Here is a 224336-nt window from a genome sequence, read left to right on the forward strand (position 1 = left end):
GACCAGACCAAGAAGATGTCGTCGTCGTTCCTCTACAACGGCACCCGCCGCCTCTACGAACGTCTCGGCTTCACCTACGTGCGCCCCAAGGGCGTGAAGAACTGCGTGATGACGACGACCGTCGCCGCCCGTTGACGTCGATACCCCCCAGGGGTATCTTCGAGGCATGGACCACGGCACGCTCCCCGGAGCCGGGCACGGCTCCCACCACGACATGGGCAGCAGCAACGCGATGGCGGTCTCCGCCACCCTCCACTGCCTGACCGGCTGCGCCATCGGCGAGATCCTCGGCCTGATGATCGGCACCGCCCTCGGGTTGGGCAACCTCAGCACGATCGCCGTCGCGATCGGTCTGGCGTTCGTCTTCGGCTACTCCCTGTCGACCCTGCCGCTGCTGCGGGCGGGGCTCGGGGTCGGGGCCGCCCTGACCGTCGTCCTCGCGGCCGACACGCTGTCGATCGCGACGATGGAGGTCGTCGACAACCTGGTCGTGGCCGTCATCCCGGGCGCCATGGAGGCGGGGCTCGTGAACCCGGTGTTCTGGCTCTCGATGATGCTCGCGCTGACAGTGGCGTTCTTCGCGGCCTGGCCGGTCAACCGCCACCTACTCGCGCGCGGCAAGGGCCACGCCCTGACCCACCACTTCCACGGCGCCGAGCCGGAGGGCGCGCGGCGCTTCATCCCGGACCTCGCGACCTCGACGCTCGTCGCTGCCATCGTCGCCTTCATGCTCGGCGGTCTGGTCGTCTCCGTCGCCGACGAGCTCGAGGCACCGTCCGACACCGCGCACGCCGTCCCCCGTGATGGATCGGGGACTCGTGCCTCCATCGCCCCGATGCGATAGCGGCGCAACTTCCGGCGCCGGTGGCGCGTCCCCCTTCTGCTGCGTCTCTCGCAGGTCCCCTGTTCCGCTCACCTTCCTGGAGTTGTCGTCGTGGCCCCTGCGTCTCCCCTGTCCGCGTGGATCGTGCTGGTGGCCACGTCCGCCGTGATGGCCGTGCCGGGTGCGGCGGCGGCCGACGTCCCGACGTGCCAGGGAAGACCGGCCACGCTCGTGGGACCGACGGCGGGGAACAGCACCGCCGGAACGCCGGGTGACGACGTCATCGTCACGACAGCGGAGGGCGCGTCCGGTCGGGGCACCATCGACGCAGGCGACGGCAACGACCTCCTCTGCATCGTCCCGGGCGCCGGCACCATCCCGCACCCGAACATCGACTCGACGTTCGACGTCCTGATGGGCGCAGGCAACGACACGGTCGTCGTGGAGGAGACCCGCAACACCAGCTACCTGCGCGTCACCCTCGGCGACGGCGACGACACGTTCCTCGGCTCGAGCCGACCGGAGACCGTCGTCGCCGGGAACGCCCAGCCGGAGTACCCGAACCTGGGCGGAGACTCCGGCCGCGACCACATCGACGCCGGCCTCGGCTCGGACACCATCTACAGCGGCTCGCCGTCCCCGGACATCCCGAACGACGACACCGTGATCTCCGGCGCCGGCGGTGACTCGCTCTACATCGGCGGAAAGGGCGCGGTGCTCGACAACGGCGGCACCGCCGGGGACGGGGCGGGCGACAATCTCGCCATCTTCCACAAGGGCTGGCTGCAGCGACGTGTCACGGTCGACAACGCATCCCGCACGGCCACGTCGGACGCGGGCGAGCTCATGCGGTGGAGCAACGTGCAGTTCTTCCACGTGTACGTCGACTCGCCGCTCACGTTCACGGGGTCGGATGCTGCTGAGGTCCTGACGGTGTCGACGAGCCTGGCGCCGGAGCACCGGTATGACACGACCGTCGATGCCGCCATGGGTGCCGGTGACGACGGGGTCCGGTACGCCACCGGCCCGATGAGCGGAACGCTCGACGGGGGCGAGGGCGACGACTCGATCGAGATGCCTCACTGCTCGACGATCGAGTACCGGCTCGGGCGGCGGTTCAGGTGCGGCGACACGACCGCGGACGGGGGGCGCTTCTCGTTCCTGACCGAGGTCGGTCGGTTCGAGGGCAGGGCGCTGGTGACTGCCGGCCGCCGGGCCGACATCGTCGGCACGCAGGGCAGGGACGTGATCGTGGTCCGCGCCCCTCGCATCCTCGTGAACGGTCGCGGCGGGGACGACCGCGTGACGGTCGCTGCGTACGCGAAGACGAAGATCTCGACCCTGCTCGGCGGGAACGGCGACGACATCCTGGTCGGCGGGAAGCGCGCCGATCGGCTCTCCGGTGGTGCGGGACGCGACCTCCTGGTCGGTCGCGCCGAGGACGACGTCCTCATCGGCAGCAGGGGGCGCGACACGGCCCGCGGCGGGTCCGGGAACGACCACTGCTCCGCGGAGGTCGCGCGGCGGTGCGAGGTCCCGCGGACCTGACCCGACGGATCGCGACGGGGCTCAGTACCAGCCGTTGCCCTGCTTGAAGCTCCACGCGCTGCAGGGGGTGCCGTAGGTGTCCTGGATGTACTCCAGGCCCCACCGGATCTGCGACTCGGCGGAGGTCATGTAGTCCGCCGGCAGCTCGTGGAGCTCGGTGAGGGCCTGCGGGATGCCGTACGCCGACGAGGTCGGGTTGTCGGCGTCGATGCGCCAGTCCGACTCGCTGACGTAGAGCGAGTCGAGGCACGAGAACTGGTCGGAGGAGAAGCCGTACGCCGGCAGCAGCGCGCGGGCGATGTCGCGCGGGTCGCCCTCGGACAGCTTCTCCGAGCGCGTCACGGCCGAGCCGCCGGACATCGCGAGCGTCGTGGCCTTCGCCTTGTCGGTCCGACGTGCCGAGCGCGAAACGACCTGTCGCGACGAACGCTCGAGCGTGGTCGCGTCCGCGGTCGAGCCGGCGGCCCCGGTCGTGGCCTCGGCGGACGGGCTCGGGGTGGTGGTCGCCACGTCCGCGGCGGCGGGGGTCAGCACGTCGGGGTCGCTCGCGGCGAGGCCGCCGGTGACGCTCACGCCGGTCACGGCGGCTGCCAGTCCGGTCAGGACGACGCCGGTGCGCAGGGCTCGACGGGGCGCGCGGCCGGCCTTGTGCTTGCCGGGGACGCGGTGCTTCGGGACGTACTTGTCTGACTTGGGCACAGGGGCTCACGGGGGGTTGACGACAGGGGGTGTCACGCCGGGTCGTGCACAGAGGCGCGGGGGCGACCACGAAGACCTGGTCCGGCGGGACGGGGCGGTGGTGCGGGGGATCCCGGCGCCCTGCCGACGACCGAGGTCACGGAACGGTCACGAGCCACCATGCATGAGGGTTCAACCACGTGCAAACCGAACGGCACAATTGGGGCTGTCCCTTGCGTCACAACAGTGTCGTTGCGTCTCGTCAGTCCCACCGGCCACGCATGGTGACGACCGCCACCGCCTCCCGCGCCCGATCGCCGCTGCAACGCCGGGTTGGTAGCTGTACCCACCAGGATCTGTCATGGGGGGCACAAGCAACAACCCGGCGTTGCAGCGCACCAGGGCGGCCCGAGGCGTCGGTCAGAGGGTGACGTCCTCCAGCATCTCGGTCACGAGGGCGGCGATGGGCGAGCGCTCGGAGCGGGTCAGGGTGACGTGGGCGAAGAGGGGGTGGCCCTTGAGCTTCTCCACCACGGCGACGATGCCGTCGTGGCGACCCACGCGGAGGTTGTCGCGCTGGGCCACGTCGTGGGTGAGCACGACCTTGGAGTTGGCGCCGATGCGGGACAGGACCGTCAGGAGCACGTTGCGCTCGAGCGACTGTGCCTCGTCGACGATCACGAAGGCGTCGTGGAGCGACCGACCGCGGATGTGGGTCAGCGGCAGCACCTCGAGCATGCCGCGGTCCATCACCTCGTCGATGACGTCCTTGCCGGTCAGCGCACCGAGGGTGTCGAAGACGGCCTGCGCCCACGGCGACATCTTCTCGTTCTCCGAGCCGGGGAGGTAGCCGAGCTCCTGCCCGCCGACGGCGAAGAGCGGGCGGAAGACCACGACCTTCTTGTGGTGGCGGCGCTCCATCACCGCCTCCAGGCCCGCGCACAGCGCCATCGCCGACTTGCCGGTGCCGGCGCGACCGCCGAGGGAGACGATCCCGACCTCGGGGTCGAGCAGCATCTCGAGCGCGATCCGCTGCTCGGCGGAGCGGCCGTGGATGCCGAAGGCGTCGCGGTCGCCGCGGACGAGGTGCACGCGCTTGTCCGCCCCCACGCGGCCCAGCGCCGTACCCCTGTCGGACAGCAGCACCAGGCCGTTGTGGCACGGCAGGTCGCGGGCCTCGGCGAGGTCGACGACCCCGTCCTCGTAGAGCTCGTCGAGGTCGGTGGCCGGGACCTCGAGCTCGGTCATGCCGGTGTAGCCGGAGTCGCTGATCGCCTCGGCGCGGTATTCCTGGGCGTCGAGGCCGACGGCGGACGCCTTGATCCGCAGCGGCAGGTCCTTGGAGACGAGCGTGACCACGTGGCCCTCGTCGGCGAGGTTGCGCGCGACGGCCAGGATCCGGGTGTCGTTGTCCCCCAGCCGGAAGCCGGACGGCAACGAGGCCGCGTCGGTGTGGTTGAGCTCCACCCGGAGCGTGCCGCCCTCCGTGCCGATGCCGACGGGCTCGTCGAGCCGGCCGTGGACGACGCGCAGGTCGTCGAGCGCGCGCAGCGCCGCACGGGCGAAGTAGCCGAGCTCGGGGTGGTGCCGCTTGCCCTCCAGCTCGGTGATCACCACCACGGGGAGCACGACCTCGTGCTCGGCGAAGCGGGTGAGCGCGCCGGGATCGGCGAGCAGCACGCTGGTGTCCAGGACGTAGGTCCTGCGGTCAGAGCTGACGGAGCTGGGTGAGGTGTTGCTGGCCACGACTAACCCCTTGCTGCGGGTCGGCGCGCGCACTCCTCGCCCGGCCCGATGTCATTCAACGGACCGGAGAGCTCCCATCTGAGTGCCCAAGGTGTGCCTCCCGGTTCAGCCGGCTTCCCCACCTGCTGATGTCGCGAAAGTACGCCCGTGGATCACCCGATCCGGGGCGACACGCCCGAACGCGAGGTGACGGTCGGGTGACGTCTGCGAGCCGTTGCTCAGCCGCCGAAGCGGCGCTCGCGCTCGGCGTACGCGCGGATGGCGCGCAGGAAGTCGACGCGCCGGAAGTCGGGCCACAGGGCCTCGCAGAAGTAGAACTCCGAGTTGGCCGACTGCCACAGCAGGAAGCCGCCGAGGCGCTGCTCGCCCGACGTGCGGATCACGAGGTCGGGGTCGGGCTGGCCCTTGGTGTAGAGGTGCTCGGCGATGTGCTCGACGTCGATGATGTCGGCGAGCTCCTCCAGGGAGGTGCCCTTGGAGGCGTGGTCGGCGAGCAGGGCGCGTACGGCGTCGGCGATCTCGCGGCGGCCGCCGTAGCCGACCGCGACGTTGACGAGCACGCCGTCGATGTCGCGGGTGCTCTCCTCGGCGGCCTTGAGCCGCTCGGCGGTCTCGGTCGGCAGCAGGTCGAGCGCTCCCACGGGGTGGATCCGCCAGCGTCCCGCCTCGGCGAGCGACTCGACGGCGCCCTCGATGATCTTCAGCAGCCCGGTGAGCTGCTCGGGCGGGCGGTTGGTCAGGTTGTCGCTGGAGAGCAGCCACAGCGTGACCACCTCGACGCCGACCTCCTCGCACCAGCCCAGCAGCGGACGGATGTTGTCGGCGCCGGCCTGGTAGCCCTCCGCGGTGTTGAGCCCGACCGCCTTGGCCCACCGGCGGTTGCCGTCGAGCATCACGCCCACGTGCTTCGGGATCTGGTCGTGGGGAAGGAACTTCACCACCCGGGACTCGTAGGCCGGGTAGAGCACCCGTCGCACGGCGTCCTTCACGTTGACCACCAGCCGATGGTAACGCCGTCGCGCCGTGTGACCGGGCACTCGGTGCACTCGGCTGCGCACTTCACGCCCGTCCGGGTAACTTCTTTCCATGGAGACCCCCGGCCAGACCCCGCGCGACCGCGTCGAGCACGCCGTCGAGCGTGCCGGCGAAGTGATGGCCGACAAGATGGCCGAGATCAAGCCGCACCTGCGCGGCTGGCTGCACGCCGCCACCGCGCCGATCGCGCTCGCCGCCGGCATCGTGCTCGTCGCACTCTCCCCCACGGCCTCCACCCGCGTCGGGTCGGCGGCGTTCGCGTTCTCCGCGCTCCTCGTCTTCACGGTGTCGGCGATCTACCACCGCGGCACCTGGTCCCCGCGCACGTGGGCGTTCCTGCGCCGCTTCGACCACGCCAACATCTTCGTGCTGATCGCCGGCACCTACACGCCCTACGCCCTGCTCTTCCTCGAGGGCAGCGCGCGTACGACGCTGCTGCTCGTCGTCTGGATCGCGGCGATCGCGGGTGTGTTCTTCCGCGTGTTCTGGACCGACGCGCCGCGCTGGCTCTACACGCCGATGTACATCGCCCTCGGCTGGGCGGCGGTGTTCTTCATCCCCCAGTTCATGGAGGGCGCCAACCGCTTCAGCAGCGGCGTCGCGGTCGCCACGCTGGTGCTCGTGGCGGTCGGAGGCGTGCTCTACACGCTCGGTGGCGTGGTCTACGGCCTCAAGCGCCCCAACCCCTCGCCCCGCTGGTTCGGCTTCCACGAGGTGTTCCACTCGTTCACCATCCTGGCCTTCGCAGCCCACTACGTCGGCGTCTCGCTCGCGACGTACTCCCTGCGCTGACTGGGCACTTCGTGCCCGTCCTGCGGGTCTGACCGGGCACTTCGTGCCCGTCGTCGAGCACCAAGTGCCCGCTCGGCGGGTTCGACGGGGCACGAAGTGCCCGCTCGGCGGGGTGAGGGTGCTCACGTCGGGCAACGATCGGCCGCGCCCGGTCGTCGTACAGGGGAAGCCCTGTCCCCCACCCCCCTTCGTGAGATGCCTGACTCCCCCATCGACACGCCCGAGCGGACCGGCCGGACCGGCCGAACCGACCGCCAGCCCTTCCTCGACCTGAGCCTCCCGCAGCTCGTCGCCGGCGCCACTGCCGCCGCGACGTCGGCGATCCTCATCAGCCACCTGAACCTCCTCGGCACGGTGCTCGGGGCCGCCTTCGCCAGCATCGTCTCCGCGGTCGTCACCGCCGGTCTCGTCGGCGGCTGGCACCGCGTGCGCACGGTGCCGAGCCGCTTCCCACGCAACGTCCACGGCATGGTGGTGACCGCCGTGGCGCTCGGCCTGGTCGTCCTGGCGGCGCGCGAGGGTCTGACCCTCGTCACGCAGGACCTGCCGCGCGGCACCTTCGCCGCGCGCTGGCTCGCCGAGGTCGGCCTCAGCCGAGGCTGAGCACCGCGAAGACGACCAGGGAGGCGGCGACGACGACGCCCGCCAGCACCCAGGCCGCGACGGGGGAGCGTCGGGCCAGCCGCTCGAGGGCGAGGTAGCTCGCGCCGATGACGGCGAGGCCGACGGTGACGTGGAGCAGCACAGCGAGCATCACCCCGGCGATCGCACCCGCCATCCGCAGCCGGCCCCAGAGCAGGCTCAGCGCCAGCGGCAGCACGATCGCCCCCGCGAACCCGCCCGCCAGCTCCGCCCACCACGGCCGGTCGCCCATCCAGGGCACGTCGACGGCACCCACCCACGAGACGTCGAACAGGTCGCCGGTGGCGCTGTAGCCGAGGTAGACGATCGCGGCGATCGTGACGCCGGCCGCCACCCGGTAGGACCAGTGCTTGAGCGGCGACCACGGCACGGCCCGGCCGACGAAGATCGTCGCCACGGTGACGGCCGACCAGACGATCCAGCGACGGATCACTCCCGTGCCGGTGTCGGCCATCGCGTCGCGGAAGACCCGGTCGGCCTCGACCCGGTCGACCCCGTGCCCCTCGGTGGAGACGTAGGACGCGGGGTCGTCGCGACCGGCCACGAGGGCGTCGTGCAGCAGCGCAGCGGGCAGGTGGGCCCCGGTCTTGGGCACCAGCCAGGTGAACAGGGCGGGCACCGAGGTCAGGTCGGTGCGGAAGTCGGCGTCCGCCGGGACCAGCAGCTCGCCGAGGTGGCGGTCGCGGTAGGCAAGCCGACGCTCCAGGGCGAACGTCTCGACGCCCTCCTCGGAGTGCCGCTCGAGCACGATGCGCGGATCGGACCGTGGGTCGGGCGGCGCGCCCGGACCTGCTGCGGTCGGCAGCGTGCCGCCGTCGTAGAACCGGCGCGGCTCCACCGCCACCTGTCTCCCGATCGATCCGACGCGCTCCCGAGCCTGCATGCCTCCAGTCTGGACCTGCGGACCGACAGCCTCCACCCGCCAGACCGGCCCGACCTCCCGGGCACGGCACCCGGAGGTGCTGGCGTCAGGCGGGCATCTGGTCGAGCGCGGAGCGGATCGCCTTGAGCGCGTCGTTGGACGAGCTCACCCGCCAGTCGCGCTCCTTGTTGCCCTGGAACCAGCACACGGCCCGGACCCGCGGGAAGGTGGTCGCGGCGAACATGTCGGTGATCCAGCGTCCCTTCGAGGCGGACTTGATGCGGGGTGCCCCGTCGTCGTACGACGGCTCCTTGCAGCCGACCTCGCAGATCCACACCGGAGCGGTGGGGTGCAGGGCGACGAGCCGGTCGTACTGCTCGCGGTAGATGTCCTCGAAGGTGCGCCACGGCCCCCAGCTGAGGCCGGTGTTGCCCCAGTTGTAGCCGTCGAGGCCGAGGACGTCGACGTAGTCGTCACCGGGGTAGATGGTGCGGATGTCCGTCGTGCCCTCGTAGGTGTCGGTCGTCGGGTTGAACACCCAGCGCAGGTTGGTGACGCCCCGGTCGCGGAGGTAGGTCACCAGGTAGCGCCAGGCCGCGACGAACTCCTCCGGCGTGCCGCCGTGCTCCTTCTCGCCGGCGGGGGTCGGCTGGAACGAGGTCCAGTCGCCGTTCATCTCCGGCCAGGGGCGCACGTACATGACGTACGGGAAGGCGCGCGCCGCCGCGGCGATCTGGTCGAGGTAGGCGTCGTGCAGGCCGGCCGGCCACTCGCTGTAGCGGAACTTCCCGATCTCCCAAGCGACCAGCAGGTCGCGCGCGCCACCCCGAGCGGTGTCGAGGTCCTGCTGGGCGGGGAAGACGACGTCGGGTCCGTAGAAGTAGGACGCGATCGAGACCGGCGCCTGGACGGTCCGCTGGAGGTCGTCGAGGACACCGGGGGTCCACGGCACGTCCCACGCGTAGGCGCCGAACCGGACCTGCCGCCCCAGCGGGGTGCCTGAGGCGGCGTGCGCCCTGCCGGGCGCGACGGACAGTGCCGCGGCGGCGGGGCCGAGGAGGGAGGCGACCACGAGGGCGCGACGAGACAGGGTGGAACCGAGGAACGACACGGAGACTCCGAGAGGTCGAGAACGTCTGCCAGCGGCCGCGACGACCGGTGGGACTTCCAGAGTAGAGGCGGGCGGAGCACCCGTCCGGCGAATCCGGGCGCTCCTCCGCCGTGGCCGCCGCCTAGGGTGCGCCCATGACCACCGCGCGGACCGTTCCCGTCACCACCGAGATGGACGGTGACGAGCTGGACGCGCTCGACGCCTGGCACCTCGCACGCCACCACGGGCTGGGGAAGATCGCGGTCGAGTCCTTCGTGCGCTTCCGCTACGGCGACGGGTTCACCAACTCGCGCGCGCTCGCCCTGCAGGCCTGCCTCGCCGTCGTCCCCTTCCTCCTCGCCCTGACCGGCCTCGCCTCCGACATCGACCACGAGCGGCCCGCCGCGGTCGTGGCACACGTCGTCGACTCGCTCTCCCCCGGCTCGGGCGAGGGTGACGCGCTCGCCTCGGCGGTCGACGGGTCGGACGCGTCCGAGCGTGCCGGTGAGATCGCCCTGGTGCTCGGCCTCGGCTTCGCGCTCCTGTCGATGACCACGGCGATGGCGCAGGTCGAGCGCGGCGCCAACCGCATCTACGGCATCCGGCGCGACCGCAAGGCGCTTCACAAGTACGGCCGGGCGGCGGTGCTGACCGCCGTGCTCGCCGCGCCGGTCGGCGTGGGGTTCGTGATGATCGTCGGCGGCGGCGCGCTCGGCGAGGCGATGGTGGAGAGCTACGACTGGTCCGACTCGGCCGTCGACTGGTGGAACGGACTGCGGTGGCCGGTCGGCATCGCGCTGCTGGTGTTCGCGATCGCCGTGCTGCTCGACCACGCGCCGCGCCGCCGGCAGCCCGCCCTGTCCTGGCTCGCGCTCGGGTCGGGGATCGCGGTGGTGCTCAGTGCCGTCGCCACCGCCGGGCTCGCGGCGTACGTCTCGCTCAGCGGGTCGTTCGGCAGCGTCTACGGCCCCCTCGCCGGCGTGTTCGCCCTGCTGCTGTGGGCGCTGCTGTCGTCCGTGGCGTTCTTCTACGGCACGGCCGTGTGCGCCCAGCTCGAGGCGCTCCGGGCAGGCGAGGTCGAGCCGGCGCTCGACGACCCGGGCCGCCCGCACGCCACGACCGTCGGGGACCAGGTCGCCGGCTGACCACCAGGCCCCGAGGCCGGGTCACGCCCTCAGGAGCGCGAGCAGCGGCCGGAGGTCGCCGTGGACCTCGACCGCGCCGGCGTCGAGGAGCACCTCGCGCGGGTGGGACGTGCCGATGCCGTGCACCTGGCGTACGCCGGCACCGAGCGCCGCGCGGACACCGGCCGGTGAGTCCTCCGCCGCCAGCGCGGCCGCGGGGTCGGCGTCGAGCCTCCGGCAGGCGAGCGCGAAGCCGGCCGGGTGCGGCTTGCCGTCCTCGACGTCGCGGGCGGTGACGACGAGGTCGACGCTGTCGAGCTCGAGGGTCAGCGACTCGACCAGCGACCTGTGCACCCAGTCCGGTCCCGCCGAGGTGACGATCGCGACCGGGGTGCCGCCGGCGCGGGCCGCCTCGATCAGCTCCCGGGCGCCCGGCACGGCGCGCGCCGCCTCGTCCGGCACGTGCTCGAGCACCTCGGCGAGCACGGCCTCCGGGTCGAGCCCGTCCCAGGGGCCGTTCTCGGTCGCGAAGACGTCGACCGCCCGGCGGCCGGTGAAGACGGAGAGGTCGGGGAGCTCCCAGCCCTTGTGGGCGAAGAACGACTCGTAGCCGCGCCGGTGCAGCGGCTCGGAGTCGACCAGCGTCCCGTCGAGGTCGAGCAGGAGTGCGGAGACCCCCGTCGTCGCCGCCGTCATGCGGTCGCGAAGAGCACGTCGCCGGCAGCCACGGACCCGCCGATGGCGTCGCTCGTGACCGACCCCTTCGGTGCGTCCATCAGCACGACCGGGACGATCGGCGAGACGTCCTGGCCGCTGGCCGTGGGCGGCAGCGAGGACGGGTCCCACGTGATCATCGGGTCGCCCGCGGCGACCTCGCTCCCCTGGGTGGCGAGGACCTCGAAGCCCTCCCCCTCCAGGCGGACGGTGTTGATGCCGAGGTGCACGAGGACGCCGACGCCGTCGCCGAGGACGACGAAGGCGTGGGGCAGGACCTTGACGACCTTGCCGGCGATCGGCGACACCACGGTGGCGCGGCCGGGCTCGGGCTCGATGGCCACGCCGGGGCCGACCATCTCCTCGGCGAAGACGGGGTCGGGCACGTCCGACATCGCGACGACCCGTCCCGGGCAGGGGGCGAGGACCTGGACGGCACCGCTCACATCAGGTCCTCGATGTCGTCGGCGAGGTTGTCCGCCTCGGGCCCGACGACGACCTGGACGACGGTGCCGCTCGCCATCACGCCGTGGGCTCCGGCGGCCTTGAGGGCCGCCTGGTCCACGATCGAGCCGTCCTTCACCTCGGTGCGGAGGCGGGTGATGCACGCCTCGATCTCGACGATGTTGTCGGCGCCACCGAGGCCGGCCAGGATCTGCTCTGCCTTGCTGCTCATCTCAGGTTCCTTTCGTGGGTGGATCCACTGTCGCGTACGCCGACGGGTGCGGCGCAACGGTCGTAGGGGTCAGCGGTCGGTCTGGGTGACCTTCTTGAGGCCGCGCGGGTTGTCGGGGTCGAGGCCCAGCCGACGGGCCATCTGCTCGATCATCAGCTGCGCGGGCACGATCGACGCGATGGGCTCCACCGTCTCGGGCAGGTCCGGACCCGCCAGGTGGAGGTCGCACTCGGCCGCGAAGTCGGGCGTGCCCCCGAGCCCGAGGACGCGCGCCCCGCGCTCGTGGAGGTCGCGGACCAGGTCGACCATCGGCTCGGCGAGCGGGCCCTCGCCCGCGCCGACCAGCACGGCCAACAGCCCTTCGCTCACCACCGAGATCGGGCCGTGGCGCAGGTCGGCGTAGGAGTACCCGCGCACCGGGCGCAGGCACGTCTCCTCCATCTTCAGCGCCGTCTCCAGCGCGGTGCCGAGGAGCAGCCCTCGCCCCGACACGACCACCCGGTCGGTGGTGGCCAGCGCCTCGGCAGCCGCGTCGACGTCGGTGCGCAGGAGCTGCTCGACGGCGCCGGGCACGCGGTCGAGCGCGTCACCCAGCGGCGCCTCCCCCAGCGCGTCGGCGAGGACGGCGAGGGCCACGAGCTGGGTGAGGTAGGACTTGGTCGCCGGCACCGCGAGCTCGGGACCGGCCCGGGTCACGAGCGCGACGTCGGCGGCGTCGGCGAGCGGCGACCCCTCGACGTTGGTCACGCCCACGGTCGCGGCCCCGCAGGCTCGCGCCCACTCCTGGGTCTCGACGATCTCGGCGGTCGCACCGGACTGGGACACCGAGACCACGACCGTGTCCGAGAGGTCGAGGCGCGCGCCGTAGTGGGTGGCGACGCTGGGCGCGGCCAGCCCGGCGGGGACGCCGGCGGCCACCTCGAGCAGGTAGCGGCCGTAGATCGCGGCGTTGTCGCTCGACCCGCGCGCGACGAGCAGCACGCGGCGGCGCCCTGCGGCGAGCTCGCGCAGTCGCGGCTGCTCGGGCAGGAGCGCGTCGAGGGTGCGGCGGGCGGCCGCGGGCTGCTCGGCGATCTCGGACGCCATCTGCGTCGCGGGTGTAGCCGGGAGTGAGGTGTCCATCGTGGTCCTTGACAACGTCGACGTGTCGGAGCCATGCTCTCCAACTGGTACGTACCAGACCGTACCAATGGATCCATCAGACGTCGAGAGGACGACATGTCCCCCAGGATCGAGGACGGCCCGCGGCCCAAGCACGTGCAGCTGAGCGACGTGCTGGCCGAGCTGGCGACCCGCGACCTTGGGCCCGGAGCCTCGATCCCCTCGGAGCGCGAGCTCATGACGACGTACGACGTCTCCCGCGCCACGGTGCGCAAGGCCATCGACAGCCTGGTGGTCGGCGGGCTGCTGGAGAAGATCCACGGCAAGGGCACCTTCGTCGCGCGACCCCGCGTGCAGACCAGCCTGCACCTCGCGTCGTTCTCCGACGACATGCGCCGCCGCGGCCTGGTCCCCGCGACCCGCCTCATGCGCGTCGACGAGGAGCGGCCGCCGGCGGAGGTCGTCAAGGCGCTGCGGCTGGGCGCACGCGGCACTGCGTGGCGGATCGACCGTGTGCGGCTCGCCGACGGCCAGCCGATGGCGATCGAGCAGGGGTGGTACCCGTGCTCCGTGCTCCCCGGCCTCGACACCGCGGACCTCACCGGCTCGCTCTACACGCTCTTCGCGAGCAGCTACGACCTCGTCATCGACGGTGCCGAGCAGACCCTGTGGGGCGAGGCGGCGGAGGGTGCGACCGCGCGCCGCCTCGAGGCACCCGTGCACACACCGCTCCTGGTCTTCCGCCGCGTCTCGACCGCGGCGGGCCGACCGGTCGAGTACGTCGTCTCCCGCTACCGGGGCGACCGCTACCAGGTCCACATGAGCCTCGGCGCCACCCCCGACGCCGTCGGAAGAAGCAGCACCAACAGCACCACCAGAAGGGAACGATCCTGATGACCACCCAGGACGCCGCCTCGGGCGGCACCACGACCCGGCGCAAGCTCAACCTCGCGCCGGTCCAGAAGTTCGGGCGCAGCCTGATGCTCCCCATCGCCGCGCTGCCCGTCGCGGCGCTGCTGCTGCGGCTCGGCCAGCCCGACCTGCTGGGCGCCGACGGGCTGGGCTGGGACAGCGTCGCAGCCGTCATCGGCGCAGCGGGCAACGCCCTCTTCGCCAACCTGCCCCTGCTGTTCGCCGTCGGCATCGCGATCGGCATGGCGCGCAAGTCGGACGGCTCCACGGCCCTGGCGGCCGTCGTCGGCTACCTCGTCTTCCAGGGGGTCGGCGAGGCGATGTCGCCCGAGATCCTCGAGGGTGACGAGCTGATCAACTACGGCGTGCTCGGCGGCATCGTCATGGGCCTCGTGAGCGCCTGGCTCTGGCAGCGCTACCACCGGATCTCGCTCCCGCCCTACCTCGCCTTCTTCGGTGGACGTCGCTTCGTCCCGATCATCACCGCCTTCGCGGCCGTGGTGATCTCGGTCGCGATGAGCTTCGTCTACCCGGCCTTCGACTGGGCGATCACCGGCCTCGGCGAGTGGGTGACCGACAACGCCGTGCTCGGCGGCTTCGTCTACGGCACGCTGAACCGGCTGCTGATCCCGCTCGGCCTGCACCACATCCTCAACAACCCGCCGTGGTTCATCTTCGGCGAGTACTCCTCCGGCGGCGAGACCTACAACGGCGACATCGCCCGCTTCCTGGCCGGCGACCCGACCGCGGGTGCCTTCATGACCGGCTTCTTCCCGATCATGATGTTCGCCCTCCCGGCCGCCGCCCTGGCGATCTGGCACGAGGCCAAGCCGCACAACAAGAAGCTCGTCGGCGGCATCATGCTCTCGGCCGCGCTGACCGCGTTCCTCACCGGCGTCACCGAGCCGCTGGAGTTCGCGTTCATGTTCGTCGCGTTCCCGCTCTACGTCATCCACGCCCTCCTCACGGGCTCCTCGATGGCGCTGATGAACTGGATCGGGGTCAAGGACGGGTTCGGCTTCTCGGCGGGACTGTTCGACTACGTCCTCAACTTCAACATCGCCACCAAGCCGCTGCTGATCATCCCGATCGGCCTGGCCTACGCCGCCGTCTACTACTTCCTGTTCCGGTTCGTGATCCGCAAGTGGAACCTGCGCACGCCCGGGCGCGAGGACGACGACGACGTCTCCGGCGGCTCGATGCTCGAGCAGGACAACAAGGCCTGACGTGATCCTTGCTGCACGACAGGTGGTCACCCCGGCGCGGGTCCTCGCGCCGGGGTGGCTCCTCCTGGACGGCGACCGCGTCGTCGAGGTCGGAGAGGGGGCGCCTCCGCGCGAGCCCGACGTCGACCTCGGTGGGGCGACCGTCGTCCCGGGGTTCGTCGACCTCCACGTGCACGGCGGCGGGGGCGCGTCGTTCGACCTCGGTACGGCGGACGCGGCGGCGGTCGTCGCCGACACCCACCTCGCCCACGGGACGACGTCGATGGCGGCCAGCCTGGTCACCGACACCCCGCAGCGGATGGCCGACGCCGTCCGCGAGCTCGCCCTGCTGGTGCAGGACGGTCGGCTCGCCGGCATCCACCTCGAGGGCCCCTGGCTGAGCCCGCAGCGCTCCGGCGCCCACCAGCCGGGCTCGCTCACCCACCCGGACCCGGCCGCGGTCCAGGCCCTCCTCGCCGCGGGGGACGGCGCCGTACGCATGGTCACCCTCGCACCCGAGCTGCCCGGCGGGATCGAGGCCGTACGGCAGCTCGCCGCCGCCGGCGTCGTCGCCGCGATCGGCCACACCGACGCGACGTACGACGAGGCGCGAGCCGCCCTCGACGCCGGCGCCCGCCTCGGCACGCACCTCTTCAACGCGATGCGCCCGCTCCACCACCGCGACCCCGGCCCCGTCGGCGCCCTGCTCGACTCCCCCGTCGAGGTCGAGCTGATCGCCGACGGCGTGCACCTGCACCCGGCCGTGCTCCGCATGGTGTTCGCTGCCGCGCCCGGCCGTGCCGTCCTCGTCACCGACGCGATGGCCGCCGCAGGCGCTCCGGACGGCGACTACCGGCTGGGCCCGATGGCGATCGAGGTGCGCGACGGCGTGGCACGTCTCGCCGACGGGAACGGCACCGGCGCGATCGCCGGCTCCACGCTCACCATGGACGCAGCGGTCCGCTTCGCCGTGCGCACCGCAGGCCTGCCCCTCCTCGACGTGGTCCACGCCGCCAGCACCGCGCCGGCCCGGGTGTGGGGCCTGGACGACGTCGGCGCGCTCGAGGCAGGTCGCCGGGCCGACCTCGTCGCGCTGGACGAGGACCTGCAGGTGGCCCGGACGATGCGCGCCGGCGCCTGGGTCAGCCCTTCGTCGATCCGAGCGTGAGCCCGGAGACGAACTGCTTCTGCAGCAGGAAGAACACGACGAGCACCGGCAGCGCGACGATGATCGAGCCGGCCGCGACCAGGTTGGTGTCGGTGAAGAACTGCCCGCGCAGGTTGTTGAGCGCCGACGTCACGGGAAGCTTGTCGCCCTGCTGGATGAGCACGGTCGCCCAGAAGAACTCGTTGTAGACCCAGGTGAACTGCAGGGTCGCGAGGGCTGCCAGCGCGGGCCGCACCAGCGGCATGGTCAGCTGCCAGTACTGGCGCCACACGCTGGCCCCGTCGAGCTCGGCGGACTCGTAGATCTCATGAGGCAGCGTCTTCATGTAGTTGCTCAGAACGAACGTGCAGAAGCCCATCTGGAAGGCCGTGTTGACCAGGATGAGCGCCCAGAAGCTGTTGAGCAGGGAGCCCGAGTCGCTCATGAACAACGGAAGCGGGACCTCCCGGAACATCCGGAAGACGGGGATCAGCAGCGCCTGCGGCGGCAGCAGGTTGGCGGCGAGGAAGACTCCCAGCATCAGCAGGTTGAAGCGGTAGCTGAACCGCGCCAGCACGAACGCCACCATCGACGAGAGCCACAGCGTCAGCAGCACGGCCGGGATGGTGACCAGCAACGAGTTCTTCAGGTGGAGCCCGAAGTTGCCACGCGTCCAGGCCTCCTCGTAGTTGGAGGTGGTCCACCCGCCGAGGGAGAGGTAGCCGTTGGCCTGCGTGTAGTCGTACTCGCGGAACGAGTTGATCAGCGCCCACAGCAGCGGGAAGAGCCACACCAGCGCCAGCAGCGCGACGATGACCGTCACCACCACTCCGCGCGGCCTGCTCATGACCCCGCCCTCGACACGCTTGGGAGGGGTGCCGGTCCCGCTCGCGCCGGAGGGCGTGGGACCCGTGTCCGCGGGCAGGGTCTGGGTGCTCATCCTCGGCGCTCCTCACGGAAGACGTTGCGCAGGTAGACGGTGATGAAGATCGACGAGATCAGCATCATGATCACCGCCAGGGCGGAGCCGAAGCCGTACCTCGTCGCCTCGCCGATGACGTTCTGGGCGACGAGCGCGCCGATGACCTCGAGGCCGTTGCGGCCCTTGTTGATGATCCAGACGAGGTCGAAGGCACGCAGCGACTCGATCACCACGATGACGATGACGATCATGTTGATCGGACGCATCACCGGGAAGATCACGTGGAAGTAGGTCTTCACCTCGCTGGCCCCGTCGATGGCGGCGGCCTCGCGGAGGCTGGCGTCGACACCCTTCAGGCCGGCCAGGTAGATGAGCATGATGTAGCCGGTGTGGCGCCAGGATGTTGCGACGAGGACAGCCCACAGGTTGACGTCCGGGTCGCCGTACCAGTCCACCTGGGTGCCGAAGACATCGTTGATGAGGCCCTGGTCGCGGGAGTAGAAGAGCTGCCAGATGAAGCCGATGAGCGCCAGGGACAGCACGACAGGCATGTAGAAGGCGGTCTGGTAGAAGCGGCTGCCCCTCATCTCCCGGTCGAGCAGCACCGCGAGCAGCATGCCGAACACGGTGGGGATGAAGAACAGGAAGCCCAACCAGATCAGGTTGTGCTGGATGGCCGGCCAGAAGGCCGGGTAGATCGTCGCGATGTCCCGGTAGTTCTGGAAACCGACCCACTCGATGGTGTCGAGGTCACCGAAGCCGTTCCACTTGCCGAACGACAGCGCGACCGACCCGAGTGCCGGCACCCAGACCAGGCCCAGCACCAGCACCAGCGGGACCGTGACCATCGCGATGACGGTGATCCGGTCGCGGGTGCCCAGCTTCTTCTCCCGGCCCTGGCGTGGCGCCGAAGCCCGCTCGGTGGTCCCTTCGGGCTGCGGCGCCTCATCGATGTGTGCCATGGCGTCAGCTGAAGATGGAGTTGGCCTGCTCCTGGATGCTGGCCGTGACCCCGTCGATGTCGTCGGGGTTCTTCAGGAAGTCCTGGATCGACGGGATCATCACCGTGTTGGCGAAGTCGGCGTTGGTGTCGCGGTCCATGAACTGGGCGATGTTCGCGGCCGCACTGACGACCTCGACCGACTTCTTCTGCAGGTCGCTGTAGGTGGAGGTGCTGGAGCCGGAGTTGGCCGCGATGAACGGCGCGTCGGCGCCGTTGTTGCCCACATCGGCGGCCGCGGCACTGCCCAGCCACTTGGCCATCGCCTTGCCGCCCTCCTGGTTCTTGCCGGCCGCGGCGACGCAGAAGCCGTCGATAGGCGCGTCGAGCGCGTCGGCGCCGATGCTGGCGTCGAGCTCGGGGAAGGTGAAGAAGTCCAGGTCGTCCACGTCGCTGATCGCGTCCACGACGAAGGTGCCGAGGAGGTACATGCCGCACTCGCCCTTGCCCATCGAGGTGGCGGCCTCCTGCCACGTCCGTCCGAGCGGGTCGGCCTGGTTGTACGGCAGGAGCGTGCGCCACTTCTCGAACACGGCCTTGACCTGGTCGCCGTCCCAGGCCTCGTCCCCGGCCATCAGGCTCATGTGGAAGTCGAAGCCGTTGAGCCGCATGTTGAGGATGTCGAACGTGCCCATCGCGGGCCACCCGTCCTTGTCGCCGAAGGCGAACGGCGTGATGCCCTTGCCCTGCATGTCGTCCATCAGCGCCATGAAGTCGTCGTCGTTGGTCGGCGGCTGCCACCCGTTCTTGTCGAAGACGGACTTGCGGTAGAAGACCGCCCACGGGTAGTAGCTCACCGGCACGAAATACTGCTTGCCGTCCGGCGCGGTCGCGGCCTCCTTGAAGGAGTCGTCGAGGCCGTCGATGGGCCACTCGTCACTGAGGTCGGTGATCAGGCCGTTCTCGGCGAACTGGGCCATCCGGTAGCCGGCGAACCAGGTGAAGACATCGTCGGGCGTGCCCTGGAGGTAGGTGTTGATGCTCTCCTGGAACGTGTTGTGGTCGACGGCGTTGACCGAGACCTCGGTGTCGGCCTCCTTGCCGTACGCGTCGGCCATGGCCTTGAGCCGGTCGTAGGCGGGACCGGAGCCCTCCGCCTCGTTGATGCCGAAGCTCACGCCGCCGCCGGACGAGCCGCCCGAGTCGTCGCCGCCGCACGCGGCGAGGAGGTTGGCGCTGCCGACGGCGAGGCCGCTCAGGGCGAGGCCGCGCAGCACGGAACGCCGCGAGGCGGCCATGGTGGTGAGCGCCGAGCGGGGGATGGCGCTGGGACGGGAGAGTGACACGACGGCCTCCTGGGAGCGACTGACAGCCAAGGACAAAATCAAACAGGGATGCACAGCATGTGACGGCCGCCACAGGGTCGTCAACCCTTTCAGGCGGTCATTCGGTACCAGATCAAACATTTCCAAACCCAAATCCTCGTCAAAGCGTTGACTTTCGCCTGTGAGGGCGGACACAGTTGCGCATGCCGACTTCCCTGCCCGCACTCGCCTTCGGCGGCGACTACAACCCCGAGCAGTGGCCCGCCGAGGCCCATGTCGAGGACCGTCGCCTGATGCGTGAGGCCGGCGTCGACCTGGTCACGCTCGCGGTGTTCTCGTGGGCCTGGCTGCAGCCGCGAGCCGGAGCGTGGGAGTTCGGCTGGCTCGACGAGCAGATGGACGACCTGCACGCGGCGGGGATCAAGGTCGACCTCGCCACCGCCACCGCGTCTCCGCCGCCGTGGCTGACGCACCGCCACCCCGAGATGCTGCCGGTGACCCAGGACGGGCGCACGCTGTGGCCCGGCGGGCGCCAGTCCTTCTGCCCCAGCTCACCGGTCTACCGCGAGCACGCCCTGGAGCTGTGCGCCCGGATGGCCGAGCGCTACCGCGACCACCCGGCGCTCGTCCTGTGGCACGTGTCCAACGAGCTCGGCTGCCACAACGCCCGCTGCTACTGCGACACCAGCGCGACGGCGTTCCGCACGTGGCTGCGCCGCCGGTACGACGACGACGTCGCGCGGCTCAACGACGCGTGGGGCACGGCGTTCTGGTCCCAGCGCTACGACGACTTCGAGCAGGTGCTGCCGCCACGCGTGGCGCCCACCCACGCCAACCCCACCCAGCAGCTCGACTTCGCGCGCTTCTCCTCCGACCAGCTGCTCGACAACTTCGTCGTCGAGCGCGACGTGCTGCACCGGCTCTCCCCCGGGGTGCCGGTGACGACCAACTTCATGGTCATGCGGCAGACACCCGCCATGGACTACCTGCGCTGGGGGCGCGAGCTCGACGTCGTGTCCAACGACCACTACCTCATCGGCGCGGAGGACGGCGGCCACCGCGAGCTGGCGTTCAGCGCCGACCTCACCCGCGGTACGGCCGAGGGTCGTCCGTGGCTGCTGATGGAGCACTCCACGAGCGCGGTCAACTGGCAGCCCCGCAACCGGGCCAAGGTGCCCGGTGAGATGATCCGCAACAGCCTGTCGCACGTCGCGCACGGCGCCGACGCCGTGCTGTTCTTCCAGTGGCGCGCCTCGCGGGCCGGGGCGGAGAAGTTCCACTCGGGGCTCCTCCCCCACGCCGGCACCGACACCCGGCAGTGGCGCGAAGTCGTCGAGCTGTCCCGGGTGCTCGATGCGGCCGAGGAGGCAGCCGGCAGCACCGCTCGCAACGACGCCGCCATCCTGTTCGACTACGAGGCGTGGTGGGGCTGCGAGCTCGACTCCCACCCGAGCATCGACGTGCGCTACCGCGACCGGGCCGAGGACCTCCACCGGGCCCTGTCGGCCCAGGGCGTGGGGGTCGACGTGGTCCATCCGTCCACCGACCTGTCGTCCTACCGGCTCGTCGTGGTGCCCACGCTCTACCTCGTCGACGACGCCACCGTCGCTGCCCTCACCGCGGCAGCCGAGGCCGGTGCCACCGTCGTGATCACCTACTTCAGCGGCATCGTCGACGAGCACGACCACATCCGTCTCGGCGGCTACCCAGGGGCGTTCCGCGAGCTGCTGGGCGTCCGCACCACCGAGTTCCTCCCGCTGCTGACCGGCCAGTCGGTACAGGTGGAAGGGCTTGGCGCCGACGCCGTCACCGCAGACACCTGGTCCGAGGACCTGGAGCTGGCCGGCGCGGAGGCGGTCGCGACGCACGTCGACGGCCCCGCCGCCGGACTCCCCGCGGTCACCCGCAGGACGGTCGGCGAGGGCACCGCGTGGTACGTCGCCACGCGCCTCGACCCCGGCGGCACCGACCGGCTGGTGGAGCGGCTGGTCGCCGAGACCGGCATCGAGGCGCTGCCCGGCGCCACCGACCTGGTCGAGGTCACCCGCCGGGTCGGCGACGACTCGAGGTGGCTCTTCGTCATCAACCACGGCGACGCACCCGCCCCGGTCGACGTGCACGGGGTGGAGCTGGTCACCGGCCGCGACGTCGCCGGTGACCTGCAGGTGCCCGCGGGCGGCGTGGCCGTCGTGCGGGAGTCCTGATGCTCGCCGCCCAGCGCCGGGGCCGGATCCTCGCCGAGCTCAGCCGGGACGGGACGGTGCGCGTCACCGACCTCGTCGAGCTGCTCGGCGTCTCCGACATGACGGTGCGGCGCGACCTCGTCGCCCTGCACCGCGACGGCCTGCTCGAGAAGGTCCACGGCGGGGCCCTCGCGGTGGCCGAGCCGTCCTCTTCCGAGCCCGGGTTCGCCGCGAAGTCGGTGCAGCACCGGCGGGAGAAGGAGGCGATCGCGGCAGCCGCCGCCGAGCTGGTGCACACCGGCATGGCGATCGCGGTCTCGGCAGGCACCACCACCCACGCCCTCACCGAGCACATCGCCCGGATCCCCAACCTCACCGTCGTCACCAACTCGGTGTGGGTCGCCGACGTGCTGCACCGCACGGGTGACGCCACCACCTCGGTCCTCCTGACCGGCGGCCTCCGCACTCCGTCCGACGCCCTGGTGGGCCCGGTCGCCGTGTCGTCGCTGCGCAGCCTGCACGTCGACGCGTTCTTCATGGGCGTGCACGGCATGGACGTCCGAGCCGGCTTCAGCACGCCCAACCTGCTCGAGTCGGAGACCAACCGCGCGATGATCGAGCGCTCGCGGCGCCTGATCGTGTGCGCCGACTCCAGCAAGTGGGGCGTCGTGGGCCTGAGCAGCATGGCCTCGCTGTCGGAGGCAGCCGTGCTGGTGACCGACTCCGGACTGTCGGCCCACGCCAGCGGCGCGCTCGCCGACCACGTCGGCGAGCTCGTCGTCGTCGACCCGGTCGACGACGACGATGACGACCTCGTGGCGGCGGTCGACTCGTGAGCACCGCGCCCGTCCACCTCGCGCGCGGCGGGGTCAGCCTCGTGCTGGCCGACGACGACCACGGCATCCCCCGCATCGTGCACTGGGGCGCCGCGCTCGGCGACCTCGACCACGCGGCCCTGACCGACCTGGCGGCAGCCCGGCGACCCGGCGCCTCGCGGTCGTCGTACGACGGCAGGCGCACGACGGGCCTCGTGCCCGACGGCACGCGCGGCTACTCCGGCACCCCTGCCCTGTCCGGCCTCCGCGTCGGCGGCACCACCCGGGCGGTGACGCCGAGCCTGGTCGCGTGGGACGTCCGCACGGACGGCGGGGCGAGCGTCACCTGCACGTCGACCGACGACGAGGCGGGCTGGTCCGTGCGGGTCGCGCTGTCGCTCGACGCTGCGGGTCTCCTGCACGCGCGGACGTCGGTGACCAACACCGCCGACGGCGACCTCCACCTCGCCTCGGTCCTGACCGCGCTGCCCGTCGGCGCCCATGCCACCGAGCTGCTCGACCTGACCGGACGCTGGTGCAAGGAGCGTGCGCCGCAGCGCCACCCGTGGGTGCAGGGCACGCACCGGCGCGACGCCCGCCACGGCCGCACCGGCCACGACGCCACCCTCGTCATGGTGGCCGGGACACCCGGGTTCACCTTCGGATCCGGCGAGGTGTGGGCCGTGCACACCGCGTGGAGCGGCAACCACACCCACTACGCCGAGCGCACGCCCGAGGGTGAGTGCCTGGTCGGCGGGGGTGAGCTGCTCGACCCGGGCGAGGTGGTCCTCGCCCCCGGCGAGACCTATGACGCCCCGCACGTGCTCGGCTCGTGGTCGCGATCGGGGCTCGACGCGATGAGCCACCGCTTCCACGCCCACCTGCGCGCCGTCACACCGCGGTCCCGGACCGAGCGCCCCGTCATCGCCAACTCGTGGGAGGCGGTCTACTTCGACCACTCCCTCGACCGGATCGCCGAGCTCGCCGACGCCGCCGCGTCCGTCGGGGTCGAGCGCTTCGTCCTCGACGACGGCTGGTTCCTGGGCCGCCGCGACGACACCTCCGGGCTCGGCGACTGGACCGTCGACCCCGCCGTCTGGCCGCAGGGGCTAGGCCCGCTGGTCGAGCACGTGACCGGCCGCGGCATGGAGTTCGGCCTGTGGGTCGAGCCGGAGATGGTCAGCCTCGACTCCGAGACCGCCCGCCGCCACCCCGAGCGGGTGCTGCGCGGGCGCTCCGCCGTGCCGCCGGAGTGGCGCCAGCAACAGGTCCTCGACCTGCAGGACCAGGGCGCATACGACGACCTGCGCGACGCGCTCCTCGCGCTGCTCGACGAGCTGGACATCGCCTACCTCAAGTGGGACCACAACCGGGACATCACCGACGCCGTCCACGACGGTCGTCCCGCCGTGCACGGCCAGACGCTGGCCTTCTACCGCCTGCTCGACGACCTGCGGTCCGTCCACCCGGCCCTCGAGGTCGAGTCGTGCTCCTCGGGCGGCGCCCGCGTCGACGCCGAGGTGCTGTCCCGCACCGACCGGATCTGGCCCAGCGACACCATCGACGCGCTCGAGCGGCAGCACCTGCAGCGCTGGACCTCGCTCCTCGTGCCGCCGGAGCTGATGGGCTCCCACGTCGGAGGGCCGACGGCGCACACCACCGGGCGGACGCACTCCCTGCGCTACCGGGCCGCGACCGCGCTGCTGCACTGGTTCGGCATCGAGTGGGACATGTCGCGCCTCGACGAGGCCACCCTCGCCGAGCTGCGCACGTGGATCGAGCTCCACAAGCGCGTGCGACCCCTCATCGGCACCGGCACGCTCGTCCACCCCGACCACCCGGACCCCGCCGTCGCGGTGACGGGCATCGTGGCCGAGGACCGCTCCGAGGCGTGGTACGTCGTCGCGACCGTGGCGGCGACGGCGACCCAGCACCCCGCCCCGCTCCTGCTCACGGGCCTCGACCCCGACCGGCGCTACCGCCTCACCGAGGAGATGCCCCTCGGTCCGGTCGGCGCCGACCTGACCGGCACCTGGTCCGCGGACGGTGCCGAGCTCGGCGGCCGGGTGCTGGCGACGTCGGGCATCGCGCTCCCGGTCCTGGACCCGGAGGAGGCCCGGGTGCTGCGACTCGTGGCCGTGGGCTGAGCCCGGCGCCACGTCCCGAGCGGGGCCTACCCTGCTGGACATGGACGCACACGCCTGGGACGAGAGGTACGCCGCCACCGACCTGGTCTGGTCGCGGGAGCCCAACCAGTTCGTGGCCGCCGAGCTCGCCGACCTGCCTCCGGGCACTGCGGTGGACCTCGCGGCCGGCGAGGGACGCAACGCCATCTGGCTCGCCTCGCGCGGGTGGTCGGCGGTCGCCGTCGACTTCTCGCAGGTCGCCCTGGACAAGGGCGCCCGCCTGGCTGCCGACGACCCTCGAGGGCTCGACGTGACGTGGGTCCGCGCCGATGCCACCGCCTGGGAGCCGGCGGAGCCGGTCGACCTCGTCGTGGTGGCCTACCTGCAGGTACCCGCGGGCGACCGGCGGCGTGCCGTGCGCAACGCAGTCGGGATGCTGCGTCCCGGCGGGACGTTCCTGCTGGTCGCCCACGACTCGAGCAACCTCACCGACGGGACCGGCGGGCCGCAGGACCCGGCGGTGCTGATGACCGCCCAGGACGTCGTCGGCGACCTGACGAGCACGGCCGACCTCGACGTCGAGGTGCTGCACGCCGAGCGTGTCGCCCGCGAGGTCACCGCGGCCGACGGCCACGGCGGCGAGGAGCGTCGTACGGCGTGGGACTGCCTGGTCCGGGTGGTCAGGCGCTGACCCGGCTTCGGGAACCGGGGCTGCGTCATACCGATCCGCACCGATAGGTGCCGGTCCGTATGACGCWGCGGCCGGCGATCTGTCGGACAGGGCGTACGACGACGGCCCGCCCCCCGGTGTGGGAGGACGGGCCGTCGGGGGGTGTCCGGGGGTCAGACGTTGTTGCGCGCCTGACCACCCGGGAACGGGTCAGCGCTTGAGGCGGACCTTCACGCGCTGCGTGGTGCCGTCCTCGTGGCGGACGACCAGCACCACCTTGAGCGACGCCTTCTTGCCGAGGAGGGCGCGCGCCAACTTGTTGAGCTTGAGCACCACAATGCCCTTGTCCCGCGCGTCCATGTCGAACGCGCCGGCGCCGAGCCGCTTGCCCTTCGCGCCGCGGGTCCGCAGCACGACCTTGCCCTCACAGGCGACCGAGCCGCAGCTCAGCACCAGCTTGGCCTTGCGCCGGTTCTTCGTCGCGTCGACCTTCCCGCCCTTGACGACCGTCACCGCGGGCGCCGACGGGGTCGTCGGCGGCGTGGTGGGCGGCGTGGTGGGAGGGGTCGTCGGCGGCGTCGTGGGCGGCGTCGTCGGCGGGGTCGTCGACGGCTCCACCACCTTCAGCTGCGCACTGCCCTGGCCCGGGTCGGTCGCCACGTCGCCGGCGTACTCGGCCACCAGCTCCACGGTCCCCGCCTCGGCGAACGGGCCGACCTCGAAGGTCGCCTTGCCGTCCTCGAGCTCCACCGCCGGCAGGTCGGTGCCGTCCACGGACAGCACCACCTCACCCGTCGGTGCCGCTTCGGCGGCCGAACCGACCTCGACGACGACCTCACCCTTGGCACCCGTCTCGAGCTCCTCCGGCGCGGTGACCGTCACGTCGGACGCGACGTTCTCCGGGTCGGCGAGGTCCATGACCTGCACGTCGCGGTAGAAGACGTTCTCGCCGCCGCCGTGGTTCTGCAGCCCGATGTGGCTGGGCCACGTGAGGCGCCTGGTCTCGGACTCCGGGCTGGTGAAGTCGTTGACGAGCACGTCGTTGAGGTAGACGCGGATGCGCTTGCCCTCGACCCGGATCTCGTAGTGGTTCCACTCGTTGAGCCCGTTGAGCGCCGCGTCGCGGGCCGCCTTGTCGGCACCCTTGAACGTGTAGATGGCACCCGTCGTGCGGTCGTCGGCGTCGCTGGCGTCGATCTGGATCTCGTAGCCACGGTCGACCGCGACCCAGGGGTCACCCGCCGGGTTGGGGGCGTCGCCGTCGTAGCGGGGGGTCGTCTCCGGGTTCGGGAACCCGACGAAGACGCCACCGTTGTCGTCCTTGGTGAGCTTCCAGTCCAGCTGCAGCGAGTAGTCGCCCGCGAGCGGCTCCGAGTGCCACAGCAGGCCGAGGCCACCGTTGGTCTTCAGCGTGCAGTCGGCCTCACGGGTGAACAGGCCGGGTCCGGCCATGTTCCAGTCGTCCATGCTCGCCGCGGTGCCGTCGAACAGGCTGCGGTAGCCCGGGTCTGCAGGCGTGGCCTCACAGGTGTCGGGCTCGACGACCGGCTCGACCATCTTGAACCAGTCGAACGCGCCGACCTGGCTGCCGGTGCCGTTGTAGGCGGCGACGCCGACCTTCGGTGCCACCAGCCCGGTGCTCGGGTAGCCCGAGCCCATCGACGTCCACGTGGCACCCTGGTCGACCGACCAGCGGCCCTGGATCGAGGTGCCGGTCGAGACCATCTGCAGCTGCAGGTCGTCGGGAGCGGCGCCCTCGGGCAGGTCGGCGTTGGTGTAGACCATGTCGCCGTTGATGCGGCGGCCCAGCTCGAGCACCCAGTCGCCGTCCGGCTTCTCCATCGCCACGAACTTGGCGTAGTTGGTGGCGCTGGTCCAGGCCACGAGACCACCCTGGAGGTAGTCGTCGGCACCGGTCATCGAGAACTGGGTCGCAGCGGCCCAGGGACCCTCGGCCGGAGCCGGCTGCAGCACCATGTTCTTGGCGTCGACCGCCCCTCCGGAGAGGTCACCGGACTGCGCGTTGATGCGCAGCTGGCCGTCGGCCACGGCGACACCGGTCGCGGTCTTGTTGAGGATCGTGCTCCAGCGGCACGTGTCCAGCTTCGTGCCGTCGAACTCGTCGTCGGCACCGGGCGTCTGGCCCGGCGCGCACGCCTCACGGGAACCGAGGTCGAGGTAGTCGATGTTGACGTTGCCGTTGTCGCCGGCGTCGCGCTGGATCTTGATGACGTTGGTGCCGGCCTGCAGCTCGAGCTGGTCGGTGACCGAGCCCCACTCCTTCCAGGTGGCGAACGGCGGCAGCGACAGCTTCTTGGCGAAGACGCCGTTGACGTAGACCGACATCACCTTGGTCTGGCCGGCCTGGGGGTTCGGGCCGTTGGCGTAGCCGAGCTTCACGTTGTGGAACCCGGCCGCCGTCGCGGTCACGTCGAAGGTCACGGACGCGCCGTCGACCTCGAAGCCACCGACGTAACCGGCGCCGCTGAAGCCGGCGTGCTCGGTCTGCACGCGGTTGCGGTCACCGGTGATGGTGCCGACCTCGGCCTCGACACGACCACCGGTCGGGTCGACGACCTTGAGGTGGTCGAGGTTGACGTTGCCGTCGTCACCGGTCTCGTAGGCGATCTCCACGGTGGTGACGCCGGCCGGCAGGTTGACGCGGACGGTGTGCGTGCCCCACGTCTTCCAGTCGCCGAGCGGCGGCAGGACGATCGTCTGGAKCACCCCGCCGACGTACAGGCTCATCTTCTTCGCCTGGTTGGGCTGCGGGTTGGGACCGTTGGCGTAGCGCAGCACCAGGTCGTAGGCGCCGGCCCTGGGGGCGACGACGTCGACGGTGACACCCGAGCCGATGGTCTGGATGCCGTCGACGAAGCCCGACCCGGTGAAGCCGGCGTGCTCGGTGTCGATCCCGGCGGTGCCGGTGAGGATGCCGTCCTCGAGCTCATAGATGCCGTCGGCCGGGGCCTCGGGCTCGGGCTCGACGTAGCCGGGGTAGCTGTTGAGGGTGTACCAGGCTTCGGTGCTCCACAGCGTGTCACCAGACGTCGAGGCGAACGGCCGCGGCGAGCGGAGGTGGACGACGCGGTCGGGCTTCAGGCCGTCGACCTCGAGCGTGACGGTCTTCCCGTCCTCGCTGGCGGTCGCGCTGGTGACGGAGAGGCTCTCCTGGTCGAGCTTGGGACCGCCGTACTGTGCCGTCGCGCGGTAGCGCCACTGCTGGACCTGGTACTTGCTCGCCAGGTCGGCGAGCGTGTCAGCGGACAGGGGCTTGGTGTACTCGATCTCGAAGCCACCCTCGACGACGTCCATCGACAGCATGTCGAAGGGCACGTTCTGGGTGAGGTCGAGCTTCTGCAGGCCGTAGCGCAGCTTGCCGTTCTGGCCCCAGTTGCCGCCGGCGCCGAGGCCACCGATGATCAGCTGGCCGTTGTCGCCCTTGAGCACCCGGCTGACACCGGCCTCGAGGCCCTGCGTCATCCGGAACAGCGCGCCCTGCTTGGCGCCGTCGACGACCTCGAGGTCGGCGCGCTGGAGGCCGCCGTAGGTGACGTCGCCGATGAACATCTGGCCGGCGTACGGGCCGCCGTCGACGACGACGGGCGTGCTCGGGGAGTTGGCGATCTCGTTCTGCGGCATCCACAGCACCGGCTTGGTGACCGGCTGGTCGTCGAAGCGACCGGGCGTGCCGTCCTTCTCGGTGGTGAAGTGGTTGTAGAACTCGCCCGGCTTGATCTCGATCAGCTTGGAGGCCGGGAGCCAGCCGCCCTGGTTGTCGGTCACGAAGATCTCGCCGTTCGCGCCCCAACCCATGCCGTGCGGCGTGCGGAGGCCGCCGGCGACGTGCTCGATCTCGCCGGTCTCCTTGTCGATGGTGATGTGGTTGCCGCGGTCCTGCGAGCCCTGCGGCACGGTGGTGGCACCACCGAGGTTGATGGAGACCGACAGGTTCACGTGGAACTTGCCGTCCTTGTAGAGCATGCCGAAGCCGAACTCGTGGAAGTTCCCGTCGAACGGGTAGGTCGCGATCTGGTCCTGCGACTGGAAGACGCCCTGGGCGTCCTCGTCGGTCAGCTTGATCAGGCCGGTCTTCTCGGAGATGTAGATCTCGCCGTCGACGACCTTGATGCCCTGCGGCTCCTTGAGGCCGCCCGCGATCTTGGTGCGCGTCACGTCCGCGGTCGAGTCGGCGCCCTTGACGCCCTCGAGCCGGTAGAGCTCACCGAGCTCCACGTTGCCCTGGTCGTTGCCGTTGCCGCCCCAGGTGAGGACGAGCAGGTCGTCGCCCATCCACTCGAGGCCGGTGACCTGCGGCTCGAAGCCGCTGGGCCGGAGGTCGGTGACCTTGTAGGCGGGGTTCACCCCGTCGAGCTGGAGACCGTCGCCGGCCGAGTCGTTCTGGCCCTCGCAGTACTTGAACCCGGGAGCCGTGACGCGCGTGACGCCGGCCTCGGTGCTGAGGACGGAGGTGGGCACGACGGTGAACGCAGCGTCACCGGGCTTCTTCCACTGCAGCGTGAGCTGCTCGCCGCCACCGGCCTCGAAGAAGTTGATCCGCAGCTTCTTGATGCCCGGCGAGAGCTCCGCCGAGCCGTCCTTCGGCGTGTTGCCGTGGAGGCCGTCGTTGTCGATGACCTTCGTGTCGTCGATGAACAGCTCGGAGCCGTCGTCGCTCAGCAGCCGGAACGTGTAGGAGCCGGCGGTGGGGATGTCGAGGTTGGCGAGCGCCTCCACGACGAAGTTCTCGGACAGGCCGCCGAAGTCCTCCGGGGCGTCCCAGTCGATCGTCGGCTTGAGCAGGTCGACGTTGGGGGTCTGCGCGGCCTTCAGGGTGCAGAGCTCGGAGATGCCCTGGCCGAGCTGGTAACCGCGCATGGTGACGCCGGGCTCGTCGCCGGACGGGATGGCCGACGCGGCGCTCGGCACCGTGGCGGCAAGGCTTGCCGCAACGGCAGCGGCAAGGGTCGCGGCGGCCCAGCGGCGCGCGCGGGGGGGTGGAGCGGTGGAGGAATTCTTCGACACCGGGGGATTACCTCTCGGGAGCCCGGGCGCGAGGCACGCCGGGACGATTGTGACGACGCTCACCCTAGGACCGATCCGACAGTTTGTGAACAACTTTTGACTGGTGATCGTCATAAGGGGCGGTCCCCGTTACAGTCACGCTCGTGCTGGAGGACCTCGGACGGCTGCTGCACCGCTGGCGACGCCCGGTCCTCGCGACCTGGGCGGTGGTCGTCGTGCTCGGCGCCGTCCTGGGGGGCTCGGTCTTCGACCTGGCCGAGGCTCCCGACCCCCTGCGGGACGACAGCGAGTCGGCCCAGGTGAAGGATCGGCTCGAGGCCGCCGACCCCGAGGGCGAGCTGGTGGTCGCCGTCCTGTCCGGTGCGGACATCTACGGCGTCGACCTGATCGACCAGGCCACGCGCACCCTCCACGCCGTACGAGACCTGCCGGACGTCGTCGAGGTGCGCGACCCCTGGACCACCGGCGCGCAGGACCTCGTCCGGCCCGACCGGTTCGGCACGGTCGTCACCGTCGAGATCGACCACACCGTCGACCGCGACCGTGCCCTCGCTGCCGCCGCCGAGGTCGAGAAGACCCTGCAGCAGGTCGGCATGCCCGAGGTGCTGGTCGGCGGCCCGCTGCTGGCCGAGGAGGCCTTCGGCGAGCAGGCCGTGCAGGACGCCGCGCGGGGCGAGGGCGTCGCGATCCTCGTGCTCGTCGTCGTCCTCGCGCTCGCCCTGGGCGGGCTCGTCGTCGGCCTGCTGCCCGTGGCGACCGCGCTCGGCTCGGTCTGCGTGGCCCTGCTGGCGCTGGCGGGCCTGGCGCGGCTGACGCCGGTGAGCGACTACGCCGTCAACGTCGTCACGCTGCTCGGCCTCGGCCTGGCGGTGGACTACGCGCTGCTGGTCCTCGGCCGCTTCCGGGAGGAGCGAGCAGCCGCGCCGGGCACCGACGTCGCAGCAGCGCTCGGGCGCACCCTGGCCACCTCCGGGCGCACGGTCCTCGTCTCGGGCCTCACCGTCGCGACGGCGCTGGCCGGCCTGCTCGTGCTGCGTGACCCGGTGCTCTCCCCGATGGCGATCGGAGGCCTCGTCGCGGTCGCCGGCGCCACGCTGACCGGACTGACCCTCGCCCCCGCGCTGGTCGCCGTGTCACACGGGCGGATCCCCGCACCCGCGGCGGGTCGTTTCCTGGGCGGCACCCCCAGCGCCCATGCGCTGCTGCCACGCCTGGCGAGGTTCGCGCAGCGCCGGCCGTGGCCGGTGCTGCTCGGGTGCACCGCCCTGCTGCTCCTGCTCAGCACGCCCCTGCTGTCCCTCGACCTCCGCAACTCCGACACCCGCTCGCTCCCCCGCGACAGCGCGCCGCGGCTGACGCAGGCCGCGATCGAGGACCGCTACCCCGACCAGGTGGCCACCCCGATCACCGTGCTGGTCGAGGCGGAGTTCTCCTCCCAGGAGACCGCGGACGCCATGGCGGGGCTGGCCGGCATCCCCGGCGTCGTCGACGTGCTGCTGTTCGACCCCGTGCCCGGCGACCTCAGCCAGCTCCTCGTCGAGCCTGAGCCGGACGCTGCCGGCGACTACGACGGCCCGAAGGTGCAGGACCTCGTACGACGGCTGCGGGCCGCCGACCTCGGGGCCGACGTCCTCGTCGGCGGGCCCACGGCCGAGCTGGTCGACACCCGCGACGCCCTCGCCGACCGGGCGCCCATCGCGGTGCTGGTCGTCGCGCTGCTCACCGCCCTGCTGCTGGGACGGCTGACGCGCTCCGTTGTCGTACCCATCAAGGCGGTGGCGCTCAACCTGCTCTCCCTCGGCGCGACGCTCGGCGTGGTGGTGGCCATCTTCCAGCGCGGCTGGGGGTCGTCCCTGCTCGGCTTCGACTCGTGGGGCGCCCTCGACGTCACCACTCCCCTGCTGCTGTTCATGTTCGCGTTCGGGTTGTCGATGGACTACCACGTCTTCCTGGTCGCCCGGATCCGCGAGGCGTGGGACGAGGCCCTGGCCCGCCCGACGCGCAAGCGGGATCGCGGCAAGGACCTCCGGGCGCTCAACGACGAGGCCGTCCTCACCGGCATCACCGCCTCGGGACCGGTGGTGACGCTCGCCGCGGTCGCGATCGGGATCGTGTTCCTCGGCTTCGCGCTCGGCGAGCTGATCGCGGTCAAGGAGATCGGCGTCGGGATGACCGTGGCCGTGCTGCTCGACGTGACGATCGTGCGCGGCCTGCTGCTGCCGGCGTCGATGACGCTGCTGGGCCGGTGGAACTGGTGGCTGCCCGGGCAGGGGCAGCAGGGCTGAGGAGCCTCAGCGCTCGTCGGTGGTGGCGGAGGTGCCCGTCGTGGCCGAGCCACCCGGGGTGCCCGGTGCGTCCGGTGCGTCCGTCGCGTCCGTCTCCTCGGAGCGCTGAACCGGCTCGTCGCCGTAGACGCCGGCGTCCTTGGCCGCCTGCGCCTTGCGCAGCTGCTTGACCAGGCTGAACGCGATGATGACGACCGCGATGATCATGAAGATCCACACGGCGAAGCCCAGCGGACCCGCCTTCACCTCGGTGTCCTCCGGCGTGGGGTCGTTCACGAGCGCGATGATCAGCAGGTGGAGCATGCCCCTAGTGTCCCACTTCCTGCTCAGGGAGCGGGGGTCGGGATCCCCGCGAAGAGATCGTCCTCGGGCAGCGTGCTCTCGACCGTCGACTCGACCAGCTCGTAGTCCTCGGTGGGCCAGGTCTTCTGCTGGATCTCACGCGGGATCGCGAACCACATGCCGTCGGGGTCGATCTGCGTGGCGTGGGCGAGCAGCGCCTGGTCGCGGACCCCGAAGTAGTCGCCGCACGGCACCCGCGTGGTGATCCGGTCGTCCCACTCCGGCTCGCGCTCCCACTTCTCGAGGCGCTCGGCGTAGGGCGACTCGAGGTCGTGGGCGAGCATCGCCTCGTGGAGGGCGTTGGTCTTCGCCCAGCTCCAGCCGTGGTGGTAGTAGAGCTTCATCGGCTGCCACGGCTCACCCGCGTCGGGGAAGCGCTCCGGGTCGCCGGCCGCGTGGTAGGCGGCGACGGAGATCTCGTGGCAGCGGATGTGGTCGGGGTGCGGGTAGCCGCCGCGCTCGTCGTACGTCGTCAGGACGTGGGGACGGAACCCGCGGATCAGCCGTACGAGGCGCTCGGTGGCCTCCTCGAGCGGCACGAGCGCGAAGCAGCCCTCCGGGAGCGGCGGAAGCGGGTCGCCCTCGGGCCAGCCGGAGTCGACGAAACCGAGCCAGTCCTGACGGATGCCGAGGATGTCGCGGGCGCGGTGCATCTCCTCGCGGCGGATCTCGGTGATGTTCTCCCAGACCTCGGGGCGGTCCATCTTGGCGTTGAGCACCGAGCCGCGCTCGCCGCCGGTGCAGGTGGCGACGTGGACGTCGACCCCCTCGGCGACGTACTTCGCCGTGGACGCGGCCCCCTTGCTCGACTCGTCGTCGGGGTGGGCGTGGACGTGCATGAGGCGGAGGCCGGCGCGGGGTCGGTCTGCGGGGGGCTGGGCCATGGTCTGGAGTCTAGGAGCAGGGACTTACGCTTCTGTGCGTGACCACCGACCTCGCCGACCGCTACGGCGCCCCCGCCCGGTGGCGGCGCCCCGCAGCCGTGGGCCTCGCGGTCGTCCTCGCCGTCGTCGGACTGACGTGGCTCGGCTGGACGGCGTGGTTCCACGGCAGCCCCGACGTCCGCTCCGAGGTCGTCACCTTCGACGTCACGAGCGACCACCAGGTCGAGGCCCGCGTCGACGTACAGCTGGCGGACGGCGTGGAGGCCAGCTGCCGCGTGCGCGCGCTGGCCGAGGACAAGACGGCGGTCGGCGAGCTCGCCTTCACCCCGGTCGACGGCCCCAACGAGGTCGTCATCCGCACCGAGCGCCGCGCCACCTCCGTGGAGAAGCTCGGGTGCACCTCGCCCGACCAGCCGCGACCGCGCTGAGCCGTCGGCCTGCACTTTTGCCTCAGTCTTGCTAACCTGATCGTTCTGCCCGTCCGGGTGCGCTGGCCGACGTCTGTCGCCGCGCCGACACCGATCGGACGGAAGATCCCACTGACCCGATGCGGGCGCGCTGAGGCACACCCGCATCCAGTACCACGTGAGCAGGAGCACCGACATGACCGACCAGGGCACCGTCTGGCTGACCCAGGAGGCCTACGACAAGCTGCAGGCCGAGCTCGAGGACCTCAAGGGCCCCAAGCGCCAGGACATCATCGAGAAGATCGCCGCAGCACGTGACGAGGGCGACCTCAAGGAGAACAGCGGCTACCACGCTGCCAAGGACGACCAGGGCAAGCAGGAGGCCCGCATCCGTCAGCTCGAGGACATGCTCCGCAAGGCCGAGGTCGGCGAGACGCCTCCCAACGACGGCGTCGTCGAGCCCGGGATGGTCGTGACCGCCCGCATCGACGGCGGCGACGAGGAGAAGTTCCTCCTCGGCGCCCGCGAGAACCTCTCCGAGGGCGACACCCTCGACGTCTACTCGCCGCAGACCGCCCTGGGATCCGCGATCAACGGCAAGAGCAAGGGCGACACGGTCACCTACACCGCGCCCACCGGCAAGGAGTTCTCCGTCGAGATCGTGGACGCGGAGCCCTACAAGGCCTGAGCACCACCTGATCACCGCCGGAGCGGTGAGTGAGACAGCTTTTCTGCGTGCAGAACCTGTCTCACTCACCGCTCCGCGGCATTTGAGGGCGTACGACGCTCAGTTGTCGACGCGGTAGCCGCGCTCGCGCAGCCGGGCCATCAGGTGCTCGGCGTGCGTCTCGCCGCGGGTCTCGAGCTGGATGCGCACCTCGACCTCGTTGAGGGTCAGCGACGGCGAGATCCGCTCGTGGGCGACCTCGAGCACGTTGGCGCCCTCCGCACCGACCTCGGCGAGCAGGGAGGCCAGGCCGCCGGGCAGGTCGGGGATGCACACGCGGAGGTAGAGGTAGCGACCGGCCGCGGCGAGGCCGTGGCGGATGACCTTGCTGAGCAGGAGCGGGTCGATGTTGCCACCGGACAGCACCGCGACGGCCGGGGTCTGGAAGCCGGTCGGGTTGTCGAGCAGCGCCGCGACGGCGGCCGCGCCGGCGGGCTCGACGACCTGCTTGGCCCGCTCGATCAGGGCGAGCAGCGCACGGGACAGCGACTCCTCCGAGACGGTCACGATCTCGTCGACGTGGTCGCGCACCGCCGCGAAGGTGATGTCACCGGGCCGGCCGACCGCGATGCCGTCGGCCATCGTGCTCATCGACTCGAGCGGCACGGGCTCGCCGGCTGCGAGCGAGCCCGGGTAGGCCGCGGCGCCCTCCGCCTGCACCCCCACCACGCGTACGTCGGGGCGCAGCGCCTTGACCGCGATCGCCACCCCGGCGAGCAACCCGCCACCACCGGTGGGCACCAGCACGGTGCGTACGTCCGGCGCCTGCTCGAGGACCTCGAGCCCGAGCGTGCCCTGCCCCGCGACGATGTCGACGTGGTCGAAGGGGTGGATCAGCACCGCGCCGGTCTCGTCCGCGAACTCCCGGGCGCGCGCGAGCGAGTCCTCGAGGTAGCGGCCGTGGAAGACGACGTCGGCACCGTAGCCGCGGGTCGCCTTCTCCTTGGGGATCGGCGCCCCCTCGGGCATGAAGACGGTGGAGCTGATGCCGAGCGTCGAGGCGGCGAGCGCGACACCCTGGGCGTGGTTGCCCGCGGACGCCGCGACGACGCCCTTGGCCCGCTCCTCGGCGGACAGGCGCGAGATGCGGACGAAGGCGCCCCGCGACTTGAACGAGCCGGTGCGCTGGAGGTTCTCGCACTTCAGCGACACCCGTCCCCCGACGAGCGCCGACAGCCAGCGCGACTCCTCCATCGGCGTGGTCACCGTCAGGCCCTCGAGCATCTCGCGCGCGGCGATGATGTCGGCCAGGGAGCACTGCTCAGTCATGCCCGGTCCTCGTGCTTGTCGTCGTGCTTGTCGCCGTGCTTGTCGTCGGCATCGTCGGGGGCGTCCGGACCCGCGAGGGGGCCGTCATCGTGGACCTGGTCGCCCTCGTTGGGAGGTGGCCCGATGTCGTCCTCGAGCGCGTCGTCGGGATCGTGCTCACCGACGTCGGTGTAGGAGGAGAGGTGCTGTGCGACGGCGTTGCCGGCCGCGGCGAGGGGTACGGCGACCAGCGCGCCCGCGATGCCGGCCACGAGCACCCCGCAGCCGATCGCCACGATCACGCCGAGCGGGTGCAGCGAGACGAAGCGACCCATGAGGAACGGTTGCAGCACGTGGCCCTCGATCTGCTGGACCAGGATCACGCCACCCAGCATCAGCAGCGCCGTCCACGGACCCTGGTCGACCAGCGCGACGAGGATCGCGACCAGTCCGGCCACGGTGGCACCGATCATCGGGACGAACGCGCCGAGGAAGACCAGCACGCCGATGGCCACGACGAACGGCACGCCGAGGAACACGGCGACGAGCATGATCCCGATCGCGTCGACCAAGGCCACCAGGACCGTCGCCCGCACGAACTGGGTCAGCGACACCCACGCGACGCGGCCCGAGGCGTCGACGCGCTCGCGCGCGGCGCGGGGGGCGATCCGCACCAGCCACGACCAGATGCGCTCGCCGTCGGCGAGGAAGAAGTAGGTGGAGAACAGCACGATGAAGAAGCCCGCGACCACGTGGCCGAGGGCCGTGCCGACCTCGGTGGCCCGGGTGACCATGCCGTCGGTGCCGGTGCTGCCGGACACGGCGGCCTGCATCTGCTTGATGTAGCCGTCGAGCTGGGAGTCCGAGACGTGGAACGGCCCGGTGCGCAGCCACTCCCTGACCTGACCGAGCCCGGTGACCACCGAGTCGGACAGATCGCTCGCGCCCTGGGCGACCTGCTGGCCGACGAAGGTCAGCAGCAGCCCGACCGTCCCGAGGCCGATGAGCATCACGACGCCGGTCGCGAGGCCGCGCGGCACCCCGACGCGGCGCAACCAGATGACGACGGGTGAGGCCAGCGCGGCGATCAGGAGCGAGATGGCGAGCGGCAGGGTGATGACGGCGAAGAAGCGCAGGGTCCACAGCAGGCCGAGCATCGCGATCGCGATGGCGATGAGCCGCCAGGACCAGGCGGCGGCGAGGTCGAGGCCCCACGGCACCTGGGCGCGGCTGAAGTTGGAAGGTCCGGTGGTGAACGCCGGCTCGGTCCGGCGCTCGGCACGAGACTGCGCCCACTGGGCGACGATGCGCTCGGTGAGCCCGTCCTCCTCGCGGGCGAGAGCGGCGAACAGCCGCCGCCGTCCCGACTCCACCTCGGGGTCGCCCGGGGTGTCTGCCGAGGGCCTGCTCTGCTCGCTCACGTCGTCACGCTACCTATCCCCTGCGGCCCTGAGACCACCCAGCAGTCGGTGCGCCGCCACGGGGTGCTCCTCGGCCAGCAGCCCCGCGGCGGCGAGCACGTAGTCGTGGTCGACGACCACGCGCGGGTCGCGCGGCAGCTGCCAACCCCCCTCGAAGGCGTCGCCCGTGGCCGGCGCCAGCACCCGGCGGACGGCGTCGGGGCCGCCGTGGCGCAGCACGCCGCCCGAACCGACGAGGAGGTCGACCTCGCGAAGGTCCTTGCCGCTGCGCTCGACCACGCGTCCCTCGGGGCTCACCACCACCTTGCTGCGGCCGGCGTGGCGCTCGAGGGCGATCCGGACGGCGGCCGCGGCGATGTCGAGGTCGGCGTCCTGCTCGGCAGCCGGGTCGGGGCAACCGTCGGGGAGGAGGTCGGGCTGCTCGCGGCGGCGTACGGCGGCGGCGTGGAGGTCGTCGCGACCGGCGGCCTCGACCGTCGAGACGGCCGACCAGCGCATGCCGAGGTCGCCCTCGACCRTGCGGGTGACCGGCGTGGTGGCGACGACCTCGCGGGCCAGGCCGCTGTCCTCGGGGTCGAGCTCGACGACGCTGTGCACATCGGTGGTCGCACCACCGACGTCGACGACCGCGACGTCACCGGCACCGCGGTGCTGGTCGTCGAGGCCGCGGGCGAGCAGCTCCACGCCGGTGAGCACGACGTCGGGCGTCGCGCCGCGCACCATCGAGGTGAAGGTGCGGCCTCGGGCGTCGGTGCGGCTGCTGAGGTGCTTGCCGCCGATGACGTGGCTCAGGAAGATCTCGCGGATCGCCCGGCGCGCGCTGTCCGGGGCGAGCACGCCGATGCGCGGCACCACGTTGTCGGCGAGCACGTGCGGCGTCCCCGCGCCGCTCAGCAGCTCCGCGACCAGGGGCTGTGACTCGACGTTGCCGGCCACCACGACGGGCCCCGGCCACGGCTGCCCGGCCAGGAAGCGGGCGTCGCCCTCGAGCACCTCGGCGTTGCCGCCGTCGGTGCCGCCGACGAGCAGCACCACGTCGGGCTCGGCCGCCCGGAGCGCGGCCAGCTTGGTGTCGTCGAGCCCGCCGTGCAGCACCAGCACGACCTTGCCGCCGCTGGAGAGCGCGACCCGGCGGCCGGCCTCGGCGGTGACCAGCTCCTCGTTGCCGACGACCGCGATGCGCAGCCCGCCGCCGGCGCTGGAGCAGGCGAGCACGTCGGCGTCGACTGCGTGGGGGTCCTGCTCGGCGAGCGCGGCCACGCAGGCGTCGTACCCGTCGAGGACGTCACCGGCGCCGGTCGCGTCCGGCAGCGTGGTCGGGTGGCTCGCGGTGGCGAGGAGCTCACCCGTCGCGCGGTCCACGAGCACGGCCTTGGTGAACGTCGAGCCGAAGTCGACGCAGACGACCGCGCTCACACCAGCACCGTCAACGCGACCACCACGATGATCGCGATCACGGCGAGGACGACGACCTGCGCGCCGAGTCCTGGCGGGAGGTCGGTGCCCGTCCGGATCGCCCGCTCGGCCTGGCGGTAGCGGTACCAGCCGACGCCGGCGGTCAGCGCCGACGCGACCAGGAAGGCGATCCCCAGGGCGACGTTGGGCCAGGCATCGTCCAGCAGGTTGAGGGCACCGACGGCCGCCACCATGAGACCGATCGCGGTGCGCTCGTAGGCAAGGAGGGTCCGCTCGTTGGCCAGGAGGTAGCGGGGGTCGGGTGCCTCGTCCACGACTCAGGCCAGGGAGCGGTCGAGGTCGGCGACGAGGTCGTCGACGGTCTCGATGCCGACGCTGAGCCGGATGAGGTCGTCCGGCACCTCGAGGTCGGTGCCCGCGACGCTGGCGTGGGTCATCTTCCCGGGGTGCTCGATGAGCGACTCGACGCCGCCGAGCGACTCCCCGAGGGTGAACACCTCGGCGCGCTCGCAGACGGCGAGGGCCTGCTCGAGCCCGCCGGCGACGCGGAACGAGATCATCCCGCCGAAGCGCTTCATCTGACGGGCCGCGACCTCGTGACCCGGATGGGCCGCGAGGCCGGGGTAGATCACCTCGGTGACCCGCGGGTCACCGTCGAGGAACTCGACGATCCGCTCCGCGTTGTCGCAGTGGCGGTCCATCCGTACGCCGAGCGTCTTGAGGCCGCGGTGCGTCAGGAAGGCGTCGAACGGTCCGGCCACCGCGCCCATGGCGTTCTGGTGGTAGCCGACCTTCTCGGCGAGCTCGAGGTCGCGCACGACGACCGCTCCCCCGACGACGTCGCTGTGCCCGCCGACGTACTTGGTCGTCGAGTGCACCACCACGTCGGCGCCGAGCGTGAGCGGCTGCTGGAGGTAGGGCGAGGCGAAGGTGTTGTCGACGACGAGCAGGGCACCCGCGTCGTGCGCGACGGTGGCCAGCGCCTCGATGTCGCCGATGGTGAGCATCGGGTTGGTGGGCGTCTCGACCCACACCAGCTTGGTGCGGCCGGGCTCGATGGCCGCGGCGACGGCGTCCGTGTCGGCCACCGACGCCGAGCTGTGGTCGGTGCCCCAGACCTTGGCGACCTTGTCGAAGAGGCGGTGCGTGCCGCCGTAGGCGTCGTCGGGGATCACGACGTGGTCGCCGGGTCGCGTCAGCGCCCGGATGATGGTGTCCTCGGCGGCGAGGCCGGAGGCGAAGGCGAACCCCTTCTCGCCGTCCTCGACCGCCGCGAGCGCGCCCTCCAGCGCCGTACGCGTCGGGTTCGCGGAGCGGCTGTACTCGTAACCGCCGCGCAGGCCGCCGACGCCGTCCTGCTTGTAGGTGCTGCTGGCGTAGATGGGCGGGTTGACCGCCCCGGTCATCGCGTCGGGCTCGTAGCCGGCGTGGATCGCACGCGTGTCGAAACCGGACTTGTTGCGGTGCTCCTGGGTCACATGGCGAGGGTAGACCCCGCGGCTCTCGGCCCGGACAGCGGAACGGCCGCCGCATCCCCTGATGCGGCGGCAGTCCCTGCCTCGTGACAGCTGGTTCCTACTCGGTGCTGGCGGGCGACCCCTTCCCCGGCGTGGTGAGCGAGTCGCCTCCCGACCGGGTGGTCGAGACGCCGGCAGAGCCACCGGGGTTGAGAGCCCAGCTGCCGTAGGCCTGGGTGCGGCCGGCTGCAGCCGCGACGGCGTACATCGTCAGGCCCCACGGGTCGGCCGAGCCCACGGCACCGAGGGCACAGTTCGTGCCCGCGCCCTTGCAGGTGTAGAAGGCGTTCGCGTTCACGTTGGTCTTGCCCGAGACGAAGATGCACAGGTTGCCCGGAGACGCCCCCGGCGCACCTGCGGTGCCCGAGCAGCCGGGAGGCAGCGCCGCGCCGGTGTCGATCACATGGACGAGCGGCGCAACCTTCAGCTGGACCGGGAAGACGATGTCGGTCGTTGCGTACTCGGCCGCAGCGGGAACGTAGCTGTGGGCGAGGAAGGAGCCGCGGTAGGTGATCGGGACGGGAACGTACTTCCCGTCGCTCTCGGCCTTGGTGTACGCCGAGCCTGCGCCGGCGTACTTCGAGTCGGACTCGGCCTTGGTGTACGACGAGCCGGTGAGCGCGTAGTTGCCCTTGGGCTGGTACTTCGCGTCGGAGTCCGACTTGGTGTAGTACCTCTTGTCGCTCTTCTTCTTGGTGTAGTACCGCTGGTCGGCCTGCGGCTTGAGCTCCTTGTTCCAGATCTTCTTCCAGTTGGTGGCCACGGCGTTGCTGACCTCGGCGCCTGCCGGCGTGACGGCCATCAGGCCGCCCCCGACCAGGACCCCCACGAGAATGGCAACGAGGGGCCGTCGAACTGCTCGACGTGAAGACATCACAATTCCTTTCAACGGATGCTGCGGATCTCTTCACCGTCCTCCCGGCACCGCGCTGGCGCATCCGTGACAACGCGACGTCTAGACCGCGTAGTTCCACCTATGCCGCCGCCCGGCGAGACGCGGTCGCGGCCCTTGCGCGCCGCGCGACAATGGAGGCATGTTCGGAATCGGCAAGCCCACCGCCCTGCCCACCCCCGACCAGGCGCTCCCGGGGCGCGAGCAGCAGATGTGGACCCTGGGCGAGCACCTGGTCCTGCACACCCCCGTCGTCAGCGACGACGTGGCCGACGGCCTCGAGGTCGCCGTCCTCGGCCTCGGCTGCTTCTGGGGGGCCGAGGAGATCTACTGGCAGGTCCCCGGCGTCTGGTCGACGTCGGTCGGCTACGCCGGCGGCAGCACCCCCAACCCGACGTACGACGAGGTGTGCAGCGGGCACACCGGCCACACCGAGGCCGTCCGCGTCGTCTTCGACCCCGCGAAGGTGTCGTACGCCGACCTGGTGAAGAAGTTCTTCGAGATCCACGACCCGACCCAGGGCATGCGCCAGGGCAACGACGTCGGCACCCAGTACCGCTCGGCGATCTACTGGACGACTCCGGAGCAGGAGCAGACCGCCCGCGAGCTGACCAAGGCCTACGGCGAGGAGCTCGCGCGCCGCGGGCTCGGCGAGATCACCACCGAGATCCGCCCGGCCAACGAGACGCCGTACTTCTACGCCGAGGACGCGCACCAGCAGTACCTCGCGAAGAACCCCTTCGGCTACCGGTGCCACGCCAACACCGGCGTGAAGTTCCCGGCCTGACCTCCATGTCCGACACGGTCCACGTCACGGCCAACGCCGAGAAGAACCGCTACGAGGCTCACCTCGACGGGGAGCTCGCCGGCTTCGCCGAGTACCAGCTCACCGACGAGCTGATCGTCTTCACCCACACCGAGGTCCACCGGGTCCACGAGGGCAAGGGCGTCGGCTCGGCGCTGGCCAGGTTTGCCCTGGACGACGTACGAGACCACGGCGGACGCCGGGTGCTCGCGATCTGCCCGTTCATCAAGGCCTGGATGCTCCGCCACCCCGACTACGCCGATCTCCTCTACGACCGGACGTCCTCGGTCGTCCACGACTGAGCGGCCACCTCCCCGGCACGTTCGCACTCACTGCCGCGGGGGTGTCGATCTGGACCCTGCTCGTCCGTCAGAGTGGTGACGGGCCGCACGGGGCGGCCGCACAGGAGGAGTGTCATGACGAAGTACGCCATCTACTTCAACCAGCAGTGGGTGGGCGACCACCCCGCCGAGTGGTACCAGAGCCGCGTGGAGCCGAGCAGCGCGGTGGTGCGGGAGATCGAGGCCGCCGGCGCCCTCGTGTTCGCCGGCGGGCTCGTGGAGGACCGTTCCGAGGCCTTCAGCGCCGACGCCACGAGCGGCACGATCACGATCACCGACGGTCCCTACGCCGAGACCGCGGAGTACCTCGGCGGGATCACGATCGTCGAGGTCCCCGACCTCGAGACGGCGAAGATGTGGGCGGGCAAGATCGCCGAGGGGTGCGGATGGCCGCAGGAGGTCCGCGAGATCAAGTAGGAACGAGCCTCGGGGGTCCTACTGCGCGACCCAGTCGGTGAAGCTGCGCGGCTTGCCGAGCCAGTCCGTGGCAGTGGTGCTGCCGTCCGGGCGCGTTCCTGCGACGCGGACGGCGACCCGCACCTCCTCCGGTGACCCGAGCGCCTCGCGGGAGATCCGGAGACGGACCTGGTCGGTGTCGTAGTCGACCCGCATCCGGTAGGAGCCCTCGACGGGCTCGGGCGAGGAGTCCGAGAAGCCGTCGACCTCGAGCAGGTTGTAGCCGGTGCCGCGGAAGAAGCCGCCGGCGAAGAGGTACTCCGGGCCGCGGTCGTCGGGGTCGGTGTCGAGGAACACGGAGCCCGACGAGCCCGTCGTGTACGACGGCCGCAGGTCGGTGTGGGTCGTGGTGACGACGACGTTGGCGGCCTTGTGCTCGACCTCCACCGACCGGAGGTCGACCCCGTGGCCGAGGTCCTTCGGGTCGGAGACTCCGATGCCGTCGGCGTTGGCCGGGAGGGCCTGGGTCAGGGCGAGTGCGGCGACCGCCAGGGTCGCGGCGCTCAGGAAGGTCCTACGCATGGTGCTGGTCCGTTCTCTCGTCGGGCCCCGGGACGGGGACGTACATGGAGACGCCGCAACGCGCGCCGAGGTTGCCTGTGTTCACACCTGCGACTGGCATGATCCGCTTCTCATGCACGATCCGACCGATCCGAGGAGTCGCGTGGCCGCCCTCTCGCAGCGTCGACACACCGTCGCCGCCTGGCTGGTGCACGCCTACACGGCCTCCGGTGTCGTCCTGGCGTTCCTGATGTTCATCGCCGTCATGGAGGGCGACACCGTCCGGGCGCTGTGGCTCTTCCTCATCGCCATGGTCGTCGACGGCACCGACGGGATGCTCGCGCGCTACGTCCAGGTGAAACGTCACGCCCCGTCGTTCGACGGCGCGCTCCTGGACAACATCGTCGACTACATCACCTACGCCTTCATGCCGATGCTGCTGCTCTGGAGCGCCGGCTACCTGGGCGAGGGCAACTCGGCGACGGTCCTCGCGGTCATCCCGCTGCTCGCCTCGGCCTACCAGTTCTGCCGCGTCGACGCCAAGACCGACGACCACCTGTTCCTCGGCTTCCCGAGCTACTGGAACATCGCCGCGTTCTACGTCGTGGTCCTCGACCTGCAGCCCACGGCGGTCGCCGTCGTGCTGCTGGTGTGCGCGGTCCTCGTGTTCGTCCCGATCGGCTACGTCTACCCGTCGCGCACGACCACGCTGAAGTGGACGACGCTCGCCCTCACGTGCGTCTGGCTGGTCGGGTACGCCGTTCTGGTCGCCCAGCTCCCCGACCCCAACCCGGTGTGGCTGGCGATCTCGGTGGCCTACGTCGCCTACTACGTGGCGCTCAGCCTGCACCTGACGGCCCGGCGCGGTCGCCTCGTGCCGGCCGTCGGGTGAGCTACCGACCCACCTGGATCCGTACGTCGACGACCTGGCCGAGGTCGACGTCCTCGGCACGGCGCACGGCGACCTTCAGCGGCAGGAACCACGTGTCCTCGCGGGGGAACATCGCGGTGGTGAACTCCGTGTCGCCGATCCACGCCCGGACCGGCACCACGCCCCAGTAGACGACGTCGGCCTTCACCTCGTCGACGAGGTCGGCCGCGTCCGGCGGGAGGGCGACGAAGAAGAACGGCGCCGGCCCGCGCCACTCGACCACCTCGCCGGCGAACTCGATCTCCATGCCCTCACCTTCCCAGCAAACCGACCCGCGGGTGGGCAGACACCGAGGCGGGCGGAAGACCCCACGGCCTCCGCCCGCCTCGCACCGCCGCACCCCTGTCGCACGGCGGCCCTCCCTGGAGGGTCTGGTTCAGCCCTGGGCTGAGCCAGTGCTCACCCCAGGGCCGCGACTGCCGCCACGACGTCGACGAGGCCGTGGCCCTTGTCGTACGACGTGGTGCCGACCGGACCGGGCTGGTAGGCCGCTCCGTCGGTGAACTTGTGCGCCGAGACCTTCAGCGCCTGCTCGATCTCGGCGGGCGTCGCCGTCGGGTCGGCCTGGAACAGCTGGGCGACGATCCCGGCGATGTGCGGCGCCGCCATCGACGTACCGCTGATGGTGTTGAACGTGCCGACGTCGAGGGCGCCGGGTCCGTTGCGGAAGTCCAGGCCCGTCGAGCAGACCGCCAGGTAGAGGCGGCACGACGAGGTGATGTTCTCGCCGGGCGCCGAGATGTCGGGCCAGGTCGAGGCGTCGGTGGCGAGGCCGCGCGAGCTGAACTCGGACACGACGCCGTCGCGGGTTCCGGTGTCCTGGTCGTAGTAGGACGCCACCGAGAGGATGCCGCCGGTGGGGTCCTGGCCGGGCGGGTTGGTCAGGCTCGTCGCGCCGTCGCCGCCGTCGTTGCCCGCAGCCCAGACCGTGACGACGCCGTCGGCCGCGAGCGCGCGCTGGAGCTTGACCGTGGCCGACTCGGGGTCGAACTCACCACCGCCGGTCGGGCCGTACGAGTTGTTGGTGACCTTGATCGGGGGGCAGGTCGACGCGGGTACGCCGGCGCCGCACGGCGCCTCGTGGTTCTCGAGCACCCAGTTGAGCGCGGAGTCGGCGCCGAGGATCACGATGCCCGCGCCGGTCGAGATCGACACCAGCTTGGCGCCGGGAGCAGCGCCCTGCAGGTTGCCGCCGTCGGTCAGCGTGGTCGGGCGGCCGGCGACGATGCCACTGACGTGGGTGCCGTGGCCGCCGACGGAGAGGGTGTCGGTGTCGACGAAGGCGGGCACGCGCTGTACCGAGCAGGTCTCGGTCAGCGGCTCGCACAGTGCCTTGAGGTTGGCGACGACCGCGCTCGAGCCGTCGGCCTCCTTGAAGTAGGGGTGGGTCGGGTCCACGCCGGAGTCGATGACCGCGACGCTCACGCCCTTGCCGGTCAGCGGCGTGCCGTCGGCGCCGGTGAGGGTGGCGGCCGCCTCCGCCCCGCGGGTCGCGGTGTTGGACGTCTCGGCCAGGTCCTGGCTGAAGAAGTCGATCGGCTGTGCCCCGCCCTCGACGTACGTCACTCCGCCCTGGCTGCGGACCGCGTCGACCTGGCTGCGGGTGGCGTCGGCGATGACGACGCCGATCCGGGTGAACTCGCCGTTCTTCCGCATCCCGGTGGCCGCGACGGCCTGGCGGGCGGCGGCGATCGAGGTGCCGTGCACCATCACCGTCGTCCTGCCGGTCAGCCCGCTCAGCTGTCCGGCGAGGAAGTCGGAGACGTTGGCCCGGCCCGCGGCCGGGGCGGTGGCCTGTCCGGCGGCCGGCGCGGTCGCGCCGACGCCGAAGGTGGCGCTGGCGGCGAGCACGCTCGCTGCGCAGGCGAGAAGGGTCTTGGGTCGCACGTTGTCCTCCCGAGGGGTCGAGGTCATCCAGTCCCTCAACGAGCGGACCGGCCCCGGGTCACGCCCTCCCTCCCGCGGATTCACCGGCGGGTGGCGCGCCGCGTCGGAACGGGTGTGGCAACCCGATTGCGTCGACCGGGACAATGGAGGTATGACCGAGCTCCCCCGCAAGGCCGCCGCGCGCACGGCCCGACTCGCTGCGCTCCCGCTCGGCTATGCCGGCCGGCAGGCGATGGGGCTCGGCAAGCGGCTCGGCGGCAAGCCCGCCGACGCGGTGCTCTCCGAGGTGCAGCAGCGCACCGCCGAGCAGCTCTTCCGCACCCTGGGCGAGCTCAAGGGCGGTGCGATGAAGTTCGGCCAGGCCCTCAGCGTGCTGGAGTCCGCCCTGCCCGAGGAGGTCAGCGCGCCCTACCGCGAGCACCTCACCGCGCTGCAGGACTCCGCTCCCCCGATGCCGACGGCGACCGTGCGCGAACAGCTGGCCGCGCACCTCGGCGACGACTGGTCCGCACGGCTCGTGTGGCTCGACGGTGCCCCGACGGCGGCCGCCTCGATCGGACAGGTCCACCGGGGCCGCTGGCGCGACCTCGCGGGTGGGCCGGAGGCGGCGGAGGACCGTGAGGTCGCCGTGAAGGTGCAGTACCCCGGTGCCGGCGAGGCGCTGATGTCCGACCTCCGCCAGATCTCCCGCGTCGCGCGCGGGTTCGCGCCGGTCTTCCCCGGCATCGACCTCAAGCCGCTCGTCGCGGAGCTGCAGGACCGCGCTGCCGACGAGCTCGACTACCACCTCGAGGCGGAGGCGCAGGCGGCGTACGCCGAGGCCTTCGCCGACCACCCCGACATCGTCGTGCCCGCGGTCGTCACCGTCGGCACCGAGGTGCTCGTGACCGAGTGGCTCGACTCCGCCTACTCCCTCGCGCAGGTCATCCGTGACGGCACCCAGGAGGAGCGGGACCACTACGGCGAGCTGTTCGTCCGGTTCCTCTTCGAGGGTCCGCGGCGCACCGGCATGCTCCACGCCGACCCGCACCCGGGCAACTACCGCGTCATCCCGGGGCCCGACGGGGGCCTCGGCCGCCTCGGCGTCCTGGACTTCGGTGCCGTCGCCCGGCTGCCGCAGGGGCAGCTCCCGGAGGCGATGGGCCGGCTGATCCGCATCGCACTGGAGTCCGACGAGGAGTCGCTGGTCGCCGGGCTCCGCGAGGAGGGTTTCATCAAGGACCGCATCGAGGTCGACCCCGCGATGCTGCTCGACTACCTCGCGCCGTTCGTGGAACCGGCCGACCAGGAACGCTTCACCTTCACCCGCGAGTGGATGCGCACGCAGTTCGAGCGGATCAACGACCCCCGCGCCGAGACGTTCACCCTCGCCACCAAGCTCAACCTGCCGACCTCCTACCTCCTCATCCACCGCACCTGGCTCGGCGCCCTCGGCCTGCTCAGCCAGCTGGGCGCAGCCGTGCCGTTCCGCGAGATCCTCGAGGAGTCGCTCCCGGGCTTCGCCGACTGACGACGAGATCGTTGAAGGTACGAGTCACCTGGTGGCTCGGATCTTCCACGTTGTCGACGCGCCGGGACCGGCCCCAGTGGCACGATGACGCGCATGTCCGCACCCACCGAGGCCACCCCCACGTCCGAGGCCGCGCTCGCGCGCTGGCACGCCGTCGTCGAGAGCCGCGACCCCGCCGGCCTGCGCGACCTCGTCGCCGAGGATGCCGTCTTCCGCAGCCCGGCCGTGCACACGCCCCAGGAGGGTCGCGAGACCGTCGTCGGCTACCTCACCGCCGCCTTCACCGTGCTGGGGCCCGGCCTGGCGTACGAGCGGGAGTGGCTCGGCGCGGACTCGGCCGTGCTGCAGTTCCGCACCGAGGTCGGCGGGCTGCAGGTGTCGGGCATCGACATGATCACCTGGGACGCCGAGGGCCGGATCGTCGACTTCACCGTGATGGTGCGTCCCGCCAAGGCGCTCCAGGCGGTCATCGAGCACATGGGCGCCGAGCTGCTCCGGATGCTCGAGGCGTCCGACCCCCGCTGACCCGCACCAGGCCTAGACCCAGAACCCCCGGCCGCCGCCGTAGAAGTCGCCGAAGTGCTCGCGGTACGACGACGCCGGACCGCGCGAGCCGAGATAGGACCCGACGACCGCGGCACCGAGGTCGTCGAGCTCGGGACTCACCATGCGCCCGTCGACCCGGCGCGCCATCGAGTCGATGAAGCGCGCCAGACCGGGGTCCTCGCCGAGCCGGAAGAACGTCGTCTGCGCGCCCAGCCGCGCGGCGGCGTCGAGCTCGCGCACCGAGTGGGCGATCGTCAGGGGGTGCGGCGGGTAGGAGAACCACACCTCGCCGTCGGGCTCGAGGTGCGCCGTCGGCTCGCCGTCCGTGACCACCAGCAGCACGGGCTGGGCGTTGGGGTGCTTGCGGAAGAACCGGTTGGCGAGCAGCAGGCCGTGGTGGAGGTTGGTCCCCTTGTCCCACCGCGCGTCGAGGGCGGTCAGCTCCTCGATCTCCATCACCTGCGCGTGACGGCCGAAGGCGATCAGCTGGATGTCGTCGCCGCGGAAGCGGGAGCGCACCAGCTGGTGCAGCGCGAGCGCCGTGCGCTTCATCGGCACCCACCGGCCGTCCATCGCCATCGAGAAGGACGTGTCGACCAGCAGTGCGACCGCGGCCTGCGTGCGGGCCTCGGTCTCGACCACCTCGATGTCGTCGACCTGGATGCGCACCGGTGAGGCTCCGCCGTCCCGGAGCACGGCGTTGGTGATCGTGCGCGGCACGTCCCACGGCTCGGTGGAGCCGAACTCCCACCGCCGGGTCGCGCCCGACGGCTCGCCCGCGAGCCCTGTCGTACGCGTCTCCCGCGCGCCCGACCGGCCGCTCATCCGCTCCGCGACGTCGCGCAGGAGCGCCTTGCCGAGCTGGCGCATCGCCTTGGGCGAGAGCCGCAGCTCGCCGTCGGAGCCGCGCTTGAGGTAGCCGCTGTCGCGCAGCGCCCGCTCGAGCTCCTGCAGGGTCTTGGCAGCCACGGCAGCGTCCGGGCCGAGCTGCCCGGCGAGCGCGTCGAGGTCGACGTCGTCCATCCGCGCGCCGTGGTGCGACTGCGCGAGCTGGTCGGCGAGCGCGTCGAGCTGGGCGAGGTCCTGCAACGCGCCGGTGCCGTCGCCGAGACCCATCCCCTGGTCGCCCTCGAATCCCTCCGAGCCCGACCAGTCCTCACCGGGGCGCAGGGCCTGGAGGTTGGCGTCCATCCGCGAGAGCTGCTCCATCAGCTGCGGCGACCCGAAGGCCTGCTGCGAGAGCTCCATCAGCTCCTGGCGCTGCTCGGGCGTCATCGAGTTGAGCATCCGCTGGGCGGCGGCCGCACGCTGGGCGAGCGAGTCGAGCAGCTCGTCCATGTCCTGCGGGTCGTCGGGGAAGTAGTCGCCGTGCTTGTCCATGAAGTCACGGAACTCCTCGTCCGTGACGCCGCCGGCGGCGTGCTTCTCCAGCAGGTCGTTGAGGTCGGAGAGCATCTCCTGGACGGCCTGGCGGTCCTCCTCGGTGGCGCCCTCGAGCGCCTCCTTCATGCCGGCGAAGCGCTGGTCGAGGAGCTCGCGGCCGAGCAGGTCCTTGATCTCCTCGTAGGCCTCGCGCGCCTCCGAGGACTTCCAGTCGTACGACGACAGCTCGCCGACCGCGGCCGGGGTGGAGGACGGCAGGTTGTCGAGCATGAGCTCGCGGAACGCGCGGTCGCCGTCGTCCAGCGTGATGTCGCGGGCCAGCTGCCCGCGCTCGGCGAGGACGGCCTTGTCGAGCAGCTCCTTGACCTCGCGCATCGTGCCGTCGAGGTCGTTGCGCTCCAGGATCTCGCGCCGGCGCTCGGCGACGCGGCGGGCGAGCTCGTCGAGGCCGGCCTGGTCGGTGCCCCCGCGCCGCAGGAACTCGCGCATCGCGCGCTCCGGCGAGTAGCCCGCCATGACGTCCTGCCCGATGGCGTCGAGCGCCTCGCCGAGGTCGACGGGCGGCGCGAGCGGGTCGCCGCCGTCGTACTTGCGGAACCGGCTCATCGCGCGCTCGTCCCCGGCTGCTCGTCCAGCCGTTTGCGGAGCCAGACGTCGTCGGGCCACTCGCCGTCGGAGACCCGCTCGACCTCCTCGAAGCCGCGGGCGCGGTAGAAGTCGAAGGCCTGGTCGTTGCCGTCGACGACCTCCAGCCAGAGCTCGTCGCCCTCGACCATCGCCTCGACGTCGGCGAGCAGCCGGCTGCCGATACCGCGGCCGTGGTGGTCGGGGTGGACGTAGAGCTTCCACATCACCTCGCGGTCACCGGTGACGTGCGGGAAGTCGCGATAGGACTGCGAGAGGCGTCCGAGGTTGGCCAGCGCGACGACCTCGCCGTCGACCTCCGCGACGAGGTGGGGGTTGCGCGCCAGCGACGTCTCGAAGACCTCGGGGACCCACCACTCGTCGAGCATCCGCTGGGCGTACGCCGCGTCGATGGGGCCATAGGTGGGTGGCACGACGGCCTCGCCGAGCGCGCGGAAGGCCGGGACGTCGGCGAGCGTGCCGGGCCGGACCGTGACGACCGGGTCAGCCATAGACGGTCTCCCCTGCGTCGGTGTCCTTGCCGATGCGGCGGGCGAGGTAGAGCCCCTCCAGGGCCAGCTCGATCGCGGCCGCCCGCTCGCCGTCGTTGGTGGCACCGAGCCGGTCGCACACCGCGTCGTAGAGGTCGGACTCCCCCAGCACCGGCAGCCCGGCGAGGAAGTCGCGGGCGCCGACGCGGGCGCCGGTGCTGACCATGGCGCCCTCCTCGATGGCCTCGACCAGCAGGCGCAGGTCGATGCCGGCCAGGTGCGCGCGCACGGTCTCGGCGACCGCGGTGCGGAGGAGGTGGGTGAGGATCTCGGTCTCGCGACCCTCCTCGCCGGTCTCGAACTCGATCTTGCCGCCGAGGACGTCGACGGCGGTCTCCAGGTCGACGACGCGCGCCACCGGCTCGTCCTCGCCCTGGGTGGTGGCGCGGTGCAGCGCGGCCGCGGCGATGGTCTCGGCGCCGGCGATCGCGAAGCGGGCGCTGACGCCCGAGCGCTGGTCGACCGACTGGGAGTCGCGCAGGTGGCGGGTGAACCGTGCCAGCACCTCCACCAGGTAGTCGGGTACCTCGGCCACGAGGTCGGCCTCCTGCACGATGACGGCGATCTCCTGCTCGACCTCGCGCGGGTAGTGGGTGCGGATCTCGGCGCCGAAGCGGTCCTTGAGCGGGGTGATGATGCGCCCGCGGTTGGTGTAGTCCTCGGGGTTGGCGCTCGCCACGACGAGGACGTCGAGCGGGAGCCGCAGCACGTAGCCGCGGATCTGGATGTCGCGCTCCTCCATCACGTTGAGCATCGCGACCTGGATGCGCTCGGCGAGGTCGGGCAGCTCGTTGATCGCGACGATCCCGCGGTGGCTGCGCGGGATCAGGCCGAAGTGGATGGTCTCCGGGTCACCGAGGTGACGCCCCTCGGCCACCTTCATCGGGTCGACGTCGCCGATCAGGTCGGCGACCGACGTGTCCGGGGTCGCGAGCTTCTCGGCGTAGCGCTCGTCGCGGTGCCGCCACGAGATGCGCAGGTCGTCGCCGTAGGTCGCCACTGCCTGCTGGGAGGTGACGGTGACGGGCTCGTAGGGGTGTTCACCGAGCTCGGAGCCGGAGATGACCGGGGTCCACTCGTCGAGCAGCGCGACCAGCGAGCGCAGGAGCCGGGTCTTGCCCTGGCCGCGCTCGCCGAGCAGCACGATGTCGTGGCCCGCGATCAGCGCCCGCTCGACCTGCGGGATCACGGTGTCGGCGAACCCGTGGAGGCCCGGCCACGGGTCGATCCCCTCGCGCAGCCGCGCGAGCAGGTTGTCGCGCAGCTCCTGGCGCAGGGGCTTGAGCTGGTGGCCGCTCTCGCGGAGCTGGCCGAGGGTGCTGGGTGCGGGGTGCCCGTCCTGCTGGATCGCTTCAGTCACGTCCTCCACGCTAGACCCGTCCGACAACGTCGAGTGCGCTCGAAGTCCGCTCCGATCACCAACTCCCGACCCGGACGGCGCGGGACCTTCGGCCCTGCTGACGACGGCGCCCTCGGGTGAGGCTGGGAGTCCACCTGAAGGAGGCTCCCATGCACACCACCCACGACCTCTCCCGGGAGGACTCCGCGCGCCTGCTCAAGGCCGGCGTGGCGGGCCGGGTCGCGGTCGGCACCCCGACCGGCCCCCACATCGTGCCGGTGAACTATGCCGTGGACGGGGAGTCGATCCTCATCCGCACCACCGCCTACAGCCTGCTCGGAACCTACGGCCGCGGCGCGCAGCTGTGCTTCGAGGTCGACCAGTTCGACTACGAGCTCAAGCGCGGCTGGAGCGTCGTGGTGCGCGGCCGCGGGACCTTCGTCGACGACCAGGACGAGCTCGCGGAGATCGCCCGGTCCTGGGAACCGCACCCCTGGGCGACCGGGCAGCGCAACCTCGTCGTCCGCATCCCGTGGACCGAGGTGACCGGCCGCCAGCTCGGCGGCGGCTGGGACCCGTGGCAGCACCTCCCTGTGCGCCGGCTCGCCTAGCGGCACACTGGTGCGGGTGACGCACACTCCCTCGCCCGACCTCGGCGCCGACGCCCGCCTGCTGCTCGAGGCCGTGACCGCGATCTCCAGCGACCTCGACCTGGCCAGCGTGCTGACGCGGATCGTCGAGGCCGCGACAGCGTTGACCGACGCCCGATACGGCGCGCTCGGCGTACTGGGGGGCGACGGCGAGCTCGTGGAGTTCGTCACGACCGGGCTCGACGACCGCACGCGCGCCCTCATCGGCGACCTCCCCCGAGGCCGCGGCATCCTCGGCGTCATCATCGAGCACCCCTCAGGCCTGCGGCTCACCGACCTCAGTGCCCACCCCGCGTCGGTGGGCTTCCCGGCCAACCACCCGCCCATGACGTCGTTCCTCGGCATGCCGGTGCGCATCCGCGGCACCGTCTTCGGCAACCTCTACCTCACCGAGAAGGCCGGCGGCGGACCGTTCACCGAGGCCGACGAGCAGCTCGTCGAGGAGCTCGCCCGCACGGCCGGCTACGTGATCAGCAACGCACGCTCCTTCGCGCTCAGCGAGCGGCGACGGCAGTGGCTCGAGGCGTCGGCCGACCTGGCCGAGCTGCTGCAACCCCCCGTCGACCTCGACGCCGTGCTGCCGCAGATCGTCACCAGTGCCCGCCTGGTCTCGCGCGCGCAGGCGGTCGCGCTCTGGTCGTCGCTCGGTCCCGAGCAGGACACGGTCAGCGTCGCGCCGGGCGTGGACGCCGGGCTCGTGGCTGCGGCCCTGGCCGACGCACGGGGCAGCGCCGAGTCCGGCACCGGCTCGGCGGTCGTGACCGCCTCGGCCGACGACACACCGCTGGTCGTCGTGCCCCTGCGCTCGCACCTGGCGCCGGTCACCGCCCTCGTCGCGGTCGCCCACCCCGGCTCGGGCCTGCTCGACGTCGAGGAGCGCGATCTCCTGGCGGGATTCGCCGACCAGGTGGCGCTGTCCCTGGACCGCACCCAGGCGCTCGCCGACCGCCAGGAGCTGGCGTTGATCTCCGACCGCGAGCGCATCGCCCGCGACCTCCACGACATCGTCATCCAGCGGCTCTTCGCGACCGGCCTGCAGCTGCAGGGCGTCGCGGCGATGACCGGCGGCAGCGCGATCGCGGACCGGCTCGACAAGTCCGTGGCCGACCTCGACGACACGATCAAGGCGATCCGCGGCACGATCTTCGAGCTCCAGGACCGAAGCGGTGACTCCCTGCGCGCCGCCGTCCGCAAGCTGGTCAAGGAGTACGTCCCGGTGCTGGGGTTCACGCCGGTCGTACGCACCTCCGGCCCCGTCGACACCGCCGTGTCGCAGGCGCTCGGCGCCCAGCTGCTGGCCGTGCTGCGGGAGGCGGTGTCCAACGTCGCCCGCCACGCGCTCGCCGACGGCGCCGAGGTCGATGTCGTCGTCGCCGGTGACCGGCTCGAGCTCCGGGTCGTCGACGACGGCGTCGGCCTGGCCGCCGAGGTCTCCGAGAGCGGGCTGCGCAACGCCCGGCGACGCGCCGACGACCTCGGCGGGACGCTCGAGGTCTCCCGGGTCGGCGAGCGCGGCACGGTGCTCGTGTGGCGGGTCCCGCTGCGCTGACGTCGCCGCGCCCCGGGCGTGCGCGTCAGGCGGGGGTCCCGCCCGCACGCCAGAGGACCCGACGCCGGGGGAGGCGCCGGGTCCGGTGAGGGACGGGTGTCATCGCAGGACGGGGTACTTCCGTACCAAGCTCGTGCGGTTCCACCAGTGACCCAGCCCCCACGTGGTGCCGGCCGCGCCGAGGGCGAGGACGGCCATCGAAATCACGCCGATGAGGTGGTCGTCGACGACCGGGTTGTTCGCCAGCGGGAGCGATGCGGCGTACATGAAGGCGTACATGAGTGCGCCGGCCGCGGTGCCGATCCGCATCCCGACCCCCAGCAGGAGGGTCACGCCGATGCCGAGGAGGCCGGCCATGAAGAGCCAGTCGACCCAGGTCTGGCCGGCGAGGGAGGCGAAGAACCCGTGGAAGGGGTTGTCCGCGGGGACGCCGAAGGTGAGGAACCCCTCGGTGGGGCTGCCCCCGTTGAGCCAGGCGGCGTCCTGGGCCATGAAGTCGGTCCCCGCCCGGGAACCGTCTTCGGCGAACTGGGCCCCGGTGCTGAAGCCCAGGGCGAAGGTCTTGTCGAGGAAGGCCCACAGGAAGGTCACTCCGAAGGCGATCCGCAGGATGGCGAGGGCGCGGGACAGGCCGACCCGGGAGACCTCTTCGGTCTCGGAGGTGGTGACGCCTTCGGTGCTGATGTGGTGCTGGCGGTGGATGACGTTCATCGTCATCTCCTCCTCGGGTGGTGGGTTTGCTGGGTCACCACCACAGTCCCGCGGCCACGCTCGCGGCGTCAGGGCCGCCGGTCACCGGGTCGGCGGGACGAAGGTCCCGCCCGCGAGGGGACCTCAGCGCGGCGCGTCGCCGAGGAGCTTGGAGGCCAGCACGGCCGCCTGCGTACGACGCTCGAGGCCCAGCTTGGCGAGGATGCTGGAGACGTAGTTCTTCACCGTCTTCTCGGCGAGGAACATCTGCTCGGCGATCTGCCGGTTGGTCAGCCCCTCGGCGATGTGGCCCAGCAGGATCCGCTCCTGGTCGGTGAGCGAGGCCAGCTCGTCGGGCGTCTCCGGCCCGTTGCGGATCCGCTCCAGCACGGTCGCCGTCATCGCCGGGTCGATGAGCGACTTGCCCGCTGCGACGTGCCGCACCGCGGTCACCAGGTCGGAGCTGCGGATCTCCTTGAGCACGTAGCCCGAGGCGCCGGCCATGATCGCCGCGAACAGCGCCTCGTCGTCGTCGTACGACGTCAGGATGAGCGCCTTGATCGTCGGGTCGACAGCCCGCACGGCACGGCACACCTCGATGCCCGAGCCGTCCGGCAGCCGCGCGTCGAGCACCGCCACGTCGGGCCGCAGGGCCGGGATGCGTGCGGTCGCCTCGGCCGCGGTCGCGGACTGGCCCACGACGACGATGTCCTCCTGCTGCTCGAGCAGGAACGTGAGTCCCTCACGCACGACGTCGTGGTCGTCGAGGAGGTACACGCGGATCGGCTCGCCCATGGGGACATTCCACCAGATGGGAGGCCCTGCGCGCGCCTGGTTCAGCCCAGGTCGAGGTACATCACGTGCAGGCCGACCCGTCCGTGCCGCGTGCTCTCGAACGCACCGGGCACCGTGCCGACGATCGTGAAGCCGAGGTCCTGCCACAGGCGGACCGCGCCGGTGTTGGTCTCGACCACGGCGTTGAACTGGATGCCGGCGAACCCCTGCTCACGGTGCCACGCGACCATGTCCTCGGCCAGGCGCCGACCGACGCCGCGACCGCGTGCGGTGGCGGCGACCATGAACGACGCCGTGCCGACGTGGGCGCCGCGGCCCGGGCGGTTGGGGCCCATCTTGGCGGAGCCGAGGACGCTGCCGTCCTCCTCGAGGACCGTCACCCGGCTGCCGTCGAACCACCAGCCCCGGGCCTGGTCGGACGTCGCGCCGAGCGGGTAGGCGTAGGTCTCGCCGGCCTCGACGATGTCGCGCCAGAACGGCCAGATCGCCGGCCAGTCCGCCTCCGTCGCCGCCCTGATGCCCATCGCGCGCTCCTCTTCGTCCGACCGGTCTGGAGCAGTCTCCCGATGGCGCCCGAGCGGGCGCACACTGGGGGTGACCAGCAGAGAAGGAGGCGCTCCATGGCGCTCACGCACCGCACGGTCGCGATGATGATGCCGGTCACCGACGTCGACCGCGCCCGCACGTTCTACTCCGAGTCCCTGGGACTCGACTACACCGGCACCAACGACGAGGGCAGCGCGACGTACGCCCTGGACGGCGGCTCCACGCTCGTCCTGCTCCCCCGCCCCGACAGCCGTCCGTCGGAGAGCACCGCGATGAGCTTCGAGGTCGACGACATCGGCACCGAGATCGGCGAGCTCGAGCAGCGCGGGGTGGTCTTCGAGGACTACGACCTGCCCGACCTCAAGACCGTCGACCACGTGTGCGTGATGGGCGCCGAGAAGGCGGCGTGGTTCAAGGACCCCGACGGCAACGTGCTCTGCCTGCACCAGGACTGACCCGGCACGACGTGGGCGGGCGACCCGCTCAGACGTCGGTCGCGCCGTCGACGGACTGGCGGATGAGGTCGGCGTGACCGGCGTGACGGGCGTACTCCTCGACCATGTGGACCAGCACCCAGCGCAGCGTCGCCGTCTCGCCCCTGGCCGGGTCGCGCGGACGCGCGACCTGCCGGCCGAGGTCCGGGTCGGCGGCGAGGGCCGTGTCGAGACAGGCGTCCGAGCGGACGATGGCGTCGGCCAGCAGCGCGTCGAGCTCGGCGTGCGTCGCACCGGCCGCGCTGTGCCAGTCCCAGTCGGGGTCCTCGGCCCACGGAGCGGCGTCCCACGGCGGGGACGCTTCATGGCCGGCCAGGTTGTAGGAGAACCAGTAGTCCTCCACGAAGGCGAGGTGCTTGAGCATCCCGCCCAGCGTCAGGTCGCTGGGCGGGAGTCGCTGGTCGAGCTGCTCGTCCGTCAGCCCGCTCGCCTGCAGCCTGATCGTGGCGCGGAAGTGGTCGAGGTAGGACCGAAGCATCCCGACCTCGTCGTTGCTGAAGGACGGCACCGGCCGCTCGATCGTCATGGCGGCGAACCTAACGCGGGCACGCGCGGGCGCGACACCGGATTTGCCGGGCCGTGCCCGCGCGTCGGCGCGGGTCGGGTCAGAGCGAGGGGCCCTCGCCGCGGAGCTTGTCGACCTCCCCCATCGCGTCTCGCAGCTGGCCGAGCCACTCGTCGGCGTGCTGGCCGACCAGCCGCACCGACCATGCGAGGGCGTCGGAGCGCGACCGGGCGACGCCGGCGTCGACGAGCGTGTCGAGCACCCGACGCTCGGGCTGGCGCAGCCGGGTCATCACCGGCGCGGCGACGTGGGTGAACAGCGCCTCGGTGTCGCCGAGCCGCACCCCCCACGACACCTTGCGCTCGTAGCGGGCCTGGGCCTCGAGGGCGATCTCGATGCGCTCGGCCTTGGTCTCGGACCGGAAGCGGCCGATGCGGCCCTCCGCCTCGGCCCCGTTCACGTCGTCGGCGAGGGTGCCGACGACCAGGATCTCCTCGCGGTCGACGGTGACGTCGACGGCGCTGAACCATGCCTCGGGCAGCCGCCCGTGGAACCACTCGGACGCGTCGGACGCGTCCGGCAGGTCGGCGACCTGCCACCCGCCGCGGCGACCGCGACGGCTCTCATCTGTCTTCATGTATTACATGATTACACCGCAACACAAACGGTGGCCAGTATCGTCGCCCCCGTGCTGTCCACCCCCTGCCCCTGCGGGACCGGTGAGTCGTACGACGGCTGCTGCGGGCCGTTGCTCGTCAACGTGGCGCAGGCGGCGACGCCGGAGCAGCTGATGCGCTCGCGCTACACCGCCTTCGTCACCGGGGACGCCGACCACCTCTTCCGCACCTGGCACCCGCGCACCCGGCCGGACGACGTGCGCCCCGACCCGGGCACCCGGTGGACCGGGCTGCGGATCCTGGCCGCCGAGGCCGACACCGTCGAGTTCGTCGCGAGCTGGGAGGGCGGCGCGATGCACGAGGTGAGCCGGTTCGAGCAGCGCGCCGGCCGGTGGGTCTACGTCGACGGCGAGGTCGACGGAGAGGTCGACGGCGACGTCAGTCGGTGACGTCGACCCAGCGCTCCCCCACTGGGGTCGCCAGGGACCGCCCGCCCGTGGCTGCGGCGACCAGCTCATCGAGCCGCTCCACCCCCTCCGGCGCGGCGGCGAGCAGCAGCCGCACGCGGGCGTCGTACGCCACGTCGAGCACCACGACACCGCGCGACCGCAGCTCGCCCTCGACCCGGCCCGCGTCGGCGTGGTCGAGGTCCAGGGCCAGCTCGGTGAGCAGTGAGCGGCGCAACGCCCCGGCCTCCGCCACCGCGCCGCGCACGGCGTCGCCGTAGGCCCGCACCAGGCCACCGGCCCCGAGCAGCGTGCCGCCGAACCAGCGCGTGACCACGGCGGCGACGTCGCTCAACCCGGCGCCGCGCAGCACGTCGAGCATCGGCGCCCCGGCAGTGCCCGCCGGCTCGCCGTCGTCGGACGAGCGCTGGATCGCACCGTCCGGGCCCAGCACGAAGGCCGAGCAGTGGTGCCGGGCGTCCCAGTGCTCACGCCGCAGCGCGGCGACGAGCGCACGGGCGTCGTCCTCGGTCGCGACCCGGCGCAGCGTGCAGAGGAAGCGCGACCCGCGGTCCTCCACCTCGGCGGTCGCGTCGCGGGCGATGGTGACGTACGACGTCACGCCGGGCGCTGCGGCGACGGCTCGTCCACCGCTTCCGGCGGTGTGGCGGACTCGTCCACCGCGTCCGGCGGCACGGAAGGCTCGTCGGCGTCGAGCTCCAACGGGCCGGGTTCCCAGCGCACCACCACCTTCTCGAAGCCCTTGTGCCGCTGCATCCGCGCGTAGGAGGCGTAGGCGCGGCGATCGGCCTCGGTGAGCACGACGTTGTCGGTGAACGGCGTGAGGAGGGCACGGGGCCAGAGCCGACGAGCCAGCACGACGTTGATCTCGGTCGCCAGGACCGCCATCACCGCACCGATCCAGAGGAAGCCGATGAGTCCGAGGACCAGGCCGAACGTCTTGGTCATCGAGGAGGTGTTGACGAGCACGCGGTCGACGTACGCCGCTCCGCCGAGCTGCAGCACCTGCCACATCACCGCCAGCGCGTACCCGCCCGGCGCCGCCCGCACGAACGAGTGCTGAGCGGTGGCGGCGAACCGGAACAGCAGGGTCAGGAAGGTGCCGACGACGACGACGGTGATCAGCGGGAGCAACAGCTTCAAGCCCTGGTCGAGCGCCTCGCCGAAGAGGTCGGTGGTGCTGGCGACGGTGGAGACGATCGAGACCGCCAGCAGCGAGAACCCCCCGGTCACCAGCAGACCGAGGGTCTTCAACCGGGCGTAGAAGGGGTTGGGGCGGCTGTTGCGCGGTACCGACCACGCGACGTGCTGGGTGTTCTGCAGCGCCTGGCCCAGCCCCATCGCACCGTAGAGCGCCGCGAGTCCACCGATCACGACACCGGTCACCGATCCCTGCAGGCCCTCGGGCCGCCCGAGCTCGTCACCGATGATCGGGAACTGGGCGAGGGCGGAGTCGAGGATCTGCTCCTGCCAGTCGGGCTCGCCGCGCAGGATGAGGCCGAGGATCGAGGTGCCCAGCAGCATCAGCGGGAAGATCGCGATGAAGGCGTAGTAGGTCAGCGCCGACGCGAGGTAGGGCCCTTGGTCGTCGAAGTACTTGTAGACGACTGCGATCGGGAAGCCGAGGACGCGATGGCGCCGCTGGAACCCGTCGACTGCCGAGACCGCTCCCACGAGGTGGAGGCTACCGTCCGGACGCGCTCCTCCCCCGCACCGACAGCCCGGACGCCGTCACCACCACCCGACCAGCTGTCCGCCGAGGCGTACGACGAAGCCGGCGACGACGACGAGGAAGAACACCCGCACGAAGCCTGCGCCGCGCGCCACCGCGAGCCGGGCGCCGAGGTAGCCGCCGGTGATGTTGGCCGCTGCCATCGGCAGGGCCAGCTGCCAGATGACCGCACCTTGCGGCACGAACACCGCCAGCGCCGCCAGGTTGGTCGCCCAGTTGGCGAGCTTGGCCTTGGCGGAGGCCTCGAGGAAGTTGTAGCCGAGCAGGCCGACCAGCGCGAAGACGAAGAACGAGCCCGTGCCCGGCCCGATGGCACCGTCGTAGAACCCGATGGTCAGGCCGGTGAGCACCACGACGGTGAGGTGCTTGCCGCCCTGGAAGCGGAGGTTGGTGAGCTGGCCGACGCTCGGCTTGAACCACACGTAAGCGCCGACGACCACGAGCACGACCAGGATGATGGGGTCGAAGGCGCTGCGCGGCAGCATCGAGGCGACGAGGGCTCCGCCGACCGATCCCAGCCCGGCAGCGAGCATCAGCGGCAGGAAGGTGCGGGGGTCGGGGTGGATGCGACGGACGTACGTCGCCGCGCTGATGGAGGTGCCGCAGAACGACGCGAGCTTGTTGGTCGCGGCGATCTGCACGACCGACGCGCCCGGCAGGCCCAGCAGCAGGGCAGGCAGCTGGATCAGCCCACCGCCGCCGACCACCGCGTCGACGAAGCCCGCGGCCAGTGCCGCCAGCACGAGGAAGAGGATGACCTCGCCGGAGAGGTCACCCATGTCGGTGCCCCACGTCAGCTGGACGTGTCTCGGCGGAACTCCTGGACGACGACTGCGTCGTAGTCCTCAGGCATCGTCGTGCTGAGGCCCGGGCAGATGAACTGCTGGGACTGGTCGGTGACCATCTTCGCGGCCGAGCAGCTGAGCGTCGCGACCGGCGAGCCGTCGGTGGAGAACACCATCTCGAAGAGCGCGGCGCGCTCCTCGTCGGAGGTGTTCTTGATCGTGCCCTTCACCTCGGGCGTGGTGACCTCCTCGAGGCCGGCCGACCGCTTGATGGCGTTGAGCTCCCACCCGTCCTCGACGTCGAAGCCGTTCCAGGAGAAGGCCTTGCCGACCTCCACCTCGACCGGGTCCGTGCTGGTGCTGGTGCTGGCGTCGTCGCTGCTGCAGGCCCCGAGGGCTCCCAGGCAGGCGAGGGCCACCAGGCCTGTGGCCAGACGCGTCGTGGGGCGCCTCACGAGGCGGCCACGAAGGTGAGCAGGTCCTGCCGGGTCAGCACGCCGATGGGCTTGCCGTCCTCCTGGACCAGCACCGCGTCGGCGTGTTCGAGCAGCGACACCGCGTCGGCCGCGGCCTCGGTCGACCCGATCGTCGGCAGCGCCTCGGACATGTGGTCCTCGACCTGGTCGGTCAGCTTGGCGTGGCCGGCGAAGAGCGCGTCGAGGAGCGTGCGCTCGGACACCGAGCCCGCGACCTCGGCGGCCACGATCGGCGGCTCGGCACGGACGACCGGCATCTGGCTGACGCCGTACTCCTGGAGGATGTGGACGGCCTCCGCGATCGTCTCGCCGGGGTGGGTGTGCACGAGGTCGGGCAGCTGGCCCGACTTGCCGCGCAGCACCTCGCCGACGGTGCGGTGGTCGGCCTGCGCGCCGGTGGCGAAGCCGTACTGGCCGAGCCACTCGTCGTTGAAGACCTTGGTGAGGTAGCCGCGTCCGGAGTCGGGCAGCAGGACGACGACGACGGCGTCGGAGCGTCCCTCGGCCGCGAGCTCGTGGGCGACCTGGCGGGCGGCGTAGGCCGCCATGCCGGCGGAGCCGCCGACCAGCATGGCCTCCTCGCGCGCGAGGCGGCGGGTGAAGGCGAAGGAGTCGGCGTCGGAGACCTCGATGACGCGGTCGGCCACGGACCGGTCGTAGGTCTCGGGCCAGAAGTCCTCGCCGACGCCCTCGACGAGGTAGGGACGGCCGGTGCCGCCGGAGTAGACCGAGCCGGCCGGGTCGGCGCCGATGACCTGGACGTCAGTCCCAGCAAGGGCGGCCTGCTCCTTGAGGTAGCGCCCGACACCGCTGATCGTGCCGCCGGTGCCCATGCCCGTGACGAAGTGGGTGATCTTGCCCTCGGTCTGCTCCCAGATCTCCGGACCGGTGGTCTCGTAGTGGGAGCGGGGGTTGTGGGGGTTGGAGTACTGGTCGGGCTTCCATGCGCCGGGCTCCTTGGAGAGCCGGTCGCTGACGTTGTAGTAGGAGTCCGGGTGCTCCGGCGCGACGGCCGTCGGGCAGACCACGACCTCGGCGCCGTAGGCCTTCAGCACGTTGCGCTTGTCCTCGCTGACCTTGTCGGGGCAGACGAAGACGCACTTGTAGCCCTTCTGCTGGGCCACCATCGCCAGGCCGACACCGGTGTTGCCGGAGGTCGGCTCCACGATCGTGCCGCCGGGCTGGAGCTCGCCGGACGCCTCCGCAGCCTCGATCATCCGGCTGGCGATGCGGTCCTTCACCGACCCGCCGGGGTTCAGGTACTCCACCTTCGCCAGCACCAGCGGGGCGTCTGCGCCGTCCCCCTGGTCTCCTCCGGGAAGGTCGAGGGTCCGGCTGAGCCGGACGAGCGGGGTGTTGCCGATCAGGTCGAGGAGCGAGTTCACGTACTGCACCGGGCCAATCTAGCCGTCTACTCGTCCGTAGCCGTCACTGCCGGTTGCGTAGCATCGGGGCGTGGGGGCAACAGGAGCAGCACGCAAGCTGGCATCGGCCGCGGCCCTGGGCGGCGGCGGGCTCTCCGTCCTCGGCGCCGGGCTCTACGGGGTCCTGGTCGCCGAGGCGAAGATCGCGCGGAGGCTGATCGGCAACGCGAACGACGTACCTCCGCAGGCGACGGGCTGGTACGGCCGCGGCCGACCGGGCCCGGCGATCCGCATCGCCCTGCTCGGGGACTCCAGCGCCGCCGGCTACGGCGTGGACCGCGTCGAGGAGACGACCGGCGCGCACCTCGCCACGGGGGTCGCCGCGCAGGCGGACCGCCGCGTGCACCTGCGTTCGTTCGCCGTCGTTGGGGCGCAGTCGAGCGCGCTGGCCGAGCAGGTCGACGCCGCCCTCGGCACCCACCCCGACCTCGCCGTCGTGCTGATCGGCGCCAACGACGTCACCCACAGCGTGCTGCCGTCCGCGTCGGTGCGCCACCTCGCCGAGGGCGTACGACGCCTGCGCGAGCAGGGGGTGGCCGTCGTGGTCGGCACCTGCCCCGACCTCGGCACCATCCGGCCGATCCCGCAGCCGCTCAAGCAGGTCGCGCGCGAGTGGTCGCGCCGGCTGGCGGCCGCGCAGACCATCACCGTCGTCGAGAACGGCGGCCGCTCGATCTCGCTCGGCGACATCCTCGGCCCGGAGTTCGACGCCGCACCGGCGCTGCTGTTCGGGCCGGACCGCTTCCACCCCTCGGCCGACGGCTACAAACAGCTCGCGTCGGTGCTCATCCCCTCCTGCCTCGCGGCCCTCGACCTGCTGCCCGAGGACGAGGCGCTGCCCGAGCCGCGCCGCCGCGAGGGCATCCTGCCGGTCGCGGCCGCGGCGGTGCGCGCCGCTCGTACGCCCGGCACCGAGGTCGACGGCACCGAGGTCGGCGGCACCCAGCGTGGCCTCCGCGGCCGCTGGGTCGAGCTCCGGCACCGCCGGCGCCGGCCCTCGACCGACGCCGAGTCGCCGGGCGAGCACGAGGACGCGGTCGAGGACCCCTCGGCCGACTCGGCTGCCGCTGGCGGTGCCTGAGCGACATTCCCAGCCTGCGGAACGTGGGTGGGCCACCGCTCCCGACATGCCGCCGGCCCGCCCGAGCTGAGCTCGAGCGGGCCGGCGGAGTGGATCAATTGATGAGCTGGATCAGTCGCCCCGCATGATCGCGAGGATCCGGAGCAGGTTGGTGTAGATCCACACCAGGCTCACGGTGAGGCCGAAGGCCGCGCGCCACGACTCGCGCTCGGGAAGGCCGGCGGCGACGCCGTTCTCCACGAAGTCGAAGTCGAGGATCAGCATGAACACACCCAGCACCAGGCCGGCAAGGGCGAAGAGGAAGCCGATCGGGCCGCTGCCGTAGAGCGGCGACTGGATGCCGAAGAAGCTCAGCACCAACGACAGCAGGCCGAGGCCCACCATGCCGAACATGCCGGCGATGACGCCGCGGCGGAACTTGTCGCCGACCTTGATGTCGAGGAACTTGTAGGCGGCGAGCGTGCCGATGAAGGCGGCGAACGTGCCGAGGACCGCGCTCATCACGATGCCGGGGTACTGCGCCTCGAACAGCGCGCTGATCGCACCGAGGGCCACACCCTCGGCGAGCGCGAACGCCATGACCAGGGCCGGGCTGATGATCTGCTTGAACGAGTTGACCAGCGACAGCAGGAAGGCGCCACCGGCACCCAGCATGGACAGCAGGTAGACCTGTCCGAGGTCTGCGTTGCTCGAGACGTCACCGATCCACCACCAGGTGGCGAACGCGGCGACGAAGACGAGGGCGACCGAGATGGCTGTCTTCTGGACGACCGAGTCGACCGTCATCCGGCCCTGGTCGACCTGGCCGGGCGTGCCGGTGCCCCAGGTCGAGGGGTCGGTGCCGGCGTCGCCGTAACCGGGGTAGGACGAGCCGCCGGCGGCGTAGGTCTGGTTGCCGTAGGAGTTGGAGGAGGCTCGGTTGAACTCCTCGGAACGGGCGAAGACGGGGTTGTTGCTTTTCATGGTCTCTCCTTGGAGGCCGCCTCCGGAGGTTCCGGAGGGTCGACGTCGTCGCGGTGACGACGCCTGTCGTGTCACCTCACTCTAGCCGGGGTGACATGGGTTCAAACGTGGGCGGAGGGCGCGCTGTTCCCGTCACAGCAACTTCTCAGGATGCGCCCCGCAGCTCGCATCCGACCAGCTCCTCGCCGCGGCAGCGGTCCTCGCCGCGCCCGCCGACGACCCGGTCCCGCCCCTTGCCGCCCAGCAGCACGTCGTCGGCGTACGACCCGATGAGGACGTCGTCGCCCCCGCGGCCGCGTGCGGTGTACGCCGCCCCGCCCCCGACGCGGTCGTCCCCCGGGGTGCCGAGGTAGGTCCACCGTCCGGCGTTGTGCGGCATGGTGATCTGCTCCGCCGACGACACGACGGCCCGGGTGCGGCGGCCGTTCGCGTGGCGCACGCGGAACAGCTCCTCGCGGTGGTCGAGGACACCGCGCGTGCGGCCGAAGCTGCGGAGCACGGCGAGCGAGACGTGGTCGCGACCACCTCCACCGGTGACGGTGTGCCGGCCTCCCGACAGGTAGACGTCGACCTCGTCGCGCCCCGGACCGGCGTCGATGGTCGTCGCTCCGCCCGACTTGCGCACGTGGTCCGCACCCGCGCCGCCCAGCAGCGTGTCCGTGCCGCCCGTGGAGTCGACGAAGTCCGCGCCCGCGCCGCCGTCGAAGTGGTCGTCGGCGTCCTCACCGGGAGTCGGGGAGTACTCGTCCCACGCGTTCATGACGAGGTCGTCCCCACCCCGGCCCTCGATCCAGTCCCCTCCACCCTGGCCGACCAGGTGGTCGTTGCCCTCGGTGCCGAGGATCCGGTCGGCGTGCACCGAGCCGAGCACCTCCACCGCAGGACCTTCGGAGCTCGCCGGCGCCGGTACGACGACGACGTCCGTGCCCTCGCCGACCGCGGTGCCGGCGACGAGGTCGAGCGTGACGCCGGCGGCCGCGTCGGTCAGGTCGAGGGTGTCGGCCGAGTTGTAGTCCCCGGCGACGACGGTGTTGGCGCCGAGGTCGACGAGGTCGTCGCCTGGCCCGGGCACGAGAGTGTCCCCGACCGGCGAGGGCGCGTCCTCGAACTGCGGCACGAGCCCGTTGTCGCCGCCGAAGAGACGGTCCGAGCCCGGGCCGCCGATCACGACGTCGGCGCCCGCGTCGCCGCACAGGACGTCGTTCCCCCCACCGCCGTCGATGGTGTCCGGGCCGGCGAGACCGGCGATCACGTCGTCCCCGGGCGTCCCGGTGAGCTCGTCGTCCCGGTCGGTCCCCACGATGGTGGCCGCGCGCCCGTCACAGGTGGCGCCGGCCGCGTGGCCGCTCGCCGCTCCAGGCGCGAGTGCGGCCGCCACCAGGCACGCGACCCCGGCCAGTCGTCGTACGCGCATCGTCGTCCCCCTTGCTCGAGAGTGCCCCGGCTGGGGTTCGAACCCAGACTGTGCGGTTTTTAAGACCGCTTCCTCTACCGGTTGGGATACCGGGGCAGCGACCTGGGAGCCAGGTCAGAGGTACGTCTTGCGAGCGTAGACGGCGTGCGCGCCGGCCGCGCGGTCGAGGAAGAGCAGCCCGTCGCAGTGGTCGATCTCGTGCTGCAGCGCCCGCGCCTCGAAGGCCTCCGCCTCGATCTCGACCTCCTCGCCGGTGCCGGGCAGCTGGCCGCGTACGACGACGCGGCTGGGGCGCTTCACGTCACCGGTGAAGTCGGGGACCGACATGCAGCCCTCGCGCGCCTTCTCGTTGCGGCTGCCGGAGACGACCTCGGCGTTGCACAGCACGAAGGTGCCGTGGTGGTCGCGGGTCTTGGGGTGCTCGGACACGTCGACGCAGAACACCTTGGCGCCCACCCCGACCTGCGGCGCGGCGAGCCCGACGCAGCCCGGCGAGACGCGCATGGTGGCGACGAGGTCGGCGGCGAGGCGTACGACGTCGGGCGAGGTCGGGTCGACCGTCTGGCCGGGCGTCGACAGGACGGCGGCAGGGGCGCGGACGACCTCGCGCAGCTCCCCGGCCACGCCGAGGTCGGTCTCGGTCCACTCCAGGACCCGGGGGTTGAGGCTCATCCGGGCGCGCTCAGAGCTCGTCGGTCTCGGCGGCGCGGAGCGTGACCCCGACGCCGAGGTCGGCGGCGACGCGGGACAGCTCGCCCTCGACGGTGGCCACGTCGGCCCCGGCCGGCAGGTCGACCTCGGCGACGAGCAGGTAGAGGTCGCCGGCCAGGCGGGTGGTGAGGTCGGTGATGTTGCCGCCGACGCCCGCGATCACCCCGACGACCGCGGACACGATGCCGGGGCGGTCGCCGCCGTGGACCGACAGCACCCACGCCGTCGCGTCGCCGGCCTCCGAACGCCCGGCAGGCACCTCGCGGACGGTCACGGTGAGGCTGCCGTCGGCGGTGAGCGGCGCCAGGGCCTGCTCGATCTCGGCATCGGCGGCCGAGCCCTCGCACACCAGCATCATCGCGAAGTGACCGCGCAGCAAGGTCATCGTCGAGTCCTCGAGGTTGAGGCCCAGCCCGGCGAGCTTGTCGGTGGTCTCGGCGATGATGCCGGGACGGTCGTGGCCGAGGACGGTGATGGCGTGGAGGGTCACCGGATCATTCTGTCAGCGCCCTCGCGCGCACGAAGACGTCGTCCGTCATCTCCCGCGTCAGCCGTCGGGTGTAGGTGTTGTGCGGCGACGGGTGGTAGCAGCCGACCAGCGTGACGTCGCCCAGGGCGACCTCCGCGCCGTGGCCGAACTTCGGCCGCGTCGACGGCGCGGGCGCCCCCGCGGCGACCAGCGAGCGCACGGCGCCGTCCCAGCCGAACGAGCCGAGCGCGACGACGACCCGCACCGTCTGCAGCAGGGCCAGCTCCGCGGCGATCCACGGGGCACACGTGTCGCGCTCGACCGCGGTGGGCTTGTTCTCGGGCGGCGCACAGCGCACGGTCGCGACCATCCGCGCGTCGACGAGGCGCTGGCCGTCGCCGGCGTGCTGGCTGGTCTCCTGCACCGCCCAGCCGGTGCGGTGCAGGCTGGCGAAGAGCCAGTCCGCGCTCGGGTCGCCGGTGAAGATCCGCCCGGTGCGGTTGCCGCCGTTGGCGGCGGGGGCCAGCCCGACGATCAGCAGCGAGGGCTCGGGGTCGCCCCAGCCGGAGATCGGGCGCCCCCAGTAGGGCTGGTCGGCGAACGACGCCCGCTTCTCGACCGCGACGCCCTCGCGCCAGGCCACCAGCCGGGGGCACGCCGCGCACACGCTCACCCGGGCGTCGAGCTCGGCCAGCGGCACGTCGGTCGCGAGTCGTCGTACGCCGTCGGCGTCGCGCGCGACCGGGGTCTCCGCGGTCGCCGGGTCGTCGGGCCAGCCGGTGCCGGGAGTGACCGGGCTGGTGAAGGCGCCTCCCACGACCGGGTGCGGGAGGAGGACCGGCTCGCTCATCGGGCGATCGCGGCGGCCATGCCGTGCAGGATGTCGGCCTCCGAGACCACGTGCTCGATCACCGGCACCCGGTCGAGGATGCGGCTCCAGATGAGGGCGCCCGCGCCGATGACGTCGGCACGTCCGGGGTGCATGTAGGGCAGCGCGCGCCGCTCCTCGACCGTCAGCGCGAGCAGGTCGTCGACGAAGGACGCGGTGGCGGCGTTGGGCAGCACGGCCTGGTCGAAGGCCTCGCGGTCGTAGGAAGCCAGGCCCAGGACCCCGCACGCGATCGTCTTGACCGTGCCGGAGGTGCCGATGACGGTGCGGGCGCGGTCCAGCGGGATCCCGGAGTCGTCGAGGTGCCGGTCGATGTCGGCCACGCACGCCGCGAGCTCCTCCGCGGTCGGCGGGTCGGTGTGGAGGTGGCGCTCGTGGAGGCGGACGGACCCGATGTCCATCGACACCGCCTGCCGGTCGCCGCCCTGCCCGAGCACCAGCTCGGTGGACCCGCCGCCGATGTCGACGACGAGCACCGGCTCGGGCGGCATCGGGACCTGTGCCGCGATCGCGCCGGCGTAGACCAGCGCGGCCTCCTCGTCGCCGGTCAGCACCTCCGGCTCGATGCCCAGGCGACGGCGTACGCCCTCGGCGAAGACGGCAGCGTTGCTCGCGTCGCGGGTCGCCGACGTCGCGCAGAAGCGGACTCGCTCAGGCGGGACGCCGTGGTCGCGGAGCATCCCGGCGAGCTCGTCGATCGCCGCGAAGGTGCGCTCCAGCGCCTCGTCGGCCAGCACGCCCGTGCGGTCGACGCCCTGCCCGAGGCGTACGACGCGGGAGTCGCGCAGCGCCACGTCGAGCTGCCCGTCGTCGCGCACGGTGCCGATGAGGAGCTTGATCGAGTTGGTCCCGCAGTCGATGGCCGCGACGGTCGCCTCGAGGTTGCTCATCGGGTCATGGTGCAGGCGGCTGCTCGACGCACGGCCCCGACGCCCACCAGTCGCCGAGCCGGTCGAGGACCTCGTCGCCGAGCGGGTTGACCCCGCGCCCCATCGCGAGCGACTGGCCGGCGAGGACGTGGAGGCACTTCACCCGGTCGGGCATGCCGCCGGCGCTGATGCCGTCGATCTCGGGGACGTCGAGCCCGGCCCGCTCCCCCACCCCGGCGCGGAACGCGAGGTAGCGCTCGTGCGCCGCGCGGTAGGCCACGGCGAGCTCCTCGTCGGTGCCGAGCCGCTCCTGCATCTCCTTCATCACGTGGGTGCCCTCGAGGGTGCCGATGCGCGAGGCCGCGCGGGGGCAGGTGAGGTAGAAGGTCGTCGGGAACGGTGTGCCGTTGGGCAGCCGCGGCTCGGTGGTCACGACGTCGGGGTTGCCGCAGGGGCACCGGTGGCCGATCGAGTCGATGCCGCGGGGGCGCCGCTTGAGCTGGGCGCGGATCACGGCCTCGTCTGCTGCGTCGATGCGTGGATTGTCGCGGGGGGTCTCGCGGGGGGTCTCGTCACTCACTGCTTGGTCCCGTCGACGAGGTCGACCGGCTCCTCCTCGGGCGGGGGCGGGTTTCCGGCCAGCTCCATCGACTCCCACGCCGACGTCCACCAGGCCGTGGGCACGGTCTTGATCACGTCGTCGGGGTCGTTGAGCGAGGCCTGCGCCTCGAGCGGCTCGCCATCGGGCCCGATCACCTCGAAGCCGGCCTCGCCGGGCATCAGGTAGCCGAACCGCGCGCGGGCCTGCGCCTTGACGTAGGCCGGGTCGTCCCAGCGCTTCTTCTCCCGCTCGAGGTCGTTGATGCTGGCCTCGCGCTCGGCGATCTGCACCTTGAGGTCGCCGATGTGGGACCGCTGCTGCAGGTAGGCCCGCAGCGACGACGCGTAGGACACGGTCAGCACCGCGAGCACCAGCACCAGCACCGCGGCACGGCCCGTGAAGCGGGGTCGACGCGCAGCGCTGCGCCGGGCGGCCGGACGCGAGGCCGCGGCGACCGGCTCAGCGGTGCGTGCGGGCGTCGTACGCGTCCCGGCTGCCCGCGGCCGTGAGCCGCGGGCGCCGGGGTGCGTGCTGGAGCCCTGCCGCGGGCCGCGCGATCCGCCGGGCCCGGCCCGAGGAGTGCGGCGCTGGGAAGGCATGCAGGCAAGTGTGCCTGCTCAGCCGCCGAATCGCGGGAAGGCACCCCGGCCGGCATAGCGAGCCGCGTCACCCAGCTCGTCCTCGATGCGGAGGAGCTGGTTGTACTTCGCGACGCGGTCCGAACGAGCGGGTGCGCCCGTCTTGATCTGGCCGCAGTTGGTGGCCACGGCGAGGTCGGCGATCGTGGTGTCCTCGGTCTCCCCGGAACGGTGGCTCATCATGTTGCGGAAGCCGGCGCGGTGGGCCAGCTCGACGGCGTCGAGGGTCTCGGTGAGCGAGCCGATCTGGTTGACCTTGACCAGCATGGCGTTGCCCTGGCCGCCGTCGATGCCGCGCTGCAGGCGCTCGACGTTGGTGACGAACAGGTCGTCGCCCACCAGCTGGGCCTGCGTGCCGAGGGCGTCGGTGATCGCCTTCCAGCCGTCCCAGTCCTCCTCGTCGAGCGGGTCCTCGATGGAGACGATCGGGTAGTTGGCGACGAGGTCGGCGTAGTAGTCGACCATCGCGTCGGTCTTCACCTTCTTGCCCTCGAAGGTGTAGGAGCCCTTCTCGAAGAACTCGCTGGCGGCGACGTCCATCGCCAGCGCGATGTCCGTGCCGAGGGTGAAGCCGGCGGCCTTGACGGCCTCGGCGATCAGGTCGAGCGCGGCGCGGTTGCTCTCGAGGTCCGGGGCGAAGCCGCCCTCGTCGCCGAGGCCGGTCGAGAGGCCCTTCTTCTTCAGCACCGACTTGAGGGCGTGGTAGACCTCCGCTCCGTGCTGGAGGGCCTCGCGGAAGGTCGCGGCGCCGATCGGCGCGATCATGAACTCCTGGACGTCGACGTTGGAGTCGGCGTGCGCGCCACCGTTGACGATGTTCATCATCGGCACCGGCAGCAGGTGGGCGTTGGGCCCGCCGACGTAGCGGAAGAGGGGCAGGCCGGCCGACTCGGCGGCAGCCTTGGCGGTGGCGAGCGACACGCCGAGGATCGCGTTGGCGCCCAGCTTGGCCTTGTTGGCCGTGCCGTCGAGGTCGAGCATCGTCTGGTCGACGAGGCGCTGGTCGTCGGCGTCGAGGCCGACGACCGCACCGGCGATCGAGTCGATGACGCCGTCGACGGCCTTCTGCACGCCCTTGCCGAGGTAGCGCTTGCCGCCGTCGCGCAGCTCCACCGCCTCGAAGGCGCCGGTCGAGGCGCCGCTGGGCACGGCCGCCCGGCCGAACGCTCCGTCGTCCAGCAGCACCTCCACCTCGACGGTGGGGTTGCCGCGCGAATCGAGGATTTCGCGGGCACCGACGGCAGAGATGATCGACATGGCAGGACTCCTGGTGGGGAACGTCTGAGGGATCTCGTGGGCAACCGCCAGCCTAGCCACGCACGACGCGTACGTCGCCGGGGTGTCCGTGGGCGCGGCTAGCCTGCGCCGGGTGCCGCTCCCCGACGAGCTCCCCGACGAGCTCCCCGCCGACCTGCTCCGCGCCTTCGTCGCCCGGGCGACCGCCGACGAGACCGACCCGGCGGGCGAGCGGGTACGCCACGCGATGGCGGGCGAGTCGCCGACGCGGTTCCGGGACCGTCTCCTCCTCGAGCGGGCGGCCCACCTCGTGGCCACGACCGACCGGCCCCTCCAGGTCATCGCGGCCGAGTGCGGGTTCCGCGGGTACGACGTCTTCAGCCGCGCGTTCCGCCGCGAGCTCGGCTCGCTGCCGTCGCAGTGGCGGGCCGATCCCACGTCGTGGGCGATCGACGCCCCGGGCGACGTCCACTTCCAGCCGCCCCACGGCCTGCGCCTTCCCGCCCGGGGATCCGATCCGGGCGACCTGGTGGTCGCGATGGCGGAGGAGCACGTGCGCCTGGTCGGCGACCTGGTCGACCGTGGCGCGGACGTCGGCGTCCTCGTCGACCGCATGGGAGCCTTCGTCGCGCTGGCCACCGACGTCCTCGTCCAGCCCGGGCGGTCGCTGCGGTGCAGGTTCGAGGACCTACGTGCGACCTACGTCGACGCGGTGGCCATGGTCACCGCGACCGGTCGCCTCGACGAGACCTACGTCGACGCCTTCGTCCCGGAGCCGACCCAGCTGTCCCTCGGTGCGATGGTGGCACGCGACGTGATGGACACCGACCGGCTCCGGGCCGCGGCCGAGGACGTCATGGCCCACGGTGGCCGGAGCGACCACTCCCCATGACGTTCGGGCTCCGGCCGGCCGATCAACCCTGTCGAGCCTTCTCGGCCTTCTCCGCCTTCTCGGCGGCCTTCGCGGCGTTCCACAGCCGCATCACCTCGGCGGTGTCGGTCGCCACGGCGTCACCGAAGACGTGGGGGTTGCGCCGCTCCATCTTGGCGATGACCCCGCGGGCCACGTCGTCGAGGGTGAAGTCGCCCGCCTCCTCCGCGATGACCGCATGGATGACGACCTGCAGCAGCAGGTCGCCCAGCTCGTCGCACAACGCGGCCGGGTCACCCGACTCGATCGCCTCGACGACCTCCTCGGCCTCCTCGCGCACGTAGGGGATCAGCGAGGTGTGGGTCTGCTCCCGCTTCCAGGCGCACTCGCGCTGGAGGACCCGCATCTGGTCGGCGAAGTCCTCCATCGCCGAGCTCCTGGGAGCAGGGGCGGTCATGGCCTCAGCCGCAGCGGTGGTTGACCGGCAGCGTCTCGGCGAACGCCGGGTCGGGCTCGGTCGACATGCCCGCCTTGGCGGTGTCGCCGACCGCGACCGAGGTGCTGGTGTCGACCGGGGACAGCACGCCGTCGACGCTGCGCAGGCCGTAGCGCGGGTCGATCTCGAGGTCGTGCGTGTTGGGCCACTGGTTGAAGACGTCGATGCCGGCCTGGGTGGTCTGCTCCGCCGTCGGGTCCGTGACGCCCTGGTCCTCCAGGACGATCCGGCCGACCTGGTCGAGGATGTCCTGGGCGTAGGCCGACGTGGAGGCCAGCTCGACGTAGTCGTCCTGGACCTCCTCGGGCTTGGTGCTCGCGGTGTCCTGCCGCTGGGCGACGTCGGTGAAGTAGGTCGTGCCCGGCTCGACGCCGTAGTCGTCGGCGATCTGCGAGGCCTGCGAGCGCAGCGTCAGCAGCTGGACGACGTACTGGCGCACGAAGCCCATCGGCACGGCGGACTCGAGCTCGCCCACCGCCGTGCAGTAGTTGGACGTCACCTCATCGACGTGGCGCGCCGAGATCTCCTCGTCGCCGACCTTGACCGCGACACCGGGGTTGGCGCTGCCGCATCCGGTCAGCAGCAGTCCTGCGATGGCCGTCGTCGCAGCCGTCATCAGGCGGGTCTTGCTCACGGGGTCACTCCTTGGTCGACGCTGGTCAGGCCGGGCTGGGCGCGGGCGCGGGCGGATCGACCACATCGTCGATCACGGCGCGGGCCCATTCAAGCAGGGCCACGCCCGCGACCGGGCGCACGGGGAAGCCGGTCCCCTGCGGCCGCGGCACGAGGATGGTGCTGACCGGCGCCTTGACGACGCTCTTCGGGTGCAGCCGCTGGAGTCGTACGACGCGCGACTCGGGCAGGTCGACCGGTGCGAACCGGACGTACTTGCCGGCCACCGTGACCTCCCGGACCCCGGCCTGGCGGCACCGGGCCCGGAAGCGCGCCACGACGAGCAGCGACTCCACGACCTCGGGCGGGTTGCCGTAGCGGTCGAGCAGCTCGACGCGGACCTCGTCGACGTCGGCGTCGGTGCGCACCTCGGCCAGCCTCTTGTAGATCTCGAGGCGAAGCCGCTCGCTCGGGATGTAGTCGTGCGGGAGGTGGGCGTCGACCGGGAGCTCGATGCGGACCTCGGCCAGCTCCTCCTCGGCGCCGCCCTTGAAGTCGGCGACCGCCTCGCCGACCAGGCGGACGTAGAGATCGAAGCCGACGTCGGCGATGTGGCCCGACTGCTCGCCACCGAGCAGGTTGCCTGCGCCGCGGATCTCGAGGTCCTTCATCGCGATGGCCATGCCCCCGCCGAGGTCGGAGTGCTGGGCCAGCGTCGCGAGCCGCTCGTGGGCGGTCTCGGTCAGCGGCTTCTCCGCCGGGTAGAGGAAGTAGGCGTAGGCGCGCTCCCTCGAGCGGCCGACGCGACCGCGCAGCTGGTGCAGCTGCGAGAGGCCGAGCGTGTCCGAGCGCTCGATGATCATGGTGTTGGCGTTGGAGACGTCGAGGCCCGACTCCACCAGCGTCGTGCAGACGAGGACGTCGAAGCGCTTCTCCCAGAAGTCGAGCATCACCTGCTCGAGCTGGCGCTCGTTCATCTGGCCGTGAGCGGTCGCGACGCGAGCCTCCGGCACGAGCTCCTTGATCCGACCTGCGGCCTTCTCGATCGACTGCACCCGGTTGTGGATGTAGAAGACCTGGCCCTCGCGCAGCAGCTCGCGGCGCAGGGCCGCGACCACCTGGCGGTCCTCGTAGGCGCCGACGTAGGTGAGGACCGGGTGCCGCTCCTCGGGCGGGGTGGTGATCGTGGACATCTCACGGATGCCGGTGACCGCCATCTCCAGCGTGCGCGGGATCGGCGTGGCGCTCATGGACAGCACGTCGACCGACGTGCGCATCCGCTTCATCTGCTCCTTGTGCTCGACACCGAAGCGCTGCTCCTCGTCGACGATGATCAGGCCGAGGTCCTTGACCTTGATGTCGGGGTTGAGCAGGCGGTGGGTGCCGACGACGATGTCGATCGACCCGTCGCCCAGGCCGGCGACGACCTCCTTGGCCTCCTTGTCGGTCTGGAAGCGCGAGAGGCCCTTGATGACGACCGGGAAGCCGCTCATCCGCTCGGAGAACGTCGAGAGGTGCTGGGTGACGAGCAGCGTCGTGGGCACCAGCACGGCGACCTGCTTGCCGTCCTGCACCGCCTTGAACGCCGCCCGCACCGCGATCTCCGTCTTGCCGTAGCCGACGTCGCCGCAGACCAGCCGGTCCATCGGCACGACCCGGCGCATGTCGGCCTTGACCTCGTCGACCGTGGTCAGCTGGTCGACCGTCTCGGTGAACGGGAACGCGTCCTCGAGCTCGCGCTGCCATGGCGTGTCGGGACCGTAGGCGTAGCCCTTGGTCGCCTGCCGGGCGGCGTAGAGCTTGATCAGCTCGGCCGCGATCTCGCGTACCGCGCGGCGCGCCTTGTTCTTGCGCTTGGTCCAGTCGCCGCCGCCGAGGCGGTCGAGGCTGGGGTTCTCGCCGCCGACGTAGCGGGTGACCTGGTCGAGCGTGTCGGCCGGGACGTAGAGCATGTCGTTGGGCCCGCCGCGCTTGCTGGGGCCGTACTCCAGGACGAGGTACTCGCGCACCGCGCCACCGATCTCGCGCTGCTTCATCTCCACGAAGCGGCCGACGCCGTGCTGCTCGTGCACGACGTAGTCGCCGGCCTTGAGCTCGAGCGGGTCGATCTGCTTCTTGCGCCGCGCGGGCATCTTGCGCATGTCGCGGGTGGACGTCTTCTGCCCCGACAGGTCGTCGCCGGTGACGACGGCGACCTGCGCCTCGTCGTCGACGATGCCGTGCACGAGGTGGCCACACGTCACGGTCACGACGTTGGGCCCCGCGGTGTCGCCCTCCTCGACGAGGCGGGCGGCGATGTCGTTCTCCCCCAGCAGCTCGACGAACCGCTCGGCCGGTCCGTGACCGGCGTGCACGACCACGACGTCGCGCCCCTCGGTGATCCAGCCGCGGATGTCGTCGACGGCCTGCTGCAGGTCGCCGCGGTAGGCCTCGGCGGGGTGCGTGGGAAGGGTCCGGCTCGGCACCGCGCTGCTCTCGGTCGTGTCGAGACCCGCGTCGGGCCCGTCGCCGGTGTCGATGCCGAAGGGGCTGACCGTCCACCACGCGTGGCCGAGGCCGAGGGCGTGCAGCCGCACGTCGGCGATCTCGCGGTAGGACGCAGCGCCGAGGTCGATCGGGGCGGTGCCGCCACCGGCGGCAGCGGCCCACGAGGCGCCCAGGAACTCCTCGCTCGTCGCGACCAGGTCGTGCGCACGGGTGCGGGCGCGCTCGGGGTCGAGGACCAGCACGGTGGTGTCGGCGGGCATCAGGTCGACGAGCAGCTCCATCGAGTCGACCAGCGCGACCGCGAGCGACTCCATGCCCTCGACGGCGATGCCGGYGGCCATCTTGTCGGTGAGCTCGAGCAGCTGCGGGTGCGCCTGGCCCAGCTCGGCGGCGCGGCGTCGTACGTCGTCGGTGAGCAGCAGCTCGCGGCACGGCGGCGCCCACAGCCGGGCCACCGTCTCGACGGTGCGCTGGTCGGCGACGGAGAACGAGCGGATGTCCTCGACGTCGTCGCCCCAGAACTCCACCCGCAGGGGGTGCTCCTCGGTGGGCGGGAAGACGTCGACGATCCCGCCGCGGACGGCGAACTCACCGCGGCGCTCGACCATGTCGACCCGGCTGTAGGCCGCGTCGGCCAGGCCGCGCACGACCTCGTCGAGCGGCCGGGTGTCACCCGGCTCCAGCTCGACCGGCTCGATGTCGGCGAGGCCGGCGACCTGGGGCTGCAGCAGGCTGCGGATCGGCGCCACGACGACCTTGAGCGGACCGTTGGCGGCGTCGGTGCCGGGGTGGCGCAGGCGCCGCAGGACGGCCAGCCGGCGGCCGACGGTGTCGCTGCGGGGGCTGAGACGCTCGTGCGGCAGCGTCTCCCAGCTCGGGTAGTAGGCGACGGCATCGGGGTCGACGAGGTCGGCGAGCTCCTCGACGAGGTCCTCCGCCTCGCGCGAGGTCGCGGTGACGGCCAGGACCGTGCGCCCGCGCTCGACCAGTCCGTGCACCACGAAGGGCCGCACGGCGCCGGGCCCGGTGAGGTCGAGGGAGGACTGCACCGCGGCGTCGGCGAGCGCACCACCCAGGGTCGGGGTGGCGACGACACGCTTGGCGACGGCGGCGAGGGGCGTGGACGGCACCGGGGATCCCTTCGAGAGCACGCGGAAGAGCCCCCACATGGGCAGAGGGTGGGGGAGGATGAAAGTCTACGGGGGCTGCCGGACACGGGCGCGCGGGGGACGAGGGGTTTGTCCTGTGCGGCTCAGGGGTAGCACCACCTCAACGCCCGGCGTTGCCGGGCGGCCAGATCTTTCTCCTGAGAGGAACAACGGGGACATGCGCACCACTCGTCTCATCGCGGGCACCGTCAGTGCCGGACTGCTCGGCCTCACGCCGATCGCCATCGCCGCGCCCAGCCAGGCGGCCGACACCTGGACCACCACCATCGTCGCGACGCCGAGCGCCGCCCAGGTCGAGTACGGCGACGACTTCTACGTCTCGGTCGACCTGGCCAGCTCCGACGGCTACTCCCCCGGCAGCGCCGACGGCACCGTCACGCTGATGGCGCAGCAGGCCGGCTCGGCCGCGTGGGCCCCGGTCGCCACCGCGGACAACACCTACGCGTCGTTCTACGACGTCAAGCCGCAGATGAACACCGCCTACAAGGTCGTCTACAGCGGCTTCACCGACCCCGACCAGGGCACCTACGGCGACAACTACACGCCCAGCGAGTCCGCCCCCTTCACGATCGGCGTCGCGCGCAAGATCACCCGCCCCAGCTCCGGCTTCGTGATCAAGGGCAAGGTCACGCCCGACTACGCCAAGAAGAAGATCGTCATCCAGGTCTCCAAGAAGGAGAAGAAGGGCTACAAGAAGTTCAAGACGATCAAGACCAACAAGAAGGGCAAGTACAAGGTCCGGCTGCCCCGCCGCGGCGGCACCTGGTACTGGTCGTTCACGGTCAAGGCCGACGCCAAGTACCTGGCCAACGGCTTCGGCTGGCGCACCTGGGTCTCCTGACCCACGCGCCTCCACGCACCTCACGCACGGCCCGGCAGAGCACCCRCTCCGCCGGGCCGTTGCACGTCCAGGGTCCGACTTTCGACCCTTTACCGTCCGCGAGGCGGACACATAGGTTCGGATGATGGATCACATCTCGGGACCCGACCACTCCACCCTGCCCACCCACCAGACCGGCACCCTCAGCCGCCGCAGGCTCCTCGCCGGTGCCGCAGGCGGTGTCGCGGTCGTCGCTGCCGGCCAGCCCGCCTGGGCCGCCGACGCGACCCGACCCGGCGCCGTACGCGGACCGGCGCTCCGGCAGCGCGACAACCAGGTCGTGCGCCACATCAGACCGGCGCGCGCGCTGCGCGACCTGCGTGTGCTCTCCGAGCAGATCGGACCGCGGATCGGCGGCACGGCCTCGGAGAGGGCGGCCGCCGAGTACGCGCTCACCTCCTTCCGCAGCGCCGGCTGCCGCGACGTACGCCTCGAGCCCTTCCCGGTCGCCGACAAGTTCCTCGCCGAGATCGGTGACCCCGACAACCAGCTCGAGGACGGCATCTGCTGGCAGGCCGGGGCCTCCCCGGACGCCGCGCTCGACGCGAACCCGGTCACGGGACGGGTCGTCGACGTGAAGGCAGCGAGCGCCCCGACGTGGCCGGCCGACCCGGCTGCCGTCACCGGCGCCGTGCTGCTCGCCGACGACGTGCAGAACACCGACCCGGTCGCGCGGGTCAACCAGCGCGCGGCCTTCGTGCTCGATGCCCAGCAGCGCGGCGCGGCAGCCGTCGTGCTCCTGCCGGCCGACCTGGAGTACCCCCGTCGCGCATCCGCCTCGTCCCCCCGCCTGGTGCCGACGACCGGCTCCACACCGCCGCCGTGGACGCCCGTCGCCACGATCCCGGTGCTCGGCGTGGCACAGGTGCAGAAGCGCCTGCTGCGCGAGGACCTGTCGGTGCGCCCGCTGCGCCTCACCATCGACACGACCTCGCACCGCGGGCTGACCAGCAACAACGTGTTCGCCGACATCCCGGGCCGGCAGGGCGCCAACGGCTCGGTCGTCTACGTCTCGGGCCACTACGACTCGGTGATCGGCGCACCGGGCGCCAACGACGACGGCTCCGGCACCGTGCTCACCCTCGAGCTCGCGCGGGTGCTGAACAAGCTGCCCAAGCCGGACGCCACCATCCGGCTGGCCCTGTGGGGATCGGAGGAGCAGGGCCTGATCGGCTCCCGCCACCACGTCTCGCAGCTGGCCCAGACCCAGCGCGACCGGATCCGCGGCGTCTTCCAGAACGACATGGTCGGCACCAGCTGGAGCGCGGCGACCCGCTACTGGCTGCTGTCCTTCTCGGGCACCGGCAACGCCACGACCGACCGGATCCAGGCAGCGGCCACCCGGCTCGGCTACGAGCCGCAGATCTCACCGGTCACCGCACGCGGCGCGAGCGACCACCAGTCCTTCCAGGAGGTGGGCGTCGCCTCGGCGAACTTCTCCTGGCGCGGCGAGGCGACGCCGGCGCTCCTCGAGCCGCCGTACCACTCACCCGAGGACACCATCGAGCGCAACATCAGCATGGACCGGCTCACGGTGAGCATGGAGATGATCGGCTGCGCGGCCTACGACCTGGCCAACTAGGGCCTCAGTCGCCCGCGGGCGGGGGCGGACCGGCGTCCACCTCCGCCTGCGAGCGCAGGATGCAGAACTGGTTGCCCTCCGGGTCGGCGAAGACGACCCACCCGGTGCCAGGGCCGTACTGACCACGCTGGTCGCCGAGCTCGATCGCACCGAGACCCCGCACCCGCTCGATCTCCTCGTCACGAGTGCCCGTACGGGGCCGGAGGTCGAAGTGGATCCGCTTCGCCGGCAGCTCCTCGTCGGGCACCTCGATGAAGAGGATCGCGTGCCCGGTGTCGGGATCGAGGATCATGCACTCGTCGTGTCCCGGCTCGTTGGGGTCGCCCTCGACGTCGACGTAGCCGAGCAACCCCTTCCACCACTCCGAGAGCTCGTAGGCGTTGCGGCAGTCGACGGTCGTGTGCGAGACGAATGAGGTCATGGCCCCACGCTCGCCTGACGTACGCCGACCCGCAACCCGATATGGTCGGCGGCGCCCGGTCATCGGGCGACCGGACGAGGGAGCCGTACCCGGACAGCGACAAGACGGCCATCGAGGAGATGGCCATGGCCTGGTTCGTGCTCGTCCTGTCCGGAGTGCTGGAGGCCGTCTGGGCCACCGCCCTCGGCCGTTCCGACGGCCTCACCCGCCCGGTGCCGACCGCCACCTTCGTGGTGGCGCTCGCCCTCAGCATGGGCGGACTCGGTTATGCCATGCGCACGCTGCCGGTCGGCACGTCGTACGCCGTGTGGGTCGGCATCGGCGCCGTGCTGACGGTCGTCGTCGCCATGGTCACCGGCACCGAGGCGTTCTCAGTGGTCAAGGCCCTGCTGCTGGCCGGGCTGGTCGGCTGCATCATCGGACTCAAGCTCGTCCACTGAGCAGGAGCGGACGCTCAGGCGGTGCCGTGGCGTCGGACGAAGTCGACGATCTGGTCGGCGAGCTCGGGACGGCAGACGATCAGGTCCGGCAGCGAGGTGTCGTCCTCGTTGTAGACCAGCGGCGAGCCGTCGACGCGGCTGCAGTAGAGACCGGCGGCGCGGGCGACGACCACCGGGGCGGCGTTGTCCCACTGGTACTGCCCGCCGGCGTGGACGTAGGCGTCGGCGATGTCGCGCACCACGCTCATCACCTTCACGCCCGCGCTGCCCATCGGCACCAGCTCGGCGCCGAGGTCGGCGGCGAGGGCCTCGACGAAGGCCGGCGGCCGGCTCCGAGAGACGGCGATTCGGGGGCGCTCCGAGGTGCGCGGCGGCACCACGCTGGGGCGGCCGGTGCTGAACGTCTCCCCCAGCGCGGGCTGGGCGACCGCGCCCGCGACGAGCTCGCCGTCCTCCCAGAGGGCGACGTGCACGGCCCAGTCGTCGCGCGGCGGCTCGGAGAACTCACGGGTGCCGTCGAGGGGGTCGATGATCCACACGCGTCGGGCGGTCAGCCGGGACTTGTCGTCGGACGCCTCCTCGGACAGCACGCTGTCGTCGGGACGGTGCTGGGTGAGGATCCGGTCGAGCTCGGCCTGCGCGGCGGCGTCGCCCGCGTCCTTGAGCGCCTTGCCCTCCAGGCCGTCGGCCGCGGCCCCGGCGCGTACGTCGAGCAGCACCGAGCCGGCCCGTTCGGCCGCCCAGACGGCGAAGGCGTGGTCGTCGAGCGTCGTGGGATCGATCATGACGCCAGCCTATCGACGGCCGGCGCCCACCTTCTCGCCGCTCCGGTCATGGCCGGCTTGATCACCCGGGTCGTCGCCCGGGTCTTCACCGGCCCCTCGAGGCCTGGGCACGAGGTCGCCGCCTCCCGTGGCGTCGTAGGCCTGGTGGAACATCGCCACCGCCTTGAGCTGCGTGGATGCGCCGAGCTTGGCGCGCAGCGCCTTGACGTGGCTGCGGACGGTGCCCTCCGCGACACCCATCTCGACCCCGACCTCAGCGACCCGCCGGCCTGAGGCGAGGAGCTCGAGCACCCGCCGCTGCTGCGGCGACAACGACTCCAGCTGGTCGCGCACGTGGCGGCGCCGGTCGCGGTCCCTGGCCCACGAGGTACGCAGGGCCGCCCGCTCCTCCGGGTCCATCGACGAGGTGCCTGCGGTGAGGCGCTGGACGACGTCGGCGAGCTGCGACACCGAGGTCGTGACGGTCACCACGTCGACGGCGTCGTTGGACAGCAGGCCGCCCCACCGGGTCGAGGTGTCCGGGGAGCTCACGACCACCACTCGCGCGTCGCCCGGCTGGGCGAGCGCCTCGACATGACCGACGACGGCTGAGTTGTCAACCCCGTCGACGATGGCGACGACCACCGCTGGTCGTGCCGCCACGGGCACGGGCGAGCCGTCTTCGTCGACCACCGACTCCCACCTCCGGGTCTCGGCCGGCACCCCGACCGAGCGCAGCGCGGCCGTGACCGCCTGCGCGACCAAGAGGTGCGGCGACAGCACCCAGACCGGACCTGGCACGCTCATGGGGCCTCCTCCCGCTTGCCGGCGGCTCCAGCCTGTCCGTCGTACGCCTCCACACGTCCAGCCCTTGGCGAACGTGCACATATTTGGGGACGCGGCCCGTCCTCGACTTCCGCACCCGCCGCGAGGCCCCCGCCTTCGACTACCCCCTTGAGGGGAAATCGCCGCGTGCTCGGGCCATGCTGGGGACGACCTGAGGGGCTCCTTGATGAAGCCTCCACGAGTCCTGCGAACTGCGGACCAGACCGCCTTTGCCCTATTTGAGGTACGACCACAGAATCATTGGACCCCCCGCACCGTGAGTTGCACTCTCAGCCGAGAGCCTGGCTCACACGTCAGATGCACGTCGCGCTCGGCAGCTTTGGGAAGCAGCCGACGCGTCTCGACAACAACTTGAGCTGTACCGCAGGGGGGTAGCACGAAATGCTGGGGTCTTGCAGGGGGGACACGCGCCACAGGTGCCGGACGGGAATCATGGGGCTCGCCTCGTTCCTCGTCCTGGTGTGGATCGGGTCGGGGACAGATCACGCGTGGTGGTCGCCGCCGTCGGCGTCGACGGTGCCGTCGCTGGGCGAGGGGGTCGTCAGCGGCGTCTTCGTTGCCGCCGCCGGTTGCACCGCGCTCGTCACGTGGCGTCGGCACGCCGGCGCAGTGGCAGGCTGGATCGTGGCGACGGGCGCGCTCGTCGCAGCGCAGGCCCTGGTCGTCACGCTCATCGCGCTGCACAGCACGCCACCGCGAGGGGCGACCGCGCAGCTGCTCATGCTGGCGGTCGGCATGGTCGGGATGCTCGGGGTGGTCGTCCCGCTCCTGGCTCCCGAGCGCGTACGACGCGTCGCCGACGAGACCTTCGTCATCGGACTCGGGCTGGGACTCGTGGCAGCGGGACACCTGCTGCTCCAGTTCCCGCGGGTCCAGCCGCCGTCGACGCAGATGCAGCTGCTCATCGGGGTCCTGCTCTGCACCCAGCTGCTGTCCGCGGTCCTCGTGCTGCAGCAGCGCGCGGGGTCGCGACCGATGAGCGCACTGCTCCTCGTCACGGTGGGCGTGGTCGTCCTCGGCCAGCTGGTGCCCCCGTCCGGGCTCGCCGGCGGCAACGTCGACGCCGCCCTGTGGCTCGCCCGCACGGCGGCCGGTGCCGCCTGGCTCGGGATCGCCTGGGCCACGCTGCGCCGGACCCTCGAGGACGAGCGGCGGCGCATCGACTCCTTCGAGCACGTGCTCGTCGACTCCACCCGCGAGCAGCGCGAGCGGCTGCACGAGCTGCGGAGCACGATCGCCGGGCTCGTCATGGGATCGGCCCTGCTCGACCGCCAGGACCTGACCAGCGAGACACGCGAGCGGCTGTGGGCCTCGCTCCGGCGCGAGCTCGACCGGATGGAGCGGATGCTCGCCGGCACCGGCCCGCAGACCGCCGACCTGCGCCTCGACGACGCGCTGACCCAGATCCTCGAGCTGCAGCGGCTCAAGGGCCGCCACGTCGAGCTGCACACCACCGGCGACGTCGTGCGCGCTCCGTTCGACGCCCTCGCCGAGGTGCTCAACATCCTGGTGGACAACGCCGCCAAGCACGGCGGGACCGACGAGAGCGTCGTGGAGGTCATGCGGCGCGACGAGGAGACGGTCGACATCACGGTGACCGACTTCGGTCGCGGGATCCCCCGGGAACAGCGGCCGCAGATCTTCGACTGGGGCAAGCGCGGCACCGCCTCCAAGGGCGAGGGCATCGGGCTCAACGTGGCCCAGCGCCTGATGACCGAGGCGGGTGGCTCGCTGCGCCTGGCCGACCGGGACGGCGCGGGATCGTCGTTCGTCATCTCGCTGCCCTCGGCCCGGCGCTCGCCGGAGAACGACCTGGGCACGACCCGACTGACCGCACCCGAGCTGACGATGGAGGACGGCCGTGCCTGGCGCGTCTCGGGGTGACCACAGGGTCCTGATCATCGACGACCACCTGCTCTTCGCGGAGTCGCTCGAGCTGGCGCTCTCCCTGGAGGGCTACGACGTACGACGGCTGGAGCCGCCCGACGAGGGCGGGTCGATGGCCACGCTGCGGTCGCTCGCCCTGCGGGCCAACCCCCGCACGGTCCTGCTCGACCTCGACCTCGGCCGGTTCGGCGACGGGATGAACCTCGTCGCCCCGCTCGCCCGGGCCAACGCCAACGTCGTGGTGCTGACGGCATCGGACGACGTCGGCCGTTGGGGAGCGTGCATGCGGCTCGGGGCACGCAAGGTGTTGTCGAAGACCGGCGCCCTCCAGCAGGCGCTCGCCACCGTGCGGCGGCTGCACCAGGGGCTGCCGGTGGTCACCCGCGAGGAGCTCGAGTCGTTGCTCGAGGCCTGGGCCCGCGACCGCCAGGCCCACGACGACGTACGCCGCCGCCTCGACCTGCTCACGCCGCGCGAGCGGCAGGTGCTGGGCGCGCTCATCGAGGGTCGCACCGTGCGGGCGATCGCCCAGGACAGCGTCGTGTCGGAGGCGACGGTCCGCACCCAGGTGAAGTCGATCCTCGGCAAGCTCGAGGTCTCCTCGCAGCTCGCCGCCGTCGGCATGGCCAACCAGATCGGCTGGAAGGTCGGCGCCTGAGCCCACCGGCTCGACGACGGGGTGCCGACCCCTGCGCGGCCTGAGGCGCGCGTGCACACGGAAGCGGCGGCCGAGGAGGGGGACCTCGACCGCCGCCACTGGTTCGCATCGGTTCCGGGTGACGAAGCGTGGGGTTCCGCGTCACGCCAGCGGCCACCAGGAAGGCGGCCAGTGCGGGGCTGGCCCGAGAAGAGCGAACCAGTGCTTGGTGCACCTCTTCGAGAGTAGGTCCGGCCGACCGGACCTGCCCATCCCTCTGAATGGGTATCTCCCCGGCGTGCACGGCTTTCGCTCATTTGCGGCATGCCCGCCCGGACGGGCGTTCCTAGGCTCGAAGCAAGGTCAGTAACGGGGCGCCTTGGGCGGTGTCCCGAAGGGGGTTGGGGAAATGACGCAGGTCGTGACCGACATGGTGTCCGGGGTGGTGCCCGTCGTGGCACCCGCGCCGGTGACCGACGCGGCGGACAGGGTGACCGACATGGTGACCGACGTCGTCACCGCGGACGGTGGCCTGCTGGACAGGCAGATCCCCCGCCCGCGAGGGGTCACCACCCTGCCGCTCGTCGCCCCGGCCGTGCTCGTGCCGACGGCCCTCCCGGAGCCGGTCATCTCGACCGTCGTCCCGGAGCTGCCGCAGCGGAGGGCCTCCCGGGCGGTCCCGATGTGGCCGGCGCTCGTCCTCGACCTCGTGCTCGCTTTGGGACTCGCCGTCGTGTCGGTGTCCCAGGGCCGCCTCGAGCTGCCCGCCGCGATCGCGACGGCACTGGCGTGGCCGCCGCTGCTCGCCGTGTCTGGTCGCTACCGGCGCCAGGCGCTCGGGCAGTCCCGTGGCGGCCGGCTGGGCGTGGTCCTCGCCGCCGGCGCCCGCACGGCCGTGCTCACCCTGGCGATCTCGCCGCTGGTGTGGCACGCCGACCCGCTGGCCCTCGCCGCCCTGGTGGCCGGCTTCACCGTCGCCAGCGCCCTGCCGTTCGTCGCCGGCGTACGCCGTCCCCTCCCGCGCGTCGTGCTGGCCGGCCGGCCGCGCGACGTCCGCGAGGCCGTGGCGCACCTCCGGGCGAGCGGCACCCACGAGGTGGTCGCGGCCTGCCTCACCCGTGCGTCGAAGACCCCGGTGGAGGGCGACGTGCCGGTCTACGTGGGTCTCCAGGCCTCCTCGACGGCGGCCCACGACCATGGCGCCGACGCCCTGGTGGTGCTGCCAGGCGCGAAGCTGTCGCCCGCCGAGGTGCGCCGGCTCCACTGGTCCCTGTCCGGCCTGGGCACCGAGCTGTTCCTCGGCACGGGCCTGCTGGACGTCGAGCCCCAGCGGACCCGGGTGATGTCGACCGCCGGCCTGGGCGTGCTGCACGTCGGCAAGCCCGCCCTCCGGGGACCTCGCCGGCTGCTGAAGGACCTGGTCGAGCGGACCCTCGCGCTCAGTGCGCTGGTCCTCTCCCTCCCGCTGCTGGCCGCCCTCGCCGTGGCCATCCGGATGGAGACCCCCGGCCCCGCGTTCTTCCGCCAGGAGCGCATCGGGCGCGACGGCGTCCCCTTCACCATGCTGAAGCTGCGCTCGATGGGCGTCGACGCGGAGGCCGCACGCCTCGGGATGGGCGACGACAACGAGAAGGACGGCGTCCTGTTCAAGATCGCGCAGGACCCGCGGATCACGCCGCTGGGCAGCAAGCTGCGCCGCTACTCGCTCGACGAGCTGCCGCAGCTGTGGAACGTCGTCCGCGGCGACATGTCCCTCGTGGGACCCCGTCCGGCCCTGCCGTGCGAGGTCGCCCGCTACGACGTCGACCCCCGGCGCCGGCTCGTGGTCAAGCCCGGCGTCACCGGCCTGTGGCAGGTGTCGGGCCGCTCGGACCTGACCTGGGCGGAGTCGGTGCGGCTGGACCTGAAGTACGTCGAGAACTGGTCGCTGCGCCACGACCTCTCGATCCTCGTCCGCACAGTGCGAGCGGTGCTCGGTCACCGCGGCGCATACTGACCGCGCGGGCACCATCTCGTCAACGACCGTGGGGGTCGAGCATCAGATGAACACCAGACCTGTACGGGTCGCCGTGATCGGCGTCGTGGCCTGCCTGCTCCTCGGCGGCTGCGGCGCCGACGGGGCGTCCCCGGACGCCGCGTCACCGACCGCGCCCCCGGATGCCACCGGGTCCCCGTCGGCCGGAGCCGGCTCGAACGAGCCGGGCCGGAAGAAGGACCGAGCCAAGGACCGGGCCGCGGACGGGAGCGAGGACGGGTCCGACGGCAGCGGCCAGTCCTCGGAGCCCAGCCCGAGCACCTCGCCCGGCACAGACGACTCCGACGCCACTGACGGCACCGCACCGGGCTCCGCACCTGCGCTCGAGATGCCCGAGTCACCCGAGTCCCCCGTCTCCAGCCTGGCGGAGCTGCTGGCGCCGACGAACCCCGCGCCGCTCGTCACGACGCCCCTCCCCCGCGGCGGGAGCGCTGAGGGCCGGCTGCTGCGGCAGTTCCCCGACGCCCTCCGCCCGACCCGGGGCGCCCGCGTCGAGAGCAGCAGCCTCTCGCCGATGGGCGACCGGCTGCAGGTCGGGCTGGTGGCCACGACGTCCCTCTCCCCGGCACAGGTCCTGATCGCCTACCGCAACCGCCTCGCTGGCCGTGGCATGGACGAGACGGCGACCCCGCCGAGCGTCGCCGGATCCCAGGCGGCTGCGTTCCAGCGGGGCGACAGCGTCGTGACCGTCACGGTCACCCCCCGAGGCTCCGGGTCGAGCTACGCCGTCCACGCCTCGCTCCGCGCCACGGACGGGTGAGCGGGATGTACATCTCCGTCCGCGACCGGCCCGCCGGCGGCACCACCCGCGGCTCGTCCTCGACCCGGCCCCCCGTGGGCCGGGTCGTCATCACGCTCGGGATCGTGTCGCTGCTGACCGACGTGTCGTCGGAGTCGGTCTCCGCGATCCTCCCGCTCTACCTCACCGCGGTCGTCGGGCTCACGCCGGTGGCGTACGGCCTCATCGACGGCCTCTACCAGGGTGTCAGCGCGCTGGTCCGCCTCGGCGGCGGCTGGCTGGCCGACGCCTCGGACCGCCCGAAGTGGGTCGCCTTCCTCGGCTACGGGCTGTCCGCCGTGGCGCGCGTCTTCCTGCTGTTCGCCTCGGGCGCGGCCGGGATCGCCGCCGTGGTCACCGCCGACCGGATCGGTAAGGGCATCAGGACGGCGCCCCGCGACGCCATGATCAGCACCGCCACGCCCACCGAGCACCTCGGTCGTGCCTTCGGCGTGCACCGGATGCTCGACACCATCGGTGCGGCGCTCGGACCGCTGATCGCGTTCGGCCTGCTCGTGGTCGTGCCCGGCGGCTACTCCGTCGTGCTCGTGGTCTCGCTGGCCTTCGCCCTCGCCGGCGTGGCCCTCCTCGGCCTGCTCGGCCCCGATGTCCGCGCCCGGCGCGACCGGGAGCGGAGCAGCGGACCGACCCCGCCGCCGTTCCGGTGGCGCGACCTGACCGACGCGCGACTGCGCCCGCTGCTCGCGGTCTCGGGGGTGCTGGGCCTGCTGACGATTGGCGACGGGTTCATCTACCTCGCGCTGCTCGACCACGGCGGCATCAACGTGACCTGGTTCCCCCTCTTCTACGTCGGCACCAACGTCGCCTACCTGTTGCTGGCCGTGCCGATCGGCCGCCTGGCCGACCGGGTGGGGCGCGCCCGCACCCTGGTCGTGGGCCACCTCGCCCTCGTCGGCGCCTACCTGTGCGCCGTCCTTCCCACCTCGACCGCCGCGGCCACCTTGGGCACGCTGCTCCTGCTCGGCACCTTCTACGCCGCGACCGACGGCGTCATCGCCGCCATCGCGGGCCGTCTGGTCCCCGTCCAGGCACGATCCAGCGGCATCGCCGCCGCCCAGACCGTGGTGGCGCTCGCCCGGATGCTCGCCTCGGCAGGGTTCGGCCTGCTGTGGCTGCTGCTCGGCCCGACGGTCGCCATGGCGACCGTCGCCGCGCTGCTGGCGCTCGCGGTCCTCGCCGCCGCCACCCGGATCCCGCGCCTCGACGGCGCCGCGGTCACCACGTGAGCACCCGCGCCCGGGTGCTGGCCTTCATCGCGGTCGTCGTGGCGATCGCCGTCGCAGCGACCGTCTACGTCGTCGACCAGGGGCGCGAGGTGCGCGCCGAGCGGGCCGCGGAGCCCGAGGCCGAGCAGACACCCATCGCGGAGGTGACCGATGGCCCACGGATCGTCTTCCGGCACACCGGCCTCGACAGCCAGTACGGCGTCGTTGCCGTGGTGCCGCTCGACGACCCGGGCGGGCCGCGCGCGTTCACGGGCGTCTCCTGCAACCGCGTCGCGGCCCGGCCCGAGGGCACGTCGTGCCTGATCAGCGACGAGGGCGTCGCAACGTCGTACGAAGGAGTGGAGCTCGACACCGACTGGCAGCAGGTCGCGAGCAACGACCTGCCGGGCATCCCGAGCCGTACCCGGCTGAGCCCCGACGGCACGCTCGTGGCGACGACCGTCTTCGTGGCCGGCCACTCCTACATGTCGACCGGCTTCTCCACCGCCACCGAGGTGCACGAGTTCGGCGGCGGCGAGCGGTGGGGCAACCTCGAGAAGTTCCAGCTGGTCGCCGACGGTCGCGAGGTCAACCCCGTCGACCGCAACGTCTGGGGCGTGACCTTCGTCGACGACAACACCTTCTATGCGACGGTCGCCACCGGAGGCAGCACGTGGCTGGTCGAGGGTGACCTCGCCGAGCGCACGCTGACCACCGTGTCCCAGGACGCCGAGTGCCCGTCGCTGTCACCCGACGGCACCCGCGTCGCCTTCAAGGTCGACGTCGACCCGGGGCGTCGGGTCGAGTGGCAGATCGCCGTCCTGGACCTCACCACGGGCGAGCGCACGCTCCTCGAGGCCGGGCCTCGCGGGCTCGACGACCAGGTCGAGTGGCTCGACGACGACACCGTGATCTACGGCATGCCGCGCGCCGACGAGCCCGGCGTCACCGACACCTGGTCGGTCGACACGACCCCCGACGCCGCACCGCAGCTGCTCATCGAGCAGGCGTGGTCGGCCACCGTGGTGCGCTAGCCCGCTGCGGCACATTTTGGGGAAGTTCCTCCCCTGCCTTGTCGGTCCGCGGGTCCCTGTGGAGGATGCCGGGGACCGCGCAGGCCCCCCGTTTCCGACCCCCACCCCCGTTCGCGCGGTCTCGTCCCCTGCCCCCGTGCCATCGAGGTTCTCCATGTCGTCCCCTGTGCGCCCCACCGCACCGGCCGCTGCATCCGGCCATGCCCTGTTCCGAGGCCGTCGTCGTCTCGTGCCCGTCTTCGTCCTCGCCGCCGCCCTCGGGGCCCTTGCGCTCGTCGAGCAGCCGACCCTGTCCGCCCACGGCGAGTCAACGCGGCAGGCGAAGGCCTCCGAGGTCGGGCTGCTGACCCGCAAGACCCCTGACGCAGAGATCCGCACCGGCCCCGAGCGCGAGGTCGGGATGCGTTTCAAGGCCAAGGTCGCCGGTACGGCGAAGGGCGTGCGCTACTACAAGCCGCGCAAGTCGACGGCCTCGACCCCCGAGTCCGCCACCCTGTGGTCGAAGAGCGGCAAGATCCTGGCCCGGACGAAGCTGAGCCCGGTCAAGGGCACGGGCTGGAAGAAGGTCCGCTTCGAGCCCGGCGTGAAGCTCACCGCCGGCAAGGGCTACGTCGTCTCGGTGCACACCGGGACCAAGGGGATCCACGCCGCCACCCCGCGCGGGTGGAGCAAGGCCAAGAGCAACGACCAGCTGCGCGCCCCGGGTGGCAGCAACGGCGTGACGCGGCCCGGCAGCAAGGCGCGGTTCCCGAGCCAGGAGGCCCGGGGCGACGCCAACTACTGGGTCGACGTGCGCTTCGTCCCGGCGGGCGGCGGTGCCACCCCGACCCCGACCCCGACGCCGACCGCGACGCCCACCACCCCGCCGCCCGGCGGGTGGCCGGGTCCCGACAACACCGGCGTACCGGCGGGCACGACGCTGACGGCCTACACCGGTCCGTGCACGATCACCTCCCCGCGCACGCTGTCGGCCGTGGACGCCACCGCTCGCTGCGGCGAGCTGGTCATCAACACGACGGGCGTCATCATCGAGAAGTCGCTGGTGCCGCGGGTGCAGTCGATCTACGGCGACGGCAACAGCTCGGTGAGCATCAGCGACTCCGACGTGCGCGCCGGCGCCACGTCCACCGGAGCGCTGTGGGGCTACAACATCACCGCGCGCCGGGTCGACGTCACCGGCGGCCAGCACAGCTTCCACTGCAACAACAACTGCGAGGTCACCGACTCCTGGCTGCACGACCAGTACAACCCCGACAGCCAGAGCTTCCACAACAACGCCTTCATCTCCAACGGCGGCAGCCACATGGTGCTGCGGCACAACACGCTGCACTGCACGGCGATCCTCGGCCCCAACGACGGTGGTTGCTCGGGTGACGTCTCGTTCTTCGGCGACTTCGACCCGATCGACGACGTCGTCATCGACAACAACTTCCTGAGGGCCAACAACTCGTCGATCTCCTACTGCCTCTACGGCGGTGACTCCGACTCGAAGCCCTACACCGCCACCAACGTGCGGGTCACCAACAACGTCTTCGAGCGCGGTGCCAACCGCAAGTGCGGCGTCTACGGGCCGGTGACGTCGTTCGACCGGAACGCAGCCGGCAACGCGTGGTCCGGCAACGTCTGGGACAGCGGTGAGGCGGTGAACCCGGGCTGACCCGGGTCAGGCTCCGACCATCACCTGCGTGCCGCTCACCACGGCACGCAGGTGAGCTCGCTGTAGAGGTAGTCGACGGCGTGGGGCTCGAGGGCGGCGCTGCGGAACATCCGTGGCCGCGGCGCCGCCTGAGCCCGGGACAGCCGAGGTGGCCGGCCGGCCACCCGTCGCTCGGCGAGCGTGACGAGCGCGTGGTGGCGCAGCAGCAGGTGGCGGTAGGGCGCGTGCCCGGCCCGGGCCAGGACGGCCGGGTCGGAGACGTGGACCAGCGAGGCGAAGAGCGGCAGGCCCTTGCGCCGGTCGCGACGGGCGATGACGTAGCAGGAGTCCTGGCCGACGCGCACCACGAAGTGCAGGGCGGCCGCGGCGCCACGGTGGTCGCGGTAGACCTTCAGGTCGTCCCCCGTGAGGGCCGCCTCGATCTCCCCGGGCGCGGTGAGCACCCGGACGCCCCGGCGCGACGGCAGCGGGAGGTTCGGCACCAGTGCCGTGGCGGTGTCGAGCCTCGAGAAGCCGAGGCGCTCGTTGATGGCGACCACGTTGCCGCTGGGCGACAGGTCGACGAAGTCGTAGTCCCGCTGGCGCAGCATCGCCCGCACGAGGCGTACGCCGTGCGCGCGGTGCTCCTCGAGCACGCACCAGGCAGCGAGGTTGCACCGCCGGCGCAGCTCGCCGTCCACCACGCGCTCGGAGTAGAAGGCGAGGTAGACCCCGACCACGTCGTCGCCCTGGCGGAGCAGGAAGCCGTGGTTGGGAGCGTCCCCGCTCCACGGCGGGACGGCGCACCGCGCCCACTGGTCGGCACTCAACCTGGCATTGAGGTGGCGGTGCAGGAACGCGGCGACCGCACCGATGTCGTCATCGGTGATCGGTGCCAGGTCCACCCCCACGGACTCCCCTGACATGCGCCCACCGTAGGAAGGCCGGTCGGCCCGGGCAGGGGCCGCCGAGCCACATACCCATATTTTGTGAGCCTGTGCCGGACGGCCGAGGTCGCGGAACGGCCCGCCCCTACGGTTCGACGCATGCGCGTGGTGAATGTCTGCTTCCATGGCATCGGCGCGCCGCAGCGCCGACGCGAGCCCGGCGAGGACTCCTACTGGATCAGCCGGGACATCTTCCTCGGCGTCCTCGACACGGTCGTCGGGCGCACCGACGTGCGCTTGAGCTTCGACGACGGCAACTCCTCCGACGTGGAGATCGCACTGCCGGCGCTGCGCGAGCGCGGCCTGCACGCGAGCTTCTTCGTCGTCGCCGGGCGCCTGGACCGTCCGGGCAGCCTGAGCCGCGACGACGTGCGCGAGCTGCACGCGGCCAGCATGACGATCGGCAACCACGGCATGTCACACCGGCCCTGGCGCGGCCTCGACCCGGCCCGGCGCCGGGAGGAGTTCGTCATCGCGCGCACCGTGCTGCAGGAGGTGACCGGCAGCCGGGTCCACGACGCGGCGCTGCCGCTCGGCCGCTACGACCGCGCCGTCCTGCACGAGCTGCGACCACTCGGCTACCGCACCGTGCAGACCAGCGACCGCCGCTGGGCCCACACCGACCGCTGGCTGCAACCCCGCTACAGCCTCCACTGCGGCGACACCGTCGACTCCGTGGAGCGCGACGTCCTCCGCCGGCCCCCGGTGACCTCCCGCGCCCGCGGCGCACTCGTCGGTACGGTCAAGCGCCTGCGCTGACCGCGCCGTCCTCGCGATGCGCGAGCTGCGTCTGGCTCAGCGCGCCAGAGGACGACGGATGAACCACTCAGTCGAAAGAAGTTCCTCGCGGGCCGTCGTCGACAGGCGGGCGATGAGCCCAGGAAGGGCGCCTCGATCAACTTCCGAGCCGTGGGCAAGAATTGCGGCCAGCTTCTGCTCCAGCCAGGGCGACACGTCCACCCGATCCGTGACCTGCTCGTCCGGAGTGGCGTGCACGGCTCGTCGAGCGCCGATGATCCTCTCGATCGTCCTCACCGACGAACGCGGGTGTGGCTCGTGAGGTGCCGCATCGGCCGGCTGTCGCGACCTCGTGGGTACACGGTGCTGAGTGGACGTCCCGCGACAGCAGGACACGGTGACTCGGCTCGCGTCGATCAACGCGGCCTCCGGGGGTATTGGCGCCGGAGCCCAGCCACGACGTGCCGGTGGCCCCGCCACCCGGGAGGTGGCGGGGTTCGGGGCGGGGTCATGGTCGGCGTGGTCGCGGAATGCCGGGCGGATCGGGTGGGTCGGCCTGGTCGGCCGCGGTCGTGCCGGTGTGGTCGCGTCGGTAACGGTGTCCGTGCGGTGAGGTCCACTCGAACACCCCGGGCGCCGTCATCCGGTAGCGCCAAGCGGTGTGGGTCTTGAGGCGGTGGTGGAACCTGCAGAGGGCCGCGAGGTTGCGCGTCGCAGTCGGCCCTGATTGTGGTCGGCCTTCGACTTGGGCGTGGTGGTCGTACTCGTCGACGTGGTCGATGTCGCAGCCGCGGGCCGGGCGGGTGCACCACGGGAACACGCACGTCTTGTCGCGGAGGATGACCTGCTCGCGGATCCGGTCGGGCACGTCGTACGCCGGGGTCGACAGGTCGGCGTTGAGGTCGATCACGGGCTTGACGGTGACCTTCGTGCGGGAGTTACCGCACCAGTCCTTGACCTGGTCGAGCAGCACCAGGCGCTGGCCCTCCTCCACGCGACCGGTCGGACCGAACACCGTGGCCAGGTCGTCGAGTGAAGCGTCGAAGTGCGCATGCAGGACGACTTCACGTGCTGCCGGCAGGCGCTGGGGATCAGCTCCCGCCCCGGCGAGGTCGAGCGCGGTCTGGGTGCGGGCGAGGTCACCGAGGGCAGCGGAGCGGCGGGCGTCCAGCGAGGCATCGGAGCCGAGTGCCTTCAGCGACGCGGCGCCGTGGGCGATTGCCCGGTCGAGGTCGAGGGCGTCGGCGATGTCGAGCTCGGCCTCCATCCGCATCGTGCCGGCGAAGTGCACGTCATCGTCGTGGATGGTCGCGTGGCGCGGGGCGACGTGGAGGTAGCCGTCCTCCGGATCCTGGGTCGGGTCGGTGCCGGCGAGGTCGAACCTCTTGATCGCCTCGGCGACCAGTCGGTCCAGCTGCGCCGGCCCGACTCGACCAGCCACGGCAGCGACCTGGGCATCCACGAACGCCGCAGCTTCCCGCGTCAGCGAAGGAGTGGTGTGGATGGTGGTCTCCGCGACCACGCGGGCCCGCCACGCCGGCACACGCCCGCACTGGACCTGCGCCCACAGGCGGGGGAGGCGGTGGCGCAGCTCGAGGGCATGGCCGACGAGCTTCTTCGCCGCGACCGTCGAGACACCGAGGACGGTGCCGAGCTCGGCGACACAGAACTCCGCCACCAGCGGCGCACCCTCACCCGCGATCGGCTCCTCGTGCTCGCAGCCCGGAACCGTGAACGCAGCGGCGCCGTGGATCGACTCCGGCGGGTGCAGGTCTGCCCACCGGGCTGCGAGGACGAGCTGGCGGGCAGCCTCCACGTCCTCGATCTCGCGCGAGGCTTTGATCGAGGCCAGCAGCTCGGTGGCCGTGAGGTCCTCGACCTCACCTGCCCCGGACCCTGCCAGCGTCTCGATCATGTGTTCGATTATACCGGCGACCACCGACAGCGGCCGTGCCTGTGGACGGTTGCTGGCCAGCCTTCTTCGAACCGGTTTCGTGACGGGACTTCGTCCCTCCTCAACCACCGCAGGCGCTCTGCCCAGGGACGTCGTCACTCAGGGACGAGCTCGGTGCCGTCGTCCCAGGTGTTGTCGCGCCACTCGTTCCCGGAGGCCGTCGGGTCGAAGGACRTGACCGGGCCGTAGACACCGCACAGGTCGTTGGTGCCCCGCTCGAAGACGTTGCCGGTGACGACCACCCCGGTGGCGACGGGGAAGGCCTTGCCCGGCGCGTGCCCGAGGTAGGCGCAGTAGGACGCCGACGAGGCGTTGGCCTTGAGCAGGTTGTCCTCGACGACAACGTCGCGGATCGGACCGAAGTCGCCGAAGAGCGACAGGTCGGCGGTGCACCCGCCGTCGGTGTCGTTGAGCGTCGGCGTGCAGTGCAGCGTGTTTCGCCGGATGACCATGTGCGAGCCGCCGTTGGAGAGGAAGGCGTTGTTGTGCGCGGCCTCCCCGTCGGGGTTGAACTGCTCGTGGAGCCACGAGTCCTCGACCAGGCAGCCGCTCCCGCAGTGGACGCTGTAGGCCCCTCCGGTGATGTCCGTACGGCGGACCGTGAGGTTGTCGCCCCACACCGCGCCGCCGATCCACTCGCCGGCGACGACGTCGGAGTCGACGACCTCGACCGAGAACGTCGGGTCGACCTGGGTGGCGGTGGACTCGACGCGCGGCACCCGTGACGACTCGATCAGCACGTCCGCCGCCTGCACCACGATCGCCAGGCAGACCCCCGTGGCGTCCACCGCCGAGAGCACGGCGGTCTCGGTGATGGTGCACGGCCCCGTGTAGGGAGCGAGCTCGGTGTCGGGCGGGACGCCGGTGTTGTCGGCATCCGGGTAGGCGTCGGGCGCGGAGGCGTCGGGCGTGGAGGCACCGGGCGCGGGCGAGCTGGTCCCGGCGGATGCCGGCGCATCGCTCGCGGCGGAGTCCTGGGGGGTCGCGGCCGTGGGCTCGTCGTCGAGCAGCCGGACGGCGACCACCGCGAGGACGGCCACGACGACCGCCACCACGACAGCGGCCAGGACCGCGCGCGAGCGTGTGCGTGCCATCGCCCCCTCCTTCGACGGCTCCATCATCACGCGGAGCGGGGAGCGCCCGCGTACCCCAACCGGGGGATGTCGCGGCGCACGCTCCGGAGGGCGCCGGCGGCCCGTGATCGACTCGCGCCGTGGGGATGACGATCGCATGTGTGTACAACGACGCTGCCGTGAGACGGCACTGCCTCGACCGCTCGATCGAGGCGTACGACGGTCCGGTGGAGGTGGAGTACCTGCCGGTGGACAACACCGAGCACGCCCACACCTCGGCCGGCGCGGCGCTCAACCACGCCGTGCGGCAGGCCAGCCACGACGTCGTGGTGCTGGTGCACCAGGACGTCTACCTGCACGACCTGGACCGGCTGGCCGCCTGCGCGGCGGCGCTGGAGGACGAGCACTGGGGCATCCTCGGCGCCAACGGGGTCACCGCTGACCACACGTCCGTGGGCCGGCTGCGTGACCGCGTCATCCTGATCGGGGAGTCGGCGCCCGACCCGGTGCCCGTCGACACCCTCGACGAGGTGCTGCTCATCGCGCGCCGCGATGACCTGCTCCGCGAACCGCTCAGCGAGGAGCCGGAGCTGGCGTGGCACGCCTACGCCGTGGAGTACTCGCTGCGGGTCCGCGCCGCGGGCCGGCTCGCCGGAGCCGTGGACACGGCGATCACCCACAACAGCATGTCCACGAACCTGGCGCGGCTCGACGAGGCGCACCGCCACGTCGGTGACCTCTACCCGGCACTCGTCCCGATCCACACGACGTGCGGCACGGTCGATCCCGGCGCCCGGGACTGGGGCCGGCTCCCGCTCATCCGCGACCACGGCTGGCGCCGCCGCTGGCTGCAGCAGTCCCGGATCGCGGCCCGCGTGCGCTCGGAGATCGGCGTCCAGGTCGTGCTCGCCGACATCGCGCACGAGGTGGACCTCCTCGGCTACTCCCGGGAGCAGCCGCTCCACCTGCTCAACGCCGACCGTCGTAGCGGCTTCGCCGCCGAGGCCGGCGCGTCCGTCGTCCTCGAGCGCGACGGCCGCCCGGTGGTGATGTCCGCCGTCGCGCCGCGACACGTGCGCGACTCCCTGAGGTCGCTCGGCCGGGCCGAGCACGTCCTGGTCACCGGGCTCGCGGTGTCCGACCTCGCCGACCTCGGTCCGGAGGTCAGTGGCCGCGACTGGCTCGCAGGCGTGCAGTGGGACGAGGTCTGGCTGGTGCGTGGGCAGTCCGCCCGACAGCGGCCGGCGGAGTGGTCCCGGCGGCAGGCCGTCCCGCTCGGCGCGAGCCTGCCCCGCAGCTGAGGACCACCGTCGACCGGCGGTCAGCCCGCCGCGGCGTCCGCGACGGCCACCGCGACGGCGTACTCGTCGCAGTGGGACAGCGACACGTGGATCGAGCCGGCTCCCCTGCTCTCGGCGAGCACGCGGACGTCACCGCCGAGGCGCACGCTGGGCGCGCCGTCGGCGTCCCGGCCGATCTCGATGGAGCGCCACGCGAGGGGGGCGTCGCGGGCCGGGCGCAACGCCTTGAGGACCGCCTCCTTGGCCGCCATCCGGGCCGCGAGGTGCAGCTCCGGGCGGGCTCGGGAGGTGCAGTAGTCGATCTCGTCGTCGGTGAACCAGCGCCGGAGGAACCGGTCGCCGGCGGTCCGGTGGAGCGCCGCGATGCGGGCCACCGACACGATGTCGGTGCCCGTGCCGATCGTGCCCCGCGCCTGGCTGCTGCCGCCCATGTCACGACTCCTCGGTCCGGCCGTCCCCCGCGGCGGCCACGGCTCCGACAGTAGGCACGTCACCCGGGCGGGCGGGGCGCCGCCACCACCCTCACCACTATTGGGGAGTGTTCCTGCCACGCGCTGCCGCCCCTCCTCGCCCCTGCTCCACTGGGTGGCGGGTCGACTGGGGTGGAGGCCCGGAAACTGCCAGGGGAGGCGAACGTGCACGACCAGATCAGGAACGAGCTCCGAGAATTCATCGGCGACAACTACCTCTTCGGTGACCACGACAGGTTGCCCGAGGACGAGGCATCGCTGCTCGAGGAGGGCATCGTGGACTCCACGGGCATCCTCGAGCTGATCGAGTTCCTCGAGGACCACTTCGGGATCGTCGTCGGCGAGTCCGAGACGGTCTTCGAGAACCTCGGGAGCGTGGGCGGCCTCACCAGGTTCGTCGAGTCCAAGACCCTCGCGGAACAGCCCGTGGGCTGAGGCCTGCAGCTTCGGAGAGCAGTCATGGGGGAAGTCCACGACCGGGTCGAGGACCCGGACGTCCGTCCGTTCCGTACGGACGTCGACAAGTACTACACGATCACGGCGGGGGGCCAGCGTGGCCCCGCGCAACGCCTGCGACTGTGGATGTGGAACGCCGACTTCCGCGTGGTCGCGAGCTACCGCTTCGACCAGTTCGCCCGGCAGTACCACGCCGAGCACCCGGTGAAGGGTCTGCCGGCGCGGGTCTTCGCCGTGGTCTGGCGACGACGGGTGATGAACATCCACCACGCCGACCTCGACCCGAAGGCGCAGATCGGGCCCGGCCTGCTCCTCATGCACCACACGGGTGTGTTCGTCGGAGGCGCGGTCATCGGCGACAACTGCGTCATGCACCACAACGTCACGATCGGGCAGCGGGTGGCCTCGGGCGACCAGGGCGTCCCCCGGCTGGGCGACAACGTGTGGATCGGTCCCGGTGCGACGATCACCGGTGACGTCACGATCGGCGACGGTGCCACGATCTCCGCCGGCAGCGTCGTCTCGCGCGACGTGCCCGCACGCGCGCTGGTCGCCGGCAACCCCGGGCGGGTCATCGCCTCCGACTACGACAACTCCGCGATGCTCAACTACCGCGTACGCCGAGCGCAGGTCGCAGCGGCCGCTCCCGAGCCGGCGCCGGAGCCCGCACCCGCAACGGCACCCGCACCCGAGCCCGAGCCGGCTCAGGCCCAGCGGCCCGACGCCGCCCACGTGGACCGTGCGCTCGCCGAGTACGCACGCCTGCGCGACCCGGACGGGGACCGGCACCTCGAGGCGGTGAAGGCGGCGATCTTCCTGGAGGACGTCTTCCACGTCGTGCTCCGCGAGGAGCAGATCGACCCCGACCTGCTCGGCACCGCCGAGGGCATGCGCGCGGTGCTCGCCCGGGCCGGTGGGACGGCCTGATGTGCGGCATCTGCGGCGTCGTCGTCCTCGACGGCCCACCCCCGGACCGGGAGCTCGTCACCCGGATGATCGGTCGGCTGCGCCACCGCGGTCCGGACGGCAGCGGCCTCTACCGCGACGACCACGCCGCGCTCGGGCACACGCGGCTCGCGATCATCGACACCGAGGGCGGCGCGCAGCCGCTGGCCAACGAGGACGAGACCGTGTGGATCTCGTTCAACGGCGAGATCTTCAACTACGTCGAGCTGGGTGAGGAGCTGCGCCGCTGCGGCCACCGCTTCCGCACCGCCAGCGACACCGAGGTCGTGGTGCACGCCTGGGAGGAGTGGGGCGAGCAGTGCTTCACCCGCTTCAACGGCCAGTGGGCCCTGGCCCTGTGGGACTCGCGCGAGCAGCGGCTCGTGCTGTCGCGCGACCGCCTCGGCGTGCGCCCGCTCTTCTTCACGCGTGACCGGCACAGGATCGCCTTCGCCTCCGAGGTCAAGGCCCTGATGGCCGACCCGGCCCTGCCGCGTGCGTTCGACCCCATCGGGCTCGACGAGGTGCTGACCTACTGGTCGACGGTGGCCCCCCGCACGGTGTTCGCCGGCATCGAGCAGCTCGAGCCCGGCCACGTCGCGGTGCTGGACCGCGACGGCTTCCGGCGACACCCCTACTGGAGCATCGACTTCCCCGACCGGGACACCGAGCCGGGGCAGGACATCGAGACCAACGCCGCCGAGCTGCGCGAGCGCCTCGTCGAGGCGGCCCGGCTGCGCTTCGTGCGCAGCGACGTACCCGTCGGCGCCTACCTCTCCGGAGGCATCGACTCCTCCATCACCGCCGCGGTGATCGCGAGGTACACCGAGGCGCCGCTGCACACCTTCTCGCTGAGGTTCACCGACGCGGAATTCGACGAAGGGGTCCACCAGCAGAAGATGGTGGCCGAGCTCGGCGCCCAGCACGAGGAGATCACCGTCTCCCCCGCCGACGTCGCCGAGGTCTTCCCCGAGGTGGTGCGGCACACCGAGACGCCCGTGCTGCGCACCGCGCCCGCGCCGCTGTTCCTGCTGTCGCGGTTGGTGCGGGACAACGGCTACAAGGTCGTGGTGACGGGCGAGGGTGCCGACGAGGTGCTCGGCGGGTACGACATCTTCCGGGAGGGTCGGGTGCGCGCCTTCTGGGCCCGCGACCCGGGCTCGGCCACCCGCGACCGCGCGGTCGAGCTGCTCTACCCGTGGATGGAGCGCAACCCCGGCACCGCCCCGGCCTTCGCGCGCAGCTTCTTCGGCCAGGACCTCGACGCCGACGACCCCGCCATCTCCCACCGCCCGCGGTGGGCCTCGACGAGCGCGGTCAAGGCGATGCTGGCCCCCGACCTCCGGGCCGAGCTCGACCGCGGCCCCGACGTCGTGTCGCGGATGCCGGCCGGCAGCGACGCCTGGGACCCGCTCTCACGCGCCCAGTGGTTGGAGATGACGACGCTCCTGCCGGGCTACATCCTGTCCAGCCAGGGCGACCGGATGCTGATGGGCAACTCGGTGGAGGGGCGCTTCCCCTTCCTCGACAAGGACGTCGTCGAGCTCGCCAACCGGCTCCCGGCGCGCCACAAGCTGTGCGGGCTCGACGAGAAGCACCTGCTGAAGATCGCCTTCGAGGACCTCGTCCCCGAGCAGATCCGCCGCCGGCCCAAGCAGCCCTACCGCTCGCCCGACACCGCCAGCTTCTTCAGCGGCCCGCCGCCGGAGTGGCTGACCGAGGTCACCTCGCCCGAGGCCCTCGCCGCGGCAGGGGTCTTCGCCCCGCGGCCGGTGGCCGGGCTGCTCGCCAAGGCCGCCCGCACCGGCGGCGTACGGGCGGGGAACACCGACAACATGCGCCTGCTCGCGGTCGTCTCGACCCAGCTGCTCCACCAGCAGCTCGTCGTCGACGCCGGGTCGGCGAGCGACGACGCACCACCCGCGCCGATGACCGTCATCGACCGGGTCCAGCACGTGAGGAGCACCGCATGACCACCGTCCAGAGCGGCAGCCAGACCAGCAGCCAGGTCGACAGCCAGGGCGACGCCGACGTGCTCGCCATCGACCTCGAGGCGGAGGTCGCACGGATCAGCGCCTCGCTGCGCGGCTACCTGACCCGCGCCCGCCGCAAGGGGGCGATCGTCGCGCTGTCCGGTGGCATCGACTCCAGCGTGGTCGCCGCCCTGTGCGTCGCCGCGATCGGCAAGGACCGGGTCTTCGGCATCCACATGCCCGAGCGGGACTCCTCCGAGGACACGCTCGCGTTCAGCACGCTCGTCTCCGACTCGCTCGGCATCGACTCGGTCGTGGAGGACATCACCCCGGTGCTCGAGGCGGCCCGCTGCTACGAGCGCCGCGACGACGCGATCCGGATGGTGTGCCCCGACTACGGCCCCGACCACAAGTCCAAGATCGTGCTGCCGAGCGTCGTGGAGTCCGAGAGCCTGCGTCTCTACTCGGTGGTCGTGCAGGCGCCCGACGGCACCACGACCCGCCACCGCCTGACGACCGAGTCCTACCTCGGCATCGTGGCGGCGACGAACTTCAAGCAGCGGGCCCGCCGGATGACGGAGTACTACCACGCCGACCGGCTCAACTACGTCGTCACCGGCACGCCCAACCGCCTGGAGTACGACCAGGGCTTCTTCGTGAAGCTCGGTGACGGGGCGGCCGACGTGAAGCCGATCGCCCACCTCTACAAGACCCAGGTCTACGCGCTCGCGGACTTCCTCGGCGTCCCCGAGCAGGTCCGCACCCGGCCGTCGACGACCGACACCTACTCGCTGCCGCAGTCGCAGGAGGAGTTCTACTTCTCCCTGCCGTGGAACCTGATGGACCTCTGCCTGCACGGCAAGAACACCGGCCGCCCGATCGAGCAGGTCGCCGAGTCCACCGGTCTCACGACCGCGCAGGTCGAGCGCGTCTACGGCGACATCGACCAGAAGCGCAAGACCACCGCCTACCTCCACCTGCCGCCGCAGCTGGTCGAGCCCGTGCAGGAGATCGGATGAGGAACCGCACCACCGGTGGGGCGGCATGACCGCACGGGACTTTCTCGCTGCCGCCCTGCGACGCTGGTACGTCGTGGTGCTCGGCGCTGCCCTCACGCTCGGGGTGTTCGCGGTGGTGCAGCGCCAGGCGCCGGTGTTCTTCACGCAGTACAACATCGTGGTCATCGGGCCGTCGGGCACCGAGCACGACAACAACGTCCTCGAGAACCCGCGCTACGGCCTGCAGCCCCTCGTCGGGGTCGTCTCCACCGACCTCAACGACGGCCATCCGCCGCTGCTGACGGGTGACGTCGACGCCACGATGGTCGGGATGGGCGCCCGGGACGGCGTCCAGGTCCGCGTGCCCAACCTCGGCACGCAGTGGCGGCCGCTCTTCTCGGCCAACTACCTCGACGTGCAGGTGGCGGGCGCCACCCCCGACGAGGTGCACGCGCTGGCCTTGGAGACCTCGGCCCGGGTGGAGGAGGTGCTCAAGCAGCGGCAGGACGAGCTCGGGGTTCCGGCCAACCTGCGCGCCCACGCCGTCCCGTCGTCGGCGGACCCCATCGTCTACCCCATGCAGGGCAGCAGGATGCGCGCGCTCGGGGCCGCCGGGCTGACCGGCATCGCCCTGACCGCTGTCCTGGTCTTCTGGCTCGAGCGGTGGCGCCCGCGCCGCCACTCGGCAGGAGCGGCGGCCGCTGCGCCTGCGAGACGTCCGCTGGTGCGTCGGCGTACCCGGTCCGCGGAGGTGATGGCATGAGCACCCCCGGGAACACCCCGGTGGGGCCGGTGACGATCGCGGTGGTGACGTGGAACAGCGCCGACGTGCTGCCCGGACTGGTGGCGTCGTTGCCCGTCGGCGCCGGTGACGTGCCCTACCGGCTCGTCGTGGTGGACAACGACTCGTCGGACGACACCGTCGCGGTGGCCCAGCGCCTGTGCCCGGACGCCACCGTGGTGCAGACCGGACGCAACGCGGGCTACGCGGCCGGGGTCAACGCCGCGGTCGCCGCCACCCCCGACGCGCCGGCGGCGCTGGTGCTGAACCCGGACGTACGCCTGGAGCCGGGCTGCCTGCCCACGCTGGTGGCGGCGCTCGACCGCCCGGGCACCGGGATCGCGGTCCCGCGGCTCGTCGACGGCGACGGCGAGCTGATCCACTCGATGCGCCGGCGCCCGACCCTGCTGAGGGCCTTCGCCGACGCGTTCATCGGCGCCACCGTGGCCGGCCGGTGGCCGGCGACCGGCGAGCTCGTCACCGATCCCGCCCCCTACGCCGAGGACGCGACGCCGGACTGGGCCGAGGGATCGACCCAGCTGGTCAGCCGCGCCTGCCTGGACGCCTGCGGGCCGTGGGACGAGTCCTACTTCCTCTACTCCGAGGAGACCGATTTCCACCTGCGGGCCGGGAGGCGAGGCTTCGGCGTCCGCTACGTCGCCGACGCCTGCGCGGTCCACCTCGAGGGCGACTCCTCCACCTCGCCCCGGCTCTGGGCGCTCCTCACCGCCAACCGGCTGCGGCTGTTCTCGCGGTTGTCCTCCCGCCCGCGGACCGCCCTGTACTGGGTGGCGCTCGTCCTGCGCGAGTCGAGCCGGGCGGCGCGGGGCGACGCCACCGCGCGGGCGGCCGTCCGCGTGCTGGTCCGCCCCGAGCTGCTGCGCGCCCCTCGCGGACCCGCGTGGCTCGACCTTGCTACCCCAAATCCGGTACTCCGCCCCGGAGCGGTCCGCGCCGAGGCCGCGCGTCCGTAGCGTGGTCCGTGGGACGACGAGTGGGTTGTTCGTCGCCCCGCAGCCGGTCGCCGGGGGGCGAGCTCCGGCCACGGAACGAGGGGGCTTTGACCTGATGCGGACGCAGCTGCACCACCTGCTCGAGGAGGGCGCCGTCCGGTTCGGCGACCGCCCGGCCCTGAGCCACCAGGAGGTCACGCTCGACTACGCCTCCGCCTGGGACCTGGCGTCCCGCACGGGCGCCGTCCTGTCCGGCCTCGGCGTCGCGCGGGGGGACCGCGTGGCGGTCTACCTCGACAAGCGACCCGAGACCATCGGCGGGATCTTCGGCGCCTCCGTCGCAGGTGGCGTGTTCGTGCCGGTCAACCCGGCGCTCAAGGGCTCCCAGGTGGCCTACATCCTCGGTGACTGCGACGTGCGGGTGCTCATCACGACGCACCAGCGCTGGGAGTCGGTGCGCGAGGACGCCAAGGGCTGCCGCGCGCTCGCGCACGTGCTGCTCGTCGACGCCGGCCCGGGCGTCGTCCCCGACGAGGACGAGGTGCGGGTGCACGCCCTGTCGGCCCTCCTGGGCGACGCGGTCGACCCGCCGCCCCCGAGCCGGGCGATCGACGCCGACACCGCCGCGATCCTCTACACGTCCGGCAGCACCGGCCGCCCCAAGGGCGTCGTGCTGTCGCACCGCAACCTGCTGGTGGGCGCCGAGAGCGTCTCGACCTACCTCGGCAACGACGGCGACGACGTCATCCTGGCCGCGCTCCCGTTGAGCTTCGACGCCGGTCTGAGCCAGGTCACGACAGCGTTCGCCGCGGGCGCCCACGTCGTGCTGGTCAACTACCTCCTGGCCCGCGACGTCGTACGCCTCTGCGCGCGCCACGGTGTCACCGGCCTCACCTGCGTCCCGCCGCTGTGGATCCAGCTCGCCGCCGCCGACTGGCCGGCCGAGGCCACCGCGTCGCTGCGCTACTTCGCCAACACGGGCGGCCGGATGCCCCGGTCGACCCTCACCCGGCTGCGCGAGATCTTCCCGCAGGCCAGCCCGTTCCTGATGTACGGCCTGACCGAGGCGTTCCGCTCGACCTATCTCGACCCGGCCGAGGTCGACCGCCGCCCCGACTCCATCGGCAAGGCCATCCCGGACGCCGAGATCCTCGTCCTGCAGCCCGACGGCACGCCCTGCGGGCCCGGCGAGGAGGGCGAGCTGGTCCACCGCGGAGCGCTCGTCGCCCAGGGCTACTGGGGCGACGCCGCCCGCACCGCCGAGCGGTTCCGCCCCATCCCGGGTGGCCCCGACTGGCGCGCGCCCGAGCTCGCCGTGTGGTCCGGCGACCGCGTCGTCGCCGACGAGGAGGGCTTCCTCTACTTCGTCGGCCGCACCGACGACATGATCAAGACCTCCGGCTACCGGGTGAGCCCGACCGAGATCGAGGAGGTCGCCTACGACAGCGGCCTGGTCCGCGACGCGGCCGCGCTCGGCCTGCCGGACGAGGCCCTCGGGCACCGGGTCGTGGTCGTCGTCAGCCCCGCGGTGGAGGGGTTCGAGCCTGACGCGCTGCTCGCGGTCTTCCGCCGGCAGCTGCCCCGTTACATGGTGCCGGCGGAGATCGTCGTGCGCACCGAGCTCCCCCGCTCCCCCAACGGGAAGTTCGACCGGGTGCTGCTGCGCGAGGAGCTGACCGCATGAGGACCACCGACCACGTGACCGCGCACGGCACCGTCGACGGGACGCTGCTGGTGGGCGGGGTGCCCGTCGATCGCCTGGCCGACCGGGTCGGCTCGACGCCGTTCTTCGCCTACGACCGCGCGATGATCACCGAGCGCGTCGCCGCCGTGAAGGCCGCGCTCCCCGAGCGGGTGTCGCTCGGCTACGCGGTCAAGGCGAACCCGATGCCTGCCGTCGTCCAGCACCTCGCGGGGCTGGTCGACCACCTCGACGTCGCGTCCGCGGGCGAGCTCGCCGTGGCGCTCGACACCGGACAGGACCCGAGCGCGATCAGCTTCGCCGGGCCCGGCAAGACCGATGCCGAGCTGCGACGGGCCGTGGCATCGGGCGTGACGGTCGAGGTCGAGTCGCGCACCGAGCTGCAACGCCTCGTGCGCACCGGCAAGGAGCTCGCGCTGCGCCCGCGCGCCGCCGTACGCGTCAACCCGCCGTTCGCCGTCAAGGGCTCGGGCATGCGGATGGGCGGTGGCCCCCAGCAGTTCGGGGTCGACGCCGAGGCCGTCCCCTCCCTGCTCGGCGAGGTGAGCGAGCACGACGTCGACGTCGTCGGCTTCCACGTCTTCGCGGGGTCGCAGAACCTCAGCGCCGCGATCCTCGGCGAGGCCCAGGAGCGCACGGTCGATCTCGTCCTCGAGCTCGCCGAGCACGTGCCCGGCACCGTGGAGTACGTCAACCTCGGCGGCGGCTTCGGCATCCCCTACTTCGAGAAGGACGAGCGCCTCGACCTCGACGCCGTCGGTCGACGGCTGTCCGAGCTGGTCGACGGACGGCTCGCGCCGGCGCTGCCGGACGCCACCGTCGTCATGGAGCTCGGCCGGTTCCTCGTGGGCGAGGCGGGTGTCTACGTGACCCGCGTCGTCGACGTGAAGGAGTCGCGCGGTCGCAGCTACGCCGTCGTCGACGGCGGCATGCACCACCAGCTGGCCGCCTCCGGCAACTTCGGCCAGGTCATCCGGCGCAACTACCCGCTGGCCCTCGCCACGCGGGCCCTCGACGAACCCACCGGCCCCGTGACGGTTGTCGGCTGCCTGTGCACGCCGCTCGACCTGCTCGGCGACGAGGTCGACCTGCCCGGCACGGAGGTCGGCGACCTCGTCGTCGTGTTCCAGGCCGGCGCCTACGGCCTCACGGCCAGCCCCACCGCTTTCCTCGGCCACCCCTCACCTTCGGAGGTCCTCGTATGACCCAGCCTGCAGACACGCTCGCCGACACGCTCCCCGGAGTGGTCGAGGTGCTCACCCGCACCCTCGGCATCGAGGACCGTGCGGACTCGATCACCCGTGGCACGCGGCTCTTCGGTGAGCTCCCCGAGCTCGACTCGCTCGGGGTGGTGGAGCTCGCGGCCGCCCTCGAGGACCGCTTCGACATCGTCATCGAGGACGAGGACTTCACCGGCGAGGTGTTCGAGAGCGTGGGCACCCTGACCGACTTCATCGACGCCCGCCGCACCGGCGGCTGAGCCAGGGAAGGGAGAACAGCCATGGAGATGCGGGTCGTGTGGCGGTCGTTGCGCCGCCGCTGGTACCTCGTCCTCGCCCTGGCGGTGCTGACCCTCGGAGCGACGTTCCTCGTCGCGCAGCGCGTCGGCGAGACCTACGAGGCGACGGGCACCGTCCTGGTCTTCCCGCCCTCGCAGACGGAGGGCCCCACCGGCGAGATGTCGGAGGAGAACCCCTACCTGTCGCTGGGCGGCGTGGGACAGGCGCGCGACGTCGTGGTGCGGGCGCTGACCTCGAAGCAGGTCGGCGACGCGTTCGGCGAGGACTACCCCGTCGGCACGACGTACGAGATCGTCCCCGACTACACCAACAGCGCACCGATCATCCTGTTCACCGTCGAGGCCGCGACGCCGGACGTGGCGACCGAGGCTCTGTCCTCGTTGATCGATCGCGTCCCGGTGGAGCTGGAGAAGCTGCAATCGGGGCTGGACCTGCCCGCAGCCCAGCGTGTGACGTCGGTGGTGCTCACCCGCGACGAGTCCCCGGCCGCCACCAAGAAGGCGATGATCAGGGCGTCGCTGATGACGATGGCGGCGCTCGGCGGGATGGGTCTGCTGCTGATCGCACTCGTCGACGGGTGGCTGACCGGTCGCCGCGACCCCGACCCGGAGGACCTGGCCGGCGACGACGAGCCCGAGCATCCGCTGCCGGTGTCGCTGCACCCGGTGCACGCGGACGACCCGTCCCCCGACCACACCGATCCTGAACGGGCCGCGCCGGCCGCGGTGACCGCGCGGCTGGTGAAGCGACGCCGGCGGCGGGACGAGCGCGGCGAGGCGTCGTGACCCTCGCGGTCCAGGAGCGGACCGGGACCGGCATCGCCCGCAAGGGCGGGGTCGACGCCGCGGCGCTGCTGACCGCCTACGTGTGCCTGCTGTGGTTCATCCCGTCGCCCATGGTCGTCAGCGCGCTGGGGAGCGCGGGCAGCCCCGCCACCCTCTTCGGCATCGGCCTGTTCCTCTACTGGGCCTGGCACACCGTTCGCCGCACGGAGCGGTCCGACGGGCGGTTCCGCCCCGTGCGGGCGGCGATGATGGTCCTGCTGGTCGTGATGCTCATGGTCTACGCCCACGCCATGGCCGGTCCACTGCCCGGCGACGAGATCAGCACCGCCGACTCGGGGATGCTGCGGCTGATCAGCCTCGCCGGGGTCGTGTTGCTCGCCTGCGACGGTGTCAGCGACATGGACCGGCTCGTCACCGTCCTGCGGAGGCTGGCGTTCGCGGCAGGACTGGTCGCCCTGCTGGGCCTGGCCCAGTACGCCACCGGCGAGCTCTTCGTCGACCGGATCCGCGTGCCCGGCCTCACGGCGGGCACCGAGGGGTGGACGCTCAGCTCGCGCTCCGGCTTCTCGCGGCCGAGCGGGACGTCGATGAGCCCGATCGAGTACGGCGTCGTGCTGGGGATGATGCTCCCGCTCGCCATCGTGTGCGCGTCGATGCAGTCACGGTTCCGCTGGCTGTCACGGGCGATGCTCGTCGCGATGATCGCCTCGATCTTCTTCTCGATGTCACGGTCGGCTTACCTCTGCTCGCTGGCCGGGATGTTCGTGCTCGCGCTGTCCTGGGACCTTCGCACGCGGCTGCGGGCGCTCGGCTTCTTCGCCGCGGTCAGCGTCGTGATGTACGTGTCGGTGCCGGGCCTGCTCGGCTCGATCCGGGGCTTGTTCTCCAACGCCGACCAGGACCCGAGCATCGCCTCCCGGACCGGCAGCTACGACATCGCCGGTGAGTTCATCTCCGGGTCACCGGTCGTGGGCAAGGGCTTCGGGACGTTCCTCCCCAAGTACTGGATCCTCGACAACGCCTACCTCGGGATGACCATCGAGGCGGGCTTCCTGGGCCTGCTGGCGCTGCTGACCCTGATCGTGTCGGGTCTCGTCAGCGCCCGCAGCGCCCGCCGGGCCCTGCAGGCGGAGCGCGATGCCCGTCCGGTCGACGCAGCCGACGCCGGCGACGCACACCACGTCCAGTTCGCGCAGGCGCTGCTCGCGTCGGTCGCGGCCGGCGCGGGAGGGCTGGCCTTCTTCGACGCGTTCGCGTTTCCGCAGACCGCAGGCTGCTTCTTCCTGCTCATCGGCCTCGCCGGCGCGATGCGCCGGCTCACGCAGACGCCCGCACCCGACCCACGGCGGCCCGTGCGCTCCTGATCCCGCTCGCCGCACCGCGCGGGAGGAGGAGGGCGGGACGCACCCGGCCGCTGCGCAGCAGCCGGGCCGCGGTCTCGACGCGGCGCGGCCACGACAGGAGCGGTGACACCACGTCCAGCGTCCCGGCCAGCCCCTGGCCGACGCCGTTGCCCATCACGTGCAGCAGCCGCTGGTCGAGCGGTCCCGTGCTGCGCACCGCAGACCCGGGCGCCGACGCAGGACCGGCAGCCGGCGGGGCGTCCAGGATCTTCCCGGCCAGCTCGGCCCACGCACCGTCGGCGTGGAAACGGCGTACGGCCGCGCCGGTGCTCGCACCGACCCGGTGCCGCACGTCGGCGTCGGCCAGCAGGCGGTCCAGCTGGGCGGCCAGCTCGGATCCCGAGCCCGCGACCACGAGGTCGTCGTCGAGCTCGGGCGTGTCAGCGCCCAGCACCCCGAGCCGCTCGTCGGGCGACCGCAGGGTGAGCACGGGCGTGTCCAGCCACGCCGCCTCGAGCATGGACGTGAGCGAGGAGAACGGGTGGGAGTCGACGTAGACGTCGGCGGCCTCGAGCAGCGTATGCACGTCCGGCAGGAGTCCCCAGGCGCGGCCGAGGCCCTCCGCGGCCAGCACGGACCAGTCACCGTCCGGCTCGGGCCCGGCGACGTGGAGGCGGGCCTCGGGGTGCGCCCGCATGACCGGCAGGAGCACGTCGAGGAGCGTCTCACCGCCGGCGGCGCCGTACTTGTAGGTGTCTGCGGCGCTCGCGACGACGAGCGCGTCGGGCGGCAGCCCGAGCTCGGCGCGCGCCGCGGACCGGGAGAGACGGCGGTCGCGCATCACGAGCGGACGGACGAGCAGGGCGTTGCGCGCCTCGGGGATGCCGCGGCGCTCGACGTTGAGCCGGGCGCCGCTGGTGCGCAGGTTGACGATGCGGTCGGCGACGTGGACGCCCAGCCAGAAGACGTGGTCGGCGTGGTTGACCAGGAGCACCTCGGGACGCTCGCCCGGCGGCAGCGCGAGCGCGATCGCCGGGACGACGTCGTTGGGGTGGACGTGGAGCACCACCTGGTCGTGGTCGAGGGCCAGCTCGCGCAACCGCGCCGCCCGGTCGAGCAGGCGCGGCCTGCCGTCGTCGAGGAGGGTGAGGGCGTCGGGACCAGCGAGGACCCGGCTGATCTTGTCCGGGACGTCGCGTCCCTCCTGGCCGGTGACGCAGACGTGGTGCTCGCGGGCCCGGTCGAGCCGCAGCCAGCTGGACAGCATCTGGGTGTGGCCGCCGGTGCCGTAGAGCTGGGTCGCCACGTGCAGCACGCGGGGCCGGGTGCCTGCGGGCCGCGTCGGCGCGGCTCCCCGCGGCGCGGGCAGGTCGGAGCCCAGCCGCGCCAGCACGTCCTCGAGGGGGCCGCTCGCGAAGACCCCGGAGGGGTTGCACCAGGCAAAGGTCGCGGCCGTCATCGCGGCCACGGCCGCCTGCTCGTCGCGACCCCGACGGGCCAGCGACTCGGTGCGCCGCACCAGGCGGTCGAGCACCGCCCAGTTGTCGTCCAGGCGCTCGACGTCGGTCGCGGTCACGGGACCATCCCGTCGACGGGGTCCTGCGCCGCAGCGTCGTCAGGGGCCGCGGCACCCGACCTCAGCGCCCGGAGCTGGCGCACGTGCTCGGGGTGCAACGCGAGGATGCACGCGATCGCGGCCAAGCAGATCACCCCGGCGGCGAGGGTGGACAGCAAGGGCGAGGCCAGCTCCCGCGCGACGAGGGCGGCTGCCGCGGCAGCGACCGCTGCGACGACGAGCGGGGTGAGCACGGCACCGCCCAGGGGCGCGATCCGGAGGCCGCACCCACGCAGCAGGAGCAGGTAGCACGGCACCACCACGACCGCCATGACCGCGAGCTCCGCGACGGCGACGCCGACCACGCCTCGCTCGCGGGCGGCGACGAGCACCACCGGGGCCAGGACGGCGAGCCACAGCAGCTGCACCGTCAGCAGCCGACCGGTGCGTTTCAGCACCACCAGCAGGTCGTAGGACAGCTCGACGAAGATGCGCCCGACGGTGACCAGCACGAGGACGGCGAAGATGCCGGCCGCCGGCGCCCAGTCATCGCCGTAGACGAACCGGATGACGTCGTCGGCCACCGCGGCACCGACCAGGCAGACCGGGAGGGTCACCACGGCGATCACCCGGAGCAGGGTGGTGAAGGAGTCACCGAGGCGCTGCGGGTCGGCCTGGAGCCGCGAGAAGACGGCCGGCGCGACGCTCCGCAGCGGTTGCGAGAACATGTTGAGCGGCCACGACGCCAGGTTGAAGGCCAGCACGAAGTAGCCGAGGGCCGTGGCGCCGAGCGTGGCGCCCACCGCGACCTGCTCGACGTACGCCACCGCGAACACGACGATGCTGGTCCCCGCGAGGGGGAGTCCGAAACGCAGCAGCGGCATGACGAGGTCGCGGTCGACGCGCAGGCGGTAGGGCCGGGTGGCGTGGATGAAGAGCGCGACGCCGATGAGGGTCGCCGCGACCCGTCCCCACGCCAGGCTCCAGGCACCGAAGCCGCCGAGCGCCAGGGCCAGCGACAACCCGGTGCCCGACCAGGTGACGGTCTGGTCGATCACCAGGCGGCGGCGCTGCCGGAAGCGGCGCTGCAGCAGCGCGGCCGGCCCGGCGACCATCCCGCTGAAGACCACCGAGACCGACATGAGCCGGATGATGCCGGCCGCGTCCGGGGCACCGAGCAGGCCCGCGACGGGTCCGGCGGTRGCGTACATCGCGAGGAAGAGCAGGACGCTGCCCGCCGTCGAAATCGCGTTGACGGTGCCCAGGATGGCCTCCGGGTCACGCTCCCAGCGGACGACGGCCAGGCTGACGCCGAGCTCGTTGAAGCTGAGCACCGCGAGGAGCGCCACCATCGCCACGGCGAACGTGCCGAACTCCCCCGGCCCCAGGATCCGGGCCATGAGCACGCCGACGACGAGCGTGCCCAACCTGGCCAGGGCCGCGTTGAGGAAGCTCCAGCCGAACGCGCCGGCCGCCGTGCGTGCCAGGCCGGGGTCGTGACCCGCGTCCTGCTGTTGCTCACCGTGCTGCGTCCCCACGCCCGCACCCCCTGCTGCGTCGATGTCTGCCCCCTGTCAGCCGATCCGGGTCCGGATCACGGCGACGTCGCGCGGAAGACGACGTCGACGAAGTAGTTGGTCGAGTTGTAGGACCCGGCCGGGAAGCCGCCGCCGGCGCCGTAGCGATAGACGCCGTTGTTGCCCGACGGTGCCGTCAGCGGGCCGACCGTGCGTGGCGTCGCGAAGTAGCCCGGCGACGCTGCGTAGCGACCGACCGGTGCGTAGTAGGAGACGACGTAGGTCGTGCCGGCCGTCACCGCGACCGGTGTCGCGAAGGTCGCGGTCTGCCAGCCGGTCGCCGTCTCGTTGGAGAAGGTGACCTGGCCCAGCCGGCCGCCGCCCGCGTCCCACAGCGAGCCGATGTGGGTGCCGGTGTTGCCCGTCCCCTTGTAGAACCGCACGGCCGTGACCGTGCCGTTCTGCGACGGGGTGAACCGCGTGCCCAGCTCGATGGCCGACGTGTCGTCGGCCGCAGCCGTGGCCGGGGTGACGTCGGCGAACAGCGACGTCGTGCCGGAGTCGTCGTAGCCCGTCGTGAACGACCAGGTCTGCGTGGGCAGGCTGGCCCCGTCGGTCGACGTGAGCCCGGAGACCGTGACCGTGTAGGCGGTGTCGGCCGCCAGCGGCGCGGTGGGCGTGAAGGTGACCGTGCGACCGTCACCCGACAGCGCCGACGTGCCGGCGACCGACGTACCGCTCCGGGCGAGGCTCATCGACCAACCCGTGGCGAGCGGCGCGGACACGGTGAGCGACGGCTTGGCCGCCACCGACACCTGACCGGCACCGGACTGCGGTGTCCGTCCCTCGACCGCCAGCGACGCGGCCGCCCGCTCGAACAGCACGTCGACGAAGTAGTTCGCCGCGCCGTAGGTGTAGCCCGGGAACCCACCTGTCGATGAGTAGCCGTAGCGGCCGTTGTTGGTCGCGGGCGCCGACAGGTCGCCCTTCGTCAGCGGGCTGCTGAAGAAGCCGGACGTCACCGAGTAGTGACCCTGGGGCGCGAAGTAGGAGACGACGTAGGTCGTGCCGGCCGTCACCTCGAGAGGCTGCGCCAGCGTCGCCGACTGCCAGCCGGTCGCCGTCTCGTTGGCGAACGTGACGGTGGCGAGCCGCGAACCGGCCGCCGACCAGATCGATCCGGTGTGGGTGCCGTTGTTGCCGACGCCCTTGAAGAAGCGGATCGCCTTGACCGTGCCGTTGCGCGACGGGGTGAAGGCCATGCCGAGCTCCAGGGCAGCCCCGTCGTCGGCGGCGGCCGTGTCGGGCACGACGTCGCCGAGGAGCGTCTGGTTCTGCAGCGTCTCGGCCGAGCGGGTGCGGAACGTCCAGCTCCGCGTGCCGAGGACGGCACCGTCGGCCGTGGTGACCCCGGCGAGGGTGACGGTGACGTCGGCCCCGGCCGGCATCGGTGCCGACGGCGTCCACGTGATCCGCTGGCGGTCGGTGGAGAGCACCGCCGTGCCCGCGAGGGCACCGCCGGACCCGACGGTCAGCGACCAGCCGGGCTCGACCTGGTCGGAGAGGTCGACGACCACCTTGCTGGTCCGTGGGACGTCGAGTGCACCCGGTGCCGGCGACTGGGCGGTCATCGAGATGCTCGCCGGCGTCTTGTCGAAGACCACGTCGACCATGTAGTTGGTGCTGGACTGTCCACCCGGGAAGCCGGGAGCGTAGGTGTAGGCACCCGCGGTCGACGTCACCCGCAGCGGAGCCCACGAGAGGTCACGCGCGGAGAAGGCGTTGAGGGTGGCCGAGTAGCGCCCCGTCGGGGAGCGGTAGGACACGACGTAGGGCGTGTTCTTCGCGATCGCGACCGGTGTGGCGAAGTTGAGCTGCTGCCAGCCGCTGGCCGACTCGTTCGTGAACGTCCCGGACGCCAGCTCGACGCCGTTCTGGTTCCACAGGGACCCGACGTGGGCGCCGGTGTTGCCCGGCGACTTGTAGAAGCGGACGCCCGTGACGACACCCTTCACGTCGGAGGTGAACCGCGTCCCCAGGCTCAGCGGCACTCCGTCGTTGATCTCCAGGATCGTGGGCGTGGTCTCGTCGCTGAACAGCGAGCAGGGGCAGACTCCCGGCGGGTTCGGCGGCTTGGCGGTCGTGAACGACCAGGTGCCACCCGAGGCGATCGGGTTGCCCTGCGCGTCCGTCCCGGCGAGCGTCGCGGTGTAGCGGACGAACGACGCCAGCGGCGCGCTCGGCGTGAACGTGATGGTGCGCGTGGTCGCGTCGTACGACCGCGTGCCGGCGACGGAGGCGCCGTTCGAGTCGACCAGCGTCAGGCCGGGCGTGCCCGGTGCCATCGGCTTGGAGAACCGGGCCGAGACCGTCGTCGTCGCCGGGATGGCGCTCGAACCCGGGGCCGGGGCCTGGCTCATCCCGATCAGCGGCGAGTCGTCGGTGGCCGCGAACGTCAGGTCGACGAAGTAGTTGGACATCTGGTAGCTCTGGGCGGGCATCGTCCCGGTCCCGCCGAAGACGCCGGCCGGGGTCGCACCGTAGCCACCCGCCACCTGCATCGCGCCGGTGTCCACGCCGCGGTAGACGAAGGCCCAGGACTCGGAGGCGTAGTGACCGCGCGGCGCGGTGTAGGAGACCGTGTAGCTGGTACCGGCCGTCAGCGGGACGGCCTCACCGAAGGTGCCGGTCTGCCATCCGGTGGCGGTCTCGTTGGCGAAGGTGACCTGGGCCAGGCGCTGCCCGTTGGGACCCCAGAGCGACCCGACGTGCGTGCCGGTGTTGCCGGCGCCCTTGTAGAACCGCACGCCCGTCGCGAAGCCGTCGACGACCGGCGTGAACCGCAGGCCGAGCTCGACGCCGACGTTGTCGTCGGTGTCAGGGGTGGGCGGGGTGACGTTGCCGAGGATGCTGCACGGGCAGGTCACCGAGAAGCTGCGGGTCGCGGACGTGCCGATGTTGGCGCTGTCATCGATCGCGCGCACCATCACGGCGCTGTTGCCGCGACCCTTCTGGACGAAGGTGGCGGTCCACGACGTGGTGCCGGTGGCGGCCTTCCAGGTAGCGCCGCCGTCGGCGGAGACCTCCACCCCGGCCACCCGGCCCGCGGCGTCGGACGCCGTGCCGGTGACGGTGACGACGTCACCGTTCTTCTGCGCCGCACCCGCCGCGGGCGTGGAGATCGCGACGGTGGGGCCGGCCGTGTCCGTCGATTTGGTGGCGGCATTGACCCCGGCCATCAGTGTCGTCGGCTGGGCGCCCATGTCGGCGAGCAGGTTGACCTGCGCCTGCTGCATACGCGGGTCGGCGACGTTGTCGGGGTACTCCGAGTCGTGCTCGGCGTCGAGCCCGTAGGTCCACTGCACCGTGCCCGCGCTGAAGACGAGGGCGCCGCTCGGCGCCTTGTAGAGCGTCAGGTGGTGCTTGGTCGTGCCGGCGTTGACCGTGTTGCCGAAGTCGCGCAGGTACTCAGGCACCGCACCTGTGGTGGTGGACAGCTTGATCAGGCCTGGTGGCCCGAAGCCGTTGTCCAACGGTTCGTTGGACTCGTAGCCCACGGTGTGCGGCGCGAGCGTCGTGGACGCACCGGTCATGCTGGCGAGACCGCTGTTGCGCCACAGGCGCAGCTTGCCCTCCTCCTGCCGCACGGTCATCGCGAGGTCGCTGAAGTTGACCATGTAGGCCGTGCCGACGAGTGCGTTCTCCGGGGAGCCGCCGCCGTTGGCGGGCGAGGCGTAGCGCGGGTCGCGCCACGTGCCGGTCCACTGGCTGTTGGGGTCGATCTTCGCGTTGCCCCACGTCTCCTTGTAGGACACCAGGGTCCGGTACGCCGTGCGCGAGGTGTCGGCCGACGGCTCGTAGCGCGTGCGCCAGTAGACCTCGTTCCCGGCGAGGAACTGCAGGTTCACCCCGGCATCGCGCGCCGCCTCGACGTTGGCGCGCTGGGGGCCGCTCCAGTACTCGTCGTGCCCGACGGAGAGGAAGACCTTGTGGTTCCTGATGAGGTTGCCGCGGCGGTCGGAGTCGACGCCGGCCATGTAGGACACGTCGTAGCCGTTGCGCTCGAGGAAGCGCACCGCGGCGTACTCGGCGCCGAAGTAGAAGTCACGACCGGCAGCGGTGCCGCGGGTCAGGAACGGGCGGTTGTAGCTGAGCTTGTAGGCCCGGCCGTGGGCGCCACCCTGGTAGAAGCTCGAGCCGCCGTAGGTGTTGTAGGCGTGCCACGTCGGGTCGGAGGTCTGGAAGACGACGTCGGAGGTGCTGGCGTCGTCGCGGACGATGAAGGTGATGTGGCTGGAGTCGCCGTTGCTCCGTTGGAGGTGCGCGACGTAGACGCCGGACACGGCCGTGGTCGGCACGTTCCACGACGCCGAGACCGCCCAGTTGCCGCAGTCGTAGAGCTCGGTGGTGGCGTCGGTGATGCAGTTGGGCTGGTTCTGAGGCAGCGAGGCGCTCGGCGTCACCGAGGCGATCTTGCGCGCGCCGAGGCCCTGGTACCACCCGGTCCGGTAGATGTCGATCGTGTAGGCCGAGGCGTCGGTCTTGACCTTGAAGTCGATGCGCTGGCCGATGTTGACCGAGATGTCGGTCGCGAAGCCCTGGATGGAGGAGTCACCCGCGCCGTTGATGTCCCAGATCTCCGGGTCGGTGCCGGGCTTGGAGTTCTCGCACGCCACCTTGTTGCCCGTCGGACCGCACGGGTCCGCGGCGTTGGCCGCGGTCGGACCACCCAGGAGCGCCGGTCCCACCAGCGCGTTGAGTGCCGCGACGAGCGCGAGCACCACGACCTTCACCATCCACGCACGCCCGAGACCCTGCTCCTTGTTCCCAGCGCTGCTGGCCATCTCTACCCCACCCTCACGGCGCGACACGCGGCGCGCCACCGTCCTGATCCTGTTGGCACGGCACCCCGAGCGGGCAGTGAGAGGGTCGATATCCCCCATTTGGAATACGGCTTCAGAGCTCGGCCACGCCCGTCGCCACTCCGGTCACGACTCCGGTCGCTGTGACCTGCGTGCGCCTCGACCACTGGCGCGGGATCCGCACCCCGCTGATGTGCAGCGGCGGCGGGTCGGAGACCTTGGTGACCGTGCGGCTCGCGGCCGCCACCAGGTCGCGGGCCTTGAGGCTGTCGGCGTCGCGGGAGATGCACAGGTCGCGCAGCGCGAGCTCCAGCGCGATCGTCAGCTGGTGGTCGTCGACGTGCTCACCGTGCATCGCGCGGCGGGGCACCAGGATCGGGCACTTGCCGTTCTCCAGCGCCATCAGCGCGATGCCGGTGCCGGCGTGCGCGACGACGACGTCGGCGGCCCGGATGGCTGCTGCCATCTCCTCGGACGGCACGCGCTCCCGGGCGTCGATCCCGAGGCCGGTGGTGTCGGTGCCGCCGGTCTGCCACAGCACCTCCGCGCCCTCCGGCACGATGGGCACCAGCCGGTCGAGGAGCCGGCGGAAGCCGTAGCCGTCCTGCGTGCCGAGGCTCACCACCATCGACCGCACCGGGCGCTCGGCGGCCGGGGTCGCCTCGTAGAGCTCCCACGGCGAGGCGAGGAACTGCCAGTGCCCCCGCGCCAGCGCGCTGGACTGGCTGAAGGTCGTGATGCCCGGCACCATCGCGAGCGCGCGGCCGGACAGCGAGGGGGCGTCCAACCGGGTCGCGCTCTCGATGTAGACCGTCTCGATGCCGCGCATTCGCGCCTGCGGCAGCACCGCGAGGGCAAGGGCCGCGCCGGTGCTGACGACCAGCGACACGTCGTGGTCGGTGAAGAGGCGGCGGCACGCCACTGCGTTGCGCGCCAGCGCCCGGGTGTCCCGGGGCGGGCACGGCAGCGCCCAGTGGACCCGCTGGCCCGCGAGCAGCGACTCGGTCTGCGGAGTGCGGGGCGTCACCCACACCACGTCGTCGCCCACGCCGAGCCGCGGCCGCAGGGTGTGCAGCTGCATCAGGTGGCCGCCGTCGTTGGCGACGAGCAGGGTGGTCACGAGCGGCCACCCGCCACCGCGTCGGCGAGCACCTCGACGACGCGGTCCTGCTGGGCCTCGGTGAGGTGCGGGTGCATCGGCAGGGACAGGATCTCCCCGGCCGCGGTCTCCGCGACGGGCGCCGTCCCGCGGCCGAGACCCAGGTGGGCGTAGGCGCCGGTCAGGTGCACCGGGTAGGGGTAGTGGATGCCCGCACCCACCCCGGCCCGGCCCAGCTCCGCCAGGACCCGGTCCCGCTCGGCGACCCGGACGACGTAGAGGTGCCACACGTGCTGCCCGTCCGCGCCGAGCAGCGGGCGGCGTACGCCCGGCACGTCGGCCAGCAGGCTGTCGTAGCGGGCGGCCGCGCGGACCCGCAGCTCGTTCCACTTCTCGAGCCGGTCGAGCTTGGCCCGCAGGTAGACCGCCTGCACGGTGTCGAGCCGGGAGTTCATGCCGATCACGTCGTGCACGTAGCGGGTCGACGACCCGTGGTTGCGCAGGCGGCGCACCTCGGCGGCGATGGTCGCGTCGTCGGTGGTGACGGCGCCGGCGTCGCCCGCGGCGCCGAGGTTCTTGCCGGGGTAGAAGCTGGTGGCCGCGACCGTGCCGAGCGCACCCGCGCCCCGGCCGCCGAGCCGGGCGCCCTGGGACTGGGCGGCGTCCTCGACGAGGGGAACGCCCGCGTCGCCGCAGACCTGCGCGAGCCGCACCATCGGCGCGAGCTGGCCGAAGAGGTGGACAGCCACGACGGCCTGGGTGCGGTCGTTGATCGCGCCCTCGACCTGGTCGGGGTCGATGAGGAGGCGCTCGTCGTCGCAGTCGACGAGCACCGGCACTGCGCCGATCCGCGAGACCGCCTCGGCGGTGGCGATGAAGGTGTTGGCCGGGATGACGACCTCGCCCTCCGGCCCGACCCCCGCCGCCCGCAGTGCGAGCTCGAGGGCGTCGGTGCCGTTGGCGACGCCGACGCAGTGGTCGACGTCGACGAACGAGGCGTACTGGTGCTCGAAGTCCGCGACGGGCGGGCCGTCGACGAACGCCGTGGCCGCGAAGACCGCGGCGATCCCCGCCTCCACCTCGGCCGCGATCTCCGCGTGCTGCGAGGCGAGGTCGACGAAGGGGACGGTGGTGCTCTTGCTGCTCATGCATGGACTCCTGTCCGGATCGGTCGGGCGGGGACTCCCACCCAGGTCTCTCCTGCGGGGACGTCGTCGAGGACCACCGAGCCCATCCCGACGGTGGCGTCGGCCCCGATGCGCACGCCCTCGCGCACCGAGGCGTTCATGCCGATGTAGGCGGCCTCGCCGACCTCGACGTCACCGCCGAGGGAGACCCCCGCGCAGAGGGTGGCGAAGTCGGCGACGGTGCAGCCGTGCGTGAGCGTCACGTGGGGCATCAGGACGACGTGCTCGCCGACCTCGACGTCGGCGGTCAGCACCACGCCGTCCAGGGCGATCGAGCCTCGGCCGATGTAGCAGCTGCCCGGCAGCACGAGCCGCGGGTGCAGCAGGGTGGCGTAGCGGGAGGCGCCGAGGCCGACCATGGCGAGTCGCGTCGCGACCCGTCGTCGGAGCCGGCCCTTGCCGAGGGTGAGGAGCACCTCGTGGTCGACCAGCCCGGTGACCAGGTCGACGCCGCCGAGCACCGGCGCGAGGCCGTGCAGGGTGCCCCACCGGGCGGGGTCGTCGTCGACGACCTGGACGGGGCCGTCGTGCTGGACGAGGACGGCGACGGCGGTCGCCTCGCGGGCCAGCCCGCTGGCGCCGACGAGGACCAGCCCGCTCACGGCCGCCACGCCGATCCGAGCGCGTCGCACACGCGCTGGTGCTCGGCGTCGGTCATCTGGTGGAACAGCGGGAGCACGAGCGTCGCGTCGGTCAGCCGCTCGGTGACCGGGAGCTGCGCGCGGGCCAGCCCGGCGTGCGCCGGCTGGCGGTGCGCGGCCATGATCCCGCGGCGCGCCGAGATGCCGGCGGCGGCGAGGTGCTCCATCATCTGCTCGCGGTCCATCGGGTGCTCGGGCAGGACCTCGAGCCAGCAGGACTGGTAGTTGGTGGTGCCCCAGTCGGGGTCCCCCACCAGGCGCAGGCCGGGCAGGGCCGCCACCGCGTCGGCGTACCTCGCGGCGAGCTCGCGGCGACGCGCGACCATCTCGGGAAGCCGGCCGAGCTGGACCAGCCCGACCGCCGCCTGCAGGTCGGTCATCCGGAAGTTGAAGCCGACCTCGTCGAAGCTCTCCGGAGGCGCGAGGACGCTCGCGTGCCGGTCGGCGGCTGAGACACTCATCGCGTGCTCGCGCAGCCGGCGGGCGCGCTCGGCCCAGTCGGAGCGCGACGTGGTGAGCATGCCGCCCTCGCCGGTGGTGAGCAGCTTGCGGGGGTGGAAGGACCAAGTGGCGATCTCCGCCTCCGACCCGACCGGGAGGCCGTGCGCGGTCGACCCGGCGGCGCAGGCCGCGTCCTCTACCACCGTGATGCCGAGGGGGTCGCACCAGGCGCGGATCGCCCGCAGGTCGAGCGGTACGCCGCCCTGGTCCACGGCGATCACCGCGCGCGTCCGCGGGGTGACCACCGTGGCGATCGTGGCAGGCGTGAGGTTTCCGGTGACGGGGTCGACGTCGGCGAAGACCGGCGTGGCCCCGACGTAGGTCGGCGCGTTGGTGGTGGCGACGAAGGAGAACGACGGCACGACGACCTCGTCGCCGGGGCCGACGCCGGCGACGACGAGGGCCAGGTGCAGCGCGGTCGTGCAGCTGCTCAGCGCCACGGCGTGCGCGACCTGCTGGGACTCGGCGAAGGCGGCCTCGAACTGCGCCACCCGCGGCCCCTGCGCCACCCAGCCGGAGCGCAGCACCTCGGAGACGGCTGCCACCTCCTCCTCGCCGAGCCACGGCTGCATCACGTTGATGCGGGTCAGCTGCTGCTGAGCGAGGTGGTCGAGGCTCATCGGGACACCGCCACGGAGCGTCCCGCGGCGATCTGCTCGCGCTGGGGGCGCCACCACTCCACGAGCTGGCGCAGGCCGTCCTCGAGGCCGGTCGTGGCGGTGAAGCCGAGGTCGCGCTCGGCCGCGCACGTGTCGGCGAGGCGGCGTACGACGCCGTTGATGCCGCGCTCCGGCCCGTGCTCGACGGGCAGGTCGGAGCCCATCACCCGCAGCAGGGCCTCGGCGAGCCCCAGCAGGCTGGTCTCCTCGCCGCGGGCGACGTTGTAGACGCCCTCGACCACGCCGGAGGACGCCGCCAGCACGTTGGCGCGCGCGATGTCGGTGGTGAAGACGAAGTCCATCGTCTGCCGGCCGTCACCGAAGATCAGCGGCGGCAGGCCGTCGTCGATGCGCTCCATCCACCGCACCAGGACCTCGGTGTAGAGGCCGTGCACGTCCATCCGCGGGCCGTAGACGTTGAAGTAGCGCAGGGCCACGTAGTCGAGGCCGTTCATCGCCCGGAAGCTGCGCAGCATGCCCTCGTTGAACGTCTTGGCGGCGCCGTAGAACGTGTCGTTGTCGTAGGGGTGCTGGTGCTCCGGGGTCGGGAACTCCTCGGCGAGGCCGTAGACCGACGCCGACGACGCGGCGACCAGCTTGTCGACGCCTGGCGCCGACGCGGCGGCCTCGACGACGTTGAAGGTCCCGTCGACGAGCACCTCCAGGGCCAGGCGGGGCTCCTCGGCGCACTGGGTGATCCGGATCGCGGCCTGGTGGAAGACGAGGTCGCAGCCGCTGGTCAGGTCGTGCACCAGGTCGCGGTCGCGGATGTCGCCGCGCACCAGGACGAGGTCGGCCCCGTCGCGTCCGAGGGCGTCGCCGAGGTTGGCCTCACGTCCGCGGACGAAGTTGTCGAGGACCCGCACCTGGGCGGCCCCGGCGTCGAAGAGCTGGTCGACGAGCGTCGACCCGATCGTGCCGGCACCGCCGGTCACCAGCGCGGTCGCGCCGGCCAGGGCGGTCATCGGACACTCTCCATCACGGGCTCGCTCGTGGCGGCGCCGGCCTGGCGGGGCACCGGCGGCGGACCCGCCGGCACCGGCACCGCAGGGTCGTACGACGTCTCCGGGCGCTCGGCCAGCCGCTGCGAAGCGGCCTCGAGCACCTCGAGGACGCGCAGCCCGGACCGGCCGTCGGTCAGCGCCGCACGGCCCTCGTGGATGGCTGCGGCGAACTCGCCGACCATCGACCCGAGGGCCTCGCGCTCGGGCAGCGCCGGGGACCAGGTGTCGCCCAGGCGGTAGGAGACGGTGGAGGCGGCGCGGTCGGCGCCGGCGACCGACGTGCGAGCCAGGTCGACCCCGCGGTCGTAGATGCTGAGCCGCTGCTGCGGGTTGAGGTCGTCCCACACGAGCGTGCGACGCGACCCGCCGATCACCATCTGGCGGATCTTCGTCGGGCTCAGCCAGTTGACGTGCACGTGCGCGAGGCCGTCGTCCGGCAGCGGCAGGGTCAGGTGGCCGACACAGGCGCGGCCGGCGCCGATGGGGTCGGCGCCGGTCGCGCCGATGCCCGTGGTCGGAAGACCCCCCGGCAGCACGAAGTCGAGGATCGCGAGGTCGTGCGGCGCCAGGTCCCAGAGCACGTCGATGTCGGGCTGCACCAGTCCGAGGTTGATCCGGACCGAGTCCACGAAGTGCACCTGGCCCAGCTCGCCGCTGCCCACCAGCTCGCGCATCTTCTGCACGGCGGGCGTGTAGCAGTAGGTGTGGTCGGTCATCAGGACCAGGCCCTGCGCATCGGCCAGGTCCACCATGGTGCGGCCGCGGGAGACGCTGTCCGCCAGCGGCTTCTCCACGAGCACGTGCTTGCCCGCGCTCAGCGCCTGCAGCGCCAGCCCGTGGTGCGTACGGGCCGGGGTGGCGATGGCGACGGCGTCGATCCGCGGGTCGTCCAGCACCCGTTCCACGCTGTCGGTCACCTCGACGTGCGGGCCGGCGACGCGGCGCGCCCGCTCGAGGTCGAGGTCGCAGACCAGCTCGAGGTTCCAGTCGGGGGACGCCCCGAAGTTGCGGACCAGGTTGGGGCCCCAGTAGCCGGCGCCGATGACGGCGACGCCCAGCGGGCCGTTGGTGCGGGTGCTCATCGTGCTTCCTCCAGTCGGCCAGCGGCCTCCACGTAGACCTCTCCGGTGACCGGGCAGATCCACCGGTCACGGTTGTCCGAGACGAGCGGGACGCCACTGCGGCCCACCCAGCCGATCCGCCTCGCGGGCGAGCCCACGACGAGCGCGTAGTCGGGCACGTCGCGCGTCACCACCGAGCCCGCTCCCACGCTGGCCCACCGGCCGATCCGCACCGGAGCGACGCACACCGCGCGCGCCCCGACGGACGCGCCCTCCTCGATGGTCACCCCGACGGGCTCCCAGTCCTCGGCTCCCTTGCGCCGGCCGTCGGTCGTCACCGCCCGCGGGTAGGTGTCGTTGGTCAGCACGACCGCCGGGCCGATGAAGACGCCGTCCCCCAGGACGGCCGGCTCGTAGACCAGCGCCTGGTTCTGCACCTTGCAGCGCTCCCCGATGCGCGCCCCCGGACCGACGTAGACACCGCGCCCGAGGATCGTGCCGTCGCCGACCTGCGCCCCCGAGCGCACGACGGTCTGGTCCCACACCTGCGCGCCGGGACCGACGCGGGCGCCGTCCTCGACGGTCGCGGTGGGAGCGACGAGGGCGCGGTCCCGAGAACGGGGACGTGCGTTGGACAGTGAGGTCATGTGCGTGAGCTTTCGTCTCGTTGCCAGGTGGTGAAGTCCCCGGACCTCAGCGCCCCACGGGCGCCGAGCCGGGCGGCGACGTGGACTGCCACGAACACCGGGAGTCGGAGGGCCAGGCCGGGCCGGGTGACGGCGAGGCCGGCCAGGGTGCGCGCGCTGGTGCGCGAACCGGGGCGTCGTACGCCGAGCTGCCCGGCCTGGGCGTTGCCGGTCGCGATGCGGATGCGCCGGCGTACGAGGTCGCGGACGGTGCGCGGCGGGTGCACGACGGCGACGGCGCTGGGCACCACCCGGCGCTCCTCGCTGCTGAACGAGTCGGACATGCCGAGGTCGTCGCTCATCATCCGCGGGAGCGCGGTGACCCGCGCCTGCCCCTGCTCGGAGAGGACGACGACGCCGCGGCCGAAGAGGCCGGACTCCACCTGGGGCAGCGCCTCCCAGACGTCGTAGTACCACCGCACCCAGCGCGAGCACCCCGTGCGGGGGACGTCGCGTCGCGGGGCGGTGGCGAGGACCTCGTCGCGGGCGATCGGCTCGATGAGCCGGAGCGCGGCCGCGCCGTTGAGCTCGATGTCGGCGTCGAGGTGGATGCGCGGGAAGACGTCGGTGGCGGCGTTGCCGACCCGCACCGCCTCGACCTTCGAGGGCTGCGGGATCTCGATGACGCGGGCGCTCGGGTCGGCGGCGCGGGCCTCGTCGGCGGTGCGGTCGGTGCACCCGTTGCAGACCACGACCACGTCGAGGTCGGATCCGGTGCCTTCACGCAGCGCCCGCAGGTTGCGGCCGATCGTGGCCGCCTCGTTGTGGGCGGGTATGACGACGCTGGCGACAGCCATCTCACTCCCCCGACTCACGCGCCGGGCCCCACGCCCGTCACGCTCCGATCTTGTGGACTGCGACCGCTCGGTCGGACCGCCCACGGGGGCTTTCGCCCATTTTGGGGAGCCCTACCCGGCGGCGGCGAAGCTGATGTCGGCCGAGCGGAGGTCGCGCAGGTGGAGCACCAGGAGGTCGAGCTCCGCGATGGTCCAGGTGTCGTCGATCGCGACGCCCGAGGCCGTCGTGCGCAGGGCGCGGTAGAGGGAGAGGGGCTGCTTGCGCAGCTCGGCGTGGAGGGTGCCCTCCAGCACGAGGCGGAGGTAGTCGTGCTGGGCGACGGGGGCCGATCCGTAGCGGTAGGCGGCGTCCACGTCGTTCTCGGCGGCCAGCGTGGCGAAGGTCTGCCAGTCGATCGCCATCACGTGGTCGACCCGGCGGCCGACCGTCGACTCCACGGCTGCCACCGACGCGCTCGCCGGCCGGGCACCGAGCCCCACGCGGTCGTCGTACGGCATCGGCACGGACTCGACCCGCGCGCTGCGTCCGTCGGGGCGCACCTCGACGAGCATGACCGCCTCGACGGACTGGTCGCCGGGCAACCAGGACACGTCCTCGCCACCACCGGGTCGCGTGCCGACCATCAGGATCGTCTCGCCGGGCGCCGGCGGCGGGCGTTCGCCCAGGCCGACGAAGGCGCCGTCGATGCGGCCCATCCGGCTGGTCAGGCTGAGGTTGAGGACCAGGGCGGCGGCGAGCCCGAGCACGCCCAGCAGCGTGACGACCGCCAGCAGGCGGCGCAGCCGCGGGCGCCGGCTCGTGGCGCCTGCCATCGAAGTCCCCCGTCCGTCCGTGCTGCCGACGCTAGGCGGTGGCGGGCGGGACCTCATGCCCCAAACGGGGGACGGTCAGGAGTTGAAGCGCTGCTGGGTCTTCTCGAGGCCGTCGGTGATCAGCGACTCGACCGCGTCGGCGGCGTCGGAGACCTGGAACGGCAGCTCCTTGCGCTCGACGGTCGAGTAGTTGGACAGCACGAAGTCGGCGACGTCCTGGCGGCCCGGCGGTCGGCCGATGCCGGCGCGGATGCGGTGGAAGTCGCCGGTGCCGAGCGAGGACCGCATCGACTTGAGCCCGTTGTGGCCGTTGTCGCCGCCGCCGAGCTTGACCCGCAGCGTGCCGAAGGCGATGTCGAGCTCGTCGTGGATGGCGATGATGTGTGCCGGGTCGACCTTGTAGAACGTGGCGAGCGCCTTGACCGGGCCGCCGGACTCGTTCATGTAGCCGCGGCCGCGGGCGAGCACGACCCGGGGACCACCCAGGGACAGCCGGCCCTCGACGACGTCGGCGCGACCCGACTTGTGGGAGCGCCAGTTCACCTTGCCGGGGGGCGATCCCATCCGGGAGGCCAGCTCGTCGGTGACGAGGTAGCCGATGTTGTGCCGGTGCCCGGCGTAGGTCGGACCGGGGTTGCCGAGACCGACGACCAGCCACACGTCGTTCGTCACGCTCGTCTCCGTCACGCGTCCATCCTTCCATCGGTGACCGGGCACTTCCTCGCGCTCCACAACGCCGACCGGGCGGTCGGCGATCTCGGCGTCGGAGACCTCGTGCTCGATGCCGGCCTCGGCCTCGGCCTCCTCCAGCTCGGCCTCGAGGGCCTCGGCGGAGATCTGCTCGGTCACGTTGACGATGAGGAGCTCCTCGTCGGCCAGCAGGGTCGTGCCGGACGGGAGGGTGAGGTCCTTGGCCAGGATCTGGGTGCCGGCGGCGGCGCCCTCGACGGAGACCTCGAAGAACTCGGGGATGTGGGTGGCCTCGGCCTCGACGGACACGACGGCGTTCTCGTTGACGACCAGCGTCTCGGGGGCGGCGTCGCCCACGACGTGGATCGGGACGTCGACGGTGACCTTCTCGCCGCGACGGACCGCGACGAAGTCGAGGTGCTCGATGACGCGACGGATCGGGTCGATCTGCACGTCCTTGGTGAGGGCGAGCTGCTCGCTGCCGTCCACGTCGAGCGCGAGGAGGGCGTTGGCGCCACCGTGCTTGAGGGCCATCATCGTCTGGTGGCCCGGCAGGATGACGTGGACCGGGTCGTTGCCGTGGCCGTAGATGACGGCGGGGATCTTGTCGTCGCGGCGGATGCGGCGGGCAGCGCCCTTGCCGAACTCGGTGCGCGGCTCGGCGGCGATCTTCTCGGGGGCAGACATCATGTTCTCCGTACGTCGGTAGGGGGTCGGGGGCCTCGGGCCGGAGACGACGAACGCCGCGCTCCGGATCGGGGGCGCGGCGCAGTGATGCGGTCCGGCCCAGTCGATCACGGAGTCCTGACGTGCGGGCTCCCTCGCCGAGGCAACCCGTGAACCCTAGACCCGGTGCGGGTGCGAGGTCGAATCGCGGCGAGCGTGGCCTGCACCCAACTGGGAGGCGCCGCCCATGGACTGCTCACTAGGGTGTCCCGGTGCCCCTGATGCTCCCCGAGGCGCGCGAGCGCGCCGTCCTGCTGACCGACGTCCACACCGAGCTCCACCTCGACCTGACCTCGACCGAGGACTTCGGCGTCGAGGCGACGATCTCCTTCGGCTGCACGCAGCCGGGGGCCTCGACGTTCCTCGAGCTCAACGGCGGCACCGACGTGACCCTCGACGGCAGCCCGGCGTCGTACGCCGACGGGCGGATCGCGCTGACCGACCTGGCCGCGTCCAACACGGTGCGCGTCACCGCACGGATGCCCTACGTCACCGACGGCGACGGCATGACCGTGACGATCGACCCGGCCGACGGCGAGCGCTACGTCTGCGCCCACACCTCGATGGACATCGCGCAGAAGGTCGTCCCCTGCTTCGACCAGCCCGACGTCAAGTCGACGTTCACCCTGACCGTCACCGCGCCGTCGCACTGGACGGTGCTCGGCAACGGCCCGCTCGAGGGGCGCACGTCGGGCGAGGGCGCGGACGTCTGGACCTTCGGCACCACCCCGCCCTTCTCGTCGTACCTCTTCACCCTCGTCGGCGGCCCCTGGGTCTCGGTGACGTGGGACGAGCCGTACGCCCCCGCACCCGGCGGCACGCTGCCGTTCGGCTGGCACGCGCGGGCGTCTCAGGGGCGCGAGCTGCAGCGCGACGCCGATGAGCTCAAGCGCATCACCAGCGCCTGCTTCCAGCACTACACGACGATCTTCGAGCCGGAGTACCCCTACGCCGACTACCAGCAGGTCTTCGCGCCCGGTCTCAACTGGGGTGCGATGGAGTTCCCCGGGTGCGTGGTCTTCCGCGACCAGGCGCTCACGCAGGGCACGCCCACCGAGCTCGAGCGCGAGTGGCTCGCCTCGACGATCGCCCACGAGATGGCCCACATGTGGTTCGGCGACCTGGTGACGATGAAGTGGTGGGAGGACTCGTGGCTCAACGAGTCCTTCGCCGACTTCATGGGCTACGACGTCGCGGGCGTGGCCGCCGGCTACACCGACGCGTGGACGTCGGCCGCGATCACGCGCAAGCCGGCGGGCTACCGCGCCGACCGGCGCCGCTCGACGCACCCGATCGCCGAGGACACCGCCAAGATCGTCGACGTCGACACGGCCTTCGCCAACTTCGACATGATCACCTACGCCAAGGGCAACTCCGCCCTGGCGCAGCTCGGGCACTGGCTCGGTGACGAGGACTTCCTCGCCGGGGTCAACAAGCACCTCACCGCGCACGCCTTCGGCAACGCCGACCTGGCCGCGTTCCTCGACTCGCTCGACTCCGCCACCGACAAGGACGTGCGCGGCTGGGCCGAGGCGTGGCTGCGCTCGACCGGCTTCGACACCCTGCGGGTCACCCGCGACGAGGCCGGCGTGCCCGTCCTCACCCGCGAGGGATCGCGGTCGCACCGCATCACCGTGTCGGCGTACGACGACGCGATGCGGCTCGTGGACTCCCGCGACGTGCACCTCGGCGGCGAGCCGGTGCGGCTGGAGGACTTCGCCGGCCGGGTCGTCGTGCCCAACTCCGGTGACGAGACGTTCGCGGTGGTCCGCCCCGACGAGCAGTCGTGGGCCGCGATCACCGGCGGCCTCTCCTCGATCGAGTCGCAGCTCACCCGGGCCATGCTGTGGTGGACCGCGGTCGATCTCTGCGAGTCGCAGGTCGTCCCGGTGGGCGACTTCGTCGCGCTGGCCGACACCCACCTGCGCCCGGAGACCCACCCGCTGGTCTTCGAGGGCGTGATGCGCGCGCTGCAGTCGGTCACCCGCCGCTACGCCTCGCCCGACGAGGCTGCCGGCCACCTCGCCGTCATCGCCGACATCGCTCGCGGCGCCGTCGAGGGCGGCGACCCGGCCCTCGCCGCCGGTGCGTCACGCGTGCTCGCCCGGATCAGCGCGGACCGCGACTTCCTCGTCGACTGGCTCGGCGGCGACGACGTCGACCAGAGCGTCCGCTGGGCGGCCGTGCAGCGGCTCGCCGAGCTGGGTGACGACTCGTGGATCGGCCCCGAGGAGCAGCGCGACAAGTCGGTCTCCGGCCACCACGCCGCGCTCGCCGCGCGCGCCGTCGTACCCACACCGGAGGCCAAGGCAGCCGCCTGGGCGCAGCTGATGGGCGGCGAGCTGGGCAGCCACGAGTTCGACGCCGTCGGCAGCGGGTTCTGGGGCTGGGACCAGGCGGACCTCGTCCGCCCCTACCTCGAGCGCTACGTCACTGACGGCCTCGCCCTCGCCCGGCGCTCCGGCCAGGCGATGGGCGACGTGATCGGCGACGCGTTCCCGATCCTGCCGCTCCCGGTCGACGTACGCCGTGAGCTGCGCGCCGCGGTCGCGACCGCCCTCGAGGGCGACGTGCCGACCGTCCTCGCGCGCTCGTGGAACGACTCCCTCGACGACCTCGACCGGACGCTCTGAGGTCTTCAGCGATCCCCGGCTGACCGGGGATCGCTGAGGTTGTCAGGCCGTGCACGGGCCGACAAGTTCAGGAATCCCCGGCTGACCGGGGATTCACGGGGCCAATGACCTACGCGTGACCGTCGAACATCGACGTGACGGACCCGTCCTCGAACACCTCGCGGATCGCCCGGGCGATGAGCGGCGCGATCGAGAGGGTGGTGAGCTTGTCGAACTGCTTCTCCGGCGGCACGGGGAGCGTGTTGGTGACCACGATCTCGACGGCGGACGAGTTCTTGAGCTGGTCGACGGCGGGGTCGGACAGGATCGGGTGCGTCGCGGCGATGATCACGCCGGCGGCGCCGTCGGCCATGCACGCCTCGGCGGCCTTCACGATCGTGCCGCCGGTGTCGATCATGTCGTCGGTCAGGATGCAGATCTTGCCCTTCACCTCACCGACCACGCGGTTGGCGACGACCTCGTTGGCGACATCGATCCGGCGGGTCTTGTGGATGAAGGCCAGGGGCACGCCGCCGAGGCGGGCCGACCAGCGCTCCGCGACCTTGATCCGGCCGGCGTCCGGCGAGACGACGGCGAGCTGCTGGTCGCCGTACTTCTGCTTGACGTAGTCGGTGAGGATCGGCAGCGCCATCAGGTGGTCGACGGGACCGTCGAAGAAGCCCTGGATCTGGTCGGCGTGCAGGTCGACGGTGATCAGCCGGTCGGCGCCGGCGGTCTTGAAGAGGTCGGCGACCAGGCGGGCCGAGATCGGCTCGCGGCCGCGGTGCTTCTTGTCCTGGCGGGCGTAGCCATAGAACGGCATGACCACGGTGATCCGCTTGGCCGACGCCCGCTTGAGCGCGTCGACCATGATCAGGTGCTCCATGATCCACTCGTTGATCGGAGCGGTGTGGCTCTGGAGCACGAAGGCGTCACAGCCGCGCACGGACTCCTCGTAGCGCACGTAGAGCTCGCCGTTGGCGAACGCCCGCGCGTCCTGGGGCACCAGCCCGCACTCGAGGAGGTCGGCGACCTCCGTGGCGAGGTCGGGGTGCGCCCGGCCGCTGAAGACCATCAGGTTCTTCTCGGTGGTCCGCTTCATTCCGGTCACGCGACGCGACTCCTCGCTGTCCTGGTCAGCCTCGGGGGAAGGCTCGTTCGGAGGTGCTGGACAGAAGTCTGACCCACATCCCGGCCACCACCAACCCCGGGGTCACTGGTCGGGCGTCTCCTGCTGTTCACGCGCCGTTCGCGCGGCCTCGGCCTGCGCCGTTCCGGGCCGCTTCGACTCCGACCAGCCCTCGAGGTTGCGCTGCGGGGCGCTGCTGACCGCCAGCGCGCCGGCCGGCACGTTCCGGCGTACGACGGTTCCTCCTGCGGTGCCCGCGCCGTCGCCGATCTCGACCGGTGCGACGAAGGTGTTGTTGGACCCGGTCTTGGCGTGGCGCCCGACGACGGTGCGGTGCTTGGCCACCCCGTCGTAGTTGGCGAAGATCGTGCCGGCCCCGATGTTGGTGCCCTCGCCGATCTCGGCGTCGCCGACGTAGGACAGGTGCGGCACCTTGGCGCCGTCGCCGATGGTGGAGTTCTTGGTCTCGACGAACGTACCGATCTTGCCCTTCACCCCCAGCTGCGTGCCGGGCCGGAGGTAGGCGAACGGCCCGACCGAGGCCTGGTCGCCGATGACGGCGAGCTCGCCGTGGGTGCGTACGACGCGCGCGCCGGCGCCGACCTCGCAGTCCTTCAGCGTCGTGTCGGGCCCGACCACGGCGTCCTCGCGCACGACGGTCGCGCCGAGCAGCTGGGTGCCGGGGAGGATCGTGGCGTCGGGCTCGAGCACCACGTCCGCCTCGATCCACGTGGTCGCCGGGTCCATGACCGTCACGCCGTCCTTCATCCAGCGGGTGACGATGCGGCGGTTGAGCTCGCGGCCGAGCTCGGCCAGCTGGGCGCGGTCGTTGGCGCCCGCGGTCTGGGCGACGTCGTCGATGAGGTGGGCTCCGACGGTCAGCCCGTCCTCGCGCGCCAGGCCGACGGCGTCGGTGAGGTAGTACTCGCCCTTGGCGTTGTCGTTGGTGATGCGGGCCAGCGCCGAGACCAGGAACTCCGCGTCGAAGGCGAGGATGCCGGAGCTGATCTCGTCGATCTCGCGCTGCTCGGGCGTCGCGTCCTTCTCCTCGACGATCGCCTCGACGTCACCCTCGTGGTTGCGCACGATCCGGCCGTAGCCGAACGGGTCGGCCAGCCGGCCGCTCAGGATGCTCACCGCCCGCTGCGCGGCGTGGTGCTCCTCGGCGAAGGCGCGCAGCGACTCCCCCTCGAGCAGCGGGGTGTCGCCGGCCGCCACGATCACGGTGCCGGTCGTCGTGCCGGACGCCTCCATCGCGACGCGTACGGCGTGCCCGGTGCCGTCCTGCGTCTCCTGGACGGCGAGCACCGCGGACGGCACCAGCTCCGTGATGTGCGGACCCACCTGCTCGCGCTGGTGGCCGACCACCGCGACGACGCTGGTCGGCTCCACGGCCTGCACGGCGTGGAGCACGTGGCCGATCATGGAGCGCCCGCCGATCGGGTGCAGCACCTTCATGGTCTTCGACTTCATGCGGGTGCCGCCGCCGGCGGCGAGGACGATGACGGTGAGGTTGTCCATGGCCGCAGTCTGTCACCGCTCGCACCGGCCGCGGGAAGCGCGGGACGTTGGGCCCTACCGTGCGCGGCCGGTGCGCGGTCGACTGGCGCCGAGGAGGACGCCATGACCGGGAGCACGCCGCTGCGGGGTGGCGTCGACGTGTCGTACGTGGACCTGTACTGGCTCCCTCTGGGTGCGGGCGGGCGGTGCGTGCGGCTGAACGGTCGGGCCTTCGAGGCACTCGTCGCTCGCCGCGAGCACCGGCGCGCTGCCGACCTCTACCACTCCGCGCTGGAGGTCCGCCTCGGCCGCGACCGCTGGGTCGTCGAGATGGCGCCGGTCTGGAACACGCCCGAGCCGGAGCGGGGTGTGGTGGCCGAGGGGCCGGTCGGCCTGAGGTGGCTCGGCCGGTCCCGCTTGTTCCGCTACGAGGTGCGGTGCTGGCGGGGCGGTCGGATCCCCGACGTCGACGAGGCGGTGGACAGCCCCGTGCGGATGAGCGACGACGCCTGGCACGCGGAGCGGGTGCTCGCCCTGGTGCCGCGCTTCCGCACCGCCACCTGGGCGCTGGACGAGCAGCACACCGGCGACATGTGGAACTCGAACTCGCTCACGTCGTGGCTCCTCGTCCGCAGCGGCCACGACCTGTCCCGGGTCGGCCCGCCCGCCGGCGGCCGGGCGCCGGGGTGGGACGCCGGCCTCGTGGCCGGGTCGCGATGAGCGCGACCACCTGGCGCCCGGCCACCGGCCGGGCTTGTCACCCCTCGCCCGCCAGCTGCGCGAAGAGCTCGGCGTACTGGATGAGGTGCCGGTCGGCGAGGTAGTGGTCGCGGACGCGCAGGTGGGCGGCACGGCCCATCGCGCKGCGCCGGTCGGCGTCGTCCAGCAGGGCCGACAGAGCCGCCACGAGCGCGGCGCCGTCGCGCGGGTCGGCGAGGAGGACGCCGCTCACGCCGTCCTCGACCTGGTCGCGGATCCCGCCCACCGCCGAGGCCACCACGGGCCTGCCCTTCCACATCGGCTCGGTCACCGTGAGGCCGAACCCCTCGGCGAGGCTTTTCTGGACCACCACGGTCGACCAGCGCTGCAGCGCGTTGACGACCCGTGCGTTGTCGTCGAGGTCGTCCATCGGCACGCACACGAGGTGGCTCCGGTCGCGGACCCGCGCGGGGAGCGAGCGCCACTGCTCGCGGCACTCCGCCAGCACCGCGGCAGCCTCGGGGTCGTCGGCGACGCCGTCGGTCGCGGGGCCCGCCAGCACCAGGTGCACGTCGGCCGGCAGCTCGTCCAGGTGCTCGGCGAAGGCGTCGAGGACGCCCGCCATGTCCTTGAGCCGGTCCCAGCGGCTGACCTGGAGCACGACCCGGCCGACCGTGGGCAGCGGTGCCCCCTCGACCACCAGCCCCTCCCGGTGCACGAGGGCCTCGACCTCACCGGGATCGAGGTCCGCGTTCTTCGGGCTGAACGGGTCGAGCGAGGGCGGGATCACCCGCAGCCACCGCCGGTCGACCCAGTCCGGCGCGAACGACTCCCGCGAGAAGATGCAGGCCTGCGCCGGCTCGACCAGCTCCCGCAGGAAGCCCCACGCCTCCCGCGTCCACTCGTTGTGCTCGTCCAGGCCGACGTGGCAGCGCCACACCACGAGCGCGCCGCGCTCACGCAGGGCCCGGGCGAGCCCGGCCGTCTGCGGGTCGTGGAGGAGGACCACGTCACCGGGCTGCACCCGCGCGACCACCTCCTCGCGCTGCCGCGCCAGCGTTGCGTCGTACGTCGCCCGGGCGGCGGCGTCGAGCCTCCCTGCGTCACCGGGGACACCGTGCAACCTGTTGTGGATCCGCTTGGTGACGGCGAAGAACTCGGGGTCACCGCCCACCACCAGCCAGCGGATGTCGACCCCTGTGCCGGCCGCGTACGCCACGAGGGTGCGCAGCATCTCCGCGACGCCGCCGCCGCGCGCGGTCGAGTTGACGTTCCACACGACGCGCCCCTCGAGCAGCTCCCGCGCCGCGGCGACGTACGTCTCGAGCCGCTCGATGCGCTCGGGCGTGAGGAGCGGCTCGAGCCGGTGCAGGGGGACCGGCTCGACGCTGACCTCCGCGACGCCGGTCACGGGGAGTGACGTGGCCGGGGCAGCTCGATCGGGGAGCCCACGCGGACCGGGACGCCGGGCGCGGTGAGCCGCGCCACCGCCAGCGCCTCGTCCATGCACCTGATCACCCGCGCCCGGGCGGCGTGGTCGCGCAGGGGGACGGCCGCCTCGACGAGCTCGAGCGCACGATCGGACTCCAGCGCGCGGTGCGCGGCCTCCCGCACGAGGTCGTCGAGCTCGGGGACGTCCTCGACCACCACCCGGACGCAGTCGAACGGGCGTGGGGCTGGCGCACTGGTCATCACGGGGGAGCCTCCTGGGGTCTGGAGGTTCGAGTCTCACTCCCCCGCCCAGCACCCAACAGGGCCGTAGGTCCCGGGCAGGTGCCGGGAACAGGTGCCGTTCGGCCCTCCCCGCCTCCTCCCCGTGGCGGGACGATCGAAGGGAGGAAGCGGCTCCCCGGGCCTCGTCACGCACGGGCCCGGGCGCCGCGGAGGAAGGACTCGTCATGACCACCTCGACCGCTCACGCGACCTACCCCGTGCACGTCGACGCCGACCTCGACCCCGGCCTGAACCGCGGGCTGTGGTTGGTCAAGTGGCTGCTCGCCGTCCCCCACTACGTGGTGCTCGCCTTCCTGTGGCTGGGATTCGCGGTGCTGAGCGTGGTGGCGTTCTTCGCGATCCTGTTCACCGGTCGCTACCCCCGCGCGATCTTCGACTTCAACGTCGGCGTGATGCGCTGGAGCTGGCGCGTCTCCTACTACTGCTACACGCTCGGCACCGACCGCTACCCGCCGTTCACGCTCGCGGAGGTGCCCGACTACCCCGCCCACCTGTCCGTCGACCACCCCGAACGGCTCTCGCGCGGACTGGTGCTGGTGAAGTGGTGGCTGCTCGCCATCCCGCACTTCCTGATCATCGCGCTGTTCACCGGCGGAGTGGCGTACGGCGTGGGCGGCGCCGGCGACAAGACCTGGATCAGCATCAGCCTGCTCGGCGTGCTCGTCCTGGTCGCGGGGGTCGTGCTGCTGTTCACCGGCCGCTACCCGCAGCAGGTCTTCGACCTGGTCCTGGGGATCAACCGCTGGGTGCTGCGCGTCGCCGGCTACGTCTCGCTGATGACCGACGAGTACCCGCCCTTTCGCCTCGACATGGGTGGACACGAGCCACACGCCGCCGTGCTCCCACCGGTCGACCCGGCGCCCGGGACGCCTCCCCCGGCCTTGCCCCAGTACGCACGTCCGGGCGCACCCGGTGCCCCTGGCCCCGGCGGCCGGAGCGGCTGGACGGCAGGCCGCGTCGTCTCCGCGGTGGTCGGCTCCCTGCTCGTGCTCATGGGCCTCGCGTTCGCCGGCGCCGGCGGCACCCTGGCCCTGATCGGCGCCACCGAGCGCGACGACGGCTTCCTGATGACCCCCACGACGGTGCTCGCCAGCGACACGTTCGCCATCACGTCCGAGGACGCGAAGATCGACACGGAGGGAGCGCCCTCCTGGGTGCCGGCGGTGTGGCTCGGCGACGTCCGGATCCGCGCCCGGTCCGACACCGGTGAGCCGCTCTTCGTCGGCGTCGCCGCGACGTCCGACGTCGAGGGCTACCTCGGCGACGTCTCCCGCGACACCCTGAGCGAGTTCCGGGCTGGCAACGCCGTCCTGGAGACCACCGACGGGGGTGCCCCCGCGACCGGACCGACCGACCAGACGTTCTGGGTGGCGCAGGCGACCGGCACCGACGCCACGCTCACCTGGGACCTCCAGGGCGGCGACTGGACCGTCGTCCTCATGCGCGCGGACGGCACCCGGGGCGTCTCGGCCGACGTCTCCACCGGGGCCGAGCTCCCGGTCGTCAACGCCGTGATCGCGGTCCTCTTCGTCCTCGCCGGCCTGACCCTGCTGGCCGGCGCCCTGCTCATCGCCGTACCCGTCCGCAACGCATCGAGGAGAGAATGATGAAGGCAGCTGTCGTCCCCACGCTCGGAGCTCCGCTGGAGATCCGCGACGTCCCGGTCCCCGAGCCCGGTCCCGGCCAGGTTCTGGTGAAGATCGAGACCTGCGGGTTGTGCCACACCGACATCCACGCCGCTCGCGGCGAGTGGCCGGTCAAGCCCAAGGACCAGCTGATCCCGGGCCACGAAGGCGTCGGTGTCGTCGAGGCCGTCGGCGAGGGTGACCTCCCCGTCACGGTCGGGCAGCGCGTCGCCCTCCCCTGGCTGGGTCACGCCTGCGGCCACTGCCGCTACTGCGTCGCCGGCTGGGAGACCTACTGCACCACCCCCGCCTACATGGGCTACACGATGGACGGCGGCTACGCCGAGTACGCCGTCGCCTACGCCAGCCACGTCGTCGCCGTGCCCGACGCGGTGACCTCGCGCGACGCCGCGCCGCTGACCTGCGCCGGGGTGACGACGTACAAGGGACTCAAGGTCGCTGCGCCGCAGCCGGGCGAGACCGCCATGGTCGTCGGCATCGGCGGCCTCGGGCACCTGGGCCTGCAGTACGCGCGCGTCTTCGGATCGCGCACGGTCGCGGTCGACGTGCACGACGAGAAGCTGCAGCTGGCCAAGGACCTCGGCGCCGACCACGTGGTCGACGCCCGCGGTGACCAGCAGGCCGAGCTCGAGGCGATCGGCGGCGTCGACGTCGCCCTCGTGACCGTGCCCTCGCCGGCCGCGATGCGCGCCGCCCACGCCGCCCTCAACCCCAACGGCCGCCTGGTGCTCGTCGGCCTCCCTGCCGACGACCGGCTCGAGCTCCCGGTCTTCGAGACCGTGCTCAAGGGCATCTCGGTGATCGGCTCGCTCGTCGGCACCCGCAACGACCTGGCCGAGTGCTTCGACCTCCACGCCCGCGGCCTGACCCGGGTCGTCACCGAGAGCCGTCGCCTCGACGACGTCAACGCCTGCTTCGAGGAGGTCCTCGCCGGCCAGGTGCCCGCCCGCCTGGTGTTCGAGATGTAGCTCCCCGGGTAGGAGTCGAACCTACGTCGCTAGTCCTGATTCAAAGTCAGGCGGGCCCTGCCGGCAGACCAACCGGGGAATGTGCGCCCAAGCCTAGGGCCCGCCTCGGGCGGGGCTGCCAATGCCCGGCAGACCGACCGGGGAATGTGCGCCCAAGCCTAGGGCCCGCCTCGGGCGGGGCTGCCAATGCCCGGCAGACCGACCGGGGAATGTGCGCCCAAGCCTAGGGCCCGCCTCGGGCGGGGCTGCCAACGAGGCCGAGCGTCCCGATCTTCACGACACCTCCACACGGATCCGGGCGATCCCTGATGCCGGGTGTCGCCCGGCACCGCTAGCGTGGCGGTCGTGACGGGGGAACTCATGGGGCATCCGCCGGTCATCTCGACCGCCGGGCTCACCAAGCACTACGGGACGGTCCACGCGTTGACCGACCTCACGGTCGACGTCGGCGAGGGCGTGACGGGACTCGTCGGTGCCAACGGCGCCGGCAAGTCGACGCTGATCAAGATCCTGCTGGGGCTGCTCGAGCCCACGGGCGGGCACGCACGCGTGCTCGGCCACGACATCGAGCAGGAGAGCCAGGAGATCCGACGGCTCGTCGGCTACATGCCCGAGCACGACTGCCTCCCGCCCGACGTCAGCGCCAGCGACTTCGTCGTCCACATGGCGCGGATGTCGGGCCTGGGGGCGTCGGCGGCCCGCGAGCGCGCCGCCGACGTGCTGCGCCACGTCGGCCTCGACGAGGAGCGCTACCGGCCGATGGGCGGCTACTCCACCGGCATGAAGCAGCGCGCCAAGCTCGCCCAGGCGCTCGTCCACGACCCGCGGCTCGTCTTCCTCGACGAGCCGACCAACGGCCTCGACCCCGCCGCCCGCACCGACATGCTGCGGCTCGTGCAGCGCATCGGCAGCGACTTCGGGATCGCCGTCCTCGTGACCTCCCACCTGCTCGGCGAGCTCGAGCAGGTCAGTGACCACGTCATCGTCCTCGACGGCGGCCACCTGCTGCGCAGCAGCGCCACCGGCGAGTTCCTGCAGCGGACCGGCAGCCTGCTGGTCGAGGTGGTCGGCACCGAGGCCGAGCGCGACCGACTCGGCGAGGCGCTCGCCCAGCGCGGGCTCACCTGCCGTCCCCGCGGGGCGATGGTCGCGATCGACCCGCCCCCGCCGGAGCTCGCCGAGGGCGGAGCCGTCCACGACCTGATCCGCGACGTCGCCGCCGACCTCGGCCTGGGCCTGATGCGCCTCCAGCCCGACCGGCACCACCTCGAGGACGTCTTCCTCGAAGGAGGCACCCGTGTCTGACCTCACCCCCGACGCCGGCCGTCCCGGCGTCATCCACGACCTCGGCTACCGCCACTTCGACGGAGTCCGTGAGGGCACCCCGGCGATCGCCCGCAACCTCTTCGTCACCGGCCTGCGCCACGCCTACGGCCTCGGACGGTCGGGCAAGTCCAAGGTGATGCCGTTCCTCCTGCTCGCCATGTCGCTGCTACCGGCCACGATCGTCGTCGGCGTCGTCGTGCTCACCGGCCTCGGCGAGCTCCCGGTGTCCTACGCCGACTACACCAACCAGACGCAGCTGCTCGTGAGCCTCTTCGCGGCCTCGCAGGCGCCGGTGCTGTTCTCCCGCGACCTGCGCCACCGCTCGATCGTGCTCTACCTCGCCCGCCCGCTGGCGGCACCGGTCTTCGCGCTCGTCCGCTGGTTCTCGCTGACCCTCGCGATCTTCCTCTTCACCGCGATCCCGACCGTGGTGCTCTTCGCGGGCGCGATGCTGTCGGGGCTCGACAAGAGCGACCAGACGACGTCGGTGCTCAAGGCGATCGCGCTGCAGGTCCTGCTCGCCATGATGGTCGCCGGCGTCAGCGGGCTGATCTCGTCGGTGTCCCTGCGGCGCGGCTTCGCCGTCGTCGGCTCGGTGATGGCACTCATCGTCCTCACCGGCATCGTCACCGTGATGCAGAACATCGCCTACTACGAGGGCGACAGCGAGTCGGTCTCGGTCGGCGTCGGCCTGCTCTCCCCGTGGTCCCTCTACAACGGCCTCGCCAATGCCTGGGACGCCGGCGTCGACACCCCGGTGCCGGTCGACGGCGCGTGGGTGCCGGCGTACGCCATCGTGGCGGTGCTGCTGGCCGCCGGCTGCCTCCTCGGCCTGGTCGCCCGCTTCCGGAAGGTGGGTTCGCGATGAGCACCCTCGTCCTCGACTCCGCGTCGCGCTGGTTCGGCAACGTGGTCGCGGTCAACGACGTCTCGCTGTCCATCGGGCCCGGCGTGACCGGCCTGCTCGGCCCCAACGGCGCGGGCAAGACCACGCTCATGGCGATGATGTCGGGCTTCCTCGCCCCGTCCGCCGGCCACGTGACGCTCGACGGCCAACCGGTGTGGCGCAACACCGAGACCTACCGCCAGATCGGCCTCGTGCCCGAGCGCGAGCTGAGCTTCGGCTACCTCACCGGCCGCCAGTTCGTCCGCGCCAACGCCGACCTGCACCGGCTGCGCGAGGCGGCCGCCGCCACCGAGCGGATCCTCGAGGTGGTCGACATGGTCGAGCCGGCCGGCCGACGCCTCGACACCTACTCCAAGGGCATGCGCCAGCGCATCAAGATCGCGGCGGCGCTGGTCCACGACCCGACGGTCCTGCTGCTCGACGAGCCGTTCAACGGCGTCGACCCGCGCCAGCGGATGCACCTGATGGACCTCCTGCGGCGGCTCGGCGACGAGGGGCGCACGGTGCTCTTCAGCTCCCACATCCTCGAGGAGGTGGAGCGGCTCGCCCGGCACATCGAGGTCGTGGTCTCCGGCCGGCACGCCGCCTCCGGCGACTTCGGTGCGATCCGCCGCCTGATGACCGACCGGCCGGTGCAGTACGCCGTCCAGTCGAGCGACAACCGCGTCCTCGCCTCCGTGCTGATGGCGCAGGAGTCGGTGCGCTCGGTCAGCCTGCGCGGCGACCAGCTCGACGTCCAGGTCGGTGACCTCGGCAGCTTCGCGGTGGACCTCCCCCGGCTGGCCCGGCAGCACGACGTGACCCTGTTCGAGCTCTCCCCCAGCGACGAGTCGCTGGAGAGCGTCTTCGCCTACCTGGTGGCCCGATGATCAACACGACCATTGCCAAGCTCGCCCTGCAGGCACTGCTGGGCCGACGCCGATTCTTCCTGCTGCTGGCCTTCCCGGTGCTGCTCATCGGCCTGGTCGCGCTCGTCACGGCGCTGGTCGACGGCGACGCGGCCTACGAGGTGCTGCCCAACCTCGGCTACCCGCTCGTGCTCCCGCTCGTCGCGATCCTCGCGGCGTCGTCGGTCCTCGGCCCCGAGGTCGACGACGGCTCGATCGTCTACCTGCTCTCCAAGCCGGTGAACCGCTACGGCATCGCGATCAGCAAGTGGCTGGTGGCGCTCGGCGCCACTCTGGCCGCCGGTGCGCTGCCGATCCTCGTCGCCGCCCTCATCACCGGCGACAGCACCCGGGCGGTGGCGTTGTTCGTCGGCGCCGTCGTCGCGGGGACGGCGTACTCCGCGCTCTTCCTCGCCATCTCCGCGGTCACCCGGCACGCCGTCATCGCGTCGCTGATGTTCGTGCTGATCTGGGAGAGCCTGCTCGGCAACCTCTTCAGCGGCATCGCCTGGCTGAGCATCGGCCAGTGGGGCCTGCGCATCGGCCACGAGATCTCCAGCGCCCTCCCCGACCCCGCCAACCTGGGCTACGCGATCATCGCCAGCCTCGTCGTGACGGTCGTCGGGGCCTGGTTCGCCGGTGACCGGCTGCGCTCGTTCTCCCTCACCGGCGACGAGTAGGACCGCTCAGCCCCCGAAGCCGACCCGGGGGTCGATGCCGGTGCGCAGGCGCCAGGCCAGCACCCCGAGGCGCAGCCCGAGCTGCTGGTCCGCGTCGTCGAGCTCGACGCCGAGCAGCCGCTGGATGCGCTCGAGCCGGTCGTAGAGCGACTGCCGACGGATGCCCAGCGCTGACGCGGCCGCAGCCTTCGACGTGCCGAGCGTCAGGTAGGTGTCCAGGGTGCGCAGGAGCTCGGTGCGGTGCCGGCTGTCGTGCGCGATGAGCGCCCCGACCTGCTCCTCCGCCACGGCAGCCCAGGCCGTCGGTCCGACGGAGGACAGCAGGTGCGATGCGGCGAGGTCCCGGGCCAGCAGCACGCCGTCGCGTCGACCGGTGCGTCGGGCGAGCTCGAGCAGCTCCCGGGCGGTGCCGAGGGCCGGACCGAGCTCGGCCGGGTCACCGACGAGGGGCCCGGCCACCAGCAGCGCCGGCGCCGCGGCACCCACGTCGCCGGACGCACCGACGCCCAGGCGTCGGGCGAGCTCGGCGTGCGCCTCGGTGAGTCCCGTCCTGGCCAGGCCGGGACGGGTCCAGCCACGCACCACCGCGACCACCCGGCTCCCCGCGATCCCGGCCAGCACGGAGGTCGAGACGGTGCGGAGTGCCTGCTCGAGGGCGGGCACCACGTCGGTCAGCGCCGTACCCGGCTCGACGGCGACCGCGATCGGCTGCCAGCCGCGGCCGTCCGCCGGCGGCCAGCCGAGGTCGGCGAGCCGGTCGGTCACCTCGCTGCCGGGCATCGGGCTCGCCGCGCAGAGGTCCGAGACGAGCGACTGGCTCGGGCCCRGCCGCTGGCCCAGCGAACCGGCACGGCCGAGCTCGAGCGCCACGGCCACTGCACCCTGCGCGGCTGCCCGGCGGCGCTGCCGGGTCGCCGTGCCGAGGACGTGCAGCGTGCCGACCACGCCCGCGGGTCCCCGCACCGGCTCGACCACCTCGGCGTCCTCGGCCACCGACACGATCGTGCTCCGCTCCACGAGCTGCTCGTCGCGGTCGCGCAGCTCCACCTCGCTGCCCGCCGCCCGCGACACCTCGTCGAGCAGCGCCCGCAGGCCCCGCCCGTCGATCACCACCTGCGCGAGGTCGCCCCAGCCCGCTCCCCCGCCGGCGTGGGCGCGTTGGCGGACCACGAGCTCGTGGAAGTCCTCGACCATCCGCTCGAAGGGCACCACCTGGCGCAGGCCGAGCACCACCAGCTGACGTCTCCCGGCCGCTTCGAGGATGGCTGCCGGTACCTCGAAGAACGTCCGCCCCAGCTCGAGCGCGAGGGCCGCCAGACCGGCGTCGGCGAGCTGCTCGACGTACGCCGTCAGGTGCTCGGAGGTGCGTCCGTGCAGGCCGAGACCGGTGGTCAGCAGCACCTCTCCCCCGGCCAGCAGCCCGCCCATCTCGAAGACCTCGGAGGAGTGGACCCAGCGCACCAGCACACCGTCGGGGTGGCCCGCGAGGACCTGGGCGCCGGCCGCCCGGAAGGACGGCAGCGCCAGCACGTCGGACAACGGGATCAGCACGCGGCACCTCCGTGGACGGACAATGTGTCAAGAGACTAGTGGCACTGGACGGTCGAGGTGTCCGTTGCCAGGTACCCGGCTGCTCTGGTGGTGTGAGCCGGGACACACCCGCACGGGCGGGAGCGCCACGACGGACGAAGGGCCAGGCGATGATCGACACAGCGGAGCAGACCTTCCTCGACCTCGCGATCGAGCAGGCCAGGATCGGCTGGCAGGAGGGCGGCATCCCCATCGGGGCGGCGCTCGTCCATGACGGCGAGGTGCTCGCCGTCGGCCGCAACCGGCGCGTCCAGATGGGCTCGGCGATCCGGCACGGCGAGACCGACTGCATCGAGAACGCCGGCCGCCTCCCGGCACGCGTCTACCGGGCCAGCACCCTCTACACGACGCTCTCGCCGTGCTTCATGTGCGCCGGCACGTCGGTGCTCTACGACATCCCGCGCATCGTCATCGGGGAGAACCGGACCTTCGAGGCCTCCGAGTCGTGGTTGGCCTCACGCGGGGTCGAGCTCGTGGTGGCCGACGACGCAACGTGCAAGTCACTGATGGACACGATGATCGCCGAGAAGCCCGAGCTGTGGGCCGAGGACATCGGGGAGGAGGCATGAACACCCCACTGAGAGCCACCACGTCCCCCACGACCGAGGTCATCGATCCCGACTACCCGGTCACCCCTGTCCCCCGGCACGCCCGCAAGTCCTTCATCTCGCTCGCGGTCGTGCTCCTCGGGTTCACCGTCTTCACCCCCACCATGCTCGCCGGGGCCCAGCTCGGGGCGGCGTTCACGCTCTCCGAGCTGGTCCAGGTCATCCTGCTCGGCTCGCTCGTGCTCGGCGTCTACGTCGCGGTGCTCGGCTGGATCGGCGCCCGCACGGGCCTGACCACGGTCGTGATGTCGCGCTACGTGCTGGGCCAGCGGGGTGCCAAGCTCGCCTCGATCCTGCTCGGCGGCACCCAGATCGGGTGGTACGGCGTCGTCATCGGCACCATCGGCGACCTCACCGCTCAGGCGCTGAGCTGGGAGTCGTACCCGGCTCGTGCCACCGTGATGATCCTCGCGAGCGCCCTGATGTGCCTCACCGCCTGCTACGGCTACCGCGGGATGTTCTGGGTCTCGGCGATCTCCACGCCCCTGATCCTGGTGCTCGCCTTCTGGGTGCTGCTGCGCTCGCTCGAGGAGGTCGGTGGCTRGTCGGGCCTCGCACAGATCGAGCCGGACGCCACGATGACCTGGTCGGTCGCGATCACCACCGTCGTCGGGACGTTCGTCTCGGCCGGCACGCAGGCACCCAACTGGACCCGCTTCGCGAAGACCGGCGGCCAGGCCGTCCTCGCGTGCGCGATCGGGTTCCTGATCGGCAACGGGCTGATGATCTTCTTCGGCGCGACGGGCGCGATGACCTTCGGCGAGGGCGACTTCGTCCTGGTGCTCTACAACCTCGGGCTGGTCGGGTGGGGCCTGTTCCTCCTCTTCGGCAACCTGTGGAAGTCGAACGCCGACACCGCCTACGCCTTCGGTGTCGCCGGCGCCGAGCTCTTCGAGAAGCCGTCGAAGCTGCCGTTCGTGGTCGGCGGCTCGGTCATCGGCACGGTGCTGGCCCTCGTCGGGGTGCAGAACCACCTCGTCGACTACCTGGTCCTGCTCGGCGTGTTCATCCCGCCCCTCGGCGGCGTCATCATCGGCGACTACCTCGCCCGCTGGCGCGCCGGCATGCCCGAGGGCCACCCGGTCGAGCCCTTCCACTGGGTCAACCTCGGGATCTACGCGCTGGCCAGCGCCCTCGCGTATGCCGCCAACGAGACCGGATTCTTCGTCCCGCCCGTCATCGGGGTGCTGGTCGCGCTCGTCCTGGCCTTCGTGGTCGGGCGCCGGCGGGCCGGCAGCGTCGCCTGACGCGCGGCACGCCGCCCCTGCGGGCTGACGCACCGCACGGGCGGCGTGCCCCACTAGGCTCGTGGTGTGGACCTTCCCGTGATGCCGCCGGTGCAGCCGATGCTCGCCAAGAGCGTCAGCGGCGTCCCCGACCCGGCGAAGCACGGCGGCCTGAGCTTCGAGCCCAAGTGGGACGGCTTCCGGTGCCTGGTCTTCAAGGACGGCGACGAGGTCGAGCTCGCCAGCCGCAACACCAAGCCGCTCACCCGCTACTTCCCCGAGGTCGTCGAGGCCGTACGCCGCCAGCTGCCCGAGCGCATCGTGCTCGACGGCGAGATCTTCGTCGGCCTGCAGGGCCCCGACGGGTGGCGGCTGGAGTTCGAGACCCTCCAGGAGCGGATCCACCCCGCCGCGAGCCGGGTCGACAAGCTCTCGGTCGAGACACCGGCCGGTTTCGTCGCCTTCGACCTGCTGGCGCTCGGCGACGAGTCCTTCATGCACCGCCCGCTCTCCGAGCGCCGCGCCGCGCTCGTCGAGGCGCTCGGCCACCTCGACGGGAGCGGCCCGTGCTTCCTCACCCGCACCACCGAGGACCCCGCCGAGGCGGAGCGGTGGTTCGAGGAGTTCGAGGGCGCCGGGCTCGACGGCGTCGTCGCCAAGCCGCTCGGGTCGGCGTACGAGCCCAACAAGCGCACCATGCTCAAGATCAAGCACGAGCGCACGGCCGACGTCGTCCTCGCCGGCTACCGCGAGCACAAGACCTCGACCCCCGAGGAGCCGCTGATCGGCTCGCTCCTCCTGGGCCTGTACGACGACGACGGCGAGCTGCAGCACATCGGCGTCTCGGCCAGCTTCACCGCCACGCGGCGCGCCGAGCTCTGGCACGAGCTCCAGCCCCTGGTCTGCGACATCGCCGACCACCCGTGGGGCCGGTGGAACGAGTTCCTCACCGCCAACCCCGACCGCGTCCCCGGCACCCAGAGCCGGTGGAGCGCCGGCAAGGACCTCGGGTTCACCGCCCTGCGCCCCGAGCGGGTGCTGGAGGTGAAGTACGACCACATGGAGGGTCGGCGGTTCCGGCACACCGCCCACTTCAAGAGGTGGCGCACCGACCGCGACCCGGAGAGCTGCGGCTACGGCCAGCTCGACGAGCCGGCGGGCTACGACCTCACTAGAATTCTCAGTACCGAACCCGGAGGCGAGTCATGACCGACCACACCGACATCCCCGACGACTCGATCCACGACGGGGAGGGCACATACGACGTCGTGCTCCTCGTCGAGCAGGCCCTCACGGCCGCGGACGCGAAGCAGGTGCGCTCGCTGCACGCCGAGATCGAGGACACCGTCGTCTACCACGTCCTGCTGCCGCTCGAGGACGCCGCAGCCCGCATCGAGGCCTCGCTCGGCACCCTCGGTGCCGGCGACCTGATGGCCGCGCCGGCCCTGGCGATGAACGACGTCGACATCGAGGCGCTGCGCCGCGAGTGCGAGGAGAACTCCTCCTCCGACCTGCACAAGACGCTCCTCGCGATCCACGACGCCGGCGGGAAGGCGACCGGCAAGGTCACGTCCGAGCCGCCGGTCGACGCTCTCGCCGCGCTGGTCACCTCGGTCGACGCACGCGAGGCGATCATCCTGACCCGCTCCCACGTGGTCGCGGAGTTCTTCCACGTCGACTGGACCTCCCGCGCCCGCCGCAAGCTCGGCGTCCCGGTCCTCCACCTGATCGAGCACGAGAACTTCGACGAGCAGGCCTCCGGCTCCGGCGAGGGCGTCACCGGCGTCTGAGCCGGCGAGGGTCAGCGGCGCGTGACGCGGCGTACGACGGCGCGGCGGAGGATGGCGGCCGCCTCCCGGCCACCCACGGTGGGCTCGGGCGCCCGCCGGGCCTTCTCGAGGTCGCGGCGCAGCTGCTGCACCGTCGCCCGCTGCGCGTCGCGCGCCTGGCGCCCGGCGAGCGTCGACTCGGCCTTGGTGTGGTCGAAGGTGAGCGCGACGGCGTCGGCGTAGCGCGTGCGGTAGTCCTCGTGGATGTCGTCGAGCCGCGCGAGCGTGTCGACGTCGTGCGGCGTGGTGGTGAGCACGCCGAGCAGCTGCCAGACCTCCTCCGCCATGTCGCGCAGCCAGTCGGGCGTGCGGACGTCGTCCCAGGTGAGCTGCGACTTGCGCATCGAGGGCTCGATGAAGTCGTCGACCGGGTGGTGGTCCCGGTGCTCCGGGGAGGCCGCGAGGTCGGCGTTGAAGTCGAGCTCGAGCTGCTGCTGGACGGGCGCGAGGGCCGCGCGCCAGTCGGCCAGCAGGTCGGCGTACCGCACGAACGAGCGCCTGGATCCACGGCCGGCCTGCTCGGTGAGGAGCGCGGCGTGCACCCAGCCGGCGACGTTGGACGTCTCCTTGGTGAGCCGCAGCTCCTCGGACTGGCTGGAGAGGTAGGCGATGTCACGGGAGCCGACGACCTCGGCGGGGTGGCGCAGCGCGGTCAGCCAGCGCAGGTCGGCGCCCAGCTCGGCGCTGACGACCTCCCACACCTGGGCGAACCAGAACGCGTGCGGGTCCTTGACCACGATCTGGTCGCCCGCCTGGTCGTACTCGGCCAGCTGGCCGGACAGCCACTCGTGCAGCTCACCGGTCGGGAGGCCGGTCCCGACGTAGCGCGCGACGATGTCGACGGCGGCCGGGCGGCTGTCGATGTTGAAGAGCGCGAGCTCCTTGAGGTGGCGCTTGTGGAAGTCGATGACCCACTGCGGCTCGTAGAACCCGCGCGGGTTGGTCTCGGACGCCTCGACCTCGGGCTGCGGCACGTGGAGGCCGAGCCGCTTCAGGGTGCCGGCGAGGGAGCTCGTGCCACTGCGCCCCGAACCGGACACCAGGACGAGCGGGGTGGAGGACGTCGGCATGCGGGTCACCCTATCGGCCGGTGTTGCTCCCCCTAGGATCGTGGCGACCCGCTCCCGGACAGGACTGAGGACCACGTGGCACTGACCGACAGGCTCGGCGGGAAGGTGCGCTCCGCGATGCGCCGGGCGCGCCGCGACGGGCCGCTCGACGTCGTCTACGTCCTCTTCAACGCCGACGGGATGGGCGGCACCGCGCGCTCCGGGATCGAGCAGGCCAACGCCCTCCTCGGCCTCGGCGAGGGTCACCGCGTCCGCATCCTCAGCATCACGCGCAGCGGCGACGAGACCCACTACCCGCTCGCCGACGGTCTCGAGGTCACCTACCTCGTCGACGTACGCCCCGAGCGTCCCGTCGCTGTCTCCGGCGACCACCCGGCCGAGCTCGCCGAGCGCGAGTCCACGATCGTGCCGCGCAGCTGGGACGCGCTCTACAACGCCCTCACCGACGCCGCCGCGCGCGAGGCGCTCGGCAGCATCGAGGCCGACGTCCTCGTCACCACCACACCGGAGCTGCTCGCAGTGGTCGCCCAGCTCGCGCCGGCCGACATCGCACTGGTGCACCAGGAGCACCGGGCCTCCTCGAGCCGGGTCAACGACCTCGGCGCGCTGCTGCAGTTCGCCCCGCGGGCCGACGTCGTCGTCTCGCTGACCGAGTCGATGTCGCGCTGGCTGGCCGGACGCCTCGGCGGCGCCGCCCCCGAGCTGCAGGTCATCCCCAACCCGCTGCCCTCGCACCCGCAGCCGCGCTCCCCGCTCGACCAGAAGACGTTCGTCACGGCCGGCCGGCTGGCTCCGGAGAAGCAGTTCGAGCACGTCGTCGACGCCTTCTGGCGCATCCACGAGCAGCTGCCGGGCTGGACGCTGACGATCTGGGGCGACGGGCCTCGCGCCGACAACCTCGCCGCGCAGGTGCGCAAGCTCGGGCTCGAGGACCGCGTCCACCTCCCCGGCTCGACCGACGACCTCGCCGCCGAGTGGGCACGCACGAGCGTGGCCGTCCTCGCCTCCCGCGGCGAGGGCTACCCGCTCGTCCTGCAGGAGGCGATGTCGGCGGGCGTGCCCCCGGTGTCGTACGACTGCCCGTCGGGCCCCCGCGAGATGATCACCCACGACGTCGACGGGCTCCTCGTGCCTCCGGCGTCCAAGGCGGCCCTCGCCGCCGCGATGCTCCGGATCGCCACCGACGACGACCTGCGCAGCCGCATCGGCACCGCCGCCCTGGAGCGCTCGCACCACTGGGACGGCGAGGTGCTGGCCCGACAGTGGGTCGAGACCTTCCGCACCGCCGTCGCCCGCCGTGCCGACCCGCTCGCCCCGCGCCGGGTGCTGCACGGCCTCCGCCCCGGTCCGCTCGGCGACCTGCCCGAGACCACCGGCGCCGCGGGCGTCACCCCCGCCCAGGCACGTACGACGGCCCTGCGGGCGCTGACGTCCGCGGCCGCCGCGACCGGCGAAGGCTGGTTCGTGGTGCCGGCCCGCGGGCTCGACCTGCACCCGGTGGTCGTCGTCCCGTCGTCACGCCGCGGCGCCTTCCTGTCCGCGCTCGCCTCCGGACCGGTGCCCGACTGGCTGTCGGTGCGCGACCCGGCCGAGCGCGGCTGGCCCGAGCGCCGCGGCACTGTCGCGGTGATGACCGACGAGCTCGCTCGCACCCGCACGGCGACGCTGTTCCTCGAACCGTGGCCGATGCGCGGCGGGCACGACGGCGTGCTCGGCGAGGGAGTCGAGGTCGGCGTGCAGTTCTGGGAGGAGTCGCCCGACGGCGACCTGCTCGCGCCCGGCCCGAACCGCTACGGCGACCGGGTGCCGGCCGGCACGCCCCGCACCACCACCACGGTCGAGGACGTCGAGGTGCCGACCCTCGAGGTGATGGCGCTCCCGACGATCGACGACTGCCGCTTCGACGTCGACGTCGTCTACACCTGGGTCGACGGCGACGACGAGGCCTGGCTCGCCGCCCGCGACGAGCGGATCCGCGAGCTCGGCGGCACCCCGAGCGCCCGCGCAGGGGGAGCCTCGCGCTACCGCAGCCGCGACGAGCTGCGCTACTCGATGCGCAGCATCCACCTCTTCGCGCCGTGGGTGCGACGGATCCACCTCGTCACCGCCGGCCAGGTCCCCCCGTGGCTCGACACGACGCACGACCGCGTGCGGGTCGTCGACCACCGCGAGATCCTGCCGGAGTCGGCGCTGCCGACCTTCAGCTCGCACGCGATCGAGACCCGTCTGCACGCCGTGCCCGACCTCGCCGAGCACTTCGTCTACGTCAACGACGACGTCTTCCTCGGCCGTCCGCGACGTCCCGAGCACTTCTTCCGCCCCGGTGGCCAGTACGCCGCGTTCGTCGCCGACCACCGCGCCATCGGCCTCCCCGGCACCGACGACCGGCCCTACCTGACCGCCGCTCAGAACAACCGCCGCGTGCTCGCCGACGCGTTCGGGGTGGCGCTGACCCACACGATGATGCACAGCCCGCACCCGCAGCGCCGTACGACCTTGGAGGAGATCGCCGCCCGTTTCCCGGCCGAGGTCGAGCGCACCACGCACGCGCCGTTCCGCTCCGAGACCGACCTGTCGATGCTGTCATCCTTCGCGCAGACCTACGGGCTGATCACCGGCCAGGCCTTCCGCGCCGGCGCCCACCACGGCTACGTCGACCTCGGCCACCAGCAGCTGCCCGTCCAGCTGAAGCAGATGCTCCGGCGCGACCGCGACTTCTTCTGCATCGCCGACAACCTCCTCGCCGCCTTCGACGAGGAGCGCGCCGACGGCTTGCTCCACGAGTTCCTCGAGCAGTACTTCCCGATCCCCGCCCCCTGGGAGCTCGGCTGAGCGGTGCGTGAGACATCTTCCGAGCGCCCAGAACCTGCGTCACTCACCGCCCGAGGGGGCCACGCCGTCAGGTGCCCTCGACCCGGTTCCCGTCGGCGTCCCAGTGGGACTCGACCTTCTTCGACGGCTGCACGCGCGGCGGCTCACCGGGCATCTTGGGGTGGTCGGGCGGGTAGTTCAGCTCGACGGGGTGCTCGTCCCAGAGGTCGAGGAGCGGCTGGAGCGAGTGGTGCACGTCGTCGATCGATGCCCACGGGTCGCCATCGACGGCAAGCCGCGACGGCACCGAGAACAGGTTGAGGTCCGACGGTGAGGTCAGGCCGGCGAGCTCGTCCCACGTCACCGGCGTCGACACCGGGGCGCCGGCGATGGGCCGCAGGGAGTACGCCGACGCGATCGTCCGGTCGCGGGTGTTCTGGTTGAAGTCGACGAAGATCCGCTCGCCGCGCTCCTCCTTCCACCACGCGGTGGTCACCCCGTCGTCACGCTTCTCCAGCTCGCGGCCGAAGGCGATGGCGGCATGGCGGACGGCCGCGAAGTCCCACTTCGGCTCGATCCGGACGTAGACATGGATGCCGCGGTTGCCCGAGGTCTTCGCGAAGCCCGTCATGCCGAGGTCGTCGATCAGCTCGCGGGCAACACCGGCGACCCGTACTGCGTCGGCGAACGTCGTGCCCGGCTGGGGGTCGAGGTCGATGCGCAGCTCGTCCGGGTGGTCCACGTCGGAGCGGCGCACGGGCCACGGGTGGAAGGTCAGCGTGCCCATGTGGGCGCACCAGACCGGCACCGCGATCTCGGTCGGGCAGATCTCGTCGGCCGTGCGCCCGGACGGGAAGGTGATCGTCGCGGTCTCGAGGTAGTCGGGCGCGCCCTTGGGCACTCGCTTCTGATAGAACGCGTCGGCGTTGCGGTCCTGGGGTCCCGTCGCCAGCTTCATGCCGGGACGGACGCCGCTCGTCCACCGCTCGAGCGCGGTCGGCCGGTCGCGCAACGCGCGCATCAGGCCGTCCTCGACGCTGGTGAAGTACTCCGCGACCATCAGCTTGGTGACCGCCGGGGTGCGGTCGGTCGCCTCGTAGATCACCCGATCGGGGGACGAGATCCTGACCTCGCGCTCCCCCGCCCGGACGTACGCCTCCGACGCCTTTGCCATGCAGCGACCCTAGCCGGGCCGCACGCTGGAGCGCCTCCGTAAACTGGGGGCATGGCCTACGACGTGCAGAAGACCGACGAGCAGTGGCGCGAGCAGCTCGACCCCGAAGAGTACGCCGTCCTCCGCCAGGCCGGCACGGAGCGCGCGTTCACCGGTGAGTACACCGACACCGAGACCGAGGGCACCTACTCGTGCAAGGCCTGCGGGTCGGAGCTGTTCACCAGCGACACCAAGTTCCACTCCGGCTGCGGCTGGCCGAGCTTCTACCAGCCGATGACCGACACGGTGGAGTACATCGAGGACAACGCCCACGGCATGAAGCGCGTGGAGGTCCGTTGCGCGACGTGCGGCTCGCACCTCGGCCACGTCTTCCCCGACGGCTTCGGCACGCCGACCGGCGACCGCTACTGCATCAACTCGATCAGCATCACGCTCAACGAGAAGAAGTAGTCACTCCACGGGGACCAGCGCCGAGCTGATCCGCACCAGCCCGTCGCCGTACGTCGCGTCGGCCCACTCCTGGATCGACCCGTCGTCGAACACGACCTGCGCGTCGAGCGAGTCCGGCGACGTCGAGCCGCTGGTCAGCAGCTGGTCACCGAGCGCGGCCTGCAGCTCCTGGTTCACCTCGTTGAGGTCGGCGTCGGTGCGCTCGACGGTGGTCACGCAGAGCATCCCGCCCCACGTCGTGCGCAGCTCGGCCTCGGCGCCCTCGGCGTCCTCGGTGACGGCGACGTTGATCGTGTTTCCGGTGAGCCACGCGGAGGCGTACGTCGGCAGCGCGGAGGCCGCGGCGAGCGTGGCGTCCATGTCCTCGGGGGTCGCCTTGGCCGTGTCGGTCGTGGTCGGGCTGTCGCACGCGGCGGCGAGCGGCTCCTCCTCGGGCGCGGCCATGGTGTCGTAGAGGGCAGCGGGGATCGCGTCGGTGACGGTGAAGGTGGTGCCGTCGAAGGTGCCGGTCAGGGCGTAGGAGCCCCACCGCACCCCGGAGGCCTCCTCGGAGCCTGCATCGCCCCAGTCGAAGTCGGCGAGCGCGGGGCCGCCGCACTGGGGCGGGTAGGACTCCGCCACGGCACCCAGGCACAGCTCCGGACCGTCGCCTTCGTCGATCACCATCACCAGTCCGCTCGTGCGCACCTCACCGTCGGGCACGGGCTGCGGCACCTCGCCGGACGACGCATCGGCGGCGGCCCCGGAGCCCGAGGCAGGATCCACGGCCCTCATCTCGGCCTCGGTGGAGCAGGCGGTGGCACCCAGGACGGTCAGCACGGCAGCAGCAGCGAGGATCCTCATGATGCTCCGACGCTACTGCGGACGGGGCCGTTCCCGGGTCAGCCGTCGCCGCGGCACGCCACCGGCAGGTGCGCCTCGCGCCACGCCTTGAAGCCGCCCACCACGTCGGTCGCGTCGAGGCCGAGGCTGCGCAGCGCGTCGGCGGCGAGGCTTGAGGTGTAGCCCTCCTGGCACAGCACCAGGATGCGGGTGTCGTACGACGCCTCCTCCAGGCGCGCGTCCGAGCGCGGGTCGAACCGCCACTCGAGCACGTTGCGCTCGACCACCAGCGGGCCCACCGCGGGGTGCACCTCCCCCTCTTCCGCCCGCTGTGCCGCGGGGCGGATGTCGACGAGCACCGCGCCGCCGAGTGCCTCCCGGTAGGCGGTCTTGACGTCGACCCGGTCCAGCCGACTGCGGGCGTCGGCGAGCAGGGCGTCGATGCCGTCGTACCGGACGGTCGAGACGGTGCTCACCAGGACTCGCCGCGCTGCTCGACGCTCGTCACCTGCAGCCGTCCGCGGACGAGCTCGTAGCGCGTCATCGCGGCCAGGCCCGGGGCGTAGGCGTGCAGCGAGACGGCGGTCTCGGTGCCGTGGTTGACGACGTCGTGGATGTGGCTGCCGTCGAACTCGCGCACCGACGACGCCCCGAGGGTCCCGGCCGTGGCGACGCCGGTCCAGACGTACTCGGTCAGCGACCCGGCGAGGATGACGAAGGCGCCGCTCGCCGAGCCGTGGTCGTGCCAGCCGGTGCTCGAGCCGGCGGGCCAGGTGATCAGCCAGATGTCGGCGCCGGCGCCCGCGCCGACGCGGGCCCAGGTGCGCTCCGGGACGGACAGGTCGACGTGCGCGAGCGGGTCGTGGGTGGCGAGGTGCTCGGCGAGCGCGGTGCGGGCAGCCTCTTGTCGGTCGGTCGTGCGGCTCGACGCACGACCCGTCGAGCGGACGGCGGGGGCCTGGGAGGTGGGGAAGGTGGCGGTCATGGGTCCTCCTGAGAACAATGTTGAGTGACTTACTCTACATTGCCCAGTCGACGACTGGGGCCATGTCCAGCACCCGGCGCGCCGCGTCAGGGCAGGCGGTCGAGCAGCTCCTGCGGCGTGACCCGGGCGCCGGTGTAGAACGGCACCTCCTCGCGCACGTGGCGACGGGCGTCGGACGCGCGCAGGTCGCGCATGAGGTCCACGATCCGGTGCAGCTCGTCGGCCTCGAAGGCGAGCATCCACTCGTAGTCGCCGAGGGCGAAGGACGCGACCGTGTTGGCGCGCACGTCGGCGTAGCCGCGGGCCTGCTGGCCGTGCTGGGCGAGCATCCGGCGACGCTCGCCGTCGTCGAGGAGGTACCACTCGTAGGACCGCACGAACGGGTACACGCACACATGGGCGCGGGGCTCCTCGTCGGCGAGGAACGCCGGGATGTGCGACTTGTTGAACTCCGCCGGCCGGTGCAGCGCCATCTGCGACCACACCGGGTCGAGGCGGCGACCGAAGGCCGTGCGCCGGAAGGCGTTGTAGGCGCCCTGCAGCTGCTGGGAGTCGGCCGCGTGCCACCACACCATGACGTCGGCGTCGGCGCGCAGGCCGCTGACGTCGTAGATGCCGCGCACGACGACGTCCTGCTCGGCCAGCACCTCGAGGAGCGCCTCGACGTCGGTCGCCTCGGCGGCGCGGTCGGCGTCGTCGCCCAGGACGTCGCGGAGCCGGAACACCGACCACATCGTGTAGCGGATGGTGTCGTTGAGCTCCCGCGTGCGGGCGGCGTTGGTCTGCTCGGCAGAGGTCGGGGTCGGCTCGCTCATGCCGTCATTCTGCCCGTGTGACCGAGGCCACGGCCCGCCGGGCCGAGCCGATCACCGCGGGGATGCCGACACCGTCGTACGCCGCCCCGCAGACCGCGAGGCCCGGCTGTCCCTCGACGGCCGCGCGAATCCGCGCGACCCGGTCGAGGTGGCCGACGGCGTACTGCGGCAGCGCGCCGCCCCACCGCTGGACGTGGGTGTCGACCGGCCGGGCGGTGATGCCCGCCATCGCGGCGAGGTCGGCGAGGGACACCCGCACCAGCCCTTCGTCACCGGCCTGGAGGGTGGCCTCCTCGCGGTGGCGTCCGAGCGAGGTGCGGAGCACCACGACGTCGGGGTCGAGGTCCCGCACCCACGCCCACTTGGCGAAGGAGAAGGTCGAGGCCTTGATGGTGCGGCGCTCGACGGGCGGYACGAGGAACCCGGAGCGGTCGAACAACGTGTCGGGAACGTCCTGGGCCCGGAAGGCCAGCGTGACGACGGCGACGCTGGCGGCCTCCACCGCGGCGAGCTCCGCCGCGGCGTCCGGAAGCACGTCGCCGAGCAGGCGGGCGGTCGCCGCGGCGGGGGTGGCGAGCACGACCGCGTCGGCCTCGATGGCCTCGGCGCTCGTGGTCGGGCCGACGGTCAACGCCCAGCCCGACGGCGTACGACGCAGCGCGCGGACGGTCGCCGAGGTGCGCACCTCGAAGCCACCACCATCGGCGACCAGCGCGGGCAGTCGGCCCATCCCGCCGGGCAGGGCCGCGAAGACCGGGGCGACCGAGGCCGGCACGCCGGAGGCCTGCTCGAGGAGACTGCCGCGGCGCGCCATGGAGAGCAGCTGCGGCACGGCCGCGGCGGCCGAGATGCGGTGGGCGTGGCCGGCGTACACGCCTCCGAGCAGCGGCTCGACGAGGCGGTCGACGAGCTCGTCGCCGAGCCGTGCGGCGACCAGGTCTCCGACCGAGACGTCGTCGCCGACGGGAGTGGCGGCCTCTGTGCTCGCCCGGGCCAGGCCCTCGGGGCTGAGCACGCCGCTGGCGGCGAGCTGGTCGAGGTCGAAGGGGACGCCCATCAGCGAGCGCGGCATCATCCGCAGGGACCCGCGCGACCACACCGCCGACGTCGCAGGCGTCGGGTGGACCACCTCGGCGCCGAGCTCCTCGGCGAGCGCCAGCCCCTCGGGGCGGCGGGCGAGCATCGCCTCGGCGCCGACGTCAACGGTCAGCCCGGCGACCTCGGCGCTGCGGAGCTTGCCGCCGACCTGGGGCGAGCCTTCCAGCAGCAGGACGTCACGGCCCGTGGCGGCGATGCTGCGAGCCGCGACCAGACCGGCGATCCCGCCACCCACGACCACCGCGTCACGCCTCACGCCACCACCCTGCCAGAGGGGGTGACGACGCTCGGGCGCGCCCTAGGCTGCACCCATGGAGTCCCACGGAGCCGCCGACCGGATCGCGGTGATGATCGATGCCGACAACACGCGACCGGCCTACGCCGACGAGGTGCTGGGCGAGGTCGCGAAGTACGGCGACCCGACCATCCGGCGCGTCTATGGCGACTGGACCAACCCGCACCTCACCCAGTGGGCGCGCAAGCTCAACCGACTCGGGCTGCGCGCGATGCACCAGAACGCCTACACGTCCGGCAAGAACTCCACCGACCTCGCGCTCGTGATCGACGCGATGGACCTGCTGTACGACGGCAACGTCGAGGCGTTCGCGCTGGTCACCAGCGACAGCGACTTCACCAGCCTCGCCCACCGGCTGCGCGAGTCGGGCAAGAAGGTCTACGTGCTCGGGGAGAACAAGGCGCCGGAGTCGCTGCGCAACGCGTGCGACAAGTTCATCGACCTCGCCGTGGTCGCCGACCGGCCGGGCGAGGGCGAGGACACCGACGACACCGACGACGACACCGACGACGGCAGCGGGACGGACGCCCCCTCGATCAACCTGCAGAGCGCGCTCACCCGCGCGGTCAACGCGGTCTCCGACGACGAGGGCTGGGCGCTCCTCCCCGCCCTGGGCAACCAGCTGATCCGCACCCACCCGTCCTTCGACGCGCGCAACTTCGCCGGCCCGGGTGCGCGGCTGAGCACCCTCATCACCGCCCAGCCCTACCTGGAGACCTCCGGCAACGGCAACGCGCTGCGGGTGCGGCTCAAGGGCCGCAAGCCGGCCGGCCGGAAGACGGCCGACAAGAAGGCGACCGACAAGAAGGTGCCCGACAAGAAGGTGCCCGACAAGGAGGCGCCCACTGAGGCGGCGCCCCAGGCTGCGCCGCCGAAGGTCACCACCACCAAGCGCACGGCGAAGCGGGCGCCGAGCAAGAAGGCCTGACGCGTCACAGTTGCGTCACGGCCGGAACCGGCCCGCGCGGCGGCGGCGTCGGACGGCCATGACCCTCACCGCGACCCGCTCCCGCACCGCGGGACTCCTCACCGCCCTCACCATGACGGCCCTGCTGGCCGCCTGCTCCGCCGACGACAGCGGCAGCGACGCCGTCTCCGGGGACGTCTCGGGCGAGACGTCCAGCGAGACGTCCAGCGGCTCGTCCGGGAGCTCGTCCGGGAGCTCGTCCGGGAGCTCGGCCGGGAGCCCGGACGCCGGCGGCTCGTCGGCCGACTCCACCGGGTCGTCCGACGCGTCGAGCGGGCAGGACGGCCCGACCGCCCCGGAGCTGCAGCGCTCGGTCATCTCCAACGGCACCGTCTCGCTCGCCGGGGAGGACGTCCGGGCGACCCGCCAGGACGTGCAGCGCGTCGTCGACGCGCAGGGCGGCGAGATCACCGACGAGACCACCGAGACCGACTCCGAGGGCGACACCTCCTACGTGCGGATGGTGGTGCGGGTGCCAAGCCGGAAGTTCGGCGAGACGATGTCCGCGCTGGAGCAGGTCGGGGTGCTGCGCTCCTCCGACCGCGGCTCCGAGGACGTCACCACCCAGGTCATCGACAACGGCGCCCGCGTCCGGGCGCAGGAGGCCAGCCTGCGCCGCGTGGAGCTGCTGCTCGCCGACGCCCGCGACCTCAAGGACGTCATCTGGATCGAGTCGCAGCTCACCGGCCGGCAGGCCGAGCTGGACTCCCTGAAGTCCCAGCAGTCGTGGCTGGCCGACCAGACGTCGCTGTCGACCATCACCGTCGACATCTCCACCCACCAGGTCGTCGAGGACGAGCCCGAGGAGGAGAGGCCGACGGGATTCCTCGCCGGGCTCGACGGTGGCTCGAAGGCCATGGGGACGCTGTTCACCATCGTGACCACGATGGTCGGCGCGCTGCTGCCCTTCGCCGCGGTCGCCCTCGTGCTCGGGCTGCCGGTCTGGCTCGTCGTACGACGTCGCCGGACCGCCGTGTCGCGGACGCCCGCCGCGTAGACGCGCGGACATGACCCGTCCCACGCCTGCGGCGCCAGGCGTGGGACGGGAGTCCGGCCGAGGGTTCTGTCCGCGTGTCTACGCGTCAGCCAGTGTGCACCCTCAGGCCGGGACGCGCTCGGGTACGGGCTCCAGCATCGGGTCGGCGCTGTCGAGCCCGCGGCCGCGGGTCTCGGGCAGGAACCGCGCGCAGGTCAGCGAGACCACGGCGACCGCCACGTTGTAGGTCGCGACCCACCACAGGGTCCCGTCACCGCGGGTGACCAGCCACGCCGCGATGAGCGGCGTCAGCCCGGACGCGAGGATGCCGGAGACCTGGTAGAGCGTGCTGAGGGCCGTGTAGCGGTAGCGGGTGTCGAACAGCTCGGACCAGAAGGCTGCGAGCGGCCCGTAGACCGTGCCGTAGATGACGCCGAGGCCGACGACGAAGACGAGCGAGATGGCCCAGCGGTTCTCGGTCTGCACCAGGAAGGCCGCCGGGAAGGCGAACAGCAGGCCGATCCAGGCCCCCACCCGGTAGACCGGCTTGCGCCCGACGCGGTCGCTGAGGGCGCCGGCGATCGGCACGAGCACGACACCGAGCGCCGCCCCGACGAGGATCGCGTCCAGCGCCCAGCTGCGCGGCAGCTCGAGGTTGGTCGCGACGTAGGCGAGCAGGTAGACCGAGAAGAAGTTGAAGGTGAAGCCCTCGATGTAGCGCGTGCCCATGCCGAGCAGCAGCGGCCGCGGCTGCTCGCGCAGCAGGTCGCGCAGCGGCAGCTTCGAGATCTCCTTGCGCTCCTGGACCTTGGCGAACTCCGGGGTCTCCATGACGGAGAGGCGGATGTAGGCACCGATGCCGAGCAGAGCGATGCTCACCAGGAAGCAGGCGCGCCAGCCCCAGGCCAGGAAGGCCTCCTCGGGCAGCATCCCCGCCAGCGAGAAGGCGCCGGCGGCCAGGACGAGCCCGCCGGGCACGCCGATGTGGGCGAAGCTGCCGTAGAAGCCGCGGCGCCCGGCCGGGGCGTACTCCACGGCGAGCAGCACGGCGCCGCCGTACTCGCCGCCCACGCCGATGCCCTGCAGCACCCGCAGCAGCACGAGGGCGATCGGCGCCCAGACGCCGATCTGGTCGTAGGTCGGCAGCATGCCGATGAGCGCGGTGCCGACACCCATGATGACCAGGGTCAGCAGGAGCATCTGCTTGCGCCCGATGCGGTCGCCGTAGTGGCCGAAGATCAGGCCGCCGATCGGTCGGGCGAAGAACCCGACGGCGAAGGTCGCGAAGGCCGCGAACTGCGCGGCCGGTCCGTCCAGGCCGTTGAAGTAGAGCTTGTCGAAGACCACCGCGGCGGCCGTGCCGTAGAGGAAGAAGTCGTACCACTCGATCGTGGCGCCGACCGCCGAGGCGAGGGCGACGCGGCGCGGGGACGGGGGTACGTCGGCGGCCGCGCCGGTGTGCTTGTTCCTCATGCCGCGTCCTCCGCGCCGTCGCGAGCCGTCGAGCCCGACTCGCGGGCACCCCGGTCGACCTCGGCGCCGTTGATCCGGCCGTCGAGGCGTGAGGGGTCGAGGTCGTCGCGGTGCAGCTTGGCGAACGTCGAGCGGTGGAACACGAGCGGGTGCTCGCCGCCTCCCGCGCCGACCTCGTGCACCTCGAGCAGCACGATGACGTGGTCGCCGGCGACGACCTCCTCGTGCAGCGAGCAGTCGTAGGTCGCGACGGCCTCGTCGAGCAGCACCGCTCCGTTGCCGGTGACCTTGAACGGCAGGCCGGCGAAGCGATCCTCGCGCGGGCCGGCCAGCTGCCGGCACACCGCGTCGTGGTGGTCGGCCAGCACGCTGATGCCGAGGTGCTCGGCCTCGCGCAGCAGCGGCCAGGTGGAGCTCGAGGTGGCGATGGAGAACGACACGAGGGGCGGGTCGATGCTCACGGAGGTGAACGACGACGCGGCGATCCCGGTGAGCTGTCCCTTCACCGACGCCGCGACGGCGACGACCCCGGAGGGGAAGGCGCCGAAGGCGTCGCGCAGGGCGCGCTGGTCGATGGCCGGGACGGACGTGTCGCGGGACTGGGCGTGTGCGGTCATGCGGACGACACCTCCAGGGAGGGGGTGGGAGCGGGCAGGGTCGGCAGGAGCTGCTGCGCGCTGGCGAACCACGCGTCGTACGTCTCGGGCCGGTCGTGCTCGGAGTCGAGGACGTAGAGCCCGCGCGTCGGCACGGACGCGCCCAGCTCGACGAGGAGCGGGCGGAGCCCGTGCTCGGTGGCGAGCGAGTGGACCGGTGACGCGCCGAGCATCAGCGGGATCGCGGTCACGCCGCCGAGCCCCTGGTGCGGGAAGCGGTCGAGGAACGCCTTGAGCAGCCCGGTGTAGGTCGCCTTGTAGGTCGGGCTGGCGACGACCACCACCAGGCTGGAGGCGACCTCCTCGACCAGCTCGGTGACGCGTGGCGCACCCCAGTCGAAGAGCTCCGAGGCGTGGTCGGCGAGATCGACCACGAGGTCGGCGCCGCCGAGCCGGTCGGCGAGGATCAGCGCGGACTCGTACGTGCGCGAGCGTGGCTTGGGGTTGCCGACCACGACGGCGACTCTCGCACTGCCCTTGGGGTCCCCGCGGCGTTGTTCGGGGGAGCGAAGCGGAGGAGAAGAAGGTCGTGGGGTACTCATGAGGCGGCCCGCTGGCCGCCGAACGGCACTGACGCGCTGGCAGCGACCGGGGCCGGGTTGGTCCACAGGCCCCGCTTCGCCAGCACCGGGAGCACGCCCTCACCGAAGTGGTAGGCGCCCTCGAGGTGCGGATAGGCCGAGAGGACGAACTCCTCGATGCCGAGCGCGGCGTACTCCTCGATCCGGTCGGCCACCTCCTCGTGGCTGCCGACGAGCGCGGTGCCGGCCCCGCCGCGGACCAGGCCGACGCCGGCCCAGACGTTGGGGTGGATCTCCAGGCCGTCACGCGAGCCGTTGTTGAGGGCGAGCATGTTCTGCTGGCCGACGGACTCCGACCTCTTCAGGCCCTCCTGCACGCGGCGGATCTCGGCGTCGTCGATGCCCTCGAGCAGGCGGTCGGCCTCGGCCCACGCCTCCTCGGAGGTGTCCCGGTTGATGGTGTGCATGCGGATGCCGAAACGCACCTCGCGCCCCTGCTGCTCGGCGAGCTCACGGATCCACGCGATCTTCTTCGCCACGGCGGCCGGCGGCTCGCCCCAGGTGAGGTAGACGTCGGCGTGCTTCGCGGCCACCAAGCCGGCGGCCGGCGAGGAGCCACCGAAGTAGATGCCCGGGACCGGGTCGGGCAGCTGCTGGAGGCGCGCCTGCTCCACCCGCAGGTGACGGCCGGCGAAGGTGACCTCGTCACCGGTCCACAACCGGCGGACGATCTCGAGGAACTCGTCGCAGCGCTCGTAGCGCGCGTCCTTGTCGAGGAAGTCACCGTAGGCGCGCTGCTCGTGGGACTCGCCCCCGGTCACCACGTTGAGCAGCAACCGGCCGCCGGAGAGGTTCTGGAAGGTCGCGGCCATCTGGGCGGCCAGCGTCGGCGAGGTCATTCCCGGCCGGAAGGCGACGAGGAACTTGAGCCGCTCCGACAGTGGCGCCAGCATCGCGGTGGTCAGCCACGCGTCCTCGCACCAGGCGCCGGTCGGGGTGAGCGCGGCCTCGAAGCCGAGCTGCTCGGCGCTGCGGGCGATCTGCCCGAGGTAGGGGACGCTCGCAGGGCGTCCGCCGGCGCCGTGGGAGACGCCGTGGCCGCCGCTGACGACCTGCCGGCCGTCGCCGCCGTTGGTGGGCAGGAACCAGTGGAACTTCATCGATGATCCTTTCGCGGGGTCAGAGCTGGCCGTGGTTGGGCGGCGGCGTGCCGTCGGCGACGTACCTGCCGAGGTGCTGCACCTTCCAGGCGGCCGGGTCGTGCAGGGTGTGGGTGCGGGCGTTGCGCCAGTGGCGGTCGAGGTTGAGCGAGTCGAGCGCCGAGCGGGTGCCGGAGACCTCGAAGAGCCGGCTCGACACCTCGACGGACACCCGCGCGGAGTGGGCTCGTACGGCGGCCACGGCCAGGCTCGCGGTCGCCGCGCTGTCGGCGGTGAGGTCGGCGTCGGCCGCGTCGACGGCCCGGGCGGCCTCGCGCAGCAGCGCCTCCGAGGCGCGTACGTCGAGCTCCATCTCGCCGAGCGCCTGCACGACCAGCGGGTCGTCGGCCGCCCGGTCCACGCCGGCGTCCGGGTAGGGACGCGACGTGGTCCGGACGAACTCGGCGGCCTCCGTGAGCGCCGCGCGGGCGATGCCGACGTCGAGGGCGGCGTGCAGCACCTGCGCGAAGGCGCCGTAGGTCTGCGGGCCCTCGAAGGTCAGGTGGTAGGGCGTGATCCTGTCGGTGGTCACCTCGACCTGGTCCAGCTGAACGGTGCCGCTGGCCGTGGTGCGCTGGCCCATGCCGTCCCAGTCGTCGGTGACGCTGACGCCGGGGGCCTGGCGCTCGACCCAGGCCACGTGGAGCGGGCCGGTGCCGGGAGCGGCCAGCGTGTCCTGTCGGGCGAGCACCGGGATCCAGTCGGCGAAGAGCGCGCCGGTGCTGTAGCCCTTGGTGCCGCTGAGCGTCCAGCGCCCGTTGCCGGCCGGCGTGAGCGTGGTGCGGATGTCGCGGACGTGCTTGGTGCCGACCTCGGACTGCGCGTTGCCGAACCGCTTGCCGGTCAGCACCTCGCGGAAGAAGAACCACCGCTGCTCACGCGTGCCCTGGTGCCGCAGCGCGTTGACGTACACGAAGTGGCTGTGCGGCACCTGGGCCACGCTCGGGTCGCCGGTCGCGAGGATGCGGAACACCTCGGCCAGCGTCTCGACCGGGAGCCCGGCGCCACCGTGCTCGGTCGGCACCGTGACCGCGAGCAGGCCCGAGGCCGAGAGGCGGTCCAGCTCGAGCCCGGGGAGCAGGCGGTCGCGGTCGCGCTCGAGCGACGTGGCGGCGAGCCCGGTGGCGATCTCCGTGGCGACCGCGATCGCCTCGTCGTGGGACAGCACCGGGACGGCCCCGACCTCCGGGACGACGGCAACGCTCATCTCTCCTCCAACACAAACTCTATAGATCTTGTAGACAAAGGTAGCAGCGACGATGCCCCATCCGTGGACCGACGTCGCGCGGGGATGTCGAGGGGGTGGAAGGTGGCGCCTTGCAGGCAACGCAAGGCACCGCCCCCACCCCCTCCGGGGCCGGTGCGTGACCGGTCGGTCTCAGCCGGCGGCGTCGCCCTGGCGGGGCCGCGTGTCGTCCCAGTCCTGGCGACGGCGCGTCCCGCCGATCGACCAGGCGTACGGCGGCGGCGTGCCGTTGACGATGTGCGCGCCGACGACCCGGGCCTTGAGGATGCGCGGGTTGTGCGAGGCGACCGTCCGGGCGTTGCGCCAGTGGCGGTCGAGCGCGAGGGGCCGGGCGGTCGCGGAGGCACCCAGCGCGTCGAAGAGGTCGGAGGTGGCCCGCAGGACCAGCTCGGAGACCGCGACCTGGGCGGTGGACGACTCGATCTCGCTCGTCTCGACGAGGGCCGCGATCTCCTCGGCGCTCGCGAGGGGCGCGTCGGCGACGGCCTGGATGCTGCCTGCCACCCGCAAGGTGGCGGCCTCGGCGGCGTAGACCGCTGCGGCGATCCCGCCGACCAGTGCCAGCACCTGGGCGTCGTCGCGCACCCGCGGCGCGTTGGCGTGGGAGAAGTTGCGGGTGCGCTTCTGCACGGCGTCGACCACGTCGCGGAGCGCCGCCTTGGCGATGCCGGTGAGCGTGGCGAGGAGGTTCAGCTGGTAGAACGCGGTCTGGTAGGGGAACCGGTCCTCGAACGGCAGCACGTGGTCGGCCGGGACGCCGACGTTGTCGAACGTCGTCGTGCCGCTACCGGTGCCCTTCTGGCCGAAGCCGTTCCAGTCGTCGACGGTGCGCACGCCCGGGTCGCGGGTGTCGACGAGTGCGATCGCCGTGGGGTCCTCCACCTCGTCGGGGTGCCCGGGCAGCGCCAGGCGCGCGTGCACGTCGGTCCACTCCGCGAAGATCGTGCCGGTCGTGTAGTACTTCGTGCCGTCGAGCCGGTAGGACCCGTCGGCCCGCGGGCGCAGGACGGTGCGTGGCAGGTCGATGTCGGACCCGACCTCGGACCATGCATTGCCGGCCATCTCGCCGGCGACGAACCGGTCGAACCACACCCGCTGGTCGCTCGTGCGGGCGTGGTGCCACAGCCGGTCCTCGACCAGGGCGAAGTGCCCGCGGAAGGCCTGCGGCAGGTTGGCGTCGACGGCGGCGAGCTCGATCCACAGCCGGGCGAGGCCGACGAGGTCCAGCCCGCCGCCGCCGGACGCGGCCGGCACGCGCAGCGCACCGAAGCCCTCGGACTTGAGCAGGCGGACCGCCTCGACGGGCAGCTCTCCGTCCACCTCGCGCTGGAGGGCGCCCTCGGAGATGGACGCGAAGACCGCGCTCCAGTCGGTGGACCGGGGGTCGGTCGCGGAGTCGATCCGGCGTTGGGTGGGCCGGACACGCAGGGTGGTCATGGGTGAGTTCCTCCCGTTTTGTATAGTTACTTAGTAGACTTTAGGGAATCGACGTCGCGGACACGAACTCCCGGTAGCAGGTTTTGCCGTCCACCCCGCGACCCGACCGACCCGACAGCCCCACCCAGACAGCCAGACCAGACCCCCCGGCAGGAGCAGAGCGTGCGGATCGAACAGCTGGAGTACCTCGCGGCGGTGACCGAGCACGGCTCGCTGCGCCGCGCGAGCGAGGCGATGCACATCTCCCAGCCGGCGCTGAGCGAGGCGGTGACCAAGCTGGAGAAGGAGCTGGGCACGACGCTGCTCGACCGCCGCCGCACCGGGTCGCGGATCAGCCGGCAGGGACTCGACCTGCTCCAGAACATGACCGAGGTCCTCGAGGCGGTCGACCGGCTGCGCCAGGCCGCGGGCCAGCAGTCCGCCCGCCGGCGCGACCTGCGCATCGGCACGGTCGTCACCGCCTCAGCCAGCCTCCTCGCCCCTGCCCTGCGGGACCTGCACGCCCGCCACGGCTCGGGCGGCGTCGAGGTCGTCAACGGTCGGCAGGTCGACATCCAGCAGGGTCTCGCCGAGGGATCGCTCGACCTGGGCCTGGTCAACGTCCTGCCCGGCGACGAGGTGCCGCCGACGCTCGTCGCCGACCGGCTCATCGAGGGCACGCCGGTCGCCTGCCTCCCCGTCGGGCACCCGCTGACCGCCAAGGAGCGGGTCACCGTGGACGACCTCCGCGCCGAACCGCACGTCCTCATGCGCCCCGGGTTCGTGATGCACCGCTACGCGCACCGCCTCTTCGCCGGCAGCCTGCCGGGCACGACGTACGCCACCGACGGGGCCGAGATGGGCAAGGCCATGGTGGCCGCCGGGCTCGGCATCTCGGTGCTGCCCGACTTCTCGATCGTCGCCGACCCGCTCGTCGAGGCGGGCGTGCTCACCACGCGTCCCATCCAGACCGACCAGACGACGGTGACGCTGCTGATGCTGCGCCGCCGGGCCGAGCGGGTGCCCGAGCCGCTGCGCGACCTGCAGCGGGCACTGGTGCGCCAGGCCCGGATCTACCTGTCCTCGGTCGAGCTGCCGGCCACCGCGTCCGACCCCGCCACCGAGACCCCGGCCGAGCTGGTCGCGGAACTGGTCGCGGACCTGACGCCGGTGACGCCCATCAGCCTCGGCGAGGCTAGAAGCCGTGCACGAACTCGGTCAGCGCCGTGAGCTGACCCGGGTCGGTCGAGGGGATGACGCCGTGACCGAGGTTGAAGATGTGGCCCTTGGCGCGCCGCCCGGCCTCGATGATCTCGGCCGCCCGCGCGGTCATCACCTCGGTGGGCGCGAAGACCAGGGTCGGGTCGAGGTTGCCCTGCACCGCCCGGTCGCCGACCAGCGGGATCGCGTGCTCCAGCGGCGTACGCCAGTCGACACCGACCACGTCGGCGCCGGCCTCGCCCATCAGGCCGAGCAGGTTGCTGGTGCCGACGCCGAAGTGGATCCGCGGCACGCCGAGCTCGCCCGCCGCGGCGAGCACCCGCTCGGAGTGCGGCATGACGGAGGCGCGGTAGTCGGCCGGGGTGAGGGCACCGGCCCACGAGTCGAAGAGCTGCACGGCCGAGGCCCCGGCCTCGACCTGGATGCGGAGGTAGGCCGCGGCGATGCCGGCGATCTTGCGCATCAGCGCGTCCCACACGTCGGGGGCGCCGAACATCATCGCCTTCGTCTTCGCGTGCTCCTTCGACGGCCCGCCCTCGACGAGGTACGACGCCACGGTGAAGGGCGCCCCGGCGAAGCCGATCAGCGGTGTGGCGCCGAGCTCGGCGACGAGCTGGCGCACGGCCTGCGAGATGTAGGGGACGTGCTCGTCGGTGAGGTCGGGGATGGCCTCGACGTCGGCCATGGTGCGCACCGGTGAGGCCACGACCGGGCCGACACCCGGCTTGATGTCGAGGTCGACGCCGACCGCCTTGAGCGGCAGCACGATGTCGGAGAAGAAGATGGCCGCGTCCACGCCGTAGCGGCGTACGGGCTGCAGGGTGATCTCGGTGACCAGGTCGGCGTCCATGCAGGACTCCAGCATCCCGATGCCCTCGCGCACCTTGAGGTACTCCGGCAGGGAGCGACCCGCCTGACGCATGAACCAGACCGGGGTGTGGGACGGCACCTCGCCACGCGCCGCCGCGAGGAAGGGGCTCTGGGCCAGTCCGGGATGGGGCGTGCGCACAGCGTCGGTCACCCGCGAATCTTCGCAGGTCAGGCGGCGTGGCGGCACATCGGCGGAGCCGGGCGCTGGCCTACTCTGACCTCATGGTGGCCCGTCACGAGACCCACCCGGGCAACGCTCCCGCGGCTGGGCCCGCGGAGTTCCGCGCGGCTGTGGAGTCCATGCGTCGGGCCTCGCTGCGCCCGGAGGTCCTCTGCGAGGAGATGCCCGCGCCGCAGCGGATCGCGCCGTGGTCGTCGGCACTGAGCGGCGACGTCACGGTCGACGAGGAGGACCTCGGCACCGGGCGGCTGATCCTGCTTCACGACCCCGCCGGCAACGACGCCTGGGACGGCACCTTCCGCTGCGTGGCCTACGCCCGCGCCGACATCGACCCCGAGCTCGGCTCCGACCCGATGCTGGCCGCCGTCGGCTGGTCGTGGCTGGTCGAGGCGCTCGACGCCCACGGTGCCGGCCACCACGCCGCGTCCGGCACCGTCACGTGCGTCACCACCGAGAGCTTCGGCGGGATGGCCGACGAGACCGGCACCGCCCAGGTCGAGATCCGCGCCTCGTGGACGCCCGACGTCGACGAGGACGGCGGGCTCGACATGACCGCCCACGTCGAGGCGTGGGGCGAGCTGATGTGCACCGCCGTCGGGCTGCCGCCGGTGCCCGAGGGCGTGACGGCCATCCCCAGCCGACGCGGGCAGCGCGGCACCTGACCCGATGCCCGACAACGCGGACCACTCCCCCGCCGGAGCCCGACTCGAGGGCGAGCCGGACGACTCTGTCGACGCCGCACCCGCCACCGGACCCGATTCCGGGTTGGACGGGACGCCGGTCGAGGACGACGCCCCGCCCCCGCCGCCTGCGCCGCTGCTCGAGCTGCGCGACGGCCTCCCCGACGTGGTCGACACCGACGAGGGCCTGCTCGAGGCGTGCGCCGCGCTGGCCGCGGCGACCGGGCCGGTCGCCATCGACGCCGAACGGGCGTCCGGCTACCGCTACTCCAACCGCGCCTACCTCATCCAGCTGCGCCGCGAGGGGGCCAGCACGTGGCTCGTCGACCCGATCGGGATGACGACCCTGGCCCCGCTCCAGGAGGCCCTCGAGGGCACCGAGTGGATCCTGCACGCCGCCACGCAGGACCTGCCGTGCCTCCGCGAGGTGGGCCTCACCCCGACCAGCCTGTTCGACACCGAGCTCGCCGGCCGCCTCCTCGGCTACCCCCGCGTCGGGCTCGCCACCCTGGTGGAGACGGTGCTGGGGCAGCGGATGCGCAAGGAGCACTCCGCGGCCGACTGGTCGACGCGCCCGCTGCCCACACCGTGGCTCGAGTACGCCGCTCTCGACGTGGAGGTCCTCGTCGAGCTCCGCGACCACATGGCCACCGAGCTCGAGCGGGCCGGCAAGGCGGAGTGGGCGCGCCAGGAGTTCGACCACCTGCTGGGCTTCGAGCCGGCCGTCCGGGTCGACGCGTGGCGTCGTACGTCTGGGGTGCACCGCCTGCGCGGGCGACGCTCACTCGGCGCGGCGCGGGCGCTGTGGGAGGCCCGCGACTCCATCGCCGCCGAGCGCGACGTGACCCCCGGCCGGATCCTGCCCGACTCGGCCATCGTGGTCGCGGCGACGGCGATGCCGACCGACCGCCGGGCACTGCTGGCGACGCAGGGCTTCCACGGTCGAGGGGCGAGCCGCTACGCCCCGGCCTGGGTGGAGGCGCTGCGCCAGGCCCGCGAGATGGACGAGGACGACCTCCCCTCCCGCGCCCCGCGCGGCGACGGCCCCCCGCACCCCCGCACCTGGGCCGACCGCGAGCCGGTCGCCGACCGCCGCTTCAAGGCCGCCCGTGAGGCGATGCTCAACCTCGCCGAGGTGCACCACCTCCCGGTGGAGAACCTCCTCACCCCCGACTACCTCCGCCGGCTGATGTGGGCGCCGCCGGCGACCCGGGAGCCGGCCGAGCTGGCCGAGGCCGTCCGCGCCCAGCTGGCGTCCTACGGCGCCCGGCCCTGGCAGGCCGGGCTGGTCACCGGCGCGCTGGTCGGCGCGATCCTCGGCGCCGAGCGCGAGTAGCGCCGGCTACTCCGACGGGGACTCGCTCGGGTCCTCCGTGGGCTCGGGCGACTCGGTCTCCTCGGGCGCGAGGATCTCCTGGGAGGTCTGGTCGATCTCCTCGGTCGTCGCCTCGAGGTCCAGCGGGCCGGGGGCCGTGACGAGCTGCTCGAGCAACGGCGTGACCGCCTCGATGAGCTCCTCGCGCTGGTCGATGAACGGCGGCACCACCATGTAGCGGATGCTCTGGTTGTAGACCTCGGCGCTGGCCGGCTCGTCGTCGGGAGCGAGGAACTCCGGCGAGGCGGCGACCGAGGTGTTGGCCGGGACGATGTAGCCGGTCGAGGCGACCGTCGCGATCGCCGCGTCGGACACGGCGTAGGCGATGAAGTCGGCGGCGTCGTTGATCACCTCGGAGTCCGCCGAGATGCACAGCCCGCTGATGTCGCCGACGGTGGCGCGGGTGTCGATGGTCGGCATCGGCAGCACGTCGAAGTCGAGGTCGTCGGCCTCGCGCATCTCCGGGACGAGGTTGCGGAAGCCGGCGACCATCGCGAGCTCGCCCCGCTTGAAGAGCTGGACGGGCGTGGCCCGGGCGAGCTGGGCGTTGGTCGGCGTCAGCGACGAGTCGCGGAGGATGAAGAGCGTCTGGCTCAGCGCCTCGCGGGTGTTGTCGTCGGAGAAGGCCAGGGACGTCGGCTCCTGGTCGTCGTCGAAGACCTGGCCGTCGCCGGAGTAGATGAACGGCGCCAGCCCCTGCAGGGTCGGATCGATCCAGACGCCGCGCGGGTCGCCGCGACGCGACGCGAACCGGGCGGCCGCCTCGAACTCGGCCAGGGTCCAGCGCTCGCGCTTGCCCTCGTCGGTGACGCTCGGCACGTCGAGCCCGCGCCGCTCCATCTTGTCGAAGTCGACGAGGTCGGTGTTGTAGTAGACGACCATCGGGGACACCGAGTAGGCCATGCACTGGAGCTCGTCGTCCATCGCGAAGGCGTCGACGGCGTCGCGGGAGAAGCGGTCGCCGAAGTCGACGCCGCGCTCGTCGAGCAGCAGGCTCACCGGCTGCAGCGCCTCGCCCTCGACGAGCTGGTCGAGGTCGATGCGCGAGGTGAGGAAGGCGTCCGGCGCGTTGCCGGCGAGCACGTCGGCGAGGGCGGACTCGTGGTCGGGCCACGACTGCAGGGTGACCTTGCGGGTCGTGGAGGAGGCGTTGAAGGAGTCCACGACGCTCTGGAAGGCCGCGACCTCCTCGTCGGTGCCGTAGGCGCCGAAGGTGACCTCGCGCGGCTTCTCCGTCGGCTTGCCGGACTGCCCGTTGCTCGGCGACCGGGTCGGCTCGGGCTGGGGCTCGGCGTCACCGGAGCACGCAGCTGTCGTCAGGGCGACCGTGAGGGCCGTCGCGAGCAGGGCGCTGCGGCGGAAGGAGGGGCGAGACACGGGCAGACCCTATCGGGACAGACCACGCCGAGCCTCGACGACGGCAGTGAAGATCGTCTCGTCCAGCGCGGCCCCCTCACGTCGTACGCCGTCGCGCTCGAGGCGGATCAGCCGGTCGAGGCGCACCTCGCTGGGCCGGCCCTGGGAGTCCCACCCGCCCGTGCCGACGTCCATCCAGTGCCGGCCCCAGCGGGCCTCGTCCTCGGCGTCGCGGTCGTGGTCCTGGCTGCTGAGCATCAGCCCGACCCAGCCGTCCCCGTCGGTGTCGAGGACCAGGACCGGCCGGTCCTTGCCCTGGCTCGGGTCGTCCTCGTAGGGGACCCAGGCCCACACGACCTCGCCGGGGTCGGGCTCGCCGTCGCGCTCGGGGGCGTACGTCGCGCCGGGACCGGGGGCGGGTGCGGACGTGGTGCCGGTGGCGGTCGTGCCGGGCCTGGAGATGCCCGAGATGAAGGCGCCGATGCGCTTGCCGATGCTCATCCCGGGAGCCTAGACCGGACGCCGACACCATCCGGGTGAGTGAGTGCGCCGGACCGGGAGCGCCTCACGGCGCGTGGCCGCTCGTAGCGGCTAATTTTGGGACCCGGGGCTGCCACAGCCCGACGCACTCACGGATATTTTAACGCCTCAGGCGAGCTTGTCCCTGATTTCCACGTGTCCGGCGGCCTCGAGCTGCTCCGACAGGGTCAGCATCCGGGTGATCTCCCCGTGCGAGGCGCTGCCGAGGGCGGCGCGGCCGGCAGCGACGATCCGGGCGAAGGCGGCGGCGCGGAAGAGGGTGACCGCGAAGTCGCCGCGCGTGATCCCGCGCAGCACCTCGTCGACCATCAGGCGCAGCTCGTCGGGGCCGGGCGGGTCGGCGACCCCGGCGACGACGCGGGCCACGTCGACGCGACGCTGCCCGGCCTCGTAGTCCCTGGCCACCCGGTCCGGGTCGGCGTGCACCCACGACCGGAGCAGGAACAGCCGCCACAGGCTCCCCGCGAGCGTGTCGGCGGGAGCGCCCGACCACACCTCCGCGAGCGTCTCGAGGCCCTCGGTGTCGGCGAGGTGGACCACGCGCTCGGCCAGCTCGGGGTCACCGGACTCGCGGGCGCCCCGGACGAGCACGGTCGCGGCCAGGTCGCCGGCCTCGCGCACCTGCGCGGGGTCGGCTCCTCCCACGATGTCGGCGAAGAACCCGTCGCCGGGCGTCATCGGGCGGTGGTGCTGGCGGCCGGTCACCGGTCCACCCTAGGACGCGGCTAGGAGGAGGCCCGCGCCATCACCTTGCGGATGCGCTGGTCGCTGACCTTCTCCCGGGTGCCGAGCTGCTGGGCGAAGAGCGAGACGCGGTACTCCTCGAGCATCCACCGGGCATCGCGCAGGTGCTGCGGCACGGGCTGGCCGTCGGGCACGGCCGCGACGGCGTGCAGCCACGCCTCCTGGAGGCCGGCGAGCTGGTCCATCAGCTGGCGGTCGCGCGCGACCTGGCCGTCGAGGCGCTCGCGGCGGTGGGTCACGGCGCCGAGGTAGCGCGGGTAGTCGCGCAGCCGCCGGACGCCGGCGTCCCCGACGAAGCCGGGCGTCATCAGCCGGCCGACCTGCGCGCGCATGTCGGTGAGGGCCGGGAGCGTCATCAGGTCGGCGCGCCCGGAGATCGCCTTGTCGGTGGTGCGCCACGCCTCCAGCGTCCGCATCACGTCGTGCACGGCCGGGCCGATCCCCGACGCGACGGCCTCGCGGGAGGCGGCCACCACGGCGTCGTACGCCGCCTCGTCACGCACGGTGGGGTGCTGGTCGACGACCTCCCCGACGATGCCGGCGCGCACGTCGGCGAGGAGGTCGGCCACCGACGGGTAGGGCGACCCGACGAGGGCGAGCTTGGCGCGCTGGTCGAGGCCGGCCGCGGCCAGCACCTCGTCGACGGGGTCGGCCGGGCCGAGCGCGAGGAGCACGAGGCGGCGTACGCCGAGCCGGTGGTGCGCCGCGGCCTCGTCTGCCGTGGCGAGCACCTGCAGGCCGACCGTCGCCCCCTCGTCGACGAGGGCCGGGAAGCCCCGGACCTCGTGACCCGCGCGGCGCTGCACGAAGGACTCCTCGACCGTGCCGAAGGTCCACGCCGTCTGGCCGGTGGCGGTCACGCCGGAGTCGGACGCGACGTCGGCCATCGCCTGCTCGAAGGTGGGCCGCAGCGGCTCCTTGAGCGCGTCGAGGTCCTTGCCGCGACCGGCCTCGGCGCCCTTCTCGGTCATCACCCGGTAGGTCGGTCGCAGGTGGGCGGGGACCTTGGACCAGTCCCACGCCTCGCGCGGGATGACGAGGCTGCGGGTGCTCCGCGCGAACCGCTCGAGGGCGTCGAGCAGCGGCTCGGCCCCCGGCGGCGTCGCGTCGAGGAACTCTCGGGCGGTGTTGGGTGCAGGCACCATCGCGACGCGGAGGTTCTTGGGCAGCGAGCGGATCAGCTCGGTGACCAGCTCCTCGCGCAGCCCGGGCACCAGCCACGAGAAGTCGTCGGCCTCGATGCGGTTGAGGGTGGCGACGGGCACGTCGATGGTGAGCCCGTCGTCGGCGGCGCCGGGCTCGAAGTGGTAGCTGATCGGGAAGGTCAGCCCGGCCTCGTCGCTGTCGTGCCACTGGGTCGGGAAGTCGTGGGCGCGCACCTCGCCGGCCGTGTCGTGGGTGAGCATCTCGGGGTCGAAGGTGAGCAGGTCGGGCTTCTTCTGCCGCGCGCGCTTCCACCACTGGTCGAAGTGCTGCCCGCTGACGACGTCGGCGCCGACGCGGGCGTCGTAGAACTCGAAGAGGGTCTCCTCGTCGACGACGATGTCGCGGCGTCGGGCCCGGTGCTCGAGCTCCTCGGCCTCCTCGAGGAGGCGGGTGTTCTCGGCGAGGAACCGGTGCCGGGAGTCCCACTCCCGCTGGACGAGGGCGTGCCGGATGAAGAGCTCGCGGGCCAGCGGCGCGTCGATCCGGCCGTACTGCACGAGCCGGTCGGCGACCAGCGGGACGCCGTACAACGTGACCCGCTCGCGGGCCATCACCGCCGCGCGCTTGCGGGACCAGTGCGGCTCCGAGTAGGTCCGCTTGACCAGGTGGGCGCCGAGGCGCTCGGCCCACTCGGCCTTGATGGCGGCGTTCTGCCGGGCCCACAGGCGCGAGGTCTCGACCAGCTCGGCGCTCATCAGGAAGTCGGGGTTGCGCCCCTTCAGCACGCTGCCGGGGAAGACCGCGAAGCGGGCGTTGCGGGCACCGAGGTACTCCCGCATCGGGCGCCGCTCCCCCGGCTTGCCCTTCTCGCGCTCCTCGAGCGCACCGATGTGGCTGAGCAGGCCCGACAGCAGCGCCTGGTGGATGCCGTCCTCGTCATACGCAGCCCCACCGTCCGCGGCCTTTTCGGTGGTCGAGTGCGCGGCGAGGGACGAGCCGCGTGTATCGAGACCCATCTCCTTGGCCACCTGGCGCAGCTGGGACTCGTAGTCCTGCCACTCGCGGATCCGCATGTAGTTGAGGTGCTCGCGCTTGCACATCCGGCGGAACGCGCTCGAGGACAGCTCGCGCTGCTGCTGCTTGATGTGGCGCCAGAGGTTGAGCCAGGTGAGGAAGTCGCTGGACTCGTGCTTGAAGCGGGCGTGCTGCTGGTCGGCCTGCGCCCGCTGCTCCTCGGGGCGCTCGCGCGGGTCCTGGATGGACAGCGCGGCGGCGATGACGAGGACGTCGCGCAGGCAGCCGAGGCGCTCGGCCTCGAGGATCATCCGGCCGAGCCGCGGGTCGATCGGCAGCCGGGCCAGGCGCTGCCCGACCTTCGTGAGGCGCACTCCCGGACGGGACGTCATGGGCTTCCCCGGTCCGGACCGAGGATTCTCATGACGCTGCGGATCGGGATCGGTCGAGATCGCGCCGAGCTCCTCGAGGAGGTCGGTGCCGGCCTTGACGTTGCGGCGGTCGGGCGGCTCGACGAACGGGAAGCGGGCGATGTCGCCGAGCCGGAGGGAGGCCATCTGGAGGATGACGCTGGCGAGGTTGGTGCGCAGGATCTCCGGGTCGGTGAACTCCGGGCGCGCCTCGAAGTCCTCCTCGGAGTACAGCCGGATCGCGATGCCCTCCGACACGCGGCCGCAGCGCCCGGACCGCTGGTTGGCGGAGGCCTGGCTGATCGGCTCGATCGGCAGCCGCTGCACCTTCGTGCGCACCGAGTAGCGGCTGATCCGCGCGACGCCGGTGTCGACGACGTAGCGGATGCCGGGGACGGTCAGCGACGTCTCGGCGACGTTGGTGGCGAGCACGACGCGGCGCACGATCGAGGAGTGGCTGGAGAAGACCTTGTGCTGGTCGGCGGCGCTGAGGCGGGAGTAGAGCGGCACGATCTCGAGGCGGTCACTCTTGAGCGCGTCGAACGCGTCGGCCGTGTCGCGGATCTCCCGCTCGCCCGGCAGGAAGACGAGCACGTCGCCCGGTCCCTCGGCCGACAGCTCGCGGACCGCGTCGAGGATCGCCTCGGTCTGGTCGCGCTGGACCGGGTCGCCGTCCTCGTCGCTCTCCGGCAGCTCCAGCAGCGGTCGGTAGCGGACCTCGACGGGGTACGTACGACCGGAGACCTCGACCACCGGCGCCCTGAAGTGCGCGGCGAAGCGGTCGACGTCGATCGTGGCGCTGGTGATGATCACCTTGAGGTCGGGCCGGCGCGGCAGCAGCCGCCTCAGGTAGCCGAGCAGGAAGTCGATGTTGAGGCTGCGCTCGTGGGCCTCATCGATGATGATCGTGTCGTACTTGCGCAGGTCGCGGTCGCGCTGCAGCTCGGCCAGCAGGATGCCGTCCGTCATCAGCTTGACCCGGCTCGCGCGGCTGGTGCGGTCGGTGAAGCGCACCTGGTAGCCGACGACGTCGCCGAGCTCGGTGCCGAGCTCCTCGGCGATCCGCTCCGCCACCGACCGGGCGGCGATGCGGCGCGGCTGGGTGTGGCCGATCAGCTTGCCGCCCCCGGCCGACCCGAGTCCGCGGCCCAGCTCGAGGCAGATCTTGGGCAGCTGGGTGGTCTTCCCCGAGCCCGTCTCGCCAGCGACGATGACGACCTGGTGGTCACGGATGGCAGCGGCGATGTCGTCGCGGCGCGCGGAGACCGGGAGCTCGGCGGGATAGGTGATCTTCACAACGGGCGCCATTCTCGCCCACGACGGCAACTGGATTCGCCGCCGGCCACCACCTCAGGAGCTGGAGCCGTCCTCGTCGTCCGGCGGCGTGGTCGGCTGGACCTGGCCGGGCGCGCCCGGAGGGCCACCGTGCATCGGGCCACGGCCACCGAAGTCGTCACCGTCACGGCCCATCGGTCCGCGCTGCTGCATCCAGCCGTCGCGGTCGTGGTGGTCGTTCGTGACCGCCTGGACCGCCGTCACGCCGAGCCCACCCACGATCACGCCGGCGAGCGCCGATGCGACGAGGGCGGCGAGGCCGAAGCTGCGGCTGCCGTCGGAGGAGCGCAGCGTGCGGAAGCGGTCGCGGAAGCCGCGTCGTCCCGACCCGGCCGCAACGGGTGCGGTGGGTGCGGCGGCCGCGTCCTCGGACGGCGGCGGGGTGGGCAGTGCGGACTGCTCGCCCGCGGGCCGCACGGGCTGGGTCTCGTCGCGGGAGTTGTCGTCGCTCATGGGCCTGAGCGTGCGCGTCGTACCTGTGCGGGGCCTGTGGGCGGACCCTCAAGCGCCCCAGAGACCGGCGAGAAAGAATGGTGTCGAGGATGTCGAGAAGCCCCGCACGGCTCCGTCCCCGGGGTGGACGCAGCCACAATGGGCCGCACCTGACTAGGAGCACCGACATGCCGAAGTACCTGATCCTCAAGCACTACCGCGGCGCGCCCGCCACCGTGAACGACGTCTCGATGGACCAGTGGGCGCCCGAGGAGGTCGATGCGCACATGAAGTTCATGGACGACTTCGGCAAGCGGCTGGAGGACAACGGCGAGTACGTCGACGCGCAGGCCCTCTCGCCCGAGGGCGCCTGGGTGCGGGCCGACGAGCAGCGCCAGCCGGCCACCGACGGTCCGTTCGCGGAGACCAAGGACCTCATCGCCGGGTGGTACGTCGTCGACGTCGACGGCTGGGACCGTGCCGTCGAGCTGGCCGGCGAGCTGTCGCTGGCCCCGGGCAAGGACGGCAGGCCGATCCACGAGTGGCTCGAGGTGCGCCCCTTCTACGGCGCCCCGTCCGCGACCGACGCCTGAGCCGGTGACCCCCGCCGACGCGCCCCCTGCCCCCGGGGCCTTCGACGGGGCCTTCGACACGGCCACGCTGCGACCGCTCGTGCCGGCGGTCATCGGCGTCCTCGTCCGCCGCGGAGCCGACTTCGCGACCGCCGAGGACGCCGTGCAGGAGGCGCTCGTGGAGGCGTGGCGCACCTTCGGCGCCCCCGGCGCAGTGGACCGCGCGGAGCCGCCGCGCGACCTCAAGGGCTGGCTGGTCACCGTCGCCTGGCGGCGCTTCCTCGACGTCGTACGGTCCGAGACCGCGCGGCAGCGGCGCGAGGTCGCCGTGGACCTCGAGCCGGAGCGTGGTCCGGCCGAGACGGCCGACGACACGCTGCGCGTCTTCTTCCTGTGCGCCCACCCGGCGCTGACACCGGCCTCGGCCGTCGCGCTGACGCTGCGCGCCGTCGCCGGCCTGACCACCCGGCAGGTCGCCGAGGCCTACCTGGTGCCCGAGGCGACGATGGCGCAACGCATCAGCCGGGCGAAGCGGACCGTCTCGGGCGAGGCGTTCGACCGGCCGGGTGACCTCGCGACGGTGCGGCGCGTGCTCTACCTCGTCTTCAACGAGGGCTACTCCGGGGACGTCGACCTCGCCGCCGAGGCGATCCGGCTCACCCGCCAGCTGGCCGCGCTGGCCGGCCACGACAGGCAGGACCCGGAGACCGACGGGCTGCTCGCGTTGATGCTGCTCCACCACGCGCGACGGCCGGCGCGCCTGCGCGACGACGGGACGCTCGTCCCCCTCGCCGACCAGGACCGCTCCCGGTGGGACACCGGGCTGATCGAGGAGGGCGTCACCGTCCTGCAGGCCGCGCTCGCCCAGCAGCGACGCGGCGAGTACCAGCTCCAGGCGGCCATCGCCGCGCTGCACGCCGACGCCCCCAGCGCCGCGGAGACCGACTGGGTGCAGGTCGTGCAGTGGTACGACGAGCTGCTGGCACTCACCGGCAGCCCGGTCGTGCGGCTCAACCGCGCCGTGGCGGTGGGCGAGGCCGACGGCGCCAGGGCCGGCCTCGCGGCGCTCGCCGAGGTCGACCCCGACCTGCCCCGCCACCGCGCCGCGTCGGCGTACCTCCACGAGAAGGACGGCGATCTCGTCACGGCCGCGCGACTCTTCGCCGAGGCCGCCGGGCTCGCGACCAACCTCGCCGAGCGGACCCACCTGACCCGGGAGGCCGCCCGGCTCAACCGGGCAGCCCGCTGACAGGCGTCGCACAGCAACCTCACAGGTTGCCCCGGCAGGATGCCGTCCGTGCAGCAGCTCACCCGCCCCGACGGCTCCCCCGTGCGTGTCCTCGTCGTCGACGACGAGGTCAACATCGCCGAGCTCCTCGCGATGGCCCTGCGCTACGAGGGATGGGACCTGAGAATGGCGCACAGCGGCGGCGACGCCGTCGCCACTGCGCGCGACTTCCGGCCCGACGCCGTGGTGCTCGACATCATGCTCCCGGACTTCGACGGCCTCGAGGTGCTGCGCCGGATGCGCGCCGACGGCAGCGACGTACCCGTCCTCTTCCTGACCGCCAAGGACGCCGTCGAGGACCGCATCGCCGGCCTCACGGCCGGCGGCGACGACTACGTCACCAAGCCGTTCTCGCTGGAGGAGGTCGTGGCCCGGCTGCGCGGGCTGATCCGGCGCGGCGGCACGGCGGCGCAGGCCGAGGCCGGCAACCTCCTGGTCGTCGGCGACCTCACCCTCGACGAGGACAGCCACGAGGTGCACCGCGGCGGCGACGAGATCGCCCTGACCGCCACCGAGTTCGAGCTGCTGCGCTTCCTCATGCGCAACCCGCGGCGGGTGCTGAGCAAGGCGCAGATCCTCGATCGCGTCTGGCAGTACGACTTCGGCGGCCAGGCCAACGTCGTCGAGCTCTACATCTCCTACCTGCGCAAGAAGGTCGACGCCGGCCGCGAGCCGATGATCCACACGATGCGCGGCGCCGGGTACGTCCTGAAGCCGGCGTCGTGACGCTCCTACCGCGGCGGCCGCTCACCCTCACCGCCCGACTGGTCGCGGTGGTCGTGCTGCTGGTCGCGGTGACGGCGCTCCTCATCGGCACCGCGACGACGCTGGCCATGCAGCGCAGCCTCGACCAGCGCCTCGATGCGGACGTGCGCGACGCGACCCGCTTCGCCACCGGCCCCCGTCACCCTGACCGCGACGGCGACGACTTCGGCCCGGGGCAGCAGTTCGGCTCGTTGCAGGCCTACCGGCCCGACTCCGGCGACTCCTGGGGAACGGTGCTCTCGGAGCAGCAGGGCGCGAGTCCGTCCGCGTCCACACCGCTCGATGCAGCCCAGCTGGCGGCCCTGGCCGGCCTCGACGCCGGTCGTGACCCGCAGAGCGTCGACCTGCCCGACCTCGGCAGCTACCGCGTCCTGGTGACCGACCTGCCGGGCGGGACGGTCGTCGCCGGACTCCCCCGCGGCGAGGTGCGGGAGACGGTCGAGCGGCTCGTCCAGCTGGAGCTGCTGACCGGCCTGCTCGGCGTGCTCGCCGCGGCGGGCGTGGGCATGGTCGTCGTACGCCGCCAGCTCTCGCCGCTGCGCGAGGTCGCCGCCACGGCGCACCGGGTCGCGGAGCTGCCGCTGGCGTCCGGGGAGATCGAGATGGCCGAACGGGTGCCGGAGCGGCTGACCGACGAGCGCACCGAGGTCGGCCAGGTCGGCTCGGCGCTCAACGCCATGCTCGACCACGTCGAGCACTCGCTCGGCCAGCGGCACCGCAGCGAGCAGCAGGTGCGGCAGTTCGTCGCCGACGCGTCGCACGAGCTGCGCACGCCGCTCGCGACGATCGCCGGCTACACCGAGCTGGCCCGGCACCGGCCCGAGACCGGCGGCACCGCGCTCGCCAAGGTCGAGACCGAGTCGGTGCGGATGACGGCCCTCGTCGAGGACCTGCTGCTCCTGGCGCGCCTCGACTCGGGCCGGCCGCTGGAGCGGCGGTCCGTCGACCTCTCCCGGCTGCTGCTCGAGGCGGTCGACGACGCCCGCGTGGTCGACCCCGACCGGTCCTGGCGCCTCTCGCTGCCCGACGAGCCCATCACGGTCACCGGTGACGAGGCCCGGCTGCACCAGGTCGTGAGCAACCTGCTCGCCAACGCCCGCAAGCACACGCCACCGGGCAGCACGGTGACGGTGACCGGCACGGCTGGTGCCACCGGCGCCGGCTTCACCGTGCACGACGACGGCCCGGGCTTCCCGCCCGACCTCGCACCCCGCGCGTTCGAGCGCTTCACCCGCGGCGACGCCGCCCGCACCCGGGGCGGTGCCGGCCTGGGGCTGTCGCTCGTCGAGGCGATCGTCGGCGCCCACGGCGGTGCCGTGACGCTCGACAGCCGACCCGGCGACACCACGATCGCCGTCGTCCTGCCCTCCCCGGCGGCGTAAACGCCAGTTACCGTGGGCGGCATGAGCCTGACCACCCTCACCGACAAGGTCGTCGTCATCACCGGTGCCGGATCGGGGATCGGTCGTGCGCTCGCGCTCCGCAGCGCACGGGCGGGCGCCCTCCTCGCCCTGTCCGACTGGGACCGCGACGGCCTCGCCGAGACCGTCGCGCTCGCCGAGCAGGCCGGCGCGGCGAAGGTCCGCCAGGACGTCGTCGACGTCTCGGACCGGGCAGCGGTCGCTGCGTGGGCGGCCGGCGTGGTCGAGGAGCTCGGCCGCGTCAACCTCGTCGTCAACAACGCCGGCGTGAGCGCCACCGGCGACTTCTCCGACCTCACCTACGACGACCTCGACTGGATCGTCGGCATCAACTTCTGGGGCGTCGTCCACGGCTCCAAGGAGTTCCTGCCCCACCTCGTCGCGAGCGGCGACGGCGCCCTGGTCAACATCTCCTCGCTCTTCGGGCTGGTGTCGGTGCCCGGCCAGTCGGCGTACAACGCCACGAAGTACGCCGTCCGCGGGCTGACCGAGGCGATCCGCGAGGAGATGCTCGTCAACCGCCACCCGGTGACGGTCACCTGCGTCCACCCCGGCGGCATCCGCACCGGGATCAGCCGCCACGGCCGCAAGGCGGCCGGCCTCGACGCGGCCCGCATCGACGCGCTCTTCGAGAAGAAGCTCGCCAAGATGTCGCCCGACCGCGCCGCCGAGATCATCCTCGACGGCGCCCTCGCCGGGAAGCCGCGCGTCCTCGTCGGCCTCGACGCGCACCTCATCCACCAGTTCGGTCGGATCGCGGGAGCCCGCTACCAGGACGTCGTCGCCCGCCTCGCCGCCCGCACCCGCTGACCGGGCACGTCCTCGCGCATCACACCGCCGACCGGGCACTTCCTCGCGCTGATCCGTCCAGGTTCCGCGAGGAGGTGCCCGGTCGGCGCCTCCTGGCGCGAGGAGGTGCCCGGTCACCTAGGTTGGGGGCCATGGATCCCGGGACCGCCATCCGCTGCGAGACGAGCAAGTGGGGCGACCGGCCGCACTGGCAGTTCGACGGGTTCTTCCTCGGCTCCGACGAGCACGGCGACTGGCTGGGCTTCCCGGCGGGCACCCACAACCACCGACCGGGCCACGAGTTCCACTCGGCCGTCGCATGCGTGACGCTGGTCCAGCCCGGCCGGTGGCACCTGCCGACGTTCCAGGCGCCTGGGATCTGGTGCGACCTGTACGTCGATGTCACGACGCCCGCCGTGTGGGAGGGCGAGGTGCTCCGCGCGGTCGACCTCGACCTGGACGTGATCCGGCTGCCGGACCCCCTCCCGCCCGTGGGGTCCGCCCCCTGGGACGTCCCTCCGGCCGGGCCGGGCGAAGTATTCGTCGACGACGAGGACGAGTTCGCCGAGCACCAGGTCGCCTACGGCTACCCCGCCGATGTCGTGGCCGCGGCGCAGGCCAGCTGCGACGCGCTCGTCCTGGCCGTGCGCGCCGGCCTGCCGCCGTACGACGGCACGCACCAGCGCTGGCTGGCGGAGCTCACTCGCCTGACGTCCGCCTGAGGGCACGCCGCTCGGAGCGGGTCATCGCTCGGAACGGCCCGACCAGGCGAGGCCCGGCCAGCCGGCTCTCCAGCTTGCGCGCCTCGCGCTTGAGCGGCTGGGCGACGTACTCCCCGAGGATCACGCCCGAGGCCAGCGCGATGGCGACCGAGATCGCCGTCATCAGCGCGAGGATGCCCTGGGAGACGAAGAAGCCGCCCTCGGCCAGGAACGTGAGGCCGCGGTAGATCGAGAGGCCGGGCAGGAACGGCACGATCGCCGGCACCGCCACGACCAGCGGCGGCACCCGCACCCGGCCCGCGACGGCGTAGGCCACGAGGCCGATGAAGAACGCGGCCGCCCCCGCCGACATGATCCGGCCGAAGCCCAGCAGAGCGACCCCCTGCGAGATCAGCGCCGCGACACCGGTGGTGAGGGCGATCGGCACGACCGCACGCCGCGGGGCGTACGACGCGATGCTGAAGGCGGCCGCCGACACCGCCGCACCGCCGAGGACCGCCGGGAGCTCCGAGACACCGAGCGCCCCAGGGATGAGCTGGCCCAGCTCGAGCCCGATCCCGTCGGCCACCGAGATGCCGAGCGCGACGCCGGCGATGATGCCCGCGGTCGCCATCATCGCCTCGATGAGGCGGGCGCTGGAGGTCAGGTAGAAGCCGGTGAGCGCGTCCTGCACGGCTCCCATCAGACCGATCCCGGCGAGCAGCAGGATGATGTTGGCCGTCACGACCAGCGACGGGTCGACGTCGATCGGTGTCGCCGCCACCGCCCCGGCCAGCAGTGTCGCGATCGCGCCGCCGGCGACCTGCAGGTAGAAGTACGGCAGCCGCCGTCGCGCCAGCACGATCTGCACGCGGTCGATGAGGCCGGCCGCCACGGCGGCGGTGACCGACACCACCGGCCCGCCGCCGAGGAAGACGCCGACGGCCGCGGCCATCACCATCCACGCGACCGTCACGGCCCAACGCGGGAATGCGTGCCCGAGCGAGACGATGGTGGCCATCCGCGACCGCGCGAGGTAGAGGTCGGCCTCGTCGGTGAGGACGTCGCGCACGAGGTGGTCGACCGCGGTGAGGTCCTCGTAGTCGATGTCGCGCTGCTGCACGTGGCGCACCATGAGGGTCGGTACGTCGTCCAGCGAGCGCTGGTAGCTCATCGACAGGGCCGTGAACGTCACGTCGATCTCGGCCGCGCGCAGGCCCAGGTGGTCGGCCACCGAGCGCATCGTCGCGGTCACGTCCGCGGCGCCCGCACCCGAGGACAGGAGCATCTCCCCGATGCGCAGGCAGAGGTCCATCGTCAGGTGGATCTCGCGGGCCCGTTCGGCCTCGAGCCGGGCCTCCAGCTCAGCCTGGGGATCGTCCTCTTCGGGCGCGCGCGCTCGTCCGTCCTGCTGGTCCACCCGGCCATGGTGACAAAGGCCGGATCCCACCCGGCACAGGGGTGAGCCTTCGCCGCCTGGGCGTCCCTAGACTCGACGCATGCGCATCGACTTCCACGCGTCGCCGGAGCCGACGCTCGGCGTGGAGTGGGAGCTCGCGCTCGTCGACCGGGCCAGCCGCGACCTCGTCAGCATCGCCTCGGAGGTGCACGAGCTCGCCGGCGGTCGGCTCGAGCGGCCCGAGCGGCTGCACAAGGAGCTGCTGCGCAACACCGTCGAGATCGTCACCGGCATCTGCGACACCGTCGGGGAGGCCGTCACCGACCTGCGGGACACCCTCGCCGTCGTCACGCCCGCCGCGGCCGAGCTCGGGGTCGACCTCCTCGGCGCCGGGTCGCACCCCTTCGCCGACTGGTCGCACCAGCAGCTCACCGAGGGCCATCGCTACGCCGAGCTGATCAACCGCACGCAGTGGTGGGGCCGCCAGATGCTGATCTGGGGCGTCCACGTCCACGTGGGGATGCCCGAGCGCGACCGGGTGATGCCGGTCCTGGCGTCGATGCTGACGACGTACCCCCACCTCCTCGCGCTCTCGGCGAGCTCCCCGATCTGGGCCGGCCAGGACACCGGCTACGCGTCCAACCGGGCCCTGATGTTCCAGCAGCTGCCGACCGCGGGGCTGCCCTTCGCCTTCGACACCTGGTCCGAGTTCGAGAAGTGCATCGCCGACCAGACCACCACCGGCATCATCGACTCGATGTCCGACGTCCGCTGGGACCTGCGCCCCGCGCCGCACCTCGGCACCCTCGAGCACCGGGTCTGCGACGGCATGTCCGACCTGGGCGAGCTCGCCGCCCTGACCGCGCTCGTCCACTGCCTCGTCGTCGACCTCGACACGCGGCTCGCGGCCGGCGAGGACCTGCCGACCCTGCCGCCGTGGCAGGTGCAGGAGAACAAGTGGCGCGCCGCGCGCTACGGCCTCGACGCGATCATCATCCTCGACGACCACAACCGCGAGCGGCTGGTCACCGAGGACCTCGACGACCTGCTCGAGCGGCTCACCCCCGTGGCCAAGCGGCTCGACTGCGAGGCCGAGCTGCGCACCGTCGCCGACATCCCCGTCCGCGGGGCGTCCTACCAGCGCCAGCGGGCCGTCGCCCGTGAGTCGGGTGGCGACCTGGTCGCGGTCGTCGACGCGCTCGTCGCGGAGCTCGCCCACTCGCTGGAGTCCTGACGCCCCTTCGGCCACGCGCCCTTGTGGCGGGTCACCGCGGGACGAGAGGATGCCCGGACCTCCCCGTCTCGTGCCCGGCGTCGAGGACGACGGAGGATCCGAACCGAGGAGCAGCCAGTGGTGGACCCGATCGACCCGACCGCGACCGGCTTCCTCCTCGCCGAGAACCGCAACATGCCGATGCACGTCGGCGGCCTCCAGCTCTTCGAGAAGCCCGCCGGTGCCGGCCGCGGCTACGTCCGCGAGATGTACGAGCAGATGCGCGACGTCGAGCAGATGGCGCCGCTCTTCCTCAAGCACCCGCACCGCTCGACGCGCACGGCGGGCCAGCTGGTGTGGGTGCCCGACGAGCAGTTCGACATCGAGCACCACGTCCGGCACAGCGCGCTGCCCAAGCCGGGCCGCGTGCGCGAGCTGCTCGAGCTCTGCTCGCGGCTGCACAGCACCCGCCTGGCGTGGGAGCGACCGCTCTGGGAGGCGCACGTGATCGAGGGCCTCCGCGACGGCCGCGTGGCGATGTACACCAAGACCCACCACGCCCTCGTCGACGGCGTCTCCGCGATGCGCCTGCTCGCGAGCGTGCTGTCGACCGACCCCGACGAGCGGAACATGCCCGCCCCCTGGGCGATGCGTCCGCGCGCGCCGCGCGAGGAGCCCGCGAGCACGGGCGGCGCGTCACTGTCCGACGTCACGGGCGCCACGGTGCGTACGGCGCTCGCGATCGCGTCGGAGGCCGCCGGCATGCCGGGCGCGCTGGTCCGCACCCTCAACAAGAGCGTGCGCAACGAGACGTCCGCGCTGTCGCTCTACGCCCCGCGCACCATGCTCAACCAGAACATCACCGGCTCGCGGCGCTTCGCCGCCCAGGACTGGCCGGTCGAGCGGCTGCGGGCGGTCGGTCGCGCGAGCGGCACCACCATCAACGACGTGGTGCTCGCCATGGTCAGCGGCGCGATGCGGACCTACCTGATCGAGCTCGACGCGCTGCCCGACACGTCCCTGATCTCGATGGTGCCGGTCGGCCTCAACGCCAAGCAGTCCCAGCTCGCCTCGGGCGACGGCGGCAACGCGGTCGGCTCGGTGATGGTGCAGCTCGGCACCCACCTGCCCGACCCGGCCGACCGCCTCGAGGCGATCCACCGCTCGATGGTGGACGGCAAGGACAGCCTGTCGGCGATGACGCCGACGCAGATCCTGGCGATGAGCGCGCTCGGCCAGGCGCCCGCCATCCTCGGCCCGATCTTCCGGATGCAGGGCATCGTGCGGCCGCCCTACAACCTCGTCGTCAGCAACGTCCCGGGCCCGCGCACCACCCACTACTGGAACGGCGCCCGGCTCACCGGCACCTACCCGCTGTCGATCCCGATCAACGGGATGGCGCTCAACATCACCTGCACGTCCTACGACGGCAAGATGTGCTTCGGCCTCACCGGCTGCCGCCGCACCGTCCCCCACCTCCAGGTCCTGCTGCAGTACCTCGACGAGGAGCTGATCGCCCTCGAGCGGGCCGCCGGCCTCTGACGCACGCGATCCCCGGATATCCGGGGATGTTCACACCTGTCGGCTGAAGTTTCGGCCGACAAGCGGGAAGTTCACCGGATATCCGGGGAGACCACCGCGGTCAGCGGACCACCTCGAGGCCGCCGCCGACCTGGTCGGCGACGGCGGTGAGGCGGGCGCGGGTGATGTCGGCGACCGTGGCGAGGCCGGCGAGCTGGGCGTTGGAGCCCGCGCGGGTGGGCTCGGCGGAGTTGATGCTGATGCAGCGGCGGGAGCCACCATCGGCGGCGTTGGCGAGCGCGACGGCGTGACCGGTCGTGCCGCTGCCGGCGAACGGGTCGAGCACGACCACGTCGGCGGGCAGCGTGGACAGGATCCGGCGGACCAGACCGGTGGGCTTGGGCGACTCGAAGACGTGGCCGACCACTGCCTTGAGCTCGGCGACCGCGGTGTCGGTCGAGCCGATCTCCTCGGCGAGCCAGATGGTGCGCAGCTTCTTGCGGCGCCCGCCCTCGCGGTGCAGCCAGTCGCGCTGGAAGATGTCGGCGCGCTCACCGCTGCGGCCCCGGATCACCCGGCACTCCAGGTCGTCGGGGCGCTCCTCGACCCGCGGCCTCGACCACCGCCACACCGCCGGGCGACCGTCGCCGAAGACGGGCGTCAGCGCGGTGCTGCCGTCGAACTCGCTGACCGAGACCCGACCGGTCGCCGGGTCGCCGTGCAGCGGGTAGTGGAGCGTCGGCGTGCTGACCGGGTTGAACTTCTTGTTGGTGTTGCGCAGCGGCAGGTAACGGAACCGTCGCCCGTCGGGCGTCGTCAGCGGGAAGTCGGACTCGTCGACGGCCTCGGCCGACGCCCCGTCCACGGCGCAGGACGGCAGGTGGCGGGCGTACGCCAGGACGTACTCGTGGCTGGTCGCGAACCCGCGGCCGAGCTGGCGGCCCTTCGGGTTGAGGTTCACCACGACCTGGGCGAGGAAGTTGGCCTCCCCGAAGACCTCGTCCATCAGCAGCCGCAGGTGGGCGGCCTCATTGTCGTCGATGCTGACGAACACCGCTCCGTGCGGTGCCAGCACCTCGCGGACGGCCTCGAGGCGCGGACGCATCATCGCCGTCCATGCGGCGTGCCGGCCGGCGTACGGGTTGGCGTGCGAGCCGTCGCGGAAGCGGTCGGCGTACGCGAAGTCGTTGCCCGTGTTGTAGGGCGGATCGGTGTAGACGACGTCGACCGACCCCGCCGGGAGCAGCGGCAGCACGTCGAGGTTGTCACCGACGTGGAGCGTGTTCCACACGGGGCCTCGCGCACCACCGGCAGCGGGCGCGGGCTCGTCGGGCACGCGCGACAGCCTAGGCGCTGGCCCGGCAGCGGCAACGGGTCGCTGCGGGAAATGCTCATCCCAATTTTCCCACCAGCCCCAGAACGTCCTTTACTGTGGAGCGCGTGTCTTCCTCCACGCGCCGCTCACGCCCCTCCGCACGCCGCTCCGCCCCCGCTCGCGGGCGGGCGCTGACGGTCGCCACCGCCGGCGTCCTCGTCGCGGGCCTCGCGCTCAACGTCGGCGTCGGCCCGTCGGTGGCCGACGACGGCGACCGGACGGACAAGACGCAGAGCCGCGGCGGACTGACGTACGGCGGCGACAACGGCTACCGCGGCCGCAACCAGACCTCCGACGGCAAGCCCGGCATCGTGGTCGGCCCGCCGATCAACGCCCGCGGCCGCACGGTCACGGTGCTGAACGACGTCAGCTACGAGATCGCGCCCGGCGTCGTGCTGCGGGAGTGGGACCAGGTCGACGGCCGCCAGCCGATCGGGCAGGTCCGGATGAACCTGCTCTCCGTCAGCCTCGACGCCCCCAACATCTCCTTCGAGGAGTTCTCCCCCACCTACGTCACCAGCCGCAAGAAGGTCAGCCAGCTCGGCGGGTGGAACGACGCCCTCGGCGCGGTCAACGGCGACTTCTTCGACATCGGCAGCACCGACGCCCCGCTCGGCGTGACGATCAACCGCGAGAAGGGCGTCCTCGGCGGCTCGCGCGACGGCTGGATCCCGGGCGTCAACTCGTCCCTCTGGTTCGACGACTCCGGCCCGCACGTCAGCCCGCTGGCCCTCGAGTGGACGATCCGCCAGCGCAGGGCGTGGACCGTCAGCGGGGTCAACCACCCGCGCGTCCCGTCGGGCCAGATCGGCGTCTTCACCTCCGACTGGCACCGCACGTCGGGCTACCAGGTGACGGCCGGCAAGAAGCGCGCCCGCGAGGTCGTGCTCCGCAAGAACCGCGTCATCTCCAACAAGCCGAAGCTCTCGACCGGACGCAAGATCAAGCAGAAGGAGCGGGTGCTGATCGGCACCGGTCCCGCCGCCGCCAAGCTGAAGAACCTCAAGCGGGGCAAGAAGATCACGCTGTCGCAGCGCATCGCAGGCGGCAAGCCGACGGTCGCGATCAGCGGCGACCGCCCGCTGCTCACGAACGGCGTCCGCACCGTCGTCAACAACACCATCGCCCACCCGCGTACGGCGGTCGGCATCGACGCCGACGGCCGCAAGCTGCTCATCCTCGTGGTCGACGGACGCTCCACGGTCAGCCGCGGCTACACGATGGTCGAGCTCGCCGACATCATGACCGCCCTCGGCGCGGAGAACGCGATCAACCTCGACGGCGGCGGCTCCTCGGCGATGTACACCCGCACCGGCACCGGCGCCTTCGGCATCGTCAACGAGCCGTCCGACGGCAACGAGCGGCTGGTGGCCAACTCGTTCGGCCTCGTCTACCACGGCGAGCTGCCGCCGGTGGTGCCGATCCTGCCGCCCACCCCGACGCCCACCCCGACGCCCACTCCGACGGTGCCGCCGACGACGCCGACGACGCCGACTCCCTGACCGGAGAGGCGGCTCAGGCGTCGGGCACGGAGAAGACCACGACGTAGGTCACCGGCGCGAGGCACTGCACGGTGCTCTTCGGCAGGGCCGGGACGACCTGGAAGCCGGCCTCGCCGGCGTCGATGGCGACGCTGCGCGGGGGCTCGCACCCGGTCGAGACGACGGCCCCGTAGGGGGTCGTGCCCGGCGCGCTCAGGTCCTTCACCGCGGCGGTGACCTCGCCCGGCAGCCCGCTCTGCAACCCCACGACGAAGTCGGCGACGGCCTGGTCGGTGTCGAGCGCGAAGGCCATCTCCGACGGCGAGCCGCCGCCCTCGGTGGCGTCGACCAACACGGCGTCGGTGACGCCGGCGGACCCCTCGACGCGGATGGGCGTGGCGTCCCCGCCAGCGGACGGGTCCTCCGACGGGCTCTCGGAGGGAGACGGGGTCTCGCTCGGGGTGTCGGACGGGCTCTCGGACGGGCTCGGTGTGCTCGTCGCTGCCGGGTCGGTCGCCGTACCGCCGTCGTCGTCCCCGCACGCCGAGAGCCCTCCTGCCAGGGCGAGGGCGGCGAGGAGGGCGGAGGCGGACCGGGTGCGGGCGCCCGAGCGGCGCTGTGAGGGGCTCATGGTGCTTCGACGATATCGACGGGCGCCCGGCTCCGCCGGAAGGCTCGCACGCGGGACGTCGCGTCGACGCCGTGCGGTCCGCACTGGCAGGCTGGCGCCATGAGTGACCCCGAGAACCAGGCCGAGCCGGTCCGCGAGGCCGTCCGCGCCTACGCGGCGCTCCAGCCCCAGCTGGCCTCGGCCACCCAAGCGTATGTCGCCCTCATCCAGGTGCTCCTCGACGACGCCGGCATCGACTACCTCAGCGTCACCGGGCGTACGAAGAGCGTCGCGTCGTTCGCCGCGAAGGCCAACCGCACCGAGGGTGACGGTCCGCTCTACCCCGATCCGTTGGAGCAGATCACCGACCAGATCGGCGTCCGCGTCATCACCTACGTCCACAGCGACGTCGCGGCGGTCGCGGAGGTCCTCGACGACGAGCTGGCGATGCTCGACGACCGCGACCTGGGCGAGGAGACCGCCCGATCGGGTCGCTTCGGCTACGCCAGCCGGCACCTGCTCGTCCAGACCCACCCGGGCGCCGAGCTCCCGACGCTGGAGGGGCACCGGGCCAGCGTGCAGGTGCGCACGGTGCTCCAGCACGCGTGGGCGGAGTTCGAGCACGACATCCGTTACAAGGGCAACGTCCCCGAGGACGCCGCCGCCGACCTCGACCGCCGCTTCACCCTCGCCGCCGGGCTGATCGAGCTGGCCGACCGCGAGTTCGCCACGATCCGCGAGCGCATCCAGATGGCCGCTCCCGGCAGCGCCGTCGAGGCCGACGCCGACCACATCGTCGGGCAGGAGCTGGCCACCTTCCTGGCCGGGCACTACAGCGACGCCGGCTGGTCGCACACCGACCACTACGACTGGATCGCCGGGCTGCTCACCCAGCTCGGCATCGACAGCATCGACGACCTCGCCGACCTGCTGACCTCCGTCGACGCCGACGCGGTGATCCGGCGGATGGGCTACCGCTACCCCGCCGGGGCCGTACGACGCCTCGACGACGCGCTGCTCGCGATCTTCGGCGAGCAGTACGTCACCCTCGAGGGCAACAGCCACCGGGTCCCGCTGCTGCGCGCGCGGCTGGAGAAGCTCAGCACGCCCGAGGGCTGACGGGCAGGCGTCGGTCGGCTGCCGGGGGCGCCCCTAGGGTTGTGCCATGCCCCGGCTGTCGTGGACCACCGTCACTCCCCTGCTGGCCGCTGTGGCACTGGCCGTCGCCTGGCCCCTGCACCCGGACAGCGCGCCCGTGCTCGGCGTGCTCTCGGTCCTGCTGGTCGGCGCCGTGCTTGCCGCCGTGCACCACGCGGAGGTCGTCGCCCACCGGGTCGGCGAGCCCTACGGATCGCTGGTGCTGGCGGTCGCGGTGACGATCATCGAGGTCGGGCTCATCGTCACGCTGATGGTCACCACCGACAAGGACACCGCCGGGCTGGCGCGCGACACCGTCTTCGCGGCGGTGATGATCACCCTCAACGGCATCGTGGGCATCTCGCTGCTCGTCGGCGCCCTCAAGCACCACCTCGCGGTCTTCAACCCCGAGGGCACCGGCGCCGCGCTGGCCACCGTCATCGCCCTCGCCGTGCTGTGCCTCGTCGTGCCGTCGGTGACCACCTCCCAGCCCGGGCCGGAGTTCACCGGCGCGCAGCTGACCTTCGCGGCGATAGCGTCGCTCGCGCTCTACGGCATGTTCGTCTTCACGCAGGCCATCCGGCACCGTGACTTCTTCCTCCCGGTGACCCAGGACGCCCACTCGCCGCTCGTCACCTCCCAGGCCGCGGCGGACGCCGCCGCGGCTGCCCGCGCAGCCGTCGACGCCGGCTCCTTCGAGCACGAACCGGTCGACCTCGACCAGGACGGGCACGCCGACCCGCCCACCGACCGGGCCGCCCTCACCAGCCTCGGCCTGCTCGTCGTCTCGCTGGTCGCCGTCGTCGGCCTCGCCAAGATCGAGTCGCCGGCCATCGAGTCCGGCGTGGCGGCGCTCGGCTTCCCGCCGGCGGTCGTCGGCGTCGTGATCGCGCTCCTCGTCCTCGCACCCGAGACCATCGCCGCCGTCCGGGCGGCGACCCTCAACCGGGTCCAGGTCAGCCTCAACCTCGCGCTCGGCTCGGCGATGGCGTCGATCGGCCTCACCATTCCCTCGATCGCGATCGCCAGCATCTGGCTCGACGGGCCGCTCGAGCTCGGCCTCAACCAGCTGCAGGTCGTGCTGCTGATCCTCACCGCGGCCGTGGCGATCCTCACCGTCGTACCGGGTCGCGCCAAGCCGCTCCAGGGCGGCGTGCACCTCGTGCTGCTCGCAGCGTTCCTGTTCCTCACCGTCGCGCCCTGAGACGCACCCGAGCGGTGGCTCAGCCACGTCCCGGGACTGCGGGATGTGGGTGGGCCACCGCTCGGGTGGACGCTGGACCTGCGGCAGGTCAGCCGAAGTAGGTCGCGTAGATCTTGTCGTAGGTGCCGTCCTCGCGGAGGTCGGCGAGCGTGCCGTTGATGGTGCGCAGGAGCGGGATGTTGCCGTCCTTCTTCACCGCCATGCCGTACTGCTCACCGGTGTCGAACTCCCGAGCCAGCTTGAGCTTGCGGTTGTCGGAGACGAACTGGCCGGACACGGTGTTGTCGAGCATCGCCGCGTCGAGCTGGCCCGCCGCGAGCGCGTCCTGCAGGCCCGCCGCGTCGTCGTACGCGATCACCTGCGTGGTCTCCGGGGCGAAGTCGCTCAGATAGGTCTCGCCGGTGGTGTCCTTCTGCACGCCGACCCGCTTGCCGGCGAGCTCCGTGAGCTGGTCCAGGCCCGAGCCGCGCGGCGTGATGAGCGCCTGCTTGGCGTCGAAGTAGGGGCTGGAGAAGTCGAGCACGCGAGCCCGCTCACCGGTGATGGTCATCGCCGAGATGGCGAGGTCGCACACGTCGTTGTTGAGCGAGTTGCCCGAGGTGATGTCGTCGAACGACACGTCGATCACGTCGAGGTCTGCGTCGAGGTCCTTGGCGACCTCGCGCACCAGGTCGATGTCGAACCCGGTGGGCTTGCCGCCCTTCTCGTACTCGAACGGCTCGTAGGGCATGTCGGTGCAGACGGTGAGGGCGCCGCTGAAGACCAGCGACACCTCGCTCAGGGCGTCGGCCTCGTCGGCGCTGGCGCTGCCGCCGCAGGCGCTCAGCGTGGCCATCAGGGCCACGGAGGACAGGGCGGCGAGGGCCGTGCGGGCAGGGCCGAGCCGTCGGACGGTGCGGGTCATGGCGTCAGTTCGCATTCACGGTGAGCGACTCGCGCAGTCGCATGAGGGCGTATTCGGTGATCTTCACGAGCGCACCCTTGGCCTGGTCGCGGTCGCGGGCGTCGAGGCTGATGATCGGTACGTCGGCGGGCAGGGCCAGCGCGGCCGCGATCTCCTCGGCGGGGTAGCGCGGGACGCCGTCGAACTCGTTGACGGCGACGATGAAGGGGATGCCCTTGGACTCGAAGTAGTCCAGCGGCGAGAACGACTCGTCGAGGCGCGCCACGTCGACCAGCACGATGGCGCCGATGGCGCCGCGGCAGAGGTCGTCCCACATGAACCAGAAACGACGCTGCCCGGGCGTGCCGAAGAGGTAGAGCACGAGGTCCTCGGCCAGGGTCAGGCGACCGAAGTCCATCGCCACGGTCGTGGTGGCCTTGGTGGGCACGGCGGCAAGATCGTCGACGCCCTCGGACTCGTTCGTGACGAGCGCCTCGGTGCGCAGCGGGTCGATCTCCGACACGGCGCCGACGAGCGTCGACTTGCCGACGCCGAAGCCGCCTGCGATGACGATCTTCGTCGACGCAGCCGCGCGCTGTGCCTTAGTAGTTTCGAAGTCCACGGAGGGTCCTTTCGATGAGCTCGAGCCGCTCATCTGTCGACGTGCTGTCGGTGATGGTGGCCTGGATGCGGACCAGGCCCTGCTCGATCAGGTCACCCAGCAGCACCCGGGTGACGCCGATCGGCATCTTGGTGAGGGCCGACACCTCGGCCACGGAACGCCGATCGCAGACCTCGAGAACCTGCGCAGCAGACGGAGAGAGCACGGGAGCTTCCGCACCCGCCTGAAGGCGGAGCGTGGCCTCCATGGCCAGCTCGACCTTCGCGGCCGTCCGGCCTGCGGTGAGGGTGTAGGACCGGATCAGTCGAGGGCGGTAGCCCTCGTCCTCCGGCTCGGGTGGCGGCGTCATGACGCGGGTCCGGTCAGCCGCCCGTACCGACGCGGGCCTGGGCCTCGACGGTACGTCCCACGCGGTCCACCAGCAGGGCCATCTCGTAGCCCACCTGGCCGATGTCGGCCTCCTCGGTCGTGAGCACGGTGAGGTTGGACCCGTCACCGACGCTCATGAGCATCAGGAAGCCCATCTCCATCTCGACGATGGTCTGCATCACCGAGCCGCCCTCGAAGAGGCGGGCGGCGCCGACCGCGAGGCTGGCCAGACCGGAGGAGACGGCCGCGACCTGCTCGGCGCGCTCGCCCGGGATGCTGGTGCTCGAGGCCATGAGGAGACCGTCGGCGGACACGAGGATCGCGTGCGCCGCGTCGGGTACGTCGTCGACGAATCGCGACATCACCCAGTCGAGGTCTCGGTCGTCACCAGCAGGGCTGGCGACGGGGGCGGCGGAGGTGTCGTGAGTCATGAGGGGCCTGCTTCCGTGTGCTGGGTGGAACTCTGGGCTGCTCGGCGACCGCGGGAGACTCCTGCGGTGTGTGCCTGGAGACGGCGTCGGATTGCTTCGGGGTCACGCGTCTTTGCTGCAGTGGGCGGGGTCACGCTACCGGGGACGAGGCGCTCACCAGGGGCACGTCGCGGCAGTCCGACCGGGGTGGATTCGACGACCGGCGCCGGCTCCGAGACGTGCTCGGCGATCTCCCAGCCGCGGTCGACCTCGGTCTCGTGCCACTCGCCCTTGCCCTCGCCGGCGAGCCAGCCTGAGCGCATCGACTTGAAGATCGGGGACTCGCCGCCGGCGCGGGCCGGCTCGGCACCGAGCGACAGGCCGTTGCTGCCGTGGCCGTTCGACCCGTGACCGTTGCTGCCGTGGCCGTTCGACCCGTGCCCGTTCGAGCCGTTCGAGCCGTTGGTGCCGTTCGAGCCGTTGGTGCCGTGGCCGTTGAGGCCGTGGCCGTCGGTGAGCAGCGCGGCGGCGTCGTAGGACGGCACCGGCTCGAGCTCGGGCTCGGCACGCTCCTCGGGCTCGGGCTCGGCCACGACCTCGCTGACGGGCTCCGGCTCGGGCTGGCTGACCGGCTGGCTGACCGGCTGGCTGACGGGCTCCGTCGGCCGGACCGGGGCTCCGAGACCCAGCGGGTCGGCGGCGTCGACCTCGACCTCGTCCCGCACCTCGACCTCGTCGGCCTGGGCGGCGGGCTCGGGCTCGACGGCGGGCTCGGCCTCCGGCTCGACCTGGGCGGCGGGCTCGGACTGCTCGGCAGCAGCGGGCTCGTCGAAGGCGTCGGCGGGCAGCGGGTCCGACAGCGGGTCGGACAGCGGGTCGTGGGCCCGGGCGGGCTGCGCGACGGGCTGCTCGGTCGGCTCCTCGGCCACCGCGACCTCGGTCGGCTCCTCGGCGGGAGTCTCGGCAGGGACCTCGGCGCTCCGCGCCTCCTGCTCGGCCTGCGCACGCTGGCGGGAGGCCAGGGCGGTGATCGGGACGACGCGGGCGACCTTCTCGGCGCGCTCGGTCGGCGCGGGCTCGTCACCGGCGGCGTCCGCCTTGGCGGCGGGTGCTGCGGTGTCGGCACGCTTGCCGAAGAGCGGGCCCGTGGCGCCGGAGGTCTCCGGCGGCAGGAAGGCGTCGGCACCCGTCCGGGGCATGTTGGCACCGGGGTCGCGGCGCGGCAGCAGGCTGCCGAGCGGCGGACGGTCCGGGGTCGGCTCCGAAGCCGAGGAGGACGAGGTGGCGGCAGCGACGGACGCGGCGGGCGCGCTCGACGTGTCGTCGGCAGCGGTCGTCGTACCGGTCGCGGCCGGCGCCGGCTCCAGGTCGGCCTCAGCCTTGGCGGCCTTGGCCTTGGCCTTCGCCTCGGAGGCGGCGGCGCGCTCGGCGGCCTTGGCCTCGGCCTTCTCGGCGCGGGCCCGGTTGCGGGCCTCGCGCTTGGAGACGACCGGGGCGGCGGCTGCCGCGGCACCGACGAGCTCGGTGGAGCCCGTCGACGTGGCGGACGACGAGGTGGACGGGGTGGACGGAGCAGCCGTCGTGGTCGCGGCCGGCGCGGCGGGCGCACCGGACTGCGACACGTCGGGGAGCACCGACGGCGGGAGCAGCACGCTGGCCGTCATGCCGCCACCGGGGTTGCGGGCCAGGTGGGCGGTGATGTCGTGGCGCTCGGCGAGGCGCGACACCACGAACAGGCCCATGCGGCGGGCGGTGTCGGGCGTGGCCTCGGCACCGTGCTGGAGGTCGCCGTTGAGCTGCTCGAGCTCGGCCGGGGGCACGCCCAGACCGGAGTCGGTGATCGTGATGGTGACGCCCTCGGGGCCCTGCTTGGCGGCCAGGCGCACCGGCTCGGCCGGCGGCGAGAAGCTGAGCGCGTTGTCGACCAGCTCGGTGAGCAGGTGGACGACGTCGGCCGCGGCCTCGTCACCGACGCGGGTGTTGAGGTTGGAGAGGATCTGCACGCGCTGGTAGTCCTGCACACCCGAGGTCGCGGCCTGAAGCGCCTCGCCGACGGTGAGGCTGAACTGGCCGGCGGCACGGTTCGGGGCGTCGGCCAGGATCAGCAGGGAGTCGGCCGTACGACGCATGCGCGAGGCGAGGTGGTCGAGGCGGAACAGCGACTCGAGGCGCTTGGGGTCCTCTTCGTCGTGCTCGAGGCGCTCGATCTGCGCGAGCTGCTGGTTGACCAGCGAGGTCGAGCGGCGCGACAGCGTCACGAACATCGCGTTGACGGTCTGGCGGAGCTGGGCCTCACCGGAGGCGAGGTGGATGGCCTGGCGGTGGAGGTCGTCGACCGCTCGCGCGACCTGGCCGATCTCCTCGTTGGTGTGGACGTCGATCGTCTTGATCGGCTCCGGCTCCTGGCCGGCGCGGATCCGGGCGACGGCGTCGGGCAGGCGGTGGCGGGCCACCGCGAGGGCGCCGTCGCGGACCTTGCCGATCGGGCCGAGGAGGCTGCGGGCGATGAAGAACGCGAGGGCGATCGCCGCGGCGAGCGCAAGGAGCGTGAGCACGGCGCCGACGAGGGCGTTGCGCTGGGCGGCGCCGGCCGCGTCGTCGAGGGTCTTCGTCACACCGGTGACGAGCGTCTCGGTGATCTCGTCGTACGGCGCGTAGGCGTCGCGTCCGTCGAGGTCGGTGGCAGCGTCGTCGCGGATCTGCCCGGCGTGGCGGGTGTTCTGCTGGCGCAGGAGGGCGGTCTGGTCGTCCGCGCCGTCGACGGACCCGGCGAGACGGTCGATGGCCGCGGCCTCGACGCCGATCTCCGAGAAGAGCTCCTGGGAGCTGGACTGCGACAGCGTGGTCGCGAGGAGGCCCTGCTGGAGCGCGAGGGACAGGCGACCGCTCATGGCCTGGGAGAGCTGCTCGAGGCGGGGCTCGGGCGTCTCCTGGGCGGCGTTCACGCTGGTGATGAGCTGGGACACGCTGGACTCGAGCTGACGCACGAGGGCGATCCAGGTGGCCGGGCCGAGCGTCTCGGCACCCTCGCCGCGCATGGCCTGGCTGAGGTCGAGCAGTGCGTTGACGTGGGCGGTCTGCAGCTCGTCGAGCTCGGCCCCGTCGCGGGCCCCGACCAGCGTCTCGGCGTTGGTGGAGATGTCGCTGATCGCGTCGATCAGGTCGCCCTGGCTGGCGGCGCTGTCGGACTGCGCGGCCACCATCGCGGTCTCGGACGCGGTCAGGTAGTCGACCGCGGGCTGGATGATCGTGACCTGCTGGGCGCTCCGCGCGGCCTGGCGCGAGTCGCCGTAGTCGCCGGAGACGCGCAGGCCACCGAGGACAGCCGCGAGCAGCAGCGGGATCGCCAGGGCCAGGGCCATCTTCCGGCCCAGTGGCCAACCGGCGACCGAGAGTCCCGTGCCCTTCCGGGCCTGGGCTGCATCCTGAGTCATGTGTGCCTCGCGTTTGGTGAGCGACTACATCGAATCCGAGAACGCGCCGTTGGGACCGACGCAGGCTCAACCTAAGGAGTTCGGCGACATTCCGTGGCGTTTTCCGAGAACTCGGGTCAAGGCGGTGTAAGGAGCGATTCGAGGCCCTCTGCCCTCCCTCCCCGGCCGCCCGTGCGGCAGGCTTCAGCGCCACGACCCTCCATCTCGTGAAGGGCCGGTCGCTCGAACCGCGGACCGGCCCCGGCACGTCGGACGACCAGAAGTCGCGTGCGTCGTCATGCGTCCCGCCCAGACCATCGCCGCTTGCTGGGTTGTGGTCGTCCGACGCGCCGCACGCTCGTCGTTCACGCTCGCGGAGCTCAGGACGAGGCGTACGACGGAGCCCGGCGCCGCCTGGCCGGCCCACCCCTCAGGAGCGGACGTGCATCCGTTCGCCCTGGGGGCCGAAGATCGCCAGCACCTCGGCGGGCGTCGGTCCGGGGTTGCCGATCCAGTGGGGCGTGCGGGTGTCGAACTCGGCGACCTCGCCCGGCTCGAGCACGAGGTCGCGGGTCCCCAGCACCAGCCGGACCGTGCCGCTGAGGACGTAGAGCCACTCGTAGCCCTCGTGGGTCTGCAACGTCGGGCGCGGGTCCTTCTCGACCGGCATCACCATCTTGAAGGACTGCAGGCCGCCGGGCCGGCGGGTCAGCGAGATGAAGGTGCGTCCGTGTCGCACGACGGGCTTGGAGCGGATCCGCGGGTCGCCGGTCTCGGGCGCGTCGACCAGCTCGTCGAGGGCGACGCGGTGGGCCCGCGCGAGCGGGAGCAGCAGCTCCAGGGTGGGCTTGCGCTGGCCGGACTCCAGCCGCGACAGGGTGCTCACCGAGATGCCTGTCTCCTCGGCGAGGTCGGTCAGGGTCGCCTCCCGCTCGAGCCGCAGCTGGCGCAGCCGCGGACCGACGGCGGCCAGCACTCCTTCGTCGTCCATGCAACCCAGTTTGCCACTCCGGCAAGATTGTTTGTCAATATCGCACGGCCCCTGCATGCTCGGGGACATGAGTGAGAACGAGACGTACGACGTGGTGGTCATCGGTGGCGGCGCGGCCGGCCTGAGCGGTGCGATGGCGCTGGGCAGGTCGAAGCGGTCGGTGCTGGTGGTCGACGCGCGCGAGCCCCGCAACGCCCCCGCCGGCCACGCCCACAACTACCTGGGCCGCGAGGGCGTCTCCCCGCTGGAGCTGCTCGCCACCGGCCGCGACGAGGTGAGGTCCTACGGCGTCGCGGTGGTCACCGACCGGGTGGTCGGCCTGTCCGGGGAGGCCGACTCCTTCCTGGTCACCACCGAGGGCGGACGGAGGTACGGCGCCCGGCGGGTGCTGGTCACCGGTGGCGTCGTCGACGAGCTGCCCGACGTGCCGGGGCTGGCCGAGCGGTGGGGCATCGACGTGCTGCACTGCCCCTACTGCCACGGCTGGGAGGTGCGCGACAAGCCGCTCGCGATCCTCGCGACGACGCCGATGGCCGCCCACCACGGTCTGCTGTTCCGCCAGCTGTCCGACGACGTCGTCATGGTCGTCCACGACGGCGTCGAGCTGCCCGACGAGGAGGTCGAGAAGCTGGGCGCGATCGGGGTGCGGTTCGCCCACGGCACGCCGCGGGAGGTGGTGACCGACGGCGACACGTTGGTCGGACTGCGTCTGGCCGACGGCTCCCTGCTCGAGCGCGACGCGATCGTCGTCGCGACGAAGCCTCACGTGCGAGCCGACTACCTCGGCCCGCTCGGGATCGAGCCGACGCCGTTCGAGATGGCCGGCGCGGTCCTCGGCTCCGTCATCGCGGTCGAGCCCACCGGTGCGACCGCCGTCCCCGGCGTCTTCGCCGCCGGCAACGCGACCGACATCTCCATGACCCTGATGGCCTCGGCGGCCCACGGCAACCGGGTGGGAGCCTGGATCAACGCCGAGCTCGCCAACGCCGACGCGACGAAGGCCGTCGAGGCCCTCCGCGACGACTTCTTCGAGCAGCCGGCATGGGAGGAGCGCTACTCCGGCGACCGTGTGTGGAGCGGACGCGTCAACGTCCAGCTCGAGGCCGAGGCCGCCGACCTCACGCCGGGCCGCGCGCTCGATGTCGGGTGCGGCGAGGGCGGCGACGCGCTGTGGCTGGCGCAGCACGGCTGGCAGGTGACGGCGTCCGACTTCGCCGATGCGGCGCTGGAACGGGTCGCCCAGCACGCCGCGGAGGCGGAGCTCGGCGACCGGGTCGGGACCAGGCGCATCGACGTGCGCAGCTTCGAGCCGGACGGCGAGACCTGGGACCTCGTCACCTCGCACTTCGTGCACCTGCCCGACGGCGGCATGGTCGACGTCGTACGCCGCCTGGCGGCCGCGGTCGCGCCCGGCGGCACCCTGCTCGTGGTCGGCCACGCGCCGAGCGACGTCCACACCGGCCTGCGGCACGGCCACCACTCGTTCATGCACACCGCCGACCAGCTGCTCCCGGCGCTCGACGACGCGTGGGAGGTGGAGGTGTCCGAGTCGCGGCCCCGGACGCAGGCCCACCCGGAGACGGGTGAGCAGATCGAGATCGCCGACGCGGTGCTGCGCGCGCGACGGGTGGGCTGACCCGACGATCCGACGGGTCGGTCAGGCGATATCGAGCCGGGCGAGCACCATCGCGGCGAGGCGGTCGACCGGCAGCGCCGGGTCGACGTCCATCCCGTGCTCGTCCGGCTCGAGCGGCTCGAGCGTGTCGAGCTGCGACTCCAACAGACTGGGCGGCATGAAGTGGTCGCGCGCGCTCATCCGCTCCAGCAGCATGTGCTTGTCGCCGGTGCAGTGGACGAAGAACGTGCCCTCGCCCCCGCGCCGCAGCACGTCGCGGTAGGTCCTGCGCAGGGCGCTGCAGGCGATGAGCGTCGGCTCGCCGCGGGCGTCGCGCTCGGCGGTCCACTCCGCGAGCGACTCCAGCCACCCCCAGCGGTCGGCGTCCTTGAGCGGGATGCCCTCCCGCATCTTCGCGACGTTCTCCGGCGGGTGGAAGTCGTCGCCCTCGGCGAGCTCCCAGCCCAGCCGCTCCTGGACCGCCCGCGCCACGGTCGACTTCCCGGAGCCGGAGACCCCCATGAAGACGAGGTGGAGCGGTGCGTCGGGTGTTCTCATCCGAGGGCCCAGAGGCCGAGGGAGAGCACGAAGATGCTGACGCCGAGCGTGGTCTCCATGACGGTCCAGGTCCTCAGGGTGGTCTTCACGTCCATCCCGAAGAACCGGCCGACCAGCCAGAAGCCGGAGTCGTTGACGTGCGACAGGACGGTGGCCCCCGCCGCGATGGACAGCACCAGCGCCACGAGCTGGAGGCTCGTCGGGTCGGCCTCGGCGACGCCGGCGGAGAGGAGGCCGGCCGTGGTGGTCAACGCGACCGTCGCCGAGCCCTGCGCGACGCGCAGGATGGTGGCGATGACGAAYGCGCTCACGATGAGCGGCAGGCCGAGGTCGTCGAGCGAGTCCGACAGTGCTGCTCCGATGCCGCTGTAGCGGAGCACGCCGCCGAACATGCCGCCGGCGCCGGTGATGAGGATGATCGCGCAGATCGGGCCGAGGGAGTCGTTGAGGAGCGACTCGGTCTCGGCCAACGAGTAGCGACGGACGGCCAGGGTGTACGTCGCCACGAGCAGCGCGATCAGCAGCGCCACGGGCGTCTGGCCGACGAAGACGAGGACGTCGGCCCAGGCGCCCTCCTCCTCGATCGTGCCGTTGGCCCGCAGGGTGGTGAGCACCGTGTTGGCGCCGATGAGCACGAGCGGGAGGAGCAGGATGCCGAGCACGTGCCAGAACGCCGGCGGGTTGTCGGTGTCGGCCTCGCGGCCGCCGGTCAGCACCGAGTCGTCGATCGGGACGTAGACCTTGCCGAGCCACGCGAGGGTGACGGCGTACACGCCGACGAACCAGGCGATGACCGCGACGACGACGCCGATGAGCAGCGCGAGGCCGATGCTGGCACCGATCTCGGTGGCTGCGGTGACCGGTCCGGGGTGCGGCGGGACGATGGCGTGCATCGCGGCGAACGCACCCGCGGCCGGGAGGGCGTACATCAGGACGGAGCCACCGAAGCGCTTGGCCACGGAGAAGATGATCGGGAGGAACACGACCAGCCCGGCGTCGAAGAAGATCGGCAGGCCGAACAACAGGGCGGCGACGCCCAGCGCCAGGGGAGCCCGCTTCTCGCCGAAGCGGCTGACCAGGGTGTCGGCGAGGACCTGCGCTCCCCCGGTCACCTCCAGCAGCCGGCCGATCATCACGCCGAGCCCGACGAGCAGCGCCACCGTGCCGAGCGTGCTGCCGAAGGCGGCTATCGCGATGGTCGGTACCTCGGCCACCGGCACGCCGGCCGCGACCGCGGTGCCGAAGCTGACCAGCACCAGCGCCACGAAGGCGTGCATGCGCAGCGCGATGATCAGGACGAGGAGCACGGCGACGGCGACGGCTGCGATGATCAGCAGCGTGGCCGAGCTGTAGACGGGGGTCATGGTGTCCACGTAGGAGCCTCCGAGATGGGCGGGGTGGTCGCTCCACCCTAGGTGCTCCGCCGTGCCGCCCGGGTCGGCGCTCCGCAGGTGAAAGGAGCGCTCTCGATTGTCTCCAGATCTCGTCAAGCGCGTGTAGGCCCGCCCGGGGCGTGGGTAATGACAATGAATGATCATCTCCGGCCACCTCCAGCACGACCGTTCGGGCCGCTCGGTGGTCTCCTCCTTCGCGGCCGCTCGCATCGCCGAGGTCGACGCCCGCCGGCGGGCCGCCGAGGCGAGCCTCGACGCCCTCGTGGTGGCGTGGCAGGGCGGCACCGTCCGGCACCAGGGCTCGGGATGGCACGAGTGGGACGACGCCGCCCGTGACGCCATCGACGCGCTGTCGGCGCTCCTCGGCTCGCTCGACCTTGCACGCGAGGAGCTCGCGGAGCTCGAGCAGCGACCGACGGTGCCGCGTCAGGTCGACCGCCGCGACGTGGACCGCTGACGACGGGTGTCAGCGCGTGACGGTGACCCGCCCGGGCCGGGTGCAGGTCGCGTAGGCCCCCAGCATCGGCTCACCGGCCCGGTTGGTCGGGCGCTCCCGCACCAGGGCGTTCAGCAGCCGGAGGTCCTTCGCGCCGGTCTCCGGGTGGTGGTCGACGACGGCGCAGCGCGGGACCGGTCCGCCGATCCGCACCGTGGCCTGCCCCACCACCACGTCGCGTCCCGCCCACGAGTCCTCGACGAAGGGTGTGTCGGTCTCGACGACCAGCGTCGACCGCAGTCGCGCCGCCTGGTCGGCCAGTGCGGGATGACCCGTAGGTCGCGCCAGCTCTCGCAGCGACGCCGTGCCGACGACGGTGAGCGGGTCGCCGAAAACCACCCCGCCGCGAGGTGCGGCCGCGAGCTGCACGCGCCGACCCAGCCAGGCGGAGAGGAGCGCGGCGTGCGGACCGTCGGTGAGCTCGAGGTCGACGGGGCGGCCCCAGTAGTCGCAGGTGATCGTCCGGCCGTCCCGGTCGGCTCGCGCGACCACGGACGCGCCGGTCGGGAGCGTCAGGCCGAGGACGTCCTCGTCCACCCGTGCCACGACGCCGATCAGCGCCGGGTGCTGCACCGTCCTCAGGACGCGCGCGGCGTCCACGTCGACCAGGCAGTAGGACCGGTCGCCGACGGCGCCGTGCTCGTCGAGGTCGACCGCGTCGAGGGCGAGGTGCCGCATGCCCTTGACCGGTGCGAACCCGGCCTGGCGTACGACGAGCTCAGCCGGCATGTGGCCATGGTTCCACGGCGACCCGAGCCAACCTCCTGACACACCGCCCGTGCACCGAGGACACTGCCCCGGTGTCCCGCTCCTCGACCCGGCTGACCGTGGCGCTCACCGCCGCGATGCTCGCTGCGGTCGTGGTGTGGCACCCGGCCGAGCAGCTCGACCCCGTGCGGCGTGCGGTGGGGCTGGGGCCCGAGCGGCCGCTGCCGGCGCCGAGCGTCGTACGACAGGGTGGGACCTTCACCTGGGCGATGACCCAGCCAGACAGCGACGAGCCGGTCGGCTGGGACCCGTGCGAGGAGGTCCGCTACCGGATCAATCCGGCCGGCGAGCCGCCCGGCGGGAGCGAGCTGGTCCGCCTGGCACTGGACCGGGCGAGCGCGGCGACCGGGCTCGAGTTCGCCGACGAGGGCGACACCGACGACCGACCGTTTCCCCGCGGCGTGAAGCTCTTCGGGCGCCCGGACCCGATCGGCTCCCTCCCCTGCCGCTGACGGACGCGGACCACGGGCGTCAGGGCGGTCGGTTGCCTCGCGCGTCCTCCTGCTCGACGAGCTCGGCGAGGTCCTTGAGCCGGTCGAGCCCGTGGACCGCACGCGACATGCGGTGGTTGCCCTCGAACGTCTCCCGGTGCCGGTCGAGGAACCACCAGTAGCCCGCGCTGAACGGGCATGCGTCCTCCCCCACCCGCACCTTGGGGTCGAAGCGGCACGATCCGCAGTGGTCGCTCATCGTGTTGATGTAGGCGCCGCCCGACGTGTAGGGCTTCGTCATCATCTGGCCACCGTCGGCGTGCTGCGACATCCCGACGATGTTGGGCACCATCACCCAGTCGTAGCCGTCGACGAAGGCCCGGTGGAACCAGTCGGTGACCTGCGTCGGCGCCCACCCGCGCTGCAGGGCGTACGACCCCAGCACCATCAGCCGCGGGATGTGGTGCACCCAGCCGTGCTCCGCGACCTGGTCGAGGGTGTGGGACAGGCAGCGCGCGTCGGTCGCCGCGCCGTCGAGCTCGGCGAACCACTGCGGGATCCGCTCCCGTGCGGCCAGCGAGTTCTCGCGGCGGTAGCCGTCGCCCATGTGCCAGTAGACGTGCCAGACGTAGTCGCGCCACCCGATGACCTGGCGGACGAAGCCCTCGACGCTCTCGATCGGCGCCGCGCCGCTGCGGTAGGCCTCCTCTGCCCGCTCGACGACCTCGAGCGGGTCGAGCAGGCCGAGGTTCATCGGCGCGCTGATCAGGCTGTGCGCCATCCACGGGTCGCCCTCGAGGATCGCGTCCTCGTGTGCCCCGAACTCCGGCAACCGGTGCTCGACGAAGTGCTCGAGCGCAGCCAGCGCCTGGCGTCGGGTGGCCGGGAAGATGCGCGGCGAGTCCCGCCCGATGAACGACACCTCGCCGTCGCGCTCCCATCGGTCGAGGTCCTCGCGCACCTGCGCGTCGATGTCGTCCTCGCTGGGCCACCAGGGCTCGGTGACCCCGAGCGTGTCGGCGCCCTTCGGCGGCGGCCGGCGGTTGTCGTGGTCGAAGTTCCACTGCCCGCCGGCCGGCTCGCCGCCGTCGAGGAGCACGCCGTGCGCCTGGCGCGCCCGCCGGTAGAAGTCCTCCATGAGCAGCCGCTTGCCGCGACGGCCCTCGGCCCAGCGCTCGAAGTCCTCCCGCGCGGTCGCGAACCCGCGGGGCGGGAGGACGGTGCAGCCGAGCCGCTCGACCAGCCCCAGCGCGGCGTACGACGTCGGGTGCACGACCTCGACGTCACCGCCGACCTCGCGGACCGCCTCGGCGTACGTCTCCGCCTGCACGTAGGTCAGCCGGTCGCCGAGCTCGGCGGCGCGGTGCCGCATCGCGCTCAGCACGAGGTGCGCCTTCGCCCGGTGGAAACGCCGTCTCCGAAAGACGGCGGTCGACTCCACCATCAGCAGCGGGCCGCGGTGGTCGTCGACGAAGTGCGGTCCGAGCTGGTCGCCGAAGAGCCACCGCGTCGTCATGCGGCCAGCCTAGGCAGCCGGCAGCCGCCCGCGCGGGCGGCAGCGCCTCAGAGGTGGTGCAGCTTGGGGTAGGGGTGCGCGATCCGCACGGACTTCGACCCGAAGTCCGCGGTCACCGCCTGGCTGTCGACGTGGGTCACCTGGCCGAGGCCGTAGATGTCGTGGGTGACGCGGTCGCCGACCTCGAACACCTCGACGACCGGCTCAACGGCCGGCTTGAAAGGACTGCTGGCAAGGTGCTTCGGCCGTCGGCCGCTCGGAGTGGTCATCACCCCCAAGTATGGCCCTCCCGAGACGTTTGTGGGGGATCGGCGTCGAATCAGTGCCCGACGAGCCCCTTCACGTACGCCGCCTGGCCGAGGTGCTGGAGGCAGTCGCCCTGGATGCTGATCAGCCGCTGCCCCGCGGTCACCGGCGGGTCCCACCGCTGGTCGACCTCCCGCTCGAGCTCCGCCTCGTCGACGGTCTGCAGGTAGCGGGCGGTCGCGAGCGTGACCTCGTGGTGGTACTCCGCGAGCAGTGCCGGGTCCTCGATCCGCAGCGCGTCGACCTGCTCGCTCGTGTGGCCGTAACCGATGTCGCCGGTGCCGTTGGGCAGGCCGAAGCGGTCCTGGAACCGCTCCCAGACCTGCGGCTCCCCGGCAAGGTCGGCGACGTGGTCGTCCTGCACCCGCGCCAGGTGCCACAGCAGCCACCCGACGGGGTTGCCGGTGCCGCCGGGACGGTGGTGGAGGGTCTCGTCGTCGAGGTCCGCCGCGATGCCGTCGTACAGCTCGGTGATCCGGCCGAAGCCCTCGGTCAGCAGCCCGCGCACATCCATGACGTCACTCCGCCGGCGCCGCGGACCGGACCTGCGGAGCCGAGGACTTCTCGTCCTTCATGCCGTCGATCTCCGCGAGGATGCGGGTGCGCTCGTCGCCGCTCACCGACACCTGCGCCTTGGCCAGGCCCTCGTCGAACTGCTCGGCGATGGTGCTGTCCTCGGCGCTGTACTGCCAGGAGGAGACCTCGTCGACCACTCGCTGGGCGGCCTCGATCGCTGCCTGCTTCACGTCGTCAGTCATGCGTCCACGGTAGTGAGGCTCGTGGTGGGGACAACCGTCCAACGGGGTGTGCTCACACCAGCGTCTCGTCCGTCAGTCGCTCCCCAGCCCGACGCCCTCGACGGTGCCGTCGGGGGCGTAGAGGCCCACTGACAGGCTGGGCACCACGGCACCCATCTCGTCGGGCACGACCTCGAACCCCTTCATGCCCAGCGCCTCGACGAGCGCCTCCACCCGCTCACCGATCAGCTGCACTCCCTGCAGCTCCACCTCGGCCGGGTCGGTCAGCTCGAGCAGCACGAGCGACCCGTCCGGGGAGTACGTCGCCATGGCGCCGCTGTCGACGAAGTGGTCGGCCTCCTCGCTCTGGGGCGTACGCCGGAAGGTCCGGAAGTCACCCAACTTCGCGCGGACGTCGTCGCGGCTCTGGCCGAGGCTCACGACGTCGGTCTCCGTCGCGCTGAGGATCCTGTACGTCCTCGTCGTCCCTGCGGTCATCGTGGCTCCTCCGCCTCGAGGTACGTCATCGGTTTCCCAGCTTCTTGGTCGCGCTGTCGCCCAGCTCGGGGTGGTCGGCCAAGCCCTCGAGCGCCTTCCTCGCCTTGGGCGTCCGCAGCCGCTGGAGCCCGAGCAGGAGGAGCAGCCGGGACTCGCCGTGCTCCTCCCGGTGCGCCTCTGCGACGAGCTCGTCGACCGTCTCATCGGTGACCGCGCCTGCCATCGCCACCGCCAGTCCCTGTTGGAGGTCGAAGGAGTCGGTCGTAGATCGGTAGAGCTCGACGATCGCCGGCCAGGCCGGCGCCGCCTTGCGGAACGACAGCGATCGCGCGATGCCCTCACGCACGCGGTCGGGGTAGGAATCGTCCCGCAGGTGCTCCACAAGAACAGGGACGGCGTCCGCGTAGTGGTCGTCCTTGCCGTTCACCAGGTCCCAGACCGACTCGACCTCCACGCCCACCTCGGCGAGCGCCGCCACCACCGGTGCCTCCTGCTCGGCGTGCCACGCCTCCTGCCCGGCCACCCGGCGCTCATTCGCGGCCTGGACTGCCCGCCACTCCGGGTCGGCCTGGAGCTCCTTCATGAACTCATCAGCCGCCTTCGGTCGGCGCCTGCTCATCGCTGCTTCCCCGTCTCGAACAGGAGGTCTCCCCGGTCCTCGCGCTCCTGCAGGACGTCCGCGACCTGCTGGGCATGGTCACCATCGCGGGCGTCGAGTGCCACCAGGCTGTCGGACGACCACTCGACGAGGACGCCGAGCCCGTCGAGCTGCTCCATCACGTCGTCGCGCGGCTGCTCGGGCCTGCCGAAGTGGACGCGGAAGACGTAGCGGCCGGACGGCTCCACCACCCGCGTCACGAGGTGGTCGGCGTCGACCTCGACCGTGTCGCCGAGCGCAACGTCGTACGCGAAGAAGGGGATGCAGCAGACCTCGAAGCGCTCGTCGTCGAGACGCCGTGCCCACAGCTGCTCGGTGGTGATTCCCGTGCTGCCCGGATCGATGCTCGTGGCGATGATGAAGTCGGCGCGGTCGCGCCACACCGGGTCGCTGTGCACCGCCTCGCGCACGCTCATGGCCACCTCGGCTCTGGTCGGATGCGGCCGACCGCTGTCGGTGCGCTCGACCCTAGGGACCCGTCGCCGGCTTGTCTCCCGCCGTGCGGGTGGACGTCCAGAACGCCTTCAGCAGGTCCTCGACGCCGGTCGAGCCGAGCACCACCTGCGTCAGGAGGATGGCCACGGTCCCGTCGGGATGGACGTACGCCGACGTGCCGGTGCCGCCGACCCACCCGTAGCGGCCGACCACGTTCCACGGGTCGATCAGCTCGGTGTCGACCCCACCACCGAACCCCCACCCCTGGCCGTCGAGGAAGAAGCCGCCCATCTCCCGCAGTCGCGGCGTCGTGTGGTCGGTCGTCATCTGGCGCACCGACTCGTCGCTCAGCACGTCGCCGCCCTTGGCGAGCAGCATCCGCCCGAAGGACAGCCAGTCGTCCGCCGTGGTGACGAGCCCGCCGGACCCGGAAGGGAAGGCCGGCGGGCGCGTGAAGAACCCGTCCGGCTCGTCGCGCACGACCAGCCCGCCGTCGCCGGCGCCGTACATCGTGGTGAGCCGGTCGACCTTGTCTGCGGGCACGTGGAAGCCGGTGTCCGCCATGCCGAGCGGGTCGAGCAGCCGCTCGGCCATCACGTCGGCGAAGTCCATCCCGGCCGCGCGTGCGAGGAGGACACCGAGCACGTCGTAGGAGGCGTTGTAGGTCCAGCCGTCGCCCGGCTGGTGCATCAGCGGGATGCTCGCGAGCTGCCGCATCCACTCGTCCGGCGCCGGGACCTCGTGGATGTCGTCCGCCGCCTGGTGCAGCCGCTCCATCAGCAGCGGCGTGACCGCCGACTCCCACGTGCAGAAGCCGTGGCCCGCCGTTCCCATGAGCAGGTGCCGGGCGGTGATCGGCCGTTCGCACGCGACCGTGTCGTCGAGCGGGCTCCCCAGCGTCCGCAGCACCTGCGGCTCCGCGAGCTCGGGGAGCAGGTCCGCGACCGGGGCCTCGAGATCGATGCGGCCGTCCTCGACCAGTGTCATCGCCAGCGCGGCCGTCACCGGCTTGGTGATCGAGGCGCCGCGGAACAGCGCGTCGCGTCGCATCGGCGTACCGCTCGAGTCCCGGGTGCCGAGGGCGACGACCTCGACGTCGTCGCACCGCGCCACAAGTGCGACGAGGCCCGGGATGTCGCCGGAGTCGACGAACGGATGCAGCGTCTCCTCGAGGTCCGCCATGTGCCGACCGTACGCTCCATCCATGACCTCCCCCGTCGCCCTCGTCACCGGTGGCTCGTCCGGCATCGGCGAGAGCACCGCACGCGCCCTGCTGGCCAAGGGCTTCGTCGTGTACGCCGTCGCCCGACGCGTCGACCGGATGGCCTCCCTGTCCGACCTCGGCGTGCAGACACATCTGATGGACGTCACCGACGACGCCTCGATGGTCGCCGGCATCGACCGGATCATCGACGAGCAGGGGCGCATCGACCTCCTGGTCAACAACGCCGGCTACGGCTCGTACGGCGCCGTCGAGGACGTGCCGATCGACGAGGCGCGGCGGCAGTTCGAGGTCAACGTCTTCGGACTTGCCCGCCTCGTCCAGCTCGTCACTCCGCACATGCGCGCCCAGGAGTCGGGCCGGATCATCAACATCTCCTCGATCGGCGGGAAGTTCTACGAGCCGTTCGGAGCGTGGTACCACGCCACCAAGTTCGCCGTGGAGGGCTTCAGCGACAGCCTCCGCATGGAGCTGCGGCCCTTCGGCATCCAGGTCGTGCTCATCGAGCCCGGCCCGATCCGCACCGAGTGGAACGAGATCGCCCGCGACTCGCTGCTCGAGCGGTCCGGTGACGGCCCCTACGCGTCGTACGCCCGTCACGCCCACGGCGTCATGGAGCGCTTCGACGAGCCGTCCCGTGCGTCGACGCCCGAGGAGGTGGCGGACAAGATCGTGAAGGCCGCGCTGGCGAAGCGTCCGGCCGCGCGCTACCCCGTCGGCCGCGGCGCGCGGACGATCACGACGTCGCGCGACCTGCTGCCCGACCGGGTCTTCGACGAGGTCGTCAGCCGGACCTACGGGACGCGGTAGCCACCGACCTCATCCGGCGGCCCGGCCCGCCTCGGCGAGGTCGAGGAGCAGACCACGCGCGGGCTCGTGGACCAGCGCGGCCCACCGCGCCCAGACGTCGTAGTGGCCCTCGCGGACGAGCATCCTGTGCGCGTCGGCCCGCGCGCTCGGCTGGAGGACCGCCGCCGCGACGTGCGACGCGTCGGACTGTCGTAGGCCGCCGTCGACGGCTCGCCGCAGGATGCGGAAGGCCGCCCGTGGGATCTCGTCGCGCCCCGATCGCAGCTGCGCGGTGACCCGTTCGAGGTCGGCGGCAGCCGTGCCGATCCGGAGCAGGTCGATCGACAGCACGTCGGTCAGCAGCTCGTGGTCGGCGCGCATGAAGCGACGCTCCACGAGCCTGCCCTCGTCGAGCGACTCCCTGATGCGCATCCACGGTTGCGGCGCACCGGCGACGTCGCGGGCGACGGGCTCGGGCACCGCGATCGGCGGGGTGTCGAACATGAGGAGGTCGTCGACCCCGCTCGGCACCAGCCGCCCGAGGACCCACCCGTCATCACCGGCGTCCGACCTGGCGCCGAGATCGAGGACCTCGAGCCAGGAGCCGGCGGCCGGGTCGTGGACGCGCAGGCGTCCGCCGGGCAGGCTCGCCCCGACCTGGTAGCCGCCCACGGGTGATCCCACCCATGACCGCGCGAGCTCCGCGTGCTCGGCGAGGCGACCGGTCGCGATCTCGTCGACGAAGCGCTCCAGTCCGCCCAGCTCGTGGACGAGGACCTGGTGGAACAACCAGGACTCCGACGCCACCCAGGCCATCACCCGGACCGGGTCGCCCCCGTCTGCGTGGCAGTCGGCGAGCTGGTCGTCGTGGAAGGTCTCGATGGCGTACTTCAGCGCGAGCCGCTGGGCCCGTCCCGTGTCCGACTCCCGGTCCTCGCAGCGCACGGCCTGGTAGGCGATCCAGCGCGCCCACACCCAGTCAGGGAGGTGGTCGCCGAGCGAGGCGAGCTGGGTGAGCAGCACGTGGTGGCGACTCCGGAGGTTGAGGGCGGGGACGCGGGAGTGCAGCTCGAGCGCGCGGGCGGCATCGCCGCTCCGCTCGGCAGCGAGGGACTGCGCGACGAGGTCGAAGTGGGCCGCGGTCATCCGGTCGGCGACGCGTGGCAGCCGGCGAAAGCCGGGAGTGGGGTTCCGAGACATACCTCCACCCAAGGACTGCGCGGATCGCCGCCACAAGCCGCCCGACCGGATCTGTGGACAACCGCAAACCCTGTGGAGACACGTTCGCCACGGGCAGCGTCTGGGGGCAGTCTCGACGCCATGTACGAACCAGTCCTCACCACCCAGTCACAGCTGGAGGACGCGTGGCGCGAGCTCATGGGCCCGTGGAGCTACGGCGGCCACAGCGTCTGGATGATGCTCATCGTCGACGACCGCCCGCTGCCCCAGCTGACCGAGATCGCAGACACCGCACACCCACCCGAGACCGAGGAGCTCGACGGCCTCGCGAAGCTCCTGGTCATGCTCGAGCGCGAGGTCGCACCGGGCCTTCGCGTCGCGTTCCTCCGCTCCCGCCCGGGCAAGGGCACCATCACCGACATCGACCGCGCCTGGGCGACGAGCCTGTACGCCGCGCACGCCGCGCCTCCGTGCTGTGCGAGGTCGTGCACCTCGCCACCCGCGGTGCGATCCGTCCGATCCCGGCCGACGTGGTCGGGATCAGGTAGTCGTTCGCGCAGCATGCGGGACGATGGCGCCATGGCGCTTTCGCTGGACGAGGTGCACGACCTGATCGACTCGTGGGAGATCGACCCCGACGTCGACACCGTCGTGCCGGCCGTGGAGCTGTTCGCGGCGATGGCCGTCGGCGACCCCGGCAGGCTCGACGTGCTGCACGTGATCGCCGACCACCGGGCGATGCGAGGTGAGGTCGACGCGGCGCTCGCGTTCCTCGATCAGGCAGGCCCCACCGCGCACGACGACGCTGAGGTCCTGAGGGCCATGCGTGTCTCCTACCTCGTCGGCGGTGGCCGCGGAGACGAGACCGAGCCACTGCTCGACGAGCTCCGCCGCCGCGGTCCCCGCCTGCCGGCCGAGGCCATCGAGAGGATCGCCGACGCCCTCGAGGAAGCCGGTCGTCTGCAGGAGGCGATGCGCTGGTTCACGATCGGGCTTCGCGATCTCGACCCACAGCAGGACCTTCCGGCCTACGAGGAGGAGTACGCGCTCATCGGCCGATCGCGCGTCCGGCGAGCGCTCGATCTGCCGCCGGACCACTACGACGTGCTGGCGCGCGAGACGCTGGACGCACGTCGAACAAGGTGGACCGACGACGGGGACTGAGGCGCTGACCTGTCTGCGCAGGTGGAAGGTGAAGGCGCGCAGTCAGCAATATTCGTGGACGTGTTCGATGCAGGAGCTGCCATCTACGCTCGGGGCATGAGCGTCCCGACCTCCACGCCTGACAGCGACCGGCAACCGTGACAGGCGCCCTGTCAGCGCTGGTCGACCGCGCGACGTCGCTCCTCGACCGGCCGGGTCGTGCTCTCCTCGGCGTCACGGGAGCCCCCGGCGCCGGCAAGTCCACGCTCACCGAGACGCTGCTGTCGCACCTGAGCGCCGCGATGGGCGCGGACGCGGTCGGCCACCTGCCGATGGACGGGTTCCACCTCGCGGACGTCCAGCTCGACCGTCTCGGGCGCCGCAACCGCAAGGGTGCGCCCGACACCTTCGACGTCGACGGCTACGTCGCCGCGCTGCGCCGTCTGAACGACGAACCCGACCGCACGCTCTTCGCCCCCGGCTTCGAGCGCGACCTCGAGCAGCCCATCGCCGCCGCCATCGCGATCCCGCCGTCAGCGCGGCTCGTGGTCACCGAGGGCAACTACCTCCTCCTGCCCGACTGCGGCTGGGAGCGCGCACGCCCGCTGCTGACCGAGGTCTGGCACGTCGAGGGCGACGACGACGTACGCCGTGAGCGACTGGTGCGCCGGCACGAGCAGTTCGGCAAGTCCCCCGAGGCCGCTCGGGCGTGGGTCGACCAGGTAGACGAACCCAACGCACGACTGATCAGCGCCACCCGCGACTCCGCGGACCTGCTGGTACAGCTGGATCAGCCCTGACCGCTGGAAGCGTTCTTGCTCGCCTGATCCTTCTTCCGCGCAGGGTCCTTCTTCTGCTTCTGCTTCGGCACGGGAGCCGGATCCGAGGACTCATCGGGCGCGATCACACCGACGAGCTGTTGACCTGCCCACTCTCCGGCCTCCTGCAGACCCCCTGTGAACACGGCGGCCAGCAGCAACAGGGTGCCCGCCAGCGCGACCACCGGCCGAGAACGACGCTTGGACGAACGGCGCGCGGGCCTCGCCGTCTTGGGTGCTGGCGCAGCCGGCCGCACCGCGCCATGACGGATCGCATCCGCACAGCGCGCGACCTCGTCCGGCCCGAGCACCGGCGGGCGAGAGGTCAGCACGCCAACGAGATTCGCCGTCGAGCACACCGTCACGTTCGAGGACGTGGCATTGACCTCCTCGTCGCGCACGAAGCAGAGCACGCCGACACAGTCCAGTGGCGACACCAGTGCCTGCACCGCGATCGCTGCCGCCGTGACGGAGGAGACGGCGTCCTCGCGGCGTCTCCCGTTCTGCGTCAGCACCTGGTCACGGACCTCGACACGCCCCGACCAGTTCTTGGCGTCCACGACGAACACCCCACCCGGCCCGATCACGACGTGGTCGAGGTTGGCGCGCTGGCGCCCGGGCCACGCGAGGTCGTGGAGCACGACCCAGTCGGCAGGTAGCGCGGCCAGCGCCGTGGCGACAGCGACCTCCCCCGCCGCGCCCTGCTCCCACAGAGCGGCCGAGCGCTCGAGGCGCGCGGCCTTGTCCCGCTGCTTGCGCGCAACGTCGTACGCCGACTTTCCTGCTGACATTCCTGTCACCCCCGGCGCACGAGCCTAGGCATTGCCACCGCGGCATGCAGCCGAATCCGCCATGATGCCGCCGTGCGCATCGGGACGTGGAACCTTGCCGGACGCTGGTCGGACGAGCACCGGAGATTGATGCTCGATGCCGACTGCGACGTGTGGTTGCTGACCGAGGTCAACGAACGGACGAGCCTTCCCGGGTACGCCGTCAGTCCGTCGCTGGCGCTGATGGCCCAGCGACGTCGGTGGGCGGCGGTGGCCAGCCGGCTGCCCCTGACCTCGAGCCCGGATCCGCACCCAGCGAGCGCTGCGGCGCAGGTCGGTGCGACGTCGTACGTCAGCTCGGTGCTGCCGTGGAGGTCATGCGGATCGCGTCATCCGTGGGTCGGGGCCAGCCACGCCGACAAGACCAAGCACGCTGTCGACGACCTCGTCCTGCGCCTCGGAGCCGCTGACTCCCTCGTCTGGGGAGGCGACTGGAACCACGCCCTGGACGGGCGCGAGTACGCCGGATCGCAGGGCGGTCGCCGCGAGATCGCACGGGCCGTCGCTGAGCTCAGACTGGTGGTCCCGACTGCCGAGCTGCCGCACCCGATCGAGGGGCTGCTCAGCATCGACCACATCGCCGTCCCAGAGGGGACAGCGGCAACCGCCAGACGGGTGGAAGCCACGCACGAGTGGAAGCGCCTGTCGGACCACGACGCCTATGTCGTCGACACCGACCTCTGATCGTCACCGGGTGGTCCCGGCCTCGTCCTCGTCGAAGAGCGCGAGCTGGTCGAGCTGCACCTTGCGCACCGGGGCGTCGACCATCAGGCGCAGCCCGGCGCGCATCCGAGCCGCCAGGTCGCGGAGGTAGTCGTGCCGGGCCTGCAGCACCTTCTCCCTGCTGCGCTGCCCCGCTGCCCGTGCCTCCCTGATCCGCGTGCGCGTCTCGCGGCGGCGCTTCTCGGTGATCCGGATCGCCTTGAGCAGCAGGCCGGTGTCGTTGCCGTAGATCCGCACCATCGCGGCCGGACCCACCGACCCGCGGTCGTCGCGCTCGAGCTCCGCCATCACGGCGTAGGCCGTCTCGAACCGACTGCCCGGCCGCTCGCCCACAGGCTCGGGCGCCGTGCGGACGCGCTCGGCGAGGTCACGGGCCCAGCCGTCGACCTGCGACAGCATCCGGAGGACCTCGATGCGGACAGCGGCCGGCTCGGCCACCTCGAGCCCGAGCTCGCGCGTGACGCTGATGCGCTGGTCGGTGAGGAAGAACGTCAGGCCGAACTCGGTGCGGTTGAGCCGGTTGACCTCGACCAACGCGGCCTGGCGGTCCGCCACGTCGTCGACCAGCAGGCACGACAGCAGCACCCGCGGAGCGTTCTTGTTGACCGACACCCACACCAGCTGGTCCTCCGTCGGCAGCGGGAGGTCGCCGTCGTCGTCCCACTCCGGCGCCTCGTCGTAGCTGTCCGCCACGGCCAGGTCGATGACCGCTCGGACCTCCTCGACCGACGTCGGTCGGACGACCTCGTCCGGGTCAGGCTGGACGCGCTGCGGCTTCGGCGGCAGAGGGCGTACGGCACCCTCCGGCTCCAGCCCGTCGGCGTCGAGGTAGACGGGGTGGAGCACGCCGTAGACCTCGCGCAGCGCACGGACCACCATCACGGCTGCCCGGTCGGCCTCCCGCAGCTCGAGGTCGAGCCAGAAGTTGGTCTCGCCCTCGGACCAGTCCTCTGCCTCGGGTCGTCGGAACCCGATCCCCTCGAGGGCACGCTCCTGCTCCTCGTCGAGCTCGGACCCGGCCGCGAGGTAGACGTTGCTCACCGCCTCGACGCGCACCACCGCTTCACCGCCTGCCACCTGGCAGTAGGGCGCCGCCCCGGTCTCCTCCTGCGGCGGCACCTCGACGACGATCGAGTCGTCCTCACCCATCCCGGCGACGTGGTCCGCCAGGCGCTGGCGGAACTCCCGCCAGGCCCCCTCCACCGCGTCGTCCCAGCGACGCTCCAGCTCTCCGCCCATGCCTCGACCCCTCACCGGATCGCCCCCGCGATCCCCACGAGAACGACTCTAGGGACGACCACCGACAGTGCTCCCCGGCGCGGATCGAGGCGGTCTAGAACCCACTCCGGCAGTCCTGTCACCCACCGCCGCATCGGCGTAGATTCGAGGATTGCCCTCCCACCCCCCATTCCCGAGAGGTGGGTGACCACACCGAGGAGGGGCAGCGTGTTCATCCAGATCATCCAAGGCACATGCACGCGCCAGCAGGAGCTCCACGAGCACCTGGACACGTGGCGCAACGAGCTCAGCAGCGGAGCACCGGGCTGGCTCGGAGGGACCTACGGGTTCACCGACGACGACATGTTCGTGGGCGTCGTCAGATTCGATTCGCGGGAGTCCGCGATGTCCAACTCAGGCAGGCCCGAGCAGGACGCCTGGGCCGCCAGCATGATGGAGCTCTTCGACGGTCCGGTCGAGTTCCACGACTGTGACGACGTCACCCTGATGATGGACGGCGGGTCGGACAGTGCGGGCTTCGTCCAGATCATCCGGGGCAAGGTCGACGACGTCGACCGCCTCAGGTCGATGATGACCGCCGACACCGACTCCCTGCACCAGATGCGGCCCGAGATCATCGGCGGCACGCTCGCCGTCGAGCCGGACGGCACCTTCACCGAGACCGTCGCGTTCACCAGCGAGGCCGCGGCGCGTCAGGGTGAGCAGGTCGAGCCGCCGCCCGAGGTCCGGTCCGACCTCGAGTACGCCATGACGGACGCGGAGTTCTACGACCTGCACCGCCCCTGGTTCGCGTCGCGCTGAGACGTCCCGCGGGGTGCACCGGGGCGCTCGGGAGCCCCGGGGCGGTCGATCTCACCGCCACTGCATGTCGCCACGACCCTCGGGTACGGAACGCCTTCGACCACCCCCGACCCGAAGGCGGTTCAGCGCGATGAAGGCAGTCACCTGGCAGGGCGTCCACGACATGCAGGTCACGGAGGTCCCCGACCCCCGCATCGAGGAGCCGACGGACGCGATCATCAAGATCACGTCGACCGGCCTGTGCGGCTCCGACCTGCACCTCTACGAGACCCTCGCCCCGTTCATGGAGGCCGGCGACATCGTCGGCCACGAGCCGATGGGCATCGTCGAGGAGGTCGGCCGCGGCGTCAGCAACCTCAAGGTCGGCGACCGCGTCGTCGTGCCGTTCAACGTCTGCTGCGGCTCGTGCTGGATGTGCGACCAGGGCCTCTACAGCCAGTGCGAGACCACGCAGAACCACGAGCACGGCACCGGCGCGAGCTTCTTCGGCTACAGCAAGCTCTACGGCCAGGTCCCCGGCGGCCAGGCGGAGTACCTCCGCGTCCCGTTCGCCGACTTCCTGCCCGTCAAGGTGCCGCACGAGCACGCCGACGACCGGTTCCTCTTCCTCTCCGACGTCCTGCCGACCGCGTGGCAGGGCCTGCAGTACGCCGACGTGCCCGACGGCGGCACGCTGCTCGTCCTCGGCGCCGGACCGATCGGTGACATGGCGGCCCGCATGGGCGTACGCGCCGGCCACCGCGTCATCTCCGTCGACCGCGTGCCGGAGCGGCTCGCCCGCGTCGAGGCGTTCGGCGCCGAGCCGCTCAACCTCGACGACGCCGAGGACGTCGGCAGCGTGGGCGACGTCGTCCGCGAGGCCACCGGTGGCCGAGGTCCCGACGCCGTCATCGACGCCGTCGGCATGGAGGCCCACGGCTCCGGCGGCGCGCAGGTCGTGCAGAAGATGACCGGCCTGCTGCCCGACGCGATCTCGGAGCCGATGATGAAGAAGGCCGGCCTCGACCGCCTCGCCGCCCTGCACACCGCCATCGACGCCGTACGCCGCGGAGGCACCATCTCGATCTCCGGCGTCTACGGCGGCCAGGCCGACCCGATGCCGATGATGCAGCTCTTCGACAAGCAGATCCAGGTCCGGATGGGCCAGGCCAACGTGCGCCGCTGGACCGACGAGCTCCTCGCCATGCTGGTCGAGGACGACCCGTTCGGCGTCGACGCCTTCGCCACCCACCACCTCCCGCTCACCGAGGCGCCCGACGCCTACGCGCACTTCCAGAAGAAGGAGGAGGGCATGGTCAAGGTGGTCTTCCAGCCCTGAGCCGCCCCCGGACTGACCCGCGACCCGCGCGGGTCAGTCCTCGCGGTCCTTCGGCGGACGCCCCCGCCTGGGCACCGGACCCGCGTCACGCGGCTCGCGCCCGGCAGTCTTGAGCGCCTCGCGCAGCAGCAGCTCGATCTGGGCGTTGACGCTGCGCAGGTCGTCCGCGGCCCAGCGCTGCAGGGCGGAGTGCACGGCAGGGTCGAGGCGCAGCAGCACGGACTTGCGCTCTGCGCCTCGCCTGGGAGCCGACTCCCCTGCCTCGTCGCTCACGGACGACCCGATCAGGTGTAGAGCGAGCCGGTGTTGACGACGGGGGTCGTGCCGCGTTCGGAGCAGAGCACCGTGAGCAGGTTGGACACCATCGCGGCCTTGCGCTCGGCGTCGAGCTCGACGATGTCCTTCTGCTCCAGCTGCGCGAGCGCGCTCTCGACCATACCGACTGCTCCGTCGACGATCTTCTCGCGCGCGGCGATGACAGCCGAGGCCTGCTGCCGCTGCAGCATCGCCTGGGCGATCTCCGCGGCATAGGCCAGGGCCGAGATCCGCACCTCGATGACCTCCAGTCCGGCCAGGACGATCCGCTCGGCGACCTCCGAGGCCAGCTCGGCCGAGATGACCTCGGTGTCGCCGCGCAGGGTGACCTCCGTGGCGGCGTTGTCGTAGGGGTGGCTCATCGCCACGTGCCGCAGGGCCGACTCGGCCTGCACCGCCACGAAGTCCTCGTAGTCCTCCACGGCGAAGGTCGCCCGGGCCGTGTCGGCCACCTGCCAGACGACGATGGCCGCGATGTTGATCGGGTTGCCGTCGGCGTCGTTGACCTTGAGCTCGTTGGTCTCGAAGTTGTGCACCCGGACCGAGACGTTGCGCCGGGTGGTCAGCGGGACGATCATCCGCAGCCCCGGCTTGCGCACGGTGCCGACGTAGCGGCCGAAGAACTGCACGACCCGCGTCTGCCCCGGAGCCACGATCGTCAGCGAGGCGGCGAGCAGCAGACCGAGGACGATGATGGCGGCGCCGCCGACGATGAGGCCGATGCCGCCCTCACCGGCGTCCGCGTCGATGATGCCCGCGACCGTCATCCAGCAGCCCAGGCCGAGGAGCAGCAGCGACACGGCCAGCCCGGCGAAGCCGTCGACGGACCACGCCTCCCGTTCGGTCACGTCGACCCGCGTGCCCTCGTGCCCCACCGGGTGTCCTGCCGGCGGGCCGCCCTCCGACTCGCCGATCTCCCCCTGCTGCAGTGCCCGGTCCCCGTCCATGCGGTCAGCCCCTTCTCCCAGAATGTGATTCCAAATAGATATCACATTCCGTGGAAGCCGGTGCAGCTCACCCCGTCACCGGCGCCCGCCGCCGCCTCCCCAGGGCCCCAGCTCGGACGTAGACCACGGTCGTCACCACGTTGAGCACGACGGCGGTCGCGACGTACATCGCCAGGTTGAGCCCGGGCACGAGGTCGGGCGGCAGGGTGTACGCCATGGCGACCCGCGCGGCGGCGTCGAGCAGCGTGCCGATCGCCCAGAGCGTGCTCGACGTACGCCACATCTGGCGGAACCACGGCTCACGCTCCCAGAGCCCTTCCCAGTCGCCCGGCCAGCCCAGCCGGCCCTCGGCCATCGGCCTCGCGAACTGGTAGGCCAGCGGCCGGTCGGACCACCACAGGCTGGCGAGGAACCAGAGGCCGACGCCGCCGGTGACCAGCGCGTCCTTGGCGAGCAGGAACCGCTCGTCGCCGGGGAGCAGGGAGATCGCGAAGCTCGCGAAGAGCAGGACCGTGAAGAACGCCTCGAGCCCGCTGGGCCGATTGCCGCGGAGCAGCGACACGCACGCCGGGACCAGGGACAGCACGGCGCCCACGACCAGCGCGGCGTACACGCTGACGCCGAGGTGTCGCATCAGGTAGTAGAGCGCCGTCGACCCGACGATGCCGAGGAGCGGTCGGAGCAGGGTCACGGATCGGCCCTCGTCGCGCGGTCGAAGAGCTCCACCAGCTCGGCGGCGTACGCCGTGCAGTCGAGGTCGGCGTCGGCCTCCAGCTGGAAGGGCACGGCCTCGACGGCCCGCTGGATCGTGCCGGCCATGACGCGGGTGTCGAACTCCCGCATCGCCCCGGAGCGCTGACCGTCGGCGAGGATCCTCTCGAGGTGGCTCACGTCGCTCGGCGCGGGCCTGCCGTCGCCCCAGGCGCCGGACATCACCACCTGGAGCAGGGCGGACATCGGCGCGCGGTGCGTGTCGGCGTACCCCACGACGCCCTCGACGTAGGCCCTGAGCCGCTCGCCCGGCGTCTCCGCCGCCATGACCAGGGCACCGACGTGCTCGCCGATCCCGGCGACGACGTGCTCGACCAGCGCCGCGACCAGCTCGGCCTTGCCGGCGAAGTGGTAGCTGATCAGCCGCGTGCTGGACAGGCCGGCCCGCTCGCAGATCCGCGCGAACGACGCCTTGGCGAAGCCCTCCTCCGCGACGACGTCGATCGTCGCCTCCAGGATCTGCGCCCGCCGCGCGGTCGCCGCCACCGATCGCTTCGTTACTTGCACGAGTAAGACGCTAGCCCAGCCGGCGGCCTCGGGCAACGCCGACCAATTTTGGTCGCTCCGGACGGGAACCAACCGGTCCTTCCGGTGCGACAGTCTTGTCATGGGGAGCAGCTCGGCACTCGCGGACCAGGACGACACCGCCCTGGTCACGCTGGTCGCCGACGGTGACGCCGCAGCGCTCGAGGAGCTCTACGGCCGCCACGCGCCCTGGCTCGTGGCACGACTGATGCGTCGATGCAACGACTCCGACGTCGTGCTCGACGTCGTGCAGGACACCTTCGTCACTGTCTGGAAGGACGCGCGGCGGTACCGCGGCACAGGGGAAGTCGCGGGCTGGCTCTGGGGTATCGCGTTCCGACGGATGGTGTCGCGACTCCGGTCGCGCAAGGACGTCGTGCTCCTCCCCGAGTGGGACACCGTCGGCCGGGGGCACGTGCCCGCGGCAGAGGACGAGGTGCTGCTCGGGGTGGAGTACGGCGACCTGGCCGGCGCGCTCGCCCGGCTCTCCCCCGAGTTCCGTTCCGTCGTCCAGGCGTGCGTGCTGGACGGTCTGACCACCAAGGAGGCCGGCAAGCTGCTCGGCGTCCGCCAGAACACCGTGAAGACCCGCCTCCACCGGGCCAAGGCCCAGCTCCGCGGATCTCTCGCCCTGCCGCAGGAGGGATGGCGATGACCACCACGTGGCACGTCCACGACGACCTGCTCGCCGACTACGTCGCCGGCCGGCTCGATGCGATCGTCGGCGCCTCGGTCGAGCAGCACGTCGCGCGGTGTGCCGAGTGCCGCGCGTCCACGACGCCGCTGGTCGACCCGCTGCTGCTCGCCCGCGGCTGGGACGCCGTCCGCGACACCGTCCAGTCCCCCGCGTTCCCCCTGCCGGTCCGACTGGCCCGGCGATGCGGGCTCCCGGAGCCCACCGCCGTGCTGCTCGCCGCCGCCAGCTCGCTGCGCACGGCGTGGGTGGTCGGGTCGTTCCTCGCCCTGACCTTCGCGGCGCTGGCCGTCATGCTCGCGGGCGGCCAGCTGCTCGCGCCGTTCCTCCTCGTCGCGCCGCTCGTGCCCGTGATCGGCGTGGCCGCGGCCTACGGTCACCACCAGGACCCGCTCGAGACGCTCGTCGTCACCGCGCCCTACGGCCGTACCCGCCTGATCCTCCTCCGGACCCTGGCGGTGCTCGCGTCCGTGCTGCCCTTCACCGTCCTCCTCGGGCTCTTCCTGCCCGGGCCGGCCTGGCTGGCGGCCGCCTGGCTCGGGCCTGCCGTCGCACTCGTGCCGACGCTGCTCGCCCTGTCCAGCTTCGTCGGCCCGCGGGTCGGAGTCGCCGTGGTCGCCCTCGGGTGGAGCGCCGTCGTCCTGTTCTCGTTGCGCGGCCTGCCCGCGACGTGGCCGGTCGAGGCGACCCAACAGCTCGTCTACCTCGCCCTTGCCGCCGTGTCCCTCGTCGTGCTGGCGGCCCGGTCCAGCCGCGACCGCCGGATGGGAGCAGTCCTGTGAACGCCGTCGAGCTCAGCGCCGTCACCAAGACGTACGGCCGCACCCGCGCGCTGGACGCCGTCGACCTGTCGTTCGACCGAGGGGTCACGGGGCTCCTCGGACCCAACGGCGCCGGGAAGACCACGCTCCTGCGGATCGTGGCCACGTCCATCGCCGCCGACCGCGGCGGCGTACGACTGCTGGGGCGCGACCCGCACGGCTCGCACGCCGAGCTCACCGGGATCCGCCGCGAGCTCGGCTACCTCCCGCAGGAGCTGGGCTACCCCGGCGACATGACGGCCTTCGGCTTCGTCGAGTACGTCGCCGTCCTCAAGGAGTGGAACGACCGCGCCCGGCGGCTCCGGGAGGTACGACGGGTGCTCGAGCTGGTCGGCCTCGGCGACCTGGCGACCAAGCGGGTCTCCAAGCTGTCCGGCGGGCAGCGGCGCCGGGTGGCGCTGGCGCAGGCACTCCTGGGCGACCCGCGGATCCTCGTGCTCGACGAGCCCACGACCGGCCTCGACCCGACGCAGCGCGCCGACCTGCGCCGCACCCTGTCCGCCCTCGGCGGCCACTGCGCCGTCCTGCTCTCCACCCACCAGACCGAGGACGTCGCCGCGCTCTGCGAGCGGGTGGTCGTCCTCGCCGGCGGCACCGTCCGCTTCGACGGCACGGTCACCGACCTCGTCGCCACGGCCGCCGGCCGGGTGTGGCTCTGCGACGACCCCGGCCCCGACGCGCTCGTCAGCTGGCGCACCGGCACGGGCCGCCACCACGTCGTGGGTGGCACGCCGCCGCTAGGCGCCACCGCGACCGAGCCGACGCTCGAGGACGCCTATCTCCTCATGCTCGGCGCCGACGCCGTCCGCGCACCCGCCTGACTCTCATCGGCGCCACCACTGCTCCACCTCCGCATCTCGAGGAGTCACCATGACCAGCACTGCCCTGCCCGTCCCCGGGTCCGGTTCCCACCACAAGGCCCTCTCCGGCATGGCCGGGATCGAGACCCGACGGCTCGTCCGCAACCCGATCTTCCTGGTCGGCGTGGCGCTGGCCTTCGGCGTCCTCGCGCTGATGGTCGCGACCAACGACGACCCGCAGTACACCGACCTGCTCCCGACCCCGCTGATCGCCGCCTTCTTCGTCGGACTCACGAGCCTGGTCGCTCTTGCGCGCCAGACCCGGTCCACCGAGGCGGCCGTCGAGGCCGTCGGCACCGCGCCCGGCACCGAGGCGCAGCGCACGCTCGCGCTGGTCGTCGCCTGCCTCGTCCCGTTCGGGGTCGGCCTCGTCTTCGTGCTGGTCGGGGTCGCGCTCGCCGCGTCGCTGGGTGTGGCCGAGCAGGAGTGGTGGTTCGGCACACTGCCCGACTGGCAGGTGTGGAGCATCCTGCTGGCGACGGGCCCGGTCGCCTGCCTCGGCGGCGCGCTGCTCGGCGTGCTGACCGGCCGCTGGCTCCGGTTCCCCGGGGCTCCGGCCGTCGTGGTCGTCGCCGCGGTGCTGGTCAGCTTCGTCGGGTCGGTCCCGATCGCGTACGGCGACAGCTCCGAGCTGCGGCTGTGGGTGCCGTGGCCCATGTGGCACTCCGGCACGCTCGAGGACGGCACGCAGGAGCTGATGGCCGGCAACCCGCTGGCCCACCTCGGCTACCTCCTGTGCCTGTGCGCCGCCGCGGCCCTCGTCGCGGTCTGGCACGACCGCACTGCCCGTACGCCCCTGCTGCGGGGCGCGATCATCGGCACCGTCGTGGTCGGACTCGGGTGCCTCGTCCTCGCGATGACCACCGGTCCGTCCGACAACCGCGTCTCGGAGCCGATCCCGTTCCGGGTGGAGTGATGGCGCCGCGCTGGTGGTACCTCCGCCGCGGCGTCGCATGGCCCGCCCTCCTGGGCTGCTGCGGGGCGGCACTGGCGGTCGCCGCCGCGCTCGGCCGCTGGCCGTCGACCGCGGTCGTCCTGCTACCTGCACTCCTGGCCTGCTGCGCGGCCGGCGCCGGGTTCGTGTTCGACGAGCGCGCGGCAGCGGTGGTCGCGGTGACCCCGCGCGGCGGCGGCTGGCGGCGTACGTCCCGCCTCGTCGTCGCCCTCCTCCCGCTCACCGTGTGGGGCTCGGTCGTGCTGGCCCGACCGGGCGACCTGCCGCTCGACCGGTGGGCGTGGTGGTCGGTGGGGATGGCCACGCTCGCCCTCGTCTCCGGCGGCGCGGCCCTGGCCTCGCGCCGCGAGGTGGACGCACCCGGCTCGCTGCTGGCGTCCGTGGTGGCGTTCGCCGTCCTGGCGCCGGTCGTGGTGACCGGGTTCCTCGGCTGGGAGTCGGTGTACCCGCTCGCGGACCTCGCGCCCGCCGTGTGGGGGTTCTGGGTGGCTGTCGGCGCCGGCGGTGCCGCCGCGTGGGCCGCCGCGGCTCGGCCGGGGATGGCTTGAGCCACCGACGGGCCTAGCCTCCGGACCGCCCGCGGGTGTAGGCAGGGAGGGTGAGGCGACCGCCCTCGCGACCGCCGGACGAGGAGATGGCATGGCCGCACTCGAGAGCACCCAGCTGCTGACCGAGCTCGAGCCGGTGGTCGAGGAGAACCTCAACCGCCACATGGCGATGGCCGACGAGTGGATGCCCCACGAGTACGTCCCCTGGAGTCTCGGTCGGGACTTCGCCGACCTCGGCGGCGATCCGTGGGAGGTCGCGCAGTCGCAGCTGTCCCCGATCGCGCGCACTGCGCTCGAGGTCAACCTGCTCACCGAGGACAACCTGCCGAGCTACCACCGCGAGATCGACCGTGCCTTCGGCCGGGACAGCGCGTGGGGCACCTGGGTGAA

Annotated in this window: 217 protein-coding genes, 2 tRNA genes, 1 pseudogene and 1 riboswitch (2 of these 221 only partly in view); of the genes and pseudogenes, 96 read left to right on the top strand and 124 right to left on the bottom strand. The window is 72.2% G+C overall.

Going from position 1 to position 224336, the window contains the following annotated elements:
- From AC1DP1_RS02405 to AC1DP1_RS02415, 3 genes are all read left to right on the top strand, one after another.
- Positions 1 to 135: the final stretch of a GNAT family N-acetyltransferase gene (locus tag AC1DP1_RS02405; RefSeq protein WP_477505482.1), read on the top strand. The gene continues 453 nt to the left of window position 1, outside the view; only the last 135 of its 588 coding nucleotides appear in the window; its start codon lies off the left edge, out of view; it ends in the stop codon at positions 133 to 135.
- Positions 136 to 166: 31 nt separating this feature from the next.
- Positions 167 to 844, top strand: coding sequence for a DUF4396 domain-containing protein (locus AC1DP1_RS02410; protein WP_477505483.1), 678 nt, complete (start codon positions 167 to 169; stop codon positions 842 to 844).
- Positions 845 to 934: 90 nt separating this feature from the next.
- Positions 935 to 2371 carry a calcium-binding protein gene (locus AC1DP1_RS02415; protein WP_477505484.1) on the top strand — a complete coding sequence of 479 codons (1437 nt, stop codon included), beginning with the start codon at positions 935 to 937 and terminating at the stop codon, positions 2369 to 2371.
- A gap of 21 nt (positions 2372 to 2392) precedes the next feature.
- On the opposite strand, the gene AC1DP1_RS02420 is transcribed toward AC1DP1_RS02415, so the two are convergent.
- The 3 genes from AC1DP1_RS02420 to AC1DP1_RS02430 form a co-directional block, all read right to left on the bottom strand.
- On the bottom strand, positions 2393 to 3070 hold the full coding sequence (locus AC1DP1_RS02420; RefSeq protein ID WP_477505485.1) for an aggregation-promoting factor C-terminal-like domain-containing protein: 678 nt from the start codon (positions 3068 to 3070) through the stop codon (positions 2393 to 2395).
- Between the two features lie 399 nt (positions 3071 to 3469).
- Positions 3470 to 4795 carry a PhoH family protein gene (locus AC1DP1_RS02425; RefSeq protein WP_477505486.1) on the bottom strand — a complete coding sequence of 442 codons (1326 nt, stop codon included), beginning with the start codon at positions 4793 to 4795 and terminating at the stop codon, positions 3470 to 3472.
- 218 nt (positions 4796 to 5013) lie between these two features.
- Positions 5014 to 5793, bottom strand: coding sequence for an isoprenyl transferase (locus AC1DP1_RS02430; protein ID WP_191192960.1), 780 nt, complete (start codon positions 5791 to 5793; stop codon positions 5014 to 5016).
- Positions 5794 to 5881: 88 nt separating this feature from the next.
- Between AC1DP1_RS02430 and trhA the strand changes: the two genes are divergently transcribed.
- Together trhA and AC1DP1_RS02440 are read left to right on the top strand one after the other, a co-directional pair.
- Positions 5882 to 6622 carry a PAQR family membrane homeostasis protein TrhA gene (trhA, locus tag AC1DP1_RS02435; RefSeq protein ID WP_477505487.1) on the top strand — a complete coding sequence of 247 codons (741 nt, stop codon included), beginning with the start codon at positions 5882 to 5884 and terminating at the stop codon, positions 6620 to 6622.
- Between the two features lie 195 nt (positions 6623 to 6817).
- On the top strand, positions 6818 to 7225 hold the full coding sequence (locus AC1DP1_RS02440) for a hypothetical protein (RefSeq protein ID WP_477505488.1): 408 nt from the start codon (positions 6818 to 6820) through the stop codon (positions 7223 to 7225).
- Here AC1DP1_RS02440 and AC1DP1_RS02445 read toward each other — a convergent pair.
- Together AC1DP1_RS02445 and AC1DP1_RS02450 are read right to left on the bottom strand one after the other, a co-directional pair.
- On the bottom strand, positions 7212 to 8147 hold the full coding sequence (locus tag AC1DP1_RS02445) for a DUF1353 domain-containing protein (protein ID WP_477505489.1): 936 nt from the start codon (positions 8145 to 8147) through the stop codon (positions 7212 to 7214). The genes AC1DP1_RS02440 and AC1DP1_RS02445 overlap by 14 nt on opposite strands.
- 85 nt (positions 8148 to 8232) lie before the next feature.
- Positions 8233 to 9237, bottom strand: coding sequence for a glycoside hydrolase family 26 protein (locus AC1DP1_RS02450; RefSeq protein WP_477505490.1), 1005 nt, complete (start codon positions 9235 to 9237; stop codon positions 8233 to 8235).
- Between the two features lie 134 nt (positions 9238 to 9371).
- Between AC1DP1_RS02450 and AC1DP1_RS02455 the strand changes: the two genes are divergently transcribed.
- Positions 9372 to 10361, top strand: coding sequence for a YihY/virulence factor BrkB family protein (locus AC1DP1_RS02455; protein WP_477505491.1), 990 nt, complete (start codon positions 9372 to 9374; stop codon positions 10359 to 10361).
- Positions 10362 to 10382: 21 nt separating this feature from the next.
- Here the strand turns inward: AC1DP1_RS02455 and AC1DP1_RS02460 are convergent, their stop codons facing one another.
- The 4 genes from AC1DP1_RS02460 to AC1DP1_RS02475 all read right to left on the bottom strand — a co-directional run bounded on the left by AC1DP1_RS02460 (position 10383) and on the right by AC1DP1_RS02475 (position 12852).
- On the bottom strand, positions 10383 to 11036 hold the full coding sequence (locus tag AC1DP1_RS02460; protein ID WP_477505492.1) for an HAD family hydrolase: 654 nt from the start codon (positions 11034 to 11036) through the stop codon (positions 10383 to 10385).
- Positions 11033 to 11500 (bottom strand): PTS sugar transporter subunit IIA, encoded by a 468-nt coding sequence (locus tag AC1DP1_RS02465; RefSeq protein WP_477505493.1) that lies wholly within the window; start codon positions 11498 to 11500, stop codon positions 11033 to 11035. The genes AC1DP1_RS02460 and AC1DP1_RS02465 overlap by 4 nt, the downstream gene beginning before the upstream one ends.
- The gene (locus AC1DP1_RS02470; RefSeq protein WP_477505494.1) at positions 11497 to 11730 is read right to left on the bottom strand and encodes a PTS sugar transporter subunit IIB; all 234 of its coding nucleotides are present in this window, start codon (positions 11728 to 11730) and stop codon (positions 11497 to 11499) included. Before AC1DP1_RS02470 ends, AC1DP1_RS02465 begins: the two co-directional genes overlap by 4 nt.
- A gap of 69 nt (positions 11731 to 11799) precedes the next feature.
- A complete protein-coding gene (locus AC1DP1_RS02475) occupies positions 11800 to 12852 on the bottom strand; it encodes an SIS domain-containing protein (protein ID WP_477505495.1) in 1053 nt (350 codons plus the stop codon).
- A gap of 96 nt (positions 12853 to 12948) precedes the next feature.
- On the opposite strand from AC1DP1_RS02475, the gene AC1DP1_RS02480 reads away from it, so the two are divergent.
- From AC1DP1_RS02480 to nagA, 3 genes are read left to right on the top strand one after another with little or no spacing between them, the layout of a single operon-like run.
- A complete protein-coding gene (locus AC1DP1_RS02480) occupies positions 12949 to 13725 on the top strand; it encodes a GntR family transcriptional regulator (RefSeq protein ID WP_477505496.1) in 777 nt (258 codons plus the stop codon).
- On the top strand, positions 13725 to 14969 hold the full coding sequence (locus tag AC1DP1_RS02485; protein WP_477505497.1) for a PTS transporter subunit EIIC: 1245 nt from the start codon (positions 13725 to 13727) through the stop codon (positions 14967 to 14969). The genes AC1DP1_RS02480 and AC1DP1_RS02485 overlap by 1 nt, the downstream gene beginning before the upstream one ends.
- A 1-nt stretch (position 14970) precedes the next feature.
- Positions 14971 to 16116, top strand: a complete 1146-nt coding sequence (gene nagA / locus AC1DP1_RS02490; RefSeq protein WP_477505498.1) for an N-acetylglucosamine-6-phosphate deacetylase — start codon at positions 14971 to 14973, stop codon at positions 16114 to 16116.
- Here the strand turns inward: nagA and AC1DP1_RS02495 are convergent.
- From AC1DP1_RS02495 to AC1DP1_RS02505, 3 genes are read right to left on the bottom strand one after another with little or no spacing between them, the layout of a single operon-like run.
- Positions 16091 to 17035 (bottom strand): carbohydrate ABC transporter permease, encoded by a 945-nt coding sequence (locus tag AC1DP1_RS02495; RefSeq protein WP_457184877.1) that lies wholly within the window; start codon positions 17033 to 17035, stop codon positions 16091 to 16093. The genes nagA and AC1DP1_RS02495 overlap by 26 nt on opposite strands.
- Positions 17032 to 17979, bottom strand: coding sequence for a carbohydrate ABC transporter permease (locus tag AC1DP1_RS02500; protein ID WP_457184879.1), 948 nt, complete (start codon positions 17977 to 17979; stop codon positions 17032 to 17034). The genes AC1DP1_RS02495 and AC1DP1_RS02500 overlap by 4 nt, the downstream gene beginning before the upstream one ends.
- A gap of 4 nt (positions 17980 to 17983) precedes the next feature.
- Complete coding sequence (locus tag AC1DP1_RS02505) at positions 17984 to 19303, bottom strand: ABC transporter substrate-binding protein (RefSeq protein WP_477505499.1); 1320 nt, start codon at positions 19301 to 19303, stop codon at positions 17984 to 17986.
- A gap of 182 nt (positions 19304 to 19485) precedes the next feature.
- On the opposite strand from AC1DP1_RS02505, the gene AC1DP1_RS02510 reads away from it, so the two are divergent.
- From AC1DP1_RS02510 to AC1DP1_RS02525, 4 genes are read left to right on the top strand one after another with little or no spacing between them, the layout of a single operon-like run.
- A complete protein-coding gene (locus AC1DP1_RS02510) occupies positions 19486 to 21486 on the top strand; it encodes a beta-galactosidase (RefSeq protein ID WP_477505500.1) in 2001 nt (666 codons plus the stop codon).
- The gene (locus AC1DP1_RS02515) at positions 21486 to 22301 is read left to right on the top strand and encodes a DeoR/GlpR family DNA-binding transcription regulator (protein ID WP_457184885.1); all 816 of its coding nucleotides are present in this window, start codon (positions 21486 to 21488) and stop codon (positions 22299 to 22301) included. Before AC1DP1_RS02510 ends, AC1DP1_RS02515 begins: the two co-directional genes overlap by 1 nt.
- Positions 22298 to 24427 carry an alpha-galactosidase gene (locus tag AC1DP1_RS02520; protein ID WP_477505501.1) on the top strand — a complete coding sequence of 710 codons (2130 nt, stop codon included), beginning with the start codon at positions 22298 to 22300 and terminating at the stop codon, positions 24425 to 24427. Before AC1DP1_RS02515 ends, AC1DP1_RS02520 begins: the two co-directional genes overlap by 4 nt.
- Before the next feature lie 40 nt (positions 24428 to 24467).
- Entirely contained in the window at positions 24468 to 25097 is a 630-nt protein-coding gene (locus AC1DP1_RS02525; protein WP_477505502.1) for a class I SAM-dependent methyltransferase, read from the top strand.
- Between the two features lie 189 nt (positions 25098 to 25286).
- On the opposite strand, the gene AC1DP1_RS02530 is transcribed toward AC1DP1_RS02525, so the two are convergent.
- Positions 25287 to 30101 carry a 3-keto-alpha-glucoside-1,2-lyase-like domain-containing protein gene (locus tag AC1DP1_RS02530; RefSeq protein WP_477505503.1) on the bottom strand — a complete coding sequence of 1605 codons (4815 nt, stop codon included), beginning with the start codon at positions 30099 to 30101 and terminating at the stop codon, positions 25287 to 25289.
- A 143-nt stretch (positions 30102 to 30244) separates the two neighbouring features.
- Here AC1DP1_RS02530 and AC1DP1_RS02535 point away from each other — a divergent pair, with 143 nt between their 5' ends.
- The gene (locus AC1DP1_RS02535) at positions 30245 to 32386 is read left to right on the top strand and encodes an MMPL family transporter (RefSeq protein WP_477505504.1); all 2142 of its coding nucleotides are present in this window, start codon (positions 30245 to 30247) and stop codon (positions 32384 to 32386) included.
- A gap of 6 nt (positions 32387 to 32392) precedes the next feature.
- On the opposite strand, the gene AC1DP1_RS02540 is transcribed toward AC1DP1_RS02535, so the two are convergent.
- Both AC1DP1_RS02540 and mca read right to left on the bottom strand, forming a co-directional pair.
- Positions 32393 to 32689, bottom strand: a complete 297-nt coding sequence (locus tag AC1DP1_RS02540) for a hypothetical protein (RefSeq protein ID WP_477505505.1) — start codon at positions 32687 to 32689, stop codon at positions 32393 to 32395.
- A 23-nt stretch (positions 32690 to 32712) separates the two neighbouring features.
- Complete coding sequence (gene mca / locus AC1DP1_RS02545; protein WP_477505506.1) at positions 32713 to 33612, bottom strand: mycothiol conjugate amidase Mca; 900 nt, start codon at positions 33610 to 33612, stop codon at positions 32713 to 32715.
- 38 nt (positions 33613 to 33650) lie between these two features.
- Here mca and AC1DP1_RS02550 point away from each other — a divergent pair, with 38 nt between their 5' ends.
- Together AC1DP1_RS02550 and greA are read left to right on the top strand one after the other, a co-directional pair.
- Complete coding sequence (locus AC1DP1_RS02550) at positions 33651 to 34040, top strand: DUF4307 domain-containing protein (RefSeq protein WP_457184899.1); 390 nt, start codon at positions 33651 to 33653, stop codon at positions 34038 to 34040.
- Between the two features lie 175 nt (positions 34041 to 34215).
- Positions 34216 to 34707 (top strand): transcription elongation factor GreA, encoded by a 492-nt coding sequence (gene greA, locus AC1DP1_RS02555; protein ID WP_457184901.1) that lies wholly within the window; start codon positions 34216 to 34218, stop codon positions 34705 to 34707.
- A 99-nt stretch (positions 34708 to 34806) separates the two neighbouring features.
- Here greA and ilvA read toward each other — a convergent pair whose 3' ends face one another.
- The 6 genes from ilvA to AC1DP1_RS02585 all read right to left on the bottom strand — a co-directional run bounded on the left by ilvA (position 34807) and on the right by AC1DP1_RS02585 (position 41177).
- On the bottom strand, positions 34807 to 36015 hold the full coding sequence (ilvA, locus tag AC1DP1_RS02560; RefSeq protein ID WP_457191852.1) for a threonine ammonia-lyase: 1209 nt from the start codon (positions 36013 to 36015) through the stop codon (positions 34807 to 34809).
- Positions 36012 to 37415, bottom strand: coding sequence for an AI-2E family transporter (locus tag AC1DP1_RS02565; protein WP_477505507.1), 1404 nt, complete (start codon positions 37413 to 37415; stop codon positions 36012 to 36014). Before AC1DP1_RS02565 ends, ilvA begins: the two co-directional genes overlap by 4 nt.
- A 9-nt stretch (positions 37416 to 37424) precedes the next feature.
- Entirely contained in the window at positions 37425 to 38831 is a 1407-nt protein-coding gene (locus AC1DP1_RS02570) for a glutamate mutase L (protein WP_477505508.1), read from the bottom strand.
- Complete coding sequence (locus AC1DP1_RS02575) at positions 38828 to 39145, bottom strand: YidH family protein (RefSeq protein ID WP_477505509.1); 318 nt, start codon at positions 39143 to 39145, stop codon at positions 38828 to 38830. The genes AC1DP1_RS02570 and AC1DP1_RS02575 overlap by 4 nt, the downstream gene beginning before the upstream one ends.
- Positions 39146 to 39148: 3 nt before the next feature.
- On the bottom strand, positions 39149 to 40309 hold the full coding sequence (locus tag AC1DP1_RS02580; RefSeq protein WP_477505510.1) for a cystathionine gamma-synthase: 1161 nt from the start codon (positions 40307 to 40309) through the stop codon (positions 39149 to 39151).
- Between the two features lie 97 nt (positions 40310 to 40406).
- The gene (locus AC1DP1_RS02585) at positions 40407 to 41177 is read right to left on the bottom strand and encodes a hypothetical protein (protein WP_477505511.1); all 771 of its coding nucleotides are present in this window, start codon (positions 41175 to 41177) and stop codon (positions 40407 to 40409) included.
- A gap of 205 nt (positions 41178 to 41382) precedes the next feature.
- Here AC1DP1_RS02585 and msrA point away from each other — a divergent pair, with 205 nt between their 5' ends.
- The 3 genes from msrA (at position 41383) to AC1DP1_RS02600 (ending at position 42803) form a co-directional block, all read left to right on the top strand.
- Positions 41383 to 42027 carry a peptide-methionine (S)-S-oxide reductase MsrA gene (gene msrA, locus AC1DP1_RS02590; RefSeq protein ID WP_477505512.1) on the top strand — a complete coding sequence of 215 codons (645 nt, stop codon included), beginning with the start codon at positions 41383 to 41385 and terminating at the stop codon, positions 42025 to 42027.
- A 5-nt stretch (positions 42028 to 42032) separates the two neighbouring features.
- On the top strand, positions 42033 to 42347 hold the full coding sequence (locus AC1DP1_RS02595) for a GNAT family N-acetyltransferase (protein WP_477505513.1): 315 nt from the start codon (positions 42033 to 42035) through the stop codon (positions 42345 to 42347).
- A 114-nt stretch (positions 42348 to 42461) separates the two neighbouring features.
- Positions 42462 to 42803: a YciI family protein gene (locus AC1DP1_RS02600; protein WP_300046605.1), complete on the top strand. Its 342-nt coding sequence runs from the start codon at positions 42462 to 42464 to the stop codon at positions 42801 to 42803.
- A gap of 18 nt (positions 42804 to 42821) precedes the next feature.
- On the opposite strand, the gene AC1DP1_RS02605 is transcribed toward AC1DP1_RS02600, so the two are convergent.
- The gene (locus tag AC1DP1_RS02605) at positions 42822 to 43364 is read right to left on the bottom strand and encodes a hypothetical protein (RefSeq protein WP_477505514.1); all 543 of its coding nucleotides are present in this window, start codon (positions 43362 to 43364) and stop codon (positions 42822 to 42824) included.
- 142 nt (positions 43365 to 43506) lie between these two features.
- On the opposite strand from AC1DP1_RS02605, the gene AC1DP1_RS02610 reads away from it, so the two are divergent.
- Positions 43507 to 44235, top strand: coding sequence for a CDP-alcohol phosphatidyltransferase family protein (locus tag AC1DP1_RS02610; protein ID WP_477505515.1), 729 nt, complete (start codon positions 43507 to 43509; stop codon positions 44233 to 44235).
- 1 nt (position 44236) lies between these two features.
- On the opposite strand, the gene AC1DP1_RS02615 is transcribed toward AC1DP1_RS02610, so the two are convergent.
- Together AC1DP1_RS02615 and AC1DP1_RS02620 are read right to left on the bottom strand one after the other, a co-directional pair.
- Positions 44237 to 44521 (bottom strand): DUF1905 domain-containing protein, encoded by a 285-nt coding sequence (locus AC1DP1_RS02615; protein ID WP_457191874.1) that lies wholly within the window; start codon positions 44519 to 44521, stop codon positions 44237 to 44239.
- Positions 44522 to 44673: 152 nt separating this feature from the next.
- Positions 44674 to 46188 (bottom strand): S8 family serine peptidase, encoded by a 1515-nt coding sequence (locus tag AC1DP1_RS02620; RefSeq protein ID WP_477505516.1) that lies wholly within the window; start codon positions 46186 to 46188, stop codon positions 44674 to 44676.
- Between the two features lie 124 nt (positions 46189 to 46312).
- Between AC1DP1_RS02620 and AC1DP1_RS02625 the strand changes: the two genes are divergently transcribed.
- Both AC1DP1_RS02625 and AC1DP1_RS02630 read left to right on the top strand, forming a co-directional pair.
- Entirely contained in the window at positions 46313 to 47671 is a 1359-nt protein-coding gene (locus AC1DP1_RS02625) for an ABC1 kinase family protein (protein WP_477505517.1), read from the top strand.
- A 93-nt stretch (positions 47672 to 47764) separates the two neighbouring features.
- A complete protein-coding gene (locus tag AC1DP1_RS02630; protein WP_477505518.1) occupies positions 47765 to 48196 on the top strand; it encodes a nuclear transport factor 2 family protein in 432 nt (143 codons plus the stop codon).
- Between the two features lie 12 nt (positions 48197 to 48208).
- On the opposite strand, the gene AC1DP1_RS02635 is transcribed toward AC1DP1_RS02630, so the two are convergent.
- The 3 genes from AC1DP1_RS02635 to AC1DP1_RS02645 are packed head-to-tail and all read right to left on the bottom strand — an operon-like array spanning position 48209 to position 52135.
- Positions 48209 to 50206, bottom strand: coding sequence for a VWA domain-containing protein (locus AC1DP1_RS02635; protein ID WP_457191882.1), 1998 nt, complete (start codon positions 50204 to 50206; stop codon positions 48209 to 48211).
- Positions 50203 to 50736, bottom strand: a complete 534-nt coding sequence (locus AC1DP1_RS02640; protein WP_477505519.1) for an N-acetyltransferase family protein — start codon at positions 50734 to 50736, stop codon at positions 50203 to 50205. Before AC1DP1_RS02640 ends, AC1DP1_RS02635 begins: the two co-directional genes overlap by 4 nt.
- Positions 50729 to 52135: a sigma 54-interacting transcriptional regulator gene (locus tag AC1DP1_RS02645; RefSeq protein WP_477505520.1), complete on the bottom strand. Its 1407-nt coding sequence runs from the start codon at positions 52133 to 52135 to the stop codon at positions 50729 to 50731. The genes AC1DP1_RS02640 and AC1DP1_RS02645 overlap by 8 nt, the downstream gene beginning before the upstream one ends.
- A gap of 149 nt (positions 52136 to 52284) precedes the next feature.
- Here AC1DP1_RS02645 and AC1DP1_RS02650 point away from each other — a divergent pair, with 149 nt between their 5' ends.
- The gene (locus tag AC1DP1_RS02650) at positions 52285 to 52725 is read left to right on the top strand and encodes a pyridoxamine 5'-phosphate oxidase family protein (RefSeq protein WP_457191888.1); all 441 of its coding nucleotides are present in this window, start codon (positions 52285 to 52287) and stop codon (positions 52723 to 52725) included.
- Positions 52726 to 52741: 16 nt separating this feature from the next.
- Positions 52742 to 54313 (top strand): sensor histidine kinase, encoded by a 1572-nt coding sequence (locus AC1DP1_RS02655; protein ID WP_477505521.1) that lies wholly within the window; start codon positions 52742 to 52744, stop codon positions 54311 to 54313.
- A 99-nt stretch (positions 54314 to 54412) separates the two neighbouring features.
- On the opposite strand, the gene AC1DP1_RS02660 is transcribed toward AC1DP1_RS02655, so the two are convergent.
- The 3 genes from AC1DP1_RS02660 to AC1DP1_RS02670 all read right to left on the bottom strand — a co-directional run bounded on the left by AC1DP1_RS02660 (position 54413) and on the right by AC1DP1_RS02670 (position 56322).
- Positions 54413 to 55024 (bottom strand): hypothetical protein, encoded by a 612-nt coding sequence (locus tag AC1DP1_RS02660; RefSeq protein WP_477505522.1) that lies wholly within the window; start codon positions 55022 to 55024, stop codon positions 54413 to 54415.
- Positions 55025 to 55147: 123 nt separating this feature from the next.
- Positions 55148 to 55798, bottom strand: coding sequence for a response regulator (locus AC1DP1_RS02665; RefSeq protein ID WP_477505523.1), 651 nt, complete (start codon positions 55796 to 55798; stop codon positions 55148 to 55150).
- A 41-nt stretch (positions 55799 to 55839) separates the two neighbouring features.
- Complete coding sequence (locus AC1DP1_RS02670) at positions 55840 to 56322, bottom strand: GNAT family N-acetyltransferase (RefSeq protein WP_191192999.1); 483 nt, start codon at positions 56320 to 56322, stop codon at positions 55840 to 55842.
- 96 nt (positions 56323 to 56418) lie between these two features.
- On the opposite strand from AC1DP1_RS02670, the gene AC1DP1_RS02675 reads away from it, so the two are divergent.
- Positions 56419 to 56799, top strand: coding sequence for a VOC family protein (locus AC1DP1_RS02675; RefSeq protein WP_300046632.1), 381 nt, complete (start codon positions 56419 to 56421; stop codon positions 56797 to 56799).
- A 28-nt stretch (positions 56800 to 56827) separates the two neighbouring features.
- On the opposite strand, the gene AC1DP1_RS02680 is transcribed toward AC1DP1_RS02675, so the two are convergent.
- Positions 56828 to 57364, bottom strand: coding sequence for a DinB family protein (locus AC1DP1_RS02680; protein WP_477505524.1), 537 nt, complete (start codon positions 57362 to 57364; stop codon positions 56828 to 56830).
- Between the two features lie 79 nt (positions 57365 to 57443).
- Complete coding sequence (locus AC1DP1_RS02685; RefSeq protein WP_300046636.1) at positions 57444 to 57980, bottom strand: hypothetical protein; 537 nt, start codon at positions 57978 to 57980, stop codon at positions 57444 to 57446.
- Between the two features lie 51 nt (positions 57981 to 58031).
- Here AC1DP1_RS02685 and AC1DP1_RS02690 point away from each other — a divergent pair, with 51 nt between their 5' ends.
- Complete coding sequence (locus AC1DP1_RS02690) at positions 58032 to 58409, top strand: YchJ family protein (protein WP_477505525.1); 378 nt, start codon at positions 58032 to 58034, stop codon at positions 58407 to 58409.
- On the opposite strand, the gene AC1DP1_RS02695 is transcribed toward AC1DP1_RS02690, so the two are convergent.
- From AC1DP1_RS02695 to AC1DP1_RS02715, 5 genes are read right to left on the bottom strand one after another with little or no spacing between them, the layout of a single operon-like run.
- On the bottom strand, positions 58399 to 59028 hold the full coding sequence (locus AC1DP1_RS02695; protein ID WP_477505526.1) for a YigZ family protein: 630 nt from the start codon (positions 59026 to 59028) through the stop codon (positions 58399 to 58401). The genes AC1DP1_RS02690 and AC1DP1_RS02695 overlap by 11 nt on opposite strands.
- The gene (locus AC1DP1_RS02700; RefSeq protein ID WP_477505527.1) at positions 59025 to 60101 is read right to left on the bottom strand and encodes a YihY/virulence factor BrkB family protein; all 1077 of its coding nucleotides are present in this window, start codon (positions 60099 to 60101) and stop codon (positions 59025 to 59027) included. Before AC1DP1_RS02700 ends, AC1DP1_RS02695 begins: the two co-directional genes overlap by 4 nt.
- Before the next feature lie 57 nt (positions 60102 to 60158).
- The gene (locus AC1DP1_RS02705) at positions 60159 to 60938 is read right to left on the bottom strand and encodes a sulfite exporter TauE/SafE family protein (RefSeq protein ID WP_457191904.1); all 780 of its coding nucleotides are present in this window, start codon (positions 60936 to 60938) and stop codon (positions 60159 to 60161) included.
- A gap of 14 nt (positions 60939 to 60952) precedes the next feature.
- The gene (locus tag AC1DP1_RS02710) at positions 60953 to 61399 is read right to left on the bottom strand and encodes a hypothetical protein (RefSeq protein ID WP_477505528.1); all 447 of its coding nucleotides are present in this window, start codon (positions 61397 to 61399) and stop codon (positions 60953 to 60955) included.
- Positions 61396 to 62814, bottom strand: a complete 1419-nt coding sequence (locus tag AC1DP1_RS02715; RefSeq protein ID WP_477505529.1) for a cystathionine beta-synthase — start codon at positions 62812 to 62814, stop codon at positions 61396 to 61398. Before AC1DP1_RS02715 ends, AC1DP1_RS02710 begins: the two co-directional genes overlap by 4 nt.
- Before the next feature lie 61 nt (positions 62815 to 62875).
- Here AC1DP1_RS02715 and AC1DP1_RS02720 point away from each other — a divergent pair, with 61 nt between their 5' ends.
- A complete protein-coding gene (locus tag AC1DP1_RS02720) occupies positions 62876 to 63925 on the top strand; it encodes an SGNH/GDSL hydrolase family protein (protein ID WP_477505530.1) in 1050 nt (349 codons plus the stop codon).
- Between the two features lie 111 nt (positions 63926 to 64036).
- Here AC1DP1_RS02720 and AC1DP1_RS02725 read toward each other — a convergent pair whose 3' ends face one another.
- The 10 genes from AC1DP1_RS02725 to eno all read right to left on the bottom strand — a co-directional run bounded on the left by AC1DP1_RS02725 (position 64037) and on the right by eno (position 71736).
- Entirely contained in the window at positions 64037 to 64888 is an 852-nt protein-coding gene (locus AC1DP1_RS02725) for a Bax inhibitor-1/YccA family protein (protein WP_477505531.1), read from the bottom strand.
- Between the two features lie 145 nt (positions 64889 to 65033).
- Entirely contained in the window at positions 65034 to 66302 is a 1269-nt protein-coding gene (locus tag AC1DP1_RS02730; RefSeq protein WP_477505532.1) for a calcium-binding protein, read from the bottom strand.
- 22 nt (positions 66303 to 66324) lie between these two features.
- Positions 66325 to 66398: transfer RNA gene (locus AC1DP1_RS02735), tRNA-Leu, on the bottom strand.
- A gap of 18 nt (positions 66399 to 66416) precedes the next feature.
- On the bottom strand, positions 66417 to 66974 hold the full coding sequence (gene def, locus AC1DP1_RS02740) for a peptide deformylase (RefSeq protein WP_477505533.1): 558 nt from the start codon (positions 66972 to 66974) through the stop codon (positions 66417 to 66419).
- A gap of 10 nt (positions 66975 to 66984) precedes the next feature.
- The gene (locus AC1DP1_RS02745) at positions 66985 to 67503 is read right to left on the bottom strand and encodes a glycine cleavage system transcriptional repressor (protein ID WP_477505534.1); all 519 of its coding nucleotides are present in this window, start codon (positions 67501 to 67503) and stop codon (positions 66985 to 66987) included.
- Between the two features lie 4 nt (positions 67504 to 67507).
- Positions 67508 to 68332 (bottom strand): uracil-DNA glycosylase, encoded by an 825-nt coding sequence (locus tag AC1DP1_RS02750; RefSeq protein WP_477505535.1) that lies wholly within the window; start codon positions 68330 to 68332, stop codon positions 67508 to 67510.
- Positions 68329 to 69261 (bottom strand): Ppx/GppA phosphatase family protein, encoded by a 933-nt coding sequence (locus AC1DP1_RS02755; RefSeq protein WP_477505536.1) that lies wholly within the window; start codon positions 69259 to 69261, stop codon positions 68329 to 68331. Before AC1DP1_RS02755 ends, AC1DP1_RS02750 begins: the two co-directional genes overlap by 4 nt.
- Before the next feature lie 4 nt (positions 69262 to 69265).
- Positions 69266 to 69775, bottom strand: a complete 510-nt coding sequence (locus tag AC1DP1_RS02760; RefSeq protein ID WP_477505685.1) for a DUF501 domain-containing protein — start codon at positions 69773 to 69775, stop codon at positions 69266 to 69268.
- 41 nt (positions 69776 to 69816) lie between these two features.
- The gene (locus AC1DP1_RS02765; RefSeq protein WP_477505537.1) at positions 69817 to 70440 is read right to left on the bottom strand and encodes an FtsB family cell division protein; all 624 of its coding nucleotides are present in this window, start codon (positions 70438 to 70440) and stop codon (positions 69817 to 69819) included.
- Positions 70441 to 70458: 18 nt separating this feature from the next.
- A complete protein-coding gene (eno, locus tag AC1DP1_RS02770; protein WP_457187379.1) occupies positions 70459 to 71736 on the bottom strand; it encodes a phosphopyruvate hydratase in 1278 nt (425 codons plus the stop codon).
- Between the two features lie 112 nt (positions 71737 to 71848).
- Here eno and AC1DP1_RS02775 point away from each other — a divergent pair, with 112 nt between their 5' ends.
- Positions 71849 to 72607, top strand: coding sequence for a helix-turn-helix domain-containing protein (locus AC1DP1_RS02775; RefSeq protein WP_477505538.1), 759 nt, complete (start codon positions 71849 to 71851; stop codon positions 72605 to 72607).
- A gap of 22 nt (positions 72608 to 72629) precedes the next feature.
- Here AC1DP1_RS02775 and AC1DP1_RS02780 read toward each other — a convergent pair whose 3' ends face one another.
- Genes AC1DP1_RS02780 through mfd form a run of 3 tightly spaced genes read right to left on the bottom strand, consistent with a single transcriptional unit; the run spans position 72630 to position 77350 of the window.
- Positions 72630 to 73043: a MazG nucleotide pyrophosphohydrolase domain-containing protein gene (locus AC1DP1_RS02780; protein WP_477505539.1), complete on the bottom strand. Its 414-nt coding sequence runs from the start codon at positions 73041 to 73043 to the stop codon at positions 72630 to 72632.
- Between the two features lie 4 nt (positions 73044 to 73047).
- Positions 73048 to 73716 (bottom strand): hypothetical protein, encoded by a 669-nt coding sequence (locus AC1DP1_RS02785; RefSeq protein ID WP_457187373.1) that lies wholly within the window; start codon positions 73714 to 73716, stop codon positions 73048 to 73050.
- A gap of 25 nt (positions 73717 to 73741) precedes the next feature.
- Complete coding sequence (gene mfd / locus AC1DP1_RS02790) at positions 73742 to 77350, bottom strand: transcription-repair coupling factor (protein WP_477505540.1); 3609 nt, start codon at positions 77348 to 77350, stop codon at positions 73742 to 73744.
- A gap of 157 nt (positions 77351 to 77507) precedes the next feature.
- Between mfd and AC1DP1_RS02795 the strand changes: the two genes are divergently transcribed.
- Both AC1DP1_RS02795 and AC1DP1_RS02800 read left to right on the top strand, forming a co-directional pair.
- Positions 77508 to 78191, top strand: coding sequence for a hypothetical protein (locus AC1DP1_RS02795; RefSeq protein ID WP_477505541.1), 684 nt, complete (start codon positions 77508 to 77510; stop codon positions 78189 to 78191).
- Between the two features lie 124 nt (positions 78192 to 78315).
- A complete protein-coding gene (locus tag AC1DP1_RS02800) occupies positions 78316 to 79812 on the top strand; it encodes a M28 family metallopeptidase (protein ID WP_477505542.1) in 1497 nt (498 codons plus the stop codon).
- A gap of 4 nt (positions 79813 to 79816) precedes the next feature.
- Here the strand turns inward: AC1DP1_RS02800 and AC1DP1_RS02805 are convergent, their stop codons facing one another.
- A complete protein-coding gene (locus AC1DP1_RS02805) occupies positions 79817 to 80233 on the bottom strand; it encodes a VOC family protein (protein ID WP_477505543.1) in 417 nt (138 codons plus the stop codon).
- A gap of 48 nt (positions 80234 to 80281) precedes the next feature.
- Positions 80282 to 80346: riboswitch (guanidine-III (ykkC-III) riboswitch) on the top strand.
- Between the two features lie 12 nt (positions 80347 to 80358).
- Here AC1DP1_RS02805 and AC1DP1_RS02810 point away from each other — a divergent pair.
- Positions 80359 to 80673, top strand: a complete 315-nt coding sequence (locus AC1DP1_RS02810; RefSeq protein WP_457187361.1) for a DMT family transporter — start codon at positions 80359 to 80361, stop codon at positions 80671 to 80673.
- A 14-nt stretch (positions 80674 to 80687) separates the two neighbouring features.
- Here AC1DP1_RS02810 and AC1DP1_RS02815 read toward each other — a convergent pair whose 3' ends face one another.
- Positions 80688 to 81458, bottom strand: a complete 771-nt coding sequence (locus AC1DP1_RS02815) for a 3'(2'),5'-bisphosphate nucleotidase CysQ (protein WP_457187359.1) — start codon at positions 81456 to 81458, stop codon at positions 80688 to 80690.
- Between the two features lie 9 nt (positions 81459 to 81467).
- Positions 81468 to 82244, bottom strand: coding sequence for a helix-turn-helix domain-containing protein (locus AC1DP1_RS02820; protein ID WP_477505544.1), 777 nt, complete (start codon positions 82242 to 82244; stop codon positions 81468 to 81470).
- A 471-nt stretch (positions 82245 to 82715) separates the two neighbouring features.
- Here AC1DP1_RS02820 and AC1DP1_RS02825 point away from each other — a divergent pair, with 471 nt between their 5' ends.
- The 7 genes from AC1DP1_RS02825 to AC1DP1_RS02855 all read left to right on the top strand — a co-directional run bounded on the left by AC1DP1_RS02825 (position 82716) and on the right by AC1DP1_RS02855 (position 91537).
- A complete protein-coding gene (locus AC1DP1_RS02825) occupies positions 82716 to 84167 on the top strand; it encodes a sensor histidine kinase (RefSeq protein ID WP_477505545.1) in 1452 nt (483 codons plus the stop codon).
- Positions 84145 to 84828 carry a LuxR C-terminal-related transcriptional regulator gene (locus AC1DP1_RS02830; RefSeq protein ID WP_457187353.1) on the top strand — a complete coding sequence of 228 codons (684 nt, stop codon included), beginning with the start codon at positions 84145 to 84147 and terminating at the stop codon, positions 84826 to 84828. The genes AC1DP1_RS02825 and AC1DP1_RS02830 overlap by 23 nt, the downstream gene beginning before the upstream one ends.
- Positions 84829 to 85216: 388 nt before the next feature.
- Positions 85217 to 86803 (top strand): exopolysaccharide biosynthesis polyprenyl glycosylphosphotransferase, encoded by a 1587-nt coding sequence (locus AC1DP1_RS02835; RefSeq protein WP_477505546.1) that lies wholly within the window; start codon positions 85217 to 85219, stop codon positions 86801 to 86803.
- Positions 86804 to 86849: 46 nt separating this feature from the next.
- Entirely contained in the window at positions 86850 to 87602 is a 753-nt protein-coding gene (locus tag AC1DP1_RS02840) for a hypothetical protein (protein ID WP_477505547.1), read from the top strand.
- A 5-nt stretch (positions 87603 to 87607) separates the two neighbouring features.
- Positions 87608 to 88867 (top strand): MFS transporter, encoded by a 1260-nt coding sequence (locus tag AC1DP1_RS02845; protein ID WP_477505548.1) that lies wholly within the window; start codon positions 87608 to 87610, stop codon positions 88865 to 88867.
- Positions 88864 to 89880, top strand: a complete 1017-nt coding sequence (locus AC1DP1_RS02850) for a TolB-like translocation protein (protein WP_477505549.1) — start codon at positions 88864 to 88866, stop codon at positions 89878 to 89880. Before AC1DP1_RS02845 ends, AC1DP1_RS02850 begins: the two co-directional genes overlap by 4 nt.
- A 229-nt stretch (positions 89881 to 90109) precedes the next feature.
- The gene (locus AC1DP1_RS02855) at positions 90110 to 91537 is read left to right on the top strand and encodes a DUF4082 domain-containing protein (protein ID WP_477505550.1); all 1428 of its coding nucleotides are present in this window, start codon (positions 90110 to 90112) and stop codon (positions 91535 to 91537) included.
- A 35-nt stretch (positions 91538 to 91572) separates the two neighbouring features.
- Here the strand turns inward: AC1DP1_RS02855 and AC1DP1_RS02860 are convergent, their stop codons facing one another.
- Positions 91573 to 92442 carry a hypothetical protein gene (locus AC1DP1_RS02860; RefSeq protein ID WP_477505551.1) on the bottom strand — a complete coding sequence of 290 codons (870 nt, stop codon included), beginning with the start codon at positions 92440 to 92442 and terminating at the stop codon, positions 91573 to 91575.
- A 120-nt stretch (positions 92443 to 92562) separates the two neighbouring features.
- On the opposite strand from AC1DP1_RS02860, the gene AC1DP1_RS02865 reads away from it, so the two are divergent.
- Complete coding sequence (locus AC1DP1_RS02865; protein ID WP_477505552.1) at positions 92563 to 93222, top strand: polysaccharide deacetylase family protein; 660 nt, start codon at positions 92563 to 92565, stop codon at positions 93220 to 93222.
- 36 nt (positions 93223 to 93258) lie between these two features.
- On the opposite strand, the gene AC1DP1_RS02870 is transcribed toward AC1DP1_RS02865, so the two are convergent.
- The 3 genes from AC1DP1_RS02870 to AC1DP1_RS02880 all read right to left on the bottom strand — a co-directional run bounded on the left by AC1DP1_RS02870 (position 93259) and on the right by AC1DP1_RS02880 (position 96249).
- Positions 93259 to 93498, bottom strand: a complete 240-nt coding sequence (locus AC1DP1_RS02870) for a hypothetical protein (RefSeq protein ID WP_477505553.1) — start codon at positions 93496 to 93498, stop codon at positions 93259 to 93261.
- Between the two features lie 211 nt (positions 93499 to 93709).
- On the bottom strand, positions 93710 to 95116 hold the full coding sequence (locus AC1DP1_RS02875; protein ID WP_477505554.1) for an HNH endonuclease signature motif containing protein: 1407 nt from the start codon (positions 95114 to 95116) through the stop codon (positions 93710 to 93712).
- Positions 95117 to 95250: 134 nt separating this feature from the next.
- Complete coding sequence (locus AC1DP1_RS02880; protein WP_477505555.1) at positions 95251 to 96249, bottom strand: hypothetical protein; 999 nt, start codon at positions 96247 to 96249, stop codon at positions 95251 to 95253.
- A 158-nt stretch (positions 96250 to 96407) separates the two neighbouring features.
- Between AC1DP1_RS02880 and AC1DP1_RS02885 the strand changes: the two genes are divergently transcribed.
- Entirely contained in the window at positions 96408 to 97529 is a 1122-nt protein-coding gene (locus AC1DP1_RS02885; protein ID WP_477505556.1) for a hypothetical protein, read from the top strand.
- Positions 97530 to 97549: 20 nt separating this feature from the next.
- Here AC1DP1_RS02885 and acpS read toward each other — a convergent pair whose 3' ends face one another.
- Positions 97550 to 97960 (bottom strand): holo-ACP synthase, encoded by a 411-nt coding sequence (gene acpS, locus AC1DP1_RS02890; protein WP_477505557.1) that lies wholly within the window; start codon positions 97958 to 97960, stop codon positions 97550 to 97552.
- A gap of 204 nt (positions 97961 to 98164) precedes the next feature.
- Between acpS and AC1DP1_RS02895 the strand changes: the two genes are divergently transcribed.
- The 11 genes from AC1DP1_RS02895 (at position 98165) to AC1DP1_RS02945 (ending at position 109476) form a co-directional block, all read left to right on the top strand.
- Positions 98165 to 98434 carry an acyl carrier protein gene (locus AC1DP1_RS02895; protein WP_477505558.1) on the top strand — a complete coding sequence of 90 codons (270 nt, stop codon included), beginning with the start codon at positions 98165 to 98167 and terminating at the stop codon, positions 98432 to 98434.
- Positions 98435 to 98458: 24 nt separating this feature from the next.
- The gene (locus tag AC1DP1_RS02900) at positions 98459 to 99382 is read left to right on the top strand and encodes a serine O-acetyltransferase (protein ID WP_477505559.1); all 924 of its coding nucleotides are present in this window, start codon (positions 98459 to 98461) and stop codon (positions 99380 to 99382) included.
- Positions 99382 to 101373 carry an asparagine synthase (glutamine-hydrolyzing) gene (gene asnB / locus AC1DP1_RS02905; RefSeq protein ID WP_477505560.1) on the top strand — a complete coding sequence of 664 codons (1992 nt, stop codon included), beginning with the start codon at positions 99382 to 99384 and terminating at the stop codon, positions 101371 to 101373. The genes AC1DP1_RS02900 and asnB overlap by 1 nt, the downstream gene beginning before the upstream one ends.
- On the top strand, positions 101370 to 102392 hold the full coding sequence (nadE, locus tag AC1DP1_RS02910; protein ID WP_477505561.1) for an NAD(+) synthase: 1023 nt from the start codon (positions 101370 to 101372) through the stop codon (positions 102390 to 102392). The genes asnB and nadE overlap by 4 nt, the downstream gene beginning before the upstream one ends.
- Positions 102393 to 102417: 25 nt before the next feature.
- Positions 102418 to 103134 carry a hypothetical protein gene (locus tag AC1DP1_RS02915; RefSeq protein WP_477505562.1) on the top strand — a complete coding sequence of 239 codons (717 nt, stop codon included), beginning with the start codon at positions 102418 to 102420 and terminating at the stop codon, positions 103132 to 103134.
- Positions 103131 to 104126: a glycosyltransferase family 2 protein gene (locus AC1DP1_RS02920; RefSeq protein ID WP_477505563.1), complete on the top strand. Its 996-nt coding sequence runs from the start codon at positions 103131 to 103133 to the stop codon at positions 104124 to 104126. The genes AC1DP1_RS02915 and AC1DP1_RS02920 overlap by 4 nt, the downstream gene beginning before the upstream one ends.
- 94 nt (positions 104127 to 104220) lie before the next feature.
- Complete coding sequence (locus AC1DP1_RS02925) at positions 104221 to 105789, top strand: acyl-CoA ligase (AMP-forming), exosortase A system-associated (protein WP_477505564.1); 1569 nt, start codon at positions 104221 to 104223, stop codon at positions 105787 to 105789.
- Positions 105786 to 107012: a pyridoxal-dependent decarboxylase, exosortase A system-associated gene (locus AC1DP1_RS02930; RefSeq protein ID WP_477505565.1), complete on the top strand. Its 1227-nt coding sequence runs from the start codon at positions 105786 to 105788 to the stop codon at positions 107010 to 107012. Before AC1DP1_RS02925 ends, AC1DP1_RS02930 begins: the two co-directional genes overlap by 4 nt.
- On the top strand, positions 107009 to 107287 hold the full coding sequence (locus AC1DP1_RS02935) for an acyl carrier protein (protein WP_477505566.1): 279 nt from the start codon (positions 107009 to 107011) through the stop codon (positions 107285 to 107287). The genes AC1DP1_RS02930 and AC1DP1_RS02935 overlap by 4 nt, the downstream gene beginning before the upstream one ends.
- A 21-nt stretch (positions 107288 to 107308) precedes the next feature.
- Complete coding sequence (locus AC1DP1_RS02940; RefSeq protein ID WP_477505567.1) at positions 107309 to 108112, top strand: hypothetical protein; 804 nt, start codon at positions 107309 to 107311, stop codon at positions 108110 to 108112.
- On the top strand, positions 108109 to 109476 hold the full coding sequence (locus tag AC1DP1_RS02945) for an O-antigen ligase family protein (protein WP_477505568.1): 1368 nt from the start codon (positions 108109 to 108111) through the stop codon (positions 109474 to 109476). Before AC1DP1_RS02940 ends, AC1DP1_RS02945 begins: the two co-directional genes overlap by 4 nt.
- On the opposite strand, the gene AC1DP1_RS02950 is transcribed toward AC1DP1_RS02945, so the two are convergent.
- The 14 genes and pseudogenes from AC1DP1_RS02950 to AC1DP1_RS03015 all read right to left on the bottom strand — a co-directional run.
- Positions 109430 to 111031 (bottom strand): glycosyltransferase family protein, encoded by a 1602-nt coding sequence (locus AC1DP1_RS02950; protein ID WP_477505569.1) that lies wholly within the window; start codon positions 111029 to 111031, stop codon positions 109430 to 109432. The genes AC1DP1_RS02945 and AC1DP1_RS02950 overlap by 47 nt on opposite strands.
- On the bottom strand, positions 111028 to 112548 hold the full coding sequence (locus tag AC1DP1_RS02955) for an oligosaccharide flippase family protein (protein ID WP_477505570.1): 1521 nt from the start codon (positions 112546 to 112548) through the stop codon (positions 111028 to 111030). Before AC1DP1_RS02955 ends, AC1DP1_RS02950 begins: the two co-directional genes overlap by 4 nt.
- A gap of 56 nt (positions 112549 to 112604) precedes the next feature.
- Positions 112605 to 117371: a DUF4082 domain-containing protein gene (locus AC1DP1_RS02960; protein ID WP_477505571.1), complete on the bottom strand. Its 4767-nt coding sequence runs from the start codon at positions 117369 to 117371 to the stop codon at positions 112605 to 112607.
- A gap of 112 nt (positions 117372 to 117483) precedes the next feature.
- Positions 117484 to 118509 carry a glycosyltransferase gene (locus AC1DP1_RS02965; RefSeq protein WP_477505572.1) on the bottom strand — a complete coding sequence of 342 codons (1026 nt, stop codon included), beginning with the start codon at positions 118507 to 118509 and terminating at the stop codon, positions 117484 to 117486.
- Positions 118506 to 119636, bottom strand: a complete 1131-nt coding sequence (locus AC1DP1_RS02970; protein ID WP_477505573.1) for a DegT/DnrJ/EryC1/StrS family aminotransferase — start codon at positions 119634 to 119636, stop codon at positions 118506 to 118508. Before AC1DP1_RS02970 ends, AC1DP1_RS02965 begins: the two co-directional genes overlap by 4 nt.
- Positions 119633 to 120277: a NeuD/PglB/VioB family sugar acetyltransferase gene (locus AC1DP1_RS02975; RefSeq protein ID WP_477505574.1), complete on the bottom strand. Its 645-nt coding sequence runs from the start codon at positions 120275 to 120277 to the stop codon at positions 119633 to 119635. Before AC1DP1_RS02975 ends, AC1DP1_RS02970 begins: the two co-directional genes overlap by 4 nt.
- Entirely contained in the window at positions 120274 to 121437 is a 1164-nt protein-coding gene (locus AC1DP1_RS02980) for a DegT/DnrJ/EryC1/StrS family aminotransferase (protein ID WP_477505575.1), read from the bottom strand. Before AC1DP1_RS02980 ends, AC1DP1_RS02975 begins: the two co-directional genes overlap by 4 nt.
- Positions 121434 to 122441 (bottom strand): NAD-dependent epimerase/dehydratase family protein, encoded by a 1008-nt coding sequence (locus tag AC1DP1_RS02985; protein WP_477505576.1) that lies wholly within the window; start codon positions 122439 to 122441, stop codon positions 121434 to 121436. The genes AC1DP1_RS02980 and AC1DP1_RS02985 overlap by 4 nt, the downstream gene beginning before the upstream one ends.
- Positions 122438 to 123562 carry a Gfo/Idh/MocA family protein gene (locus AC1DP1_RS02990; protein WP_477505577.1) on the bottom strand — a complete coding sequence of 375 codons (1125 nt, stop codon included), beginning with the start codon at positions 123560 to 123562 and terminating at the stop codon, positions 122438 to 122440. The genes AC1DP1_RS02985 and AC1DP1_RS02990 overlap by 4 nt, the downstream gene beginning before the upstream one ends.
- Positions 123559 to 124188 carry an acyltransferase gene (locus AC1DP1_RS02995; RefSeq protein WP_477505578.1) on the bottom strand — a complete coding sequence of 210 codons (630 nt, stop codon included), beginning with the start codon at positions 124186 to 124188 and terminating at the stop codon, positions 123559 to 123561. The genes AC1DP1_RS02990 and AC1DP1_RS02995 overlap by 4 nt, the downstream gene beginning before the upstream one ends.
- On the bottom strand, positions 124185 to 125024 hold the full coding sequence (locus AC1DP1_RS03000; RefSeq protein ID WP_477505579.1) for a glycosyltransferase family 2 protein: 840 nt from the start codon (positions 125022 to 125024) through the stop codon (positions 124185 to 124187). The genes AC1DP1_RS02995 and AC1DP1_RS03000 overlap by 4 nt, the downstream gene beginning before the upstream one ends.
- 111 nt (positions 125025 to 125135) lie before the next feature.
- The gene (locus AC1DP1_RS03005; protein WP_477505580.1) at positions 125136 to 125837 is read right to left on the bottom strand and encodes a hypothetical protein; all 702 of its coding nucleotides are present in this window, start codon (positions 125835 to 125837) and stop codon (positions 125136 to 125138) included.
- 75 nt (positions 125838 to 125912) lie between these two features.
- Positions 125913 to 126509 (bottom strand): aminoacyl-tRNA hydrolase, encoded by a 597-nt coding sequence (gene pth / locus AC1DP1_RS03010; RefSeq protein WP_477505686.1) that lies wholly within the window; start codon positions 126507 to 126509, stop codon positions 125913 to 125915.
- A 123-nt stretch (positions 126510 to 126632) separates the two neighbouring features.
- Positions 126633 to 127217, bottom strand: a pseudogene (locus AC1DP1_RS03015) (50S ribosomal protein L25/general stress protein Ctc); the annotation flags it as partial.
- A gap of 257 nt (positions 127218 to 127474) precedes the next feature.
- Between AC1DP1_RS03015 and pepN the strand changes: the two are divergent.
- Positions 127475 to 129886, top strand: coding sequence for an aminopeptidase N (gene pepN, locus AC1DP1_RS03020; RefSeq protein ID WP_477505687.1), 2412 nt, complete (start codon positions 127475 to 127477; stop codon positions 129884 to 129886).
- A gap of 109 nt (positions 129887 to 129995) precedes the next feature.
- Here the strand turns inward: pepN and AC1DP1_RS03025 are convergent, their stop codons facing one another.
- The gene (locus AC1DP1_RS03025; protein WP_457187297.1) at positions 129996 to 130967 is read right to left on the bottom strand and encodes a ribose-phosphate diphosphokinase; all 972 of its coding nucleotides are present in this window, start codon (positions 130965 to 130967) and stop codon (positions 129996 to 129998) included.
- A gap of 111 nt (positions 130968 to 131078) precedes the next feature.
- The gene (gene glmU, locus AC1DP1_RS03030; RefSeq protein ID WP_477505581.1) at positions 131079 to 132515 is read right to left on the bottom strand and encodes a bifunctional UDP-N-acetylglucosamine diphosphorylase/glucosamine-1-phosphate N-acetyltransferase GlmU; all 1437 of its coding nucleotides are present in this window, start codon (positions 132513 to 132515) and stop codon (positions 131079 to 131081) included.
- Positions 132516 to 132617: 102 nt separating this feature from the next.
- On the opposite strand from glmU, the gene AC1DP1_RS03035 reads away from it, so the two are divergent.
- The gene (locus tag AC1DP1_RS03035) at positions 132618 to 133214 is read left to right on the top strand and encodes a hypothetical protein (protein WP_477505582.1); all 597 of its coding nucleotides are present in this window, start codon (positions 132618 to 132620) and stop codon (positions 133212 to 133214) included.
- A gap of 37 nt (positions 133215 to 133251) precedes the next feature.
- Here the strand turns inward: AC1DP1_RS03035 and AC1DP1_RS03040 are convergent, their stop codons facing one another.
- Together AC1DP1_RS03040 and AC1DP1_RS03045 are read right to left on the bottom strand one after the other, a co-directional pair.
- Complete coding sequence (locus AC1DP1_RS03040) at positions 133252 to 134604, bottom strand: glycosyltransferase (RefSeq protein ID WP_477505583.1); 1353 nt, start codon at positions 134602 to 134604, stop codon at positions 133252 to 133254.
- The gene (locus AC1DP1_RS03045) at positions 134601 to 134885 is read right to left on the bottom strand and encodes a hypothetical protein (RefSeq protein ID WP_477505584.1); all 285 of its coding nucleotides are present in this window, start codon (positions 134883 to 134885) and stop codon (positions 134601 to 134603) included. Before AC1DP1_RS03045 ends, AC1DP1_RS03040 begins: the two co-directional genes overlap by 4 nt.
- 206 nt (positions 134886 to 135091) lie before the next feature.
- Between AC1DP1_RS03045 and AC1DP1_RS03050 the strand changes: the two genes are divergently transcribed.
- Positions 135092 to 136534, top strand: a complete 1443-nt coding sequence (locus tag AC1DP1_RS03050; RefSeq protein ID WP_477505585.1) for a DUF4389 domain-containing protein — start codon at positions 135092 to 135094, stop codon at positions 136532 to 136534.
- Positions 136534 to 137541 (top strand): zinc-dependent alcohol dehydrogenase, encoded by a 1008-nt coding sequence (locus AC1DP1_RS03055; protein ID WP_477505586.1) that lies wholly within the window; start codon positions 136534 to 136536, stop codon positions 137539 to 137541. The genes AC1DP1_RS03050 and AC1DP1_RS03055 overlap by 1 nt, the downstream gene beginning before the upstream one ends.
- On the opposite strand, the gene AC1DP1_RS03060 is transcribed toward AC1DP1_RS03055, so the two are convergent.
- Positions 137542 to 137620, bottom strand: a tRNA-Gln gene (locus AC1DP1_RS03060).
- Positions 137621 to 137886: 266 nt separating this feature from the next.
- Here AC1DP1_RS03060 and AC1DP1_RS03065 point away from each other — a divergent pair.
- Genes AC1DP1_RS03065 through AC1DP1_RS03080 form a run of 4 tightly spaced genes read left to right on the top strand, consistent with a single transcriptional unit; the run spans position 137887 to position 141341 of the window.
- Positions 137887 to 138846 (top strand): ABC transporter ATP-binding protein, encoded by a 960-nt coding sequence (locus AC1DP1_RS03065; RefSeq protein WP_457187283.1) that lies wholly within the window; start codon positions 137887 to 137889, stop codon positions 138844 to 138846.
- Positions 138839 to 139735: an ABC transporter permease gene (locus AC1DP1_RS03070; protein WP_477505587.1), complete on the top strand. Its 897-nt coding sequence runs from the start codon at positions 138839 to 138841 to the stop codon at positions 139733 to 139735. Before AC1DP1_RS03065 ends, AC1DP1_RS03070 begins: the two co-directional genes overlap by 8 nt.
- On the top strand, positions 139732 to 140643 hold the full coding sequence (locus AC1DP1_RS03075; RefSeq protein WP_477505588.1) for an ABC transporter ATP-binding protein: 912 nt from the start codon (positions 139732 to 139734) through the stop codon (positions 140641 to 140643). The genes AC1DP1_RS03070 and AC1DP1_RS03075 overlap by 4 nt, the downstream gene beginning before the upstream one ends.
- On the top strand, positions 140640 to 141341 hold the full coding sequence (locus AC1DP1_RS03080; protein ID WP_457187277.1) for an ABC transporter permease: 702 nt from the start codon (positions 140640 to 140642) through the stop codon (positions 141339 to 141341). Before AC1DP1_RS03075 ends, AC1DP1_RS03080 begins: the two co-directional genes overlap by 4 nt.
- A 6-nt stretch (positions 141342 to 141347) precedes the next feature.
- Here AC1DP1_RS03080 and AC1DP1_RS03085 read toward each other — a convergent pair whose 3' ends face one another.
- The gene (locus AC1DP1_RS03085; RefSeq protein WP_477505589.1) at positions 141348 to 142892 is read right to left on the bottom strand and encodes a helix-turn-helix domain-containing protein; all 1545 of its coding nucleotides are present in this window, start codon (positions 142890 to 142892) and stop codon (positions 141348 to 141350) included.
- 149 nt (positions 142893 to 143041) lie between these two features.
- Here AC1DP1_RS03085 and AC1DP1_RS03090 point away from each other — a divergent pair, with 149 nt between their 5' ends.
- From AC1DP1_RS03090 to AC1DP1_RS03105, 4 genes are all read left to right on the top strand, one after another.
- Complete coding sequence (locus tag AC1DP1_RS03090) at positions 143042 to 143500, top strand: nucleoside deaminase (protein WP_457187273.1); 459 nt, start codon at positions 143042 to 143044, stop codon at positions 143498 to 143500.
- Positions 143497 to 144786 carry a cytosine permease gene (codB, locus tag AC1DP1_RS03095; protein ID WP_477505590.1) on the top strand — a complete coding sequence of 430 codons (1290 nt, stop codon included), beginning with the start codon at positions 143497 to 143499 and terminating at the stop codon, positions 144784 to 144786. The genes AC1DP1_RS03090 and codB overlap by 4 nt, the downstream gene beginning before the upstream one ends.
- Positions 144787 to 144852: 66 nt before the next feature.
- Positions 144853 to 145974, top strand: a complete 1122-nt coding sequence (locus AC1DP1_RS03100; RefSeq protein ID WP_477505591.1) for an ATP-dependent DNA ligase — start codon at positions 144853 to 144855, stop codon at positions 145972 to 145974.
- Positions 145971 to 146555 carry a hypothetical protein gene (locus AC1DP1_RS03105; RefSeq protein WP_457187268.1) on the top strand — a complete coding sequence of 195 codons (585 nt, stop codon included), beginning with the start codon at positions 145971 to 145973 and terminating at the stop codon, positions 146553 to 146555. Before AC1DP1_RS03100 ends, AC1DP1_RS03105 begins: the two co-directional genes overlap by 4 nt.
- A gap of 11 nt (positions 146556 to 146566) precedes the next feature.
- Here AC1DP1_RS03105 and AC1DP1_RS03110 read toward each other — a convergent pair whose 3' ends face one another.
- Positions 146567 to 147664: a sulfotransferase family protein gene (locus AC1DP1_RS03110; RefSeq protein WP_477505592.1), complete on the bottom strand. Its 1098-nt coding sequence runs from the start codon at positions 147662 to 147664 to the stop codon at positions 146567 to 146569.
- Positions 147665 to 147739: 75 nt separating this feature from the next.
- On the opposite strand from AC1DP1_RS03110, the gene AC1DP1_RS03115 reads away from it, so the two are divergent.
- Entirely contained in the window at positions 147740 to 150496 is a 2757-nt protein-coding gene (locus tag AC1DP1_RS03115; RefSeq protein WP_477505593.1) for a stealth conserved region 3 domain-containing protein, read from the top strand.
- 67 nt (positions 150497 to 150563) lie between these two features.
- Here the strand turns inward: AC1DP1_RS03115 and AC1DP1_RS03120 are convergent, their stop codons facing one another.
- Positions 150564 to 151649, bottom strand: coding sequence for a DNA polymerase domain-containing protein (locus tag AC1DP1_RS03120; protein ID WP_477505594.1), 1086 nt, complete (start codon positions 151647 to 151649; stop codon positions 150564 to 150566).
- A 51-nt stretch (positions 151650 to 151700) separates the two neighbouring features.
- Here AC1DP1_RS03120 and msrB point away from each other — a divergent pair, with 51 nt between their 5' ends.
- Entirely contained in the window at positions 151701 to 152099 is a 399-nt protein-coding gene (msrB, locus tag AC1DP1_RS03125; RefSeq protein WP_191193079.1) for a peptide-methionine (R)-S-oxide reductase MsrB, read from the top strand.
- On the opposite strand, the gene AC1DP1_RS03130 is transcribed toward msrB, so the two are convergent.
- From AC1DP1_RS03130 to AC1DP1_RS03150, 5 genes are all read right to left on the bottom strand, one after another.
- Positions 152100 to 152942: a hypothetical protein gene (locus AC1DP1_RS03130; RefSeq protein WP_477505595.1), complete on the bottom strand. Its 843-nt coding sequence runs from the start codon at positions 152940 to 152942 to the stop codon at positions 152100 to 152102.
- Between the two features lie 38 nt (positions 152943 to 152980).
- Positions 152981 to 153397, bottom strand: coding sequence for a rhodanese-like domain-containing protein (locus tag AC1DP1_RS03135; RefSeq protein WP_477505596.1), 417 nt, complete (start codon positions 153395 to 153397; stop codon positions 152981 to 152983).
- Positions 153394 to 153906: a cysteine dioxygenase gene (locus AC1DP1_RS03140; protein ID WP_477505597.1), complete on the bottom strand. Its 513-nt coding sequence runs from the start codon at positions 153904 to 153906 to the stop codon at positions 153394 to 153396. Before AC1DP1_RS03140 ends, AC1DP1_RS03135 begins: the two co-directional genes overlap by 4 nt.
- Positions 153907 to 153992: 86 nt before the next feature.
- Positions 153993 to 154721, bottom strand: a complete 729-nt coding sequence (gene hemQ, locus AC1DP1_RS03145; RefSeq protein ID WP_477505598.1) for a hydrogen peroxide-dependent heme synthase — start codon at positions 154719 to 154721, stop codon at positions 153993 to 153995.
- Between the two features lie 4 nt (positions 154722 to 154725).
- Positions 154726 to 156075: a protoporphyrinogen/coproporphyrinogen oxidase gene (locus AC1DP1_RS03150; RefSeq protein ID WP_477505599.1), complete on the bottom strand. Its 1350-nt coding sequence runs from the start codon at positions 156073 to 156075 to the stop codon at positions 154726 to 154728.
- A gap of 55 nt (positions 156076 to 156130) precedes the next feature.
- Here AC1DP1_RS03150 and AC1DP1_RS03155 point away from each other — a divergent pair, with 55 nt between their 5' ends.
- Positions 156131 to 157042: an NYN domain-containing protein gene (locus AC1DP1_RS03155; RefSeq protein ID WP_477505600.1), complete on the top strand. Its 912-nt coding sequence runs from the start codon at positions 156131 to 156133 to the stop codon at positions 157040 to 157042.
- Positions 157043 to 157100: 58 nt separating this feature from the next.
- On the top strand, positions 157101 to 158078 hold the full coding sequence (locus tag AC1DP1_RS03160; RefSeq protein ID WP_477505601.1) for a DUF4349 domain-containing protein: 978 nt from the start codon (positions 157101 to 157103) through the stop codon (positions 158076 to 158078).
- 102 nt (positions 158079 to 158180) lie between these two features.
- Here the strand turns inward: AC1DP1_RS03160 and AC1DP1_RS03165 are convergent, their stop codons facing one another.
- The 6 genes from AC1DP1_RS03165 to AC1DP1_RS03190 all read right to left on the bottom strand — a co-directional run bounded on the left by AC1DP1_RS03165 (position 158181) and on the right by AC1DP1_RS03190 (position 164589).
- Positions 158181 to 159530, bottom strand: coding sequence for an MFS transporter (locus AC1DP1_RS03165; protein ID WP_477505602.1), 1350 nt, complete (start codon positions 159528 to 159530; stop codon positions 158181 to 158183).
- Positions 159527 to 160147 carry a flavin reductase family protein gene (locus tag AC1DP1_RS03170; RefSeq protein WP_457187239.1) on the bottom strand — a complete coding sequence of 207 codons (621 nt, stop codon included), beginning with the start codon at positions 160145 to 160147 and terminating at the stop codon, positions 159527 to 159529. The genes AC1DP1_RS03165 and AC1DP1_RS03170 overlap by 4 nt, the downstream gene beginning before the upstream one ends.
- Complete coding sequence (locus tag AC1DP1_RS03175; protein ID WP_457187237.1) at positions 160144 to 160641, bottom strand: NADPH-dependent FMN reductase; 498 nt, start codon at positions 160639 to 160641, stop codon at positions 160144 to 160146. Before AC1DP1_RS03175 ends, AC1DP1_RS03170 begins: the two co-directional genes overlap by 4 nt.
- 83 nt (positions 160642 to 160724) lie before the next feature.
- Positions 160725 to 161867: an LLM class flavin-dependent oxidoreductase gene (locus AC1DP1_RS03180; RefSeq protein WP_457187235.1), complete on the bottom strand. Its 1143-nt coding sequence runs from the start codon at positions 161865 to 161867 to the stop codon at positions 160725 to 160727.
- Between the two features lie 19 nt (positions 161868 to 161886).
- A complete protein-coding gene (locus AC1DP1_RS03185; RefSeq protein WP_477505603.1) occupies positions 161887 to 163113 on the bottom strand; it encodes an SfnB family sulfur acquisition oxidoreductase in 1227 nt (408 codons plus the stop codon).
- A gap of 171 nt (positions 163114 to 163284) precedes the next feature.
- Entirely contained in the window at positions 163285 to 164589 is a 1305-nt protein-coding gene (locus AC1DP1_RS03190) for an acyl-CoA dehydrogenase family protein (RefSeq protein ID WP_477505604.1), read from the bottom strand.
- A 162-nt stretch (positions 164590 to 164751) separates the two neighbouring features.
- Here AC1DP1_RS03190 and AC1DP1_RS03195 point away from each other — a divergent pair, with 162 nt between their 5' ends.
- Complete coding sequence (locus AC1DP1_RS03195) at positions 164752 to 165798, top strand: LysR family transcriptional regulator (RefSeq protein ID WP_457187229.1); 1047 nt, start codon at positions 164752 to 164754, stop codon at positions 165796 to 165798.
- On the opposite strand, the gene hemE is transcribed toward AC1DP1_RS03195, so the two are convergent.
- Positions 165764 to 166810 (bottom strand): uroporphyrinogen decarboxylase, encoded by a 1047-nt coding sequence (gene hemE / locus AC1DP1_RS03200; RefSeq protein WP_477505605.1) that lies wholly within the window; start codon positions 166808 to 166810, stop codon positions 165764 to 165766. The two genes, AC1DP1_RS03195 and hemE, sit on opposite strands and share 35 nt — an antisense overlap.
- Positions 166811 to 166881: 71 nt before the next feature.
- Between hemE and AC1DP1_RS03205 the strand changes: the two genes are divergently transcribed.
- Together AC1DP1_RS03205 and AC1DP1_RS03210 are read left to right on the top strand one after the other, a co-directional pair.
- Positions 166882 to 167502 carry a DUF3000 domain-containing protein gene (locus AC1DP1_RS03205; RefSeq protein ID WP_477505606.1) on the top strand — a complete coding sequence of 207 codons (621 nt, stop codon included), beginning with the start codon at positions 166882 to 166884 and terminating at the stop codon, positions 167500 to 167502.
- Positions 167503 to 167506: 4 nt separating this feature from the next.
- Entirely contained in the window at positions 167507 to 168856 is a 1350-nt protein-coding gene (locus AC1DP1_RS03210; protein ID WP_477505607.1) for an HRDC domain-containing protein, read from the top strand.
- A 6-nt stretch (positions 168857 to 168862) separates the two neighbouring features.
- On the opposite strand, the gene AC1DP1_RS03215 is transcribed toward AC1DP1_RS03210, so the two are convergent.
- The 5 genes from AC1DP1_RS03215 to AC1DP1_RS03235 form a co-directional block, all read right to left on the bottom strand.
- Positions 168863 to 170272: an ABC transporter substrate-binding protein gene (locus AC1DP1_RS03215; RefSeq protein WP_457187220.1), complete on the bottom strand. Its 1410-nt coding sequence runs from the start codon at positions 170270 to 170272 to the stop codon at positions 168863 to 168865.
- 9 nt (positions 170273 to 170281) lie between these two features.
- Complete coding sequence (locus AC1DP1_RS03220) at positions 170282 to 170752, bottom strand: type II toxin-antitoxin system PemK/MazF family toxin (RefSeq protein WP_457187218.1); 471 nt, start codon at positions 170750 to 170752, stop codon at positions 170282 to 170284.
- Positions 170753 to 170899: 147 nt separating this feature from the next.
- A complete protein-coding gene (locus AC1DP1_RS03225; protein ID WP_300046782.1) occupies positions 170900 to 171496 on the bottom strand; it encodes a hypothetical protein in 597 nt (198 codons plus the stop codon).
- A gap of 20 nt (positions 171497 to 171516) precedes the next feature.
- Complete coding sequence (gene hrpA / locus AC1DP1_RS03230; protein WP_477505608.1) at positions 171517 to 175413, bottom strand: ATP-dependent RNA helicase HrpA; 3897 nt, start codon at positions 175411 to 175413, stop codon at positions 171517 to 171519.
- A 42-nt stretch (positions 175414 to 175455) separates the two neighbouring features.
- Positions 175456 to 175893, bottom strand: a complete 438-nt coding sequence (locus AC1DP1_RS03235) for a hypothetical protein (RefSeq protein ID WP_457187214.1) — start codon at positions 175891 to 175893, stop codon at positions 175456 to 175458.
- 167 nt (positions 175894 to 176060) lie between these two features.
- Here AC1DP1_RS03235 and AC1DP1_RS03240 point away from each other — a divergent pair, with 167 nt between their 5' ends.
- The 6 genes from AC1DP1_RS03240 to AC1DP1_RS03265 all read left to right on the top strand — a co-directional run bounded on the left by AC1DP1_RS03240 (position 176061) and on the right by AC1DP1_RS03265 (position 181429).
- Positions 176061 to 176465 carry a YciI family protein gene (locus tag AC1DP1_RS03240; RefSeq protein ID WP_477505609.1) on the top strand — a complete coding sequence of 135 codons (405 nt, stop codon included), beginning with the start codon at positions 176061 to 176063 and terminating at the stop codon, positions 176463 to 176465.
- Between the two features lie 67 nt (positions 176466 to 176532).
- Positions 176533 to 177693, top strand: a complete 1161-nt coding sequence (locus tag AC1DP1_RS03245; protein WP_477505688.1) for an RNA polymerase sigma factor — start codon at positions 176533 to 176535, stop codon at positions 177691 to 177693.
- A gap of 39 nt (positions 177694 to 177732) precedes the next feature.
- Positions 177733 to 178458 (top strand): response regulator transcription factor, encoded by a 726-nt coding sequence (locus AC1DP1_RS03250; RefSeq protein ID WP_477505610.1) that lies wholly within the window; start codon positions 177733 to 177735, stop codon positions 178456 to 178458.
- The gene (locus AC1DP1_RS03255) at positions 178455 to 179879 is read left to right on the top strand and encodes a sensor histidine kinase (protein WP_477505611.1); all 1425 of its coding nucleotides are present in this window, start codon (positions 178455 to 178457) and stop codon (positions 179877 to 179879) included. Before AC1DP1_RS03250 ends, AC1DP1_RS03255 begins: the two co-directional genes overlap by 4 nt.
- A 21-nt stretch (positions 179880 to 179900) precedes the next feature.
- Complete coding sequence (locus AC1DP1_RS03260) at positions 179901 to 180728, top strand: SDR family NAD(P)-dependent oxidoreductase (RefSeq protein WP_457187206.1); 828 nt, start codon at positions 179901 to 179903, stop codon at positions 180726 to 180728.
- Positions 180729 to 180859: 131 nt separating this feature from the next.
- The gene (locus AC1DP1_RS03265; RefSeq protein WP_477505612.1) at positions 180860 to 181429 is read left to right on the top strand and encodes a DUF402 domain-containing protein; all 570 of its coding nucleotides are present in this window, start codon (positions 180860 to 180862) and stop codon (positions 181427 to 181429) included.
- Here the strand turns inward: AC1DP1_RS03265 and AC1DP1_RS03270 are convergent.
- Positions 181407 to 182828, bottom strand: a complete 1422-nt coding sequence (locus tag AC1DP1_RS03270) for a threonine/serine exporter family protein (protein ID WP_477505613.1) — start codon at positions 182826 to 182828, stop codon at positions 181407 to 181409. The genes AC1DP1_RS03265 and AC1DP1_RS03270 overlap by 23 nt on opposite strands.
- 79 nt (positions 182829 to 182907) lie before the next feature.
- On the opposite strand from AC1DP1_RS03270, the gene AC1DP1_RS03275 reads away from it, so the two are divergent.
- Complete coding sequence (locus tag AC1DP1_RS03275) at positions 182908 to 184041, top strand: glutamate--cysteine ligase (RefSeq protein ID WP_300046799.1); 1134 nt, start codon at positions 182908 to 182910, stop codon at positions 184039 to 184041.
- Positions 184042 to 184158: 117 nt separating this feature from the next.
- Complete coding sequence (locus tag AC1DP1_RS03280) at positions 184159 to 185562, top strand: WS/DGAT/MGAT family O-acyltransferase (RefSeq protein ID WP_477505614.1); 1404 nt, start codon at positions 184159 to 184161, stop codon at positions 185560 to 185562.
- Positions 185563 to 185662: 100 nt separating this feature from the next.
- Here the strand turns inward: AC1DP1_RS03280 and AC1DP1_RS03285 are convergent, their stop codons facing one another.
- Positions 185663 to 186877, bottom strand: coding sequence for a site-specific DNA-methyltransferase (locus AC1DP1_RS03285; protein ID WP_477505615.1), 1215 nt, complete (start codon positions 186875 to 186877; stop codon positions 185663 to 185665).
- A 104-nt stretch (positions 186878 to 186981) separates the two neighbouring features.
- Between AC1DP1_RS03285 and AC1DP1_RS03290 the strand changes: the two genes are divergently transcribed.
- Complete coding sequence (locus tag AC1DP1_RS03290) at positions 186982 to 188418, top strand: phosphodiester glycosidase family protein (protein WP_477505616.1); 1437 nt, start codon at positions 186982 to 186984, stop codon at positions 188416 to 188418.
- 13 nt (positions 188419 to 188431) lie between these two features.
- On the opposite strand, the gene AC1DP1_RS03295 is transcribed toward AC1DP1_RS03290, so the two are convergent.
- Positions 188432 to 189028: a hypothetical protein gene (locus AC1DP1_RS03295; protein ID WP_477505617.1), complete on the bottom strand. Its 597-nt coding sequence runs from the start codon at positions 189026 to 189028 to the stop codon at positions 188432 to 188434.
- Positions 189029 to 189127: 99 nt separating this feature from the next.
- Between AC1DP1_RS03295 and AC1DP1_RS03300 the strand changes: the two genes are divergently transcribed.
- Positions 189128 to 190126: a GTP pyrophosphokinase gene (locus tag AC1DP1_RS03300; protein WP_300046807.1), complete on the top strand. Its 999-nt coding sequence runs from the start codon at positions 189128 to 189130 to the stop codon at positions 190124 to 190126.
- 46 nt (positions 190127 to 190172) lie between these two features.
- The gene (locus AC1DP1_RS03305) at positions 190173 to 191348 is read left to right on the top strand and encodes a calcium:cation antiporter (RefSeq protein ID WP_477505618.1); all 1176 of its coding nucleotides are present in this window, start codon (positions 190173 to 190175) and stop codon (positions 191346 to 191348) included.
- Between the two features lie 88 nt (positions 191349 to 191436).
- Here the strand turns inward: AC1DP1_RS03305 and AC1DP1_RS03310 are convergent, their stop codons facing one another.
- The 6 genes from AC1DP1_RS03310 to AC1DP1_RS03335 all read right to left on the bottom strand — a co-directional run bounded on the left by AC1DP1_RS03310 (position 191437) and on the right by AC1DP1_RS03335 (position 198036).
- A complete protein-coding gene (locus AC1DP1_RS03310; RefSeq protein WP_477505619.1) occupies positions 191437 to 192252 on the bottom strand; it encodes an ABC transporter substrate-binding protein in 816 nt (271 codons plus the stop codon).
- Between the two features lie 4 nt (positions 192253 to 192256).
- On the bottom strand, positions 192257 to 192853 hold the full coding sequence (locus AC1DP1_RS03315; protein ID WP_477505620.1) for a GTP-binding protein: 597 nt from the start codon (positions 192851 to 192853) through the stop codon (positions 192257 to 192259).
- Positions 192834 to 193202: a DUF742 domain-containing protein gene (locus AC1DP1_RS03320; RefSeq protein WP_299925912.1), complete on the bottom strand. Its 369-nt coding sequence runs from the start codon at positions 193200 to 193202 to the stop codon at positions 192834 to 192836. Before AC1DP1_RS03320 ends, AC1DP1_RS03315 begins: the two co-directional genes overlap by 20 nt.
- Positions 193203 to 193215: 13 nt before the next feature.
- The gene (locus tag AC1DP1_RS03325) at positions 193216 to 193653 is read right to left on the bottom strand and encodes a roadblock/LC7 domain-containing protein (protein ID WP_300046812.1); all 438 of its coding nucleotides are present in this window, start codon (positions 193651 to 193653) and stop codon (positions 193216 to 193218) included.
- Positions 193650 to 197066, bottom strand: coding sequence for an ATP-binding protein (locus tag AC1DP1_RS03330; protein ID WP_477505621.1), 3417 nt, complete (start codon positions 197064 to 197066; stop codon positions 193650 to 193652). Before AC1DP1_RS03330 ends, AC1DP1_RS03325 begins: the two co-directional genes overlap by 4 nt.
- A gap of 409 nt (positions 197067 to 197475) precedes the next feature.
- Positions 197476 to 198036 (bottom strand): helix-turn-helix domain-containing protein, encoded by a 561-nt coding sequence (locus tag AC1DP1_RS03335; RefSeq protein ID WP_477505622.1) that lies wholly within the window; start codon positions 198034 to 198036, stop codon positions 197476 to 197478.
- 67 nt (positions 198037 to 198103) lie between these two features.
- Between AC1DP1_RS03335 and AC1DP1_RS03340 the strand changes: the two genes are divergently transcribed.
- A complete protein-coding gene (locus AC1DP1_RS03340) occupies positions 198104 to 199672 on the top strand; it encodes an FAD-dependent oxidoreductase (RefSeq protein ID WP_477505623.1) in 1569 nt (522 codons plus the stop codon).
- A gap of 21 nt (positions 199673 to 199693) precedes the next feature.
- Here AC1DP1_RS03340 and AC1DP1_RS03345 read toward each other — a convergent pair whose 3' ends face one another.
- Positions 199694 to 200209 carry a gluconokinase gene (locus AC1DP1_RS03345; RefSeq protein WP_477505624.1) on the bottom strand — a complete coding sequence of 172 codons (516 nt, stop codon included), beginning with the start codon at positions 200207 to 200209 and terminating at the stop codon, positions 199694 to 199696.
- On the bottom strand, positions 200206 to 201573 hold the full coding sequence (locus AC1DP1_RS03350; protein ID WP_477505689.1) for a GntP family permease: 1368 nt from the start codon (positions 201571 to 201573) through the stop codon (positions 200206 to 200208). Before AC1DP1_RS03350 ends, AC1DP1_RS03345 begins: the two co-directional genes overlap by 4 nt.
- Positions 201574 to 201739: 166 nt before the next feature.
- Here AC1DP1_RS03350 and AC1DP1_RS03355 point away from each other — a divergent pair, with 166 nt between their 5' ends.
- Positions 201740 to 202060: a hypothetical protein gene (locus tag AC1DP1_RS03355; protein ID WP_477505625.1), complete on the top strand. Its 321-nt coding sequence runs from the start codon at positions 201740 to 201742 to the stop codon at positions 202058 to 202060.
- Positions 202061 to 202069: 9 nt separating this feature from the next.
- Here AC1DP1_RS03355 and AC1DP1_RS03360 read toward each other — a convergent pair whose 3' ends face one another.
- The gene (locus AC1DP1_RS03360) at positions 202070 to 202828 is read right to left on the bottom strand and encodes an MOSC domain-containing protein (RefSeq protein WP_477505626.1); all 759 of its coding nucleotides are present in this window, start codon (positions 202826 to 202828) and stop codon (positions 202070 to 202072) included.
- 71 nt (positions 202829 to 202899) lie between these two features.
- Between AC1DP1_RS03360 and AC1DP1_RS03365 the strand changes: the two genes are divergently transcribed.
- Positions 202900 to 203319, top strand: a complete 420-nt coding sequence (locus AC1DP1_RS03365; RefSeq protein WP_477505627.1) for a hypothetical protein — start codon at positions 202900 to 202902, stop codon at positions 203317 to 203319.
- A 19-nt stretch (positions 203320 to 203338) separates the two neighbouring features.
- On the opposite strand, the gene AC1DP1_RS03370 is transcribed toward AC1DP1_RS03365, so the two are convergent.
- The 8 genes from AC1DP1_RS03370 to AC1DP1_RS03405 all read right to left on the bottom strand — a co-directional run bounded on the left by AC1DP1_RS03370 (position 203339) and on the right by AC1DP1_RS03405 (position 208630).
- A complete protein-coding gene (locus tag AC1DP1_RS03370) occupies positions 203339 to 204814 on the bottom strand; it encodes a cryptochrome/photolyase family protein (RefSeq protein ID WP_477505628.1) in 1476 nt (491 codons plus the stop codon).
- A gap of 47 nt (positions 204815 to 204861) precedes the next feature.
- On the bottom strand, positions 204862 to 205083 hold the full coding sequence (locus AC1DP1_RS03375; protein WP_300046832.1) for a hypothetical protein: 222 nt from the start codon (positions 205081 to 205083) through the stop codon (positions 204862 to 204864).
- A gap of 50 nt (positions 205084 to 205133) precedes the next feature.
- On the bottom strand, positions 205134 to 205634 hold the full coding sequence (locus tag AC1DP1_RS03380; protein WP_477505629.1) for a mycothiol transferase: 501 nt from the start codon (positions 205632 to 205634) through the stop codon (positions 205134 to 205136).
- A 4-nt stretch (positions 205635 to 205638) separates the two neighbouring features.
- Positions 205639 to 205878, bottom strand: coding sequence for a hypothetical protein (locus AC1DP1_RS03385; protein ID WP_477505630.1), 240 nt, complete (start codon positions 205876 to 205878; stop codon positions 205639 to 205641).
- Positions 205879 to 205950: 72 nt separating this feature from the next.
- Positions 205951 to 206355 (bottom strand): hypothetical protein, encoded by a 405-nt coding sequence (locus AC1DP1_RS03390; RefSeq protein WP_477505631.1) that lies wholly within the window; start codon positions 206353 to 206355, stop codon positions 205951 to 205953.
- Between the two features lie 25 nt (positions 206356 to 206380).
- A complete protein-coding gene (locus AC1DP1_RS03395; protein ID WP_477505632.1) occupies positions 206381 to 206974 on the bottom strand; it encodes a hypothetical protein in 594 nt (197 codons plus the stop codon).
- Positions 206971 to 207429, bottom strand: coding sequence for a DUF4265 domain-containing protein (locus tag AC1DP1_RS03400; RefSeq protein ID WP_477505633.1), 459 nt, complete (start codon positions 207427 to 207429; stop codon positions 206971 to 206973). Before AC1DP1_RS03400 ends, AC1DP1_RS03395 begins: the two co-directional genes overlap by 4 nt.
- 52 nt (positions 207430 to 207481) lie before the next feature.
- A complete protein-coding gene (locus tag AC1DP1_RS03405; RefSeq protein ID WP_477505634.1) occupies positions 207482 to 208630 on the bottom strand; it encodes a serine hydrolase domain-containing protein in 1149 nt (382 codons plus the stop codon).
- Between the two features lie 22 nt (positions 208631 to 208652).
- Between AC1DP1_RS03405 and AC1DP1_RS03410 the strand changes: the two genes are divergently transcribed.
- Positions 208653 to 209480 carry an oxidoreductase gene (locus AC1DP1_RS03410; RefSeq protein WP_477505635.1) on the top strand — a complete coding sequence of 276 codons (828 nt, stop codon included), beginning with the start codon at positions 208653 to 208655 and terminating at the stop codon, positions 209478 to 209480.
- Positions 209481 to 209489: 9 nt separating this feature from the next.
- Here the strand turns inward: AC1DP1_RS03410 and AC1DP1_RS03415 are convergent, their stop codons facing one another.
- Positions 209490 to 210659 (bottom strand): hypothetical protein, encoded by a 1170-nt coding sequence (locus AC1DP1_RS03415; protein ID WP_477505636.1) that lies wholly within the window; start codon positions 210657 to 210659, stop codon positions 209490 to 209492.
- Between the two features lie 120 nt (positions 210660 to 210779).
- Here AC1DP1_RS03415 and AC1DP1_RS03420 point away from each other — a divergent pair, with 120 nt between their 5' ends.
- Together AC1DP1_RS03420 and AC1DP1_RS03425 are read left to right on the top strand one after the other, a co-directional pair.
- On the top strand, positions 210780 to 211802 hold the full coding sequence (locus AC1DP1_RS03420) for a hypothetical protein (RefSeq protein ID WP_477505637.1): 1023 nt from the start codon (positions 210780 to 210782) through the stop codon (positions 211800 to 211802).
- A gap of 137 nt (positions 211803 to 211939) precedes the next feature.
- The gene (locus tag AC1DP1_RS03425; protein ID WP_477505638.1) at positions 211940 to 212581 is read left to right on the top strand and encodes a nucleoside/nucleotide kinase family protein; all 642 of its coding nucleotides are present in this window, start codon (positions 211940 to 211942) and stop codon (positions 212579 to 212581) included.
- Here AC1DP1_RS03425 and AC1DP1_RS03430 read toward each other — a convergent pair.
- On the bottom strand, positions 212572 to 213390 hold the full coding sequence (locus AC1DP1_RS03430) for a nuclease-related domain-containing protein (protein WP_477505639.1): 819 nt from the start codon (positions 213388 to 213390) through the stop codon (positions 212572 to 212574). The genes AC1DP1_RS03425 and AC1DP1_RS03430 overlap by 10 nt on opposite strands.
- Positions 213391 to 213462: 72 nt before the next feature.
- Between AC1DP1_RS03430 and AC1DP1_RS03435 the strand changes: the two genes are divergently transcribed.
- Positions 213463 to 214113 carry an endonuclease/exonuclease/phosphatase family protein gene (locus tag AC1DP1_RS03435; RefSeq protein WP_477505640.1) on the top strand — a complete coding sequence of 217 codons (651 nt, stop codon included), beginning with the start codon at positions 213463 to 213465 and terminating at the stop codon, positions 214111 to 214113.
- A 3-nt stretch (positions 214114 to 214116) separates the two neighbouring features.
- Here AC1DP1_RS03435 and AC1DP1_RS03440 read toward each other — a convergent pair whose 3' ends face one another.
- Positions 214117 to 215391, bottom strand: a complete 1275-nt coding sequence (locus tag AC1DP1_RS03440) for a TY-Chap domain-containing protein (protein ID WP_477505641.1) — start codon at positions 215389 to 215391, stop codon at positions 214117 to 214119.
- Positions 215392 to 215598: 207 nt separating this feature from the next.
- Between AC1DP1_RS03440 and AC1DP1_RS03445 the strand changes: the two genes are divergently transcribed.
- On the top strand, positions 215599 to 216192 hold the full coding sequence (locus AC1DP1_RS03445) for a hypothetical protein (RefSeq protein ID WP_457187132.1): 594 nt from the start codon (positions 215599 to 215601) through the stop codon (positions 216190 to 216192).
- A 130-nt stretch (positions 216193 to 216322) separates the two neighbouring features.
- Entirely contained in the window at positions 216323 to 217510 is a 1188-nt protein-coding gene (locus AC1DP1_RS03450) for a zinc-dependent alcohol dehydrogenase (protein ID WP_477505642.1), read from the top strand.
- Between the two features lie 33 nt (positions 217511 to 217543).
- On the opposite strand, the gene AC1DP1_RS03455 is transcribed toward AC1DP1_RS03450, so the two are convergent.
- From AC1DP1_RS03455 to AC1DP1_RS03470, 4 genes are all read right to left on the bottom strand, one after another.
- Positions 217544 to 217783 carry a type II toxin-antitoxin system antitoxin gene (locus AC1DP1_RS03455; protein ID WP_477505643.1) on the bottom strand — a complete coding sequence of 80 codons (240 nt, stop codon included), beginning with the start codon at positions 217781 to 217783 and terminating at the stop codon, positions 217544 to 217546.
- Between the two features lie 11 nt (positions 217784 to 217794).
- A complete protein-coding gene (locus tag AC1DP1_RS03460; RefSeq protein WP_477505644.1) occupies positions 217795 to 218772 on the bottom strand; it encodes an SPFH domain-containing protein in 978 nt (325 codons plus the stop codon).
- A gap of 67 nt (positions 218773 to 218839) precedes the next feature.
- Entirely contained in the window at positions 218840 to 219463 is a 624-nt protein-coding gene (locus AC1DP1_RS03465; RefSeq protein WP_457187124.1) for a VC0807 family protein, read from the bottom strand.
- On the bottom strand, positions 219460 to 220050 hold the full coding sequence (locus tag AC1DP1_RS03470) for a TetR/AcrR family transcriptional regulator (RefSeq protein ID WP_477505645.1): 591 nt from the start codon (positions 220048 to 220050) through the stop codon (positions 219460 to 219462). Before AC1DP1_RS03470 ends, AC1DP1_RS03465 begins: the two co-directional genes overlap by 4 nt.
- A gap of 100 nt (positions 220051 to 220150) precedes the next feature.
- On the opposite strand from AC1DP1_RS03470, the gene AC1DP1_RS03475 reads away from it, so the two are divergent.
- The 6 genes from AC1DP1_RS03475 to AC1DP1_RS03500 all read left to right on the top strand — a co-directional run.
- A complete protein-coding gene (locus AC1DP1_RS03475; RefSeq protein ID WP_477505646.1) occupies positions 220151 to 220723 on the top strand; it encodes an RNA polymerase sigma factor in 573 nt (190 codons plus the stop codon).
- Positions 220720 to 221544 (top strand): zf-HC2 domain-containing protein, encoded by an 825-nt coding sequence (locus AC1DP1_RS03480; protein ID WP_477505647.1) that lies wholly within the window; start codon positions 220720 to 220722, stop codon positions 221542 to 221544. The genes AC1DP1_RS03475 and AC1DP1_RS03480 overlap by 4 nt, the downstream gene beginning before the upstream one ends.
- Positions 221541 to 222404: an ATP-binding cassette domain-containing protein gene (locus AC1DP1_RS03485; RefSeq protein ID WP_477505648.1), complete on the top strand. Its 864-nt coding sequence runs from the start codon at positions 221541 to 221543 to the stop codon at positions 222402 to 222404. Before AC1DP1_RS03480 ends, AC1DP1_RS03485 begins: the two co-directional genes overlap by 4 nt.
- Before the next feature lie 49 nt (positions 222405 to 222453).
- A complete protein-coding gene (locus AC1DP1_RS03490) occupies positions 222454 to 223359 on the top strand; it encodes a hypothetical protein (RefSeq protein ID WP_477505649.1) in 906 nt (301 codons plus the stop codon).
- Positions 223359 to 223946, top strand: coding sequence for a hypothetical protein (locus AC1DP1_RS03495; RefSeq protein WP_477505650.1), 588 nt, complete (start codon positions 223359 to 223361; stop codon positions 223944 to 223946). The genes AC1DP1_RS03490 and AC1DP1_RS03495 overlap by 1 nt, the downstream gene beginning before the upstream one ends.
- Before the next feature lie 91 nt (positions 223947 to 224037).
- A protein-coding gene (locus tag AC1DP1_RS03500; protein WP_457187120.1) for an acyl-ACP desaturase crosses the window boundary here: on the top strand, positions 224038 to 224336 show its start. The gene runs 640 nt beyond the window's last position; only the first 299 of its 939 coding nucleotides appear in the window; the start codon lies at positions 224038 to 224040; its stop codon lies beyond the right edge, outside the window.

The sequence above is a fragment of the Nocardioides sp. P4_G10 genome (assembly GCF_056401175.1).

Excerpts from the sequence above, each read along its gene's own strand:
- AC1DP1_RS03340 (WP_477505623.1), top strand. The coding sequence starts at position 198,104 with ATGAGTGAGAACGAGACGTACGACGTGGTGGTCATCGGTGGCGGCGCG.
- AC1DP1_RS03475 (WP_477505646.1), top strand. The coding sequence starts at position 220,151 with ATGGGGAGCAGCTCGGCACTCGCGGACCAGGACGACACCGCCCTGGTC.
- AC1DP1_RS03310 (WP_477505619.1), bottom strand. The coding sequence starts at position 192,252 with ATGACCCGCACCGTCCGACGGCTCGGCCCTGCCCGCACGGCCCTCGCC.
- AC1DP1_RS02625 (WP_477505517.1), top strand. The coding sequence starts at position 46,313 with ATGACCGAGCTCCCCCGCAAGGCCGCCGCGCGCACGGCCCGACTCGCT.
- AC1DP1_RS03250 (WP_477505610.1), top strand. The coding sequence starts at position 177,733 with ATGCCGTCCGTGCAGCAGCTCACCCGCCCCGACGGCTCCCCCGTGCGT.
- AC1DP1_RS02985 (WP_477505576.1), bottom strand. The coding sequence starts at position 122,441 with ATGACCGCCCTGGCCGGCGCGACCGCGCTGGTGACCGGCGGTGCCGGC.
- AC1DP1_RS02840 (WP_477505547.1), top strand. The coding sequence starts at position 86,850 with ATGAACACCAGACCTGTACGGGTCGCCGTGATCGGCGTCGTGGCCTGC.
- AC1DP1_RS03330 (WP_477505621.1), bottom strand. The coding sequence starts at position 197,066 with ATGACTCAGGATGCAGCCCAGGCCCGGAAGGGCACGGGACTCTCGGTC.
- AC1DP1_RS03335 (WP_477505622.1), bottom strand. The coding sequence starts at position 198,036 with ATGGACGACGAAGGAGTGCTGGCCGCCGTCGGTCCGCGGCTGCGCCAG.
- AC1DP1_RS03265 (WP_477505612.1), top strand. The coding sequence starts at position 180,860 with ATGGATCCCGGGACCGCCATCCGCTGCGAGACGAGCAAGTGGGGCGAC.
- AC1DP1_RS02995 (WP_477505578.1), bottom strand. The coding sequence starts at position 124,188 with ATGACCTCACTGTCCAACGCACGTCCCCGTTCTCGGGACCGCGCCCTC.
- AC1DP1_RS03325 (WP_300046812.1), bottom strand. The coding sequence starts at position 193,653 with ATGACTCACGACACCTCCGCCGCCCCCGTCGCCAGCCCTGCTGGTGAC.
- AC1DP1_RS02515 (WP_457184885.1), top strand. The coding sequence starts at position 21,486 with ATGCTCGCCGCCCAGCGCCGGGGCCGGATCCTCGCCGAGCTCAGCCGG.
- AC1DP1_RS03385 (WP_477505630.1), bottom strand. The coding sequence starts at position 205,878 with ATGACTGACGACGTGAAGCAGGCAGCGATCGAGGCCGCCCAGCGAGTG.
- AC1DP1_RS02860 (WP_477505551.1), bottom strand. The coding sequence starts at position 92,442 with ATGTCAGGGGAGTCCGTGGGGGTGGACCTGGCACCGATCACCGATGAC.
- AC1DP1_RS02650 (WP_457191888.1), top strand. The coding sequence starts at position 52,285 with ATGCACACCACCCACGACCTCTCCCGGGAGGACTCCGCGCGCCTGCTC.
- AC1DP1_RS03320 (WP_299925912.1), bottom strand. The coding sequence starts at position 193,202 with ATGACGCCGCCACCCGAGCCGGAGGACGAGGGCTACCGCCCTCGACTG.
- AC1DP1_RS02800 (WP_477505542.1), top strand. The coding sequence starts at position 78,316 with ATGGATCACATCTCGGGACCCGACCACTCCACCCTGCCCACCCACCAG.
- AC1DP1_RS03305 (WP_477505618.1), top strand. The coding sequence starts at position 190,173 with ATGCCCCGGCTGTCGTGGACCACCGTCACTCCCCTGCTGGCCGCTGTG.
- AC1DP1_RS02665 (WP_477505523.1), bottom strand. The coding sequence starts at position 55,798 with ATGGGCGAGCCGATCCGCGTGTACCTCCTCGACGACCACGACGTCGTG.
- AC1DP1_RS03080 (WP_457187277.1), top strand. The coding sequence starts at position 140,640 with ATGATCAACACGACCATTGCCAAGCTCGCCCTGCAGGCACTGCTGGGC.
- hemQ (WP_477505598.1), bottom strand. The coding sequence starts at position 154,721 with ATGAGCGAGCCGACCCCGACCTCTGCCGAGCAGACCAACGCCGCCCGC.
- AC1DP1_RS03210 (WP_477505607.1), top strand. The coding sequence starts at position 167,507 with ATGCCCGACAACGCGGACCACTCCCCCGCCGGAGCCCGACTCGAGGGC.
- AC1DP1_RS02835 (WP_477505546.1), top strand. The coding sequence starts at position 85,217 with ATGACGCAGGTCGTGACCGACATGGTGTCCGGGGTGGTGCCCGTCGTG.
- msrB (WP_191193079.1), top strand. The coding sequence starts at position 151,701 with ATGGCCTACGACGTGCAGAAGACCGACGAGCAGTGGCGCGAGCAGCTC.
- AC1DP1_RS02600 (WP_300046605.1), top strand. The coding sequence starts at position 42,462 with ATGACGAAGTACGCCATCTACTTCAACCAGCAGTGGGTGGGCGACCAC.
- AC1DP1_RS03495 (WP_477505650.1), top strand. The coding sequence starts at position 223,359 with ATGGCGCCGCGCTGGTGGTACCTCCGCCGCGGCGTCGCATGGCCCGCC.
- AC1DP1_RS02675 (WP_300046632.1), top strand. The coding sequence starts at position 56,419 with ATGGCGCTCACGCACCGCACGGTCGCGATGATGATGCCGGTCACCGAC.
- AC1DP1_RS03415 (WP_477505636.1), bottom strand. The coding sequence starts at position 210,659 with ATGTCTCGGAACCCCACTCCCGGCTTTCGCCGGCTGCCACGCGTCGCC.
- AC1DP1_RS02990 (WP_477505577.1), bottom strand. The coding sequence starts at position 123,562 with ATGAGCACCCGCACCAACGGCCCGCTGGGCGTCGCCGTCATCGGCGCC.
- AC1DP1_RS03140 (WP_477505597.1), bottom strand. The coding sequence starts at position 153,906 with ATGACCGCCACCTTCCCCACCTCCCAGGCCCCCGCCGTCCGCTCGACG.
- AC1DP1_RS02705 (WP_457191904.1), bottom strand. The coding sequence starts at position 60,938 with ATGGGTGACCTCTCCGGCGAGGTCATCCTCTTCCTCGTGCTGGCGGCA.
- AC1DP1_RS02810 (WP_457187361.1), top strand. The coding sequence starts at position 80,359 with ATGGCCTGGTTCGTGCTCGTCCTGTCCGGAGTGCTGGAGGCCGTCTGG.
- AC1DP1_RS03110 (WP_477505592.1), bottom strand. The coding sequence starts at position 147,664 with ATGCCGACGTCCTCCACCCCGCTCGTCCTGGTGTCCGGTTCGGGGCGC.
- AC1DP1_RS02730 (WP_477505532.1), bottom strand. The coding sequence starts at position 66,302 with ATGCGCGTACGACGACTGGCCGGGGTCGCGTGCCTGGTGGCGGCCGCA.
- eno (WP_457187379.1), bottom strand. The coding sequence starts at position 71,736 with ATGTCGATCATCTCTGCCGTCGGTGCCCGCGAAATCCTCGATTCGCGC.
- AC1DP1_RS02795 (WP_477505541.1), top strand. The coding sequence starts at position 77,508 with ATGCGCACCACTCGTCTCATCGCGGGCACCGTCAGTGCCGGACTGCTC.
- AC1DP1_RS02410 (WP_477505483.1), top strand. The coding sequence starts at position 167 with ATGGACCACGGCACGCTCCCCGGAGCCGGGCACGGCTCCCACCACGAC.
- AC1DP1_RS02595 (WP_477505513.1), top strand. The coding sequence starts at position 42,033 with ATGTCCGACACGGTCCACGTCACGGCCAACGCCGAGAAGAACCGCTAC.
- AC1DP1_RS02820 (WP_477505544.1), bottom strand. The coding sequence starts at position 82,244 with ATGAGCGTGCCAGGTCCGGTCTGGGTGCTGTCGCCGCACCTCTTGGTC.
- AC1DP1_RS03400 (WP_477505633.1), bottom strand. The coding sequence starts at position 207,429 with ATGAGCGTGCGCGAGGCGGTGCACAGCGACCCGGTGTGGCGCGACCGC.
- AC1DP1_RS03480 (WP_477505647.1), top strand. The coding sequence starts at position 220,720 with ATGACCACCACGTGGCACGTCCACGACGACCTGCTCGCCGACTACGTC.
- AC1DP1_RS03430 (WP_477505639.1), bottom strand. The coding sequence starts at position 213,390 with ATGTCAGCAGGAAAGTCGGCGTACGACGTTGCGCGCAAGCAGCGGGAC.
- AC1DP1_RS03035 (WP_477505582.1), top strand. The coding sequence starts at position 132,618 with ATGACCGGGAGCACGCCGCTGCGGGGTGGCGTCGACGTGTCGTACGTG.
- pepN (WP_477505687.1), top strand. The coding sequence starts at position 127,475 with ATGCTCCCCGAGGCGCGCGAGCGCGCCGTCCTGCTGACCGACGTCCAC.
- AC1DP1_RS02470 (WP_477505494.1), bottom strand. The coding sequence starts at position 11,730 with ATGAGCAGCAAGGCAGAGCAGATCCTGGCCGGCCTCGGTGGCGCCGAC.
- AC1DP1_RS03000 (WP_477505579.1), bottom strand. The coding sequence starts at position 125,024 with ATGGCTGTCGCCAGCGTCGTCATACCCGCCCACAACGAGGCGGCCACG.
- AC1DP1_RS02615 (WP_457191874.1), bottom strand. The coding sequence starts at position 44,521 with ATGGAGATCGAGTTCGCCGGCGAGGTGGTCGAGTGGCGCGGGCCGGCG.
- AC1DP1_RS03260 (WP_457187206.1), top strand. The coding sequence starts at position 179,901 with ATGAGCCTGACCACCCTCACCGACAAGGTCGTCGTCATCACCGGTGCC.
- mca (WP_477505506.1), bottom strand. The coding sequence starts at position 33,612 with ATGGCCCAGCCCCCCGCAGACCGACCCCGCGCCGGCCTCCGCCTCATG.
- AC1DP1_RS02960 (WP_477505571.1), bottom strand. The coding sequence starts at position 117,371 with ATGGCCAGCAGCGCTGGGAACAAGGAGCAGGGTCTCGGGCGTGCGTGG.
- AC1DP1_RS02685 (WP_300046636.1), bottom strand. The coding sequence starts at position 57,980 with ATGAAGACAGATGAGAGCCGTCGCGGTCGCCGCGGCGGGTGGCAGGTC.
- AC1DP1_RS03420 (WP_477505637.1), top strand. The coding sequence starts at position 210,780 with ATGTACGAACCAGTCCTCACCACCCAGTCACAGCTGGAGGACGCGTGG.
- AC1DP1_RS03490 (WP_477505649.1), top strand. The coding sequence starts at position 222,454 with ATGACCAGCACTGCCCTGCCCGTCCCCGGGTCCGGTTCCCACCACAAG.
- AC1DP1_RS02485 (WP_477505497.1), top strand. The coding sequence starts at position 13,725 with ATGACCACCCAGGACGCCGCCTCGGGCGGCACCACGACCCGGCGCAAG.
- AC1DP1_RS02900 (WP_477505559.1), top strand. The coding sequence starts at position 98,459 with ATGGGGGAAGTCCACGACCGGGTCGAGGACCCGGACGTCCGTCCGTTC.
- AC1DP1_RS03205 (WP_477505606.1), top strand. The coding sequence starts at position 166,882 with ATGGTGGCCCGTCACGAGACCCACCCGGGCAACGCTCCCGCGGCTGGG.
- AC1DP1_RS02755 (WP_477505536.1), bottom strand. The coding sequence starts at position 69,261 with ATGAGCAACCTCGAGGCGACCGTCGCGGCCATCGACTGCGGGACCAAC.
- AC1DP1_RS02845 (WP_477505548.1), top strand. The coding sequence starts at position 87,608 with ATGTACATCTCCGTCCGCGACCGGCCCGCCGGCGGCACCACCCGCGGC.
- AC1DP1_RS02980 (WP_477505575.1), bottom strand. The coding sequence starts at position 121,437 with ATGAGCCTCGACCACCTCGCTCAGCAGCAGCTGACCCGCATCAACGTG.
- AC1DP1_RS02865 (WP_477505552.1), top strand. The coding sequence starts at position 92,563 with ATGCGCGTGGTGAATGTCTGCTTCCATGGCATCGGCGCGCCGCAGCGC.
- AC1DP1_RS02660 (WP_477505522.1), bottom strand. The coding sequence starts at position 55,024 with ATGAACGTCATCCACCGCCAGCACCACATCAGCACCGAAGGCGTCACC.
- AC1DP1_RS02925 (WP_477505564.1), top strand. The coding sequence starts at position 104,221 with ATGCGGACGCAGCTGCACCACCTGCTCGAGGAGGGCGCCGTCCGGTTC.
- AC1DP1_RS02765 (WP_477505537.1), bottom strand. The coding sequence starts at position 70,440 with ATGCCTTCCCAGCGCCGCACTCCTCGGGCCGGGCCCGGCGGATCGCGC.
- AC1DP1_RS03355 (WP_477505625.1), top strand. The coding sequence starts at position 201,740 with ATGATCATCTCCGGCCACCTCCAGCACGACCGTTCGGGCCGCTCGGTG.
- AC1DP1_RS02930 (WP_477505565.1), top strand. The coding sequence starts at position 105,786 with ATGAGGACCACCGACCACGTGACCGCGCACGGCACCGTCGACGGGACG.
- AC1DP1_RS03395 (WP_477505632.1), bottom strand. The coding sequence starts at position 206,974 with ATGAGCAGGCGCCGACCGAAGGCGGCTGATGAGTTCATGAAGGAGCTC.
- AC1DP1_RS03360 (WP_477505626.1), bottom strand. The coding sequence starts at position 202,828 with ATGCCGGCTGAGCTCGTCGTACGCCAGGCCGGGTTCGCACCGGTCAAG.
- AC1DP1_RS03120 (WP_477505594.1), bottom strand. The coding sequence starts at position 151,649 with ATGGCAAAGGCGTCGGAGGCGTACGTCCGGGCGGGGGAGCGCGAGGTC.
- AC1DP1_RS02500 (WP_457184879.1), bottom strand. The coding sequence starts at position 17,979 with ATGGCACACATCGATGAGGCGCCGCAGCCCGAAGGGACCACCGAGCGG.
- AC1DP1_RS03380 (WP_477505629.1), bottom strand. The coding sequence starts at position 205,634 with ATGGATGTGCGCGGGCTGCTGACCGAGGGCTTCGGCCGGATCACCGAG.
- AC1DP1_RS03190 (WP_477505604.1), bottom strand. The coding sequence starts at position 164,589 with ATGACCACCCTGCGTGTCCGGCCCACCCAACGCCGGATCGACTCCGCG.
- AC1DP1_RS02725 (WP_477505531.1), bottom strand. The coding sequence starts at position 64,888 with ATGAAAAGCAACAACCCCGTCTTCGCCCGTTCCGAGGAGTTCAACCGA.
- AC1DP1_RS03275 (WP_300046799.1), top strand. The coding sequence starts at position 182,908 with ATGCGCATCGACTTCCACGCGTCGCCGGAGCCGACGCTCGGCGTGGAG.
- AC1DP1_RS02920 (WP_477505563.1), top strand. The coding sequence starts at position 103,131 with ATGAGCACCCCCGGGAACACCCCGGTGGGGCCGGTGACGATCGCGGTG.
- AC1DP1_RS02480 (WP_477505496.1), top strand. The coding sequence starts at position 12,949 with ATGTCCCCCAGGATCGAGGACGGCCCGCGGCCCAAGCACGTGCAGCTG.
- AC1DP1_RS03235 (WP_457187214.1), bottom strand. The coding sequence starts at position 175,893 with ATGAGCGACGACAACTCCCGCGACGAGACCCAGCCCGTGCGGCCCGCG.
- AC1DP1_RS02540 (WP_477505505.1), bottom strand. The coding sequence starts at position 32,689 with ATGCTCCACCTGCTGATCATCGCGCTCGTGAACGACCCCACGCCGGAG.
- AC1DP1_RS02940 (WP_477505567.1), top strand. The coding sequence starts at position 107,309 with ATGGAGATGCGGGTCGTGTGGCGGTCGTTGCGCCGCCGCTGGTACCTC.
- greA (WP_457184901.1), top strand. The coding sequence starts at position 34,216 with ATGACCGACCAGGGCACCGTCTGGCTGACCCAGGAGGCCTACGACAAG.
- AC1DP1_RS03295 (WP_477505617.1), bottom strand. The coding sequence starts at position 189,028 with ATGAGCCCCTCACAGCGCCGCTCGGGCGCCCGCACCCGGTCCGCCTCC.
- AC1DP1_RS02780 (WP_477505539.1), bottom strand. The coding sequence starts at position 73,043 with ATGACCGCCCCTGCTCCCAGGAGCTCGGCGATGGAGGACTTCGCCGAC.
- AC1DP1_RS02455 (WP_477505491.1), top strand. The coding sequence starts at position 9,372 with ATGACCACCGCGCGGACCGTTCCCGTCACCACCGAGATGGACGGTGAC.
- AC1DP1_RS03075 (WP_477505588.1), top strand. The coding sequence starts at position 139,732 with ATGAGCACCCTCGTCCTCGACTCCGCGTCGCGCTGGTTCGGCAACGTG.
- AC1DP1_RS02750 (WP_477505535.1), bottom strand. The coding sequence starts at position 68,332 with ATGAGCGAGCCGGTCCTCCTCCCGCACCCGGTCGTGGGAGGCGCCTTC.
- AC1DP1_RS03185 (WP_477505603.1), bottom strand. The coding sequence starts at position 163,113 with ATGAGCGTTGCCGTCGTCCCGGAGGTCGGGGCCGTCCCGGTGCTGTCC.
- AC1DP1_RS02640 (WP_477505519.1), bottom strand. The coding sequence starts at position 50,736 with ATGGCTGACCCGGTCGTCACGGTCCGGCCCGGCACGCTCGCCGACGTC.
- AC1DP1_RS02805 (WP_477505543.1), bottom strand. The coding sequence starts at position 80,233 with ATGACCTCATTCGTCTCGCACACGACCGTCGACTGCCGCAACGCCTAC.
- AC1DP1_RS03155 (WP_477505600.1), top strand. The coding sequence starts at position 156,131 with ATGGAGTCCCACGGAGCCGCCGACCGGATCGCGGTGATGATCGATGCC.
- AC1DP1_RS02525 (WP_477505502.1), top strand. The coding sequence starts at position 24,468 with ATGGACGCACACGCCTGGGACGAGAGGTACGCCGCCACCGACCTGGTC.
- AC1DP1_RS03105 (WP_457187268.1), top strand. The coding sequence starts at position 145,971 with ATGACCGACCACACCGACATCCCCGACGACTCGATCCACGACGGGGAG.
- AC1DP1_RS03405 (WP_477505634.1), bottom strand. The coding sequence starts at position 208,630 with ATGGCGGACCTCGAGGAGACGCTGCATCCGTTCGTCGACTCCGGCGAC.
- AC1DP1_RS02875 (WP_477505554.1), bottom strand. The coding sequence starts at position 95,116 with ATGATCGAGACGCTGGCAGGGTCCGGGGCAGGTGAGGTCGAGGACCTC.
- AC1DP1_RS02475 (WP_477505495.1), bottom strand. The coding sequence starts at position 12,852 with ATGGACACCTCACTCCCGGCTACACCCGCGACGCAGATGGCGTCCGAG.
- AC1DP1_RS02635 (WP_457191882.1), bottom strand. The coding sequence starts at position 50,206 with ATGAGCCGGTTCCGCAAGTACGACGGCGGCGACCCGCTCGCGCCGCCC.
- AC1DP1_RS02445 (WP_477505489.1), bottom strand. The coding sequence starts at position 8,147 with ATGCAGGCTCGGGAGCGCGTCGGATCGATCGGGAGACAGGTGGCGGTG.
- AC1DP1_RS02440 (WP_477505488.1), top strand. The coding sequence starts at position 6,818 with ATGCCTGACTCCCCCATCGACACGCCCGAGCGGACCGGCCGGACCGGC.
- AC1DP1_RS03005 (WP_477505580.1), bottom strand. The coding sequence starts at position 125,837 with ATGGCAGGCGCCACGAGCCGGCGCCCGCGGCTGCGCCGCCTGCTGGCG.
- AC1DP1_RS02495 (WP_457184877.1), bottom strand. The coding sequence starts at position 17,035 with ATGAGCACCCAGACCCTGCCCGCGGACACGGGTCCCACGCCCTCCGGC.
- AC1DP1_RS02510 (WP_477505500.1), top strand. The coding sequence starts at position 19,486 with ATGCCGACTTCCCTGCCCGCACTCGCCTTCGGCGGCGACTACAACCCC.
- ilvA (WP_457191852.1), bottom strand. The coding sequence starts at position 36,015 with ATGACTGAGCAGTGCTCCCTGGCCGACATCATCGCCGCGCGCGAGATG.
- AC1DP1_RS03055 (WP_477505586.1), top strand. The coding sequence starts at position 136,534 with ATGAAGGCAGCTGTCGTCCCCACGCTCGGAGCTCCGCTGGAGATCCGC.
- AC1DP1_RS03050 (WP_477505585.1), top strand. The coding sequence starts at position 135,092 with ATGACCACCTCGACCGCTCACGCGACCTACCCCGTGCACGTCGACGCC.
- AC1DP1_RS03220 (WP_457187218.1), bottom strand. The coding sequence starts at position 170,752 with ATGAGCATCGGCAAGCGCATCGGCGCCTTCATCTCGGGCATCTCCAGG.
- def (WP_477505533.1), bottom strand. The coding sequence starts at position 66,974 with ATGAGCCTCAACCCCCGGGTCCTGGAGTGGACCGAGACCGACCTCGGC.
- acpS (WP_477505557.1), bottom strand. The coding sequence starts at position 97,960 with ATGGGCGGCAGCAGCCAGGCGCGGGGCACGATCGGCACGGGCACCGAC.
- AC1DP1_RS02970 (WP_477505573.1), bottom strand. The coding sequence starts at position 119,636 with ATGAGCAGCAAGAGCACCACCGTCCCCTTCGTCGACCTCGCCTCGCAG.
- AC1DP1_RS02915 (WP_477505562.1), top strand. The coding sequence starts at position 102,418 with ATGACCGCACGGGACTTTCTCGCTGCCGCCCTGCGACGCTGGTACGTC.
- nadE (WP_477505561.1), top strand. The coding sequence starts at position 101,370 with ATGACCACCGTCCAGAGCGGCAGCCAGACCAGCAGCCAGGTCGACAGC.
- AC1DP1_RS02460 (WP_477505492.1), bottom strand. The coding sequence starts at position 11,036 with ATGACGGCGGCGACGACGGGGGTCTCCGCACTCCTGCTCGACCTCGAC.
- AC1DP1_RS02630 (WP_477505518.1), top strand. The coding sequence starts at position 47,765 with ATGTCCGCACCCACCGAGGCCACCCCCACGTCCGAGGCCGCGCTCGCG.
- trhA (WP_477505487.1), top strand. The coding sequence starts at position 5,882 with ATGGAGACCCCCGGCCAGACCCCGCGCGACCGCGTCGAGCACGCCGTC.
- AC1DP1_RS03165 (WP_477505602.1), bottom strand. The coding sequence starts at position 159,530 with ATGAGGAACAAGCACACCGGCGCGGCCGCCGACGTACCCCCGTCCCCG.
- AC1DP1_RS03090 (WP_457187273.1), top strand. The coding sequence starts at position 143,042 with ATGATCGACACAGCGGAGCAGACCTTCCTCGACCTCGCGATCGAGCAG.
- AC1DP1_RS03345 (WP_477505624.1), bottom strand. The coding sequence starts at position 200,209 with ATGAGAACACCCGACGCACCGCTCCACCTCGTCTTCATGGGGGTCTCC.
- AC1DP1_RS03240 (WP_477505609.1), top strand. The coding sequence starts at position 176,061 with ATGCCGAAGTACCTGATCCTCAAGCACTACCGCGGCGCGCCCGCCACC.
- AC1DP1_RS03410 (WP_477505635.1), top strand. The coding sequence starts at position 208,653 with ATGACCTCCCCCGTCGCCCTCGTCACCGGTGGCTCGTCCGGCATCGGC.
- AC1DP1_RS02680 (WP_477505524.1), bottom strand. The coding sequence starts at position 57,364 with ATGACGATCGAGCGGCCGGTGCCGTCCTTCAGCAACGACGAGGTCGGG.
- AC1DP1_RS03045 (WP_477505584.1), bottom strand. The coding sequence starts at position 134,885 with ATGACCAGTGCGCCAGCCCCACGCCCGTTCGACTGCGTCCGGGTGGTG.
- AC1DP1_RS03160 (WP_477505601.1), top strand. The coding sequence starts at position 157,101 with ATGACCCTCACCGCGACCCGCTCCCGCACCGCGGGACTCCTCACCGCC.
- AC1DP1_RS02620 (WP_477505516.1), bottom strand. The coding sequence starts at position 46,188 with ATGACCTCGACCCCTCGGGAGGACAACGTGCGACCCAAGACCCTTCTC.
- AC1DP1_RS03375 (WP_300046832.1), bottom strand. The coding sequence starts at position 205,083 with ATGACCACTCCGAGCGGCCGACGGCCGAAGCACCTTGCCAGCAGTCCT.
- hrpA (WP_477505608.1), bottom strand. The coding sequence starts at position 175,413 with ATGGCGCCCGTTGTGAAGATCACCTATCCCGCCGAGCTCCCGGTCTCC.
- AC1DP1_RS02605 (WP_477505514.1), bottom strand. The coding sequence starts at position 43,364 with ATGCGTAGGACCTTCCTGAGCGCCGCGACCCTGGCGGTCGCCGCACTC.
- AC1DP1_RS03450 (WP_477505642.1), top strand. The coding sequence starts at position 216,323 with ATGAAGGCAGTCACCTGGCAGGGCGTCCACGACATGCAGGTCACGGAG.
- AC1DP1_RS03170 (WP_457187239.1), bottom strand. The coding sequence starts at position 160,147 with ATGACCGCACACGCCCAGTCCCGCGACACGTCCGTCCCGGCCATCGAC.
- AC1DP1_RS03130 (WP_477505595.1), bottom strand. The coding sequence starts at position 152,942 with ATGAGGATCCTCGCTGCTGCTGCCGTGCTGACCGTCCTGGGTGCCACC.
- glmU (WP_477505581.1), bottom strand. The coding sequence starts at position 132,515 with ATGGACAACCTCACCGTCATCGTCCTCGCCGCCGGCGGCGGCACCCGC.
- msrA (WP_477505512.1), top strand. The coding sequence starts at position 41,383 with ATGTTCGGAATCGGCAAGCCCACCGCCCTGCCCACCCCCGACCAGGCG.
- AC1DP1_RS03370 (WP_477505628.1), bottom strand. The coding sequence starts at position 204,814 with ATGACGACGCGGTGGCTCTTCGGCGACCAGCTCGGACCGCACTTCGTC.
- AC1DP1_RS03460 (WP_477505644.1), bottom strand. The coding sequence starts at position 218,772 with ATGGACGGGGACCGGGCACTGCAGCAGGGGGAGATCGGCGAGTCGGAG.
- AC1DP1_RS02815 (WP_457187359.1), bottom strand. The coding sequence starts at position 81,458 with ATGATCGATCCCACGACGCTCGACGACCACGCCTTCGCCGTCTGGGCG.
- AC1DP1_RS03300 (WP_300046807.1), top strand. The coding sequence starts at position 189,128 with ATGAGTGACCCCGAGAACCAGGCCGAGCCGGTCCGCGAGGCCGTCCGC.
- AC1DP1_RS03440 (WP_477505641.1), bottom strand. The coding sequence starts at position 215,391 with ATGGGCGGAGAGCTGGAGCGTCGCTGGGACGACGCGGTGGAGGGGGCC.
- AC1DP1_RS03025 (WP_457187297.1), bottom strand. The coding sequence starts at position 130,967 with ATGAAGCGGACCACCGAGAAGAACCTGATGGTCTTCAGCGGCCGGGCG.
- AC1DP1_RS02670 (WP_191192999.1), bottom strand. The coding sequence starts at position 56,322 with ATGGGCATCAGGGCGGCGACGGAGGCGGACTGGCCGGCGATCTGGCCG.
- AC1DP1_RS02935 (WP_477505566.1), top strand. The coding sequence starts at position 107,009 with ATGACCCAGCCTGCAGACACGCTCGCCGACACGCTCCCCGGAGTGGTC.
- AC1DP1_RS03180 (WP_457187235.1), bottom strand. The coding sequence starts at position 161,867 with ATGAAGTTCCACTGGTTCCTGCCCACCAACGGCGGCGACGGCCGGCAG.
- asnB (WP_477505560.1), top strand. The coding sequence starts at position 99,382 with ATGTGCGGCATCTGCGGCGTCGTCGTCCTCGACGGCCCACCCCCGGAC.
- AC1DP1_RS03390 (WP_477505631.1), bottom strand. The coding sequence starts at position 206,355 with ATGACCGCAGGGACGACGAGGACGTACAGGATCCTCAGCGCGACGGAG.
- AC1DP1_RS02825 (WP_477505545.1), top strand. The coding sequence starts at position 82,716 with ATGGGGCTCGCCTCGTTCCTCGTCCTGGTGTGGATCGGGTCGGGGACA.